Below are 229,876 nucleotides of genomic sequence, written 5' to 3' on the forward strand. Positions count from 1 at the left end.
GCAGGCACGTGCGCGCGAGGCGGCGACAGGCCGACAAGCCGCTTTCGCCCGGCATCATCACGTCGAGGATGACAAGGTCGATCGTGTCGGTGGCGAGGATGCGGTCCATCTCGACGGTATCCGCCGCAAGATGGACCGCATAGCCCTTGGCGCTGAGGCTTCCGCCGAGCAGCGTCCGGATACCGGCGTCGTCGTCGACGATCAGGATATGGGCCATATGGGAACCGTCATCGCGGTCGTGCGCCGCCAGCGGGCGAGACGCTGCGGGGGGATCGGATTGCCGTCGAGTTCGCGTTCCGCCTGTAGGAGGATCTTTTCGAAGCGTTCGGCTGCCTTGTGATCGCCTGCGCGCACCGCTGCGCTCATCGCGTCGGACAATCCCAGAAGGGCAGCGGGGCCATGTGCTTCCAGCAACCGGCGCGCTTCGCTCCGGGCATCAGCGAGTTGCCACATATGATACTTCTCCGTGCGCATCCCCTGCAGCGCGACGCTCGGCCCGTGATGTGTCCCGGATATTTCCCGCCGATGCCGCCGTGGATGCAGGCGGCAAGGGCGGGTTCGGCAGTCGGTGCCGCAGCCATGCCGCGGCACCGACCGGCCGGTTTACTTCACGCTGGCGGGGCAGCGCACCCAGCGGCCGTTGCTCGCCTTATACTGGTCGGTGCGGGCATTGTACGACTTGAACCGCCGGCTGCACGCCTGCTGGTGCCGGCTCTTGCCCGTCGTCTTGACCGACTTGGTCTGCTTGGCCGCCTCGCGGTGCTGCTGCTGGGCGAGTGCCGGCGTGCCGGCGAGGCCGAGTGCGAGCGCTGCGCAGGCGAGGGTGGTGGAAAGCTTCATGCTCCGTTCCTTTCGGTGGCTTGGGGGGTGGCGAGGAGGGGGTAGCCCTCGCCGTCCCAGGCGCCGCCAAGCGCCTGGACAAGTGCGACCGCCGCGGTCTGGCGGTCGACGGAGGCCTGCAGCAGCGAGCGGCGCGCGTTGAGCGCGGTCGCCTGCGCCGTCACCACGTCGGTGAAGGTGATCAGGCCTTCCTGGTACTGGTTGAGGGTTGCCGCCTCGGTGCGGGTGGCCGCGGTCGCGGCCTCGCGCAGCAGCAGTTCCTGGCGGGCCAGGATCTGTGCGGCGGTGAGCTGGTCCTCGACATCCTGGAACGCCTCCAGCACCGTCTCGCGATAGCTGGCGACCGCGGCATCATAGGCGGCGCGCGCCTGGCGCACCCGGGCGCTGCGGGCGCCCGCGTCGAACAGCGTCTGTGCGACCGAGGCGCCGAGCGACCACAGGGTCGCCGAAGAGGAGAACAGGCTGCCGATGCCGCTCGCCTGCACGCCGCCTTCGCTCGACAAGGTGACCGTCGGGAAGAAGGCGCTCTGTTCGACGCCAATCTCGGCGTTGGCGGCGGCCACCGCACGCTCCTGCGCGGCGATGTCGGGGCGACGCTGGAGGATGCCAGAGGGTACGCCGGTGGGCACTGCCGGCACGGTCGGGGTCCATTGCGCGGCCGCCAGGGTGAAGCTGCTCGCGGGTTCGCCCACCAGCACCGCGATCGCATTCTCATAGGTGCGGCGGTTGCGCTGCAGCCCCTCCAGCTCCGAACGCGTGGTCGCGAGCTGTGATTGCGCCTGAAACACGTCGGTGCGTGCGACGATGCCGGCATTGTAGCGGTTGGTCGCGATCCGGAGCGCGCGCTCATAGCCGGCGATCGTCTCCTGGACGAGCGTGATCTCGGCATCGGCGGCACGCAGGTTGAAATAGTTGGTGGCAAGCTCCCCCAGGATCGAAAGCTGCGACGAGGCGAGATCGGCGCGGCGCGCCTCCGCGGTCGCCTCGGCATTCTCGACTGTGCGGCGGATGCGGCCGAACAGGTCCGGCTCCCAGCTCGCCCCGATTGCGACCTGGTACGTGCTGTTGCTCGAGGTGCCGGTGCTGACGGTCGTGCCGGTGCCCGTCCCGCTTCCGGTGCCGTCGCCGCTGCTGCCGCCGCTCGCCACGGTGGTCACGCGGTTGCGGCTGCCGCCGCCCGAGCGCACTCCCGATCCGCTGAGGTCCACCGCCGGAAACAGGCTCGCGCGCTGCTCGCGGGTGGCGGCGCGTGCCTGCGCATAGGTGGCGGCCGCCTGGGCGATCGTCTGGTTGGCGGCAAGCGCGCGCTCGGACAGGCTGCTCAGTGTCGCATCGCCGAACAACTGCCACCATTTGCCGCGATCGATCCGGTCCGACGGCGTCGCCGCGGTCCATCCGGGTGCGGTCTTGAAGCTGGGCGGCGTCGCCGCCGTGGGGCGGACATAGTCCGGACCGACGGCGCAGCCGGCGAGCAGCACGGGCGCGAGGAAGATCAGGCGGTGGGTCATGGGATGGCTCATGCGGGCTGGACGGCCGAGGCGGGCGCGCGCCGGTCACGGCGGCGGCGGGTCAGCTTGTCGAGGTAGATATAGACCACCGGCGTGGTGATCAGCGTCAGCAGCTGGCTGAGGATCAGGCCGCCGATGATGGTGATGCCGAGCGGCTGGCGCAGCTCCGATCCCTCGCCGATGCCGATCGCCAGCGGCACCACGCCGAGTGCTGCGGCAAGCGTGGTCATCAGGATCGGGCGGAAGCGCAAGAGGCTCGCCTCGCGTACCGCCTCCTCGGCCGACAGGCCGCGATCGCGCTGCGCATGCAGCGCGAAGTCGATGATCAGGATGGCGTTCTTCTTGACGATGCCGAGCAGCAGGAAAACGCCGATCAGCGCGATGATCGAGAATTCCATGCCGAACAGCAGCAGCGCCAGCACCGCGCCGACGCCGGCGGCAGGTAGCGTCGAGAGCACCGTGATCGGGTGGATCAGGCTCTCGTAGAGCATGCCCAGCACGATGTAGATCACCACCAGCGCGGCGAGGATCAGATAGGGCTGCTGGCCCAGCTGCTCCGAATAGCTTTGGGCGGTGCCGGCGAAGCTGCCGCGCACGCTCGACGGCATGGAGATGGAGTCTTCGGCAGCCTTGATCGCGGCCTGTGCGTCGCTGAGCGAATAGCCCGACGCGAGATCGAACGAGATGGTGGTCGCCAGCTCGCCATTCTCGTGGCTGATCGAGGAGGCGGTGGCGCTCTGCGCGAACCGGGCGATGCCCTCCAGCGGCACCATCGCGGTCGCCGAAGTGCTGAGCGCCGATCCGGTCGACGGATCGCGGAGCCCAGGATTGGTCACGCCATTGTCGCTGCTGTCGGCCGTGTTCGCCTGCGCGTTGCTCGCCTGAGAGGTGGCGCCCGAGGACAGGGTGCCGCCGCTGGTCGAGGCGCTGGTGGTGTCGCTCGCGCTCGCGCTGGCGGCGGCCCCGGCGGGGACATAGACGTCCTTGAGCGCATTCGGCCCCTGGGCGTGGCTCTGGTCCCATTCGAGGATCACGCCATATTGGTTGATGTCCTCGTAGATGGTCGCGACCTGGCGCTGGCCGAAGGCGTTGTAGAGCGCGTTGTCAACGTCGCGCGCGCTGATCCCCAGCCGCTGCGCGCTGTCGCGGTCGATGGTGACATAGGTCTCGACGCCGTTCTGCGACTGGTCGCTGTCGATGCTGGTGAGCTCGGGGCGCTGCTTCATCGCCTCGCCGAGCTTGGTCGCCCATTGGTTCAGCGTCGCCCCATTGTCGGAAATCAGCGTGTACTGGTAGCTCGAGTTGGACGAGCGTCCGCCTGCCATCAGATCCTGCGACGGGCGCAGGAACACCGAAATGCCGGTGACCGGCGCGAGCTTCTGCTTCAATCGCGCGATCACTACGCTTCCGGCTTCCTTGCGCTCCGACTTGGGCTTGAGGCTCACCGCCATGAAGGCGCCGCCTGCGCGCGCACCGCCGGTAAAGCCGATCGCGGTCTGCACGGCGGGATCGGCGTGAATGATGTCGATCACCTGCCGCAGCTTCTTCTGCATGGCGGTGAAGGACACGCTTTCGTCCGCCCGTACGCCGGCCATCAGCATCGGGCTGTCCTGCTCGGGGAAATAGCCCTTGGGCACGACGACATAGAGGTAGACGGTGAGCGCGATCACCAGCCCGAGAACGAGCATCACCAGCGGCTTGAGCGCGAGCGCCCAGTCGAGCGCTGCGGCATAGCCGCGCTGGATACGGTCGAAGCCGCGCTCGAACGCACGTCCGATGCGGCCCTGCTGCTTGGAGAAGTTGCGGTCCGACAGCAGCCACGCGCACATCATCGGCGTGGCGGTAAGCGACAGCACCAGGCTGATCAGCACCGCCACCGACAGGGTGATCGCAAATTCCTGGAACAGCCGGCCGACCTGTCCGCCCATGAACAGCAGCGGGATGAACACCGCAACCAGCGACACGCTGATCGACAGCACGGTGAAGCCGACCTCGCGCGCGCCGAGCAACGCCGCCTCCATCCGGCCCATGCCCGCTTCCAGGTGGCGGGCGGTGTTCTCCAGCACCACGATCGCGTCGTCGACGACGAAGCCGGTTGCGACGATGATCGCCATCAACGACAGGTTGTTGAGGCTGTACCCGAGCAGCCACATCACCGCGAAGGTGCCGAGCAGCGAGACGATCGTGGCGGCGGCAGGGATGAAGGTCGCCCGCGCGTCGCGCAGAAAGGCGGCGACCACCAGCACGACCAGGATCACCGACAGGACAAGCGTGATCTCGATCTCCTCCAGCGAGGAGCGGATCGAGCTGGTGCGGTCGTTGGCGATTTCCAGATGCACGTCGGCGGGCAACTGCGCCTGAAGCGCGGGCAGCTCGGCGCGGATGCTGTCGACCAGCTTGATGAGGTTGGCGCCGGGCTGCTGGGTGATCAGCACCACCACCGCGGGCTTGCCGTTGAACAGGCCCAGCGTGCGCGTGTCGGAGACGCTGTTGCTGACCGTTGCCACGTCCGACAACCGCACCGGCGCATTGTTGCGCCAGGCGACGACGATCTGGCCATAGCCCGCCGCATCGCGCCCGATCCGATCGGTATAGACCTGCCAGCGCTTGCCGCCGCCACCGTCGATGGTGCCCTTGGGCTGGTTGGCGTTGGCCGCCTCGATCGCAGCGCGCACGTCCTCCATGCTCAGCCCCATGGCGTTGAGCGCGAAGGGCTTGGCTTCGATCCGGACTGCCGGCAGCGATCCGCCGCCGATTTCGACCTCGCCGACACCCTCGACCTGTGCCAGCCGCTGCGTGACGACGTTGGACACCGCCTCGTAGATCTGGCCCGGCGTCTTGGTGTCGGAGGTGAGCGCCAGCATCAGCACCGGCATGTTGGCCGGGTTGCGCTTGTTGTAGGTGGGGTTCGACTTGAGCGTCGCCGGCAGGTCGGCGCGGGCGGCGTTGATCGCAGCCTGCACCTCGCGCGCGGCGCCGTCGATGTCACGGTCGAGCGCGAACTGAAGGGTGATCCGCGTCGAGCCGGTCGAGCTTTCCGACGTCATCTCGGTGACGTCGGAGATCACCCCAAGCCGCCGTTCGAGCGGGGTCGCGATCGACGATGCCATGGTCTCGGGGCTGGCGCCCGACAGGCTTGCCGAGACCGAGATGGTCGGGAAGTCGACCTGCGGCAGCGGCGCGACCGGCAGCTTGAAAAAGGCCAGGATGCCGACCAGCGCCAGCCCCAGCGTCAGCAGCACCGTGCCCGCAGGCCGGCGGATGAAGGGCGCCGAGAGGTTCATTCCGCCGGCGCCTGCTGGGGCTTGGCGACGTCCGCCTCCGGCCCGACCTTGGCGCGGCTGCGGCCGAGCCGTGCGCTCAGCCGGTCAAAGGCGAGATAGACCACCGGCGTGGTGAAGATCGTCAGCAGCTGGCTGACCAGCAGACCGCCGAAGATCGCGATGCCGAGCGGCCGCCGCAGCTCCGCGCCCGAGCCGAGGCCGATCATCAGCGGCACCGCCGCAAACAGCGCGGCAAGCGTGGTCATCAGGATCGGGCGGAACCGCAGCACCGCCGCCTGGAAGATCGCCTCGCGCGGGGGCAACCCCTCGTCGCGCTCGGCCGCGATCGCGAAGTCGATCATCATGATCGCGTTCTTCTTCACGATGCCGATCAGCAGGATGATGCCGATGATCCCGATCACGTCGAGGTCGTGGCCCGTCACCCACAGGCAGAAGATCGCGCCCACGCTCGCTGCCGGAAGCGTCGAGATGATCGTCAGCGGATGGATGAAACTCTCGTAGAGCACGCCCAGCACGATGTAGACGCACACCAGGGCGGCGAGGATCAGCAGCAGCTGGTTGTTGAGCGACGATTCATAGGCGCCCGACGAACCCAGGAAGCTGGTGGTGACGCCTGCGGGCAGGTTCAGCGTCGCGATCTTGGCACGAACCGCATCGACGGCAGTGCCGAGCGACACGCCGTCGGCGGTGTCGAAGCCGATCGTGGCCGCCGGAAATTGCGCGACGTGGCTGACGGTGAGCGGCGCGGTGCCCTCGCGGATCGTCGCCACCGCGTTGAGCGGGGTCGCGCCGCCCTGCTCGGTCTGGAGGTGGAGCAGCCCCAGCGACTGCGGGCTGGAGAGCAGCCCCGGCTTCGCCTCCAGGATCACGCGATATTGGTTGGTCTCGGTAAAGATGGTCGAGACGATGCGTTGGCCGAACGCCGAATAGAGCGCGTCGTCGACGTTGGAGGCGGTGATGCCGACCCTGCTCGCGGTGTCGCGATCGATGTCGACATAGGCGGCGGCACCCTGCTGACCGGCATCGCTGGTGACGTTGCGGACCTTGGCAACCTCGCCCAGGGCCGCCACGATCTTCTGCGCGGCCTGGTTTACCTCTTCGGTGTTCGATCCCTCGACCGACAGGCGATACTGGGTCGGGCCGCTTTCGGCGTCGATCGTCAGGTCCTGCACCGGCTGCACGTACATGCGGACGCCGGCGACCTTGGCCACGCGGTCGCGCAGCCGGTCCATGACGGTGGATTCGCTGCCGGCATCGCTCTTGAGGTTGACCGACATCTGGCCGCTGTTGAGCGCCGCATTGTTGGCGCCGTCCACGCCGACAAAGGAACTGAGCGACTCCACCGCAGGATCGGCGAGGATCGCCTTGGCGGCGGCGAGTTGGAGCGCCTCCATGCGCTCGTAGGAGACGGCGGCCGTTGCCTCGGTGCGGACCTGCAGCTGGCCGGTCGCTTGCGTCGGGAACAGCCCCTTGGGGATGACGAGATAGAGCAGCACCGTGACCGCGATCGTCGCCAGGGTGACGATCAGCGTCAGCGTCTGGCGCCGCAGGACGGCGGACAGGGCGCGCTCGTAGCGGCGCTCGATACCCTCGAACAGATGCCGCGCCTTGGTGCCGAGCCGGGTCGGCTTCTCCTCGCCATGGCCTTTCAGCCAGCGCGCGGACAGCATGGGCGTGAGGGTGAGCGACACCACGGCCGAGATCAGGATGGTGATCGCCAGCGTCATCGCGAACTCGCGGAACAGGCGTCCCACGACATCGCCCATGAACAGGAGCGGGATCAGCACTGCGATCAGCGAGATGGTGAGCGAGACGATGGTGAAGCCGATCTCGCCCGCGCCCTTCAGCGCCGCCTCGAACGGCGCCATGCCCTTTTCGATGTGGCGCTGGATGTTCTCGATCATCACGATCGCGTCGTCGACGACGAACCCGGTCGCGATCGTGAGCGCCATCAGCGACAGGTTGTTGAGGCTGTAGCCGAGCAGGTACATGATCGCGCAGGTGCCGATCAGCGACACCGGCACGGCGAGCCCGGCGATCACCGTCGCGCGGATCGAGTGCAGGAAGAAGAAGATCACCAGCACGACGAACAGCACCGCCAGCACCAGCTCCATCTCGACATGCTCGATCGAAGACTTGATGCTGGTGGTGCGGTCGCTCAGCACCTGCACGTCGAGGCCGGCGGGAAGCCCCGCCTGAAGCTCGGGCAGTCGTTCCTGGATCGCCGCCACCGTCTGGATGACGTTGGCGCCCGGCTGGCGCTGGACGTTGAGAAGGATCGCGGGCGTGGTGCCGGCGGTGGCACCCAGCCGGCTGTTCTCGGCGCCGTTGACCACGGTCGCCACGTCCTTCAGCCGGACGGGCGCATCGTTCTGGTAGCTGACGATCAGGTTGGAATAGTCGTCGACCGTCAGCAACTGGTCATTGGCGTTGATCTGATAGGCCTGGCTCGGCCCGTCGAAACTGCCCTTGGCGCTGTTGGCGTTGGCGCTGTCGATCGCGGTGCGCAGCGTTTCCAGGCTGATGCCGTAGCTCGCCAGCGCCTGGGTATCTGCCTGGATGCGCACGGCCGGCTTCTGCCCGCCGGACAGCGTGACGAGGCCGACGCCGGAAACCTGGGCGATTTTTTGTGCCAGCCGCGTGTTGACCAGGTTCTGCACCTCGGTCAGCGGCATGGTCTTCGACGTGATGGCAAGCGTCAGCACCGGCGTGTCGGCCGGGTTGATCTTGGCATAGGTCGGCGGCGCGGGGAGGTCGGCGGGCAGCAGCGCGTCGCCCGCGTTGATCGCCGCCTGCACCTCCTGCTCGGCGACGTCGAGGCTCTCGTCCAGGTTGAACTGCAGCGTGACTACCGACGCGCCTGCCGAGCTCTTGGACGACATGCGGGTAAGCCCCGCCATTTCGCCGAACTGGCGCTCCAGCGGCGCGGTAACCGTCTGGCTCATCACCTCCGGGCTCGCCCCGGGATAGAGGGTGGTCACCTGGATGGTCGGATAATCGACCTGCGGCAGCGCCGACAACGGCAGAAGCTGGAAGCCGACCAGTCCGCCCAGCACGATCGCGACCATGAACAGCGCGGTCGCGACGGGGCGCAGGATGAAGGGGCGCGACGGGCTCATCGGTTCAGGCTCAGCGCTGGCGCGAGGCGGGCGCCGCCTTGGCGGCAGCCGCGGCGGTCTGGGCGGTCTGTACCTTGCCGCCCTCGGTCAGCCGGTCGCCGCCCTCGGTCACCACCTTTTCGCCCAGCGACAGGCCGCCGGTGATCACCACCCGGTCGCTGTAGGTCGGGCCAGTGGTGACCTTGCGCTGGGTCACGCTGTTGTCGCCCTTGAGCAGCCAGACATAGCTGCCGCTGGTGCCCTGGCGCACGCCGGCTGCGGGAACGGTGACGGCGCCCTTGAGCGTGTCGACCTGCAGCGTCACGTTCACGAACTGGCTGGGGTAGAGCGCGTTGTTGCTGTTCGGGAATCGGGCCTTGGCGTTGACGGTGCCGGTGCTGGTCGACACCTCGTTGTTGAGCGTCAGGAATGTGCCGCGATCGAGCACGGTGGTGCGGGTGCGGTCCTTGGCGACGGCGGGCAGCGTCGCCCCTTGTGCGATGCGCTGCTGGACGGTCGGGATCTGGTCCTGCGGCACGGTGAACTGCACGTCGATCGGCGACAGCGTGGTCACCGTGACGATGCCGGTGGTGTCGCCGGCCGAGACATAGTTGCCGATGTCGGTCGCGCGCAGGCCGACCCGGCCGGTGACGGGCGCCACGACCCTGGTGAAGCCAACGTTGACGCGTGCCGCCTCGACCGCGCCGCGGTTGACGTTGGCGGTGCCCTCCAGCTGGCGCACCGTCGCGGCCTGGGTGTCGACGTCCTGTCGGGCGATCGAGTCCTGCGCCAGCAGCGTCTGGTAGCGCTTGAGGGTCAGCCGCGCGACGTCGAGCTGCGCCCGGTCGCGCTGAAGCGCGCCCTGCGCCTGGAGCAGCTGGGCCTGATAGGCGCGCGCATCGATGACCGCGAGCACCTGGCCCTTCTTCACCATCTGGCCTTCGCGGAACAGGATCTGGGTGATGGTGCCGGAAACCTGCGGCCGCACCGTGACGGTCGCCGCCGGCGTGACCGTGCCCAGCGCCTCGATCGTGACCGGCACGTCCAGGGCTGCGGCAGCGGCGATGCCCACCGTCGTCGCACCACCGCCGGGGCCGCCCGGCCCGCCCGGTCCGCCGGGACCACGCCCCCCCGGCGGGCCGCCGGCCGCGCCCTTCTGGCTGCCGCCGCGTGCCAGGGCGAGTACCAGCGCGAGCACGATCGCGAGCACGACGAGCGCAACGATCCAGCTGATCCGCCTCGCGCGCGGGGAAAAGCTGCGGCGCGGCACGACGGCTGCGGTTTCGTGGGAGGTAGTCGTCGAAGGCTCAGGTCCGGTCATGGGCGGTCCGTAGTGGTGCGGGCGTTGCATCGGCCCTAGCGAGGCTGCGGGCGGGAAAGGTGTCGGTCCTTGTCAAACCGGATGTTTGTTGTGTCGCAATGTGTCGGGCAGGCCGTGTGACAGGAACGGACACCAATTCGCCTTTGCCGCGCGCTGCGAAGCGGGCATCAAGCGCGGGTGGAACCCACCCCAGATCATCTCCTCGTCGTCGACGATGACCGCGAGATCCGCACGCTGCTGGCAGCGCAGCTCGGCCGCGCCGGCTTCACCGTCACCGTGGCGCCCGACGGCGTCGCCATGCGCCGCGAACTCGGCCGCCATGCGATCGACCTCGTCATCCTCGACCTCAACCTGCCAAGCGAGGACGGGCTGTCGCTCTGCCGCGAGCTGCGCGTCACTTCCCGCCTGCCGATCATCATGCTGACTGCGCGCAGCGATCCGATCGATCGGATCCTGGGGCTGGAAATGGGCGCCGACGATTACCTCGCCAAACCCTTCGAACCGCGCGAACTGCTTGCCCGCATCCGCAACGTGCTGCGCCGAACTGCCGCTCTGCCTGCCAACCTCGACCCGCTCGACGCCAAGCGCGCGCGCTTTGCAGGTTGGCTGCTCGATTTCGAATATCGGCAGCTCATCGACGCCGGGGGGCGGGTCACGATGTTGTCGGGAGCCGAGTTTCGGCTACTCCGGCTGTTCATCGATCATGCGAATCGCGTCCTGTCGCGGGAGCAATTGCTGACGCTTGGGGCCGTCAAGCAGAACGACGCGCTCGACCGCGCGATCGATCTGCAGGTCAGCAGGCTGCGGGCAAAGCTCGGCGCGGCGGGATCCGACCTGATCCGCACCGTCCGCAACGAAGGCTATGTGCTCGCCGCGCCGGTCGAACTCGAATGAGGCCACCCCGCTTCCTCGACAGCATGGCAGGACGGATCTTCGCGATCCTGCTGGTCGGGATCGCCGTCTCCACGATCCTTGGACTGTTCCTTGCAGACCAGCGCCGGATCGCAGACCTGCGTCGCATCCAGAGCGTGCGCACGGCCGAACGGTTTGACGACTTCCTGCGCCGGCTCGATGCGACGCCGCCCGACGAACGTCGCCGCCTCGCGTCCGTGGGAACGGTGTTTCTCCACCAGACGACCGGGCCGGTGCCGGGTGAGCCGGATGGTGAGGTAGCGGCGCTGCTGCGCAGCCGCCTTCCCGGCGGGCTAGGTATTTGGGTCACAAGCGTGCCGGTGACCCTGTGCGGCCCGCCGCGGGAGCGGCGGCGCGGTGGCGACGACAGCGAGCAGTTATGGCGCGCGACGGTTGAGGCGACCGATTGCTGGTCGATCACGGCCCGGCTTTCCGACGGCACGCGATGGAGCTTCCTGACAGGACCGCCGCCGCTGCTGCTGAAGGCGCGGACGTTCGACCCCGCCTTCTTGTTCGTGCTTGCCGTGACTGCGGCCGCATTGGCCCTGATGGTAGCGCGCATGGCGGCGCGGCCGATCCGGGCGCTCTCTGCCGCTGCCGCCAAGCTGGGACCAGAGCTCGATGCGCCGCAGCTGCCGGAACGCGGACCGGCCGACGTCCGGGCCGCCACTCGCGCGTTCAACGCGATGCAGCACAGGCTGGGTCAGCATCTCCATGAGCAGACGCACATGATCGCCGCCATCACCCACGACCTTCAGACGCCGATGACCCGGCTCCGGCTGCGGCTCGATCAGGTCGAGGACGAGGAACTGCGCGACCGTCTCCTGAGCGATTGGCAGGCGATGCGCGGGATCGTCGACGAGGGGCTGGAGCTTGCCCGCAGCACGGGCAACCGGGAGGAGCCGGTCCGGCTCGACGTCGACTCCATGATTGCGAGTATCGTCGAGGACGAAGTCGACATGGGGCATGTTGCGACATTCGACCGCCGGGCGGGCAAGGACGTGCGATGTCGCCCGCAGATGGTGCGGCGTTGCGTCCAGAACCTCGTCGACAATGCGATCAAACACGGGGGCAGTGCACATCTGTCCACCTGGATTGATCCTCGAGGCCTGGTCATCGAAGTGCGCGACCATGGCATCGGCATACCCGAGGACCGGCTGGAAGCGGTGTTCGAACCCATGGTCCGGCTGGAGGAGTCCCGTTCCCGGGACACAGGTGGAACCGGGCTCGGCCTGACCATCGCCCGCGTCCTCGCCCGGCGCAACGGTGCTGACATTCACCTGGAAAACCACCCGGACGGCGGCTTGGTGGCGACCGTCACCTTCCCTCGCCAGGCCGACTTCAGTGCGCGGGCAAGCGACCGGCGCTGGTCACGATCGGCGGCCTCGTAAAGTCGCAGGCTGGTCCGAACCGCCACTAACTGCGATCAGTCTTGAGGACACCGACAGCCCGAATGCACTGGCGGTCACACCTGGACGAGATGTACGTCAGACCTAACGGCGGAATGGCCAACCTGTGGCGAGCGGTCGATCTACGTCGAGCAATGTTGCGCCTCTGTCCGCTCTCCGCATTCGCATGCAAGTGCTCGACGTGCGGACGCCGCCACTCGTCAGCCGCGGGAAGAGGCTAGAGTGACTCAAGCTCAGACGTCAGGTCGCATTACCCGCTCCCAGGACCTCGCGTTCGTTCACGGTAGTCGAAAGACAAAAAATCAGCGCTGCTTCTTCGTGATCGTCGCGGTGAAGTCCGGATCCTTTTTCGCCACCCAATCCACAAACTTGCGCACGTTTGGGTGATCGAGCAGGCCCGTGACCTCCATGCCATGCCGCTGCAATTCGGAATTGGTGAAGTTGGAGATCAAGGTCTGCTGACAGATCGGATGCATCGGCACGACATCGCGGCCACCGCGGCTCTTGGGCACGGGATGATGCCAGACAATGGTCTTGCCGGTCGGCCGGCTGCAGAGCCAGCATGGCACTGCCGCCGCCGGGGCGTCGTCTTGCTGCGGAAGATGATCATAGGGGTCTTGTTTTGAACGTCTGGCCATAGCTCGGTCTAACTGCCTTGATTGCCCCCGTCTGTAGCGACGCGATCCGCTGCGTCATATGGGAGCTGCAAACGGGATACCACCGCCGCGGCCCGGTCGGGCAAGAACGGTGACCGGTCTTCGAAACCTTGGGGCTTCGAATCGACTGTCAGGTTTAGAACAGCTCGTCCAGCATCAGGTGGAACTGAAGCTTGCGTCCGTCCGGAACGGCGATGCCGTATCGATCAAAGAGCCTGGCCTGAAGCTCCCCGCCGAATTCGCCGAGGCAGTTCCAGAGAATGGCGAGGTCCTGATAGCGGTCCGCGGTACCGACCCGACCCGTATCGATGCAGCCGACCACCTCGCCATCGACCATCAGGACGTTGTCGAGCGAAAAGTCGCCATGCGTGACGACCCGATCGGGCGTGAGCGGTAGCAGCCGCTGCATCGCGGACCATATTTGCTCGGCCGTCCAGCCGGCCCGGGCTTCGTCGAAATCATCCTCCTCCACCAGGCCGGCATCGATGCGTCTCCGCGCTTGGGCGAGCCGGTGGACATGATCGCTGGTGAAGGGGCAGTCGCTCACCGGGAGCGCATGGAGGCGCTGTAGGAAAGCGACCAATGCGTCGACAATCGCTGGACGGTCGGCAGGCCTGCTTTCGAGATGCTGGTACGCCGTTTGCCCCGGCAATGCCGTCATCAACAGCCATGCCTCCCCGGGGGTGCGGACGAAATGCACGACGGCTGGAACAGGGATGCGGCCGGCCATCCACGACAGCTTGGCCGCCTCCTCCTCCACATCATCGCCGGGGGCGCCTGTGCCATGCTTCAGGTACAGATCGGGCGCGCCCGGCTTGCCGTGGAGTCGATACACGGCGGCGCCAGCCTCCCCGACATTGTTTCGAGCCCACTTATATCCGGCCAGCTCGGCGGACAGGCTCGCCGGCACACGCACGGGCGCACAAGCGTCTTCGCGATTGTCATGCATGAGGCGAGCTTCCTCGGGATCAATCAGACCAATGATCAGCCTGTCGGAGAAGAACCGTACGACCGCCGCGTCGAAGCTTCCATGAAAAGCGGTGCGGTCGGACCCCGGCGCGCCGCGACAGGGCTGTGGCACGGACGCAGGATCGGCACACGGCGCGCGCAGGTTCTGCATGAACCCCGCTCACATCTCCCTGCCCGAGGGGAGGTGAGCGAAAAGATCATTCCTGTCCCGCGACGATGGCAAGACAGGCCGTCTCCAGCGCGGCCAGGACGCGCACCGCACAAGCTCCGTCCTGCTCGCTCACCCCACCCAGAACGTCGCGACGCAACTGGGCTAGAGCCTCTTCCAGCCGTTCTGCGAGCGCGTGCCCCTGAGCGGTGAGGTGAAGCGTCCTGGCGCGGGCGTCGGTCGCATCGGTGCGACGCTGCAAGAGCCCGTCGCGTTCGAGTTGCGTTACCGAGCGCGCGATGGCCGCAGCATCGATAGCGGACTCCTCCGCCACATCCTTCTGCCGGACGCCTTCGCCCAGCCGCGAGACGACGAGAATCAGCGCCGCGGCCGACAGGGACACTCCCAGGCGCGCGAGGGCGACGCCGGCCGCGCGCTGCCACGCGCGACCCGCGGGCAGCACCATCCACGTGAGCGCTGTGGACCACTCGTCCTGTTCACTGACCGGCACGTATTGTTGACTCGTCAATTAATTCCTACCTTGTACCGTACCACGCGGCGGTACCCTCCCCAAAGCTTTGAGGAGGTACAAAGCGGAGAAAGCAGGATGATCAGGCTGAAGGACGAGGATCCGATCATTACCGCCCACCGCAACGCCCGCGCAGGACCGGGGTGGCCTTGTCTCAGAAGCGAAGGCGGCATTCACGGCCGGCGCGACCGAGCTGGGGAAGGGGGACGGCGGAGCCGCTGCCACGAAACCGCCGCGACGCATCCCTTGCCCGGCAGAGGTGAGCAATCCCGTGCCGTTACCTGCCTCCGCTGCGGCGTCCTGCATCAACGCCACCGAGCATTTCGCCCCTGATCACCATCGAAAGGACAGAACATGGAGAAAGAATTCGCAGGAAAGGTCGCGATCGTCACCGGCGCGGCATCCGGCATCGGTGCTGCGACGGCACGTCGGCTTGCCGCGGCGGGCGCGGCAGTGGTTGTCGCCGACTTCAATCGCGACGGCGCGGAAGCCGTGGCCGAGGCGATCGGCGGGGAGGCTCGCGCGTATGTGATCGATCTGGGCGATTTCGACGCGATCGAGCGGATGGTGGCGTGGACGGTCGACACCTTCGGCCGGCTGGACGTGGCGGTCAACAATGCGGGGATCGGCGGGGATTCCAAGGGCGTCGTCGACTATGATCCGGAGATGTGGCGGCGTGTCCAGGCGGTCAATCTCGACGGCATCTTCGGCTGTATGAAGTACCAGATCCCCGCCATGATCGCGTCGGGCGGTGGCGCCATCGTCAACATGGCCTCCGCGCTTGGGATCGTCGCCCAGCGCAACAACGCCGCCTATATCGCTTCCAAGCACGCGATCATCGGCATCACCAAATCTGCGGCGCTCGACTACGCGGATCAAGGCATCCGGGTGAACGCGATCGCTCCGGGGTACATCGATACGCCGTTGGTGCGCAGCGTCGTCAGCCAGGAGGCCTTTGACGCGATCGTCGCCCTTCATCCCGTCGGCCGGCTGGGCACGCCGGAGGAAATTGCCGCCGCCGCAGTGTTCCTGTTGTCGGACCATGCCTCCTTCATCACCGGAACGGTCCAGGCCGTCGATGGCGGCTACACCGCGCAATAACCGAGCGACAGCGACCCTTCAGAAGGAAGCCATCATGAAAGCTGTGCAACTCGTCCGCCCGACGGAATTGGTCCTCACCGATCTGCCGGTGCCCGAGATACAGTCGCACGAAGTGCTGTTGCGCGTGACGGCGGCCGGTGTTTGCCACACCGACGTCAGCATCCGCCACGAGACCAGCGATCTTTATCCGTCCGGCCTGGTTCTCGGCCATGAGATCGCCGGGCGCATCGAGCGCGTGGGCGAAGGGGTGAGAGACTGGCAGCCCGGCGAGGACGTCATCGTCTACCCATGCTGGTCGTGCGGCACCTGCCGTGAATGCGCAGCGGGGCGGCAGAACGCCTGTCGCCAGACCGGCGGTCGGCTGCAACCGCCGCCGACGCCGGGAGTCACGGTTGCCGGCGGCATGGCGGAATATGTCGCGGTTCCGGCGTCCGCGCTGGTGCGGGCAGACGGGATCGATCCGGCAGTGGCCGCGATCCTGCCCGATGCGGCGCTTGTGCCCTATCACTCGATCCGCGCCGTCGAGGAACATCTGCGCCCCGGGTCGACCGCAGTGGTGATCGGGCTCGGCGGGCTCGGCCACCTGGCCATCCAGATGCTGCGGGCGCTTTCCGCGGCGCGGGTGGTGGCGCTCGATGTCAACGAAGAGGCGCTGTCCGCGGTTCACGACCATGTCGACCTTGCCCTGAAGTCGAACGCCGACGGGGTGGCCGACCGCATCGTCGCGTTCACCGAAGGCTATGGCGCTGATGTGGTGCTCGATTTCGTCGGCATCGATGCCACGCTTCGCCTCTCGGGCAGCGTGATCGCACGTTATGGTGCGATACGCGTTCCCGGCCTCGGCTGCGGCGTGCTGCCTTTCGAAACCGCCCAGTCCTCCACGATCCTGCCTTGGGGAGCATCGCTGGTCCGCCCCTACAGCGGCACGTATGACGACCTGCGCCAGATCGTCGACCTCGCTCGGCAGCGGCGCATCAATCCCGTCATTCAGCGGTATCCGTTCGAGCAGGCGATCGAGGCACTGGATGACTTGGAAGCAGGCAAGGTACGCGGGCGCGCCGTCTTGATCCCATCGTGAACGCGTGAACGGCACGACCTGCGGGTTCAACCATGCAGGATGTTACCGAAAGGTCGTGCCTATCAGCGGCGGATCGGCAGGAAGGCCAGGATCTCTGGTGATTGAAGGTGTTCCAGTTGCTGCGTTTCGACGGAGCCGGGTCGCTCATGTCCGTTCCCTTTCGGAACCTCAATTAAGTCGAGCCTCGATGGGATCACCCGTGTGCCGCAACGCCGCCTCGTGCGTTGATCGGGCATGGACCTGCGCCAGGAGAATAGCGAACTGAAGCGCAGACTCGCTGCAGCGGAGGGCCTGCTGCGCGAGAATGCCGAGCTTCACGCCTCCATACGGGAGAGCGAAGCGCGGCATCGCCTGCTTGTCGACGTCTGGGCGCAGGCCGTGTGGGAAACCGATGCCGCCGGCGTCGTAGTGACCGACAGCCCAAGCTGGCGGACCTACACCGGCCAGACTCGGGAGGAGTGGCTCGGCTATGGCTGGCTGGACGCGATTCATCCCGACGATCGAGCCTATGCCGAGCAGCAATGGCGGGGAGCGATCGCGGCACGCAAGCCCGTGGACGCCGAGTTCCGCCTCCGTGCCCCGGGCGGCGGGTGGCGCTGGACCAATGTTCGCGCTGCGCCCTTGCTCGATGCGGACGGAAGCATCGAGAAGTGGCTCGGCCTGAACATCGACATCGATGACCGCAAGCAGGCCGAGGCGGCACTGCGCGAAAGTGAAGAGCGGTATCGCGCCCTGTTCGAGTCTATGGATGAGGCCTATGCTGTGGTCGAAGTTCTGAAAGACGATCACGGCCGCTGGGAGGACTTTCGGTTCCTTGAGGTCAACCGCGCCTTCGTGGAACACACCACCATGCCCTGGCCGGTCGGCAAGACGGCGACGGAACTGCTCGGTTCCCCGAACCCGCGTTGGACAGAACTCTATGGCCAAGCACTGGACAGCGGCGAACCGCTGCGGGTGGAGGAACCCGAGGCCACGCTCGGCTTGATCTTCGACCTCAATATCTTTCCCCTGGACCGCGAGCAGAACCGCGTTGCCGTCCTGTTCACCAACATCACCTCACGCAAGAAGGTCGAAGCGGCTCTTCGGGAGAGCGAGGAGCAGTTCCGCACGCTGGCCGACACCGCTCCCGCGCTCATCTGGCGCAATGATGCGAAGGGCGAAAACCTGTTCATCAATCGCCAGTTTCTGGAGCTCACTGGAAGGTCGGCGGAGGATATCCGCAGCGCCGGCTGGCATACGCTGATCCATCCCGACGACGCGCCGGCTTATATCGCCGATTATCTCGCGGGCGTCGGAGCCGAGCGGGCGTGGCAAAACTCCAGCCGCCTCCAGCGCCACGATGGCGCATGGCGTTCGTTCGAAAACCACGCGCAGCCGGTGTTGGACGCCGAAGGTGCCTATGCCGGGCACGTCGGTGTGTCCGTCGACGTGACGGACCGGGTGGAAGCCGAGCGGGCACTGCGAGCGTTGCAGGAGCGGCAGGCCTTTTTGCTGGAACTCAGTGACGCGCTGCGGCTCACCCGGGACGCGGGCGACGTCCAGGCGACAACGACGCGGCTGGTGGTAGAGCACCTCGTCGCCGACCGCGCCATGTATGCCGAAGTCGAGGGCGAGCACGGCGCAGAGGCAGGAACGATACGGGCGCAATGCATCCGCCAGTCGGCTGCCGGCCAGCCGCTGATCGGCAGGTTTCCGGACCATTTCACCTTCAGCGGGTTCGGCGCGCACACGATGGCCGCCCGTTATCGGGGCGAGCCGCTCGTCGTAACGGATGTGACAAGCGATCCGGCCTTTGGGGCGGCGGAGCGCGCCGCGTGGTGCGAGGCCGGTGTCCGCGCTGCCATCATCGCCCCCCTCTCCAAGCGGGGGCGGCTGGTCGCAGAGTTCGGCGTGCACTGCGTCCATGCGCGAAACTGGACGGATGAGGAGGTGACGCTCATCCAGGAGATTGCCGAACGTACCTGGGCCGCTGCCGAGCGCGCGCGGGCCGAGGCGGCACTGGCGGCGAGCGAGCAGTTCTTGCGGGCGTTGCTCGAAGGCGTATCGCAACTCGTCTGGCGTGCGGTGGACGGCGGCAACTGGACCTGGGCAAGCCCGCAATGGACGAACTATACGGGTCAGGCGGCGCCGGAGAGCCACGGTCGTGGATGGCTCCATGCAGTCCATCCCGACGATCGCGATGCGGCCATGGCGGTCTGGGCCGGGGCGCTTGAGCGCGGCGAGTTTCATGCCAACTATCGCATCCGCCATGCCCGCGAGGGGCGATATCGCTGGTTCCAGACTCGTGCGACCCCGGTCCGCAACAGCGCCGGCGCCATCGTCGAGTGGCTCGGCACGTCGACCGACGTCGATGACCTGCGCCGGTTGCAAGAGCGTCAGCAGGTCCTGCTCGCCGAGCTCCAGCATCGTGTCCGCAATATCCTCGCGGTCACCCATGCGATGATCAACCGATCCAACGACGGCGAGCGACCGACGGAGGAGTATGTTCAGCACCTCCAGGGCCGCATATCGGCTTTGGCGCGCACCCAGGTGTTGTTGACCCGGTCGGCGGGAACGGCGGTCGATCTGGAAATGCTCATCCGCGACGAGCTTCTCGCGCAAGCAGTGGATGAAGATCAGATCAGCCTGCAAGGTGTCGAGATCGCCATCTCACCGAAAAGCGCCGAGGTGCTGACGCTCGCGATCCATGAGCTCGCCACCAACGCGACGAAGTACGGCGCCTTCTCGCGGCGAACCGGCCGGCTGGAGGTGCGCTGGCGGTCGGAAACGCGCGGCGCACAGGACTGGCTGGTGATCGACTGGCGTGAGCGCGGCGTGCCGATCATCGACGCAGTGCCGCGCCGCCAGGGGTTTGGCTCTGAACTTATCTCCCGCCGCATCCCGTATGAGCTGAAGGGGCATGGCAGCTTCAGCCTCAAACCGGGGGGCCTGGAAAGCCGGATCGAGTTCCCGCTGGTTGCAGGCGAGAGCATTCTCCAGACGGACGCAGGAGGCCGATGACGATGAGCACCAGCAAGAGCAGCTTGGTCGGGGCGCGCATCCTCGTGCTTGAGGATGATTACTATCTCGCGTCGGACCTGCAGAACGCGCTGGAGGCGGCGGGTGCCGAAGTCGTCGGGCCCTTCTGCGATGCGGCCGGTGTCACGGACGCGCTGGCTGTCGACGCGCCCGATTGCGCGCTGGTCGACCTGAACCTCGGGCAGGGCATGTCTTTCGAAGTGCCGCGAGAGCTGGCCCGCCGCGGGATACCGTTCGCATTCGTGACCGGTTATGATCGAACCGCGCTGCCCGCAGAATTCGCTGCCACGGTGCGCATCGAAAAGCCCATCACCGCGCATCACGCCGCCAGGGTCGCCGAACAGCTTCTGGCGGTTCAGCGGACCTGACGGACATTCGCCATCCCATGTCGTTCGGGGGCGAAGGGAAGGTGCAGATAGCCGGGATCGAACTCGGCGACCGAGGTCAGGCCAGCCCAGTCGAGGATGGTGGCGCTTCCGCGTATCATCTGGATCAGGCCTTCTTCGCGCAAGGTCTTGATGGAGCGGTTCACGTGCACCGAGGTGAGCCCGAGCGCCTCGCCGAGTTGGTCCTGCGTGATCGCCAGGGGGAAGCTGCCGTTCGCCAGCGCGCCGATCTGGGCGTAGCGCACCGCCATTTCGCAGAGCAGGTGTGCGATGCGTCCGCGCGCGTTGCGCCGGCCGACGTTCACCAGCCACTGCGCCACGATCGCGCCATCAACCACACAGTCTCGCCAGAATGCGGATGAGAGGCCGCGGTGTTCGAAGGCGAGTTCGCGCAAGATCCGATGCGGCACCTTGATGATGGTCACGTTGGTCAGCGCCTGCAACGGCGACGGCGCCCTCGGGAGCATGAGCGAGTAGAGGTCGACCATGTCGCCAGGCACGTGCAGGCTGACGATCTGGCGGCTGCCGTCCTCCAACTGCGCGAAACGGGCAACAAGGCCGTCCACGACGAGGCAGGCATCCTCAAGCTCATCGCCCAAGCGGACGAAATCGTGATGCGCCACCACCTTTTGCGGCTGGCCGCTGAGGGAAAGAACAGCCTCCCGCTCGGAAGCGCTGATCTGCGAGCGCACTTCCAGGCGGAGGAGAAACAATCTCAGCGCAGCTTGCCTTGGCCCAATCTCCATGACTCACCCTTCATCGCCAACATACATCAGCTTGACCGGTCCCGGACGGGCGTACCCTTAACTATGTTGGGTTTTGGCGCGATGATCCAAGATAGAGGCTGGCGGAGCCGCTGGTTCAGGGGTGGTGCGTTTCGCGACCGACCGCCCCGGATTGCACCGACGGCTTTGGGCCAATGATCAAGGGGTGGGACGTTCGTCTCCTTGCCATCCCGTTGAGGATAGGCATTAACTTCAACGAGCGGCGGAGTCGGGATGCAAGATCCTATGGCGGAAGCGGACGGAGCCTATCGCAACCTGTTGAGCGGTGGCGAAATGCGCTCCCGTATCGCCGCGTTTGACTGGTCGCAGACGCCACTTGGTTGCGCGTCCGATTGGCCGTCGAGCCTCAAGTCCGCCGTCGAGATCATGCTGACCTCGCGCTACCCGATGCTGGTGTGGTGGGGCCCCGAACTCATCCAGTTCTACAATGATGCCTATGTACCGGTGCTCGGCCGGCGACACCCCGCCTATCTCCCATCGTGGAGCGCTGATGAATAGACAAGTTTCGGGGGCTGCGTCTGCTGCCGGCAGCCGCTCAGCGCTGGAACCGCCAGTCCTGGAACCTTGCACTGCGCCGCCATGGCCTGTGCGACGATCGTCGTCCTATTCGAGAAACGCAGTCGGGGAGGGGTAGGCCAGCCCCTGTGCGCCTTCGTCTACAAGGACCATGGCGCTCCCTGCGCTCCAGCGAATGCGGACCGTATCATCTTCGATAGTGTTGCCTGGACGACGATGATAGCCTCCGGGCTTGCAGCGCCTGGACGCTGACGCGGTTATCAGGAGAGGTCATGCGCGAGACGGACCGTCGCACGATCATGGCCGGCATCGGCGCCGGTCTTGTCGTAGCTGCAGCGAGCGGCGCCTGCGCCGCCCCGCGGGACCGCAAGATCGGCTACGCGATCGTGGGGCTGGGCGGCTATGCCGAGCTGATCATGTCGAAGTTCGCCGAATGCGAGCACGCCCGCCTGACCGCACTGGTCAGCGGCACGCCGGAAAAGCTCGAGCGATTCGGCGCTCGCTACCAGATCCCGCCGACGCATCGGTACAGCTACGCAACGTTCGACCGCATCCGCGACAATCCGGATGTCGACGTGGTCTACGTCATCCTGCCGAATTCGATGCACGCCGAATACACGGTGCGGGCGGCACGAGCGGGCAAGCACGTGATGTGCGAAAAGCCGATGGCGGTTTCGGCCGCTGAGTGCCGGACGATGATCGATGCATGTCGCGCAGCCGGACGCAAGCTGATGATCGGCTATCGCTCGCGGTTCGAGCCGCATAATCGGCTTGCGATCCAGCTGGCGCGCGAGGGGTTCGTCGGCCCGACGCGGATCGTCACCTCCGAACACGGCTTCAACGCCCAACCCAATCAGTGGCGCCTCGATCGCGCCCTGTCGGGCGGCGGTTCGCTGATGGACATCGGCATCTACAGTCTGAATGCCGTGCGCTACCTGACAGGCGAAGAGCCGGTCGCCGTCAGCGCGATCGAATCCACCGACCGCTCCGACCCGCGCTTCCGCACGGTGGAAGACCGCATCACCTTCCTGCTGCGCTTCCCGTCGGGGATCGAGGCGACCTGCGTGTCGAGCTATAGCTCCAATCACAACGCATATCGCGTGATCGGCACGAAGGGCCGGATCGAGCTGGAGCCGGCCACCGGATATGATGGCCACAAGATGTTCGTGAACCGCGACGGCCGCACGGAGCCGCGAGCGGTGGCGGCGGGCAAGGGACAGCATGCGGGCCAGCTCGATCATCTCGCCGAATGCATTCTCGACGACACGCAGCCGCTGGTGCCAGGCGAGGAAGGGCTGGCGGACCTGCGGGTGATTGAAGCCATCTACCGTTCCGCGCGGGAGGGACGCCGCGTGCAGCTCGACGCCTGACCATCGACCGGGTGTTGATGGCGATGCCCGGTGATCGCCGGGTCGGCGATTGCGGCGTCCAGGACTATGCTTCGGGCAGCTCCGCTTCGGCCGCGCGCAGATAGACGACGTTCTGTACTGGGCGAGCATCGCGCTCTTCGCCGACCAGGATTGCGCTCGCCCAGTCGGCGACCTGGTAGGCGGCGAACGGCTTTGCGAGCACGTCCCCCGACACGTGGGACGCGGCGTCCGCGACGCTAGGCAGAAGCAGCAGGACATGCACGCCGTCACTGCGCATCGCGTCGAGCAACTCCGGGGCTGCGATTGCCATGTCCTGCGCCACCGCAGCCGCGCGCACCTTCGGCTCTCGCGCCAGGGCCGATCGCGCCTGCTCCGCATCCCCGAACGGCCCCACCACCTGCAATCCACGCGCCTGCAGCGTCGTGGCGACATATCCCGCCTCGAACATGTCGGCGTCCAAGACCATCACTGCGCCGTTGCATGGGGTCATCATCTTCTCACGATCCGGTGCTCAGCCAGTGCTCTTCGGGGAGGAGCATCTGCCGGCAGGATGCCGACGGGCGAGGGTGTCGACTTCAAATGGTCCGGCAGCTGGTCGCGCTACTCCTCGTCGCAGCGTGACCGACCTGTTTCAGGACAGCAGGGCTAGCGCGCGAACCGGCTATTCGCCTTGATCTGTGTAGGCGCAGACCTGCTGAATGGTTGATTCAAGTTAAGATCAGCGGAAATTCTTCGTGATCGCGCGAGACTATTCTGCGGGCTTCGGCAGCGATCATCGCCATCAATTCGGGAACTGCCTGGAACGGCTTCCGAAACGAGCGGTTGAGCGTTGATTGCCGACAAGAGGGGGCCACCATGTCATTCACCACTTCCCGCGATGGCGAGGCGTCGGCGTTCGACCGTGCGGCTTTGCTGAGCCTGCTGCGGCTGCTGGAAGCGCAGGGCTATCGCTTCGTCACGCCGACGCCGGGCACGCACACGCGCATCGTGGCCCGGCCGGGCCGACAGCAGGCACGTGCCCTGCGCGACGTGCTGGGCTGGAGCCTGCCGTTCACCCCGGAAATGATCGCGCCCGACGTGCTCGACCTGCTGCGCGCCGCCGGCGCGCTCGAAGAGCAGGACGGCATGCTCAAGGCACGCGTCCGGGTGTCATCCGTGCTCGGCACGCTGTTCCTGCATTCGGCGTTCCCGACCCTGGCCGCCGACTCCGTCTTCCTGGGACCCGACAGCTACCGCTTCGCCGACTTCATCGTCGCGCGCATGGCTGCACTCGCCCCGGGCGGTCGCATCCTGGATTACGGCGCGGGGGCAGGTGTCGGCGGCATCTCCGCGGCACGCCAGCAGTCGGGCAGCGTGCTGACGTTGGCGGACATCAACCCCAAGGCACTGTTCCTGTCCTCCATCAACGCCGAGTTCGCCGGGCTTGAGCATCGGACGGTCGAGGCGACAGCCCCTGGCGACGTTCCCGACGCCTATGACCTCATCGTCACCCATCCGCCCTTCATGATGGACGATCAGGATCGCGCCTATCGCCACGGCGGGGATCTCTACGGCGCGCGGCTGTCGCTCGACTGGGTGATCGCCGGCGCGCGCAAGCTGGTGCCGGGCGGACAGCTCATCCTGCATACCGGCGTGTCGATCGTCGATGGCCGCGATGTGCTGCTGGACGAGCTTACCCGGGCGTTCCGGGGCAGTGAGTGGCGCTTCGTCTACCACGAACTGGATCCCGACATCTTCAGCGAGGACCTGGATCAGCCGGCCTATGCAGATGTCGAACGGATTGCCGCAGTCGGGCTGGTCGTGACGCGCGACGCCGGTTGAGCGCGCGCGCGTGGCGCTGAACACCCCCTCGGTCCGGATCCTGCTGGGGCTGGTCACTGGCCTAGTGGCAGGCAGCGTGCTTGCCGGCACGGGGGTCGGCGGCACTGTCGGGGCGATCGCTCAGCCCGTCGGCAAGCTGTGGCTGGACGCGCTGACCATGACGGTGGTGCCGCTCGTCTTTTCGCTGCTGGTCACCGGGGTCATGGGTGCGGCGGTCCACGCGTCCGGTGCCCAGGTGGCCGGGCGTGCACTGCTGTGGTTTGCCGTGCTGCTGCTCGCCGCCTGTTTCGTCAGCATCGGCGTGACCACGGCCATCCTCGAGTTCTGGCCGCTGCCGCCTGCTGCTGCCGCGCTGGCAAGCGTTGGCGGTCCAGCGCCGGCGGCGCCATCTTCCACCGACTGGCTGTCCAACATCATCCCCACCAACCCGATCAAGTCGGCGGCGGAAACGGCAATGGTGCCCGTGGTGCTATTCGCCCTGGTGTTCGGCCTCGCCGCCAGCCGGATCGAGGCCGAGCCGCGAATGGCGGTCAGCCGCTTGATGCAGGGCATCGCCGACACGATGCTGGTGATCGTCCAGTGGGTGCTGTGGATCGCACCGCTCGGCGTGCTGGCGCTTGCCTTCGGCGTCGGGCAGCGGCTGGGCAGCGGCGCAGCAGGCGTGCTGGCGCAGTATGTGGTGGTGGTGATCCTCGCCTGCCTGGCCGCCGTGGTGCTCGCCTATGGGTGTGTGGCGGTGCTGGGCCGGATTCATCCGCTGGCCTTTGCGCGCGCGGTGCTGCCGGCCCAGATCATCGCGGTGAGCACCCAATCGTCGCTCGCCTCGCTGCCCGCGATGGTGAAGGCGGCGCCCGCCTTGGGCGTGGAGCGCGCGCCGGCAGGCATTGTCCTGCCGCTCGCGGTGTCGCTGTTCCGCATGGCAAGTGCCGCGGCAAATGTGGCGGTCGCCCTGTATCTCGCGCAGGTTCATGGCGTCCACATCGCACCTGCGACGCTGGCAATCGGGGCGGTGATCGCAGCCCTGATCAGCGTGGCGGCCGTCGGACTGCCGGCCCAGGTTTCGTTCTTCGCGATCATCGCGCCGGTATGCCTGGCGATGGGCGTGCCGGTGGTCCTGCTGCCCTTGCTGCTGGCGATCGAGACGGTCCCGGACGTATTCCGTACCCTTGGCAACGTGACCGGCGGCCTGGCCGTCGCTCGCCTCGCCGGCCGGGCACATGGCGACGTGCAGGATCAAGTCTGAATCCGCCGTTTTCGTTTCTCGCCATCGGCGCTGCTGTACCAGCGACGATGTTCAGTCCCGGCATCTGGTGGATCGGATCGACGATGGAGCGGTCTCGCTCTGAGGATCCGGATCCTGGCGACGTATTCGCAGGGTGTGAGGCCACCGAGCAGGGCGGCCCCTAAACCTGCGCTTCCGCCAATCCCTCGGCGGGAGCGCCGGCGCCTCGAGCGTGATGCTGAACCCGTCCAGTCGGACGAGGTGGTCCGATGCTATCGGGAGCTTGGCATTCGGCTCAGACGCCGAACCCGTGACAGCGGCGACGACCTGCCCGACCTGAAGGCTCGGACTATGCGACTAGGTCAGTCCCGTTGATGCCTTGGGGAAGCAGGCCGCCACTGGTAGCGGAGGGATTGAGAGACAGCAGCCGAAGCATCTCGTCCGTGTTTCGAACCAACGCGATCGGGTAACCGTTGCCGTCGGGAACGTCCGCAACGGGCTGATCGCCGCTCTGCGAGACCTGCAGCGCCGAGTCACCGGTCTGAAGTGCGGCCAGGACAGCGAACACTGCGGACACGGTATCGGCAAGCGCCGGGGTTTCCTCCGCGCGGGTCGCCAGCAGTGCCCGGATTACGCCGTCGCGATAGATCGAGTCACCCATCGCCTTGGTCAGCATCCCCTCGGCGTCCGCAGCGACGCCCTCGGTCAGCATGGCACGATAGCCTGCAGCCACACCGTGCTCGATGACCAGCGCGCCCAGCAGGAAGCTGGTCTCGTCCGCGAATGGATCGAAGCCGCTGCCCAATCCAGCCGCTTCACCGACACGGCCAAAGGCGCTGCTGGAGAGGTCCACCGTCGGCTGAGCTCCCGCGGCGGTACCAAGCGCCTGGCGAATTGCGGTAATCGAGGCGATCTGGTCTGCGGCGAACTCGCCAGCATATTGCCCGATCAGCGGATTGGCGAAGGCCACGCTGCGCCCTCCACTGACGCTTCCCTGGGTGCCGGTGCCCCCCTGAAGCGCGGCGGGCAGGGGGCTCCCGCTCGCGGCGCCATAGAATTGCGCCCCCACATACTGGATCGCCAACACGAAGTTCATCCAGGAGTCCGCGGACGTGATCTTGGTCGAGGACGGCGGGGTGGATGCCGCCAACCCTTCTACATCAGGGGCGACAACCACCGTCCCTTCGGAGGAGCCGCCGCCGCAACCGGCCAGAAGGGAGGATCCGAGAAACACCGCAAGGATGCCGCCGCCGGAACGGAGCACGTCGCGGCGACCAAGCGCAAAAACTGCTTTTTCCATGTGCCGCCGCTACCGAGATTCTGTTAACACACAGTAAAACAACGACTTTCTGTCAGAGGCCTCGACGCGGCCGCAACGGGCGAAAACCGCGACCGGCCGGCCGAGATCGTGGCCAAAGCGAGAAAAGGGGCCTGCTCCGCTGCTGGTCGGCAGCAGCGGAGCCATCCTCGGGTAAAAGCTGAACGGGCATGAGCGTCGCTGCTCTCCCCGGCCATCGGCGTTCAGATCAAGCGCCGGTGATACCCAGCGACCGGATCCCGGTGTCGACGCCGGTGTTGGACGCCTGGATCACACCCAAGCGCGCACCCGTCGCCGAGCGTACAATCACGTCGATCCGGTAGTTGCCACACTGTTCAAGCTGGATCATGTTGCCGGCTGCGCTTCCGGGGATTGTCTCCCAAAGCTCGCCCGTCAGGGTCAATCCCCGACAGCGGATCGCACGCAGGAATTGCCCGCGCCGACGCCCCCGCAGCTTCATGTTGAGCAGCTGCACGTTGCTCACGTCCGTCAAGAACGCGCAGGGTCCGTCCTGGGTGGTTTTCTCGCCAAACGTCAGGTCCGCGTCGCGGATCACCACGTCGTCGATGACGCAGCCTTGTGCGACCCCCTTGTTCTCCATGATCAGCGGACAGCCCGTCGGGCCTGAAAGGATCGCCCCCTTGATGTTCGAGAGCCGGATGTTGCGGATCGTCGCCTTGCCGGTGGTCGCGTTGACGTGAAACTTGATGCAGGAATAGGCGGCGCTGTTGAGCGTCAGGCCCGACAGGGTGATCCGCTCCATCAGCGCATTCATCGACTCGCCGTTCTCATGGGTGAAGGACAGGGCGTCGTCGCCGCTTGAGATGACGATGTTCGATCCCGACACGCGCTGGCACGCGCCAAAGAAGTGCAGCCCGTCGGCGCCGGCCACGTTCGCGCCGGCGTTGAGCACGAGGCCGGTCAGCACGCCCCCGGTGGCATCCTTCACTTCCATGCCGAACCCGGTAAGCGGGCCGTCGGTGCGGGCGCCGGTGACGACGAAGCCGTCCACCTTCACGATCCCCAATCCCTTGCGGGTAGCCCCATTCGGCGCCGTAGCCGCGCCGACGAACGACCCGCCCTTGCCGATGATGGTGACGTTGTGCAGTCGGGCGCTCGAGCGGTTCGTCAGGCAATAGAGCGTGCCGACCAGCGGCCCGTGATCGTTATACAGGTCGCCAACCATGTTGATGATGGCGTTGCTGCCGTATCCAAGGCCGGTGCTGGTCAGCCGATTGCCGCCCGCAGGCACAGACCAGGCTCGCCGGGCGGCGATGGCACTGTCGAGATCGGCCTGCAAGGCGGCCGTCATGTCCATCGCCCCAAGTGCGCTTACCATCGGAATCAACCTCCAACCCGTCCCGCCGCCGATCGCCATGACCGGCAAAAAACGGCTTCCCACTGGCGGGGAGGGGTTAAGGTATTGTAACCGTGGGGCAAAATTTTGACCTCCCGCTAGAAGTTGAGCTTTGCGCCCACCGACCCTCCCGTCGAATGGCCTACCACGCCCTGTCCGCCGTCGAGCGCGAACCGGTGGGTTCCCTCGCCAAACAGCGCGAGTTGCGGAGTCGCCGCCCAGGTCAGCCCGCCACCCGCTTCTCCCCAGAACGAGGAGGTGCGCGTCTCGACAGCAGTGATCGCGGCTGAGGTGACAAAGATCGTCCGGTCGGACGATGCGAAGCCCTTCCACAGGTTCGCGCGCAGGTAAGGCTGAACGCTTCCCCGTCCGACGACATAGTCGCCCCGCACGCGCAGTCCGAGCCGCCCGGTCAGATACGTGTCGTTGTCATAGACCACGTCGGCGGCCGGAATGGCGACACGATCGAGCGAAACGCCCTGGGCGATCAGCTGCACCTGCGGCTCGATCGACCAGCTTGAGAGGAACGGCATGGAATAGCCGATCTCGGCTGAAGCGAGGGCGCCCGTGCCGTCGATGCCGACATGGGTATTGTTCACGGACCCGGCATGGCCGCCATACCAGCTGTGCTGCACGACGGTATCGACGTAGAAACGTGCGGTGGAATAGGTCCAATAGGCGCCGGCATACACGGTGTCGGGGTGGAGATCGCCCACGTACAGGTCCCGTGTTCCGCTCGCAGAGCCGCGGACGCGCGCCTTGCCGTCGGCATAGCCGCCATAGACGCCGATGTCGTGGCGCCCACGGGCGTCGCCGAACTGGAAAAGGTCGATACCCAGCTGGAAGCCATGGGTGCGACCGTCGACCACCGGGCTGACCGTGCCCGACTGACGATAGTGGTGGTCGTCTAGCAGAAGCCGCCCCCAGAGCCGTCCCGGTACTGTGAACCCGGACGCGCCCTCGCGGCTGCCGACCCGATCTCCCATTCGGCGATGATAGGTGCTCAGCATGTCGAGATCGCCCTGCCGCAGCCAGCCCGAAAGGGCAGCCAGCAAAGGCGCTTCGACGCGGTAGGTAGGATCGTCGACGCTCGTGGCCTGGGTGCGCAGATACCATCCCTCGCCAGTGCCCGCGATGTCGGAGGCGTAGAGCCGGTACTCGAACGCGCCGACATTGATCTCGCCGCCGGCCAGCACGAAAGCGTCTTTGGTGGTGGTCGCAGTGGTGGTGCCGCCGTTGATGCCTTCGATGATCTGGATGCCGTCGCCGGTCGTCGCCGCACCCAATCCGTCCAGGTTGGTGATTGCGATCACGGTGCGGCCGCTCGCCGCGCCGCCGTCGATCACCAGCCGGTCCGAGGGCGAGCCGTCGGGTCCGAGCACCGTGTCGAGCGCCAGCGTGCCGCTTTGCCCGACATAGTCGCCACGGATCACCAGCCGGTCGGTCGCACCGGACGCCCCATTCGTCAGGTCGATCCGGCCCGCATTCACCACGGTCGCCTTGCTGCCGTTGCCTGCGATCACCGTGTTGGTCCCTCCGCCGGCCAGGAAAGTGGAAGCGGCGTCGATCGTTAGCGTGCCACCGGCCAGCATCACGTCACCGTCCGAGGTAAGCGTCGATGCGACCAGGTGGATGGCATTCCACCCGGTCAGGCGCCGCGTCCCCGCCGTCGTACTTTGCTCAAAGGTCAGAACGTCGTTGCCGCCGCCGACGCCGCCGCCCGCGATGCTGGTCGTTCCGGAAAGATTGGCCTCGGTGATGCCGCGGAAGGTAACGCTGTCGTCGCCCTCGCCGGTTGCGAGAGATCCGGTCAACGTGCCTGCCGTCATGAGGACGGTGTCCGCGCCCCTGCCGAGCACGACCGCCCCAGAGATCTCGCCGCCCGAGACCGTAACCGCCTGGCCGTTGTCGCCCCCCGTGATCGCGATCGCGCCGGGGGAGGCGGCGGCGATCGTACCGCTGGTGGTGAATGACTGCGTTCCGCCGGTCAGGTCGATCACGGGCGCGCTCGCAATCGAGCGAAACGTCCCCGTGTTGGTGACGGACGCTGCCGGGCCGGCGACCAGCGCGGATCCTCCTGCGGCGCTCGTCACGGACACGGTACCCGTCAGCGTGGCATTGCCACCGGTCGCCAGCCGCACACCGGTGGCGCCGGTGCCGCTGGCAGTGATTGCAAAGCCCGCGCCCAGCGTCAGGTCGCCCGTCGTTGCCGCACCGTCCGCGGCGGCGAAGGTGAAGCCGGTGCTGTCCGTCCCGGCCGCGGTGATGGTCGCGGTGCTTGCGGGATCGAGCGTCACCGCCGTGCGGATGCCGGAGCCGGAGCCGGTCACTGCGATTGCGGTGCCGTTCAACCGGATCGCCCCGCTGTTCGCGGCGTTTTCGAGTCCGTTCCCGCTGCCGCTCGTCGTCAGGGTGCCGTCGGCCAGCAAGACGCTGCCGCTGCCGATGTCCACCAACACGGCATGCGCCGTGCCGCCGGCGGTGAAGGAACCGCTCGTTTCCACGGCCGCGCCGTTGGTGACGCGCAGCGCCGCCACGCCATCATTCACGATGACGGCGGACATGCTGGATCCGACCAGTGTGGAGCCGACGCCATCCAGCAGAATGCCGGTGCCATCGGCAACCGTGATGCTCCCCTGGTTGGACAGGCGTCCGCCCGACACGGCCACGCCGATCCCACTGCCGGCGAGCGCCACGCTCCCCATGTGGGTGGCGGCCGTTGCCGTTCCGGCGATACGGATGCCGATGTTGTCGGTCCCGCTGAATGCAATGGTGCCGCTGTGCTGGAGCTGCCCGCCGTTCCGCACGACATAACCGGTAAGCGTGTCGTGATCCGCGGCGAGCGCGGCGCTGCTGACAAGCGCGGTGGTTGCGACCGGCGCCCCCGCGGCGGTGCCGTCCAGCCCAAAGGCCTGACCGTCGATGACCGCGGCCGTCGTCGTGTCGCCCGCAAGGGTAATCGCACTGCTGCCGTCCAGCACCCCCGTGGCGCCGCCTTCGATCCGGATGCCGGCAGAACCGCTGCCGGAAACGACGATTGCCGCGCCCGCCCCGTCGAAGGTGACCCGTTCGGACGCGCCTGAGGCGACGACGCCATAGGCGCTGGCGCCCGAGACGATCATGCGCAGTCCGCTGCCGGTGGCGTTGGCGCCGCCTTCGATCCGGAGACCCGTCGATCCCCGGGTGTCGACGTCGGTAACGCCCGCCGTCACGATGGTGGATCCGGCTCCAAGCGCATAATAGCCGATCTGGTCGGCGTTCGTGAAATCGAGGGTTCCGGTGTCGCTTTCGATCACCGTCGCGCCGTTGCGGGCATGGATGCCGATCGCACCCTGACCGCGCAGCACGACCTCGCCATTGTTGACCGCACTCGAACCGGCATTGTCGACGAAGATGCCATAGTTCCGCAGCCGGTCACCCGAGAGGCTGCCGTCCACGTCGATCAGCCCGTCGTTGATGCCGCGTGCCGCGCCTCCGTCGACGCCATTGCGGACCAGCAGGCCGATGCTGTTCGTGCCGTTCACGATGATCGCCCCGTCCACGGCATTGATGGCGTGAACCTGATCCATCTCGTTGCTGCCGAGGACGGAGATGCCGACGTTCTGCGCGCTCACCCCATCCAGCTGGCTCGAACCCAGCACGATGGTGCCGGAGTTCACCGCCCGGTTGCCGTCTCCGCCGACGAGCATGCCCCTGGCGTTCTGCGCGAGCCCGCCGATGCTGATGAGGCCGTCGTTGAGGATCGTTCCGCCGCCACCCATGGACACCATGCCCGAGGCTTGGTTGACCGATTGGACGTCGACGAGGCTGTCCAGGTCGCTGCGGTTGCCGGCGAAGCTGGACCCGATGCGGATCACGCCTGCCGCTGCGTTGGTCGCCGTGCCGCCGTCGAACACGCCCATGCCGACCGCGCCATCGAACCGGTCGCGGGTGTTGGCAACCGCGCTGTCACCGCCCCCGATCAGGATGGTCCCCCCATTGATAGCTTGCGCGCCGCTGCTGACGACCACGCCCATGTTGCCCTTGCCCAGCCGCGGTTCCTCATCGTGCCCGGTGATGTCGCGGTTCGAGACGTTGACGATGCCGAGGTTGTTGACCACCGCGCCATTCGTCGCGCGGATGGCGACGGTGTTGAAGGTGGCGCCGTCATAGTCGGTATACCCCGTAGGAAGCGGCCTGCCGCTTGATCGGTCGAGGGTCTCGTACCCGACGCCGATCACGCCCGTAGCCGCGTTGGTGAGGGCGCTGCCTTCGTCCGTCACGCGAATGCCGACCCCAGTGCCGCCCTGGACGATGGTGCCGTTGTTGACGACGGTCGAGCCGTTGCGCGCCAGGATCAGGGTGGAGCCGCCGTCGCTGTTTCCGTCAGCGACGAACACGCCGACCAGCTGCGAGTCCTCGGTCGTCGTCATGGCGGAGCCGTGCAGCGCGATGAACAGCGGGTCACTGGTGGTCGCAGGCGCGGAATAGGTCGGGATCTGCGGCGTGCGAACGACGACGGGCTCGTTCGTGGTCGTGACGGCGGCCTGGATACGCTGCTCATACGTCTCCGGCGTGATCTGGCCGGAGGTGAGCTCCGCGATCAGGCTGTCGTTGTAGCGCTTCAGGCTGGCAAGGTCGGTGACCCGGTCGCCGGCGCCGAACTCCACGCCTGAATAGCGCGTCACCCGGCCCGACAGTGTGGTGGTGGCATCCTGCGCGAGTCCGTCCTGATCGTCGCCGTGCATCGTCGCAGTGATGGAGTCGTAGACGATGACGCTGTTGCCGGTGACATTGTACAGCGTTGAGCCGCTGTCGGCGGTCAGGAGCGCGAAATTGGCGGAGTCGAAGATGCTTCTGCCCTTGTCACCCGTGGCGATGGTGACGGTCGATTGGCTGATGTTCGCAAGCCGCAGGTCGCCATAAACCGGCCCACCGGTATCCACGTAGGTGACGGTGGGCGCGCTTCCGCTCGCTACTTCCGTCAGAAGGTCGTTATCGTACACGAGCGAGGCTTGCCGCGTCCCTTGAACCATGTCGGGATAGGTCACGGCCTGCGTTTTCCGCTCAGGCGTGAGCTCCAGAACGCTTTGTCCCTCTAGCGCCTCGTACCCTGAGAGGATCTCGCCCTGCTGTTCGCGCTCCGCGAGGCTGCGCGTGTCGTATTCAAAGCGCCGAGCGCTGGTGCCTTGAAGAACATAGTCACCCTCGATCGTCGTCGTGCGCTGAAAGATATCGATGACGCCAAGTTCTTCCGAGTTGACGCCGCTTCCGTTGTCGGCAGCAGGCGAGTATTCAGGCTTCAACGGGTCCGCCTGCGCCGGCGATAGGGTGGTCAGAGCGATCGCGAGCGCTGACGTATTCAAGGCGAGTCTGACAAGACGATTGTCCGAGACCATGTATCCACCCCAAATCCAGTTGTAGTTGTTGGCGGTGGTATCTCGTGTATTCGGTGTTGTGGACGCATCAATTGATGGGCTTTTGCGAGGTCTGCAAATAACTGTCAGTTCGGCCGGGACGGATCGGCACGGTCGGCCAGCAACGACAGCCTTGCAAAGTCATGGATCGCAACGATGCCGCAGCGGATCTCGACCAGTTTTTCTCTGCGAAGCTGCGAGATCACGCGGTTGACGTGTACCAGGCTGAGCCCAAGCAGGTCGCTCAGCTTCTCCTGGGTGAGCGGCATCGGAAACGTGCCCTCATGGGTGAAGCCGATGAAGGACGACCTTTGGTAAAATTCCAGAAGCGACCCGGCGACGCGCTGTATGGCGGTGTGACAGCCGAGGCGGACCACCAGATCGAGCAGTCGCGCCTCTTCGATCAGGTCCATCTTGTTCAGCGCCGCGACCAGATTCGGGTAGTTCTGCGGTGTGGCGGCGAGCGCGTCGAACAGCTTGGCCACGCTTACCGTGCGTACGGGCGTCAACGCCACCGCCGGGCTGGTGGTAAGGGGGCGCGCCTCCCCGCGGTCGCCGATCAGGTCCCCTGGCAGCAGAATGCCGAGCATCTGGCGGCGGCCGTCGGCGGTGATCCGCGGCCGGCAGGCCCAGCCTGAGGTAATAAGGCGGGGATGGGGACTGCCGTCGCTTTTCGGACAGATCGCAGTTCCCGGCTCATGGCGCCTCGGCTTGCTATCAAGCGATGCCACGAGCTCGACTTCGTCCGGATTAAGCGTCTTCAGTGCATAGAGGCGCCGCAACAGGAGTTCGGTGCCGATAGCGCGCGTTGCGATCCCGGTGGGGATGCGCTGCATGCGTGCGTCCGTCATGCCACACCGCCCCGATCAGTTGCTGTAGTAGCTGCTGTACGACCCCATGAACTGCGCCGGATCGCCGTAGCCGGATCGCGCCAGTGCCTGGAGGTCTACACGGGTGAGGGCAACGCCGGTCATCGACACGCCAAGTGCCTCCAGCATGTGCGACGCCATCTCAACGGCTGCATCGGGCGTCTTGCGCCACCGGACCAGCAGCACAGTCGCGTCCGCTTTCTTGGCGACGAGCCTGCCGTCGACCACCGGCAAAACCGGGCTTGCGTCGAGCACCACAACATCGAACCGCGCCTTCAACTGCTCCAGCAGTCGGTCGAAGCTGCCGTCGTTCAGCGACGCCGTGCTCGCCTTTCCGGTCCGCAGCATCGGGAGGATTGCGGCGTTGCTTCCTTCGTCGTGGATCAGCGCTTCGTCGAGCAAGACCTCTCCGTCGAGGACATGCTGCAACCCCGCTGCCGGGCGCAGGCCGAGCGCATCGGCCACGCTTGGCCGCCGCATGTCGGCATCAACCAGCACCACCTTCGAGCCGCTGAGCGCCAGCATGCGGGCGAGGCCGATCGCGGCCGTCGTCTTGCCCTCGTTCGGGAGCGCGGAAGTCAGAGCGATCGAGCGGACGTTGCCCTTTCCCGCGGCCTGCAGGACGGAGGCGGCCAGGCTGCGGAACCCTTCCGCATAGGCCGAGTCTCGATGTTCGAGCAGTGCGCTTACGGGATCGCTTCCGTTGGTGTTGCGCACGGACGAGCGCAGCGTTGGAAGCCCCGCCAGATACGGCAGCTGCAGGCGCCCCTCCACATCCTCAAGCGTCCGGATGCCGCGGTCGGTGCCCTGGCGCAGGAATACCGCGCCGATCCCGGCGGCGATCGCCATCAGCGCGCCGACCAGGAGGTTGATCGGCACGTTGGGGGAGGAGGGGCGCAGCGGTACCACCGCCAGGCTTGCGATCCGCGCATCGGCCTGGGTCGTCGCGGCCTGGGCGTTCACCTCGTTCACCCGCGACAGCAGTTGCGCATAGTTCGCGTGCGCCGTGTCGGACCGGAGCTGAAGGCTGCCAAGCTGGACCGAGGCGACGTTGTTGTTCGCCACTGCTGACCGTGCGGCGCCCGCACTGGCGAGCATCGAGCTGGTACGCCGGCTGGCCACCTCCCGCTGCGCCTCCAGGTTGGAGACGGTGCGGTTGATCTCGCCCTGGATCTGTGCGTCGATCTCGTTGACCTGGCGCTGCGCGGCGGCGAGTGGCGGGTACTTCGAGCCGAACTGGCCCGACAGTTCGGCCACCTGCGCGCTGGCTTGCGCGCGCTGGCTTCGCAACTGCTGGATGACCGGAGACGTCAGTGCTTCGCCCAGATCTTCGCCGTTCGATCCGCCGGCCAGCTGGCGCCGTGCCGTCTGGAGACGGGCAGTGGCCTCCGCTTCGCTGGCGCGTGCCTGGGCGACCTGCGCGTCCAGGTTCGACAACTGCTGTTCGGCAATGGTCGACCCCTGCACACTCATCAGATTGTGAGAAACTTTGTAGCGACCGAGTGCGTCGTCTGCCTCCCCGACCTCCTTGCGCGCCCGGGCGAGCTGCCCCTGCAGCAGCGCACCCGCCGCGTTGGTGCTCTGTCGTTTGACCGCGACCGAGCCGGCGACGAACGCGCGCGCGAAGGTGTCGACCACCTGCGCGGCGAGTTGCCGGTCGCTGTGGGTGAAATCGAGCGCAAGCGCGAAGGTCTGTGCGGTACGATGGACGTCCAGCCCCTGCGACAGCCGCTCGATCGCGGCCCGGCGCCGCGCTGCAAGGCCGGGCATCTGGGCGGGCTCGCCGGCTCCGAAGGGCAGCCGGTCACGCAGCGTCGGTTCGCGGATCAGGCGGCCAAAGCCTTCGGGTTGATCCAGTTTGAGCCGTTCGACCACTTCTGCAGCAAGCGCCGGGCTCTTCAGCAATTCCACCTGAGTATCGACGCTCGAGTCCGCGGCCGGATCGCTCAGCGCAGTGGTGCGGTCCGAACCGATTTCTGCCGGCCGGGGCGCGACCACCAGCGTGGCGGTGGCGGTGTACTGGGGAACCTGAAGAAAGGTGAGTGCCGCCGCCACCAGCATCACGGCACCTGCAACAAGAGCAAACAGCCCCAGATGGCGCCGATACGTCTTGATGAGGTCGTTCAGTCCCGCGCGGCGGTGCTCGACAGGTGGCGGCGCAACGCTATCGTATCGCATCAGGGCGGTAGCCATGGCTGGGTTCCTCGCGGTCAATACTGGAGGGTGAGGGTGGCGGTAAGCCGGTGATCGTCGAAGTCCTGGACGCCGGCGCTGCAGTTGCAGTGACGCGCGAGATAGCGGTAGCCGACCCGAGCATTCCAATGGCCGCGCGACAGGTAGATCACGGAAGCCTCGGCAAAGGGCAGCTTGTCGCGGCGGTCCTGCCCACGGTAGCTGTCGTGGAAATAGCCGCCTTCCAGGCTGGCGATGATGTAGCGGCGCAACTCGTAATCGCCGCGGACTGATCCGCCGCGGTGCAGTACCCCGGTGGTACCGGGCACGCCGCTGTCCAGCACGTTGCTCTCGCCCCGGGCGGTGATCGTCAGCAGCTGCGACGGGAAGTAGGTGAGGGTGCCGAGCAGTCCCAGCCCCGAAATGGCGCGCACGCCGGGCAGGTCGAAATTCTGCCGGATATATCCGACGCGGACGTCGCCGTGCATCAGGTTGGTGATGTCGAAGTTCGACCCGACATACGCGCCGAAGCCGGAGGAATCCCGTACCAGCCCCCCCGCCAGCCGGCGCTGGTAGTCGACCTTGTTGACTGTTCCGGCGGCGTAGACGGACACGGTGCGGCTGACCGCCCGCTCGACCCGCAACAAGCCGTCGAGCCGGGAACGATCCCGGTCTCGGGTGAAGAGGGTGCCGCCGAGCCGGTCCGGGGTGTCCCGGAAGCGCAGCCGGTTCGCCTGTGCGCGGAAGATGACGCGGGTACTGGCGCCCTCGATGGTCCCGCCGACGTAGCTGGTCAGGGCGGTATATTCGAGCGGTTTGGCTGCATTGGCGGGCGAGTCCGCCGCGAAGCGCGGCAGAACCAGGGAGCCGAAGCTTGCGCCGGCGCTCAGGCTGCTGAGCGGGCCGATCATCACTGCGCCGTCCGCCCCGACCAGCCCTTCTTCTGTATTCTCGCTGCTGTTGTCCGCGTAGCGACGGAAATCGCCGCGAACGTAGCTGGACAGGCGGTAGGGGCCCTGGCTGGTTCGAAGCGTCGCCTCTGGCCGCACCACCAGTGCCAGATCGCTGCGTCGACGATCGTTGTTTGCGAACACGTTGCTGGTGGCGATGCTGCCGATGGCGACGCCCGGGAAAAGCTCGAAGTTGCCGAGCTTCGACCCCTTTGCTGTGAAAGCAGGCAGCATGCGGTCCGCGACGGGCACCTGGTTGCCGCGATTGAAGGCCGACTCCGCCGTTGTGATCGGTACCTCCGGGGGGACGAGCACCGTTTCCGGATCGTGGAGCAGCTGCGCGGCGGCCGGGGAAACGAAGAAGCCGAGCGGCAGCGCGACGCAGCGGAGCAGTCGCCCGCGCGACGCGAGCGAACGGCTCAAAACCAGCGCTCCCGCACTTCGATCGTGTCGCCCGGCGCTACCGGTGTCGACGGGGTAAGCGCATAGGCCGTCGCTGACGTCTCGCCAGCGTGCTTGATCGTGATTTCCTTGGTTTTGGCCCGGTACGTATAGCCACCCGCCTTCGCGACGGCGGACTGGACAGTGAGCCCGTCGGCAAAGGCGTACTCGCCGGGTTTGTTGACCTCGCCCAGGATGTAATAGGGCCGCGTGGTCAGGACCTCCACCGAGACCCTGGGCTCGTTGACGTACCCGTCCGCCAGCTTGCGCGCGATCAGGTCCTGCAATTGCGTCGAGGTAAGTCCCTTTGCTGCAACTTCCCCAATCAGGGGAAGAGCAATGTAGCCAGAGCCGCCGATCGTGAACTCTCCGCCGAGCTGCGGTGCGCCAAAGACGCCAACGCGCAACTTGTCACCGCCGGACAGTGGATACCGATACGTCGGCAGATATGGCGCCTCGCCAGAAGCACTCAGCCTCTCCGGAACGGCGCCGTTGTTCGAGGAGCACCCCGCCAGGGCAAGGAAAGGCAACATCAACGCGTACGGCTTTTTTAGCAGCATAGTCGTAGTGCTCCCTTTGAGATATCGAACAAAGGCAGGGTGTAAGAAGTGAGAAGTCGCGAAGCTTCCCTGATAGCTTGACCTGAAGCGGCGCTATTATCCCTGAGCAAAGGTACTACCGTGCCGTGACTGGTCGCGTGAAACTCGTCTACTCGGCTCGCGCGTTAACCATCTGATACTGTGTTTCCCGCGAATCGACTGCGGGGTTGTTCCGTCCCGGTTACTAAGAGGCAACAAAGCATGCGGAAATCATGTAAAATGACGTAGTTCGACCGTTTCTGGTACGACGGACTGCGCGCTCGTTTAGCTTTTGATTAACTTTCGGCGCGCCGGCCGCCCCTTAACTGCGCCACTCGGAGGTGCAGTTTCATGTTGTTATCGCCCGGTTTCATCCGCGATCGTGCCAAGCCGCCGGCCTCCCGCGAGCAGTCGTTGCTGCCGCCCAGCGACGTCGCCAACGCTGCCTTGCTCCGCATGCTCGACGTGATGCTGGCGGCAATGCTCCTGGTTCTGCTTTCCCCGGTTCTGGCGCTGCTGATGGGAGCGGTGATGGCGCAGGACGGTGCGTCGCCGCTCTTCGCGCATCGCCGCTATGGCCGAGGCGGGCGGACGTTCCTGTGCTACAAGATCCGGTCGATGGCGGCGGATGCCGACGCGCGGCTGGCGCGGCTGTTGCGGTCGAACCCGGCGGCACAGGCGGAATGGGCGCGCGATCACAAGCTGCGGGACGATCCGCGCGTGACGCGACTGGGCAACTTCCTCCGAAGAGCCAGCCTCGACGAACTGCCGCAGCTCATCAACGTCCTGCGCGGCGAGATGAGCTTCGTCGGCCCGCGGCCCATCGTCGCTGCCGAAGTGCGGCGCTACGGCCGCTATTTCCGAGGCTACTGCTCGGTTCGCCCGGGCATCACCGGCATCTGGCAGATCAGCGGACGGAACGACATCGGCTATCGCCGGCGCGTTGCGATGGACTGCCTGCTGGCAAGGCGGTTGACGCTGCGCATCTATGCCGAGGTGCTGGTGCGAACGGCACTGAGTGTCGCCACGCGGCGCGGCGCCTATTGACCGGCAAGCGCGGCGGATCGCGTCCGGGCCGTCGCGCTCTGGGGTCCGAGTACCGTCGCATAGATTTCGGCAAAGCCTTGGGCGACCGCCTCCGGCGTGGTCCGGGCCATCACCCGTGCGCGACCCGCCGGCGGGCCAGGTCGCTCACCCGCCATCAGGCGCTGCAGCCGTTTGGCGAGCCCCGGAACGTCGCCCGGTTCGACCAGCCAGTCGGAGTCCTGGATGATTTCGGCGATACCGCCGCTGCGCGAGCCGATGACCGGCACGCCTGCCTGATAGGCCTCAAGAACCGTCCGCCCCAGCGGCTCGGCCCAGAGGGAAGGGGCGACCAGAACGTCGATCTGGTCGAACAGCTGTTTGGGGGCCTGGAAGCCGATGAACTCGACCGGAAGCTTTTCCGCCAGCCGCTGAAAGGGGGCGAGATCGCCTGGTGCCGTTCCCGCGATCAGCAGCCGCCAGCCGGACGCGGGCAGGTGCCGGACCGCCCTGAGCAGCACGTCGACGCCCTTTTCCGGGCTGATCCGCCCCAGGTAGCCGAGGGTGAGCGGACCCGTTCGCGGCGGGCGCACATAGGTGTCGTCGACTCCCTCCACCCGAGCGGTGTTCCAGATTACCCGACGTTGCGTTTCGGGCACGTGATCGAAGAAGCCGAATTGCAAATGGCGGGCGAGCACTTCGCTTCCCACCGCGGTCACGCCGGATACCAGTCGCTGGTCGAACTGCTTGGCAAAGGTCAGTACCTGGCATTTCAAATGGCGATGCTGGCAAGGGCCAGTCTCCCGAAACATGGAGCTTGCCGCGCAGAGCAGGTCGAAGTCGCGCAACGTGTGGACGATCGGCACGCCCCGGCGCTTTGCCGCGTGCCAGACGCGCGTCGATATATCGACAAGCGAATGGGTGTTGACGATGTCGGGCCGGAATTGGTCGATGACTGCGCCAAAGCGGCGCTCGATGCCGAAATTCGCCTGCTGCTTGAACTTGGCCCATTCGCGCGCGCGCTGGCCATGATTGGGCCAGTCTTCCAGCCAGAAGTTGTTGCCGTGCGGCATCCGGAACACGCGAACGCCATTGCGGACTTCCTCGTGCGCGGTGTCGGGCGACAGGCATGCGGCGGCCACGGCCCAGCCGGCGGCCGCCTGCGCCTCCGCAAGCATGCTGACCGATCGCTCCGCCCCGCCGACAATGTGCGGTGGGTAGAGGCTGCTGAGGTGCAGCACGCGGAGCGGGCGGGCGCTCATGCCGCCTCCTCCCTTGCGAGCACGCTTCCGTAGAGCGCGTCATAGCCGTCGAGCATGCGTTCGACGGAAACCGCCGTCAGCACGGGGGAGAAGGCGGAAGCTTGCGGCAGGGCCTCACGGCCTTGCGTCAGTGCGCGCTTCATCCGTGCCGCCAGCATCTCGGGGTCGCCGGCTGGGACGAGCCAGTCGTCGTCGATCGTCGCCACCAGATCTGCGATCGCGCCTATCCGCGATCCAATCACGGGGACCCCTTGCGCGAACGCCTCGATCACGGTCAGGCCAAAGGGCTCGCGCCAGATCGGGGGTACCACCAGCACGTCGATCGATCGCAGAAAGGCCTGGGGCTCGGTGAAGCCGAGAAAATCGATGGGTAGCCCTGCGGCCTTCTCGCGATAGGCGGAGTCACCCTCCTGCGCACGGCCGGCTACCTTCAGCCGCCAGCCGTCGGGCGGCAGTGCACGGCAAGCGGAGATCAGCGTGTCGATGCCCTTTTCCGGAACCAGCCGCCCAAGAAAGCCGAACACGAACGGCCCGTGGTTCGTCAGTCGCTCCCGCGGGCCTGTTCCGGCAGCGGGCACTGCGTTCCAGATCACCCGCGCACGCTCCGACGTGAGGCCGTGAAAGAGGCCGAAGCGATGATGGGTGTCGAGAACAGGTCTCGAGACCGCCGCCACTGCGTCGATGCGGCGAGCAAAGCGCGCCTTCCACTGTGCGGTCACCCGGCACGACGCGTGCAGCCCCTCGCAGTTCTTCCCGTCCCGAAACAGGGAAGCGCGTGAACACAACAGGTCGTAGTCATGCAGCGTATGAACCGACTTGGCCCCGCTGTCGGCGATCCGATCCCAGACCATCGGCGGCAGCTCGACCATTGAATGGGTGTGGACGATGTCGGGCCGGAACGCGGCTATCGCCCGGCTGAAGTCACTCGCGGCGCGGTAGTTCACAAGCTGCCCGATCTTGTTTGCGGTGCGCAGCAGCCGGGGCTGACGAAACACGTCGTCGATCCACAGCAGGTTGCGGGTTGCTTGCGGGAGTATCGTCACGCCATGTCGGGATCGCGCGGGCTCCGCCGCGCGGGCGAGATAGGCGGCACCCACCTGATGTCCGCGCCGCGCCTGGGCCTCGGCCAGCATCTCGACCACGATTTCTGCGCCGCCGGTAACGTCGGGCGGATAGACCGAACTCACGTGAAGAATGCGCAAGGCAAGCGCCTCCTGACACCGCAGAAGAAGGGGTATGCGGCTGCCCCTTGGGCGCACCGGCGAACGCTCGGTTCCTGGCGCGCTTGCGTACCCTACGGGTCTCGACGTGATCCGAATGCGTCATTTGATGGGAGCGCGAAGAAGTCGGGGGGTAGGATGCACGCGTGGCATCGACCGACCCGTACATCGACCGGCTGTGGCAGCGACGCGCGGAGAGGGCCGATGTTTCCGCGGCATGCGCGCGTTCGTCTCGTCTTGGCGCATGGATCGATTTCTTTCGGCTGCGTCCGGAATCGGAACAGTTCCTGCACCTGGATGCGTTGCGGTTCCTCGCGTCCGCGGGGATCGTAGCCTTTCACTACCAGCAGTGGGTGGCGTGGCGGGATCCGCCGGTGCGGCTGGAGGCGATGTTCGGTTTCGGCCAATTCGTCGACCTGTTCTTCGTCATCTCCGGCATCGTGATCCACGATCTCTACCGCGGTCGCATGGCCACGCCGCGCGATTTCGGCCGCTTCCTGCGCAAGCGGGTGGCGCGCCTGCTTCCGCTCCACTGGCTGACGCTGGGCTTTTTCTGCGCGGTCGCGCTTCTTGCGGAGAGATTTGGACGGACGGGATCGGACGCCGACTGGGCGTGTCTCGTTCCCAACGCGCTTCTGGTTCATGCCTTCGGCATCTGCCGGGACCTCAGTTTCAACACCCCGAGTTGGTCGATCAGCGCCGAGATGACGATGTACGCTGGGTTTCCGCTCGTCCTGGTGCTGCTTCGGCGGCCGCATCTGGCCTGGGGCGTGTGGTTGCTCATCCTCGCAGGGCTCACGCTGCTGACCGCCGGTGCGGAGTCTCCGTGGTATGAGCGGACGCATGATCTGGGCGTCCTGCGCGCGGTGCCGGCCTTCTTGTTCGGCGCGCTGCTGGACTGTCATCGCCCGCTGCTTGGCCGCATCGTCTGGGCGCCGACGCTGATGTGGGCGACGCTGGCGCTGTTCGTGGCGTTGAGACTTGCCGAAGCATCACCGCTGTTGCGGCTCGCCTGCGTCTATCTGGTCCCGCTGTTCGGCCTTGCGGCGGACCAGCGGCAGCACGCTGCGCGTACGGTTCGCGCGATCGCGCCGTTGGGGCAGCTCACCTACTCGCTCTACATGTTGCACATCCCGGTGGCCTGGGTCGTGTTGTCGTTTGCGGCGCCAAGGCTCCACCTGGGCGATGGAGAGGTGAACGTGGCGGTGCTGGTCACGGCTTTCGTGGTCCTGCCCATTGCCTCGATCCTGTCGCTGCGCCTGTTCGAAACGCCGATGCGCCGTTGGCTTGGCACGCCTGGGCAGGCCCGCACCGGCCCCCGTTCGACGAACCGCATTGCAAAGGACTTTGCGCCGTGAGACTTCGCTCCGTCTTTGCCCGGCGTACGGTTCTCGGACTTCTAGGCGCCTCGACCGCCGGTGCCGCTACCTGCGCGGTTCTCGGCGGCCATGACGGCAGCGTGAGCCCGGCGCCGGCGCCGCTGCCGCCGGGGGATGTTGCGCGGCTCAATTTCGTGCTGAACCTCGTCTACCTTGGCGCGCAATTCCACGGCCAGGCAGTGGCTCAAGCGCCCGCGTCTGACCTCCTGACCGGGGTTGGTCGGCTGGGTGCAGTCCGCGGCGGGCATCCGGTCGCATTCTCGGACAAGGTTCTCGACCGGTACGCCTCCGAAGCGGCTGGCGACAGCGTCGCGCAGATCGTTGCCTTGCGGCGCCGCCTGGGTAGCGCCACAGCCGCCCAGCCAACTCTGGATCTGGCGCCGGCCCTTCGTGGCCCCGCTGGGACCGATGCGAGATCGAACACCGTGCTGGATCGTTCCACGAGTGATCGCGGCTATCTGCTTGGCGCCTTTTTCATCGGCGACACATTGCCTGCCGTTACGCGTACCCTGCTGGCCGACATCGCCGATGCCGGAGCGCAAACGACGCTGGCCGGGATCCTGGCCCACGCGATCTACCATGCCGGCGTGGTCCGCACCCTTCTAGTAATGCGCGCCTCTGCAGACCCCTCGATCGGCGAGGTCGCAGGGCTCGCCGGTGCGATGCAAAGGCGGCTCGCCGGGCCTGACCCAGAGGTTGTGCCCGAGGGTGCCAGTGCGGACCTGATGGACATCGCCGGCATCCCAATCCCCTTCTTTCGCAGCGTCAATCAGGTGCTGAGGGCGCTCACCTCCTCCGCGAACGGCCCGCAAACCGGCGGCTTCTTCCCCTCTGGCATCAATGGCGTCCCGCCCGAGTTGCTGCGCTAGCCCCGCGTCAACTGGTCCTGCCGGGGGAGGGGCGCAGTCGGGCGGCACGTGCGCGGTTCTGCAGGGACAGGATTTGACCGCGGTTGAGCGCCAGCAGCACGAGCTCAAACGTTGCGAACAGGAGCAGCCGCTTGATCTGGCCAGGTGCTGCGATGCTCCAGAAGGCTGCCTGCTGGACGAAGAGATACCCCTGAAGATATGCCCAGACGGCGAAGTACAGGCTGATGTGAAATCCCGACGCGAACGCCCGACGCAGGTAGAGCGACAGCAGCGCGATCAACACGCCGGCCAGCGCCATCGTCACGGCTAGGCCGACATAGCCGAACATCACGAGCGCCATGGCTTCGGTGCCCATGGTGAACTGGACCCATCCGCCACTTCTGCGGAAACTGTCGGCCAGTCTGGACGGAGCGTAGCGCTCGATGAAGTAGAAGGTGTCGACCCCGCTTACGAACGCCGAGTGAGCGGGATTGTTGTCGTCGAGAATGGCGAGGTTGCGCTGGACCAGCCGCTCGTCCCACGCAGTAGCGCGGCGGGAATCGCGCGATGCGACGAACCACAGCTCGCCCTGCCCGGCGATCCGCTCCCCGACAGAGGCTATCGTACGGTCGATGGGCAGCCGTCCGTAGCCCGAATAGATGTAAAGCGTTGCCGCTGTCGACCCGCACAGGACCGCTGCGGCAAGCGGGAGCAGGCGCAGGATCGTGGGCCGAAGCCGCCCTATGCGCCGGAGCAGCAGCGGCATGATGAAGACCGTGACCTCGGTCAGGATCGTGAAGAACTTGTCGCCGAAGAGGAAATAGAGGCACGTCAGGCCGATCAGGGTCGTCGTCCCGAAGGCCTTGAGCATCGGAGTCTGTCGCGGCGCGAATGTGATCGAGCCGAGGATCGCCGCGATCAGGAACTTCTGGTCGAGCAGCATCAGCACAAAGGGACTGCCGAGCTCACGGCGATAGAGGAACCGGTCGACGCCCTGTAGAAGGGGAAAGCCGTCCTGCGCACCGTGGACGAACGCAACGGCGCCCCAGGCCATACAGACCAGCAACACCGGCCACGCGAGGAGCGCGACGAGGTCGTCGAGCAGCGGAGAGCGTACAAAGGCGAGGAACGGGCCCTCGAACATGCGGAACACCGCCGCATAAACGAGGAAGAAAATCGCACTCACGGCTACGAACGAAGCGCTTGCATCTCCGGCTTCGCCCACGCGATTGACCTCGGGCATATAGGCGCCGAACTCGATGCACATCAGCGACAGCAATGTCGCTCCGCGGGTGATCACCAGCGGCAGCAGCAGGATCAGCCCGGCCGCGCTCATCCGCCCGACCAGCAGCAGCAGCCAGCCGAACAGCACAAGCGAGCTCCAGCAGAAGATCGTGCTGGGCAGCGCATGCGCCGCATACCAGTTGATCGCCAGGGCCGCCGTCAGCAGCGCGATCTCGCCGACGTGGAGGGAGCTGTGCTCGCCGGGCGATGCCGGCGGCGGCAGGAGCCGGATGGACGGGCGCACGGTGATGGCCAAGGCGGTCTCGCTCCAGCTGTGTACGCGCTGGTCTAGCCGCTCGTTCCGGCAGTTTTCCCCTCATTTGATGCAAGCGCATGGAGGCCCGCATGGTCAGACGGCGGGCCCGAGAGAGGGGGAATGATCATGCTCGGCAAGAACATGCTGTCGATGTCCGCGCTGAGCCTGTACCGGAACGCGGTGCAGTTCGGCATGAACGTGGCGATTGCGGCGTTTGTCTCGCCGGGCGAGTATGGTCTTGTGGTCTTCACCACGCCCTTCGTGGTGCTGATCGCGATGCTCACCGATCTGGGGATGACCAGCGCGATCACGCGCGCGCCCACCTTGTCGCGGGGCGAGGCGGGGGCCGCCATGGCGGCAATGACGCTGGGCGGCGCGATCTGTGCGCTGTTGCTCGCGCTCGGGGCCTATCCCCTGCAGGAGGCGATCGGCATGGCCGGCTTGGCCCCGGTGATGATCGGCATGGCACTCGTGGTGGTGCTGAGCGTGGCGGCAGCGACCCCGCGGGCGTTGTTGGAGCGGCAATTGCACTATGGCCGGATCGCCGCGGTCGAGGCCGGTGCGATTGCGGTCGCGGCGGTGATCGGCCTCATCGCCGCATGGCATGGTGCCGGCGTCTGGGCGCTGGTGCTCTACAATCTCGTAAACCATGGTTTGAGAGCGGTCGTGTTCGGCTGGTCATCGCGACGTGGGCTTGCGATCAACTTCCGTTTCGAACGACTGACGGCGCTGCTGTCCTTTGGTGGCTGGGTGCTGGCGACCAACCTGCTCAACTTCCTCGCGCGCAACAGTGACAATCTGCTCATTGGCGCATGGCTTGGCGCCGCCGCGGTCGGGGCTTACGGCCTGTCCTATCAGTTCATGCTCGCACCGCTGATGGCGATCACCTGGCCGACCAGTGCCATCCTGGTTTCGACGCTGCGGAACCAGGATCCGCATGGGGCGCACGCGCAGACGATGGTGCAAAGCGTTCTAACCGCCACCGCGTTGCTGAGCGTACCCGCGATGATCTACCTGACGTTCGGGCTGCGCTTTCCGGTGGACACGCTGCTGTCCGGCCGCTGGCATCAGGTGCCAAGCATCGTCGCGTGGCTGGCGCCGGTCGGCGCATTACAATCGATCGCTTCCTATAATGGCGCGCTGCTGATGGTAGCGGGCAGGGCGCGGGCGCAGTTCGCGCTGACCGTGGTCAACACGCTCGTCCTGGTCGTGACGTTCGTCCTGGCATTGCCGTTCGGGCTTCTCGCCCTGGTGAAGGCCTATGCATTGGTCGGCGCCCTGCTAAACGTCGCCTTTCTCACCATGATCATCCGCCTGACCGGGCTCAGCCTACAGCGGCTGGCCCTGGCGGTGATGCCCGCCACTGCAGCCGCGGCGGCAGGGCTGGCGGCGGTCAGTTTCACGACCGGCTTTTCGCCGGCTACATGGCCGGCCTGGCTCGTCTGCACAGGTGTGTACGGCACGCTGGTGCTCGGGACGTACGGCCTGCTGCACGTCCATGTCCGCAGCGCACTTGCCGTGCTGACGGCGCGTGCCCCGCAGCTGGCTACAGGAACGTGACAGGTTCGTACCGGCCGGTGGCGAAGAGTACCTGGGTCTTCGCAGCCTGGACGGTGCCGGCCACATAGCTTCGCCCCTGCGCCTGCAGTCGCGCGTGGATGGCGGTGATCGTGTCCTGTTCGCCAATCCGTTCGGCATCGTCGAGGATCAGGGCGAAGTCCTTGCCGAGCCGATCTCCTTCGAGCGCCGAAAGGATCCCTGCGCGGGAATGGCGGGGAACACCGCGCGGCCCGTCGCAGACGACCACGTCGAAGACGTGCTCGTGAAACGCCGCGTCCCAGTCATACGTCAGGACGGTTCGTCCGGCGATGGAGCGCTGCTGGAGCGGCGTGACCAGGATCGGGTGATCGACCTGCGCACCGATCCGTTCGCCCCAACCGGCGTCGTCCTCCAGTGTCAGCACCTCGCCTACCAGCCCGCGGCGGTGCAGCATCGACCACAGCAGCGTGCTCTCGCCTGCGCCGATATCGAGCACGGAGCGGGGCCGGAACTCCACTCCGATCCGCAGGATGAGGTAGAGCAGGCTGTAGTTGGCGGCGCCGCCGACCGGAAAGAAGCGATCCTCCTCACCCAACCGGCGAAGCTCGCGGAGGAACAGGTCGCGATAGATGGGTTCGAGCGCGGGCACCGTCGCGAGCGGGAAGGGCTGGCCGGTGACGCGATGCCATTGATGGCGCAGGCTGATCATGTGGCAGTCTCCTGAGAGGGCGGATACTCTTGGGCCGGACGCCTGTGCTTCTTGTCGAGGCGACGGGCGATCCATGCCGTCATGGGACGCTCGCCCCAGCGGAAGGAGGCCAGCGCAAGCGCGACCGCTGCGATCACCGCAGCTGCGACCAGCGCGCCCCCGGGAAACAGCGTGACCGAGGGCAGCTTTTGCGCCAGCTTTCCCAGCACGATCAGCGTGACCGGGTGCAGGAGGTAGAGCGAGTAGGAGGCGTCGCCGACGCGGGTGAGCGGCACAACCCACGGGCTGAACCGCGGCTCCGGGCCCAGCGTCGCTGCGGCAAGCAGTGCGGCGGCCGGTACGCCTGCAACGAGCACGCGCGGCCAGTCGTTGGCAACGGTCGTGCCCAGCGCGCCATTGAAGACGTTTGCGGGATCGAGCACCAGCAGCGCCGTCGCGACGCAGCCCAGCGCTATTCGCATCCGGCCGGAGAGCCGAACGCCTTCGGACAGGCCCAGCCCGACGGCCATGCCCAAGCCAAAGTCGAGCAGGATCGGGCGGGTCCAGAAATGGAGCGCTACCTGGGTTTCGGGCACCGCAGTGCCAAGCGCCACAAGCAGCAGCAACACCGCTGCGATGATCGCGACCGCCCGTCTGCGTGGAAGCGAGACTGCGAGCGTGAACAGGGCATAGAAGAACATCTCGTAATTGAGCGTCCAACCCAGGTCGAACACGGGGAATATCTGTCGATCGCCATATGTGTCGAACGGCAGGAAGGCGTAGGACGCGACGATTGCCGCCCCGGACGGAAAGCGATCTCCGCCTTTGAGCGTCGCGGCGAGCAGCAACGCGAGAAAGACCGTGGTTACCACCCAATAGAGTGGCACGATCCGGATAAGCCGTCGCTTCAAGAAATCTATCGGCGCCCTTGGCTGTCCGAATAGATGACGTGACGCATAGACCATGATGAAGCCGGAGATGACAAAGAAGAGGTCGACGCTGGCACCCCATGGAAGCATCGTCGAACGGACGAAGCTCTGTCCGGCACTCTGCTTGATCCACGCGACCGCGCTCTGGCTATGGCCGATCACCACCATCGTCGCTGCCGTGGCGCGCATCACCTGCACGGGCCACAGCACGGCGCGCCGATCAGGCGAGACCGCCGGACGTGCGGCGTGCCGGTGGTCGGAAACGGCATGATGGTTGTTCATCGATGCTGTTGAACATGACGTTGCGTTCAAAACTTCATCATTTGATGCGGCTGGGAATTTTACATTCGGGCACCCCTGCACGGACGTTGCTGTGTTCGACGACCACTTTTCTCCGGAGTGCCGATGAAGATCCTCCACGTCGCCGAAACCGCCAAGGGCGGTGTGGGTACCTATCTTGCCGAGCTGTTGCCGCTACAGGCGCAGAGCTTCGGCGCGCGGAACGTCCGGATGCTGGTGCCTGCCGCCCATGCGGGGCACGTCACCGGCGTCGACAAGCAGATGGTGCGGTGCTGGCGTCGCTCTGGTCGCTCGCCGCTGAACTTGCTTCGCCTGGCGCTTGCGATCCGTACCGAAGTCGCGCGGTTCAACCCGACCCTGGTGCATGCCCATTCCAGCTTTGCCGGCGCGGTGTTGCGGATGATGTATCCATCCGAGCGACCGTTCCGGCTGGTTTATTGCCCGCACGGCTGGGGGTTCGATCGTCCGTCGTCGCACGCGAAGAACCGCATGCTGGCGATGGTCGAGCGGGCACTGGCATCCAAGTGTGACGAGATCATCGTGATTTCCGAGCACGAGCGCTCCGAAGGTCTGCGTATCGGCATTCCCCATGCGAGCATGAGCCTGGTGCTAAACGGCATCAGTGACGGACCGCCATCGCTGCCGTCGCATTGGGAGGACGAGCGGCTCAAGGTGCTGTTCGTCGGGAGGTTGGACCGGCAGAAGGGTTTCGACACGTTGCTGGATGCCGTCGCCCCGCTGGCAGACCGCATCTGCGTCCGGGCGCTAGGGGAGGCGGTTGCCGACCCCAGGAAATCCCGCACAGGGGGAGAGGGCATCCAGCTGCTCGGCTGGCGCTCGCTCGCGGAAATCGCGGGAGAGATCGCCGCCGCGGACGTCGTGGTGGTGCCTTCGCGCTGGGAAGGATTCGGTCTGGTTGCACTGGAGGCGATGCGCGGAAGCTGCGCGGTCGTCGCCTCGGACGTGGGGGGACTTCGCGAGATCGTGGTCGACGGCGTCACCGGCCGGTTGGTCCCGCCGGATGCACCCGGCCGCTTGATGGAGGTGCTGTCTCACGGCGATCGCGCCTATTGGAAGCGGTTGGGGAAAGAGGGACGCCGCCGCTTCGTCTCGTTCTTCACCGCCGAACGGATGAACGCCGATCTGGTCCAGGTCTACCTGCACCTCGAATCCGGCATCGCCGACGTGCCGCTCGGACCGCGCCCGCTTCTGGTGCGTGAAGTGCCGCGGAGCCGCAGGCGTGCGTGAGGCGCGAGTCGTCATTCTCTCCGACTATGTCGGGGGCGGGGGTGCGGCGACGGGCGGTGCGGGCCATGCGGTGCAGGCCAGCTATCGAGCATTACGTGCAGCCGGCGTCGACGTCCGTGTGATCGCCGGCTTCGGGCCAGTTCCTCCCAAAGGGTCCGAACGCTTCATGTCGTTAGGCGGGAGCGACCTGCGCGAGAAGGGCGGAGTTGCAACGCTGGCGAGCATCTACAATCCGGGCGCTGCAGCGGCGCTGCGAACGGCGCTGGCCGGAGCGGATCGAGCACGGACGGTGGTGATCCTCCACCAATGGACCCGCTACCTGTCGCCTGCCGTCGTACGTGCACTCGCAGGCTTCCGGCTGATGGTCTACATGCACGAATACTTCTGGGCGTGCCCGAATGGCGCCTATTACGACTTCCAATTGGCAGCGCCCTGCACGCGACGGCCGATGGGGGCGGCGTGCCTCGCCGCCGACTGCGACCGGCAAGGCCGTGTTCACAAGCTGGGACGGGTCCTGCGTCAGGCCGCGCTGCTCGTCGCACGGATAGGGTCCGCGGACGACCGCTTGTGCCTGCATCTCTCCGAGCGGGCGAGGGCGACCGCAGCGCCGCTGCTACCGGGGGAGCAGCACGCCGTGCTTTACAATCCCGGGGAGGTCGGGTTGCGGCCACCACCTACGCCAGACAATCCCCGATATGACGTCGGCTATTTCGGCCGGCTCGAACCCGAGAAAGGCGTCACCCTGCTCGCGCAGGCGATCACCCGCGGCGGCCTCTCGGGGCTGCTCGTCGGGGAGGGTTCGCTTGGACGAGTAGCAGCGGGGTGGGGCGGGATCACCTATCGCGCATGGCAGCCCCGGGAGACGATGCTGGCAGCGATGCGCCGCTGCCGTGTGGTTGTGCTGCCATCGCTGTGGCACGAGACCTGGGGGCTCATCGTGCCGGAGGCGATGGCAGCAGGCGTGGCCGTGCTGGTCTCGTCTCGCGCTGGGTCGGCCGAATTGGTGGATCGCTTCGGCGGGGGGCTGGTATTCGATCCCGGTGTGCCCGGGGACCTTGAGAGGAAGCTGGACATAGTGCTCAACCCGCGGCCGGGCGAGTGCCTCGCCCCGGTTCGCGACTGGGCAGGCTTTCGCGAAGCCCTCTCCGCCCGGCGCCACGCGCAGCGTCTCATCGAACTCGCCGCGTCAACCTGGGGCCTTGATCTGGGAGGGGCGCCCGGCGTCAGCGCCGCTCGACCAGTGGCGTCAGCAGCTTCGATAGCTTGAGCCCGGCCGCCTCCCACCGGAAGGCCTCGGCGCGCTCAAGGCCAGCCGCGATCTTTGCTGCACGAAGTTCGGGGCGCTCCCCAAGCCTCCGGATCTGCTCGGCCCAATCGGCCGGATCGTCCATGCCGGCGTAACAGATTGCATCGCGACCGATTTCAGGGATCGCGCCGCCTGGAGCTGCGAGCACGGGACACCGGCATAGCATCGCCTCGACCGGCGGCAGCCCGAAGCCCTCCGTGCGCGATGGATACAGGAGACATCTCGCACCGTCGTACAAGGCCCGGAGGGCCGCGTCGCCGACACTGCCGACGAAGACGGCCTGGGGTGGCGCGACCACGCCGGCCTTCGCCAGTGCCTCGCGTGTCGGTCCGACGACCACGAGCTGCACGTCGGACAACTCGCCGCGCGCAAAGGCGGCGAACACCACCTGCAGATTCTTGTAGCGCGCGCTCGAGCCGAACACGAGGCAATAGCTGCCTCGCACCAGGGCGTGTGCATCGATCACGGACGGGTCCGCTGCAAGTTGCAAAATGTGGTCCGCTCCGTTGTGGATCACGTGCGTCCGCACCGGATCCGCGATCGCGAACGTCGCCAGGCTGTCGCGCGCGTAGTCAGAGACAGTCAGCACGACCTGGCTGCTACGCGCCCCGACCGGGACCAGCGTTCGGTAGCCGAACCGCAATTTGGCGGGGTAGGACTCGGGCGACAAGCGGAACTGCGCGTCGTGGACCATCGTCAGCTTTCGCCGGTGGAGCCGGGGGGCAAGGTTGGCGAAGCTGGCGAGCGCACCGCTTCGTGCGGCGATTGGCAAAATCGCCTGCTCCCAAAGCTGGGTATGGCCGAACCGCTGGGGAACTGCACGGATCGCTGTGAAGCGGGGGGCCCAATTGTCGCGCTCCGGCAGGAGGAGCCGCATGTCCCAATTCGCGGGCTGCCCCCCACTCGTCGCCAGCCGGTCGAGTTCCTGCAGCAGGCGATCGGCGACTCGGTGGACGCCGTTCACGGCACCGCCATAGAATTTCCCGTTCAGGAACAGGCGTCCGGCGAATGTGTCCGCCCGCGGCAGAGGTCCGGGCAAGTCACCCGAATGGATGCGCATCAGCATTCCGTCGCTTTAACCGGGGCGTTGGGCCGCTCGATCATCAAATAGCAAACAAACCGATCATGTATCTGCGATGGCGGCGCGCCCCCTTCCGATTTCGCTCGGCATTGCAGGGTGCGGAAGGAAGCGACATGCACCTCCGGGAGACCGACCCACTTCCCAGACCTGCCGGCACATGCCCGGCCCGGCAGGGCGCATCCCCGTCGAGCGGTACGACACGGTGACCAGGGAGGAGAGGAGAACCGCGGTGGAAGGCGCGCGCGAGGCGGCAATCGCGCGGGTGGTCGCCTACATCCTCGATCATCCGCAGGCCCCGCTGCTGCGGCAAGACTTGGCGGATCTGGCCGCGATGAACCTTCGCACCTTCTCGCACGTGTTCGCCTCCGTCACGGGCGCCAGTCTGGCGACCTTTGTCCGGACCGCACGTGTGGCGCACGCGCGATATCTGCTTCGTGAAACCGACCTCACGATTGCCGAGGTGATGCGCTGCAGCGGCTTCTCCAGCACCGAACTCGGCCGCAGGGCCTTTCTCAGCATCACGCAGGTATCGCCGGTGCAGTACAGAAGCGAGTTGAGAGCGCGCCCCGACTAATCGTGAGCGGTGGCGACACTTCGAACAATTGCGAGCTGTCGGCACACCCCCGACGGCCGACCATCTCGCCGTCGATATAGCTGATCGGAACAACTCATTTGTTAAGTTCCACCCCGCCAAAAGCGCGACAACGCGGATAGGCCGGTCAAGAGGTGCGAAATAGCGCACTCGTTCGGCGGGGGGGAACGATGCCGCAGGACCAAATGAGCACCGTCACGATCGAGGTCGAGCAGGATATTTCCCATTCGACCATGATACGGATCGAACAAGCGGTTCTGAGCCAGTGCAAGCGATCCCCGACGCATCCCGCAATCTGTATCGAAGATGACGTCTGGACGTACGCACAGCTGGAAGGATACATCAACCGCATCTCCGCTGCGATACGGACGCGCACGGATCACCCCGATCCCCTTATCGGTGTTTGCCTCCCTCGATCCAACGAGATGATCGGTTGCCTGCTCGGCGTGATGGCGGCCGGGGGGGCGTACCTCCCGCTGGATCCGGATCTGCCTCCGGCAAGACTTGCGTTGATCTTGGAGGATGCTGCGCCAACGTTGATCCTGGGAACCGCAGAATCGTTGCTCGCACTGCCGTATAGTGGGGCCGCGCCCCTGCTGCTGGATGACGTGCCGTCGATCTATGCTGCGCCCCAGGCGGACGTTTCCAGGAACCGCAGCGACCAGGATCTCGCCTACGTCATCTACACGTCCGGTTCGACGGGCAAGCCCAAGGGTGTGGAGGTCGAGCATCGCTCGGTGGTGGCGCTGGTGCACGCCATGGCATCCTCTCCAGGCTTCACTGCAGACGACACCATGCTGGCCGTGACGCGCGTCACATTCGATATGTCGGTGCTCGACTGGTTCCTGCCGCTCATGCTGGGTGGCAGGCTGGTCATCGTACCCTTCGACGTCGCGTCCGATCCAAGGCGCTTGGGAGCCGCCATCGCTGCATCCCGCGCAACCGTGATGCAGGCTACGCCAACGACCTGGCGTGCGCTGCTCGAAGCTGGCTGGCAAGGCAGCGCCGACCTCCGCATCTGGTGCGGTGGCGAGGCAATGACGAGAGACCTCGCCGAACGCCTGCTACCCCGCTGCGCGCAGTTGTGGAACATGTTCGGTCCGACGGAGACGACCGTCTGGTCCACGGGCCATCGCGTTGAGCAACTCGAGGCGACGATCCCGATCGGACGCGCGCTACCCGGTGAAGGTGCGCACGTCCTTGGTGTCGATCTGTTGCCCCTGAAAGCCGGGGAAATCGGAGAGCTTTATCTGTCCGGCAGCGGTCTTGCCCGGGGCTATCGCGGCAAACCGGACCTTACGTCCGAGCGGTTCGTGGAACTACAGGGTGTGGGTCGTGCCTATCGTACGGGCGATCTTGCCAGCATCGACGAGGATGGCCAGTTGCGTCACCACGGCCGTTGCGATGACCAGGTCAAGGTCCGCGGCTACCGGATCGAACTCGGCGATGTGGAAAGCGCGCTTTCCGAACACCCGGCCGTTGCGTGGTGCGCGGTGCGGTGTTGGGACGACGCGTTGGGCGAAAACGCGCTGTTCGGCTACGTGGTTCTTCGCGAAGAGAAGATCGATTTCGAACTCATGGCGTATCTGCGCGAGCAACTGCCCGCGTACATGGTGCCGCAGCAGATCTTTCGTCTCAACGCCATGCCGCTTTCCCCGAACGGCAAGATCGATCGTGGCGCGTTGCTCCACCCCAGCCTGATGACCACTGCGCCAGCGGCATTGCCCAAGGGCAATCTCGATGACCTGACGCGGACCGAACGAGCCCTGGCCGCGATCTGGAACGACCTGCTGCCGACCTTCGTCACGTCCCGGAGCGACGACTTCTTTGACATGGGCGGCTATTCGCTGATGACGGTACGCCTGCTCTGTCACATCCAGGAGCGCTTCGGAGCTGATCTGGCGCTCCCCGACCTGCTTCAGCATTCCAGCCTGAAGGCGATGGCGGCACTGATCGACAATCATGACGGCCAATCGCGCGAGGTAGAGCTCTTTTCCCTGCAACCGCAGGGGAACGGGCTGCCGCTGATCTGGCTGGATGCCGGTTTTCTGATGCGGGGCGTCCATCGCCAGGTCGATCCTCGATGCCCGATCTACGGCCTCAACATCAGCCATGCGGAGGAGCAGCGCCTGCTTGCCGCATCGTTCGACCTGACCGCACTGGCTGCCGTGATCGTCGGTCACCTCGAGCGCCTCGTCCCGACGGGGCCCATCCTGCTTGGTGGCTGGTGCAGGTGGGCCATCGTCGCATGGGAAGTTGCCCAGCAACTCCGTCACGCCGGTCGGGACATGCGCCTCCTGGTGCTGCTGGATGCCGAGCGCCCGGACCTGCGCAAGCCTCTGCCGATACGAAGCCGCCTTGCACAGCTGGTCAGGCGCAGCGCACCCGCGCCGCAGACCTCTTCGTTCGGTGACGTGGTGCTCGCACGGTCCCAGAGTTACCGACCGGCCCCCTATGACGGCGAGGTGGCATTGTTGCTCGCCGGCAGTCGTCCAGGTGGCGCCTCGCCCGATGGTGGATGGGCAGAGCTGGTGAAGGGGCCACTCACCATCTTGCAGTCTGCAGGCGATCATGAATCAATGGTGCGCTTCCCGCACTCGGAAGCGCTTGCGAACAATCTGAGCCGTGCGCTGTTACCTTGCGCGCTTGTTGAGGAGCGGCGACGGCATTGCTAGCGGTTCAGTTCCGGTATCTGGCGAACAGGATGCGGCGTGAGCCAAGTCCTAAGCCCGCAGCAATACCTTCCAGGGCGCCTTGCCATCACATGCGGGCGGAGGTTCTCGGGAAGCTCCCGCCGAATGTATGGATGTTGCTATCCGGGGTGCTTCTACGGCTCTGCCACCGAGGCCATTCTCGCGCTTCCTGTACCGGTCGCTGTACCAGCGCGCGGTAAGAAATAGCCGTGTCGCACCATCTGCACCTCTGAGTGCAGATGGTGACCCCTACGGGCACTGTTCTGAAATTCCAGTCACTATCAGAACGTCTCAACCTATTGATTGAAAGACAGATTAGGCGAAACTTGCGGATCAGCTTGTCCCACAGCTTCTCGGCAAATCTGGATCAAAGTGTGGGACGCGATGAGGGACTTCAGAACGAGGTCACAATGCCGCTTACCACCCTCAAAGTCCGCCACGCCGGGCCAGGAAGGCATGCCGATACGCACGGTCTTTACCTGCTTGTTCGTGATAGCGGAGCTCGCTCGTGGGTGCTGCGAATGCAGCATCATGGACAGCGCAGAGACTTCGGCCTGGGGCCCGCGCACGATGTGCCGCTGGCGGAAGCACGCATACTCGCTGCAAACCTGCGAAAGGCGGTGCGCTCCGGCGCCGACCCTGCTGCGGAGCGACGGGCAGGGCGCAAATTGATACCCCATTTCGAGCGTGTGACGCGCGACTGCTACGACGCAATGAAGGGCGGCTGGAAGGACCAGCGCCATGCCTCGTGGCTTGCCAGCTTCGAGCGACATGTCTTCCCGACGATCGGCTTAAAGCCAATCACCATGATCGAGAGCACCGCAGTGCTCGCCGTCCTTGAGCCGATCTGGCTGACAAAGCCGGATACCGCGAAGCGGGTGCTCCAACGGATCGGGACAGTGCTCGATTTTGCGCATATCAAGGGGCTGCTACCCGAAGAGGTATCGCTACGCTCGGTTACGCGGGGACTGCCGCGTCAGACGAAGCAGGTGACCCATCGCGCTGCCATGCCGTACGCTGGGGCACCTACATTCATGAAGACGCTGATGGCGCTCCCTCCGACCTTAGGCCGAGATGCGCTCAAGTTGACCATGCTGACCGCGGTTCGGTCGGGCGAGGCCCGCGGGGCCGCCTGGGGTGAGTTTGACCTGTGCAAAGCGGTCTGGTCGATCCCGGCGTCGCGGATGAAGATGAAGGAGGCGCACGTCGTGCCGCTTGCGCCGGCAGCGGTGACGCTCTTGCGCGCTCTCCAAATTCGCCACTTGGAGTTGCACGGCGAGGTGAGGCCTCAGAGCCTGTTGTTCAGCTCGCGAGGCGACAAACCGATCAGCGACATGACGATGCTCAAGGTCCTACGCGACATGAAGATCCCCAACGCCACAGTCCACGGATTCCGCAGCACCTTCACCGATTGGGCGGCTGAAAGCACGAAGGTGCCAAAGGAAGTGGTCGAGAAGGCGCTGGCGCATCAGATCGCCAGCGCGGTGGAGGCCGCATACCGGCGAACCGATTTCTTCGAAAAACGGCGTGCGCTCATGATTGCATGGGCACGTTTTCTCACGAGGTTGGAAGCTTGATCACGGCAGAAGCTGGGCCGTTTCCTGCCGTGGCATGGTCGCGAATGTGCTGACTTCCCACCATCGCATATGTCGTCGCTTCTGCGACAAGGTGATAGCCGGAAGTGGGTGGAAAGGCGACGCTCTGCTTTCTGGCGCGGGTATTGATATGGCGGACGAACCGCTTGATAACTCTTGGTATGCTTTTGGCTGAGCCGTGCAGTTTGCACTTCCGCGCCTTTCTGCTCCTGCTTCTGCTCGCAGGCGGGCTGGCAAGCGCACAGCAGTCATCGGCCCCTCCGGTCCCGGATGTCCCGTCCGCAGAAACCGCGGACAAACGGCTCATCCTTCACCTCGTCGCAAGGAGCGACTGGGCGCAGCAAAGCATGGAGATCGTGAAGGGCCTGATCCTCTTCCAAGGTCGCCTGAACAACAGGCCGGCGACGATCCTGCTGGACAATGGAACCGAGCGCACTGTGGTCGACACGGGATTCACCCGACAGGCAGGCGTTCCTATCGGCGAAGCTGCAGGGGACACCCTGACCGGTACTGGCCGGATCGCGACATTTAGGACCGGCCGTACCGTCCTCGAAGTTCCACACGCATTCACCATGTCGGGGGAGTTGGCCTCTTTCGACCTGAGTGCCATGTCGCACGCGCTCGGGAGGCAGGTAGATATCGTGCTTGGCGGCGATGCCACTAGCGTCATGGCTGTGATGCTCCAGCCTGACCGGAAGCAACTTACGTTCGTATCAAGTGGATCAATCAAGCTCGACGGCCCGGACGTGGTCCGCCTTCCTCTACTGACGGGCAATCTGATCGACGCCGCTATCAACGGCCACAAGGTCGGGCTTCTTGTCGATTTCGGCTATTCTGGCGCAGTTCGGCTCAGCGACACGGCTTGGAAGCAGGTCATGGGCGAATCAAACGTAGGGGTAGCCGGGCAAAATGGCATCACGGCTGATGGCACCGTGCTAAGATCTAGGGTGGCCCCCGGCGCCCTGAGTATCGGTCGGATCTCTTCGGAGGCTGCTCCAATCGCCAGCGGCTATGTGCCTGTAGGAGCAAGCGAAGGTTTACTCGGCACTGGCTTCTTCCTCCAGGGAACAACCGTCGTCGATGGTCCGGCGCGCCAAGTTATGCTTATCGTCCGACGCTAGGCTCAGAGGTCGCCCGACCACCGTGAGCGGCGTTTTTCCACCGGCTGCTTCCGGTGGCCGCGTCCGGCAGTGATGAACGGCCGGCATTGGGCAAAGCCGTCATACCGCCCGTCCTTGTCGGGCAGATTAAAGGCTGATTTTACGTCGGCCCATCTCAGCAAAGGCATACTGCGCAATAGGCGTCTCAGGTTTCTCAGCGAAAATATCAGCAAGATCGAGCAGGTCCTCGTTTTCGAGCCCTGTGATCGACATTTCGATCTGCGTGAGGCGTTTCATCGCGCGCGCGTTCTGCTCTGCCTCCCGTCTCATTCGTAATTTCAGCATGCGATCATCGTACCACGAATGATGCGCTCGCGGCACCTCCGCAGAGCACCACCCTTTGTGGCGCGGAAGTGCTGATTTTCGGTCGTCGCGAATGTTCCTGCTTATGCGACACTGGAGGCCTATAGGTGGCGGCTAGGCCACCGGGTAACCTGAGAGGGGCAGGCGGCAATAGGCCGTTCCAAAGCGATCGATCAGGTGCCCGAACATGATCTCGATGCGGCTGCGGCGCGGTAGTATCTGACGGGCTCGAGCCGGGATTTACGGCTTGAGATGCAGGGTTGGATGCCCTTGACCTGCAAAGGGTCCCTGAACGATTCTGCTTCGTAGCTACGATCGCCGAGGAGCTGCTGCGCCTTCGGTAGGTCGTCTAGCAGACGCCGCCCTCAGGCGCACTAGGTCGACCGCTTGTGAGCGGTGCTAATCGTCACCGCGTCATTCCTGACGACATCCGAGCCAGCCAGCGGATACGGCTCAAGACTATCATGAAAAAGGCCTGTGCCGACCAAGCCGGCACAGGCCTTAACTGTTAGAGACGCTTGTCCGTCGTTCCGAAGCTAACGTCGCGGGTTGTGTCCACGTCGCTGTCCCGGTCGATCTCGACGTCCGTCCGTCGCACCGTGTCATCGATACTCTCGACGTGCTCCTCAGCCGTCTTGGAGACGACGACCTCCTCCACGACCCGCGCGTTCTTACCGACGACCGCTTCCTCGCCGGTCGCGGTCATGTCGATGGAGCGTTCGCGGAATGCATCGCCCTCAGCTGCAGAGAGTGGCAGGTCGACGGAGCGGCGCTCGACGTTGACCCGCTCGTTACGCAGGCGTATCTGCTCATGCACTGGCGTCTCAGAGACGTAGGAACGGACGCGGACACCGCCACGGCTGACGTCGCGCTTACCAACGACCAGGTTCTCCTCGACGATCGGGATCACCTCTTCGCGTTCGCCACGAAGCGTGTCACGGCCGGTATTGAGCGCCGATGGGCCGCCTACTGCGCCCGCAGCGCCCGTGCCGGCATAGTCCCAGCCAGACGACCGCCACTGGTTCGAACGATCCTCGATGTCGACCGTGTTCGCTTCTTCAAGGACGCGGACCGCTTCGTCGATGCAATCGTCATCGACGTCGGCCGTCAGCAGGGTTCCGCCACGGCGCACGCCTTCCTCATAGGTGTGACGATCCTCGTCGGGCGCAAAGGCGTTCTTGACGGAATCCCAGAAGCCACGGTCCTCGTGATTTGAGTAGCCGCTCTCGCGGTAGCCCATGCTCGACTTGTCGTGGAGGTGAACGTGATCCGCATCGACACGCGCGCCCTTCAGCCGCTCCTTGGCCGCTTCCGCGTCACTGCGGCTGTCGAACAATGCTGTGATGGTAGTCGCCATGGTTCTTCTCCTGCAATTTTTCTCTAAGGGTTATCGCGCCGTCACCACGAGTTCGGTGCGGCGGTTCTCGAAGCGACCACTGGCGGTCGCGTTGGTATCGACCGGATCGCTCTCGCCGCCCGAGGCGGTTTCGATACGGTCCGCATCAATGCCTTTGCCGACCAGTGCTGTCTTGATGCTATCAGCGCGTGCTTCACCGAGTTCCATATTGGTGGGCTCGGTGCCGCGCGCGTCGGCATAGCCGGCGATCCGAATGCGGGCGCTGGGGTACTGCTTCAGCGTCGCTGCGACCTGATCGATCTCAGCTGCGTCGGCCGGACGCACGACACTCTTACCGGTATCGAAGTTCAGCTTCTCGAACTGGAACGTGCGCGGCGTCGGCTCGCTTCCGCCAAGGAAGGCTCCCAGACCCGATGTACCGGCTGCCGAGGCGTCGGCATTCGGAGTCGTCGCGACAACAGTACCGGCTTCAGCACTGTCCGTGCTTGCAGCCCCGCTTGGCGAAGCGGTCGGCGCTACCACAGCATCGTCGTCTCGATTGCAACGGCTGAGCGCGAGCAGCAGCGCCAGAATGCCGAGCGCCAGCAGCAGCCACGGCAGCCAGCTGAAGCCCTTTTTCTTTTCGATGTGGATATGGCTGGGTGCGCCATCGCGATGTTCGCCGTTCGGTTCAGGCATCAATGTTCCTCCTGTTGATCGAGTTCTGTCCGCTCGATTTCCACTCGCGTCCGGCGCAGCGTTGTCGGCACCTCAACAGGGTCGATCGCGACCGTCCGCCGTAGATGTAGTTCTTCGACCAGGAAGAGGCGCTTTTCGACGATGAGCCGTTCCTCCAGAACCGGCACGATCGTAACATCGCCTTCGGTGCGGATCGCGGGTGCTTCGGCTACTTCGCGGCCCACAGGTACACGTGTGACATCCACATGCTCATGGCGAAGTTCATCTTGAATAAGAACCTGTTCCTCATCCGTCGTCGTCCGCACGCTGACACGTTCGGTTTCGACCGAGCGCTTGAAGACCTGCGCTTCTTCCTCGACTATAGGGATGTGCAGGTCGTCGGACATGGCAAGCCTCTGCGGTTCGCTCGCCTCAACACCTCAGCCCGGGTAAGTGTCCCGTGATGGCCGTTTCCGTTGCTCAACTGCGAGCATCTCTGGCAAAAGCAAGGTGAGCCGTTTCACCGTCGCATCGAATATGCCGACACCACCTTCATCAGGTCAGCCGCGACCGCTGCACTTTTTTGTACAACGACTTTCAAGCGAGCGATTCTAATTCAAACCATGTGGTGAAAGGCGGCTTTTAGATCAGTTGCCCGAACAGGTTTGCTGAGCACGATCCCCGGTGGCTCACAAGGCTCGCAATCTTCGGGCGTGCCGCTGATGAAGATCACCGGCACTTCACCGAGCTGGCGGTGTATCTCGAGCACCGCTGCAGGCCCGGTCCCCTCGATCAGCTTCACATCGGAGGTGATCAGCTCTGGCCGGTGCGCCAAAGCGGCTGCGATGGCTTCGTTTTCGGTCACCGCGATATCGAACGAGGTTGCACCCTCGTCCTCCAGCATCATCTGGATGTTCATGGCGATGAGCGGCTCGTCTTCGATGATCAGCACATGAGGCATACGCTACAAACTCCCGGTCACCTGAACGACCGGGCTGGTAGACGGCTCCACTAAGCGTCCAGCGCTTCAGCGATTTTGGCGGCGAGCTGGTCGATTCCGAAGGGCTTGGGCAGGAGATTGGTGCCCGGATCGAGTATTCCATTATGGACCACGGAATTGCGGGTGTAGCCGGTTGTATAGACGACCTTGAGCCGCGGAAGCAGTTCGACCGCGCGATCCGCAAGCTCGCGACCGGTCATGCCTGGCATGACGATGTCGGTGAAGAGTAACGTCACGTCCTGGCCTGACTCAATCATCGCCAGCGCTTCGGGGCCGTTGCCAGCATGGATGACCGTGTAGCCCAGTTCGCGCAGCGCCTCGACCGAGTTGTTACGGACGCGTTCCTCGTCGTCCACCACCATGACGATCTCGGTCACCTTACCCTGGCGAAGCGGTGCCGGCGCACGCCGCACAACCGGTCTTTCCTCACCCCAGAAGCGTGGCAGGTAGAGCTTGAAGGTAGTTCCGTGACCAAGCTCGGAATAGACGCGTACGTGCCCACCCGACTGGCGCACAAACCCGAACAGCTGGCTCAAGCCAAGCCCGGTGCCCTTACCCACTGGCTTGGTAGTGAAGAAGGGATCGAACGCCTTGGACAGCACCTCGGGCGTCATCCCGGTGCCGGTATCGGTTACGGCGATCTGCACATACTGGCCCGACGCTATGTCAGCATCGCGAGCATAGTCGTCATCGACATGGACGTTGCACGTCTCGATCGTGAGCTTGCCGCCCTCCGGCATCGCATCTCGTGCATTCACCGCCAGGTTGACGATGACGTTCTCCAGCTCGGCCGCGTCTGCCTTGGCCTTCCACAAGCCTGCACCCAGAACGGTCTCGAGCTGGATCAATGCGCCGAGTGACCGGGCAAGCAGTTCCGCAAGGCCGGACACGAGTGTGTTGGCGTCGATTGCTTCTGGCGACAACGGCTGCTGCCGCGAGAAAGCGAGCAGGCGCTGGGTCAGCGTGGCGGCGCGAGTGGCGCCATTCATCGCACCGTCAAGATACTTGCCTATGTCCTGCTCGCCGCGGGCGAGCCGGCGCTGGGCAAGGTTGAGCCCACCAATGACAATCGCGAGCATGTTGTTGAAGTCGTGCGCAATGCCGCCGGTCAGCCGGCCAAGCGACTCCATTTTCTGGAGTTGGCGCAGCTGGCTCTCGGCCGCAGTCCGCCGGTCCGCTTCCGCCTTGATCTCGGTGCTGGCTTCGGCGAGTGCCACGCTCTGCTGATCGATACGCCGACTGAGCCGGACCAGCGCTTCGGCTCGCTCGACGGCCAGCCAGGTCAGCTCCGCTACCTCCTTCACCAGCGAGATTTCTGCAGGCGTCCAGCGACGTATCTCGGCTTGGTGGAGATAAATCCCCGCCTGCCAACGTCCATCCTTCATGAGCGGCACGCACAGGCCGGCGAGAACGCCGCCCTCGGCATAGGGCATCAAGTCGCCATCGTTGTCATAGCGGCTGTCGCTGAACACCAGTGCCTTGCCTCGGCGCCGATGGCGCTCGGCGCGTTGGCCAAAAGCACTGGCGGGTTGGATGCCGACCAAGGGGGTGAGCGTTCCATCTGTCCAGTTGCCGCCGTGGAGCATCTGCTTGGCGCCGATGAGGCGATAAAAACCGGCACGATGAACGCCAAGCCGATGTCCGAGCGCTTCCGCAGAGATGCGAATGATGGCTTCCGGATCACTCATCTCCCGTTGACGAGTGGTTAGCTCGACCACGAAGTCGCGCTCCGCCTTGGCGGCCCTGAGCGCCAACTCCGACGTCATGCGCTCGGTTATGTCGTAGCTGATACCCGGGAAGCGGATGCAGAGGCCATCCTCACCGGCAATGCATCGGCCTTGCGCAGAAACCCAGCGGACGCTGCCATTGACCTGGAGCAGCCGATACTCGGAAGTGAAGCTGCCGCATCCCTCAATCGCAGTGGCAACCTCATTCTGCACGCGAGGCCGGTCTTCAGGGTGGATGCCGGCGAAGAACTCGGCGATCGTAGCCCCTTCGGCAGCACGATCGGGATCGATGCCGTAGAGGGTGGCAAAACGAACGTCCGCCGTGACCCGGTCGTTCGCAACATCCCAGTCCCATAAACCAATACTATTGCCGGCAGAGAGCGCCATTTCGAGCCGCTCATCGGCTGCCTTGCGCTCGCGCTCGGCCACGACCCGGTTCGTGGTTTCTCCGGTGACATTAAGCAGTCCGGCGATCTCGCCATCATCGTCAAAGACCGGCGAGTAGGTGAAGGCCCACCAGCTGTCCTCCGGCACGCCCTGCCGGCGGAGGTCGAGCCACATATCGGTGACGGTGCAGCTCTCGCCGGCAAGCGTTGCGGTCACCAACGGCTCGATCTCGCTCCAGATACCGCCCCACACCTCCCGAAAGGGCCGCCCCAGTGCCGTCTCAACCCGATAGCCGAGGATCGGGCGATAGGCGTCGTTGTAGAAGCACAGCAGCTCCGGTCCCCACGCCAGGAACATCGGCGTCGGACAAGCCAGCATCATCGCGAGTGTTGAGCGCAACGCGAGCGGCCACGTCTCTTGCGGGCCGAGCGGCGTGCTCGACCAATCATGCTCTGCAATCTCGTGACCAGTGATGCTTTCGGTGTTCATTCTGAAGCTTGTTAGGAACCGCAGATGCCATCCTTAGCACGTTCGCCGGGAAGTGCGATGCTTAGCCCTGCCTTCGACGCTATTCAGCAAACGATCGGGGCTGTTGGAAAAGCAGGCCGCTGCCCTCAATCCCGCAGAGCTGGCGCGAATGTAAGACTGCGGATCGGTTCAGCCGATGGTGCGTGCGCCAGACGCCTTCCAGGCTTCGTAGGGGCTAAGTCCACGCTCGTGTTTCGATGCTCGTGCTTTGGAAACTTGAGCCGGCGAAGGCTCTGCAGGTCCGCTCATTTCATCGTCGAAATGCCGTATCAAGGCGGCTCGCGCGCGGGCCACACGACTCCTCAAAGTGCTCGGCTCCACATGCTGGATCACCGCCGCTTCACCATAGGTGAGGCCCGTCTCGACGATCAGCAGCAGCGCCTCTCGTTGCACAGGAGGAAGCCTTGCGAGCGCTTTGCGAAGGTCTCTGGAGTATAGCGCATCCTCCTGGTCTGCACGTTCTACGAGGAGTGATGCATGGGCGATCGGATCCAGAGGCGTGTCGCGCCAGGATCGCCGCGCACTCGTGAAGAAGGTGTTACGCGCAATACGGAACAGCCACGCCTTGAAGTTGCTGCCGGGCAGGAAACGTGACCGTGCGGCCCAGGCGCGGACCAGCGTCTCCTGAACGAGATCGTCGGTGTTCGTGTCGTTCTGGGTCAGCCGACGGGCATAGCCGCGCAGGGCAGGCAGCATCGCCTGAGTCGCCGCAGCGAAGTTCGTCTGGCTGTCGATCATCATATCATCGCGGGCTACGACCACAGCGCTCACTATCTTCGCTCCGTTGTTCCGTTGCTCCGCGGGTAGGCGACTAACCGAAAAAAGACGCACCAAGTTAAATAAACGTTCCCGGCTGGGTTTCGTTCATACTCCAAAAACTCCCACCCGGACCCTCGAAGTACGTATGAGCAGGCGCAATAAAGACTGCGGCGCGGAGGTAAAGATCGCGACCATACGGAGTCCGGCGATCAGCTCGTCTTCTCAGGCATGATCTCGCTATCACCCGAAAAACTACCAAGTCGTCGCCTGCTCCATTGCAGTTCGCGAGACTCCAACTGGAGAGCTTCAAACCGCAACCAGATATTTACCTCTGGCCTTCAGGTGAGGCCTGCCGCGAAAATGAGGCAGGACGTCGGCTGCAGATCCACCTTGTAGAGGTAAAAATGACAAGGGAGGACAAAGCGCATCCGATGATGGTGATCGGTCCATCCGGGACGCCGCTAACGGTGGATACCCTCACGCCTTCAGACACCAAGCGGTGGACTGCCCGACGCAAGGCTGAGGTGGTTGCGGCGGTGAACGGCGGATTGCTGACGCTGGAGGAGGCATGCGCTCGATACAGCCTGTCGCGCGAGGAGTTTTCAGGGTGGCAGCAGACGGTCGAGCGTACAGGTATACCGGGCCTTCGGGTGACGCGCATCCAGCACTACCGAGCGCTTGCGAAGCGCCACCGCAGCAGCTGACCATCAGGCTCGCCGTTTGCGCGACCAGTTGATAGTGTTTTAAGTGCTGGAGAATAGGGCGTAATCACTTTTATAGACGATGCCAGTCAGGCGAAGGATGTTGCGTGGTTGGCTCTCTTATACCGGAACTCGACATCTCCACGCATACTGAGGCCAAACGGCTTGCGGCGCTTGCGGACTATGGCGTGCTGGACGGAACAGCGGACGCCGAGTTCGACACGATTGTCGAATTGGCGGTGTCGCTGTTCGGGGTGTCCGGAGCGATGGTCTCCTTCGTGGCCCGTGATGAGCAGGTGTTCGCAGCGCGCCGCGGGGTAGAGGCGTGTCGAACCCCGCGCTCCATGTCGTTTTGTGCTCATGCGTTGGACGGACATGATGTGATGGTAGTGGAGGACGCGCTTCTGGATGTGCGGTTCGCCGACAACCCGCTGGTACAAGGCCCTCCCAACATCCGCTTCTATGCGGGGGCGCCACTGCGGGTGGCCTCGGGCGACGCTCTGGGAACGTTGTGTCTCATCCACGACGAGCCACGCACCCTGAATGATCGGGACCGCGGGCTGCTGCGCACTTTGGCCGGGATCGTCGTCGAGCGCCTGGAGCTATGGCGTAGCAAGCAGCGCCACGAAGCGAGTGAGCGGCGGCTGACGCGTCTGGCCCACACGGATGGACTGACCGGGCTTCCCAATCGGGTGCAGTTCCATAGCCAAGCGCAAGAGGTTCTGTCCGACCGGGAAGCCGCTGCGCTGCTGCTGTTCGATCTGGATGGCTTCAAGGATGTCAACGACGTCTTCGGGCACGCCACCGGCGATCGCCTGCTGCTTGCGGTGGGCGAGCGACTGCAGAGCCTTTTGGAAGACCAGCATCTCCTGGCGCGGCTCGGGGGAGATGAGTTCGTGATCCTGTTACGTGGCGTAGGCGATGCCCGGAGCGCCTATAAGGTAGCTGAGCGCATTCACCTCAGCTTCCGAGAAGGCTTCGACATCGACGGCCAGCAGCTTCAGCTCGAAACCTGCATTGGCCTGGCCGTGGCGCCCTATCATGGCGAAACCATCGACACGTTGCTGCGCCATGCCGACTTGGCGCTGTATCGTGCCAAGGACGAAGGCGGCGGTAGCGTAGGCTACTTCGAACCACACCTTCGACACGACGTGGAGACCCGCCGGTCGATGCAGACGGAGTTGCATCGCGCCTTCGAGCGTGGGGAGTTCGAGCTTCATTATCAGCCGCAGGTCACGCTCAGTGACGGCAAGCTGACCGGGATGGAGGCGCTTCTACGGTGGCAGCACCCGGAACGTGGACTGCTTCCGCCTAGCGAATTTCTGGCCACCCTGGAACTCATGCCCCTATCCGCACGGGTGGGCGAGTGGGTCCTGCGCACTGCCGTGCAGCAGGCTGCCGCCTGGGCGGCCTCGGGAACTCCGCTGGTTGTGGCAGTCAACCTCTCAGCGGCGCAGTTCCTGTCTGGTTACCTCCCGGACACCGTTGCGGCCGAACTGCGTCGTTGGAAGCTGCCACCTAAGCTGCTCGAGCTGGAAATGACGGAGCGGGTGGCGGTCAAGAACACGCAGTCTTCAGCCGCAATCCTGCGAGCCGTGCGCGCCTTGGGGGTCGGGATTGCACTAGATGATTTCGGGACGGGCTATGCATCCCTCAGCCTGCTCCGCGACTTGCCGGTGAGCCGCCTCAAGATCGATCGGAGCTTTACGAAGGACGCACAGCCCGGCAACCATGATGCGGCGCTGATCGACGCTATCGTGCGCCTTAGCCACGCGTTTAACCTGGGCGTTGTGGCGGAAGGAATCGAGACGGCCGAACAGTCGCAGTTCCTAGCGGAAATGGGCTGCGTCGAGGGACAGGGCTATCTCTATGGCCGTCCCATGTGTGCCCGCGATCTCGACACGCTGATTGCAGGTGCGCGCGCGTAGCAGCCGACAGCCTGCCCTTGTTTCTAGCTGATTAGCGCGCAACTATCTGCCTGTTCGAGAATGCGGACCGCACTTCCGGGGGAGCATCGCGCAGGAGGTGGTTCAAGTGATGGCGTATCTCCAAGGAGTCTTCACCAGGCACCAATTGCGCCATTGTCCAGTAGATAAAGGCGCGCTCGACGTCCGCTTGATCCGATAGCACGGCGACGTCCCGATGCCGTGGATCCGACCGGATCCGCTCGAAGGTCTCGGCGACTGCCAGACCCGCTCCTTCGACGACCTGCACGTACTCGCGCCCGTCACTCCACAGCAGCCCAGTGATTCCATCAAGGGCGTTGTTCACTCGCGAACTCTGAAGAATGTCGGAGAGGTCGACGTCACGATCATCGCCCACGGCCGTGCTGCTGTAGATGAGGCGCCGTGTCGGCTGATGATGCGGATCAGGCATCGAGAGCATATAGAAAGGCTTTGGGCCAAGACAAAGCCGTAAGTTCCCAACTGTCAGGGCAGGGACCGCTCCGGCGAACGGCCGCCTCCTTGATATATGCCCATAGCACCCTTCGTCGGTATAAGGGACTCGCATCGCCATCCCGAAGTGCTTTCGAAGCCGTAACGGTTGGCACCATTCGGATTGATATATGTTGGTCACCCGAACGGGAGAATGATCGTGCCTGACGCGAAAATTGTCGCCGTCGCGTTGCTTACGCGGCGGGACCTCGAAGCATTCGGAGGTTGCCTCGAACGGGTGTTTTCGGTTGAAGAAAACGACGAGTTTGATGCTCTGCTGGACAGGCTTGATCGCGTGCCCGCTGTTCCTGTCGTAGAGAGAGGCGAGACGCTTGATACTTCAGCGCGGTGAATGGATCTCGCGACACACGAAAAGCCGACGAGGACGCCGGATGAAGCCGAACATGACCGCTAAGCTGATCTTCGTGTTAATTACTGTTGCATCGGTCTTCGTGGCCTGGGCGATTGTGCAATCGTTCAAGCGAACGCCCGTGACGACGCAGAGAGGGGAGCAATCCCTTCCGGAACAGGCGGCGCATGAAGCCCATATGAGGTCCCATTGAGCGACTGCGACCTCGGCACTTCGGCTTGCGCGAGGAGCTTGCCCCACCTCAGATGATGACGCGCAAAGTGCCGCGGCCGGCAGCCTTGGCCTGATACAACGCAGCACCGGCGCGCGCGAGGATGCCTCCGGCGGAACTCGGGGGCTGGGGCGACCAACTTGCCCCAACGCTTGCTCCTACGTGGTGTCCGCAGCCGGCGATGGTAGCGAAATGCTCCTGTCGCCTCACTGTTGCGCGCTCGGCGAGAACCTGCAGCGCAGAAGTCTCCAAACCGACGAGCACCACTACGAACTCGTCTCCACCCACGCGTGCGACCAGATCCATGGTTCGGGTAATCGCGCGTAGGCGATATGCGGTTTCGGTGAGGAGGGCATCGCCGGCCTGGTGCCCCAGCTGATCGTTCACCTGCTTGAACCCATCCAGGTCGATGGCGAGGACACCACAGGGGCATTCTTGCGGCAGGTCGCGCAGCCGCTGATCAAGCCCGCGGCGATTCAGCAGACCCGTCAGCGGATCCGTGCTTGCCTGGCCTTCCGCGAGTGCCCGTCGTTCATGTTCCTCGGTAAAATCTATGGTCACCCCCACGATCTGCTCGGGGTGTCCTTGGGCATCACGGAGAAGCCGGCGGTCGCAGCGCATCCATCTTGTGCGGGCGATTGTCTCTAGACGGTATTCTACCGACGACCGATCCATGTCACCGCGGAGCAAAGGACCGAGATCCGCTGTCACAAGGTCTTCAGGGTGAATGCGAGAGGAGTAGCGCGCCAGGTCCATGGTCGCGGAGGTGGGGCCGCATACGAACTGCGCCAGAGCCTCCGACGTCTCGAAACGAGATGTGGCCACATCGAGATGCCAGGATCCACCGGGGATCGCCTTGGTGACGAGGGACAGGCGGGCGTTGGTCTCGGCAAGCCTGCGTTCCGCCTCCCTTTGTTGCGTGATGTCTTCCACATGGGTGAGAAACCGGACGGCGTCGCCGGCGTCATTCCGGACCGCAGCAACTACAAGCTTTCCGTACAGGCAGCTTCCATCCTTGCGGACGTAGCGCTTCTCCAGCCAATAGCCGTCGCGCTCCTTGTTGAGGACGCTCCGGAAGAGCACCAGATCGGCATCGATGTCATCCGGATGCGTGATGTCAGTAATGGAGAGTTCGGTCATCTCCTCCAGTGTTCGGCCGAGCATGGCGGCGAAGGCGCGGTTCGAGCGGATGAGGTGCCCCTGAACGTCGACGATGGCGTTGCCGATCGGGGCGTTCTCAAAAGCTTCGTTGAACATCGCCTCGCCTCGTGCGATGCGGCGCTGAAGGTCGTCCCGCACACTAATGTCGGTCACTAGAGCAATGATGCCGATCACCTTTCGATCGGCATCTACGTCGGGGACGTAGCTGCCCTGCACACGCCGCTGCTGCTCCCCGTCGAAGATGTCGTACTCGTATACGACGGGCTCGCCGGCTGCCGCCTGGCGAAGCTTGCTGACAATCAGCGGGTAATTCCGCTCGCCCACGATCTCGCGGACGTACTTACCCACCATTTCTCGTCCTGGAATGCTGCGCCATTCGGCGTATCGATCATTGGCGTAGCGATACCGCAAGTCGAGGCCGAAATAAGCGACCAAACCGGGCAGCAGGTCGAGGATCCGGGCGGCTGTAGGAGCGTCCCAATTCCCATTGCCAAGGCACGGAAAGCCTCCGGAATTTGCGTCCATGAGCCCGGAATAGCATTGCGCGGTTAATAGATTACCCTCGAGTACAAGGGGTTGGAACAGGTGGAGGCGCGCCGTATGCAAGAGGCATGACCGTGCGACTGGATATTTTCGCGGCGATTGAACATGGCTTTTTGCTGGAATTCGCGGATGCAGCGCGAGAAGATGGCGTGCCTCCCACAGGGTGGATCGACTATATCGCCGTGCTGACGGTGACGAAGCAGACTGCCTCCAACGACAATGCCGCTGATCAAGCTGGACGGACAGGCCGATTGCCTCGCCTCCCGGGCGGACCGGCATAGGTCGCCGCTTCTTGAGCATTCCTGATAATCTCGCGACGTCAGCGGAACCATGAGGAGGCGTGACTGGATCACCGCTGGGCGAGAAAGTGCGTCAGCGTCTTGACCACCCCCTAGAGCAAAGTTGGCAGTGACAGCCTCGCTCTGACCAACCCGATGCCAGAGGTCTGTCGTTGTGGACGCGATCTTGTCACTGACCCATAAGCTTGGCCATGAAGGCTCATTATCTGATGCTGCTGTGCCTTGCCGGCTGCGGCAACATACCCAAAGATCCAGAGGGTACGCTCGACAGAATTCGTCGACAGCACGTCATTAGGGTCGGTCGCGTTGAGGGCGGATTGCCCCCCGATGCGTTAGGCTGGCACCGAGTTTTGACACGCGTGGAGGCATCGACGGGCGCAGAGCCCATCTTCCAACGCGGGATGCTGGAGCCGTTGCTGCTAGACTTGGAGGCCGGCAAGCTTGATGTCGTGGTGGGCGGACGCTTCGACGAGAAGACACCATGGAAAACACGGGTGACACTTGGTCCGCCGATCGGGAGGATTGAGACGCCGACCGGTAAGACCGCCAGTCACATCGTTGTACGAAACGGTGAGAATGCGTGGATCATGTTGGTTCAGCGTGAGACTAAAGCGGCAGGGAAAAAGCCGTGAGCGGTGGGATTCCGGATCGGCTGCAAGATGTCATGCGCCGTGCCGAGCGCCTTGAGTGGTGGTCCATTGGGTGGACGATTAGCGTTATCGTGGTCATGGGCGCGGCCATGGGTTCAAGTCAGACGATGAAGTCGGCCTGGGTCGAAGATTGTCTCAGTCTGATCCCACCGGCAGTCTTCCTGATTTCGGCGCGCGTGGAGCGTCGCCCCGCCAATGCAAGATTCCCGAACGGCTTCGCGCGCGTGCCGAGCCTCGCCTTCGTCATAGCCGCTGCAGCACTAACGGCTCTCGGTGGCACGTTGCTGGTCGACTCGGCGATTAGCCTGGCCTCACAAGAGCACGCGACCGTGGTCGCGGTCGATGTCTTCGGTAAAGAGATATGGCTGGGATGGATCATGGTGGCAGCGCAGGGCTACTCGATCATCGTGCCCATGGTGCTCGGGTGGTTGAAACTGCCCTTGGCCAAGCATCTCGCCGACAAGACGCTGTTCACCGATGCCATGACCCAAAAGGCGAACTGGATGACCGGGATCGCGGGAATAGGCGGCGTGATCGGAATCGGCCTGGGATACTGGTGGGCCGACGCGTTGGCCGCCGGGATGATCTCGCTCGATATTCTCGACGACGGCATCAGGGCGCTTCGAGCAGCATCGGCCGAGCTCGTCGACGGGGCGCCTCGGGCGCTGGACAGTTGCGAGATCGCGGATGATGCTTCCGCGCTGCACGCCGCGCTAGACGCGCGGTTCCCCGGTGCCGAAGTGCATCTGCGGGAGACCGGTCGCGTGATTAGCGCGCAGATCGTCGGCGCGGCGCCGCCCGACGCTGTGCTCAATCCCCGCGACTATTGGCCCGGTGATCCCGATCGCGCCTGGCGGCTAGGGCACATCAGTTTCGTTCCCCCCTCTTGCGATCGGGGCGACCGGACCTGAAGGCTAAATGCTGTCGGGCTCGACTTCGACCAACTTATGCCTCGCACCGCCGAAGCTTCCGCTGCCAGGTGCCAGGTGCCAGGTGCCGGCATCGTTCAAGCGCAGCAGTATCAGCCATCGTTCCGCCCAGCGAGATGAGGGACCGTCCCGCTGGCCGGCGCAATGAAGGTGCTGGTGCTCGGGACGCCTCGTTTTTCGGGACTGCTGGAAAACTTCCAATCGGACATGGTTGAATCGCTCCTCACGCGCCTCGTCTAGGCGGACACACTGCCGTTGGAGACCCCGAACCCCAGCACTCCCGTGCACAATCAAGATATCGCTTCGCTGGATAGCCGATCTGAATAAGGGGCGGGCTGCCGGACATGGAAGAAGGCAGCCCGCCTACGATCGTCAGAAGCGGATGCTGATTCCGCCCCGCGCGCCACCGCCCTTATAGTCGTCGCTCCAGTCGCCCGTCGCTTCCACGAAGCCGCTGACGCGGCCCGCCGATGCAACGGTGAACCCTACCGCCGCCTGGCCGTAGGTGCCGATGCGATTGAGATCGAAGTCGAGCGAATTGCCGCCGTCAGCGAAGGTCATAGCGTTCCGGCCTTTGAACTCGTGGACGACGTTGCCGCGAAGATAGAAGCTTGCCTTGGTGTCGCCCCAGCTCTGGTCGGTGCCGATCCGCAGCCCCGCCTTGCCACGCAGCCCGTCGCTGCTGTCGGAGTCGATCGTGCTCGGGCCCGACACCAGATCGTCGAGGCTGGTGCGGACATACTCAATCGACACCGCCGGCTCGACGAACACACTGCTCCCGCCGAAGCGCAGCCCTGCCTCCGCCTTGCTGCCATAGCCGTCACCCTTGATCTTCTGCCGCACCCCGGCACCCGGCAACACCGCGCGCATCCAGTGCCGCTCGTATTTCGCGAGGGCGTTGAGGAAGAAGGGTCCGGCATTGACGCTGCCGTAGACGCCGACATTAGCCGAGTCATAGGTGAAGCGATCGGCGTTGGCGCGGAAGGTCACTGCCGAATTGGCATAGCCTGCAGTGACGCCGAACAGGAAGCCGTTGTCGCCCAATCCGCTGGCGAAGTCGTAGCCGGCCTGGCCGCCGAAGAAGTCCTGCCGGTGGTCGAGCACCACCGTCCGCGTCTGGCCGAAGGCGGTGAAGTCCTGCCGCTCCCGACGCTTGTCGACCGATCCGAACATCTGCCCCCACAGCGCCGATCCGCGCTCGGGCGTGTCGGCGTCTGCACCGCCGCGACCATCGCGCAGCTGCTGCATGTGCCCGGACCAGGCGTCGTTGCTGCGGTAGGAGGTCTGGCGAGCTCCCTCGACCGCTTCAAGCAGTTCGAGCGCCTGGTCGTTGGGGGTGCCGAACAGCGCATAGGTCGCGTCGGTCGGATCGAACACCAGGTCGTATCGAACAAGGCCGACCGACAGATCATCCTGCACCAGGGTGAAAGCACCGGGGCTGCTTCCCGCACCTGCGGACACCAGCACGAGGTCGTTGACCAAGATGCCGTCGTTGCCGTTGAGCAGGTCGGTCATGATGGTAGTGCTGCCGGTGGCGGCACCGCCGATCTCGAGCCGGTCCGCAGTCGAGCCTGCCTCCCGGATCGTGACGTCGAGGCCGAGCGTGCTCGCCCCGCTGCCGGCGAAGCTGCCCGGCAGCGCCAACACGTCGCCGGCGACGCCGTTGCGCATCTCCACCAGCCCACGGTTGGCGAAACGCTCCAACCCGTTGAGCCGCACCGTGCCAGCAGTGGTGCTGTCAGGACGGACGGCGAAGGTGGCGTTGTTCTCGAACGCATCGTCGCCTGCGCCGAAGTCGATGTCGCCGAAGGCGCGGAACCGGCCGAAGTTGACCAGCTGGTCGTTGCCGTCGGTGAGGTCGACCCTGCCGGTCACCGTACCGGTGTCGGTGATCGTCACCAGTGCGGCGGCTCCGTCGGCGTTGATCGCGGGACCCGATCCGCTGGAGACGCTGCCGCCGATGGTGATCGTCGCGCCGGTGCCGCTGGCGACATCGATCCCGGCGACGTCGCCGTCGACCGATGCGCCCTGCATCGTGGTCACCGTCACCGCGCAGCCGCTGCTCGCGTGGATGCCCCGCCCCTGCGCGGCGCTGATCGGGCCGGTCGCAGTGATCGCGACCGTGGCGCAGCCGGCCGCGTCGGCGGTGATGCCGCTGGATCCCGGACCCGTGACGGTGATCGGACCGGCGACGATCGTCTGGTCGCCGTCGGTGGTGTCGAGGTCAATGCCCGTGGCGTTGTCGCCGGTCGTGGTGATCGGGCCGGTGCTGACGTCGACCGGCCCCGCACCGCCGCCGACGGCAACCCCGGTCGACCCATTGCCTACGGTTTCGATCGCGCCGGTGCCGACGGTGATCGGACCGGTGCCGACGATGTCGACCCCCGATGCATCATTCCCGCCGGTCTCGATATCTCCGGTGCCGATCGTGATCGAACCGTCACCGCCAGCCACGATTACGCCGGTCGCGCCCTCGCCATCGGTCTGGATGTCGCCGGTGTCCACCGCGATGGGACCATCACCGGTGACGTCGACACCTGCCGAGCCGTCACCGTCGGTGTCGATGTCGCCGGTGTCTACGTCGATCGCGCCGGCGCCGCCGTCGACGATCACGCCGGTCGATCCGTTGCCGCCGGTGTGAATGTCGCCGGTGCCGATATCAATCGGGCCTTCGCCGGTGACGTCGATGCCCGGCGAGTTGGCACCGCCCGTGTCGATATCGCCGGTATCAACGGTGATCGGGCCGTCTCCGCCATTGACGATCACGCCTGCCGAGCCGTTGCCGTCGGTATCGACGTCCCCGGTGTCGATCGCGATGGGTGCATCGCCGCCGTCAACGTCCACGCCCGGCGAAGCGTCGCCGCCTGTATGGATATCGCCGGTATCCACGTCGACAGCGCCTCCGGTGTCGATGTCGACGCCAGGAGAGGCGTTGCCGCCGGTGTCGATGTCCCCCGTTTCGACGTCGACGGGGGTGTCGCTTTCACCCGCATCGACATCGACACCAGGTGAGTTGTCGCCCCCGGTGCCGACATCGCCGACATTGGCGTCGACGCTGCACGCGCCTGGGCCAAGTACCAGGCAGACGGTCGGATCGAGCACGATGCCGAGTCCGGTCGCGTTGTCGCCCGCGGTCGACAGTGCGCCGATGTTCGCGACGATGTTACCGGGTGCGCTGATCAGTGCGCCGAGAGCGCCGTTGCCCTGCGTCGTGATCCGGTCCGCGCCCAGCGTGACGTCGCAGGCGCCGGCGCCGATCAGGGCGCAGGCGGCGGGATCGGCGGCGAGGTCGATACCCGTAGCGTTCTCGCCGAGCGTTTCGAGCAGGCCCAGGTTGAGCGTGGTCGGCCCAACGACGCGGGCGAGCACGCCGATGGCGCCGTCGCCTTGGGTGGTCAGCTCGCCGATCGAGAAGGCGTTGCCGCACCCGCCGGCGCCGAGCAGCACGCAGGCATCGGGATCGGAGGCGAGATCGAGCCCGATCGCATCATCGCCTTGCGTCCGCAGCACGCTGATGCTGCCGGTGACGTTCCCTGCCGCGCGGATCAGCGCCGCGGGCGAGCGCGCGCCGCCGGTCAGGAGGTTGCCGACGGTGAAGTTCTGGTCGCACGCGCCGGTGCCCAGCGTCGCGCAGGCGGTGGGATCGGTGCTGAGGTCAAGACCCGCCGCCTCGTCGCCGCCGGTCTGGAGCAGGTCGACGTCGATGGTGGTGACGCCGGTCGCCGCCGACACCAACGCGCCGATGCCGCCGAAGCCGTTGGTGGTGATCTCGTCGGCGGCGGCGGTGACGTCGCACCCACCCGTGCCAAGTAACACGCAGGCCGCCGGGTCGGTCGAGATGTCGAGGCCGAGCGCCTGTGCACCCTGGGTGCGCAGCACGCCCACGTTCAGGTTGACGTCCCCCGCCGCGCGCAGCAGCGCCGCGGTCGACAGGTCGCCGCTGGTGTCGATCAGGTCGGCGTTGAGCGTGATGGGGCCGTCGGTCGAAACCAGCTGAACGCCGTTCGAGCCAACGCCCTGGGTGGTGAGGTCGCCCAGGTCAACGGTGATGGTGCTGCCCTCGATGTCGAGGCCGGGAGCGTTGTCGCCGACCGTCGATATTAAGTCGTCGACCGCGAAGACGACGGTGTCGAGCCCACGCAGGACCGCACCGGCGGCGCCCTGCCCCTGGGTGCTGATACGGGTCGCGGTGACGGTGGTATCGCAGGCGCCGGCGCCGATCAGCGCGCAGACCGTCGGGTTGGCGGCTATGTCGATGCCGTTAGCATTGTCGCCCAGCGTCACGAGCAGCCCCAAGTTGAGCGTGGTCGGACCAACGACCCGTGCCAGCACGCCTGTGGCGCCGTTGCCCTGGGTGGTCAGTTCGCCGATCGACAAGGCGTTGCCGCACGCGCCTGCGCCCAGCGTCAGGCAGGCGTCGGGATCGGAGGCGAGGTCAATGCCGACTGCGTCATCGCCGCTGGTGCGCAGAACCCCGATGTCGCCGGACACGTTGCCGGCAGCGCGGACGATTGCGCCGATCGAGTCGAGACCGCTGGTGCGCAGGTCGTTGACGGTGAAGTTCTGGTCGCACGCACCCACGCCCAGCGTCGCGCAAGCGGTGGGATCGGTCTGCAGGTTGAGCCCCGCGGCTTCGTCGCCGCCGGTCTGAAGCACGTCGACGTTGAGCGTGGTGACGCCGGTCGCCGCCGAGACCAGCGCGCCGATGCCCCCAAAGCCGTTGGTGGTGATCTCGTCGGCGGCGGCCGTGACGTCGCAGCCGCCGGTGCCGAGCAGCACGCAGGCCGCCGGGTCGGTCGAGATGTCGAGGCCGAGCGCCTGTGCACCCTGGGTGCGCAGCACGCCCACGTTCAGGTCGACATCGCCTGCCGCGGTGAGCAGCGCGGCAGTCGACAGATCGCCGCTGGTGTCGATCAGGTCGGCATCGAGCGTGATCGGCCCATTGGTCGACACGAGCTGCACACCGTTCGAGCCGATGCCCTGCGTGGTCACGTCGCCCAGGTCGAGGCTGATGACACTGCCCTTGACGTCGAGGCCGGGCGCAGCGTCGCCGACGGTGGAAATCAGACCGTCCGCCGCGAAGATCACTCCGTCGACCGCGCGCAGCAATGCTCCGGTGGCACCATCTCCTTGCGTGGTGATGCTCGTCACATTGCCCAGGATCGTGCCGTTGGACGTGACGTCGAGCCCGGCGATATCGACCGCGTCGATCACGGTCGGCAACAGCATCGGAGCGTCCGGGCTGGCGGCCGCATCCGGGGTGCAATTGATGCCGCCCCCGATAATCGGCAAGCAAAGGCTTTGCGCCTGTGCTGCGGCCGGCAAGCTGGCTCCTACACCAATTGCCGCAACAGGCGCGAGAGCCCGTGCAATTGCCAGAACGCTTGCTCCGGCTCCTCCCGTGAAAACCTTCATTATGACGTCCCTTTTTAGGTCCGCCCCCGGCGAGTCTCACGCTCGCTGCTCCCGTTCCAGAAGTGGGTTAATCATGTTGCCGAAACGTTAAGACAGGTACCTTAGAATTAAATAGTCGTGTTAATCCCTATTCTTGGGACATCTCTTTGGGGGACCTGCCATAGACAAGTCGCGGGCGGTCCACACCTCGATCAGATCGTCTGCCGAAGGCGTTTGACGCTCGGCAGCACCAGCGGAATTCCGCATTAGCAGCCCCCATCCATTTACACTGTGAGATGGAGCTTACGCCCGACGACTTTCTCGACCGCGTCGGGTCCGCCCCCCCTTGACGTTATGGGGCGCTCGAAGAAGTAGCCCTGACCCTCAGGCAAAGGAGAATCGAGAAAACCGCCGTGCCGCGGAAGTGCTGACTTCGGCCGTCGCGAACGTTGTCGGTTAAGCGACAATTCGGTGCTGCGTTCGGTGAATTGGCCGCGCGCCTCGGCGCAAACGTTCGTCAACGGTACTTTGCACAGACCTAAGCGGCGGTGCCTTCAGGCACCGCCGTTTTCCTTCATCTTACAAAATCCTTCGGCCGTTACCTGACCGCATCCGCGAAGATGGCGGCAATTACCCCCGTCGAGATGCCCACCAGTACGGCATCGTTGCCGGACTGCACATAGCGGTAGCCGCGCGGTGGAGCCTTCAAGCCGCGATATTTGCGGTAGTCGATCTGGCGATAGTTGCGTGCCTGACGGCTGTCGAAGCGTTCGCCTTTGCGCCAGTCGCTGCGATACTGCGTGCGCTGCGGCGATTGCTTGGCAACCACCTTCTGCTTGACCACCGTATGCCGCTGGGCCTGCTGCTGCGGGGCGGCCATCGCGCTGCCTGAGATCAGCGAAGCTGCAACCGCCATCAAGATGAACTTCTTCACGGATTTTCTCCTAGTTCGAATTCCGCCGCCTGCCCGGCGTCGATGACCTAACTAGGGTCCAGGTGTCACAGCCCTATCCCCGTGAGGGCGTGAAATGGTCGCGATTTGTAACAGTATGCGAAGCTGGAACCGGCCGGCTGAATGGAAGCCATTCCTGGTGTTCCAAGCACGCCAGCCAAAGCCTTGTCGCGGAACTGCTGAGATTTTGGCGTCGCGTATGTCGCCGCTTTTGCGACAACGGGACGGCCCGAAAATGACGGTGAGAGGTCCGACAGCTTCTGACAGGGCGACAGGATAGCCACCCTCCAGCTTGGTCATGGGTCGGTTTCGTTAAGAACCTCCCCTTATACGGCCACATGGCCGTTCCTTTGCTCTCTGTCATCCAGTGCATGCGAGACATGCATGATGCTCGCCTGATGATCGCTGGCGGCCTCGTTTGTGCTGTTGGTATCTATGCCTCTTTCGCAATCGGCCACCATGCCGCTCGGGCGACTGGGCGGGCTCGGACCCGCTGGGGGCTGGTCAGCATTATCGCGAGCGGGAGTACCGCCTGGGCAACCCACTTCATCGTGCTGCTCTCGTTCAAGCCCGGTATGCCCGCAGCTTTTGAGCCGGCGCTGACAGCCATATCGTTGACCTGCGCGATCATCGGGATCGGCGCCGGTGTATCGATCTCCATCCGGGCACGGCAGCGTTGGCAGCAGTTCGTGGCAGGGCTGATCGTTGGCATCGGCGTGGCGACGCTGCACTATATCGGTCAAGCCGCGTACCTCGTTCAAGGGACGGTGGCCTGGAACCTGGGCCTGGTAGTACCTTCCGTCATCCTCAGCCTACCTATCTCGGGTTTGGCAATGATGGCGGTGGGAAGCCGGAACAGGCACATACGTTTGGCCGCAGCGCCATTGTTGCTGCTGTCGATAGCCGTGCTTCACTTCTGCGGCATGGCGGCCATGACGCTCGATTTCGATCCCGCGGTCAAATTCCCGGAGAGCGCGGTCTCTCCCCTCGCGATTACGCCCGTTGTCGCGGGCGTCTCCCTTGCCCTCATCGTGTTGGCCGTATTTGGATGGCGGTTCGATCTCGCGGCGAAAGCTCGGCTCCGGCAGGATCGACAGCGCCTTCGCGAGCTAGCCGACGTTGCGCTCGAAGGATTGCTGATTTGCCAGGATGACGTGATCGTCACCGCGAACGACAGCATCGAGTTCCTATCGGGACACGAGCCAGGCTCTTTGTCCGGTCTCTTTGCCAGTTCCCTGCTGCCCGGCCTCGATGTGTCCGGCATGCCTGAACGCGAAGAGCGCGAGGTCAATCTCATCAGCGCTGAAGGAAAGAATGTTCCTGTCCGCGTTCTCCGCCGCGAGGTCACATTGGGGCACAAGATCCAGACCGTGATCGCCGTCAGAGATCAGCGCGAGCGCCTGCAGACAGAAGCCAAGATGCGGCTGCTTGCGTTTACAGACTCCCTGACCGGCCTCGCCAACCGGACGCGCTTCTTCGATCTTCTAGCGCTACATACAGCCTCGCGCCGCGAGCGGGACCGCCCCTGCGCAGTGCTGATGCTCGATCTGGATCGTTTCAAGGCTGTCAACGACACCCTCGGTCACACGGCGGGAGACATAGTCCTCGGCATGGTCGCAGATCGCTTGCGGTCCACCTTGCGTGGCGAGGATATCATAGCACGGCTTGGTGGCGACGAGTTCGCGATTTTGCAGTTGGCTACCGATGAGAACGATGCAGCTTTTGCGCTCGCAACGCGCATTAAGGAAATCATCGCGGCACGTCCCTTCATGCTTGAAGGGCAGGCAATTCACCTGGGAGCAAGCGTCGGCATAGCCCTCGCGCCAGACGATGGCCACGATCCGGCGGAGTTGATGCGCAATGCCGACCTCGCCCTCTACGCTGCAAAAGCAAGCGGCAGGGGGACGTTCCGCCGCTACGATATCTCGCTCGACGAGCAGATGCGTGAGCGCCGTTCGATCGAGACCGGACTGCGGCTTGCCCTGGCTGAAGGGCAACTAGAGCTTCATTACCAACCTTTAGCCGACGCGAAGACGGGCAACATCACCTCAGCCGAGGCTCTCGTGCGTTGGAACCACCCCGAGCGTGGGCTGGTTTCGCCCACCGACTTCATCGGCATCGCCGAAGAAACAGGTCTTATCGTTCCGCTAGGCGAATGGGTGATAAGGACGGCATGCGCCGAGGCGGCGACTTGGCCGGAAACTATGAGCGTCGCGATCAATCTGTCGCCAGCGCAGTTTCGCGATCGCTCACTGGTTTCAAATATCGTAGAAGCGCTCCAAGCGAACCACCTGGCTCCAGAGCGCTTGGAGTTGGAGGTCACCGAAGGCGTTCTGCTGTCGGATGAAACCGGCACCCTTGAAACGCTGAACCAGCTCAGGAAGCTGGGTGTTCGGGTCTCGATGGATGATTTCGGCACCGGCTACTCGTCGCTCAGCTACTTGCGCAAGTTTCCCTTCGACAAGATCAAGATCGATCAGTCGTTCGTGCGCCAAGTGCCTCATGATGAAGAGAGTTCGGCCATTGTCCGGGCCATTATCACCATGGCCAAGTGCCTCGGCATGTCGACGACTGTCGAAGGAGTCGAGACCACCGAGCAGTTCGACTTTTCCGTCGCGGCAGGCTGCGACACGATCCAGGGATACCTGATCGGGCGTCCGCTCGATCGTACCGGGCTTGCCTCACTGATCGCGACCAGGGGCAAAGCCGCACACCTTCCCGCGGCAGCCTAAACCGTAGTCCCCTGATAGTAACGTCGCTTCGGGCATGATGTCCGCTTTCGAGCGACGGCTCTGGCAAGCTCCCGGCCTTCCAGGCACGGACCGCTTTATGCGCATGGGTGCGACTTAGGCAGGACGAGCGGCGATGAGGCAGCCGGCTTGTGAGCGGACGCCGGCCTAGAGGTTCAGGACCTTGATCGCGCGGCTCAGGAGGCGCCGATCCGATTATTTCGTCACGAGAATAAACCATTGCCGGTTGAAAGGGTTAGGGTAGCATGCCTGACACCCGTCACCTGTAATGTGCCATGTCCTCATCATCGAAGATGACTGGTTTATCGTCGAATATCTGACGGAGCTTGCCGAGGAGGCTGGCGCCACGTCGATCGCGAGAGCTGCCACGGAAGGCGATGCCATCTCCGCCGCGCGAGAAAAGCTGCCGGGCATCATTCTTTCGGATGTGAACCTGCTCACTGGGACAGGTCCGCGTGCGGTAGAGGCGATTATCGCAAGAGCCGGGCCGATCCCGGTCATCTTCATCACGGGTACGCCCGAGGATTGCGCACCGTGCGAGCCGCCCTCCGTTATTCTCGGCAAGCCAATCAACCATCAGCAGGTGGTCAACACATTTCGGCAACTCGCGCCCGTTTAGATGCCATGCAGGTGTGGATTTTTCAGAGCAGCGGAAGTTTGAAAGCGCTGTGTGCGGATGAGAGCGGGACCAGACTGCCGGTCGAGCATGGGCCGTGGACTCGGCTGCGCAGCGTCAATCTCGATCAGGGTGGCGACGATGAGAATGAGGCTAAATCGCTCATTGGAGAGCATGGCTATTGCTGCTTCCACGATGCTGACGATTGAGATCGGCGATCGGGATGAGCAAAGAGCACCGAGCGAGGGCGGTGCGTCGAGGGAAGGCGGACGGCATGCCTCTGGCGGAGCGCTACCAGCGCCGAGCCGGGCCTATCTCCATCAATAGGCAAGCTCCAGATCAATCCACGGGGCGACTTATCTGCGCCGTTGCCGATAGCGCTCCGCGAGAGGTTCATAACGCTCTCGAATCTCACGTTCCCCCTGTTCGCGCCATCTTTGGCGTTCGGCCAGATCGTGGTGCCATGCAGCGATCAGTGCTTCCATCACCCGTAGGCCACGCAGGGCTTGCTCGCGAAGCGTGAGGACGCGCGCTGCCAGATGTTCATCTGCGGCGCTGCGGAACCCAGCCAGTGCTTCCTCTGCCAAGGCCAGGGTGCTCGCATGAAAGCGCATCGCCTCTTGGTAAGCCGCTAGAGACCGATCATCAGGATGATCGTTCGTCACGCTGGTCCCCTTACATTCAACCGGCGAACCATCGTGGCGGCGCCAGCAGCCAAATGGCTGTCATCGATGAATATACTTCAAGACATCAGGTGACACCTCACGAAATATGCGATCAATATCCTGTTCGCTGGCGTCCTCGTTCCGGAGTTCAGCTCGGGCCGCGAGCGGGCTGCGTGCTCGCACGCCGGGCTCCACTTCCCTGACGATCACGCGCCACGTAAAGCCGGGTCGCGCTTGCGGGAGCGGTCGGTTGAACTCGTAGGGCAGAGCGTCCCGTATGCGCATAGTGCGCCCCGGATGATTTTCGAACCATTCGCGGTCCATCGCCTGCGCTTGCTCTACAGCCGAGTGCTGCATGTGATCTCCTGACGTCCCTGTCATAGATGCGCTTCAATCGCCGCTATGGGTCGCACTCCTGCCGAGCCGCTCGCGACACGCGGATGACCGGTTCCGGCCTAAGCGGACGTTTGACCTTGAACAATGGAATGACCAGAGGTGGGTCGCAAGTAGTCACCGCCTTGTCGCTGAAGTCCTGACTTCTCAGCATCGCATATGTCGCCGCTTCTGCGACAACATGACGGCGAGAAGTGGTGGCTTCCTGCCGCTACCACTCAGGGGTCCAGGGGGGTATCTCTCCGGCGGTAGCAGTGAACCGCGCCGGGTTTGCCGGAGGCTGTTGGATGTGAGTCACACCGCCATATCGATGATGTCCGCGGCAGCATAGTATTGCTCTTTGGCTCCAGCGGGCGGCATGTTGCCGATGGGCTCGAGCAGCCGGCGATGATTGAACCAGAAGCAGACATTCATGCCGCCCTTCGCGCTTCTTAACTTCTGCCATTCATTCATCTTTGCAGAACGAGCCCGTTGGCTCCCGTTGATCCCGACTAAACGACGACATGCGGGATAGATCCGTCGGTTTTATCGCACCTTAGGGCGGCAGGTTGTACCCCGACACTGAGCGCTCCAACCTTGCGATCGCGTCGAGCCGCCGCGGTGGTCTCATAGAAGACGACCAATCAGATTGAAGAACCCGGGCCCGAACTAGGATGATGCCTCCGCACCACTTTTTCTCATCATGTTGAATGCTGGAGGTCGTGACAGAGACGGTCCCCGCGCCGGCGTTAGCACTCGAGTTTGATCAGTTCGCGGTTTCGAACCTAGACGCCACGATCATGAACGCGCTGCTCGATCGCTTGCTGCTTAAGGCCGAACCCGCCGAGAACAGCAACTGCACGCTGTTCGAGCCGCCCCCCGGTCCAAGCGATCCCGATAGGCACAGCCGCGATTTCAAGCAACACCGGACGGGAGCACTCGCGGCGGCACGATCGCCGTGGGCGCCGTTGCTGCTGCTACGTCGCAAGCGGACGGCGCCCGACGGCTGACACGTGGGAGCCGCGACTACCGCGTACCCCCGCTGCGTTGCAGGATCAGTTCCACTTCGACTTGCGCTTCAAGCGGGAGTTGCGCGACTCCGATGGTGGTGCGGGCGGGATGGGGTGCTTCGAAGTACGAGGTGTAGATGTCGTTGAACGCGGCGAAATTGGCGACGTCGGTCAGGAAGGCGTTGCACTTCACGACGTCGCCGAAGCTCAGGCCTGCCGCGGCGACCACCGCCTTGAGATTGTCGAACGCCTTGCGCGCCTGCGCTTCGAAGCCGCCCTCGACCAGCGCCCCGCTATCCGCGTCCAAGCCGATCTGGCCGGAAGTGAAGACCAGCTCGCGGCTTCTCGCCGCAAGCGAATAAGGGCCGGATCGCCGGAGACGCCGACTTCATCCTCCGCGTGCGAATCGCCGACAACCAGTCGCTGCGCAAGTTCCTGGAACAGCTCACCCGCATCGACCTTAATCTGTCGGTAAAGACGATGATCGTCTTGGACGAGGTCAAGTACAAGACCGCACTACCGATTCGGTAAATTTAGAATACCAGCACCTCCGCCAGCCGCCTTCCATTTCCTCGTAGTGGTTATCCGCCGACTCATGCACAAGATCATTCAAGATCGAGCATACGAGAGCAAGATTCGCCAATGATCTGAGTGACCAGCTTCGACGTCGGTGGGCTACCTGAACAAACGTCCGTTTTCCGCGATCGCCACGCAAAAGCGGACCGACGCCCCCCCGACCACGGGGCTGGAGCCCCCGTCCCCATCACATGAACGAAAGTCTCCTTTTCGCGAATCGCTGCCCCAAAAGCGGACGGGCGGGTTTCCCCCCATTCTGTTCATCGTCACGACATTAACGAAGGACGGCTTTCGGGACCGGTGCTGAGTTCGCCGCACGTCCGAAATGGGGCGGGAAGCTGTCATGGCCGTGGTCACGGCTATGACGCGTCAACCCTGTAAAAGATGGGGTTGCGCTGCCATTCGGCGATGGCGGAGGTGCGCCAGCCGACGCAGCGGGTGCTGAGCTGGACCTGACGCGGGAAGCTGCCGTCGGCAACCTTGCGGTAGAGCGTCGAGCGGCTGAGCCCGGTGAGGTCGAGCACGGCGTTGAGGCGCAGGATACGGTCCGGTTCGGGCATGGCAGGTCTCCGGCTGGATGATGTGAGTGTCTGCCAACCGGTGTGGGATCTTGCCGCCGGCGGCGGCAATGGGATCGGTTCTTAGGGTCACCAGCGGGGGTCCCGACGACACCACAAAGGCCTGAGCCCGTCGTTTCCGAAGAAAAAGGGCAGGGGGGGCCTGCCGTCGCCCGGCGTGCGCGGGGCCGCGCTGCCATGCTGCGCACCGGGCCGGCGGTGCCGTCCCGGCCCATGCGGGTGTGCATCGCTAACGGGGTGCCGCGTTGCCGCGGCAGGCGGACGCCCGCAGGTGCGGGCGGCGTCGTGCCTCCGGCATCGAAAGGTGTCGGGAGTGGGCGTCGCTTGCCCGTAGTCCCGCCGCGGCGGGCAGCAAGCCGCTGGCGCGGCTCCTCCACTGCGTTGCGGCCCCAAGGGGTGCTCCCCGCCGCTCGTGCGGGCCTGCCGGGTGCGCTCCTGCCGCCCACCCCCGCCACTTCCGGCGCCGGTTGCGGTGGTCTGCAAAGGAGCAAGAGGACATGGCACGCGAGACCAGCCGGCAGGATCTCTACAGCGAGGTCACCAACCGCATCATCGCCGAGATGGAAGAGGGGCGGCTGCCCTGGGTTCAGCCCTGGGACACTACGGCGTGCGGGTGCACCCTGCCGCACAACGCCGGCACCGGGCGGCGCTACTCCGGCATCAACATCCTCATCCTGTGGGCAGCGGCGGTGGAGGGCGGCTATGCATCGCAACGCTGGCTCACCTTCCGCCAGGCACAGGCACTCGGAGGCAGCGTCCGCAAGGGCGAGAAGGGAACCACCGTCTGCTATGCCGACCGCTTCACGCCCAAGGGCGAGGACGCGCGCGCGGCCGACGAGGACCGCGAGGCGCGCACGGTGGCGTTCCTCAAGCGCTTCACCGTCTTCAACATCGACCAGTGCGACGGGCTGCCGGACGAGATCACCGCACCCACGGCACCGCTGCCCGAGCGTGAGGCGATCCCACGTGCCGAAGCACTGATGGCGGCTTGCGGGGCAAACATCCGCATTGGCGGCGACCATGCCTTCTATGCGCCCGTGCTCGACATGGTGCAGCTGCCCCAGCAGCAGGCGTTCCGCGACCAGATCAACTACTACAGGACCGCGCTTCACGAGCTTGGCCACCGGACCGGGCACCGCAGCCGGCTCGACCGTGACCAGACCGGCGCATACGGCAGCAACGCCTATGCCCGCGAGGAACTAGTCGCCGAGCTGTGCGCGGCGTTCAGCTGTGCGAGCCTCGGCATCCGACCGACGGTGCGGCACGCCGATTATGTCGCCTGCTGGCTCGAGGTACTGCGCGAGGATGCACGTGCGACCTTCCGGGCTGCGAGCCAGGCAAGCAAGGCCGCCGACTTCCTGCTGGCATTCGATGCCGGGGAGGCGAGCGATGTCGCATGACCGGTTCGCCGCGGCAGTCACTGCCGCGCTCGACCGCCTTCCGGCCGACCAGCGGGAGGTGCTGTTGGCGAAAGATGCCGAAGGGCTGAGCTATGCCGCGATCGCAGCGCGGTTGGGCATCCGTGAAGACGCAGCGCAAACCCTGTACGCCACGGCGATGATCGCGCTGCGCCGGGCAACCGAACCGCCGCCGCCATGACGGCGGCGGCGCCATTTTGCCAATCTCGCACCACCCGCTAGGATCGCATCCGTGCGCGACGACCTCGATCATCTCCCGGCTTCCAAGCAGCGCGAGCTCGCCCACGTCGTGCGCGTGCTGTTCGAGGCGTTCGACACCGCGCTTGCCGGGGCGACGCAGAACTGGAAGCGCAAGGCCCGCATCCTCAAGCTGGTGCTCTACGGCAGCCATGCCCGCGGCGACTGGGTCGACGATCCGGTTGGCGGCTACCACAGTGACTATGACATCCTCGTCGTCGTCAACGACGAGCACCTCACCGACTTCGAGCTGTGGTCGGCGGCCGAGGATCGGCTGATGCGAGATGTCACCATCAACCAGGCGCTGGCTGCACCGGTCAGCTTCATCGTCCACAGCCTCGACGATGTGAACGCGCAGCTCGAGCGCGGCCGGCCGTTCTTCATCGACATCGTCGAGCAGGGGATCGCGCTCTACGAAGCGGAGGGCTTCCCGTTCGCGCAGCCGCGGCTGCTGCCGCCGGCAGAAGCGAAGGTCGAGGCGCAGAGGCACTTCGATGAGTGGTCGAAGAGCGTCGCGGAGTTCTTCGGAACCGCAAAGTTTGCAATGTCGCAGGGCTGGAACAACAAAGCGGCCTTCGACCTGCATCAGACCGTCGAGCGCCTCTATCACTGCACGCTGCTGGTGCTGACGCTCTACAGCCCGAAGTCGCACCGGCTGAACTTCCTGCGCTCGCAGGCCGAGCAGATCGCGCCGCGGCTGGTCGCGGCATGGCCGCGCGACGACCGCTTCGCGCGGCGTTGTTTCGAGTTGCTGCGGCAGGCGTATGTCAACGCGCGCTACTCGCCGCACTATGCGATCAGCGACGAGGAACTGCGCTGGCTCGGCGAGCACATCGAGGTGCTCAAAGGCTTGGTCGAGGACGTCTGCCGCGAGCACATCGACGCCCTCGGGCGCAACGTCGCCGCCTGAGCTGGACCAGCGCAGGCCGGCTTCCTACACATACCGCCTCAATCGACAGGAGCACCCCGCATGAACAACGCCGATCTCGCCGACCGCATTGCCGACGCGCACGGCATCGCCAAGGCCGATGCGCGCAAGTACGTCGACGGCGTTTTCGCCGCCATCACCGAGGCGGCAGCCAAGGGTGAGGAAGTTTCGCTGAACGGCTTTGGCAAGTTCAAGGTCAAGGACAGCCCGGCGCGCGAGGGCCGCAACCCCGCCACGGGTGCCACGATCCAGATTGCTGCGTCGAAGAAGCTGACGTTCACACCCGCCAAGGCGGTGAAGGACACGCTCAACGGCTGACACACCGGTCAGGCGCCGGGATCAGCCATTCCGGCGCCACTTCCGGCGAACGCGCGTTTTCCGCGGCGCCGCCACACCAGCAGCGACTGTCCTCGCTGCTCGCCACGCAGCGTTGCCGCTGCCTCCACCAGCAGGCCGAACATGACCGCACGATCATCGTCGGTGAGCTCGACCAGCCCTGCCTTCGCAACTAGCCCGCCGAGTTCAATCAGCTGGCGGGTGCGCTCGCGGCGCTTCACCTGCCAGTCGCGCGCATCATGCCGCGCTCGTACCTGTTCCAGGCGGCGGCGCTGCACCTGCAGCCGGTGCAGCGCCGCCTCGTTTTGCCGAAGTGCTGCGGGCCTTGTCGCGAAACCAGCGCTCCCCGGCCGTGCGCCACGCTTCGAGCGTGGCCGCGTCGTGCATCGCGCCGGCCTGCAGCAGCGCGCCAGCGAGGGTTTCAACCGGAAGGGTGTCGGCCCCGCAGGCGGTTACCAGCTCGCCCAGTTGCACGAGCTTGCGGGCGCGAAGTGCTCGCGCCTTGTCGGCGAGCATCTTGAGTTCCGAGTCGATGTCGCGCGGCTTGCGCATGATGTGTCCTCCTTGATTGGCGGACGCATCAGTTATCGTGCGCTTCGATCAGCGGCCATGGTGTGATATGCAGTGGGACACAGCCGTCCCGAGATAGATGAAATCTTTCGAGGGCGCGCTTATACGTCGTGCCGACGTCGCTGCTGAAGTGTAGATGGATTGCCGCAATGGCGATCTACCACTTCTCGGCCAAGATCATCTCCCGCGCCAACGGCTCGTCGGCGCTGGCGGCCGCCGCCTATCGCTCGGCGTCGCGGCTGCACGACCAGCGCCTCGATCGCGATCACGACTTCTCCAACAAAGCCGGCGTCGTGCACTCCGAGGTGCTGCTGCCGGAGGGGGCGCCGGAGCAGCTCTCGGATCGCGCTACGCTGTGGAACGCGGTCGAGGCAGCCGAACTGCGCAAGGACGCGCAACTGGCGCGAGAAGTCGAGTTCGCGCTGCCACGCGAGCTCGACCAAGCCGAGGGCATTCGCCTGGCGCGCGAGTTCGTCGCCCGCGAGTTCGTCGCGCGCGGCATGGTCGCCGATCTCAACGTGCACTGGGACGTCGGCGCCGATGGCGAGGCCAAGCCGCACGCGCATGTCATGCTGACCACGCGCAGTGTCGGCGAGGACGGCTTCGGCGCCAAGGTCCGCGACTGGAATGCTACCCACCTGCTCGAGCACTGGCGTGAGGCGTGGGCCGAGCACGTCAACACGCGTCTCGCCGAGCTGGATATCGATGCACGCGTCGACCACCGCAGCCTGGAAGCGCAGGGCATCGACCTCGAGCCACAGCACAAGATCGGTCCCGCAGCCTTGCGCATGGCGGCGCAGGGCCTGCAGCTCGAGCGTGTCGACGAGCATCGCGCGATCGCGCGCGCCAACGGCGACAAGCTGCTCGCCAAGCCAGATCTAGCGCTGGATGCGATCACGCACGGGCAGGCGACCTTCACCACCCGCGACCTCGCGAAGTTTGTCCACCGCCACAGCGATGGCAAGGAACAGTTCGACAAGGTCATGGCGGCGGTGCGGGCCTCGCCCGAGCTGGTGAAGCTCGGACGTGACGGTCGCGGCGAGGAGCGCTTCACCAGTCGCACCATGCTCGCCGCCGAACAGCGGCTTGAGCAGGCGCTCGACCGCCTCGGTGGCAGCGTCGCCCATCGGCTCGGCGCGGGTGCAGGCGAGCGCGTCCTCGCGCGGTCGGCCCGCGCCGGTCTTGTGCTTGGGCCCGAACAGCAGGCAGCGTTGCGCCATGTCGTGCAAGGCCGCGATCTCGGCATCGTCGTCGGCTACGCCGGCACCGGCAAGTCGACGATGCTCGGGCTGGCGCGCGAAGCCTGGCAAGAAGCCGGCTACCACGTCCACGGTGCCGCGCTGTCAGGCATCGCCGCCGAGAACCTTGAGAACGGCTCCGGCATTGCCTCGCGCACGCTTGCGAGCCTGGAACGCCAATGGGAGCAGGGCAGGGAGATGCTCTCCGCCGGCGACGTGCTCGTGATCGACGAAGCGGGGATGATCGGATCACGCCAGATGGAGCGGGTGCTGTCGCAGGCGGCGAAGCACGGCGCCAAGGTGGTGCTGGTCGGCGACCCCGAGCAGCTCCAGGCGATCGAAGCCGGTGCTGCGTTCCGGTCAGCGGTCGAGCGCTACGGCCATGTCGAGATCACCGACATTCGCCGCCAGCGTGAGGATTGGCAGCGTAATGCCACTCGTGAGCTCGCTACTGAGCGCACTGGGGAAGCGCTCGACGCCTATGCCGCGCACGGTGCCGTCCATGCCGCCCCGACCCGCGAAGCCGCGCGCGTCGCGCTGGTCGACCGCTGGGACCAGGATCGTGCAGCTGCACCGGAGGCGAGCCGCATCATCCTCACCCACACCAACGATGAAGTCCGCCTGCTCAACCAGCTCGCCCGCGAGCGGCTGAAGCGGGGAGGGGAGCTTGGCGACGATGTCGCCATCGCCACCGAGCGTGGCGAGCGCACCTTCGCTTCGGGCGACCGCATCCTGTTCCTGCGCAACGAGCGCAGCTTGGGCGTGAAGAACGGCAGCCTCGGCAGGGTCGAGAGCGTCACCGCAGCGCGCATGACCGTGCTGTTCGACGACGGCCGCAGGGTCGGCTTCGACATCAAGGACTATGCCGCTGTCGACCACGGCTATGCGGCGACGATCCACAAGGCGCAGGGGATGACCGTCGATCGTGTGCAGGTGCTGGCCACCCCAGGCCTAGACCGGCATGCCGCCTATGTCGCGCTGTCACGGCATCGTGACGCTGCCGAGCTCCACTATGGCCGCGACGACTTCGCCGACCGGGATCGCCTTGCCGCGACGCTGGCGCGCGAGCGCAGCAAGGATCTTGTGTTCGACTACACGCGCAGCTTCGCCGACCGGCGGGAGATCGTGCTGCCGAAGCCACTGGCGCAGAAGTCTGTTCCCGCGCGCAGTCCGTTTGCCGGTCTTAATCTGCGCCCAGCAGAGCCGCCCCGCGCGCGCAGCATGTTCGACGGGTTACGGCTCAATAGGGTTCAACCGCTACCCGCGACCGATCCGATGGACCTGAGCCGCGCGGTCCAGCGGGTCGCTCGTGCCACTGCCGACATCCTGCGGATGCGCAAGGATGGCTACACCGAGCTGCCGCACCAGCGGACCGCCTATGACAAGGCGCGGGAACGGCTCAACACCCTTCGCCCGAATGCCGCCCGCGATCTGCGCGATGCCTTTGTCCGCAACGTCGGCTTGCTCGCGGAAGCAGCCGAAGGCCGCACCGCCAACGCGATCCGCGCGATGGCGCTGGAGGCGGAGCTGCGTGTCAGCCCCGAGCGCCGTGCCGATCGCTTCGTCGAGGACTGGCAGAAGCTGGCCCAGACCCATCGCACCATGCGCCAGGCCGGCGATGATGCAGGTGTACGGGCGGTCGGCCAGCAGATGAGCGCGCTCGGCAAGGTCCTGGAGCGCGACGTCCAGGCCGAGTCGCTGGTGAGGAAGCGGCTGCCGGCGCTTGGCATGCCGGTGCGGGAAGGGGCATCCATCTCCCACAGCATCCAGGATTGGCTCGGCCTCTCGCGCAGCCGTGGTATCGGGCGCTAGCCATGCTCGCATGGATAAGGACTTTCCCGTCGATGGAAGCGATGCCGTAGCTCCAGCCATCGCCGGGCTGCGTGCCGAGATCAGCCTGCTGCGCCGTGCGGTTGAGCGGCTGACCGACGAGCGCACCATGCAGGTGGATTATGGGCCGAGCCTCGAGGTGATCGCCAAGCGGCTGGAGGACATCGGCGTCTGGGCGCGACGTGTGTCGGAGAGGCCAGCGCTGCAGCTGACACCGCAAAAGATGGCGAGCGAGTTGGCCGAGGCAGCAACGTCCGGCCGCGAGCAGGACAAGCACCTGCTCGAAAAAGCGGCTGGCACCATGAACGCTGCCGCTGCCCGGATCGACGCGATGATCTTGCGATCGCGATCGGCGGGCGATCAGCGACGCGAACTGCTCCACAATCGCGTCGCCTTCACCGTTGCAGGTATGGTGCTGATGGCAATCCTGCCCGGTGCCGTCGCGCGGTCGTTGCCGGTGAGCTGGGCGGTGCCTGAGCGGATCGCCGCTCGCATGCTCGGCACCGACATGCGGACTGCAGGCCAAAATATGATGGCCAGAGCGGAGGAGCTGGATAAGCATCAAGGCAAGACCAGAGATGTTGCACACCCACCGCCCGAGAGGCGTTGAGATGGTGATCTTGCTTTGAGCGGACAGACCGGTTTTCGGGCAAACTGGTGGATAGCCGCCGGTCCGCTTTCGGGCAGTGCTTCGGCGATTCCGGCCGTCCATTCAGCTTGACCGCGACGGCAGCTAAGCGCCCAATTTCAGCCGATCAGGCTCGAATGGGCGAATTCTAAAAGCCGACGAACCTCATTTCGATCGTCTCACGATCAAAAGATAGCCCCAATCCTTCCGGGCGTGCCAAGTACCGCCGTCTGCCGCCGTTCCTAGCCCAGCGCCGCCGCAGGCACGCGGGGCGTCGTAGCCTAGCGGCTGCTGGCGGAGCCGCTGCCGAACGGGCTACCGGGTTGGATCTCGACGCGAGTTTAACATGCGGAAGCGAGGCGCGAGGGCCACGAGGGTAGCTGGCCTCCGCTAACCGGACGCCGTGTGCCGTCGGGCGATGAAACCCGCCTCAGCCTGTCGATACAGAGACAAAACGATCTCTCGAGAGTTCATGTCAGATGGCTGAACTTTCTTCTCCGGATTGGCTGCCCAGCGAAGGCGGGATGGAGCGCCTGATTGCGGAGCATGACTGGTCGGCTACTCCCCTCGGACCGATCGGCAACTGGCCGCAGAGCTTGAGGACGGCGGTCAATATCGTGCTGGGCTCGGGGCACGCCATGCAGCTTGCATGGGGCCCGGAGCGCACCATCCTCTACAACGACGCATACGCGCCGATGCTGGGAAACCGTCATCCGGAGGTCCTAGGCCTGCCGTTTCACGAGGCATGGCCCGATATCTGGAACGACATCGAACCCATGGTGGCGCGCGTCTTCGCCGGCGAGACCGTACGGGTCGAGGAGATGCCGCTGGTGATGACGCGCCACGGCCACCCCGAGGAGACTTGGTGGAACTTCTCCTATTCGCCAGTGCACGGCGAGCAGGGGCAGGTGGTGGGCCTGCTCAACGTGACCGTGGACGCGACCCCAAAGGTCCGTGCCGACCGCGCCGAAGCGGCACTACGTCAGAGTGAGGGGCGTCAAGCGTTCCTGTTGAAGCTCAGCGACGCCCTGCGGCCGCTGATCGAAGCCTCTGAGGTCCAATCGACGACCACGCGCCTCATCGCCGAGCACCTTGGCGTCGATCGAGCGATGTATGCCGAGGTCGATGGAGAGCACGGCTCGGAAGGGGGAACGATCCGCAGCCAGTACGTCCGTCCATCTAGGGGTGGCCATGCTCCGACCGTCCCATTCCCGGAACGGTTCACCTACCATCAATTCGGCGCTCATACGATGGCCGCGCGCTATCGCGGCGAGCCACTGGTCGTCAGCGACGTTTTGTCGGATCCGGCATTCGACGCGGCGCAAAGAGATGCCTGGAGTGCGGCCGGGGTCCGGGCCGCCATCGTTGCCACGCTCGCCAAGGGCGGGCGGTTGGTGGCGGAATTCGGCGTGCACTGCGCGTCGCCGCGAATCTGGACCGAGGACGACGTCACCCTCATGCAGGACGTCGCGGAACGGACCTGGGCCGCGGCCGAGCGCGCTCGTACGGAAGCGGCGCTAAGTGAGGAACTCAGGAAGACGAAGATACTACAGGACCTCGGCGCCCGGCTCGTCACCGAGGAAAATGTTCAGACGATCTACGAAGAAATCCTCACCGCTGCGATCGAGATCACCCAGGCGCGGGCGGGCACGGTGCAGATGCTCGATATCGAGAAGGAGAAGCTGGTCACACTCGCCACGCGCGGCTTCAGCCGCGAGACGGAGGTTTACTTTCACACTGTCGACGCCGGATCGAACACCTCATGCGGCCTCGCGCTCCGCACCGGCGAGCGGTCCTATTTTAACTTCTCGGCGGACGATCCCGACAAGTCGGTGCAACTGCACGTTCGAGACGGAGTGCAGTCGGCGCAGTCCTCCCCACTGGTCACCCGAAGCGGGCGGCCGATCGGAATGGTTTCGACTCACTGGGCGGAGCCCGACCACCGCCCGTCCGAGCGCGATCTGCGCTTCCTCGATCTCCTCGCACGGCAGGCCGCTGACCTGCTTGAACAGCGTGCGGCTCGATCCGAACTGCGCGAAAGCGAGGAGCGGTTTCGCACCTTGTTCGCCGCTTCGCCCGTCCCGTTCATGGTCCTTGCGCCGAACCCGCCGGACTTCACGATCACCGCGGCCAACGACGCCTATTTCAAAGCGACCAAAACGACGCGCGAGAGCCTGATCGGGCGCAGGCTGTTCGATGTCTTTCCGGACGACCCGCGCCGGCCGGGCCAGCTCGGCTCGGAGGCGCTCGCGCTCTCGCTCGACCAAGTCTTCACCCGACGAGAGGCCGACGAGATGGCGCGCGTCCGCTACGACCTCGTCACGCCCGACGGTTTCGACCCGCACTGGTGGGAAGCCACCAGCGCCCCCATCCTTGACTCGGCGGGCGAGATCACCGCCGTCATTCATCAGGTCCACCGGGTGACCGAGCTCCATTTCGCCCAAGAGGCGGAGCGTGAGAGCCGGGAAGGGCAGGCCTTTCTACTCAAGCTCTCAGATGCGCTGCGGCCGCTGGTTGACCCGGTCGAGATCCAGACAGTCGCGCTACGGTTCCTCGCCGAGCACATGGATCTCAGCCGCGCCGCTTATTCGGAGATTCAGGAAGACCATGACCGCGCAGTTCGGGTAGCCACCTACGAACGCGACCTTCCTCCACTCCCACGGGAGGTGCGGATATCCCAGTTTGGCGCCGACCAGCTCGACTGCTACCTCTCTGGCAACGCATTCGTGGTGAACGATACCGAGACCGACGCGCGCGTCGAAGCGACCCGAGAGGCTTGTCGCGCCATTCAGGTGCGCGCCTGGGTGGGGGTACCACTGGTCAAGGGCGGGCGCCTAATCACAGTCCTTGGCGTCGAGAAAATGACGCCTTACGAATGGTCGAGTGCCGAGGTTCGGTTGCTGCAGGAAGCGGCCGAGCGCACCTGGGCCGCCGCGGAGCGCGGAAAAGCCGAAGCGGCGCTGCGCGACAGCGAGGCAAAGTACCGCACGCTGTTCGAGACGATGCACCAGGGATATTGCGAGCAGGAACTGGTACGCGACGAATCCAGACGGGCGATCGACCACCGGTATATAGAGGTCAATCCAGCGTTCGAACGCATCTTTGGCACTCCTGCTGCCGAGTTTCGCGGCCGAAGAGTCACGGAGATGTTCCCTGGCGTCGAAGACATTTGGACGGAGACGCATGCAAGGGTTGTGAGAACTCGCAAGCCGGAGCGCATGGAGCACCGCGTTGCTCAGCTGGATCGGTGGTTCGAAGCGTTCACTTATCCGACCCACGGCGACCGCTACGTTGTTCTGTTCGATGACGTCACCGAACGCAAACAGGCTGAGGAGCGGCAGGGGTTCCTCCTCAAGCTCTCGGATGCGCTGCGGGCCGAACCCGACGCAGACGCGGTTGCGAACCGCGCGATGGAGATGCTGACCGATCACCTCCAGCTGGATCGCGTTTACATCTCACGCTATCGGGTCGAGGACGACTGGGCCGACTTCACCCATCAAGTGGGGAACGAGCGGGTGCCGCCGCTACCCGCCGGGGCTCGTCTGTCCGACTTCCCCGAGACCTTGCGCATCGCGACCGCCGGAACCGTGGTGTTCGACGACATAGCCGCAAATGAGGACCTGTCCGAGGCGGACAGAAGAAACCTCGTCGCGCTCGGCTACAATGCCATCCTCGCCTCAACGCTGCGCAAGGGTGAGAACAACCCGCATTGGGTGATCGCCGCCGTTTCGGCGACCCCCCGACGCTGGACCCGAAGCGAAATTGCCCTGGTCGAAGAGGTCACCGAGCGCACCTGGACGGCGATGGAGCGCGCCCGTGCCGAGGCGGCGCTGCGCGGCAGCGAGGAAGCGCTCGCCGCCGACCTCGCTGATACTGAGCAGTTGCGCGGCCTCGCGGAGCGCCTCGTGACCGAGGAGAATATCGGGACGATATATGAGGAGATCCTGTCCGCTGCCATGGCCGTTGCGCAGTCGGATGCCGGCACCATCCAGGTCTACGACCCGAAGACGAAATCCCTTGAGATCATCGCCAGCAAGAACTTCTCTCGCACGATCACGGACTATTTCCAACACGTCGACGCGAGCAGCCGGACCGCTTGCGGGATCGCCATGAACACAGGGGAGCGCGCTTTCGTGGACTTCCCCGACGAGGTCCAGGACCTCGGGTGTCAGCTGCTCGTCGATGAGGGCCTGCAATCCGCGCTAGCCCTGCCGCTCGTCTCCCGCACAGGCAAGCCGCTGGGCATGCTGAACACGCACTGGCGTGAAACTAGGCACCGACCGAGCGAGAGGCAGCTTCGCTTTCTAGATTTGATCGCGCGGCAGGCCGCGGACCTGATCGAGCAGCGCCAGGCACAAAGCAACTTGCGCGAGAGCGAGGCCCGACTTCGCGCAGCCTTCTCGATCAGCACTGTGGGTGTCTTGTTCTGGGGTCCGGCGGGCAAGCTGACGGACGCCAACGACGCCTTCTTGCGGATGACCGGCTTCAGCCGTGAAGAGACGGTTGGGAAGACCTGGCAGGAACTTACGCCGCCCGAGTTCCACGCTGCATCGGCGGAGTTCATGGCGGAGGTCGAGAAGACCGGCGAGGGCACTCCCTACGAGAAGCAGCACTATCGCAAGGACGGGTCGCGCTGGTGGGGCGTCTTCGCCGCCCGCAAGCTCGACGACGGCTTCGTTGAGTTCGCCCTTGATGTGACGGAGCAGCATAAAGCGCAGGAAGCACTGCGTGAGTCCGAGGAGCGGCTGCGGCAATTCGGCGACGCGTCCCACGACATCCTTTGGATGCGCGATCCCGACACATTGCAATGGACTTACCTTACGCCCGCGTTTGAGCCGATCTACGGCCTTAGCCGCGACGAGGCGCTATCAGGCGACAATTATCGCAGCTGGATCGAACTGATTGTCCCGGCTGACCGTCCGACCGCAACCGAGAACATCCGTCGGGTGCGTCAGGGCGAACACGTGACATTCGAATACCGCATCCGCCGCCCAAGCGACGGCGAGATACGCTGGCTGCGCAACACCGATTTCCCGATCACCGACGCTTCCGGCGAAGTGGTCATGATCGGAGGCATCGGTCACGACATTACCGAAGCCAAGCTCGCCGATGAGAAGCTCGAGCAGAGCGAGGAGCGGCTACGCAGCGCGGTAGAGGTCGGCAAGCTGGGGCTTTGGGATTGGAATGTCCGGACCGGTGAAATTCACTGGTCGGACGAGCACTTCCGAATGGAAGGCTACGCAGTCGGTGAGGTCACCCCGAGCTACGAGACCTGGGCCGCGCGCCTCCATCCTGATGATCGCGCGTCGACCGAGCAGGCGCTGCGTCAGGCGATGGACTCCCATGAGGAGTATGTCCGAGAGTTCCGCGTTGTGCATCCAGACGACTCGATTCACTGGCTCTATGGTCGGGGTCGTTTCTTCTACGATGACGAGGGTCAGCCGGTCCGCATGATCGGGGCGATGGTCGAAACGACCGAACGCCGGGAGTGGGAGGAGCGGCAGCAGGTGCTGATCGCCGAGCTCCAGCACCGGACCCGGAACCTAATGGGAGTCGTCCGCTCAATGTCGGACAAGACCGCGCGGGCAAGCGCCGATCTCGCTGACTTCCGCGCTCGCTTCCGGGATCGACTGGACGCGTTGTCCCGGGTGCAAGGCCTGCTCTCGCGCCTGAATGAGCACGACCGCGTCACCTTCGACGATCTGATCCGAACGGAGCTGTCCGCGCTGGACGGCAGCGCCGAGCGGGTGACGCTGGAGGGACCGTCCGGCGTTCGCCTGCGTTCCTCGACAGTGCAGACGCTCGCGATGGCCATTCATGAGCTGGCTACCAACGCCATCAAATATGGCGCGCTCGGTCAGGCCACCGGACACCTTAATGTCACCTGGTCGCTGGAGCCGGCGGGCGAAGGTGGAAAGCCGTGGCTGCACGTCGATTGGCGTGAGAGCGACGTCGAGATGCCGCCGGCAGGCTCGGCGCCGCGTGGAACCGGACAGGGTCGCGAACTCATCGAACGGGCTCTGCCTTACCAGCTCAGCGCTAAGACCACTTACACGTTAGGGCCCGACGGAGTGCACTGCGTTATCTCGATCCCAATCTCGGCCAGCACAGTGGAGGTGAGCGAACATGCCTGAAGCGACCCTCCGCGGCTGCCGCGTCCTCGTGGTGGAAGACGAGTACATGCTGGCAGACGAGTTACAGATGGAGCTCAGCGACGCCGAGGTGATCGTTCTCGGCCCGATCGGAACGCTCGAAGATGCGCTCGACCTCATCAGGTCCGAGCCGCACATAGATGGCGCCATCCTCGACGTAAATCTACGGGGCGAGATGGCGTCCCCTGCTGCCGACTTGCTGATCGAGCGCGGCGTACCGTTCGTATTCACGACGGGCTACTAAGAATCGGTAATCCCTGGTCGCTTCGCGGATGTTCCTCGATGCGAGAAGCCGATCAACATTACCAGGGTGGCGAAAGCGATCGGTCGGGCGATTCATGCCTGAGGCGGACGTTCTCGGGTTCAAGCTGCAGACGTAAGGGTCAGCTGGTGGGTAAGCAGTAGGGCCGGCGGCTACTCAGGGAGGCAAGAGGCGAGTTTCGGCGCCCTTCGGCGGCCTCTTAATAGTACGAACAACGACTCGTATTCGTTATGTTTTTCCGGCGCGGGGCGCCAATGCGCCAATCGGAACGAAGGTCTGCTGTTAGCTTGGCTGGCCGCGTGTCAGCTTTACGAACCTACCTCCGGCGAAGCTGCCCGTCGGCTTGCGGCCCAGTTCCTGTGAGACGCTTGTACCTGAACGAGCGTCCGCTGCTGGGAGGCGCTTAAGCAGCCGCGAATGGCCGGGTTTGGGTCCTATAGCCAGAAGGTGGAGGGCAATCTTACCTAGGTTCGGCCGGAGAAGTCCGGTGACTCCTTTTTGTGGCTGTGAGGGCTTCGGCGCCCACGATGATCAGATTGAGACCCGCCAGGAAAGCTTCGCGCTCATCATGCGACCGCACCTGATCCGCGAGCAAGTGAACGAACGGATACTCAGTCGGGTCGCGCTGCGTCCATTCTCCGACGATCGTGTTGAGGACAGTCGATCGGTCGGACGCGCGGAACTTGTGACGCGCCGCCGCTGCGGTCTGCGCAGCAGTGCCAAGGAGATATTGAGCAAACGCCGACACGCAGTGGAATAGCGCCCCACGCGGGACGCCCAAGGCATCGAACTGCGCGCTGCTGTTCTCGAAGATCGCCACCATGGCTGGGTGCCCGGGCTCCCGCGCGAGCTGAGTTCCGACCCACGGGTGGGCCTCGATCGCGTCAAAGACGCCCAGCGCGATCGCGCGGAGAGCGTCTGCCGGGTTTGAGGCGCTGACGACGCTGGTCATCGCCCCGGACAGAACATGCTCCGTCGCCGCCGAGAGTAGGGCGTCCTTGTCAGCGACGTGCCAGTAGATCGCTCCGCTCCCGGTGGATAGCTGGTTCGCCAACGCTCGGAACGTCAACGCGCTCTCCCCCGCTGAATCGAGAATGTCGATGGCAGCGGCAACGACCCGCTCTTTGGAAAGCGAGGTCTTACGTCGCTGGGAATGGCCGGTGTCCGAACGCATGCGCCTCCTTGACACACTTGGAACAACGTTCCAATGGCAACTTAGTGGAACGTCGTTCCAGAGTGGAGTGAGTCATGAAGCAGGTCATCGGTATCATCGGGGCAGGACTAGGTGGGCTGACGCTTGCTCGGGTTCTCCACGTCCATGGCATCGCCTCGATCGTCTTTGAGGGGGAGCCGAGCGCGGACAGCCGTACGCAGGGCGGGCAGCTCGATATCCACGACTATAACGGCCAGATCGCCGTGAGTGCCGCCGGCCTGGACGACGGGTTCCGGTCGATCATCCACGAGGGCGCCGAAGCGACCCGGGTACTGGACAAGGACGGTGCCGTGCTGCTCGACGAACCCGACGATGGCCAGCGCCGACGTCCCGAAGTGCTGCGCGGCGATCTGCGCAGGCTGCTTCTTGACTCCTTGCCGGATGAGACTGTCCGCTGGGGCAAGAAACTCGAGAGGGTCTTTGCGCTGGGCGGCGGGCGGCACGAGATCGGGTTCGCGGACGGGTCCACCGCACAGACCGACCTTCTCGTGGGTGCGGATGGTGCATGGTCTCGGGTGAGACCGCTCGTGTCGGACGCTTGGCCTATCTACGTCGGCGCGACGTTTATCGAGACGTACCTGCATGATGTCGATCGCCGCCACTCAGCATCCGCTGGGATCGTCGGACCCGGTGCCATGTACGCGCCGGCGCCGGGCCAGGCGATCTTCGCCCACCGGGAAGCGGGCGATGTCCTGCACATCTACATCGAGCTGAGGCGACCTGCGGAATGGTTTGCGGCGATCGACTTCAACGATCCCTCGGCAAAAGACATCGTCGCGGCCGAGTTTGATGGGTGGGCACCGGCGCTCACCGCGCTTATCACCGACAGCGATACGCCGCTGATGCCGCGTCCGATCCACACGCTTCCGAGCGGCCATCGCTGGGACCGGGTGCCCGGCGTGACGCTTCTCGGAGATGCCGCGCATCTCATGCCCCCGTCTGGCGAAGGGGCGAACCTGGCGATGCTGGAAGGTGCCGAACTTGCCGCTGCGATCGTACGGCATCCCGGCGATGTGGAGACGGCACTGGCGGCTTTCGAAGAGCCGATGTTTTCGCGTGCCGCAGCAGAGGCGGTGGAAGCGTACGAGATGCTCGACCGCTCCCTCGGCGACCATGCGCCATCCGCGTTTCTCGACATGATGACGGGGGCGGCCGAGCCTCATCGCGAACCGACCTGATTCCGAAAAAGATAACCTGGTGCATCGAGTTGTCGCCACATTCGGCAACCTGCTCTCTGCCTTGCCATTCGTCTTGCCGAAGATGCAGTCCCATTCACTCCACCCAGCGATGTTCAGCTGTCGCGCCGGATCGGTCGAACGGGTTCATCTTATCGGGGATTAATGAACGGCCGGAGTTAAGAACGCGGTAGTAGGGCCTCGACGGCCGGGATTGGGTCTGCCCGGCCCTCGCCCCGCAGTGGCTTCCGATCCGTTACGGCCGTTCGATAGATTGGGGCGGCATGCCGAGGCCGGCCGATCTACCAACTCGCAGCAGTCCCGTTTACCCGTCTCCAACGGACTGTTTCGGGCAAACGCAATCGGGAACAGGTTTGGGAAAGCTAAACCTGCCATCATCGCTCCTTCGCGCTCCGGCGCCGGCTGTCCTGCCGGACCTTGCACAGTGGTAGGGTCCGCCTTCCTACACGCTGGAAGAGCCGCTGACCCTTCGCTAGTTTCGATCGATGCAAGCTCGCCTGTTTCAACTCGACGCTTTCACTGCTTGCCGTTTCACGGGGAATCCGGCGGCAGTGATGCTGTTCGTTTCATATCCCGATGACCGCACGTTGCAGGCGCTGGCGGCCGAGAACAACCTAGCCGAGACAGCCTTCGTCGTTCCCGATGGCGACGACTTCCGCATCCGTTGGTTCACGCCGACTCTGGAGGTGCCGCTATGCGGCCACGCAACGCTGGCGAGCGCGGCCGTGGTGCTGGAACGCTTGGAGCCTGCCCGTGAGAGGGTCGTGTTCCATTCGGCGAGTGGTCCGCTGACCGTCCGGCGCTCGGAACGCGGCTATGTTATGGATTTTCCGGCTCGGCGCTGTGCGCCGGCGGAGGAGCCCGCCGGGCTCGCGGCCGCGCTTGGCGCGTCAATAGAAGAGATGCTGTGGGACGGCTTCAACTTCGTCGCCCGGCTCGCTGCGGCGGGCGACGTTCGCAGGCTTGCCCCGAACCTGGCCGCCATCGCGGAAATGCCGTGCGCGGGCGTGATTGTGACGGCGCCGGGTGACGGCGACCACGATTGCGTCAGCCGGTACTTCGCCCCAGGCAAGGGTATTCCCGAAGACCCGGTAACTGGGGGAGCGCATTGCGCGCTGACGCCCTATTGGGCGGCTCGGCTCGGCAAGACAGACCTTCGCGCCTTCCAGGCGTCTGCGCGTGGCGGCGAGCTGCGCTGCCGCCTCAATGGCGATCGCGTCGAACTCGAAGGTGCATGCGTGTTCTTTCTGGAAGGGGTGGCGCAATGGTGAGTACGTACCCGGGTAGCTGCCATTGCGGTGGCATTCGGTTTACCGTCGCCCACGATCTCGACGAACTTACGACCTGTGATTGCTCGCTATGCGTCAAGCGCAACGCTCTGATGGTGAAGGTGCCCGAAGCGGCGTTGCAGATCGATCGGGGGGGAGGAACTGCTCGCCACCTATTAATGGAACAGCTTGAAAGCGAAACATCATTTCTGCTCGCGCTGTGGTATCTACGTCTTCCATCGAAAGATGGCCGCCCCCGACCATTTCGGCATCAACATCTTCTGCCTGGACGGCTTCGAAGTGAACTCCCTTCCGGTGCGCGCAACGGAAGGCGTCGGCATGAGCGTGGTCTGTGACGATCCGTGCCGGGAATGGCCCGGCCCGCGTGTCGCGAGCGCGGCAACAAAGCAGTGACGGGGTGAGGTAAGGCTGATTCCCGTAAAGAGAGCGCCTTCGGGACAGCTGGCGGCGTAGCGATCGGCAGCTACTCGCTGCGGGGCTTCAGATAGCTGCCGAGCAGGAAACTCCCCACAATAAGCCGTTCCGAGCAGTTAGCTGGGCTCGCCCAAGCGGTCGCTTCGCTCACATGAACGAGCGGCAGTTTTCGGGCAGTTGAAGGGGCGCGTAAATGGCCGGGATTGGGTCGAGATAGCCCGTAAAGCGCCACCTTCTGGCGACTACGGGGATCGCCCGTGAACGCCGCCTGTCCAAGGCGGCGCCTCTTAGGAATTTCATTTTCGTTCAAGAGACGGAATACGCTACGATCCGTCTCAGTAAAGATCATTCCTGACGCTGTGCTGATAGTGAGCATCCACCGCCTCAGCGTCGGCGGGTGACCCGCCAGCCATCGCGACCTTCATCTGACCGATTGACGGCAGGCTCTTGCGGTCGACGCGCGCGTCCGGATGCCAGAGCCGCGCTCGGTTCACAGCCTTGCCGCAGTGGAAGAGAACTTGATCGATCTTCAGGACGATGGCCGTCTTCGGAACCTTCTGCCCCTCCTTCAAGGATTCCAGCAGATCGAGATCGGTGGAGATGCGGCCCTGCCCGTTGATGCGGAGGAACACCTCCAGCCCCGGAAACAGGAACAACATGGCGAGCCTGGGATCCTCCACCAGATTGCGCATCGTCTCGATGCGGTTGTTGCCGGGCCAGTCGGCGAAGGCGACCTGATGCGGATCCAGCACCTTCACGAAGCCCGCCGGCCCTCCGCGGGGGGACGCGTCGAGGCCCTGTTCTCGACCACTCGCCAGACAGAAGAAGGTGGCCGCGCCAATATAGGCCTCATGAAAAGGCACCAGATGTGGCAGCACGGCGCGCTGGATGGCCTCGGCTGGCTGGGCATAGAGGCGATCGAGATCATCGCCGGTGACTTCGGACATAGTGCCTGACTCTCTGGAAGGACTGGCGCCCTTGTAATGGCCCGGCGCTGGCGGCACTAAGCCACTCATGCCATTCGATAGCTGTTTCACGCCATGATCGACCGTCGCCCACCCGATCAAATCGGCAACGATGCGGATGGACCATCGGTCGTTGCCTTCGCCGTGGAGCTGAGTACGGAATTCGCGACGCCGCCACACAGCCACGCCCGCGGGCAAATGATCGGCTGCAGCAGGGGAGTCGTGACGATTGCGACCGATGCCGGCTCCTGGATCGTTCCAGCCGGTCATGCGATCTGGCTGCCGCCCTATCAGGTGCACGGTGGCCAGAGCTTCGGACCCGGTGCCGGCTGGAGCCTCTACCTGTCACCTGACGCCTGCGAAGCGCTCCCGCCGACACCGCGTACGGTAGCCATTCCACCGCTGTTGCGGGAGGCGATCCTTCGCGCGGCCTCCTGGCCTGACGAGGCGATGGACGAAGCGCGACAGCGGATCGCCAACCTGATCGTTCACGAGATCGCTATGCTCCCCGCCGAGGCGCTCGGCTTGCCGCTACCGCGCGATCCTCGCCTGCGCCGGGTTGCCCGGGCGCTGCTGGAGCAACCGGCCGATAGCCGTTCGATCGATGAGTGGGCAGCTTGGGCGGGAACCACGGCACGCACGCTCAGCCGGCGCTTTCCTCTGGAGACCAGCCTGAGTTTCGTCGACTGGCGTCAGCGGGCGCGTCTGATGCGCGCGCTTGAGATGCTGGCGGAACGAACTCCCGTCACCACGATCGCGATCGACCTCGGTTACAGCAGCGTGAGCGGCTTCATCGCCCTCTTCCGTCGCGCCTTCGGCGTCACGCCAGCAGCCCATCCAATCGGGCGGGTGCAATAAGCGGCCTCCCGCCGAGGACCGTCTACTTCTAAGGACCGCAACCTTTGGCCGCGATTTCCTTGTGGCACGTAGCTGTAGCTTCTACCCATGAACGACTGTTCGCTTCCGCGATGCCGCTACGTGCCGCTGAATGTCGGCAACTGGGTCTCTGCCGCCTCTGCCCGCAAGCCACGATCCCGACAAAGAACGGATCGATACTCCTGTTGCGTTCCGCAAACTAGCCGATTGAAAAGGCCGCCGCTTTCCGATCGTCATCTCGACCGCCGATTCCGGGAAAATGCATTTGGGAATAGGTTAGAGAAGGGCGGAGCCTATGCGCCACTGTCAGCGTGATCGGCAGGCGGCTATCCAACTGCAGGTTCCTTTGCGGGATTCCTCCAGGTGCTTGTATCGGAGCAGGTAGCCGCAGATCGAGGGCGGCTTTTCCCAATCAGTAGAGGGCTTGATGTTCAACCATATCGTCATCGGAACGAACGACATTCAGCAAGCGCGAACTTTCTACGACGCCGTTCTTGAAACGCTCGGCGTCCCCAATGCCGCTGTCAGCAGGCTGCCAGCTGGACCAAACCGTCTGTTCTATCGGCATGGCGGCATGTCGTTTATTGTTACCGAACCGCTCAATGGAGAACCTGCCACCGCTGCCAACGGCGGGACGATTGCGTTCCGGTGCGATAGCGCTGATCAGGTTCAGCAATTCCATGATGTTGCCATCGCTCATGGCGGCCTACCCATCGAGGATGCGCCGGGAGTGCGACACAACCCAGTCGTTGGCGATATCTATGCGGCGTACGTCCGTGATCCTGACGGCAACAAGCTGTCCGCTACCCACCGCATGGCTTCAAATGCCTAACGTCCCACTTCACTATCCTCGGTAGGAAATTCGGTGTGCCGTCGGGCAGGGGGCTGCGGCATCACCTTCGCTGCGGACATGGATGGATGACTGAAGTTGAGGAGGCGCAAACAGCTGGCGAACGTCCGCTTGTGGGTCCTTTTCCCGCCGCGTGATGGTTCGGAATGGCGGGGCTCAGGCGCGAAGGGAAACATAGTTATCCTGTACCCGTCCAGTAGCTGACGTTTGGCGGGCTGCCGACACAACAGCCTGCACGTCATGTTGCTCTGTTGAGCGCCACTAGCTGACAGAACGTGTGGTCGCCGCGCTCCCGCAGCGCCGTCTTAAACATCAGAGCCTGAAACCAGCTGTAGTTCATCGCGTTCAGCGGCCCCGCTTCACCGCGGGAGAAGGCGGCATAGTTGCGGTTGAAGAACGCTTCCGCAGTGTCTCCTGCGAGCACCGGCGACGGGATGTCATCAAGGAAGCGGGTGATGTTCTCGACCCGAGCCTCCACCTTCCCTTCCGCTCCGGGCTGGAGCGACCAAAAGGCGATGCCGATCCGGTTCGCCTCCAATTCCGCGTCCCAGCCGCTCATGCCCTTCCACCGCTTAGCCACGTCCTGAAGGTAGTGGCCGAGCTCGTGTGGGGCGATGAAGCTGTTGAACATCTCCCGGTACATGCCTTCAGGCGACAGGCCCAACGTTCCCTTATCCGCCCAGGCCGTAATCGCGGCGCGACTGTCCTCGTTGAGGTTGGCCCAATCGGTGAAATGGACGGTCCGGTCGTCGTTCGAGTAATGCACGTCGATGGTCTTGGTCGAGTCGACGGTGACCGCCGGCACGAACGGCAGAGCCGCGCCGCAATCACGGGCCGCGCGGACGAAGCGGTTCCTGATCGACTCGCCAAGTTGCTGGACGCTTGGCGTAGGGGCAGGCGGGCGGGCGCCAACGGTGGGAAAGAGCACCGCGAGAGCGGCTAGAACCCTGGTTCCCATTGCAAACGTGCACTGCATCACTTCCTCCATGCTCGTTCGACATCGTGGTCTCACGCGTTCGCCGGCGGAAAGGAAGAGCGGACGTCCTTCTAACCTTTGCCCGACCGCTCAGCCTGGTCCTGAAGGCGCCGGTACACTTGGTGTAGCGGGATGAACGAGCGACCGCTTGCGGGAGCGCCAAAGCAGCCGCTGAGCGGCCGGGATTGGGTCTTGGCCGCCGGCCCGGAACGCCGCCGTTCGAGAACGCCGCACGTTCCCGTAACTCCGTCTTCGTGGTGCGGTTTTGGGAAAGAGCAATCGGGAACAGATTTCAGGAGAACGGCCCCCCGCACCGGCCGCCTGTGCGATCGGAGCCATCCGCCTTCCCGCCAGCGGTTCCCAAGTGAGACGATTGGTCGAGGTGGCACTGGGCTAAGCGTATCGCCCGAAATAGAGCATTGCGATACCGTAACTATCCGTGCAGGCATGCGCCAGCATCAGCGCCCATAGATTGCGCCCATTGCGTAAATAGGCTGCCGTGTACAAGGCGCCGACAATTCCGGTAGTGATGATTCCGACGGAGCCCTGTGGCCCGTGGGCTGCCCCGAAGACCAGGGCACCGATCGCTACCACCAATGGGCCGTGCCAGGCCCCCTCGCCGATGATCTCCGTTAGCTGCCTTATCAGAAAACCGCGAAATACGACCTCTTCACCGATAGCGGCGCTGGTGAGCGCAAAAATCAGCAAGCGCATGGCCGCGTCGGCGTTGCCCACCAGGGCGCCATAAGCGCCGTAGTCAACAGGCGTGCCCAGCAGTTGCGCTACCGCCGGCTGCACGAATTCACCAATAAGGATGCTGGTGATCGCCAGCAACACTGCCCAGCGTGCAGTATCCCGCCAGCGATGGTGCCCCATGCCGAGCGCCGCGAGGCCACCCGTCTCGGCATGGATCAGCACGGCTGCCGCCGCTGCCAACAGGAGGATGCGGTATGGAATGCTGACAGGCGCAAAGAGCGCAAAGAGCAGAACCACCACGGTGAGAATGCGGACAGGCCGGGAAGCGAGATTAAACACGGTTGCAAACCCTGATATCGGAAGCCCGTTGGACAGGGCGGCACGCGATAACGGCTGGGTGGCCGCTCGTATACGGGAATGCGGTGAGCGCCGTTACCGTGACATTGCGTCTGGCCCGCGAAGCATCCATTCCGATCGTCATGCGAGCGCCGGAACACCCGATTACGGACATCGTCCGACGTTACACGCCGCAGGATCGAAGTGGCTGCCTGGCAGTGTTTGACGGAAATGTTCCAACATACTTCAATATGGCGGAACGGGATGATTTTACTGGCTTTCTGGACAGCGACGCAGTCGCTTGTTCATATCAGGTGGTCGAGCGGTACGGACGGATTGTCGCCTGCGGCGGATTTGCCGTCGACGCGAACAGCTTCAGTGCGGGGCTCTGCTGGGGCATGGTTGCGAATGGCCTGCACAATATGGGCTTGGGCAGCGTTTTGACCGCTGCACGCTTGAAGTCCGCTCGAAACACCCCCGGCGTTGAACAGGTGCGGCTTGATACAAGCCAGCATACGCAAGGCTTCTATCGGCGCTCCGGGTTTGTGGTCGAAGGGATCGTGCCGGACGGGTACGGTCCCGGTCTGGATCGCTGGGACATGCTCCTGCGACTTTGACCCGCTTTCCCGCTTGCCGATCTGGAAGCACTAGGCGGAAAGTCTCGTAACTCCATCTTAATCGGAATGCCCCGGGCGTCTCGCTGGCCGTTCCCAATCGGGAATTTCTCGGCGAATTCGCGGCGACGATCGAATATCTCAGCCGCTCCGCAGCCAACCGGCAAGCCGTATACTCATGACGTCGGCGATGCGCCGGATGCGCGCGTTCGTGCGCACTTCGTCGTGCATTACGAGCCATACCGGCATCGACGATAGCCGGAGCCCGACGTCGATCGACTTGAGGTCGGGCTGGTCGGTTGCCAACGGCACCTGCGCGAAGCCGAGGCCGACGCCGGCGAGCAGCAGATGCCAAGAGACCATCTGGTCGTCGCACCGGACCGGGAAGTCTTCCCGCCCGAATGAAAGGCCGTTCGCTGCGTAGGCCCTGACGATGCCCTCGCCCCGGTCGAACCCGATCACATCGTGACGGGTCAGATCGTCGGTCGTCCGGGGGGTGCCGCGCCGAGCCAGGTAGGAGCGCGCCGCGAAAAGGCCGATCGGCACGTTGCCGAGCCGGCGGGCAATGAGTGACTCTTGCACAGGTTCGGCCATGCGGATGGCGATATCCGCGTCTCGCCGAAGCAGGTTGTGGTTGGTGTCGGAGGCAGCAATCTCGATCTGGATGCTCGGCTCATCCTGTCGCAACGCCGCGACGATGGGGGGCAGCACGAGATTGGCGACCACCACCGAGGCCGCGATACGTACGGTGCCGACAAGTTCCTCGGACCGCCCGCTGGCCTTGAGCGCCAATGCTTCTGCGGCTGCCCCCATGCAGCGCGCATCGTCGGCTAGTGCCAGCGCGGCTTCGGTCGGCTCCAGTCCGCGAACGGAACGTGTGAACAAGGAAAAACCCAGCACCGCTTCCAGCGCGCGGATATGCCGGCTGAGGGTCGGCTGCGTGGTATCGATCCGCCCGGCTGCGGTCGACAGCGACCCGCTGTCCAGAACGGCGAGGAACGACCGTAGCAAAGCCCAATCCAGGCTATTCATTTCTGCAATTCATTCATGCACATTCCAGCAATTCTCATCCAGAAGTAGATGGCTAGTGTTCGCTTCGTCAACAGGAGGCCATCACCATGCTCAAAACCGTCACGGGTACGCCAAACACGCTGCTACGGCTGGAAGCCACCATGACACTGATCGCGTCGGTGACGGCCTATGCCCATCTTGGTACAAGCTGGTGGCTCTTTGCGTTGCTGTTCCTTGTGCCGGACATGTCGATTGCCGGCTATGCGGCGGGGCCGAGGGTCGGGGCGGCGACTTACAATTTCATGCACTGGTGCGGCGTGCCGCTGGTCTTGACCGCGAGCGGTCTGACCTTGGGCGCAATGACGACGGTCGCCATCGGCCTGATCTGGATGGCCCATATCGCGTTCGACCGGATGCTCGGTTACGGGCTGAAATACGCCGAAGGCTTCAAGGTAACGCACCTTTCGCGCTCTGCGGCGGGCGAGCCGGCCGCCGCTGCTTTGGCGTAAGGCGCTTGGCCGCTCTTGGATCGTCGGGATGATAGGTTGTTAATCGTACTGCATTGGTCAGTCAGTCGCTTTCCCGCTTCACCATCGATTCCGAGAACGTCCGCGCCGTCTCGTTTGCCGTTCCCAATCGGGAAGGCTGCGAGACTCAGCCGGCTTTTCTCCTCGCATGACGCAAACGATCTGACGCAGCATCTCTAAGACGACGGAAGCTGGGGCATTGGTCATGGTTCGGCGCCGGGCAGTTTGCCGCATGGCGGAGCCCGTCGCGAATGGCCTGCATCCGCTGAATAGCGCGGTCAATGTCGCCGGCCTTGGCGACGAGCAGTTCCCGATCAATGCGCACCTCTCCGTTGACGCCGAGCATCCCCCCGATCTCCGCAAGCAACAACCCGGCTGAACGACCCAGCGCGATTAACGACAATCGGTCGAGCACATCGGTGCCGAACGTCCGCCGCAACCCTCGCCGACCGAGAGATCCTATCAACCCTAACTGCTCGTAATACCGCAGCGTCGAAGTCGGCAGTCCGCTCCGGCGGCTAACCTCGGCGATGTCGATCAGACCCATGCTTGACCTCAAGTGAGCTTGAAGTGTCAGGATGGCGCGACTCACCAGCAGTGACAAGGACGAGGCGATGATCACACAAGAGCGAGAAGGTCTGGCATGGAACGCACGACGAGGCAGTGTCTGGGCCGAACTTCAGCCGCTACTCGATCGTCTGTTCGCCGTTTGAGGATATCCTGACGGATGGCTCTATCACCGGTAGTGTTCGCGATGTGCTGGATGTCGGGTGCGGCACCGGTGCCATTACGCTCGCGTTCGCCAAGCGGTTGGCCTCGCGCGGAAGTAGTACTGGCATCGATATCTCGGGGCCGATGCTGGCCGTTGCACCATCACGAGCCACGCCGCAGGCTTGGGCAATGCGCGCTTCATCGAGGGCGACGCTCAATGCTTCGACTTTCCACGACACGCCTTCGACACTGTGACCTCCCGTTTCGGCGTCATGTTCTTCGCTGATCCGGTCTGCGCCTTCGCCAACATCAGACAGGCTGTTCGCCCGGATGGCACTCTGGCCTGCATCGTCTGGCGGCGTGGGGCGGAGAACCCCTTCATGGTCGCAGCCGAGCGGGCCGTGGCACCGATCCTGCGATGGCCGGATCAGGCCGCCCCGGAGGCGCCCGGTCAATTCGCCTTTTCGGATGCCGCCCGCGTCGAACGCATCCTTCGCGCGGCCGGGTGGCGTACAGTCGAAATCAGCCCAATCGACGTTCCGTGCAGCCTGACCAAGGCCGATCTAACCCTATACTCAAGACGCATGGGGCGTGTCGGCATGGTCATTCCCGACCTCGATCAGGCTCTCCGCGAGAAGGTCGAGAAGGCACTGGACGATGCGTTTGCGCCGTTCGTCGTTGACGATGCGGCGCGCTTCGATAGCGCCTGCTGGCTTGTCCGCGCAGTCGCCGGTTGAGCGAGCAGTTTCCCGAAATCCGATGGGTTAGGACATTTCTGAAGGTTGGTGTGAGACGCTAATCGATGGCGCTATGCACCAAGCTTTCACCTCTGTCCGGGCCTTGTCGCCTCCCAGGTTCATTCGGCACGCATATTGCAGCCTCGTCGTTCGTAGCCGGCGGGATTGTCGCAGCCGGATTGAATGGGGGCATCGTTGGACATTTATCATCCCGCCGGAAGCGGCATCGTCCTGGGTGACAGCCGCTTTCTGAAATCCGGCCGTTTGCGCTGGCTCCGCAGCCTGAGCTGGATGATCGGTCTGTTCGCTCTGGTGCTACTCGCCGTAGGCCCAGGCATCGCGGTGGTGCGCCACATCCTGCCGATCGGAACGCCCCAACTCGCATTCTTGGCCAACATCATCAGCGGCGTGCTCGCCGTCAGCGTCTATGCCTTGCTGGTACGGTTCGGTGAAGATCGTCACCCTGATGAGTTGGCGATCAGGCCGGCACCAATGCAGCTTGCGGCAGGGCTGGCGCTGGGTGCCGCCATGTTCGGTACCGTGATGGCGATCCTGATGGCCTTCAATCTTTATACGATTGAATGGCTTGGCTCTGCGCCGGTATGGCGTGCAAGTGGACATGCCATCCAGGCCGCGCTGATCGAAGAGACGCTGGTCCGCGCTATCCTGTTCCGATTGCTGTGGCGGGCATTTGGCCCCCTGCCTGCATTCACCGTGTCAGCGGCGGTGTTTGGCGTGAGCCACATCGTCAATCCGGGTGCGACCATCGTCAGCGTGTTGTGCATCGCGCTTGAAGCCGGGATCATGCTCGGAGCGCTTTACGCGCTGACGGGGCGTCTATGGGTCTCGATCGGCGTCCATGCCGCCTGGAATTTCACGCAAGGCTACGTGTTCGGTGCAGCGGTGTCGGGCGGAGAGGCTGGCCCGGCGCTGGCGCACAGCGTGGCGCGGCCGGATGTCAGCGTTCTTCTGACTGGCGGCAGCTTTGGACCGGAAGCATCGCTTCCCGCCTTGCTCGTCTGCACCAGTGTCGGGGTGGGTACGTTATGGCTGGCGTGGAAGCGTCAGCGCCTCAATGTCGCGGCATGCGCCGTCATGGACGGAGCAGTGAAAGCCGAAGCGGCGCCCACGATAGCTCTCCTGACGGCGTGAACGCATCATCGGCATTGGCTTTCCCGAATAACCATCCCATTTGAGAAAGCCGACGGCGTGCAGGAAGGCATTCACCGGCCCCTATCGGCGCCGTCGCTGACATGAACGGATGGCCGAAGCTGGGAAGCTGGAAGTCAGCCGCGAACGGCCGGACCTGTGAAGGAAATCAGGCACCGGCAGGTGTATGATTTCCTCCAAGGCAGGAAGCCGCGGGCCTCAGGCGGTGGCCTATGGGGAAAGCGGTTTTCGGGCGGTCGGCCGGTCGGGGTGCTGGCAGGCTGGATGCGCCGTAGCGGGCCGTAATGCGGCACTCGGGAAGGACGTTGGGCATAGATGTCGGGCAAGACCAGCGGTCTGGGCGAGCGTCGATATGGCTGACGAGGTTGTTGGCGCGAGCGGTCTGAACGCCGGAAGCGCGGTGACCGCGTGGCGGGACTGGAACGGGCCATGCCGGGTCATGGCGCGGTGGTCCCGGTCGCGCTGGTGCCATGCGGCGGTGCGCGGGGTTGTCGCCAGCGTTCGAAGGTTTCGATGACGAGCATGCGTCCGCCGCAGCACGGGCATGGCGGGCGGGTGTCATCGGGTTCGACCGTTGGGGTGGCATCGACCGGTGATGGCTCGACGCCGAGCAGTTCGCGGGCACGTTGGAGATGCGCTTTGCGGGTGGCGCCGGCGAGCAGGCCATAATGGCGGATGCGGTGGAAGCCCTTGGGCAGGACGTGAAGCAGGAAGCGGCGGATGAACTCGTCGGCGGCCAGGGTAATGACCTGCTGCCGGTCGGCGCCGTTGCAGCGGTAATTCTTGTAGTGGAAGGTGACGCCTGCCTCGTCAAAGCGCAGGAGCCGGCCGTTCGAGATCGCCACTCGGTGGGTGTAGCGCGACAGGTAGGCGAGCACCGCCTGCGGCTCGGCGAATGGCGGCTTGGCATAGACGACCCAGTTCTTCTTCCGGACCGGCGCCAGGTGCCGCAGGAAGGCGCGGCGGTCGGCGAGATGGGCGAGGCTGCCGAAGAAGGCGAGGCGCCCGGCCTCGTGCAGCGCCATCAGCCGGGTCAGGAACAGGCGACGGAACAGCTTGCCGAGTACGCGCACCGGCAGCAGGAACGCCGGGCGCGACGACACCCAGCGGCTGCCGTCCGGCGACAGCCCGCCACCTGGGACGATCATGTGGATGTGCGGATGGTGGGTCATTGCCGACCCCCAGGTGTGAAGCACCGCGGTGATGCCGATGCGGGCGCCCAGATGCTTCGGGTCGGCAGCGATAGTCGTCATCGTCTCCGATGCCGCCTGGAACAGCAGGCCGTAGACCGCCGCCTTGTTCTGGAGCGCGATGTCGGCGACCTCGGCCGGTAGCGTGAACACGACATGGAAATAGCCGACCGGGAGCAGGTCGGCCTCGCGCTCGGCCAGCCAGATGCGCGCGGCGGCGCCCTGGCACCGCGGACAGTGCCGGTTACGGCAGCTGTTGTAGGCAACCCGCCAATGCCCGCAGTCGGTGCAGGCCTCGACGTGCCCGCCGAGGGCGGCGGTGCGGCAATGCTCCACCGCAGACATGACCTTGAGCAGGGCGAGGCTGAGGTGCCCGGGATGGCGGGCCCGGTACGCAGGACCGGCGCTGCGGAAGATGTCGGCAACCTCGAGCGAGGTGCTCACGCGGCGTCACCCCGCGGGCGTTCTGCCCTCCATCAGCGCCATCAGCTGGTCGAGCGGGTCGGTCACCGCGCGGATCGTGCGGGTGGCAACCTTGGTGTAGAGCGCGGTGGTCTCGAGCTTACTGTGCCCGAGCAGCACCTGGATGACGCGGATGTCGACGTCCTGCTCCAAGAGGTGGGTCGCGAAGCTGTGGCGCAGCGTGTGCGGGCTGACCCGCTTGCGGATGCCCGCGGCTTCGGCCGCCTCGCAGACGGCGCGGTGCAACTGCCGGGTCGAGATCGGGTCGGTGTAGCTGCGACCGGGAAACAGCCAGCCATGAGGAAGCAGGACGCTGCGCCGCTTGCCCTCGCGCCACCACAGCCGCAGCAACTCGAGCGGCTGCGGCGAGAGCATGACGTTGCGGTCCTTGCGCCCCTTGCCCTCCTCGATGCGGATCAGCATGCGCTTGCTGTCGATATCGTCGGCCCTGAGGTGCGCGACCTCCGACACGCGAACGCCGGCGCCGTACGCCACGCCCAGCGCCGCCCGGTACTTGATGCCCGGTGCCGCCTCGAGCAGCCGCGCGACCTCATCGACGCTCAGCACATCGGGCAGCTTCCGGGGACGCGAGGCCAGCACCAGCTTGCGCGACAGGTCCGGCCGGTCGAGCGTCACCGTGAACAGGAAGCGCAGCGCTGACACCGCGCCGCCGATGACGGCCTCACCCGCGCCGTGCTCGCGCTGGTGAACCTGGAAGCGCCGCACGCCCTCCGCCGTTGCCGTTTCGGGCGAACGGCCCAGAAAGGCTGCGAAGGCGCGAACGTGACGCACATAATCGTGCCGGGTTCGCGCACCCATCGCGCGCATCGCCATGTCGTCGAGCATCCGCTGACGCAGCGGGGTGACGGGCCGGTCGGTCGGTAGAGTTGCCATGGGGAAGTTCCTCTTGCTGAAGGAACTCCATCGTCCGCCGCCATTGCCGGACAGCCAAACCTCCCCGCAGGCGCGCTACGTCACCACTAACACCACTGCCGCGCAGCGGCTTCATGCATTGGGTCGCGTTCGCCACTAGGTAGCTGTCGCAAATATCCTGACTTCCGGTCGTCGCGAATGTGGTCGCTTTCGCGACACATGTCTCCCGATGGTTGACTCTGCTTGACCACGCAACATACTAGGTTGCATGAAACGCGACAGCAGATTGTCGGGCGTGCTTCACGTCCTCCTCCACATGGCCGAGGTGGAAGGGCCGGCGACATCGGAGACGATGGCCAAGGCGATGCAGACCAATCCGGTGGTCATCCGCCGGATCATGGGGGGACTGCGCGATGCCGGCTTCGTCCGTTCGGAGAAGGGTCATGGCGGGGGATGGACCATCGCCCGTGACCTTGCCTCGATCACGTTGCGCGACGTCTATGCCGCGCTCGGCAGCCCGGAATTATTCGCGATGGGCAATCGCACCGAGGCGCCGGGTTGTCTCGTCGAGCAGGCCGTCAATGCCGCGCTGGACGGTGCTTTTCAGGATGCCGAGGCGCTGCTGCTCGACCGCTTCGGCGCTGTGACGCTCGCGGCGCTGAGCGCCCACTTCCGCGCTCGCATGGTCGCGAGCGGCAAATCCATCGATCTGGAGATTGTTCATGCAGCATGACGCCATCGTCATCGGCGGCAGCTTTGCCGGCCTGTCCGCCGCCATTCACATCGCCCGCGCGCGCCGCTCGGTCTGCGTCATCGACGCCGGAGCCCCGCGCAACCGCTTCGCCGATGCCTCGCATGGTTTCTTCGGCCAGGACGGCAATGCGCCGCATGCCATGATCGCGGGAGCGCTGGCGCAGCTTCAGCGATACCCCACCGTGCGTACCCTGCCGGGCGAAGCGATCGGCGCATCCGCCGTCGCCGGCGGGTTCGAGGTCAACCTCGCTGACGGCGAGACGCTGACCGCTGCCAAGCTGGTCCTGGCATTCGGCATCTCCGACGTGCTGCCGGAGTTGCCTGGCCTCGTAGAGCGCTGGGGAAAGAGCGTGTTGCACTGCCCGTACTGCCACGGTTTCGAATATGGCGGTCAGCGTCTGGGCGTTCTCCAGACGATGCCGATGTCGGCGAATCAGGCGCTGCTCATCGCCGATTGGGGGCCGACTACCTTGTACCTCAACGGCGGCGACATGCCGGATGCCGATGTACAGGCGAAGCTGGCGCGGCGCGGCGTCACGATCGAGCCGGCGCGCATTGTGGCGCTCCGGGGCGAGGACACAGCCTTGTCATCGCTGACGCTTGCAGACGGGCGGGAGGCGCCGATCGATGCGCTGTATCTCGCACCGCGCTCGCGGCTCAACAGCCCGATCGCCGAGCAACTCGGCTGCGCGCTGGATGATGGTCCGTTCGGCCCGGTGATCCGCACCGATGCGGCCAAGCTGACCACCGTACCGGGCGTCTATGCCGCCGGTGATGCCGCACGCGCACCGCACAACGCCAGCTGGGCGGCGGCGGACGGCGTGACCGCAGGTGTCTCGCTCCACCAGTCGCTGGTGTTCGAGCCGCTCGCGGCCTGATCGGGACCGTTTCCATGACGCTCTACGAACTCGAATGGGGTCTCTACCCCCGGCGCGTCGGAATCTACCTGGCCGAGAAGGGGATCACGGGCATCGAGCGGATCGCCTTCGATGCCCTTGCCGCAACGCTGGTCCGCTCCTCGATCGCGATCCTCGAATATCTGGAGGAGCGCTTCCCGTCTCCAGACATGCTGGGAGCAACGCCCGAGGCGCGAGCACGCACGCGCGAGCTGGTGGGCGTGATCGACGAGGCCGCCATGCAGTTCGGGATCTGGTGCCACAAGGCCAGTCCCTGTTTGCGGAGCGCGAACGGCAGAGCCGCGAAGCGGCCACGTTTGCCGCTGACGCCTATCATGCGCGGCTGCGGGTGCTCGACACGATGATGCAGGAGAAAGACGGGCCGTTCCTGGCAGGATCGCAGGCCACGATCGCCGATTGCATTGCCATGGCGACGTTGCAGTTCGCCGAACATGTCTACGGGGTGCCTGTGCCGAACGGCTGTCGAGAGTTGGGGGATTGGTATGCGTTCTTTGCGTCCCGACCGAGCGCAGTTCTGCCGTCCTACCCTAAGCCGCTGGTGACGCTCGCGCACGGCTTGCCGGCGCTGTGTCCGCCGACCTCCGCTTAGGAAAGGCAAAGAGCGGCGGCTGAAAGTTCGGCCGGAGCAGGACCTCCGAAGGTCGCGTCTCTTCGCCTTTCCGCGACACCGCGCGCATAGCCGTCATTCCTCCAAGCCGCGAAAAGGGGCGATGATCGCGTCGAGCAGAACGCGCAGGGGGGCTGCCATCTGACGCTGCTGCGGATAGCACAGATAGAAGCCGGGGAACGGGACCGACCAGCGATCCAAGAGGGGGACGAGCCGGCCCTCGGCGATGGCGCCAGTCACCGCCTCCTCCTTCAGGAAGGCGATGCCGACCCCCGCCACGGCCGCATCGAAGGTGAAGGCGCGACTGCTGGCGATGAGCGGTCCATCGACCGCGACGGAGAACCAGCGGCCGTCCTCGAAGAACTCCCAGGCGTAGGGCCCTTCCTGCCCGGGCCAGCGCCAGCGGATGCAGCGGTGGTCGAGCAGGTCCTTGGGTGTCTGCGGCACCCCATGTTCGGCGAGATAGCCGGGCGAGGCGACGGCGAGCTGCCGGATGTCGCCACCCAGGCGGACCGCGACCATATCTCGCTCGATGACCTCGCCGATGCGGATCGCCGCGTCATAGCCGTTCGCCACGATGTCGACGACCGTGTCGTCGATGGTCAGGTCGAGGAGGATCTCCGGGTTGGCGCGCGTGAAGGCGGGCAGGATTGGCGCCACGAACATCTCGGCGGCGGCATGGAAGCAGTGCATCCGCACCGTACCGGCGGGGCGACCACTTGCGCCTCGCGCATGATCCAACGCGCCCGACAGGGTGGCCAGCGCCGGGGCGGTTTCGGCGAGCAGCGCGGCACCAGCCTCGGTCGGCGAGACGCTCCGCGTGGTCCGGTTGAGCAGGCGGACGCCCAGTCGCTCCTCCAGACCCCGCACCATCTGGCTGAGCGCCGAGGGCGATACCCCCAGAACTTGGCTTGCGCGCGTGAAGCTCCGCTGCTCGGCCACGGCGGCGAACCCCCGCAGGGCGCCAAACTCACTCGGGTGGATCATGCCGGCAACGAAGCATCATGAAGCTCAGCTTACAAGCTTGCGAAGCAATGAGCAGATTATCCCCGATCTGTGCAGCTTCATATCTACTGGCGAAGGAGACAGACATGAAGACCTGGTTCATCACCGGCATCTCGCGCGGCTTGGGCAAGGCGCTTGCGGAAGCGGCGCTGGCGCGGGGCGATACCGTCATCGGTACCGTGCGTGACGGCAAGCCGAGCATCGCGCCCGGTAACGGCACGCTGCACATCCTGACGCTCGACGTAGCGAACGCGGATGCAGTCGCGCCTGCGGTCGCAGAAGCGTTCGGCAAGACCGGACGGATCGATGCGCTGGTCAACAATGCCGGCTACGGCTTGCTCGGCGCGATCGAGGAGGCGACCGGCGCCGAGGTCGAGCGCCTGTTCGACGTCAACGTCTTCGGACCCTTCCGCCTGATCCGGGCGGCGCTGCCGCGGCTGAGGCAGCAGGGGGCCGGGCACATCATCAACATCACCTCGATCGCGGATCGCGCGCCGATGGCGTCGTCTGGCATGTACGCGGCGGCGAAAGCCGCCATGGAGGGCCTGTCGCAAAGCCTCAGCCAGGAGGTCGCGCCGTTCGGGCTGAAGGTCACCGCGATCGCTCCCGGTGGCTTCCGGACCGACTTCCTCACCGACCACTCGGTTCGCCGCAGCCAGGCGGCCGACGCCTATGCCGACAGCGTGGGCAAGTCGCTCGCCTATCTCGGTTCCATCGCCGGACGCCAGCCTGGCGATCCGCAGCGGGCGGCGTCGGCGATCCTGACACTGGCGGACGCTCCCGAGCCGCCCCTTCACCTGCTGCTCGGCAGCGATGCGCTGCGCCGCGCTCGCGAGAAGCTCGATGCGGTGATTGACGAGATCGACCGTTGGGAAGATCTCACCCGCTCCACCGACTTTCCGGAGGGCGAGTAATGAGCGGCGTGCCCGACAGCTGGAGCCTCGCCGGTCAGGTGGCGGTGGTCACCGGTGCCGCGCGTGGCATCGGGCGTGAGACGCTGCGCCTGCTCGTGGAGCGCGGTGCACGGGTGGTGGCAACCGACATCCGCGAGGACGTCGATGCGCTGGCGAGCGAGCAGGTAGCGCTCTTGCGCGCCGATGCGAGTGACGAGGAGGCGGTGCGGGCCACCATGGCGCTCGCACTGGAGCGGTTCGGGCGGCTCGACATCCTGGTCGGCAATGCCGGGCGCACGCTGAACAAGCCGCTGGTCGAGACGAGCGTGAGCGAGTGGGACTCCATCCTCGCCACCAATGCTCGCGGCGCATTCCTGCACCTGCGCGAGGCAGGGCGGATCATGGCGACGCAGGGCAGCGGAGCGATCGTCGCCGTCGCATCAGTGGTCAGCGCCGTCGGCATGCGCGACACCGCCGCCTATTCCGCCTCCAAGGGCGCGATCGCCCAACTCGTGAAGACCGCGGCTCTCGACCTTGGAACACGCGGCGTTCGCGTCAACGCGGTGGCGCCGGGAGTGGTCGCCACCAAGATCTTGGGAGGCATCGTCCCGGATAGCCGCGAGACGCTGGCGAGCTACGGCAAGGTTCATGCGCTCGGTCGGGTCGCCGAGCCTGCGGAGATTGCAGAAGTCATCGCCTTCCTCGCCTCACCGGCGGCAAGCTTCGTGACTGGAGCCCTCGTCATGGCCGACGGCGGCTACACAGCGATGTAGCGGAGCGATAGCTTTCAGAAGACTGGCAAGCGGCGACGAGTGGTCGGCTGCGGACGTTCGTCACCGGGGGCTCAGTTGCATATGTGCTAAGTTTCGCAACGCCGGTGCAGGCGCATTCGACTGCCGGCGTAGCTGTCGCGAATGTCGGACGTGAAGTAGGCGGTTTCGATACACATCAGCAGCACGCCCGCCCCGGCTATACTGCTGGCTCCCCAGGATGCCAGTGCTCGGCTTCATTAGCTGAGCCGCAGACGGCCGCAGCTGAGATGAATGGATGGCGGCTTTCGGGGAGCTGAGAACCAGTCCTGAGTGACCGCCTATGGGTCCTTGCAGCCGCGAAGCTGCCTGGCAGCTAACGCCCAATAGTGGACGTTCAGGGTGTCCTTGCGCAGCCTGATTGCGGTCACCCATTCAGGCGAGCATACAGTTCCCCGATGTTCATCGAACGCGCCTACGCAGAACGAGAGAGCCTATCTGATCGCGATCTAGAGCGGCTTCGTGCCAGCCTTGTTGATCAGGTGCAGCGTTATGAAGACGCAATTCGCGGCTACTCGCCCACAAAGATGGGAAAGCACGGAAAGCCGTTTCTCGCGGGCCTTCGCCAAAAAGTAGCTGATGTTGACGCCGCCATAGAAGCGCGACGGAGCGGCGGTTAAGCGGAACTTGCCTTCCGAAAGCTGCCGTTCCGCTTCCACCCAATGCAAGACATTCGCGCGGCCGGTCTCGCCGCCGGAAGCTGCCGCGCGAGGACCTTAACGAATGACCGAAGTTGGGGAGCGGGAAGGGCAGTCTCAATGGCCGACTATGGGTCTGTTGCCCCTCAAGCTGCCGATCGGCTTCCGCCCGCTTGCAGACGTTCGGCCCCTGCGGCGCCTCGCGCCATAGCGGACGTTCCGTTTTGCAACTGCGTAAACAGAGCTAAGGTGCGAGAATGTTCCGCGCCCCTGTCGCCGCCCTGATCCTCTTCACCACCTCACCGGCTCTTGCCGCCACGAATGCAACGGGTTGCTGGGCCTTAGAGGCAAGCGACACAGTGTTGATGCGGTTCGAAGTCGCACGCACGCCAGCGGGCTAAATTGGAAAGTGGCTACGCCCGACACACTTCTTCTCAGATGGCGCCAGCTTTTCGCGCGTCGCGGGTCCGGCAATCGAGCGAGTTGCAAAAGCGGCGCGCGACGTTCCGGGAGGCGTGGAGCTGACCTTCGATGATCCAGCGCCTGACTCGGTCCCAGACGCTTTTGTCATTCGTCCCGAAGGCGATCACGCCCAACTCAGTTATATCGCCTTCGGGAGCGAGCCGGCGATGCTAAAGCGCGTTTCATGTCAAACCACACTTGGCGGATGGGATGCTACCCGCACCTATGTGCAGACGCTGCAGCGGCCTACGAATTCTGAGATGACTGCGATTTTCGATGCCGATCAAGCTGCGCGTTCTACAACACGCGCCATCAACTGGAAAGTCGTAGATACCGAAGACGAAAAGAGACGTGTACGCACCCAAGTCTTGCTTGACGCGGGCAAGCTACAAAGCGCGGATGATTTTTATCATGCCGCTTTTATCTTCCAGCATGGACATAAGGGAAGCGATTACCTGAAAGCACATGCACTGGCGGTTATAGCTGCTGCACGAGGAAAACCCGCAGCCACTTGGATTGCCGCCGCGACACTCGATCGGTACCTTCAGGCTATCGGTCAGCCGCAAATCTATGGGACGCAGTTCTCCAACAGGAACGACGGTTGGACACAAGAGCCTTATCAGCAGAGCATCCTTCCCGACGCGCTGAGGAAAGCGTCCCGCGTTCCGACGCTGAGCGAACAGGAGCAGCAGCGTTTGGAGTACGAGAAGCAAGCGGCGAGCGCCGGTGGGGAAGTTCCCTGAGAACGCGGGTTTGGCCATCGAATGCCGCATTAGCGGCCGGTCGCCTTTCCACCCAGGCCTTGCCATTCAGCTGTGGCGACCGGGTACCCGACAATGGCCGCGACCTCGCGATTAACGGACGGCGGTATTCCGACAGCGTTCAGGTCACGCTGAGCGTCTGCAAGTGATACCGTGGACGGCTCTCCAACCCTCCCGCAGGATGATCTGCGGAGAGCCGGAAGGAGAACCGCAATGGGAAGCGTCACGACGATAGGTCTCGATCTCGCGAAGAACATGTTCCAGGTGCACGGAGTTGACGCGGAGGGCGTGGCGGTGATCCGCCAGCGGCTGACCCGCGGGCGCCTGCTGAAGTTCTTTGCCAAGCTGCCGCCGTGCTTGATCGGCATCGAGGCCTGCGCGACATCGCATTATTGGGCACGCGCGCTGGTTACGCTTGGGCACGACGTAAAGCTCATGCCGGCGCAGTACGTGAAGCCGTACGTCAAGCGGGGCAAGAACGACGCGGCTGATGCCGAGGCGATCTGCGAGGCGGTGACGCGGCCGACGATGCGCTTCGTCGGGATCAAGTCGCCCGAGCAGCAGAGCGCGATGATGCTGCACCGTGTCCGTCTGATCCTCAACCGGCAGCGTACGCAGCTGCCGAGCGCGATGCGGGCGCACCTGGCCGAGTTCGGGATCGCGGCGCCGATCGGCAGGAGCGGGATCGAGCAGCTCCTCGACGTGATTGCTGATCCGACTGACGAGCAGGTACCAGCCGATGCTCGGTTTTGCTTGGAGATGCTGGCGGCTCAGCTGCGCATCGTGAAGGAGCAGATACTTGAGAACGACCGCCGGATCCTGGCGAGTGCACGCGAGACCGAGCTTGGCCGCCGGCTGATGGAGATACCCGGCGTCGGTCCGCTGCTCGCCAGCGCCATCGTCGCCACCGTGCCTGATCCCGCGATCTTCCGTTCAGGCCGCAACCTCGCTGCGTGGATCGGCCTGGTACCCCGGCAGAACTCCAGCGGTGGTAAGGAGCGGCTGGGCGGGATCACCAAGGCCGGACACCAGTATCTGCGCCAGATGCTCATCGTCGGCGCCATGGCGGTGGTGCGCTACGCCGAGCGGAACGGGGCCAAGCGGCCCTGGCTCGTGCAACTGCTCGCCAGGCGGAAGACCAAGGTCGCGGCGGTTGCGCTCGCCAACAAGAACGCCCGCATGATCTGGGCGCTGATGGCCAGCGGCGAACGCTATCGCGAGCCGCAGGTTGCATAAGGAACACGGCGTGGGCGACCGCGCCTGACGAGGTTGGAAACGGCGATCAGGAGCTAATGCAACAAGCCGGTTGAACCGCCGGATCGGGAAAACCCACAATGACCCAAGCGCATCAAGCGCGTGAAAGTGATCGGGACCCGAAACGCGCGAATGGCATTACGGCCAGCGGCACCATGCGCCGCACCAACAGGTCGGCACATGGCCGCACCAACCAGCGAAGCAGAGCCTCTGAATAACCTTGCCAACGGAGAGCCGTCGACACATGGGTCAACGTACCGACTACTCCCGCGATTTATCGTACGCGGTCACTGCCTCTGCCATCGCCTGCTCCTGAGCAAGAGCCCAGGAACAGAGCGCTTCGAAGGGCTCGCGAAGCGAGTGGCCTAGCGACGTGATCGTATAGACCACGCCGATCGGAGTGGTCGGGATCACAGTGCGCGTAACCCGTCCATGACGTTCTAGGCGCTTCAGTGCATCGGCGAGCGACTTGTGTGTGATGTGCCGTCAAGCCGTCGCTTGATCTCGTTAAATCGCGCCGGCTGAGGACACAGCACGATTAGGATCATGATCGTCCATTTGTCGGCGATCTTTTCCAGCACGGGGCGGATGCGGGGCACGTCTATCATCGCTTTGCACGATAGGGCCTGCAGGTCGGTATCGCTCGCCATATCTACGCTACTCCAGGTGCGTTCTTGATAGCAGATATGCTTCGTATATCTGGTTCGCCATCTCGAACGGAAGGGCTGAAGATGGCAAGAATGGCAGGCAAGGTCGCGCTGGTGGTCGGTGGGGCGAAGGGGATTGGTCTCGCGACCGCTCGCGGGCTGGCAAAGGAAGGGGCTACGGTCCTTCTGACCGGACGTCAGTCACACGAAGTCGCTGATGCGGCTGAGAGCATCGGTCCATCGGCGCACGGTATCGAAGCCAACGCGGCGTCCCAAGGCGATCTTGAGCGGGTCGTGGCCGAGACCACGCGTCTACATGGTCGCATTGACGCGCTGGTGCTGAACGCCGGATTGTCGGAGCCGGCAACGATCGTCGAGGAGACCGGCGAGCATTTCGATCGGCACTTCGCCGTCAACGTGCGTGGCGCGCTGTTTGGGATCCAGGCGGCGCTGCCCGTGCTAAGCGACGGAGCATCCGTGGTGCTGGTCGGCTCGATCGCCGACGTGATGGGCGTGACGCCGTTCAGTACTTACGGAGCTACCAAGGCGGCACTGCGCTCCTATGCGCGCAGCTGGGCGGCCGAGCTCGCGCCGCGTCGCATCCGTGTCAACGTCGTCGCGCCGGGGCCGACCGACACGGACATGATGGCTGCGGTGTCCGAGGAGATGCGGCAGATGCTCATAGAGCCCATTCCACTCGGCCGCATGGCGCGCGCTGACGAGGTCGCGTCCGCTGCCGTGTTTCTCCTCAGCGACGAAGCAAGCTTTATCACCGGCGCCGAGCTCTGCGTCGATGGAGGCATGCGACAGGTGTAGCGAAATGAAGGCGGCGTCTGACGCATAGATCGGCTGGACCGCGCGCTCACCGTCGCTCGTCGACAGCAGCGGGCGAGATCGGCCGATCCGGCCGGAAGTCCTCCTGAACCAATGACTGAAGTAGGGCGGCGAGGAACAAGCCGCGAATGTCTGGATGTGCGTCGCGAGCCTGCTCAGATTTCGGTTCGCTCCGACAACTCTAGGGCGTCTTCGACATCGACTCCAAGGTAGCGGACGGTGCTTTCAATCTTGGCGTGACCAAGGAGGATCTGAACGGCACGGAGGTTGCCCGTCGCCTTGTAAATGATGGAAGCCTTCGTGCGCCGAAGCGAGTGAGTGCCGTACTCCTCGGGCTGGAGGCCAATGCCAGTAACCCATTCGCGAACGAGGCGCGCGTACTGCCTTGTACTCATATGGCCCATGTAGTCGTTCCGTGACGGGAAAACAAAGTCGTTCAGTGTCCCGCCGCGGCGCTCAAGCCAGACCAGCAGTGTTCTCCGGGCTGGCTCGACCAATTGGAACTGCACGGGCTGCTTCGTCTTCTGCTGCACCACAACGGCCCGTTCACGGATGCGCCCGCCAGCTACGATGTCACCGATACGCACCTTTACCACGTCACATCCGCGCAGCTTGCTGTCGATTGCAAAGTCGAATAGCGCTCGATCACGCAGCCTTCCGTGCTGATCAAGCCAGAAGCGGATGCTCCATACCTGCTGTGCTTTCAACGCCCGCTTGGCGCCGATGGCGCGGCCTTCATTCCAAGGTCTAAGCTCGTGATAGGCGGGGTCCAACGACGAACGCCCCATCGCTCATCTCCATAATCCGAGTCGGCGATTCGATAGTAAGCAGACGCGGTGAGCAATTTGTTCAGAAGTGTGGTTGGTGGCTGCTACGTGTTTAGCTGGAACAGCTCGCGTTTAGAGGCCGAGCGGCTACCTTCGTCGATCAGGTCCGGCTGAACATCCATCTGAAAAAACGTCCGGTTTCGGGGAACGGCTTATTATCGCGGGATGACCGAGAATGGCCTGCTAGCCTAGCAGCTGCGGAAACACCCGCCTTACTGTCCCATTTCCTCGAGGTAGAGGCTCTCCAGTTCTGATGCGGTGATATCTGCGGCGTTGATCATGCGCCGCAGTCGCCCCTCTCGCATCAGCCCAATCCGGGTGCCCACTTCTCGGGCGCGGAACAGGTCGTGCGTTACCATCAGGACGGCAGCGCCGGCGTCGCGTTGCCGGACCACCAGCGCGTGGAACTCCGCCGACGCCTGCGGATCGAGGCCCGAGGTGGGCTCGTCGAGCAGCAGCGCGCGCGCCTCCTTGGCGATCGCCAGCGCGATGCCGACCTTTTGCCTCATGCCCTTCGAGTAGCCAGCCGCCCTGCGATCCATCGCCGCCTCCGCCAGACCGGCTTGCGCCAGGCAACTGCGCAGATTGGTGGGCGATCGTTCGCCAATGCCCGAGAGCGCGGCGAAATAGGCGAGGTTTTCGAGGCCGGTCAGCTCGCCGAACAGCGCGATCTGCTCGGGCACATAGAGCAGCTTGCGCTTGGTGCCGACCGGATTCCGGCGCACGTCGACGCCGTCCACCCGTGCCTCGCCCGCGCTGGGATCGAGAAAGCCGAGGAAGAGATTGATCGTCGTGGTCTTGCCCGCGCCGTTGGCGCCCAGCAGGCAGACGATCTCTCCCGATTCGACCCGCGGGTGCGCCGCCGCACGAAGGACGATAGGCGCCAACTCTGAAGGGGTCCGTGCTGGTCTTCAGGTCAATGACTTTAGCCGCATTGAGCCCTAAGCGTTCCAGATAATCTGGCGTGGCCTTGGCCATGTCGAACCTCTCGAACGATGCTGTGAGGTCCGCTGGCCAGACAGGCACGTTGCTCTCGCTCGCCACCCGGTTAGCTGGGGAGCGAGGTGAATTTGCGCTCACGTCCGAACAGTTTGCGAAGCTCATCCAACGATTGGAGGTTTTCCGACGGTCTGGGGAGACGATCGCCGCCGCGAAGATGCGAGAAAATGGCTTGAATTCATTTCGCTGCGATGAGCCATACGGTACTGACCAGGGCGGAATCACTTTCCACTGGTCCGGAGCATCACTGGATCAGTTCTACTCTATGGATTACGGATGCGCCCCAGACAAGCATGCGGCGAGGAACAGGGAGCTTGGAGCAATTCTCTCTTCGCTTCCCGTTCCTGAGCCAGAGAGCCTGCCGTAGTCGGCGTAACAGGCCTCTGAGGGTTGCGCGCGCTCTCAAGGGCTTAGCTGGCAGCGTCCGCTTTCCACCACTTGTCGCCGTTCGTCGCAGCGAAACAGGATCCCGGAACCGGATCGGCAGGAAACGCCCAATTGCAGCCATGAAGAGAAGCCTAGAGGCAGTCCTGAAATCTGCCATTCCCAAGCGTTAGGATCGTGTGAGAACCAGCCACAGAGCGGGCATCACAATGACAACAAGATAGGCCCCGAGCCTGATCGACCGACGCTGGCGTTCATGCGCTGCGCCCATACGAATACAGAAACAGCTAAAAGCGGCGTCAGAACAAGCGCAACAAACCACGTTGGGCGGTCAGATGGGTTCGCTCCCATTGAGCCGCCAACGATAAAGCCGAACATCGACAGCAGCAAAACTGAGGCTGCGCATAGAGCCGCAAGCGTCTTCGCAACTCGAAGCAGACGGTCATCCGTGAGCATTTGCCTGATCTAACCTAGTCGTTTGGCCCGGTCTATGTCAGCTATCGCAGATCCGCAGCCGAAAGCCGCCTGACCGCATTCCACCAATCTCCGCCGTTCGCGCTGGCCGAAGCGGACGCCAGAACCGGAGGGGCAAAAAACGCCGAATGTGAGCCATCGCGGCCGATCTGGCCTCTTCGCAATTGCGGACCTTGTTCGCCAGGCTAATCTATACGGATGGACGCTTCTCGTATCGCAGCAGCTCGCCGCCGCCTTTGGCGTGCTTGGGTGTTTGGCGGCCTAGTCTGGTCGGTCGCTTTCATCGGACTGGCAGCGGGTTGCGTCTGGCTCATTGGCACTCCCGGAGCGCAGACCGTGCAGCTTGCATTAACGCTGGCGCTAGTTGGCTGTGGCGGTCTGTACGCGACTGTCTACCTCAGCGCCGCGACCTGGGCGGTGATCCGATGGGCGGCAGGACGGCACCCGGACTGAATCGACGGTTTCGCTCAGAACCAGACAGTGCCGTGCCGCTTTTCGGAATGGACATCGCAGAAAACAGAGGTGAGGCTGGCGGCATGAAGCGTTGGCCCTCTCTCTTGCTCGCCGGGAGCATCATGTGCTTCCCTATTGTGGCGGAAGCTTGCATTTATCCGCCACCGTCGCCGCGGAAAGCGGAAGAAACGGATGCGGAGTATAGCGCGCGCGCTCATACCGAGTTTTCTGCATACTTATTGGAACGTGCTCGACAGACGGAGACCTCCTATTTCGAGGCGGCGAAGAGCACTTATTTAGCAAGGATTGTCCGAAGCGAGGAAATTAGTGTCGCCGGATCGCGGGTGGCGAGGCGGATCGTACTGCTGCCGGTGCGATCAATCAGGGGGACCCTTCCTAGTCTCCGGGTAACCGCAAAAGACCGTGAATTGACGTCCTGCGGCTTAGGTGGTGACGGCCCGGCCACCGCGGGCAATGTTGGGCAAATGGCTGTCGTATTCGACGGAGTTCGCAACGAAGGGATGAGCTACCGTTCACCGCTATACGTTGTTTTGGCAGAGAGCGTTCAAGAACCGCATCTCTTGGCGGCGTGGGATCGCTGGAAAGCTCATCCCAGCGAGGTGCTCAACCAATAGGCAGAGGTCCGCTTTCCACCACTTCCGGCCGTTCGCGCCAGAGGTACTGTCCTCCGCGCTACTGTAGCAGACACGGCAGAAAACCTCGTTTCAGCAGCCGCCTGGGCAGAGCAGTACCCCAGCGATACCCCCGAACGGCAATAGCAGGAAACGCCCACTAGCAGACAAGGCACTGGATGCTACACGAGGAGGATGAAGTGGATTCCCTCCTGCGTGTTGTGCACCTGGGCTGCGCTAACGCTCGCCTCACCCGCCCAGCCCTGTCGGGTGTTCATGTCGCCGGAGAAGCGCGTCGAGAATGCGTATGCCAGGCATGGTGAACTGCGGGTAGCGGTGGTGAGCATAACCGCGGCGCAGCACCTCCGAAGCCCTAATGAGGATATCGAGCGAACGTTACGCCGGCTGGATCCTCATTACGAATCACCGTGGAGGGCGATAGCGTCAGTAACGAAGGTCCTTGTTGGCCAAGGCTCGCCCGAGCTGCTCGTCTTTGACCGAGGATGGGGAGCGGCAGCTTGCGACGATGGCGCGTCCATCCCTCGCCGTGGAGACAAGTGGGTCGTCTACTATGTATCCTCCTCACCGATCGGGGCCGCCGAAGTGATCGAGAGCTACCCGTTGGCGACGGCCTCCCGTATCGATCCTAAGCTCAGCAGTTACGCCCGCTGACCACCGACTTCGCGACGTTAGCGGCGGATACACCCCTCCGCCCTGCTCCAACAGACACCGCAGAAAGGCTTGGCTCAAGAGCGATTATGCAAGAGCGATACCCCGGCTGTACCCCCAAACGGGCACGGCAGGAGCCGCCCAATCTCCGCCGTTCGTTCACGAGGCTTCAGCCCCCGTTAGTAGCTGAGCCAGTCGGTCTCCGCATCGTCCACCGCTTCAAAGCTGTCGCCGTCTGCCTGCATCCGGTTGAGGTGCGCGCGGACTGCGTTCGCATCGCCCTCACGCGGGAAGCTGCGGTCTGATTGCGCGGCCTTTGCCAGGCGGCCGACGCCATCCTCCCGATCTCGCTGGAGCAACAGCCAGGCCGCGAAAGCCGGGCGCGGCTCGCCATATCAATCCATCTGCACGAAGTGCCTCCACTTGCCGACTCACGGCTGTGGCGTCTATCAAGTTCGCATTATGTTCCTCAACGGAGTTCCCATGCCGCCAAAGTTGCACACCCGATGACGCGCCGTCGCCGTCGGTTCTCGTCGCCTGCCGTGCTCCTGGTAGCGATCGTCGCCGCCGCCAGCTTCTTCTGGCCGGAGCTGAAGGAGCAGCTGCCCGAGCTGGAAGAGATCGCCGGCACGGCGCCCACGCGCGAAGCCGGTGGCAGCAAGCCGGCACCCGCCGGACTGCTCACATGCCATGTGACCAGCATATATGACGGAGACGGCCCGATCCACTGCGCCGAAGGGCCGAAGATCCGCCTGTCGGCCATCGCCGCGCGCGAGATGGACGGCGGCTGCCGACCAGGACACCCGTGCCCCACCGCCTCGGCTGGTGAGGCGAAGCGCGCGCTCGAGCGCCTGGCGCTGGGGCAGACGCTGCGATGCGAGCAGAACGGGACGAGCTATGACCGGGTGACCGCCTGGTGCTGGCGCCCCGACGGTGTCCAGATTAACTGCGCGATGGTCGAGGGCGGCTATGCGGCGCGATGGGAGCGGTACGACGTGGGCGGGCGCCTCTGCGGGCGGCCTAGGGCCTGAGGACCGCGGAAAGGGCGGGCGGCGTGCTCGCCCTCTCTGGTGCATCCGTTCAGTCGCAGCCGTAGTAGGTTTCTTCGGAGTAGAAAGTCGGGGTACCGCTGCGGAAGAAGCCGCCGTCGCAGAAGCGGATGATCTGCCCGACCATGTTCTGATGCTCTTCGGAGTCGTAGAACACCGTCACGGATTCCTGTCTCCGGATCTGGGCCTCCGTCGCGCTGGTGGTGCCGACAGCGAGCGTAACGGCAAGGACAGTGGCCTTAAGGAAGTAGCGCATCATGTACTCCTTCGTAGAGAGGCCGGCAGTTCACTCCTGTCCTCCAGGGGAGTCAAGTTGAAGCGCCGCTGCGGACTCTAAATTTCCGAAGTAACTGCAGTGCCGACACCCCGCTGTCTTGCGGCTACAGCCCCCCGATGTGTATCTGAACTATCGCTTGGCGGACATCTTCAGGAGCGTCCCGCATGAAGCGGTCGAGGTGCGGGCGTATCGTGGACACATCGTCGCCCGGATATGCGGCAGCCATCGTCCAGTAGGCAGAGGCGCGGTCAAAGCCCGTTTGGTCCGAGAGGATGACGACGTCGCTGTGTCGAGGATCGGCGCGGATCCGCTCGAATACCGCGGCCACAGCAGTCTCAGAGCCTTCAACGACCTGGACGTACTCGTCGCCGTCGCTCCACAGCAGGCCTGTGACGCCATCGAGCGCGTTGTTCACGCGTGAGCTGCGGAGGATGTCTGCTTGGTCGGTCTTGCGGTCGGTGCCGACAGCGACGCTGACATAGACGAGACGTCTGACGGGCTGATCCTGGGATTCGGGCACGTGCTTGATATAGTCAGTATGCGCGGCGCCAAAGCCTTGGGTGGCAAGTTTTTTTGGACAGGCGAGGAGGCGTTTGGCGAAGGGGCACATCAGGGAACGTTCGAGAAAGCCATCGTTCCAGATCGACATTGATCGACTTTTCCAATCTGGGCGGTGGCACCGATCCGACTAACGCAAGTTAAGCTCCGGATATAGAGGATATCATGTCGGACACGGAGATTGTCGCTGTCGCTTTCCTGACGCGGCCAGACCTTGAGGCCTTCGGATCGAACCTTAGTCGGGTGTTCGAGGTGGCAAGTAATGAGGACTTTGACTCACTTCTCAGCTGCCTGAACGATGTTCCCGGAGTAGCGCCACAACTCAACTCGAGCCCGTGCCCAGGAGGGCTCAGCAGTAGCCGCAGCTCTGGGGTATCGCAGGGGTAGTGCGCCGGCTGAATGCCGGCGCATGGCGACACTCTAAAGCGCGTTACGGCCAAGGGCCGGTCAGCCGCGGCCGGCCGGACGAGCGTGGATCTCTGTCGGTCCGCTCTAGATTTGCGCGAAGGCGATAGTTGCCGTTCGTCGCACAAACCGGGGCGGCAGCTATCCACCACGTCGAGACCTTTTGAAGGCTGGTCAGGCACGCCGGAAGCTGCCGTTCAACCAAGATGACCAGTGGCCGGTCCGGGGAAGGGGCAAACGGGGCCGGGCGTCTGCTTCTGGATCGTCTTGAGCTATTCGCGCTTTAGGTCGAGATCATGGAAGTCGTAGGAAAAGTCGGTGATGTTGCTAATTGCCTTCATCTTCAGGCCTACGGTTTTGCCATCCTTGACCGAGAACGTGACGAAGGCATCGGCCTTCATGGTCTTGTCGGGCCAGATCGCGGCAAACGTGTCACCATTGAAAGGGGTTAGCGGACCGTCAAGCAGCGCCGAGCGACTCATGTCGATGAACAATTTCTTCCCGCGTCGGGTGATTTTGACAGCGCCGTACCACGGATCGCGGTAAGTGCCGACGTATGCGTTGAGCGGTAGCGTCGGTTGAGCAGCATCTTTCGGCGGCGAGACTGCGTTGGTCAGCGCCGCAGCGGCTTCGGTATTCGCCTTCGCGTTGGCCGCAATCGCCAGACCCACGACATCGGCATCTTGCTTCCCGTTGGCCAGGGCGTCGGCGATGTGTCGCGTCCATGCTCCGGCCGTACTCAGATAATCGTTCGACGAAGCGAAGATCACCGTCTTCTTCGCCGGGAGGATGATGAAATTGCTCGTCACTCCCGGCGCCCCTCCGGAGTGGTAGACGATCGGCGTGCCTTCGGTGTCCGAGACGAACCAGCCCAAACCGTACAGGACTAGGTTGCCCTTGCCCGTCGCCCGCGAAATGGTTGCGGAAACGGGAGTGACCCCAGTCCATAGCTCTTGTGTCTGTCTTTTCGATAGCAACCGCTTACCATCGGCAGACACACCGCCGTCGAGCCAGAACTTGCCCCACTTCATCATGTCGCCGCTGGTGCACCAGATGCCGCCAGCGGCATCCCATGTCTTGGAGAAGCTCATGCGCTGGTCGATCGGTGTGCCGTGCTGATCGGCGGCCGCGCGTTCGTGGCCGGTGGCGATGGCTTGGCCGGGCCGGATCAGCGATTTGTCGGCGGCGCAGTCGCGCATGCCGATGGGAGCGAAGATGCGGCTCGAAATGAAGTCGGTCCATGCCTGGCCCGACACCCGCTCGACGATCTCGCCAGCCACGATGTAGAGCAGATTGTCGTAGGCGTAGCCGTCTCGAAATCCCGTCGTTGGCCGCAGATATTTGAGCGAAGCGATTACGTCTGTTGGTGTGGCGTTGCCGTCGGGCCAAATCGTCAGGTCGCCCGCGCCAAGCGGAAGACCCGAGCGGTGGGTGAGTGCATCGCGGACGGTGAAGTGCTCGCTGACCCAAGGATCGTACATGGCAAATTCGGGAATGTACTTGCGTACCGGATCACTCCAAGCGAGCTTGCCCTCATCGACCAGCATCGCCAACGCGGTGGTGGTGAACGCCTTTGAGATCGACGCGATGGGAAACAGCGTCTCGGCCGTCACTGGAGCGGGTTTGCCGTCCTCGATCTTACCATTGGCGCCCGAGTAGACGACTTTATCGTTGATCAGCACCGCCGCCGTCATCCCGGTAGCCGACAAGCCGGCCATGATCCGTTTGGCCTCGCCCGCATAATCGACAGGAGGGGCAACTTGCGCGTGAGCCGGAAGGATCGTCAAACCAAGCCCAAGAACATACGCAAGCTGTCGCTTCATCATATTCGCCTTCTGTTCGCAGGCCTGCACGTCTAGTCCGGACGCGCAGGGTGGCCAACCATAGAGTGCGTCCTGGATCGACGGACATTCTATCGTCGAGCTTCGCTGCAAAAGTATCGCGCCCGAACCCAGCGCGGGTCCCCGTCCAACGAGGCATGATGAATGAACGCCCGCTTCTAAGGACAGGGGATGGGCCGCACGAACGTCTGACATGGTCAGATTGCGACCTACTAGCGGCGGGAGTGGACCTCGAGCGGCAATTACAGTCCGCCTTGGAAGCTGAACGTAAAGCGGTAGGGTCGGATTTTGTCAGTTCGGTCAGCTGAACGCCTCGGCGGCGTCGCTTCCACGAGTGTAAGGCTGCCATCAGCGACGTTCACGGGCACGCCAGACGTGAGGTCGAGCTGCTTGGACCATCCACCCCCCATAGCGGTTACTCGGACGATCAGGCGTCCCGCCCAGACACATTGGGCGTCTATGGGGCACCGGCTGTCCTCGATGACTTGGTCCGCCCGCACCCTCGGACCATTGATGGATGCGATCTGTCCCAGACGCACCGGACCCTCGAAGGGGCCGTCTGCCACGCAGCCGGTGAGCAGCGGCAGGGCCGTCGCGAGGAAGAGCAAATGCACTGCAGTCCAGCGCTTACCCACAGGAAGCGGAGACCACCCGGCCATCCGCGACCGTTACAGTTACTCGCTCAACGCGATAGTCCCTGGTCGTCGGGTCACCGGGTGCGATGCGCCGAATGATCGTGCTGCCCGTGCGGTGGAGAATTGCAGCGTCGTCGGGCGGCACCTGACCGACGAATGTCGCGGCAGCATCGGGGCTGCATTTCGCCGCACCGGCAGGGTCGCGAACGCCGGTGGAGGCGCAGGCACTCAGCCCTAGAGATATCACAAGCGTGCTTACGGCAATCATCTTCATGGTCGTACCTCCGTCTGCGTGACGCCGCAGATAGCGGATCGAACATGAACAATAGACGAAGTCGGCAGGGCGACGCCTCAACCCAGCCGTGGTTGCCGCGATGCTCTGGAGGCAGGACTGACGCGTGCTGGAGATACAGCCATCGGCAGCGGTAGCGGCTAGGATGCCGGGGTCATCCGAGATATGAGGGTGGGCGTGAGCGACATGAACAAGGGTCCGCTTCGGGACACGTCAACTGCGCCTCGAGTATCCGATCCTGATTCTTGCGGCCGCGGGCCGGCGTCTGGGAAAGGTGGTCTCGACGTCGAGGATTGAGCCATTTCGCCGACAAGCTTCTACTTGGCTTGCCGCGGTGAGGTACCGTGATCTCGCGTTTGATCTGCCAAGGCGGACCAAATCCGCTCAAGAGAGCCTGCACAATGTGTGGGACCAACTGTGGGCGCCGATTTCGTCGCCACATCGAAAAGCGCAGAATACTGACGATCCTGGCTTGACGATGGTGACCCCTACGGGAATCGAACCCGTGTTTCAGCCGTGAAAGGGCCGCGTCCTAACCGCTAGACGAAGGGGCCGTTGCCGGTCGCGGCGAACTAGGGAAATGCCGGCGATCGGTCAAGCAGGTGTTTTCGCTTTTTCGCTTTTTACGCGCTCAGTCCGCCCAGGCGGCGTCCTCGACATGAAGCTCGGCGGCCGGGCGGCTGCCCCAGTCGTCGATCTTGGCGCGGCCGGCGAGCCACAGCCGGCGGTGGGGCGGGGCACCGAGCAGCGCGGCCCCAAGCGGTGTGTCGGCCTGGCGGAATGCCACCGCCTTCAAGCTGCGGCCGTCGTCCCCGGCGACCGTCAGGCGGACATGGCCGTTGCCGACCGTGTCGGCGCGGATCACGCGCACCGGGCCGGCCGCGACGCGCGGGGCGGGCCAGCCGACGCCATAGGGGCCGCCAACCTCCAGCGCCTCGACCAGCATCGGGTTGACGCCGCCGGGCGCCAGCACCGCGTCGAACAACAGCGCGCGCTCGCCCCGGGCGCGCTCGACGGCTTCGTTCAGATTCTCGTGGAGGAAGTCGGCGAGCGCCGGAATAGTCTCTTCCGACACGGTCACGCCCGCTGCCATGGCATGGCCGCCGCCGGCATGGAGCAGGCCGCTGTCCTTGGCCGACAGGATCGCCGCGCCCAGGTCGACGCCCGCGATCGAGCGGCCGGAGCCCTTGCCGACGCCATTCTCGTCGACCGCGATCACCAGAACCGGGCGGCCGAGCTTTTCCTTGAGGCGACCCGCGACGATGCCGATCACGCCGGCATGCCAGCCGCGGCCGGAGACGACCGCCACCCCACGCTCGGTCTGGGTGGCGCAGCGCTCCTCTGCCTCGGCCTGGACGATGCCTTCGATGGCGCGGCGTTCTTCGTTGAGCCGGTCGAGCTCCTCGGCGATCGCGCGCGCCTCGTCGCGGTCCTGCGTCGTGAGCAGCCGAACGCCCAGATCGGAACGGCCGACACGCCCGCCGGCGTTGATCCTGGGACCCAGTGCAAAGCCGAGATCCGAGCAGGTCGGCGCCCGCGTCAGTCGCGACGCCTCGATCAAGGCGGCGAGCCCCGGGTTTCGGCGCTGCGCCATGACCTTGAGGCCCTGCGCCACGAATGCGCGGTTGAGCCCGCGCAGCTGTGCGACGTCCGCAACGGTGCCCAGCGCCACCAGGTCGAGCAGCTCGATCAGCTTGGGTTCCGGCCGGTTGGCGAACCAGCCGCGGGCACGCAGCGTGCGCAGCAGCGCCGCGCCGAGCAGGAAAGCGACGCCAACCGCGGCGAGATGCCCGTGCTCGGCGCCCTCGCGCTCGTCCATGCGGTTGGGGTTCACCAGTGCATGGGCGTAGGGCAGGGCGGCGGCGCATTTGTGGTGGTCCACCACCACCACGTCGACCGCAGCCTCGCGCGCGACGTCCAGCGCCTCGAACGCCTGGGCGCCGCAATCGACGGTGACAATCAGGCTCGCACCCTCTTGCTGGAGGCGCAGCAGCGCCGGACCGGAAGGACCATAGCCCTCGGTCATGCGGTCGGGGATGTAGGGGCGCGCTTCCAGACCCAGCTGGCGCAGCAGCAGGATCAGCAGCGCCGCAGAAGTCGCGCCGTCCACGTCATAATCGCCGAAGATCGCGACCTGCTCGCCGGCCTGCACGGCATCGGCCAGCCGGTCCGCGGCCTTGTCCATGTCGCGGAAGATCGACGGGTTCGGCATGAAGCCGCGGATGCTGGGCGTGCGGTGCGCCTCCAGCGCGTCACGCGAGCAGCCGCGTGCGAGCAGCAGCTGGGTGACCAGATCGTCGGGGGCGAAGCTCGCGTCGCACGGGTCGGCGGCAAGGCCGCGCCAGCGCCAGGGTTGCCCCAGGATCGAGCGGTGAACGTTCAGTACGGGACGCATGAAGGGCGCTTACGCCAACCGCGGCGCGAAGGAAATCGCTGGATGTTCCGTCACTTGACCCATGGGCGCTCGCGAAACCATTTGGTGATGATGTATTTGGTGCCGCGCATCACGGCCATGCCCTCGTGCAGGGTCAGCTTGTTGGGGCTGCCGTCGGGGTTCATGTTGTTCCAGGCGACGAGCTGGCCGGCATTGGGCTTGAAACGCACGCCCGCTTGAGGAAACCAGGTGGCGCCGCCCTGCTCGACGGTGTTGAGGAACACCATCGCGGTCCAGGTCCGCTGGCCGCCCTGCTGCTCCATGTCGGCCCAATAGGACTCGCCTTCATGGAAATAGTCGTGGTGGGCGCGGAACTGCTGGCCGGGCGCATAGCGTTGGCCCTGCATGGTCTCGCCGAACTGGGGCTCGATGCCGAGCAGGTCGGCGATGCGTTCGTCCAGCGGCTGGATCTCGGGCGACCAGCGATCTAGGTCGCAGCTGTCGCTGGTGCGGAAGTTCGGGTCGTTCGACTGCGTGAGCAGGGTGGATCGCCGGCTGCCCGCGTCGATGGTGCGCATCAGCATCCCGCATTCGTCCGCAGTCAGGAACTCCGGGTGGACGAACATCTGGGCCGCTTCGGTCCTGGCGGCGCGAACCTGTGGATTCGCACTCAGCCGCGCTGCGACGTTCGTGCCGAACGCGGCGCGGACCGCGGAAGGGGAGCCATGCGGACGGTTGGATTGCACCTTCATGGCGCCGTTCCTTCGGACAAGGGGCGGGCGAAGGCAAGAGGGCCCGGCAGTCGCCTGCCGAGCCCCCGCCCGCAACCCGTGTCGGCTTACCAGAACAGGTCGTACACCGTGTCCACCACCTCGCCGGTTTCCAGGTCCACCAGCAGCGCGTCGTTGTAGTAGCGCACCCAGCGGTACGGGCCATCGGCGGGCGGCAGGCGGTACGCATAGGGATCGTTGATCCAATAGCCCGAGCCGTACAGCATCGACCCCAGCGTGAGCCCGATCGAGAAGCGCTGATAGCCATAGCCATAGCCATAGCCCGAAGGCGGATAGTAGCGCGGCAGCCGATAGACGTTGCGATTCGCCTGACGATAGCCGTTCCAGTCGTACCGTCGATCGCTGCGCCAGCTGCGGCTCCACGAGCGACGATCATCCCACGACTGCCGCTGGCGGGTATCGTCGCGCCAGTTGCGATCGGCGAAGCTGCGGCGGCGATCGTCGCGGTCGCGCCAATCGCGATTGTCGTCGCGGCGCTGCCATTCGCGCTGGCCAGGGCGGCCACGCCCGTCGCGCTCAACGCGCCCTGCGCGATCACCCCAGTTCTGGCGATCGTTCCGCTCTACCTGGTCCGGGCGGCGCTCGCCCCGGTCGACACGATCGCCGCCCTGCGAGTTCCGGTTCTCCCAGCCGCGACGGTCTTCGGCGCGCGCGTCGGGACGACGCTCGCCGCCCTGCCAGCGCTGGGGAGTGCCTCGATCCGGTCGCGTCCAGCCTTCAGGTCGCTCGCGCCGCGCGCCCTGGGCCGGGCGGACGCGCTGGAAGTCCTGCTGCGGCGCACGTCCCTGCACCTGCGGGCGCTGGTTCTGATAGTCGCGCTGCGGCGCCTGCGGCGCCCGTTCCGGCCGCTGGCGCTGGGAGTCGCGCTGGGAACGGTTACCGTCCGCCGCTTCGCGCCGCGGACGCTCGCCGCGCTCCTGGGCCATGGCCGAGGCTGGCACCAGCGCACTGGCTGCCATCAATCCGATCAACAAGAACCTGATCACTGCCGTTCTCCCGAACCGGACCCACCGGTTTTCCAATGCTGGTCGGTGTACCGCCAATGCCATGAGCATTGGCTGAACTCGCGTGACAGCCGGCAGAAAGGTTCAGCGCGGGGTGAGGGCAGGAACTGCGCGTGCAGCTTCGTCGCGGTCGGTGCCGGGCTTGGGTGCCGCATCGACTACTTCGTCGCCGCGGGCCAGGCGGGCAGCGCGCCGCACCGCCTCCGCCAGCCGCGGCTGGATGCCGCACCGGCACAAATTGGTCAGCGCCTCGGCGATCTGCGCATCGGAAGGGTCGCGGTTCGACCGCAGCAGCGCGCTCGTCGCCATCACCAGCCCGGGGATGCAATAGCCGCACTGGCCGAGGTTGGTGGCGAGAAACGCCGCCTGAACCGGATGGCTGCGATCGCGCGACAGCCCCTCGATGGTCGTGACGAACGTCCCCTCCAGGCTGCCGATCGCCACCTGGCACGACCGCACCGCCTCGCCATCCACGTCCACCGTGCAGGCGCCGCATTGGCCGACCCCGCAGCCGTATTTGGTACCAGTGAGGTTGGAGGCATCCCGTAGCGCCCAGAGCAGCGGAGTCTCCGGATCGAGCTGATATTCGACGGGCTGATTGTTGACGGTGAAGCGGGTCATGCGTCCTGGTCATAGCCGAGCCGCGCTGCCCGTGAAACGGCGTGTTTCCGGCAGCGGCGTTGCAGGCTCGGCCCGTGCCGCGCAACATCTCTGCCATGACCATGCCAAGCCTGTTCGTGCCGCACGGCGGCGGCCCCTGCTTCTTCCTGAACCCGGGGGCGGAGCCGGACCCGATGTGGCGGCCGATGCGCGACTATCTTGCGGGAGTGGTCGCATCCCTGCCGGAGCGGCCGCGTGCGATCCTCCTGGTCTCCGGCCATTGGGAAGAGGAGCGGGTGACGCTGCATCATGGCGATGGTCAGCCGCTGCTGTACGACTATTACGGCTTTCCGGCCCACACTTATGCCCTGCAATGGCCCGCGCCCGGCGCCCCCGATGTAGCCGCGCGGGCAGCGGAACTGCTGGAGCAGGCGGGCTTTGAAACAGGCGCAGAGCACGGCCGCGGGTGGGACCATGGCGTCTTTATCCCGATGATGGTCGCGGTGCCGGGCGCCGACATTCCGCTTGCGCAGATGTCGCTGCGCCAGTCGCTCGATCCGGCGGAACATCTGGCGATCGGACGCGCCCTGGCTCCGCTCCGAGACGAAGGCGTCCTGATCGTCGGTTCCGGCATGAGCTTCCACAATCTGCGGGAGCGGGGCGCGCGCGCCGCAGCGCCGTCCGCCACCTGGGACGCGGCACTTGCCGAAGCGGCGACCGATCCGGACCCCGCTCGCCGTGCCGAGCGGCTGGCGGCATGGGAGGTGCTTCCCAACGCCCGCTACGCGCATCCGCGCGAAGAGCATCTGCTACCCTTGATGGTTGCTGTGGGCGCCGGCGGTGACGACCCGGCGCGGCTCGACTGGCGGGGCGAGGTGCTGGGGTGGGCCGTCTCCGCCTATCGCTTCGGCTGAGGCGAGGCGCGGGGGCGCCCGACGCCGCAACCCTGGCTGCTGCCGGCCGTTGGAGTGGCAGCAGACAGGAGTAACGTCATGGCCAAGGACGACATCCGCATGCACGGCAACAACACGCCGGGCCTGGACACGAAGCGCGGGCACGAACGCCACGAGGATCCAGTCGCACCAGGCGACGCGATCGGCACCGATGCTCCCGAGCCGCAGGAGGGCGACCAGCGCGACACCGAGGCCGCCGGCAGCACCTCCGACCGGCATCAGGACAGCGCGCTTGGCGGACACACCGCGACCCGCTCTTCGGGCGCATGATGCGTCGGCACGCGGAGCTGGCCTCGGCCAAGGGCAATTGATGGCGGACGCGCGGCCGTGGTGGGAAGGCGGCACCATCTACCAGATCTACCCGCGCTCGTTTCAGGACAGCGACGGGGACGGCATCGGCGACCTGGCGGGGATCACCGCGCGGCTGGACTATCTGGTCGAGCTTGGCGTCGATGCGCTCTGGCTGTCGCCGATCTTCCCGTCGCCGATGGCCGACTTCGGCTATGATGTTGCCGACTATTGCGGCATCGACCCGCGGTTCGGAACGCTGGCCGAATTCGACGCGCTGCTGTCCGCCGCCCATGCCCGTGGGCTGAAGCTGCTGCTCGATTTCGTGCCCAACCACAGTTCCGACCAGCATCCCTGGTTCGTGGAGAGCCGCAGCAGCCGGGAGGCGGCCAGGCGCGACTGGTATATCTGGCGCGATCCGGCCCCGGACGGCGGCCCGCCCAACAACTGGATCAGCGACTTCGGCGGCCCCGCCTGGGAGTGGGACGAGGCGACCGGGCAGTATTACTCGCACGCGTTCCTGAAGGAGCAGCCAGACCTCAACTGGCGCAATCCGGAACTGCGCGCGGCGATGCTGGACGTGCTGCGCTTCTGGTTCGCGCGCGGCGTCGACGGCTTTCGCATCGATGTGCTGTGGCACATGATCAAGCACGCGGACTTCCCCGACAATCCGGTCAACCCGGACTATGTGCCGGGCACGGGCGAGAAGAACCGGGTGCTGCAGCTGCATTCGACCGACCAGCCCGAGGTGCACGACCTTGCCGCAGACATGCGCATGATCGCGGACACGGCGGAAGGGGGCGAACGGCTGCTGATCGGCGAGATCTATCTGCCGGTCGAGCGGCTGATGACCTATTATGGCACCGATCGTCCCGGGGTGCATCTCCCCTTCAACTTCCAGCTGATCGAGGCCGATTGGAACGCGGTCGAGCTCGCGCAGCGGATCGTCGACTATGAGGCGGCGCTGCCACCCGGCGGCTGGCCCAATTGGGTGCTCGGCAACCATGACCGGTCTCGCGCCGCTACGCGGGTAGGGGAGGCGCAGGCGCGGGTTGCGGCGATGCTGCTGCTCACGCTGCGCGGCACGCCGACGCTGTACTATGGCGATGAACTCGGGCTGGCTGATGTGCCGATCCCGCCGGGCCAAGCGGTCGATCCGCAGGAACTGCGCGAGCCCGGCCGCGGCCGCGATCCGGTGCGCACGCCGATGCCGTGGAACGATGGCGAGGGCGCGGGTTTCACCACCGGCAGGCCCTGGTTGCCGCTCAACCCGGATCACCGGACCCGCAACGTCGCTGCCCAGGATCAAGACCCAGCCTCCATGCTGACGCTCACGCGGCAGCTGCTGATGCTGCGCAAGAACCATGCAGCATTGTCGGTCGGCAGCTGGCATCTGATCGCCGCGGAAGGGAGCCTGCTGGCCTATGCGCGGCGCCATGGCGACACGCAGTTGCTGGTCGCCCTCAACCTGGGGGCCGCACCGGTTGAGATGGCGCTGCCGGCCTGGGCGGCGGGGTTTCGGCCGCTGTTGTCCACGCTGGCCGAACCCGCTGCCCCGAGCGGCGGGGTGCTATACCTGAGGGGGAATGAAGCAATGATCCTGGGACTTGCCGCCTGATGCGGATCGCAATGCTGGCGCCGATCGCATGGCGAACGCCACCACGGCACTATGGCCCCTGGGAACTGGTCACCAGCCTGCTGACCGAGGCGCTGGTCGCGCGCGGCATCGACGTGACGCTGTTCGCGACGCTGGACTCGATCACCTCAGCCACACTCGCAGGGGTAGTGCCGGCGCCCTATTCGGAAGATCCGACCGTTGATGCCAAGGTCTGGGAGTTCCGCCACCTTGCGCATCTGTTCGAGCGCGCCGGCGAGTTCGACCTGATCCACAACCAGGCGGACTTTCCCGCTCACGGCTTTTCCGGGCTGGTCGACACGCCGATGGTTACGACCATCCACGGTTTCTCGTCCGACCGTATCCTGCCGATGTACGCGCCCTATCAGGATCGCGTGCATTATGTCGCGATCAGCGATGCGGACCGGCACCCGGGACTCCGCTATGCCGCGACGATCCACCACGGCATCCCGCTCGACGACTTCCCGTTCGATCCAGTGGGCAGCGAGGACCTGCTGTTCTTTGGGCGTATCCACCCGGACAAGGGCCCGCGCGAGGCCATCGAGGTCGCCCGCGCGGCCGGCCGCCGCCTGCACATGGCCGGCATCGTCCAGGATGAGCGCTACTGGCGGGAAGAGGTTGAGCCGGGTGTAGACGGGGCGAGGGTGATCCACCACGGAGCCGTCGGCGGTACCACCCGGACGGCGATGCTCGGCGGCGCGCGGGCGCTGCTCCACCTGATCGGTTTCGACGAACCCTTCGGATTGTCTGTGGTCGAGGCGATGGCTTGCGGCACGCCCGTGATCGCCTATCGGCGCGGCTCGATGGCAGAGTTGATCCAGCATGGTGTCACCGGCTTTATGGTCGACGACGTGGCTGGCGCTATCGACGCTGTGGGGCGGATTGAAGAGATCGACCGAGCCGCCTGCCGCGCGCGCGTGGCCACGCATTTCTCGGTGGAGCGCATGGCGGAGCGATACGAGGCGCTCTACCGTTCGATCCTCGGCTGAGGCGTTCCGGGTGCAGTGCGGAAATAATTTGTCACGAACCCATAATCGCATCTTGTGATGATGTATCGTAGCCTTGTATGGGCTGCCTTCCGCTTGTGGGGAGGGTTTCAATGTCGATCGCTCGTTTTCTTCTTGGCAGCGCGGTGCTCGCGTTCGGGCTTCCGGCCTATGCGGCGCCAGAAGTTGTGCCGGAAGAGACCACCGCCAGCACCGCTCCGCAGGCGAACCGCGCCACCGTTACGGACGCCGATCACCAGGAAATCGGCGCCAATATCATCGTCACCGGTTCGCTTCATCGGCCCAAGGAAGACCTGCTCGGCGGCACCACCGTGCTGTCGGGGGAGGCGCTCACCCGCTCGCTGCGTCCGACGCTCGGTGACACGCTGGCCCGCCAGCCGGGCGTCACTTCCAGCAGCTTTGGTCCGGGTGCATCCCGGCCGATCCTGCGCGGCCTGCAGGGCGACCGCGCCCGCGTGCTGACGGAAGGGATCGGCAGCTTCGACGTGTCGACCACCAGCGTCGATCACGCCGTCGCCATCAATCCGCTGATCGCCGACCGGATCGAGGTGCTGCGCGGGCCCGCCGCGCTGATGTTCGGCCCGTCCGCCATCGGTGGTGTCGTGAACGTCGTCGACAGCCGCATCCCGCGCCGCCTTCCCGAAGAGCCCGTGCACATTGACGGCATCGTCGGCTATGGCTCGGCCGCCGATGAGCGGACCGCCTCCGGCTCCGTCGACGTGCCCGTGGGCGGCAAGGTCGTGCTGCACGCCGACGGCAGCTACACCAAGTCCGACGACCTGAAGACGGGCGGCCACATCCTGGCGGAGCCGCAGCGCCGCGCAGCTGCGGCCAGCAGCGACTCGGACATCGCAGACCTCGCCAATCTGAGCGGCACGCTTCCGAACAGCTCGGCGGAGACCTGGCAGGTCGCGGGCGGTGCAGCAGTGGTCGCCGACGGCGGCAACCTCGGCTTCTCGGTCTCGCACTACGACACCAATTATGGCGTGCCGGTCCGCTATGCGACCGAACCCGGCGAAGAGGCTGAAGAGGTTCGCATCGACATGCGCCAGACTCGCCTCGACATGCGCGGGGAAGTGGAGACCGGCGGCTTCATCGATCGCCTGCGCTTCCGCGGCGCCATTGCGGACTATCGCCACCAGGAGATCGAGGACACCGGCGAAGTCGGCACCACCTTCAATAGCCAGGGCCTGGAAGCGCGCCTCGAGGCGCAGCAGGCGGTGCGCGGCGGCTGGCGCGGCACGACCGGCGCACAGATGCTGATCCGCACGCTCAATGTCGTCGGCGAAGAGAAGTTCCTGCCGCGCAACGAGACGCAGCAGTATAGCGTCTTCACCCTCCAGAGTGCGGAATTCGGCGCCCTGCGCGGAGAGCTTTCCGGTCGCTACGAGCGCACGAACCTTGTCGCGCAGCCGGACGCTGATCTCGGCAATTCCCGGCTGGAGCGCAGCTTCAACGCATTCTCGGCAGCTGGCGGCGCCAGCATCGGACTGGGCAACAGCGGCGTACGCTTCGGCGTGTCGCTGTCGCACAGCGAGCGCGCGCCGACGGCGGAGGAGCTTTTCGCTAACGGACCGCACGCCGGCACCCAGGCGTTCGAGATCGGCGACGTAAACCTGGGCGTCGAGCGCAGCAACGGCGTCGAGGCGACGCTGAAGGGCGGCGGCGACGGCTTCGACTTCAGCCTTGCAGCGTACCACAACTGGTATGACGGCTTCATCTACGAGCAGCCGACCGGTGAACTGGAAGACGGGCTGCCCGTGTTCCAGTATCAACAGGTCGACGCCCGCTTCTATGGCCTTGAGGCAGAGGCTTCGGCCCGGCTCGCGCAGTTCGGTAGCACGAACATCGTCGTGGACGGCGTCGCCGACTACACCCATGCCACGATCAAGGATGGCGGCCCGGTTCCGCGCATCCCGCCGCTGCGTCTGCTTGGCGGCATCGAAGCGCAGGGCGCGCTGGCGCAAGGGCGTCTCGAAGTCGAGCATGTGACCAAGCAGGATCGCGTTGCCGCCAACGAGACGGAGACCGGCGCCTATACGCTGGTGAACGCGTCCCTGACGCTGAAGCCCTGGGGTCGCGACAACCCGACCAGCCTGCTGCTGTCGGCGAACAATCTGTTCGATGTCGTCGCGCGCCGTCACGCGAGCTACCTGAAGGACTATGCTCCGCTCGCCGGCCGCGACCTGCGGGTGACGGCGCGCTTCGCACTCTAACGCGCGAGCACCGGGGTGGCTCAGCCGCTCCGGTGCTGCCGCACAAAGGAAAGCGGCCGCTTCCTGGTGGGGAAGCAGCCGCTTCTTTTTTCGGGCTTTGCCCGGGCGTTACTTCAGCTCGGGCTCGAGCAGGCGGTGCAGCGGCACCACGACATAACGCATCTCGGCGTCGTCGACCGTGCGCTGCGCAGCAGCGCGCCAGGCCTTTTCGGCGCTCTCATAGTCGGGAAAGAGTCCGACCAGGTCGACTTCCTTCAGATCGACAAAGTCGAGCGTCTGGGGGTCGCTGACGCGGCCACCGAAAACGAGATGCATCTTGCTCATGTCAGCTCCTGATGTGTGCTGCACCGCCGAATAGCGGCTGGAGCCGCGCACTCAAGGGCGCAGACGCGTTCAGGCTGCGGTGCTACCGGTGGCAGCGTTCTTTCCGCCGTCCTTGGCCGCTTCGACGACATTGCCGAACGCCTTCTTCAGCGACTCCTTGGCGGCATCCTTGTCGGGGATCGCGCTGGTCAGCTGCTCCTTGCCGGCCTCGCGCGCGGCGGCAGCGGCGGCGATCGCCGTTTCCGACAAGCGCTTGCCGAGCGGGCCCAGCACCTTCTGCTCGCTCTCCGTCTTGGGGAGCAGCGCGCCGAGGATCGCGCCGACCGCAATGCCGCCTGCGAGCACCGCGAGCGGGTTGGCCTCGATGCCTTCGCCGGCGCGCGCCGCGGCAGTCGCCGCCGTCTCACGCGTGCTTTCATAAGCGTGACTGGCGCTCTCGCGCAGCGTCGCCAGCGTGCCGGCGTCGTGGTCGGTGTTCGCGGCCGTGCTGGTGGTGGCCGTGGTGTTGTTGCCGTTCGTGGTCATTCCACTTGTCCTTGGCTTGGGGGCTCTATGCGGCCCGGTGATAGTGTCAGAGTCGCTCGGGCGGAGGAGCGGACGGGGCAGGCGTCGCAACCGCGGCCGGCACCTTGGCGCGCGCCCGCTTCTGCTTGCAGCGCCGCCGCACGCTGCGGATCAACTTGGGCGTCAGGAACAGTCCGAGCACGGCCGCCGCACCCGCGGCGACTGCACGCGGCTCGCGCTGCACCACGGCCACGCCCTGCTCGACGGCGGCCGATGCCCGTTCCTTGACGCGGTCCGCCACGTCCTCGGCAACCAGGCTCGGATTCAGTCGCGCCTTGATGGCGTCGGCGGTGCCGAGCATGCGGGCCTTGGCCTGCTGTGCGTTGGCGCGGGCTGCTGCAACGCCCTGAGGTTCGGTCACAGGCCGTCTCCCGAAAAGGCGTTGCCCAGCCGCGTCGCGGCCATCTTGCCGAGGATCCCGGCGATCGCGAGCGCGACGAGGACGACCACGGCGGTGGCGCCGCCGTTGCCAAGCGGCTCACGCAGCACCAGGATCAGGCCGACCAGCAGCGCGCCGATCGCCGCAAAGGCAATCACCAGCGCGCCCACGCCCAGCGCGATCCCCAGGATGGCGTCGTTCTTTCGAGAGGCGGCAACCGCCTTCCATACCGCCAGCTCGGCCTGGACCCAGGTCTTGCCGTCGGCTGTGAGCCGTTGGACGAGTTCGCCTATGCTGGCGTCGGTCCTGCTATCGCGCATCGCGTCCACTCGCTTGGCTTCAGGCCGACGGGGTCGTGTCGGTCGCGTCCGCACCGTCGACGCCCGCCTTGACCAGGCGTGCCAGGACGAAGCCGAGCGCAGCCGCCGTGCCGATCGCGACCGCCGGGCTCTTGCGGACAAAGCCGCGCACGTCGTCGACCAGATCGTCGACGTCCTTGTCGCGCAGCGAGTCCGAGAAGCCCGACAGGGCCTGTGCTGCCGAACGGGCGTACTGGCCGTACTGCTCACCCAGCTTCTCGTCGACGGTACCGGCAGCGTCCTCCATCATCTTGGAGAATTCGTCGAGGGCGCCGGTCGCGCGCAGCTTGCCCTCGTCGGCAAGGCCGCGCGCCTTGTCGGTCGCCTGACGGCCGAGCTTGCCTGCCTCGTCCTTCAGCGTCTGGGTTGCGCCCTTGGCCTTGTCGCCCACGCTGGAGTCGTCCTCGCCCGACAGGTCCGCCGTCTCGTACACCGAGTCGTCGCTGGTGGTCGGCTCGAAGCTCACGTCCTTGCCAGCGGCCGTGCTGCTGGACGGCGTGAACTCGACCTTGGTGTCGCTGGGGCCCGTGCTCGAAAGCGGATCGGTCCGGTTGCTGTCGCTCATCGTGCGTTTCCCTTCTTGGTTCGGCTTGAGAACCAAAGCCGGGGACTGCGGTTCCCGATCCGGCACGAATTGCCCCGACAGGGCCGAGCGGATAGGGCTGCGCGCGATCGCCGGCATCGTCCGGCCGCGAAGGTAGGGAGATCGTTTCGTGACCGCAATCATCGACATCCATGCACGGCAGATCCTGGACAGCCGTGGCAACCCCACCGTCGAGGTCGACGTGATGCTGGAAGATGGCAGTACCGGCCGCGCTGCGGTCCCATCGGGCGCCTCGACCGGCGCGCACGAAGCCGTCGAAAAGCGCGATGGCGACAAGAGCCGCTGGATGGGCAAGGGCGTGCAGGCCGCCGTCGACGCCGTGAACGCCGACATTGCCGAGGCGGTGCTGGGCCTTGATGCCGAGGATCAGGCAGACGTCGACCGTGCGATGATCGAGCTGGACGGCACGCCCAACAAGGGCCGTCTTGGCGCAAACGCCATCCTGGGTGTGAGCCTTGCCGTCGCCAAGGCGGCGGCCGATGCTCGCGGGCTGCCGCTCTATCGCTATGTCGGCGGCGTCTCCGCGCACCTCCTGCCGGTGCCGATGATGAATATCATCAACGGCGGCGAGCATGCCGACAACCCGATCGACTTCCAGGAATTCATGGTGATGCCGGTCGGCGCACCGAGCCTGGCCGAGGCCGTGCGCTGCGGTTCGGAGATCTTCCACACCCTCAAGAAGGGGCTGCATGAGAAGGGCCTGGCGACCTCGGTCGGCGACGAGGGCGGCTTTGCGCCGAACCTGTCGTCCACCACGGATGCGCTCGACTTCATCATGACCAGCATCGAGAAGGCCGGCTACACGCCGGGCGACGACGTAATGCTGGCGCTCGACTGCGCCGCCACCGAGTTCTTCAAGAACGGCAAGTATGAGATGGTGGGCGAGGGCAAGTCGCTGACCCCGGTCGAGATGGCCGACTATCTGGCGGACCTCGCCGCCCGCTACCCGATCTTCTCGATCGAGGACGGCATGGGCGAGGACGATTTCGAGGGCTGGAAGGCGCTCACCGACAAGATCGGCGACAAGGTCCAGCTGGTCGGCGACGATCTGTTCGTCACCAACCCGGAGCGTCTGGCGATGGGCATCGGCAAGGGTCTCGCCAACTCGCTGCTGGTGAAGGTCAACCAGATCGGTACGCTTACGGAGACGCTGGAGGCGGTAAGCCTGGCGCAGCGTTCGTCCTACACCGCCGTCATGTCGCATCGCTCGGGCGAGACCGAGGACGCGACGATCGCGGATCTCGCGGTCGCCACCAACTGCGGCCAGATCAAGACGGGCAGCCTCGCGCGTTCGGACCGGCTCGCCAAGTACAACCAGCTGATCCGCATCGAGGAAGAGTTGGGCGACGCCGCCCGCTACGCCGGCCGCTCGATCCTGCGCGTGTAAGTGGGGCAGGGGGAGGCCGGGGTCCGTTGAGCCGCAGGCGCAAGCAGCGGAATGGACTCCGGCTTTCGCCTGAGTGACGGGGCAGGCCCCGCCGCGGTTACGGCACGATCTTCGTGCAGGTGCCCGCTGGCGGGGCAACTGCCATTGCCAGCTGCTCTCCAGTGCCTACGCTGGGCGCATGAACAATGGTCCAGGCATCGCTGGTGGCGGGAAGGGGCTGCGGACAGTCTCGGGCTTGTTTTTCCGTGCAGTTCTCGCCGATCATGCCAGCGCAGTGCTTGCCCCGCCAAGGTCGGAGACCGCAGGGCGCTACCATCGACCGGGGCAAGCTACGCTCTACATGAGCCCGCGGCAGGAGTGGGCCATGATCGCTGTATCCGGGTACATCCGCGAAGATGGGGCTCCCCGCGTCGTGGTGCCGTTGCTGGTGAGCGACGCGCATGTTCTCGATCAGCATGACGCCGCCGCCTGTCGCGCGCTCGCCATTGATCGCGATCTATCAAACGCGCCATGGCGGCCAGCGTTGAAGGCCGGGCAAGAGCCCCCATCCTGGCGCAACGCGGATGCGGCACGGGCGGCTGGCGCGGACGGGATAATCGACCGTTCCCGCATGATTCCAGGCGGTTGGCACGTGAACCTGTTCCGCTGGAATGAACTTGGCGGCCCCTCGGTTTCCGTCTGCGGCGAGCCGGTCCCGATCCAGCTATCGAGCGATGGCCCGAAGTGGGGGCCGTAGCCTTTGGAGACCAGTCACTCAAGGGAAGTGGCATTTCGATACGTCCGCCTCCGCCCTCAGAACAATCGCCCTCCATCCGGCACCTTCCGATCCGGCGCGAACAGCACGACCGCGCCGTTCTCGTCCGGAAAGCCGAGCGTCAGAACCTCCGACAGGAACTTGCCGATCTGCCGCGGCGGGAAGTTGACGACCGCCGCCACCTGTCGCCCGATCAGCGTCTCCGGCGAATAATGCTCAGTGATCTGGGCGCTGGATCGCCGCACGCCGATCGGCTGGCCGAAATCGATCCTGAGTTTGAACGCGGGCTTGCGCGCTTCCGGGAACTCTTCCGCGGCGACGATCGTTCCGACGCGGACGTCGACCGCGAGAAATGCCTCGAAATCGATCGGTTCGGCAGCCGGGGCGGCAGGGTCGTGGCTTACGTGCATCAGCTTCGAATCTCCTGACATTTTTCGAGTCGGACGATCTTGCGCCGGTTCGCTGCTTGCGCAAAGATCGGGCATGCCGCGCACTTCGCCCCTGCACCACATGCTTCGCCGCGCCGGGTTTCCCGCGTTTGCGATCCTGTTCATGGGGTTCTTCGGCTATTATGCGGTGCTGGGCCCCAATGGCGTGCTCGCCTACCGCGATTATTCGCGCAAGCTCGCTCAGCGCCAGGCCTATTACGCATGTCTGGACAAGGCGCGGGCGGAATTGCGCAATCGCGTGGCCCTGCTCGACCCGCGGCACGCCGATCCGGACATGGTCGACGAACTGGTGCGCAAGCAGCTGAACGTCGCCCATCCGGATGAATACATCATGCCGCTGGGGGGAGACGGAAGCGGCGCCGATCGTTGTTCCGGCACGGTCGACGGCTGAGCGCAGTTGCGCTAGCAGGGGGAGCAACACGGTCGCCCAGCCGTTCTGGTCGGGTGATTGCAGTCGGGGAAGAAACCGGCCTATAGGCTCGGCTCCTTTCCCCTTTCCCAGGCATGAGGGTACCTACATCGTGGCAAAGGCACCGGCGCAGCGCGCCAACAGCGAACCTGCCGTTCCGAACCGTGAGCGTCCCAGCGAACCGACGCGTTACGAGGCCTCGAAGGAGGAACTGCTCGACTTCTATAAGCAGATGCTGCTGATCCGCCGCTTCGAAGAGAAGGCGGGCCAGCTCTACGGCCTCGGCTTCATCGGCGGCTTCTGCCATCTCTACATCGGCCAGGAGGCGGTTGCCGTCGGCCTGCAGTCCGCGCTGGATGGCGAGAAGGACTCGGTCATCACCGGCTATCGCGACCATGGCCACATGCTGGCCTATGGCATCGATCCCAAGGTCATCATGGCCGAGCTGACCGGCCGCGCCGCCGGCATCAGCCGTGGCAAGGGCGGGTCGATGCACATGTTCTCAACCGAGAAGAAGTTCTACGGCGGCCACGGCATCGTCGGTGCGCAGGTGTCGCTCGGCACCGGCTTGGCGTTCGGGCATAAGTACAACGAGGACGGCGGCGTCGCGATGGCCTATTTCGGCGATGGCGCGGCCAACCAGGGCCAGGTGTACGAGAGCTTCAACATGGCCGAGCTGTGGAAGCTGCCGATCATCTATGTGATCGAGAACAACCACTACGCCATGGGCACCAGCGTCAATCGCTCGTCGGCGGAAGACCAGCTCTACAAGCGCGGCGAAAGCTTCCGTATCCCGGGCATCCAGGTCGACGGCATGGACGTGCTCGCCTGCCGCGGTGCAGCCGAAGAGGCGCTCGCATGGGTGCGCGCCGGCAAGGGTCCGATCATCCTGGAGATGAAGACCTATCGCTATCGCGGCCACTCGATGTCCGACCCTGCCAAGTACCGCACGCGCGAGGAAGTGCAGGCGATGCGCGACAATTCCGACCCGATCGAAGGCGCCAAGCGCGAGCTCGAGAAGCTGGGCGTTACCGAGGCCGATCTGAAGACGATCGAGCAGGAAATCCGCAAGGTGGTGAACGAGGCCGCCGACTTCGCCGAGAGCACGCCGGAACCCGATCCGGCCGAGCTCTATACGGACGTGCTGGTGGAGAACTACTGAGATGGCGATCGAACTGAAGATGCCGGCGCTGTCGCCCACGATGGAAGAGGGCACGCTGGCCAAGTGGCTGGTCAAGGAAGGTGACGTCGTCAAGTCCGGCGACATCATGGCCGAGATCGAGACCGACAAGGCGACCATGGAGTTCGAGGCGGTCGACGAGGGTACGATTGCCAAGATCCTGGTCACCGAGGGCACCGACAATGTGAAGGTCGGCACCGTGATCGCGCTGATCGCGGGCGAGGGCGAGGACGTGGCGGAAGCCGCCAACGCGTCGCAGACCGCGACCGGTGCTGCGGCAGGCTCCAAGCCGGCCGATGGTGAGGGCGGTGTGCAGACCCCGTCCGACCAGCGTACTGAGGCCGTTTCGGACGCGCCGAAGGAGCAGGAGACGGGCACCACGCAGCTCGTCAACGCCGTCGAGCAGACGTCGACCGACCCCGAAGTGCCGGAAGGCACCGAGATGGTGAAGGTCACCGTCCGCGAAGCACTGCGCGACGCGATGGCCGAGGAAATGCGCGCCGATGGCCGCGTCTTCGTGATCGGCGAGGAAGTTGCCGAGTACCAGGGCGCCTACAAGGTAACCCAGGGCCTGCTCGAGGAGTTCGGTCCCAAGCGCGTCATCGACACGCCGATCACCGAATACGGCTTTGCCGGCGTCGGCACGGGTGCTGCGATGGGCGGCCTGAAGCCGATCGTCGAGTTCATGACGTTCAACTTCGCCATGCAGGCGATCGACCACATCATCAACTCGGCCGCCAAGACCAACTACATGTCGGGCGGCCAGATGCGCTGCCCGATCGTGTTCCGCGGCCCCAATGGCGCGGCGAGCCGCGTCGGCGCGCAGCACTCGCAGAACTATGGTCCTTGGTACGCCAGCGTTCCCGGCCTGGTCGTGATCGCGCCTTATGACGCGGCCGACGCCAAGGGCCTGCTGAAGGCCGCGATCCGCTCGGAAGACCCGGTCGTGTTCCTTGAGAACGAGCTGATGTACGGCCGTACCTTTGAGGTGCCGAAGCTCGACGACTATGTCCTGCCGATCGGCAAGGCCCGCATCATGCGTCCGGGCAAGGACGTGACGATCGTGTCCTACTCGATCGGCGTCGGCGTCGCGCTCGAAGCTGCCGAAAAGCTGGCAGGCGAAGGCATCGAGGCGGAAGTCATCGACCTGCGCACGCTGCGCCCGCTCGACACCAAGACGGTGCTTCAGAGCCTGAAGAAGACCAACCGCCTGGTGGTGGTCGAGGAAGGCTGGCCGGTCTGCTCGATCGCGAGCGAGATCGCGGCGGTCGTGATGGAGCAGGGCTTCGACGACCTCGACGCACCGGTGCTGCGCGTCACCAACGAGGACGTGCCGCTTCCCTATGCGGCGAACCTCGAAAAGCTGGCGCTCGTCACCGCCGACCGTGTGGTCGAGACGGTGAAGAAGGTCACCTACAAGGGCTGATCGGCAAGGGGCTGATCGGGCGCAGCCCGGATCGCTTCGGGAAGGGCTGGCGGGAAACCGCTGGCCCTTTTTGCGTCAGCAGCTGGAGATGACCGCGCGCTCGGTATTGGAATAGTCGCTCAGGTCACGGCGATCGCGGACCATCATGGACGCGGTTTCGATGATCGTTTCCGACGGCGCGAGCGAGGACTGCACCAGCGGCTGGTAGCGGTAGTAGACCTCGACGAACATCGTCGCGCCGTTTTCCGGCGCGAACGTCAGGTGCCCGGGCGGTCCCATGCCGGAGTTGATCGAGCCCTGCGCGCCATAGGTCGACGCATGGGCAGCGCTACCGCGGCAGCGCTGCTTGGCGATCTTGTACTTGGGGGGAGTCGTGTTCGGCACCGTCGCGGGTTGCAGGTCCGACAGGATCACTCGGCCATGCTTGTACAGGTCAAGTCCGCCCGCCTGCAGTTCGGCGCCGGTCAGCAGGTCGTTGACATCGGTCTCGCTGACGATCTTCGCCGACAACAGGCTGCCGGTGCCCATGCGCGCGGCATTGTCGGCGACCTGCAGCGCGATCTGGCTGATCCGCATCTTGACGATGATATAGTTCGTCAGCTCCGCTCCGGTGAGCGTCAGCATCAGGAAGATCGGCAGGCCAAGCGCGAACTCGATGAGCGCGACAGCGCGCCGGTTCCGGAGCAGGCGGGTGGGGTGCATGCGATTGGTCATGCGCATGTCCCCGCGGTCGGGGTGCCCTGGTCCCCATAGGGCTGGTTGCGCAGCACGGTGGTCGCTCGGGCAGTGGCATGGTCGCTGCTGCCGACCATCTTCCAGAACGGGAACAGTTTGGGATAGTAGACGGTGGCGGTATAGACGGTGGCATCCAGGGCTCCCCCCTGACCGGTGCTGCCGCCTTCAAGATCCCATCTACCGTTGCGATTGGCGTCCTCGTAAGGCTCGCCGTTGCTGCACGTCCCGTCCTTGTTGACGTCGGTGAACGCCTCCGCCTTGCGCGCCGCCGCGGCATAGTTGCGATAAGCGCGGCGGGTGATCGTGACCTCACCTTTGGGTGCGAGCTGCAGCACTTGATCGCGCACCTGCTGGTCGAGCTTGTCCGCCACTTCGGCGTCGGTGCCGGTCTCCAACGACGAGTCCCGCGCTGTCTTCTGCACCACGCCCTGAAGCGCGCTTTCGACGTACAGCCTATGCGCGAGGTCGAACGCACCCATCAGCAGCATTGCGAGCACTGGCGCGACCAAGGCAAATTCGATCACCGTCGCGCCACGCCGCTCGAAGCGGAACGCGCTCAGCGTAGAGCAAATGCGGTGGCACCGGATCATTTCGTCAGCCGCAATTGCGAGATCTGGTCGGCGATCGACTTGAAGGTCGATTGCAGCGAGGCCGCATCATTCGCGCTGAAATAGCGTCCTGTGGTCGCGCAGGTCTCAAGCCTAGTCTTCGTCTCGTTGGTCATGCTGCCGAAGGAGATCACCCACAGAGTGATGTTCTTCTTCTTGACGGCCGTGCACAGCGCGGCAAAGCGCGCGTTGATCTGCGCCTCGAGCATATCGGCGGTGGGCACCACCGTATCGAGAGTTTGGCGGCGATCGAACCAAGGGATGCCATAAGCATTGTAATCCGTGGGAGCCGCCTGGGTGTCGCCGTCGGTCATGAATATCAGGTGGCGCTCGATGTCGCCGCCTTGCAGCGTACGTGCATTTTCGTTGGCGAAGATGCCGGTGGCGGACATCAGCCGCGCTCCCCAGAGCAACCCGATATCGTGATAGGTGTTTCCCTCCGGGCGCAAGCTGTCGACGTAATCGTCAAAGACATCGGCATTGTCCCAGCCCTGAAGCTTGCGCGCGGCGGTGGGGCAGGCGGCATAGGCGTTGTTGGAATAGTCGGTTGTCGTGCGGATCGTGGCACGGTTCCAGTTGCCGGTGTCGTTTCTGCCCGTACTCTGGCGAGTGTAGAGCGCACCCGGCAGCCAGGGTTTCCATCGGGTGGTGACATCCGCCGTGGGCACCTTGTCGATGTCGAGATCATAGGCGCTGCTGGTGATCGACGTGAAGGTCGACGTCTGGATCGTCTGGCGTTCCTCGATGCATCCCGGCCATGATACGCTCCTCGCCGCGCCGCCGTTGTCGAGAGGCAGCTGGACACTTGCGTTCCATCCGCTGCCGTTCTTCAGTCCACTCACGTTATGCTCAACCGGCCGGTACTCCCATGACGCTGGCTGGACGGTACGGCTACGCGTCTCCACGATGCACACGAGGCCAAGCACGTTCAGGTTGGCGCGGTATTCGACGGTGTCAGTATTCGGCGGAAGCGCTCCGCAGGACAGGATCTTGAGCGCCGCTCCCCAGTTACCCCAGGCGCCATAGCTTGGCGGGATGTAGACCCGACTCTGATAGGTCCACTTGTCCACCATCCATTCGGGTTTGAGCAGACGACCGACGTTGACGTTCACTGCATAGGGAACGAAGCCGAAGCGGATCTGGACCTGGTCTCCGGTTCCCCCGCTGGGAGTACCGGTCGTGCATTGGGCGTCCGTGTCGAGGCGGGCGACAATCTCGTAGAAACATTTCACCGCGACTCTCAGGGCGTCGATTTTGGTCACGCTGCCGATCGATTGGCTCATCGACCCGGTCGTATCGAGCACGAACATCACGTCCGTGTTTGGCAGCCGCATCTCTGCGTCGCAGGTCACCGACAGCGTGCGGCTGGTGAAGCCGAACACGCGCATCAGCGTCATCGGCACGGTCGCGCTGGCGGTGCCGGTCACCTTGCCGGCGTTCTCGCGGAACACGCCATCCGCGACGGCCGCGCCATAGGCGGTCTTGGAGATATTCGCGTCGAAGAACTGCTTGGCCGCCTTGCCCGGCGCACCGCTCGACTGAGTCCAGGTGCCGCCGCCCATTGCCTTGCGGCCAGCGAGCGCGCCTGCGTCACAGGCATGTTGCAGCCGCGTCTTGACGATGTACATGCGGGACAGGTCGATGGCGCCGCCGATCATGCCGATCAGCGGGATCATCGCTGCGGCCATGATCGCCAATGTGTTCGCACGGACGTCGCCGATCAGTCGCGATAACAGGCCTGGCGGCCTTTCAGTTGGGCGGCCCTTCAAACCGGTGCCTCGAGCTAAACAAAAAATATCCAGTAGTTAGAATGAGCTGGAAGACTTAAAGACGGACTGAAGCTTCATGGTTAATCCAAGTGCCGGACCAGAACCGGGCCCCGCGGAGGCGGGGGAAAGCCCAGCAACGCACGAGCGGGCGCTTGTCCTCGCCTATGTCCCGGCTGCCCGGCGGCAGGCGATACAGACGCTGTTCGCGCTGGATCATGCCCTGGCAGACATCGTTCGGACGACCACCGAGCCGCTGATCGGCCAGATGCGGCTGACCTGGTGGCATGATGCCCTGGGCAAGCTCGACTCGGCACCCCCGCCGGCACAGCCGGTGCTGGAATCGGTGTCGCGGGATCTGCTGCCGGCGGGCGTGCAAGGTGCCGAGGCTGCTGCGACGATCGATGGCTGGGACGTGCTGATCGAGGAAGCGGCGCTCGACGAAGCTGCGCTGCGCCGCTTTGGCGAGGGTCGGGGCGGAGCCTTTTTCGCGCTCGCCGCCAAGCTTCTCGGCGAAAGCGCCGGGAATGCGGTCCGTGCCGCCGGTGCGGGTTGGGCGCTGGCCGACCTCTCGGCGCACCTGTCGAACCCGATCGAAGCAGAGGCCGCCCGGCGCGTTGCGCTCGAGCACCTGCACACCGGCCTGGCCAACCGCTGGCCGCGCAAGCTCCGCCCGCTTGGCATGCTCGCCCATTTCGCGCGCATGGATCTGGAAGGCGGCAGTCCGCCGGGTTCACCGCGACGGCTCGGCCGGGTTGTCTGGCATCGGTTAAGCGGTCGTTAGGGCTGTTCGACGCGCTTCGCCTGCGATAGCCTCCATGCCGACGTGGCAGTTCCGGGGGCGGGCATGTGGCGATATGGCGCGGGGGTGGTTTCGGCCTTGTTGCTGGCGACGGCCGGCGTGTTCCTGTTTCGCGGCAGCGCCCAGGTCGAAGGGCCGCTTCCGCCACCAAGGCCAATGTCGCACGCACCGGCGCCGCTGCCGCCAGAGCCGATCACGGTACCCAGCGCCAGTCCGCGCACGCGCGAGCAGAAGCGGTTCGACCGCTATGACAAGGATCGCAACGGCAGCGTCACGCGTGAGGAATATCTCGCCAGCCGCCGCAAGGCCTATGCCCGGCTCGACCTCGACCATGATGGCCAGTTGTCATTCGAGGAATGGGCGACCCGCACCACGACCAAGTTCGCCAAGGCCGATGCCGATCGTTCCGCGGCACTCAATCCGGCTGAGTTCGCGGCCACTGCCGTTCCGCGCAAGCCCACCGTCCGCTGCGCCTGTCCCCCGGCGGCGACTGAGGGAGACGAGTAGGGTGAGTGACGGGCAGTGAAGCCGTGCGTGCCTGAGTAGGGGCTGAGCAAAGTCGAAGGACCGTATTGACGTTGCTCAACGGCTACTCAGGACAAACATATCGGTTCGCCCCCAGCCTGCCTCAGGCCGGCATCCACGCCTCCAGTGCGGTGCGGGCGCGCGCGGTGTACATCTTCTTGCGATCCGCCTTCTTGGTGCGGCCCTCGATCGGCGGGAACAGGCCGAAGTTGACGTTCATCGGCTGATAGGTCTCGGTTTCTGCGCCCCCGGTGATGTGGCCGAGCAGCGCGCCTAGCGCCGTCTCCGGCGGGGGCGGGGGCAAGTCCTTGCCCGCCAGCTCCGCCGCGGCGAAACGGCCCGCCATCAGCCCGATTGCCGAGCTCTCCACATAGCCTTCGCAGCCGGTGATCTGCCCGGCAAAGCGCAGGTGCGGCCGCGCCTTCAGCCGCAGCGTCGGGTCGAGCAGCTCGGGCGAGCGGATGAAGGTGTTGCGGTGCAGCCCGCCCAGTCGCGCGAACTCGGCCTTTTCCAGCCCCGGGATGGTGCGGAACAGGCGGACCTGCTCTGCGTGCTTCAGCTTGGTCTGGAAGCCGACGATGTTCCACAGCGTGCCCTGCGCATTGTCCTGGCGCAGCTGCACCACCGCATAGGGCCAGCGGCCCGTGCGCGGATTGTCGAGGCCGACCGGCTTCATCGGGCCATAGCGCAGCGTATCCAGCCCGCGCTCCGCCATCACTTCGATCGGCATACAGCCTTCGAAATAGGGGACGTTCTCCCACTCGCGGAACTCGGTCTTCTCGCCCGCCAGCAGCCCGGCGTGGAAGGCGAGATATTGTTCCTTGTCCATCGGGCAGTTGATGTAGTCCTTGCCGCCCTTGTCCCAGCGCGCGGCCATCCAGGCCACGTCCATGTCGACGCTGTCGAAGTGGACGATGGGCGCGATCGCGTCGAAAAAGGCAAGCGCATCACTGCCGGTCGCACCGCCGATGCTCTCGGCAAGGCCCGGCGCCGTCAGCGGCCCGGTGGCGATGATCGTCGGACCATCCGCGGGCAGGGTGTCGACGCGCTCGCGCACGATCGTGATGTTGGGATGCGCCTCCAAGGCGGCGGTGACCCCGGCGGCGAAGCCCTCCCGATCGACCGCAAGCGCGGAGCCCGCCGGTACGCGGTGCTCGTCGCCCTTGGCCATGATCAGCGATCCCAGCGCCCGCATCTCAGCATGGAGCAGGCCCACTGCGTTGCTTTCCGCATCATCCGACCGGAAGCTGTTGGAGCAGACCAGCTCCGCCAGGCTGTCGCTCTGGTGCGCGGGCGTGCAGTCGCCACTGCCGCGCATTTCCGACAGGCGCACGCGAAAGCCTGCCTGCGCGAGCTGCCAGGCGGCTTCGGACCCGGCCAGACCGCCGCCGATGATGTGGATATGATGGGATTGCGTCACGAACGTCTCGAAAGCTGCTAGGGAAGGGGGCGACGGTGCGCCATCCGCTGCTGCCTAGCCGATCCATGCGCAAGTGCACAGCCGCAAGAGGGGAACATGCCATGTCGGATGCGCCGCAGACGATCTACACCATCGGCTATGAGGCGACCACCATGGCGGAGTTCCTGGCTGCGCTTCAAAGGGCTGGCGTCCGTCGCGTCCTTGACGTGCGGGCACTGCCGCTTTCCCGCCGGCCTGGTTTTTCCAAATCCTAGCTGGCGGCACATCTGGCGGAAGTCGGCATCGACTATCGCCACCTGAAGGCGCTCGGCACGCCGAAGCGCGGGCGGGATGCGGCGAAGAAGGGAGGCGTCGCGACCCTGCGGGAGGTGTACGAGCACCAGCTCGAGCTGCCGGAGGCCCAGGCGCAGGCCGCGATGATGCTGGCGCTGGCGGGGGAGCTACCCTCCGCCTTGCTCTGCTACGAGCGCAATCCGAGCCACTGCCACCGCCGGCTGCTGCTTCAGGCCGTGGCCGCAGGCGCGCATGTGGTCGATTTGCTGCCCTAGGTCTGGAACCATTCTTCGGATCGCCCGTTTCGCGGCTGTGGGGGAAATGTCTCGCCATTTCCGGACGACCCGGTCGCTGCGCTCCTCTGGGGCGGGCGGCACCCGTGATGCTTTCCGCTGGCGATGCCCCGGCCGCCAGCGATGTTGCCCCATTCCTCCTGCGGGCATTCTGGCCTAAACATCCGCCAAAGAAATGAAGAACAGGAGTCGGCGCAAGCTGGCTCCAGCAAGGATAGGATCGACGCGCCGAAAAGGCGCGTTCGAAGGGCGACCATGAACGACGTTGAAGACAATGCGTATTTCTACGAGCGTGCCGAAGCCGAACTGAAGCTGGCGCAAACTGCGGAACACCCGGCGGTAGTAAAGGCGCATTATCTGCTTGCCGGCTACTACCTCGACCGGGTCTATGGACCCGGGGACACGCAGCATACCCCCGCCGTGCCCTTGCCGTTGACAGGCGAGCCGCTGGCGTCGCCGGATCTGCGCCAGGGCTGATACCATGGGCTAGCGATCCGGCCCCACCCTCTCTTTCCGCAGGCGCTGGTACGGTGCCGCGGCTTCGTGAAAGAGTGTGCCGAGGTCTGCTCGCCCACTTAACGGCAGGCGAAGAGCCGGAGTTCGCTCACCGACGCTGCAAGATAACGGTGGCGGGTGTCTGCGGTTGGGTGGCAACGCGCCGTCAGCCGTTAAGGCGGCCGAACGGGAGATTGCCGCCGACCGCCGCGTTCAGCCCGTGACCGGAAGCCGCACGCTGCCGTCGTGCTCGCGCTCGAGCGGTGAATAGGCGACCACCACGTCCAGCGTGAGCGTTCCGTACAGGTGCGGGAAGTCCTGGCCGCCGCGCGACGGCTCCCACCGGATCGCGTCACCTACGGCGTCGAGATCGACCTCGGCCACCCACAGCCCGTCCTGGCCGGCGAAGTGCTTGTCCACCGTTTCGGTCAGCTGCGCCGCCGTCGAGAGGTGGATATAGCCGTCCTGCCGGTCGACCGGAGCACCGGCAAAGCTGCCGGTCTCCAGTTCGGCCATCTGATCGGCGGTCAGGACCTTGAACGCGGCCTTGGGCTTGCTCATTCGTCGTCGCTCCCGTCCTCTTCCTCGATCCGCTCCGGCAGGGTTTCCGGACCCGTACCGTCGTCGAGCTGGATCGCATCGGCTTCCGAACCATCGGCTGTAGACAGGGTTGCACGCTCTTCGGCGACGATGGCCTCCGCTGCGTTCTCCGGCTCCTCCTCCTCGTCGATGCGCGCGGCGGAGACGACATGCTCCTGGGCGGCGACGTGGAACAGGCGCACGCCCTGGCTGGCGCGGCCGGTCACGCGGGTGTCGCCCACCGACATGCGGATCAGCTTGGCCTGGTCCGTCACCAGCATCAGCTGCTCGCCGGAGCTCGCCGGGAAGCTCGCGACGACATGGCCGTTGCGGTCCGAGGTGACGATGTTGGTGATGCCCTGGCCACCGCGGTTGGTGCGGCGATACTCATAGGCCGAGGTGCGCTTGCCATAGCCGTTGGCGGTGACGGTCAGGATGAACTGCTCCGCCGCCTCGAACTCGGCCATGCGGTCGGGCGAAAGCGTGACTTCGCGTTCGCCTTCCTTCCACGGCGCCGCCTTGAGATACGCGTCTCGTTCCTCGGTGGTGGCCGCAAAGCCGCCCAGGATCGACAGCGAGATCACCTCGTCGCCCTGCGCCAGGCTGACGCCGCGGACGCCGGTCGACGTACGGCTCTGGAACTCGCGCACGTCGGTTGCGGCGAAGCGGATCGCCTTGCCGCACTTGGTGGCGAGCAACACGTCGTCGCTCTCGGTCAGCAGCGCCACGCCGATCAACCGGTCGTCGCTGTCGTCGTCGAAGCGCATCGCGATCTTGCCGGCGGTGGGCACATTGGTGAACGCGTCCATCGAGTTGCGGCGGACGGTGCCGTTGGCAGTCGCGAACATGACGTGCAGGTCGGACCAGCTGTCCTCGTCCTCTGGCAGCGGCAGCACGGTGGAGATCGTTTCGCCCGCGGCCAGCGGCAGCAGGTTGACCATTGGCCGGCCACGGGTGGCGGGGCCACCCTCCGGCAGGCGCCACACCTTCATGCGGTACACCTTGCCGGCGGTCGAGAAGAACAGCACCGGGGTGTGGGTGGAGGTGACGAACAGCGAGGTGATCGCATCCTCGTCCTTGGTCGCCATGCCGGCGCGGCCCTTGCCGCCGCGCTTCTGCGCGCGGAAGGTGTCGAGCGGGGTGCGCTTGATATAGCCCTGCATGGTCACGGTCACGACCATGTCCTCGCGCTCGATCAGATCCTCGTCGTCGATGCCGTCGGCCGCATTGGCGATCTCGGTCCGGCGCGGCGTCGCGAACTCCGCGCGCACCTGCACCAGCTCGTTGCGCATGACGGCGTAGAGCTTGGCACGGTTGCCCAGGATCTCGAGCAGCTCGGCGATCGAGTCCGCCAGCTTGGACAGCTCGTCGCCGATCTCGTCACGGCCAAGTGCGGTCAGGCGGTGGAGGCGAAGGTCGAGGATCGCGCGGACCTGCGCATCCGACAGACGATAGGTGTCGCCCGTGACTTCGGTTTCCACCGCCTCGACCAGGCGGATGTACGGCGCGATTTCGGCGACCGGCCATTCGCGCGTCAGCAGCGCGTTGCGCGCCGCGGCCGGATTGGCGGCACCGCGGATGATGCGCACCACTTCGTCCAGGTTGGTGACCGCGATGACCAGGCCCAGCAACAGGTGCGCCCGGTCGCGCGCCTTGGCGAGTTCGAACTTCGACCGGCGGGTGATCACTTCCTCGCGGAAGGTGATGAACGCGTCGATGATGTCCTTGAGGTTCAGGAGCTCCGGACGGCCTCCGCGGATCGCCAGCATGTTTGCGGCAAAGCTCGACTGGGCCGGGGTGTGCCGCCACAGCTGGTTGAGCACCACTTCCGGCGTCGCGTCACGCTTCAGGTCGATGACGATGCGCACGCCCTCGCGGTTCGATTCGTCGCGAATATCGCTGACACCCTCGATCCGCTTGTCCTTGGCGGCTTCGGCGATCTTCTCGACCAGGCCGTTCTTGCCGACCTGGAACGGGATTTCGGTCAGCACGATCGAGCGGCGCTCGCCGCGTGCCTCGGTCGTGTAGCGCGAGCGCAGGATGATCGAGCCGCGGCCGCCGGCATAGGCGGCGCGCGCACCGGCGCGGCCCAGCATCAGCGCGCCGGTCGGGAAGTCCGGACCGGGGACGATTTCGGACAGTTCCTCGACGGTCACCGGCTCGCCGCCCTCGACTGCGCGGTCGACGGTCAGCAGGCAGGCGTCGATCACCTCACCCAGATTGTGCGGCGGGATGTTGGTGGCCATGCCGACCGCGATGCCGCCCGCGCCGTTGACCAGCAGGTTGGGGAAGCGCGCCGGCAGCACCGACGGCTCGCGCTCCGACCCGTCATAGTTGGGAACGAAGTCGACCGTGTCCTTGTCGAGGTCGTCGAGCAGGAAGGCCGCGGCGCGATGGAGGCGGGCCTCGGTGTAGCGCATCGCCGCGGGCGGATCCGGGTCCATCGATCCGAAGTTGCCCTGCCCGTCGATCAGCGGCAGCCGCATCGACCAGTCCTGGGTCATGCGCGCCAAGGCGTCGTAGATCGCGGTGTCGCCGTGCGGGTGATATTTACCGATTACGTCACCGACGATGCGCGCCGATTTGCGATACGGGCGGTTGTAGTGGAAACCGCTCTCATTGGCCGAAAACAGGATGCGCCGGTGGACCGGCTTCAGGCCATCGCGCACGTCGGGAAGCGCGCGCGACACGATCACGCTCATCGCATAGTCGAGGTAGCTCGACCGCATCTCGTCGACGATGGAGATGGGGGAAATGTCGGAAGGGTCCGCGAGGATTGTCTCGTCGGTCAAGGCGTCCTGCTTTCGGGAAGATTGGAATCCAACGCCCTGACTAGCGAGATGAGGCTCCTATGCCAAGCCGCGCGCACGCGTGCGCGTACGCGAGGGCGCGGATCAGAACGGGATCTCGGTCCCGTCCCAGGCGAAGAGCTTGCCGCTGTCCTTGGGCTTCAGCTCCTCGATCACGTCGAGCAACTGCAACGCGGCGCGATCCGGAGCGAACAGGCTTCCGGCCGCGACACTGCCCTGGAAGGGTTTCGACAATGCGCTGTCGACGGTTCCGGGATGCAGCCCGATGACGATTGCACGCGGGCTCTGCCGTTTCGCCTCGATCGCCGCGTTCCGGACGAGCATGTTCAGCGCAGCCTTGGATGCGCGATAGCCGTGCCATCCACCCAGGCTATTATCGCCGATCGAGCCCACGCGCGCAGAAAGCGTCGCCACCACGGGCTCGCCGCTCTTCGGGAGCAGCGGCAGGAAGTGCTTGAGCACCAGCGCGGGGCCGATGGCGTTGACGGCATAGCTGCGCGCCATCCATTCGGCATCAACGTCCTTGAAGCCCCGCTCGGGCATGCGCTCGCCCTCGTGCAGCAGCCCTGTCGCGATCAGGACCAGCGTAGGGGCGGGGCCGGCCGAGGCCCGCGCCGCAGCCGCCGCGATGCTGGCTTCGTCCAGCAGGTCGAGCCGGTCCGAGCCACTGCGCGAACGCCCGAAGCCCCAGACCTTCTCGTGCGCACCTTCCTCGAGCAGGGCACTTTCCAGCGCCCCGCCGATCGCGCCCGAAGCGCCGATCACCACTGCTGCCCCGCTCATGCGCGGGTGAACCGCCAGCGGGTGTCGCTGCTCTGGTCCGCGTCGAAGCGATACCCGTCGCTGTCGAAGCCGCGCATTGCATCCACCTCCGTTACCCGGTGCTCGCACATCCAGCGCGCCATGATGCCGCGCGCGCGCTTGGCGTGGAAGCTCACGAAGCGCGGGCCGTCGGGGCCGGGCTCGCGGAAATCCACCTCGATCACGCGGATCGTCTCCGGCAGCTTGCCCGCAACCGCCTTCCAATATTCCTGGCTGGCGAGGTTCAGGATCACGCCCGACTCTTCGCTCGCGACGTCCTCGGCCAGCAGCACCGCGATCTGGTCTTTCCACCAGTCGTACAGCGTCCGGGCCGTGCCGGGCGCCCAGCGCGTGCCCATCTCCAGCCGGTACGGCCGGATCGCGTCCAGCGGGCGCAACAGGCCGTACAGGCCCGACAGGATCCGCAGGTGATCCTGCGCGAAATCGATTGCTGGGGCATCCAGCGTCGCCACTTCGAACCCGGTGTAGACGTCGCCGGCAAACGCGTGGATCGCGGGCCGCTGCGGTGCCCCTGCGAAATCACGGAAGCGGGCAGCGTTCAATTCCGCGAGCTTGGGTGAGATGTGCATCAGGCTCGCCAGCTTTTCGGCGCCGAGCTTCGCTGCGCCCTTCGCAAGCGTGTCCGCCCGGCTCGAAAGGCGCGGAACGCTTGGCGAACTGCTGGGGGGTAGGGGAGTCTCGTAGTCGAGGGACTTCGCGGGGGAAATGACGGCGATCATCGCGCCGTTGCCTAGCCGTGAAGACCGGGGCGGTCAAAATATCGCGCGTGCGAACGCCCTTTGAGGGATCGAGCGCGTTCAATCCGCGTTCACGCGGGCAATGGCACCTGTCACGTGACCGGCGCGACTTGTCTGCCCCCTGCGCGCCACTTACAGATGGTCCGACGTGTGCGCACAGCATCAGGAGATTTCCGAATGGGTTTCGTATCGAAGTCGGCGCTTGCCGCGGTTCTTGCTCTTGGAGCGGCAGCACTGACGGCGGCCCCTGCCGAGGCTCAGAAGAAGAAAAAGGAAGAGGCGCCCAAGGTCCAGATCAACGAGGCGTTCCGCACCGCCGCCGTGGCCGGTGAGACTGCCGCCAAGGCCGGTGACATCGCAACCGCCAAGGCCCGCCTGGCCGAGGCCGATGCGGCCGCCACCAGCGACGTCGAGAAGTTCTACGCCGCCAACCTGCGTCTGCAGGTCGCCCAGGCGAGCAAGGACAATGCGCTGCTCGCAACCGCGCTCGACCAGATGATCGCCAACCCCAACACGCCTGCCGAGCAGCAGGGCACGCTGAACTACAACCGCGGCATCCTGGCGCTGAACGCCAAGGACAAGGCTGCGGCTCGCCAGTACTTCACGCGCGCCAAGCAGCTGGGCTACAACGACCCGGAATATGACCTGCGCATGGCGAGCCTGGAGCTCGACGGCGGCAATGTCGATCAGGGCGTGGCTGCACTCGACAAGGCAGTGCAGGCGAAGGTTGCGGCGGGCCAGCCGGTCCCGAACGACTGGTATAACCTGGCGATCTCGAAGCTTTACAACGCAAACAAGCCGGCCGAGACCGCGGCCTGGATGCGCCGCCAGCTCAAGGATTATCCGACCGCGACCAACTGGCGCAAGGCGCTGGTCCTGTTCCGCGACCGTGCGGACCAGGGTCGCGCCCTGGGCGGCTCCGCCCGCCTCGACACCTTCCGCCTGATGCGGGAGACGGGCGCGCTCACCGACCAGGCCGAGTTCGGCGAATATGCGCAGCTCGCCCAGGACCTGGGCCTGCCGTACGAGACGGTGGCGGTGATCGACCAGGGTCGCGCTGCGGGCAAGATCCCCGCATCGGCTACCCAGTACAATGCGCTCAAGACCGAGGCGCAGGCGGGCATCCGTGCCGAAGGCTCGCTGTCGTCGCTCGACGCCAAGTCGCGTTCGGCCGCGAACGGCAAGCTCGCCGCAGGTACCGCCAACGCCTATCTCGCCAACGGCGATGCGACCAAGGCAGCGGAGTTCTTCCAGCTGGCGCTGCAGAAGGGCGGCGTGGACCAGGACGAGGTCAACACCCGCCTGGGCATCGCGCTCGCCAAGAGCGGCCGTGCGGCAGAAGCCAAGGCGGCGTTCGCGAAGGTCACGACCGCACCGCGCAACGAGCTGGCGTCCTTCTGGTCGCTGTGGCTGGATACGCCCAAGACCGCGGGCTGAACGAACACGGGCGGCAGGTTACCCTGCCGCCCGCATCGATCGGAACAGGAAGAAGGGCCGTGCGACTTCGTGTCGTGCGGCCCTATTCCGTTGGTACCGGGATGCCCGGCAACTGCTTGGAAGTGCGGATCGTCAACGAGGTTTTCACGCTGCTGACATTGTGCGCGGTCGTCAGCCGCGTGGTAAGAATGTCCTGGAACGCCTTGAGGTCGGTCGCGACGATCTTGAGGATGAAGTCGATCTCGCCGTTCAGCATGTGGCACTCCCGCACCTCGGGAATGTCGGCGACATGCGCCTCGAACGCTGCGAGGTCGCTTTCCGCCTGGCTGCGCAGACTCACCAGCGCGAACACGGTGATGGTATAGCCCAGCTGCGCTGGATTAAGCGCCGCGTGATAGCCGCCGATCGTGCCCGATTCCTCCAGTGCGCGGACACGCCGCAGGCACGGCGGGGCGGTCAGCCCCACGCGCTCCGCCAGTTCGACGTTGGTCATCCGACCGTCCTCCTGAAGCAAGGACAGAATTTGACGGTCGATACGGTCGAGAACCATGAAGGGTCAGCTCCGGAACACTGATAGAAGGAAACAGGATTGGGTCGCCTCCTATAAGATAATTACACGTGAACGCAATTGTCCCACTATGCGACGTCCCGAAAATGTCGGTATTCGAATGTCGCAGGTGGGCCTAAGAGGATGCGTGAGGCGCAGGTGGCGCCGGAGATCAGGTGGCGCGTGCGGTTCGACGATACTCTTCAGACGGTGCTCACCACGGACCTCAGCCATGCGCAGGCGCGTCAGTCCGCATGGCGGCAACTCATCGACCTGATCGGCCGCCGGCGCGCTTCCGCCGATCCGCGCGCGCTCGCGCTTCTGGCGGACATCCGCGATGCGGTGCCGCAGCCGATCCGGGCCGCCAGTGCCCGCGCGCTGGTCTTCGCCAACCCGCCGGCAGAGCTGGTGCGGTTGCTGGCGCAGGACACGCTTGCGGTTGCGGCACCGGTACTTGCCAGCGCACGGCTCGACGCCGGCGAGTGGACCGCGCTGTTGCCCGAGCTCACCCCCTCGACCCGGTCGGTGTTGCGCAACCGACGCGACCTTCCCGCCGAGGTGGAGCGGGCGCTGGCCAGCTTCGGACCCGCTGACATGGTGCTGACGGACCAGAGCTCAGCCGGGATCACCGTCCTTGAAGAGCCAGAAGATGCGGTCGTGCAAGCGCCCGAGCCGCCACTGAGCCTCACCCCGGCGGAGTCGGCCTCCGTCCCGGCGGTCCGCACGGAGGAACCGCCCGCCCCGCAGCCGGAGCCCGCTGCCATCCCGCAGGGCCCGTTTCGCATCGTCGACGTCGTCGCCCGCATCAATGCCTTCCAGCGCCAGGCCGAGAACCGGCCCCGCAAGCCCGCATTCGTGCCCGGCGTCGTCACGAATTTCCGCTTCGAAACGGATAGCCATGGCGTCCTGTGCCGGGTCGAGGGTGTAGAGCGCGGCCCGCTGATCGGGCTTCCGCTGTCCCGGACCGGTGCATTGGGTCTGGCGGAACTCGACAGTGTCGCGTCCGGCGCATTCCGGCGTCGCGCTGCTTTTTCCAATGCGCGGCTGCGCGTGGGCGGCAGCAGCGACGCAAACGGCGACTGGCGCATCTCGGGCGTACCTGTGTTCGACCCCGGCTCGGGGCGTTTCACCGGCTACCGCGGCTCGGCACGTCGGCCGCGTCCGGATGAGCACGCCGAGCCGGTCCAAGTCGCGCGCAACTCGACCGCCGATACCCTGCGCCAGCTGGTTCACGAGCTGCGCACGCCGGCAGGCGCAATCTCGAGCTTCGCCGAAATGATCGAGGCGGAAATGCTCGGCCCGGTGCCGCCGGTCTATCGCGCGCAGGCAGGCGTCATCCGCCAGGAGGCCCGCGATCTGCTGGGCGTGATCGACGACCTCGACCTTGCCGCACGGATCGAGGAAGATGCGCTGGACTTGCGTCCGGACGCCGTGGCGCTTGCGCCGCTCCTGGCGGAGATCGCCGGCGATCTGGCTGCGCTCGCAGAATTGCGAGGCGCGGCGCTGGTGATCGAGCAGGCGGCGTCCATCGTCCGCGGGGACCGCCGTGCCGTCGAGCGCCTGCTGGCCCGCCTGCTGACGACCCTCGTGTCGGCGGCAACGCGCGGCGAAACGATTCAGGTCGAGCCGCTGGACGCGGGGGCCGAGGCGGCACGGCTGTCCTTCAGCTTGCCAGCGGCATTCGACGCCTATCCGGGCGACGCCCTGTTCGCGATCGACGACGAAGGCGAGGAGGCCGCACTTCTGGGCACCGGTTTCGCGATGCGGCTGGTGCGCAACCTTGCGCGGGAGCTTGGCGGCGCGCTCCTGTTCGAGCGCAATCGCGTCATTCTGCAGCTGCCCGTGCCGGAAGCCGTCCCGCTGGGGCAGGCCCACGGCGGCTGAGCGGGGCGGTGCCGTCGGCCTTTCGCCCGCCGGCGCCCGCTGCCCAGGCGCTGGTCCGCTGGCCGGAGGCGTTCGGCACGCGCTTCGCCCTGTTTGTCGACACCGAAGAGGAGTTCGACTGGACGGCGCCCTTCCGGCGGGACGGGCACGGTACGACCGCAGTGGCTGCATTGCCGCAGGCGCACCGCCGGTTCGCCGAGCGCGAGATCGGCGTCTTCTATCTGGTCGACTATCCCGTCGCAGCGAACCCGGCCGCAGCTGCGGTGTTGCGGGAAGTGCTGGCCGACGGTCGATCGGAGATTGGGGCGCAGCTGCATCCCTGGGTCACACCGCCGTTCGACGAGCAATTGAGCACATTCAACAGCTTCGCGGGCAATCTTCCCGAACCGCTTGAAGGCGCGAAGCTCGATCAGTTAGGTCAGGCAATCAAGGATGCCGTGGGGCAAGCGCCACGCATCTACCGGGCCGGCCGCTACGGTCTCGGGCCGCACAGCCTGAAGCTGCTTTACGCGCGCGGGTATCGGATCGACGCGTCGATGCGGCCGGCCTTCAGCTATGCGGGAGAGGGCGGGCCGGACTATCGCGCCATCGGCAATCACGCCTTCCGCACGGGCCCCGACGACGCGCTCCTCGAACTGCCGTTTACCACCGTGTTCACCGGCTGGGCGAGGGCGGCGGGTTCCCGCCTTCACGCCCCGCTGCAACGGCTGCCGAAAGCAGCGGGCGCTGCTTCCCGGCTGGGCCTGCTCAACCGCGTTGCTCTTACTCCGGAAGGGGTTCCGGTGGACGAGGTGCGGGAGGCCATCCGGACGGCCGTGGGCGAGGGCATCCGGCTGCTCAACTTCTCCTTCCACTCGCCCTCGCTCATGCCCGGGCACACGCCCTATGTGCGCGATGCCGGGGATCTTCGGCGCTTCTGGACGTGGTGGGAGGGGGTGTTCGACCTGCTCGACCGCCTGGGCGTCCGCCCCGCATCTCTCGACGAGATCCTTGCGGCCGCGTCATAGCCGCCTTGCAGGACGCACCCGGCCTCCGCTATCGGAGACCGGCTGGTGGGGCCTGTAGCTCAATGGTTAGAGCTGGCCGCTCATAACGGCTAGGTTGCGGGTTCGAGTCCTGCCGGGCCCACCAGCTATGTGCTCTTCGCTTCGCGGCCAGAGCCTCAGGTCCAGTACAGGATCCGCGCTGCGGGAAGGGCGTTCGCAAGCCGGGCTTCAAAGAAGCTGCGAAGCGCGCGCATCGTTGCGAGGTCGTAGACCTGCTTTTCGCCGCCGAACTTCGTGCGCTTGGTGACGCGGTTCTGGTCGGTCATGTCCAACTTCGAACCGGGATACCAGCTGTCGAGCACGGCCTTTGAGCCGGCCGTATAGCGGTGGGTGATGAGCTCGACCGTCAGGTCGAGACCAGGCACGTCGCGCAACTGCGCGCCGGCCTCGTCGATCAGCGCGCCATAGGCCTGCTCCCATCCGGGGGCGGCGATGATCGGGGCGATCGTCAGGCCCACGGGATAGCCGGCCATCGCCATACGCCGAAGTGCCGCCAGCCGGAGCGCAACAGGAGCCGTGCCGCCCTCGAACCGCGCAAAAGCCTGCGGGTTCACCGAGGCGCGCATGCGCGTGCGGCCGCGGTGGGCGAGGCCGAGCAGTGGCTCGACATCGGCGAACTTGGTCGTGAACCGCAGTTGCGCATCGGCGTCCCACCGGCCGAACCAGGCGATCGCCGCGGATAGTGAGCCGGTCAGCGGCTCCAGCGCCAACGGATCGGTGTAGCAGGACGCTTCATAGGTGGTGCCTTCCTGCGCCCGCCCGCGGCTGCGCGAGGTGACGGTTCCCTGGCCCAGATAGCGGGTCGCCGCCTCGAAGATCTCCTCGAGATTGGCGTAGGCGCGGGTGATCGGCGGTCCGCTCAGCGAGCCGGCGAGATAGCAATAGCTGCAATGCGCGGGACAGCCCTCGGCCAGGTCGAGTCGCCAGTCGGCGCTGGGCGCGATCGGCTGGAGCCGGCGCTTGGACGGCGGCGCGACGACCACCGCAAGCGTCGCTTTTGCCTCTGCATAAGCCCGGCGCGGATCCTCGGGCAGGCCGAGCGCCAGGCGGTCGCCTGCAAGCTCGACGATCTCGATCCCCATCCCGGCGGCGCGCTCGAGCATGGCTTGCCCGTGCGGCCATGCCCGCGCCGATTTGGTCGCGAGGAGCCGGCGGGGGCGCCAGCTGCGAGGTGCGCGCGGCGGAGCGGGTTGGGGAAGAACCACGCCGTCCCAACGAGTCACCATCGGGGTGGTTCATCCCGTGCGCCGTTCCCAGGCTGCCGCATCCGCCCGGCGGACGGAACGGGTACACCCCCTTGCCCGTTGGCGGAATGAGGAGATTGTCATGACCGACACCGGCCCCTTCGACAAGGATCACCCGCAGGTAGACCCGCAGCGGACCAAGCCGCTCAACGTCTTTGACCGCAGCGACGGCAGCTCCGGCCAGGAATATTCGTCCGACCGTGCGCTGGAGGAATATGGCGACAGTCCGGTGGCCCCCGTCCACAAGAGCGGCTTGCCGGAAGGCGGCAGCGGAAACGCTCCTGGTGCCGACCTTCCGCCGGATAATGGCAGCCGGGCATGGATCGACCAGAAGACCGGCGAGGTACACGGCAGCGGCGCCGGCGCCGGTGGCGGCAATCCCGGCGAGGATTTCGACAACGACCGCAAGGCCGGCTCCGGCTATCCGCTGACCGGCACCGGGCAGGATGGCAGGGGTGAGGAACCCGCCTAGGCGCGCTGCGCGTCCGCTTGCCAGCAGTTGGTCGGGGTGACAGGATTCCTGACCTATTTACCCGATACGCTAAGTCTTTGATCCTGCGTTATCGTACAACCCGTCTGTCTGCGTGTTGCACAGCGAGGGGTACGAGCAGGCGCGCAGCTAAGCAAGTGCTGCTCGACGGCTCGGTGGCAGGTTCGATGACCAGATTTACCGGAATCATGACCCAGTTCCAGTCATTCAGCGAGCTTAGACAGTTCTCAAGATCGGTCGTTCGTTCATCCTGGTTCGATGGCCGGATCAGCCGGTTCTGCCGAGTGGCTGCACGCCACGTCTTGTCAAAAGGCCAGTCTCCAAATGGATGCACGCCGAGGTTGTCGCACTTAAAGTTGGCGTTGCTTTGAGCCACGCTAATCGGATTAGGACAGCACCAATCTTGGACGCAGTTCGCTAGGTGCTAGCCGTCACTGGCCCCGTAATCGGGACGGTCGGTGTGCCACGTGGCACACCTTCAGGAGCGCGCTCCCGGCACCGTCGCGATAAAGGCGCGCAGGTCGGCCAGCATCAATTCCGGCTCTTCCAGCGCGGCGAAATGCCCACCCCGCGGCATATCGGTCCAATGCACGATGTTAAAGGTCTTCTCCGCGAACGAGCGCGGCGGCGGCACGAACACCGGATCGGGGAAGGCCGCGAAACCGGTTGGCACCTGGATGCGGGTGCGGGCCGGAAGCGTCAGCGAATCCTCAAGTCGGGTGCCGTAGTAGATCCAGGTTCCAGTCACGAATGATGTCGGCGCGATGTAGAGCATGATGTTGGTGAGGAGTTCCTCCTCGGAAAACTTGCTCCAGATGTCGGGGTCGCCATCGGCGGTTGTCGGAAGGTCGGCCCACTTGCCGAACTTTTCGAGTATCCAGCCCGCCGCTCCGATCGGGCTGTCGGCCATCCCGACGCCAAGCGTCTGCGGACGGGTTGCCTGCTCGTGAAAATAGGCGCTCTCCCAATCGGCGATCGCGGCCCGCTTGGCGGCGAAAGACTGCTCCTCGTCGGTCGTCGGAGCGGCATCCCTCGCACACACGGTCATCATGTTGATATGGATGCCGAGCAAAGCGTCCGGTCGATCATGCGCTGCCCAAGCCGCGATGCCGTGGCCCCAATCGCCCCCTTGAACGAAATATCGCGCGTCGCCGAACAGTTGGATCATCAGCCCATGTACGAGGGCAGCAGCCCGCCGCATCCCGATCGGGCGCGCGATCGGGTTGGAGAACGCGAAGCCAGGAAGCGAGGGGACGACAACATCGTGCCCGTCCGCTGCGAGCGGCTCCAACAGCCGCTCGAACTCGAGATACGAGCCCGGCCAGCCGTGGAGAAGCAGGACGGGCGGCTTGGAGCCGTCGCCTTTCACATGAACGAAGTGGAGGTGCTCGCCTTCCACGTCGGCCGTGAAGTTGGGGATTGCGTTGAGGCGCCGTTCGACCGCACGCCAGTCGTAGCTGTCCCGCCAATACGCGGCGAGCCGCTTGAGGTCATCAACCCCGACCCCCGCTGACCAGCCCCCCGCATCCGGCAGCTCGCTCCAGTCATAAGCCTCGACCTTGGCTCTGATCGTGGCGAGCCGTTCGTCAGGGATGTTGATCGTGTACGGTGAAATCATGATGTTCTCCGCTTAAGCTGGGATGCGGTTCGATGGAGAGGGCGTCGACCAATCTGCTATTCATATTGTCGATGGATGTTATGAGAGCCGTCTGCTCAGCATCGTGCCCGGCACGTCGCCGAGATTGAAATCGAACCTTCTGCCTGTTGGTATTCAATGAATGGATACCAGAAACCTCGATCTCGGCCTGCTCGTCACGCTCGACGCCCTACTGGCGGAAGGAAACGTTACCCGCGCCGCCCGGCGCTTGAACCTGAGCCAACCCGCCTTGTCGGCCCGGTTGGCGCGGCTTCGCGATGAACTCGGCGATCCCCTCCTCATTCCCGCACGGCGTGGGATGGTCCTGACCCAGCGCGCAGTCGAGCTTCGGCAACCGTTGCATGACGCGCTGGAGGGTCTCCGCAGAGTTGTGGCAGATGGAATGCCGTCCGACCCGGCGACCATGGAGGCCACCCTGGTGATCGCCGCGACCGACTATATGCAGTATGCGCTGCTCACCCGCTTCTCGGCCGCGCTCAGGACCGAGGCACCCAAGGTCCGCATCGCCTGGCGCGCCCTGGACGTGCTGGCGCTCGCCACGCAGTTGGAGCGCGGCGAAATCGACTTGGCCTTGGCATCTCCAGACCATGCACCTGCGGCCATGCGCCAGCGCCAGCTCTTTCGTGAGGAGTATGTGGTGATCGCCCGGCAGGGACACCCGGCCGTGCAAGGCCGTCTCAGCCTGGATGTGTTCTGCGCTTTGGAGCACGTTGTCGTGTCTCCCAAGGGCGGCGGGTTCTCAGGGCCGGCCGATGCAGCACTTGAGGCCGTCGGCCGCCGCCGCACGGTAGCCCTGTCCACGTCGGGCTTTCTGATCGTGCCAGAGGTCGTGTCGCGGTCCGATATGATCGCTTTGATCCCACGGCGGATCGCCGATGGCTGGTCGGATCAGGTGCAGGTGTTGGAACCGCCGCTCACCATTCCTGGCTTTACTATTGCGAGTGTCTGGCACGACCGGACAACAAACCATCCGGCACAACGCTGGCTGCGTGAACGGCTGTCGACGTTGGCCGCCGAAGGGTGAACTGAAGGCTGCACACGACGTTTCCAGAAACCCCATCCCTTGCGAGACAACCCGGCAGGCGACCCGCTTTCTTCAACAGCCGCCGGACGTTTTTTAACAGACGCGGGGGGGGGGGGCGAGAGGTGGCTGACGGTTGTTCAAGGCTCGAACGATCAGGCAAGCCGAGCCCGTAAGTCGTCCAACAGCCAGCTTCCTGCTCGTCCAAGGACACGGTTGCGCATAGAAGCAGCGTAGATCGTCAGCGGTCCGGCGGCCCCGGCTGGGTCGTCATCGATCGCCAAGGCAACCAGGCGACCGTCGGCGAGGTACGGCGCGACAAGATGTTCGGGCATTCGGCACCATCCCAGGCCCGCCAACAGAAAATCGAGGCGCCGTGCCAGGTCCACGAAGCGCCAAGTCCTGGTGCCGATAACGCCATAGTTCGGCCCCTCCGGCGCAGCCGGGTCCGAGAGGACGAGCTGGACATGCTCCTCTAAGTCCGTGGCAGTCACCGGCCGACCCAGCGTGACCAATGGATGGGCTGGCGACGCGACCGGGACAAGGTCAATCCCGAGCAGCGGCAACGCCGCCACATCGTCAGGCACGCTAGGTAGCAGGGTGCAGAGCGCAAGCACCGCATTGCCGCGCCGCAACCGTCGCTCGGCGCCGCCCAACCCTTCGGTGGAGAAGCTGACCGGCAGGAAAGGGAACGCGGCGCGCAATGCGTGCAGGCTGTCGATGAACGCGGCGGTCGGCACCAGCGGATCGATCGCGATGGCCAGTTCGGGCTCGATCCCCTCGCGCGTGCCCGCAGCCACTGCCTCGAACCGGGCGGCGCTGGCGAGGACGGTACGCGCTTGTCCCACCAGCACCCGGCCCACGTCTGTCAGCACCGGCCGAAATCCCGATCGGTCGAACAACGTCACACCCTGAACATCCTCCAGGGTCGCGACTGCCTGGCTAATCGCGGACTGCGCCCGACCAAGCCTGCGTCCCGCAGCCGAGAAGCTGCCGGTGTCGGCAATCGTGGTGAGAACACGGAGCTGGTCCAAGGTAAGGCTGCCGATCATCCATCATCCCAACCGATAAGGATCATCACATCTTTATCGCTCCCTTCGGCCTCGTCCAGCAGCCATATTGCCACTCATGCTCCTGACCTTCTTCATTAATCACGGCGGCGGCCCCTGCTTCTTCCTGGAGCCGGCGCCGATGCGCGAGACTTGGCACGGGCTGGAGACCTACCTGGACGGCTTCATGGCGACGTTGCCGGAGCAGCCTCGCGCGATCCTTGCCATCTCCGGGCACTGGGAAGAGGACATGCCGACTGTCAACGCCGGCGCGCGCCCGCCGCTGCTGTTCGACTATGGCGGGTTTCCCGACCATACCTATCGACTGACCTGGCCGGCACCCGGTGCGCCAGAACTGGCAACGCGCGTGCGCGGCCTGTTGTCAGATTGCGGCATCGCCAGCGGCACCGAAGGGGCGCGGGGCTGGGATCACGGCATCTTCGTGCCGCTCAAGGTCATGCTGCCCGGCGCTGAAATCCCACTGGTGCAACTCTCGATGCAGCGCGGGCTCGATCCGGCCGCCCATCTGGCGGTCGGGCGGGCTTTGAGGCCGCTGCGCGACGAGGGCGTGCTGATCCTCGGCAGCGGCCAGACCTACCACAACATGCGCGGCTTTTTTGGCGGCGGAGCGGTGGACGAGAAAGTGGAAGCGTTCGACGCCTGGCTGCGTGCCGCCATGATCGATGGCGCGACCCGCGACGAGGCCCTGATCCGCTGGGAAGAGGCGCCTTATGCCCGCGTCGCGCAGCCCCATGAAGACCATCTGCTGCCGCTGATGGTCGCGGCAGGCGCCGCGTCGGGCGAGCCCGGCGCCGTCCACTTCCACGGGCACGCGCTCGGCAAGCCAATCTCCGGCTTCCGCTTCGGCTGACCCATTTTCAAGGAGCAACACCCATGACCAAGCTACTCGTCGTAGAAACCAGCCCGCGCGGAGAACACTCGATTTCGCGCAACATGACGCGGCGCTTCGTGGCCGAATGGCAGACAGCCCATCCAGATGGCCAAATCATCGAGCGCGACCTGCTGGAAACCGACCTTCAGTTCATCGGCGCGCCCTGGCTCCAGGCCTATTTCACGCCGCCGGAAGCGCACTCGCCCGAGATGAAGGCGGAGCTGCGCCTGTCAGACGAACTCGTCGCCGAGCTGCTCGCCTGCGACCACCTCGTGATCGCCACGCCGGTCTACAACTACAACGTGCCAGCGGCGCTCAAAGCCTGGATCGACAGCATCGTGCGTAAGGGACTCACGCTCGGCTTCGACGGCAAGGGCCTGGTCACCGGCAAGACCGCTACGGTGCTGATTGCGAGCGGGGGCGTCTACACCGAAGGATCGCCGATCCGCGACCGCGACATCGCCACGCAGTACCTGCGCATGGTCCTGGGCGTGATCGGCATCACCGATGTGACCGTGGTGGCTGGCGGCGGTGCCAAGGCCGTCGATATGCGCGAGACCACCATGGAGGGCTTCATCGAAACCCTTCAGCCCGCGATTGAAGCTGCGGCTGCCTGAGACAACGCATGGGCTGCGTGTCTCCACGCGGCCCATGAGGTGCCGATTGCAGCATAAGACAGGGTCGTCCGCGCCGCCTGGGTAGGCGGTCAGAAGCCATGCCGATCTTCGGGACACGGGAGTAGGTGCGAGCTACTGCTCACCAAACGGTCATTTCTTTGGACAGAGGCGGCCGTTTACGGACGCCCTCTATAAGCACGCTTTTGCAGGAGCTTAGCGCGAGCGGGCGTTCAACAAACGACGTTTTATGAACAGATGGCCGCTTCCGGGGAGCGCAGCGCCCCAGCGGGTGGCCGCGAGTGGTCGGTTTCCGCCTGTCGATGACGTAGTCAAACCTGCTGCACCCTGAGCTAGTCGTCAACCTGCTTCGCCGGCTCAATGGGAGAGCCGAGGTCAACGGGATAGTTCGCGAACACAGCACCGCCCCGTCGTGAGCAGATCAAGGCTAGCTCTAGAGAAACGCGGTCGCTCAGCGACACCAAGCACGGAGCGACCGCAAAGGCACCTCAGGAAAACTGAATGCCGCCGTCGATGAGTACAGTCTGACCCGTCATATAGTCGCTGTCAGGCGAGGCTAGGTAGGATACGAGTTTGGCGACGTCATCGGGTTCGGAGACCCGGCCCATGAGGATCGACTCCGAGTACTTTTTGAGCGCCTCCCCGCGGGGAATGCCCTCCTCCGCGGACAGCTTCTCATCGATCAGGTCCCACATCGCGGTGCCCACGATCCCCGGTCCGTATGCGTTGACGGTGATGCCGTGTTTCGCCCACTCCATTGCCGCAGCCTGGGTCAGCCCGCGGACCGCCCATTTGGACGCCGAATAGTGCGCCAGCAGTGCAAAGGGGCGGAACGCCACGATCGAGGCGGCACCGATGATCTTGCCGCCGTTGCCCTGCTTGATCATCTGCTCTGCCGCGGCCTTGTAGCAGAGGAAGGTGCCGCGCACGTTCACGTTCATGACCTGATCCCATTCCTCGGGATCCATCTCCAGCAAAGAGGTGACACGCGCGATCCCCGCGTTGGCCACCATCACGTTGAGCTGCCCCAAATCAGCGGCAACCTTGTCGACCATCGCCTTGACCTGCTCGGGCTGGGATACGTCGGCGACCGCGGTGGTCACCGTTGCTCCCGAACCTCGGAGTTCATCGGCGGTCGCTTCCAGTTGGTCGCGGTTCGCCTCGACATCGTTGAGCGCCAGCTGATGACCGTCCCGACCGAGCCGTGCCGCGATCGCCTTGCCAATGCCGCGCGCCGATCCAGTGACAAGGGCGACGGATCCTGAGACTGGTGCAGTCATATCTTCTCCTGTGATTAGTCACAGCCAGAGGTGGGCTGCCGGAGCAATGCTGCTAAGGGAACAGTAATATCCCAGTGATGCCGAAGGGAGATCACTTGAAGCTGCACCATCTCTCGCACTTTATCGCGGTTGCCGCCCACGGCAGCCTCCATCGCGCTTCTGCTTCGATCGGCATCGCCCAGTCTGCCTTGAGCCGCAGCCTCAGCGAGCTCGAAGCGTCGCTCGGTACCGTGCTGCTGGAGCGTGGTCGCCGTGGAACCGTGCTGACTGCCGCTGGAGAGCGGTTTCTGGTTCGTGCACGGGTGATTCAAGAGGAGCTGCGTCGAAGCAGGGAGGAAGCGGGCCAGCACGACGGCGGACACGATGGTCATGTCACGGTCGCCATGTCGCCGACCGCGCAAATGTTGATCCTGCCGGCGGTGATGCGGCGGTTCCGGAGGAACTGGCCGCACGTTCAAGTAACCGTCCTGGATGGACTGGCGGAAGCCTTCGAGGCATCGCTGTTGGACGGCACGGTCGACTTCTATGTAGGAATCTGCCCGCTACGCTCGCTGGATCGGTCCATCGCACAGAGCGATCTCACCGCTATCGGGCGTATTGTAGTCTCTAAGGCGAATAGCAAGTGGCAGGCAGCATCGTCACTGGCAGATCTCGCAAAGGCACCCTGGATCCGGATCCGGTCAGACGATCGGGCCGATGAGTTATCCGAAGCCTACCAGGCCACCGGTCTCCCGGTTCCAGGCTCCATATATAGTGCAACGTCGATGCTTACGGTATTACTGCTCCTCCAGTCGATCGATGCCGTTGCACTCGTGCCGAGTAGCTGGGCGGACGTTCAGCCCGCTGCAGGAGCGTTCGAGCAGGTCCCTGTCCAGGACACGCTCGGCTCACTCGACCTTTGCGTGATGCGGCGTTCAGCTATCCCGTTAACGCCAGCGGCACAGTCCATGCTCGACCTGGTGGTTACAATCAGCTCGCCCGCCGTTCCGTGAGCGAACCGCAGCTTACGAGAACGATGGGGCGGCCGTTTGATGGCCGGGATTGGGTCGGAAGCCGGTCGGCAGACTCCGGCCGCGAGGACCCAGAACCGGACGCTCAGACCGCCCTTTTCGCTCCCCAACTCCGGCCATTCGTTCAGGTCGGCGCGCAGCGGCTTTCGATCGGCTAGATCGGTCGCGTGGATGTCTTTGATGGGTGAGGATAGCGTCCGGGCAGCTCTGAGGCGATCCGACGCAAGTAGACGTTCATCCAGCTAAGAGGCGGAAGCAGCTTACGGAGAAAACGCGAAAAAGTTCGGCTCTCGCTTTCGCCGGCGCGCTGCAATCTAGCGAAATACCTTGCACATCGCACTGGTTACAAGATTGGCCCGCGTCTCGAGCATTTTCCCGGTGCGGAGCGCCCAGAGAGCCAGCGGATTCCTTACGGCTCACAAAAATCTCGAAAGGTGTGACCGCGTCAAAGAAGCGCGGAGCGCTCTGATTAGAGTTCAATGCAGGTCGCCGCCGCATCAGCTGTGCATCGCCTTGCCGAGAGCCGCCGTGATCCGCCCGATGCTGATCGGCTTTTCGCATCTGGGAATGCCCGCAAACCGTTCGGGTATCGCGCGGGCGTCATACCCGGTCGTGAAGACCAGCGGCACGCCGCGATTGATCAAGGCGTCGGCTAGCGGGAAGGCAGGCTCGCCGCCAAGGTTGATATCGAGGATCGCGCCATCCGGCCGAGCTTCCTCGTCAAGCAGCGCCAGCGCCCTGCTAATGTTGGAGACCGGGCCCAGAACCACGGCGCCTTCGTCGGCCAGTTCGAGCGCGAGTTCGTCCGCAAGGAGATACTCGTCTTCCACGACAAGAATACGGCACTGATGAAGAGTGAAATCAGCCATCAAACTTCTCATCAGACAAATTGCTGGCCGAAACGGGCATAGCGATTGTGCAGTGAACCCCATCCTTTTCCAGCACATAGGTTGTTCTGGCCGCAAATTGATAGGGCAGCGCCCGCTCAATGAGTTCGCGTCCCTGGCCGCTGCCCTGGGGAGCGGCGTCAGGTGGCGGCATTGCCACTCCGGTTTCGCGCCAGTCGATGTGAAGCCATGGCTGCGCACCGTCCTCCTCGCCAGACATACGCCAGCGGATGGCAAGCTGCGCCTCGGATTGACCGAGCGCGCCATATTTCACTGCATTGGTTGCGAGTTCATGCAGCGCCATTGCGAGCGTTTGCACCGTGGTGGATCGCAGTCGGATCCCGTCGGGCCCATCGATCAGGATGCGGCTCTCCTCCGTCTCCGCGCCATGGGCAGCGAGTTCGGTGCGGATCAGCTCGTCAAAGGTGACCCGGTCATGGTCGTTGAGCCGCGACAATAGCCCCTGGACGCGCGCCAACGCATCGAGCCGGTCGCGAAACCGTTCCCGAAAATCCTCCATCGTGTCGCTGGCGCGCGCGGTCTTCTGCGCCATCTGGCGGACGACCCCGATCAGGTTGCGGGTACGGTGTTGTAGCTCGGCGACGAGCACCCCTTGATGTTCTTGAAGCTCGCGCAGATCATCGATGTCGGTCGATGTTCCAATCCATTCGACGATATCGCCCTGTTCATCGCGCAACGGCGTCGCCCGCATCTGGAACCATCGATAGGCACCGTCACCCGAACGACGGATCCTGAACTCGACTTCGAACCCGCCTTGCTCTGCCGCCCGGCTCCAAGCTTCACGCGCGATCGGCCGATCGTCGGGGTGGACAGGCTCCAACCAGCCCCAACCCTCGCTGTGGGACTCGTTCTGCCCGGTATATTCGCGCCATTGCCGGCTGGCCCAAGTCCAGTGCCCGGAATCGACTGCCCTCCAGACGAGCTGCGTTAGCCCCTCTACCAGCGAATGAAGCCGTTGCTCGCTGTCGCGTAGCGCCTCCTCGGCTTCGCGACGGCCCGTGATGTTGCTGGCGGCGCCGAACCATTCGAGAATCTCGCCATCGGCGCCCGTGATCGGGACCGCACGCGATATTGCCCATCCGATCGTGCCGTCGACCCGGCAAACCTGGTGCTCGAGCTCGAACACGTCCTGCGCGGCGATGGCTTGATCGATCGCGGCCTGGAACCGCGGCCGCTCGTCCTTGGGGATGTGCTGGGCCATCCAAGCCTGGCTCTCATGCGTGTCGGCCAGGAAGCCTTTCCCGGCCATATCGATCATCTCGGACCAGTCGGCATTCATTCGGAAGATGAGCTGGGAACTGGCCGAGAGCAGCGCCTGGAGCCGTGCTTCGCTCGCCCGCAGTGCGGTTTCCGCCTGGTGGACCGCGGTGAGGTCGGTGAAGGTCAGGACCGCGCCGCTTATGTAATTGTCGACGCTGCGATACGGCAGCACCTTCGCCGCGAACTGCCGCTTGGTCTCCGGATCGAGGACGGCGCGCTCGATCGGCACGAGCTTTTTGAGGACGCGACGCACATCCTCCTGAAGCTCCGGATAGTCGACGCGCGACACGACATGGCCGAGCGGTCTGCCAACGTCGGTCTCGAGCAAATGGAAGATCTCGGTGGCGAAGGGGGTGAAGCTGCGGACGCGCAGATCGTTGTCGAGGAAGAGGGTGGCAATCTGCGTCGCCTCGAGAAGGTTCTTGAGGTCGGAGTTGCTGCGTCCGAGCTCGGCGACGCGGTGGCCGAGCTCGCCATTGACAGTCTGGAGCTCCTCGTTGACCGATTGCAGCTCCTCCTTGGACGTCTCCATCTCCTCGTTGGCGGACTGGAGCTCCTCGTTGATTGATTGATACTCCTCGTTGGAGGATTTCAGCTCCTCGTTGGTCGACTCCAACTCCTCGATCGTCGCCTGAAGCCGATCCCGCGTCAGTCGCAGCTCGGCCTCGAGCCGCTCGACGAGTTCGCCATTCTCCAGGCGATCACCGGCGCCTGCGCCATCAAGGACGGGTCCCAAATCCTGGAACAACACGACGAGCGAGGTCACGTCTCCGGTACCGACCGGCTCGACAACAAGACTGACGCCGACGGAACGGTCGTCTTGGCGCAACACCAGGCGCGGCAGCTCGACTCGCCGCGCTTCCGAAATCGCGCGGTGCATCGCGCTTCGCAGATCGACGCGCAGATCGCGATGGACCAGGTTGATCAGGTTGAGGCTGGCCATGCCTGCCACCGGCTCAAGGAAGCGGCCGGTACGCCCGGAGAAATGGAGCACGTCGCCCTGAGCGTCGACGATGACATAGGCGGGGGCGTAGCGCTCAGCGATCGCCTCTGCCTGACGGCTGACCGCGCCGGAGAGCCGTGCCGGCGCCGCTACAGCTGGATAGGACGATTGCAGCGGTTCGGCACCGCGCGCACGCGCGCTTAGCGGGAAATCAGGAACGACCCGCGTGGCCGTTTCCAGCCGCCGGAACACGCGGTTCTTGCGATCCACCGGCGCGAACAGCTTCTGGTGGCGGGTGACGTTCTCGGAATTGCCCAGGAACAGCACGCCGCCCGGCTGGAGCGAGAAGTGGAAGATCGGGATCACCCGGTTCTGCAACTCGGTGCTCAGATAGATGAGCAGATTCCGGCAGGAGAGGATGTCGATGCGCGAGAAGGGCGCATCCTTGATGAGGTTGTGCGGCGAGAAGATGCACATCTCACGCAGTTCCTTCGACACGCAATAGGTGTCGCCCTCGCGAACGAACCACCGCTCCAGCCGATCGGGCCGGACATGGTCTTCGATCGAGGTCGCATAGCGGCCCGCCCGCGCCAAACCGAGCGCGCGAGCGTCGAGGTCGGTGGCGAAGATCTGCACCTGCGGCGGGTGATCGAGCGTGGCGAGGTGCTCGCGCAGCAGGATCGCGATCGAATAGGCTTCCTCGCCCGTCGCGCAGCCGAGCACCCAGACGCGGAACTGCTCGTCGGCGCCCTTGCCTTCGAAGAGCCGCGGCAGCTCGCGCTCGAGCACCTCGAACTCCTGCGGGTCGCGGAAGAATTGGGTGACGCCGATCAGCAGGTCCTGGAAGAGATCCTGCACCTCCTGCCGGTCTTCGCGCAACCGCGCGATATAGGAGTCGATGCCGTCGATCTGCAGCACCTGCAGCCGCCGGTGCACCCGGCGCAGAAACGTGCCGCGCTTGTAGCCGTGGAAGTCGTGGCTGGTGACGTTGCGCAGGATCGTGGTGATCTGCGTGACCTGCGCTTCGACCTGTTCGGGCAGCACCTCGGGCTCGGGTGTCGTGCCGGTGGTGGCGACGTTGTTGAGGTACAGCGCGATCTGAGTGGCGACCTGCTCGATCGGAACGTGCATGTCGACCACGCCGTGGGGACCGGCCGCGCCCTGCTCGCCATTGTGGTCGTCCGGTGTGTTTGCCTCGCCGATCGACAGGCCACCATATTTCTTGGTGGCCGTAATGCCGGCGGTGCCGTCACTGCCCAGCCCTCCAAGCAACACGGCGACGGCGCGATCATGGGCATGCTCGGCGAGCGAGATCAGCAGGGTATCAACCGTCCCGCGATGCCCGACCGGCTCGACCGCCGGGCGAACACTGACATGCCCGTCCTCGACCGCGATCATGTCGTCGGGTCCGCCGACATAGATGTGATTGGGCTCGATCCTTTCGCCGTCCGCGGCGACGCTGACCGGAAGCGGCGACTGGCGGCCGAGTACGTCCAGGACGGTGGCGACGTCGAGCCCCTCCTGCTGGCGTACGGCGATCAGGTAGGCAGCGCCGAGTGTTGGCCCGATCCCCGCGAACAGCGTCTCGAGCGACCGAAGCGACGCGGCACACACGCCGATCCCGACCAGCGGCAGAACCGCTTCCCGGAGCTCTTCATGTGCTAAGGGGGGGTATTCCCTTGCCTGTTGTTCCAATTTCGCCATGCCGCCATCCAGAGTCTGCGTCCTCAGGATAGGCGGATAGGACGCGCTAAAGAAGCGGATTCACTCAGATGTCCTGTTCGCGCGGCGCACGCCCCAGACGCAGCGAGGTGACTGCCGCCTCTCTGAGCGTCGTCGCGTAGCGCCGATACTCCTCGGCGCGCGCTTCGTAAAGCTCGGCCACTGCGGCGCGCCCGGTCTGGCGTGCGTCTTTCGCCATGCGCTCCACCAGCGTCACGCGCTCTTCCATCACCCGCATCGCGACCCGGACCGCCTCGTCTACCTCGTCGATATGCGCGGCGAGGTTATCGGCGGTGTAGGCATGCCCGATCTGGCAGCGATAGCGCAGCGGACGGCTGCCGTTCACCTCCGAAAGTACGCCATGGCAATCGGGGCAGGAAAGCGCACTCGGCCTCGCGATCTTCAGCAGCCTGTCGCTACCCAGCCGTTCGCCCGCCGCGATCTCCACTTCCAGGCGGAGTTCCTCGGAAGGCGGATACATCGGACCGGCATCGGCTCCGACGATCGACATGAGCAGAGCGCCCAGCCCATCGGCGGGGGCGACGTGATCGACCTCCGCGGCTTCCAGCGCCGAAAGCGGCATCTGGTCCGCTTCGGCATCAAGGGGGTGCTGCACGATTGCGGTGCCGCCAACAGACTTGATGGCATGGAGGCCGGAGGCGCCGTCGTTCAGCATGCCGCTAAGCACCACGCCGACTGCGCGCGAGCCGAAGGCGAGCGCCGCGGACCGGAAGAGGGGGTCGATGGAGGGACGCACCATATTCTCGCGCGGCCCGACTCCCAAGCGGATCGCGCTATGGGTAAGCAGGAGATGACGGTCAGGCGCTGCGACATAGACGTGGCCCCGCTCGATCGGCTGCCCGTCGATCGCCTGCGTCACCGGTAAGGTAGCGCACCCCGCGAGGACATCCGCCAGCATGCTGGGCGAATGTGCCGGGATATGGGTGCTCACGAAGATGCTCGCGGGCAAATCCCGGGGCAAGTCGCTCAGCAATTGCTTGAGCGCAGCGCTGCTTCCTGCGGAACCGCCGATGGCGATGACGTCCTTTTTGGCGGTGCTCGCCATCGACCGACCTCCTCTTCATCCGCGGCTGGATCACGACGCAGGATCCCGATCCATCGCCCACCGAGCGAAGGCAGGATCAGGAACGATCAGGCACTGAACAAACGAGAACTGGCTTGGATGCTTCAGAGTGGCGGGGGCGATTGCCGCCCTGCCGGTCGCCGACAATTGCTGCTGCGCCAGGCGCAGGGCGATCCCGGCCTCGGTAGCGGCGGTTCGAGCCGCGACAAGATCCTGTCCGGGGGGACACACGCTCGGCGAGCAGGCGCTGCTCGCGCCGGAGGTTCGACTGCGCCAGCGCGGCTCGGGAGCGGGCGGCCTCAACTTCTGCCTTCAGCGACGCTGCTTCCCGGCTCTCGATGATAGCGAAAGGATCGCCACGTCCGACCGACTGACCGACATTGCGGTTGAGGGAGACGAGCCGGCCACCCACGGCAGCCGACACGACCTGCACGCCCTGGGGATCGCCTTCGATCGTCGCCGACCGCTCGATCGCACCGGCAACCCCGCCTTGTCGGCCCGACTGGCGCGGCTTCGTGAAGAACTCGGCGATCCCCTCCTCATTCCCGCACGGCGTGGGATGGTCCTGACCCAGCGCGCAGTCGGGCTTCGGCAACCCTTGCATGACGCGCTGGAGGGTCTCCGCAGGGTTGTGGCAGATGGATTGCCGTCCGACCCGGCGACCATGGAGGCCACCCTGGTGATCGCCGCGACCGACTATATGCAGTATGCGCTGCTTACCCGCTTCTCGGTCGCGCTCAGGACCGAGGCACCCAAGGTCCGCATCGCCTGGCGTGCCTTGGACGTGCTGGCGCTCGCCACGCAGTTGGAGCGCGGCGAGATCGACCTGGCGTTGACCTCTCCAGACCATGCACCTGCGGCCATGCGCCAGTGCCAGCTCTTTCGTGAGGAGTACGTGGTGATCGCCCGGCAGGGACACCGGCCGTGCAAGGCCGTCTTAGCCTAGATGTGTTCTGCGCTTTGGAGCACGTTGTCGTGTCTCCCAAGGGCGGCGGGTTCTCAGGGCCTGCCGATGCAGCACTTGAGGCCGCCGGCCGCCGCCGCACAGTAGTCCTGTCCACGTCGGGCTTTCTGATCGTGCCAGAGGTCGTGTCGCGGTCTGACATGATCGCTTTGATCCCACGGCGGATCGCTGATGGCTGGTCGGATCAGGTGCAGGTGGTGGAACCGCCGCTTACCATTCCTGGCTTTACTATTGCGAGTGTCTGGCACGACCGGACAACAAACCATGCGGCACAACGCTGGCTGCGTGAACGGCTGTCGACGTTGGCCGCGGAAGGGTAATACCGACTGAACTGAAGGCCGCGCACGACGTTTCCGGAAACGCCATCCCTTGCCAGACAACCCGGCAGGCGACCCGCTTTTTTCAACGGCCCCGGTCGTAATAGAAGCGAATGGGTCGCCTTGGGTGCTTAATCAATCCTTGCCCATCGGCCGGCCTTGAAGCGCAGGCGCGTGGTTATCTGCCGAAGACCGATTCCTCCCTTTTCGTAGCGAACCACCAGCTCGCAACCCCGGCCCCGCGCCGATACGAACCTCAATAACGGTAGCCCCCCTGGTACAATTGCATCCGACGCTTGGAACGGCTTCCCCTTTTCAGCCATGTCCCCAGTGACCTCGGTTACTCCTGCCGGTAGGTCCCGCTTCGTCGGAATGGGTACCCAGCGCTCGGACGCGAATGGACATGAAGCTGCCGCCGCAGCCACTACGAACCAGATCATCCCCGTCCTCCTGCTCAGCGTCCACCCAGTCGAAAGCCCTAGTTTGCACTGGTCGCCGTCTAGGCTGAACGACCGGCTGTTTGCGAGCAAGCACCGGATGATCAAGCGCGGGGGTAACCCGCGTTTACTGCCCTTCCGCCTGGGAGTGCCGCCAGGGTATCGCTCGGCGATAGCGGCTCCAGAGACTAGGTTTTCTGCGATATGCGCGAGAGCAGGGCGGAGGGTGTCTCCGCCGCTAATGGCAGAAAGTGGGTGGAATGCGGACCGGTAGTTTTCGGGCAGGCGGACGTTAATAACTGGCGTTGAGGGTGGCGCCCCCTTTCCCAAAAACGATGGCTGATCGGGAAAGCCGCTTTTCTCTGACAAGCCAGCATTGACGATCGCAGCCCTGCGAAAGAGGGTGCCGCAATGCAGAGGGACCATGACGCTAAACCACCGCGTCGTAGCGCGATCCTGCGAGCCATCTACGCGCTTTGCCTGCTGGCCGCGACCTACAACCATTGGTCCGCCATATACCAGCACGGCCTGGCTTGGGATTATGGAGGGTTCCCCAGGGCAAGCACCACGTTCTGGACGGCCCTGGCCTTCATCGATCCTGCGGCTGTCATTTTGCTGCTCGTACGTCCAAACGCCGGCGTTGTGCTGACGATTGGGATCATCGTGACCGATGTAATCCACAATGTATGGATTCAGGCGCGATACTTTCCACCGCTCCTGCAAGCTCTGGGTGCCTCACCTCAGGTGACCGAGCAGATCGCCTTCATGGTCTTTGTACTGGCGACCAGCCCCTTCGCGTGGTCCATGAAGCGGCAAACAGTAGCGTAAGCGCCTTGTCCGATCGGGAAGGTGCAGCGGGACAGCCAAGGCAGTCTCGGTCTTTCGACGCATTCGGGTTGAGCCGTTTTCCCGAAACCTGTTCCCAATTGCGTTTTCCCGAGAAGCCCCGTCGGACACGGAGAAACGGGACTGCTGCGAATCGGTGAAAACGGCCGGTCTTGCTATGCCCGGCCGATCTACCGAACGGCCGGAAATGGGTCGCGTGCTGCCCCCTCGCGGTTCTTGCGTCGTCACCCATATTAGCCGATCTCAGCCATTGCCGCCGAGCAGCGCCGTCGCATAGCTTGCGTACTTCGCGGCAGCCGGGCAGCCCGGCAGTCAGACGCTGCAGGAGAGTCTTGATGGCGCGCTCTTGGTCGGTGCTCATCGTTATGGCCACGGCGTTTACGATGCCGGCCACCGCTCTCGCTCAGTCCGCGCTGGACCTGTACAAGGCCGCTGGCGCGCGAGCGATGAAGCCAGTCGCAACGATCGCCTACGGGCCCGATCCGCTGCAGGTCGCCGACCTCCGGCTTCCTCAAGGGCGAGGGCCGCATCCGGTCGCAATCGTTATCCACGGTGGTTGTTGGCTGGCGAGCATCGATGATCGCCGCGGCACGGCCGGTTTCGCCGAGGCACTGGGCAGGCGCGGGTTCGCAACCTGGAACATCGAATACCGGCGTCTGGGCAATACCGGCGGGGGCTGGCCAGGCACCTTCACGGACGTGGCTGCCGCTACTGACAAGCTCGTTGAGGTGGCTCCCCGGTACAATCTCGATCTGAAGCGCGTGACGGTCGTGGGCCATTCAGCGGGAGCGCATCTTGCTCTCTGGGTCGCATCGCGGCCGAGGCTGCCATCACCCTGGTCACAGACGAGCCTGCGCCCGCAAAGTGTGGTGGCAATAGACGGGCCCGCAGCGCTGGCGCCGTTTATCGGAGTCGATGCGCAAGCATGTCGGGGACAGTCCGTCGTGGTGCCCCTGATCGGTGGCACACCGGCACAGAAGCCCGTTGAATACCGGCTTGCCTCGCCCGCGGATCACCTGCCGCTCGGCGTGCATCAGCTTGTCATCGAGGGCGTCTTCGCTGACCTGTTACGCCCGTATGTCGCCGCAGCCCGGAGCAGCGGCGACACGGTGGATGTCCTCGCGCCCCCGGCCGCCAATCACTTCGACATCGTCACGCCTGGCACCCCGAGCGGCGAAGCGGTTGCCGACTTCATTGCCGCCAATGCGCTAACGCCAGGTAGAAATGCGCCTCGATGGGGCAAGCCTGGTCAGTGAGGTACCCGGCAGCTCTTGCCGCGACCATTTTGGCCTCGTCGCCTTGCGCGGCCGCGGCGGCGCCCTGTGCGGGCCAGATCGCGTTTCTGAACCACATCATGGCGGTGGTGGATCGCCGGACCGCCGATGCTGTGCCCGGCTCCATCCTGCTTCGGAGATATGCCAGCCTGGAGATCCGGACGACCCGAAGTTACGGCAATGGTGCCTGGACGGGCCGCTATGTGAATGGCCCTCGTAATTACCTGGAACTGTTCGGCCCAGGCGATAGCGGCGACGAAAGTCCGGTGGGGTCGCTCGGCGTGGCGCTGGGCGGCGATGTTCCCGGCGTGACGGCGAAGATCAACGCTCGCCTGCGCCGCGCGGGTGTGCAGGGCGAAACGCGCACTATGCATCGAACCTTTGCCGGTCGCGACGTTCCCTGGTTTTCGGGCGTCGGCATCGCGCACCCGCTGACGCCAGCGCACGGCCCCACGATCGAAGCCTGGACTATGGAGTTCCAGCCGGAGTTCTTCGCCGCTGCCGAGGCGCAGCGGCCACCCAGTCAGGGTCCGCGTGACGCCGTGTCCCGCCGGCGCTATCTGGCCAACCTGTACAAGGACACACCCATCGCAGACATTCGGCGGGTCGAAATTGCTGTTCCGGAACAGGCCTACCACCGGAACGTAAGACCGCTGCTTAGGGCGGCGGGATTCTGCCTCAAAGAAACGTCGACCGTTGCTAGCGCCAAAGGGGGAGAGGCCGAGGTTGCGATCCGGTTTGTCGCCCCAGGCATGACCAGGCTACTGCGCATCGACTTTGCCCTGTCTCGACCCGTCTCAGGCGTGGAGCAGGAGCGCATCGGTCATTCGATCCTCCGGATCGGCCCAGGCAAGACCGCCACCTGGAGGTTCGGGATGCTGCCATGAATTGCGTCGGGGACCTGAGGTGCCACTCGGCCTCGCAGGTCAAGCCGCAGCGGTGCGTGGGTCGAACATAGGACAGCTTTTTAGGCGGCTGTGACAGCCGCTCGCGCGCCGAAAATGGGTCGAGAACTGTCCGGGAGATGGCGGCCGCAAGGACCCAATACACGACACTCGTGCCGCCGTGCTCCCCTCCCGAAACCCGCCGCTCGTTGATGTTCACGAAAGGATCGGTTTAGTGACACATCCAAGCTGCTGAACGGCAATCAAGGATGGAAAGAGGTCAGTGGGTGGCTTCTGGTCACTAACGCGGCCAATTCTGACTGGTGCAGCCTAGAGAACACTCAACTGGCACACTGCTTGAAAAGCCAGCGACACGCCGGTCGGCACGCGTCCTACCAGAGATCTGCTCTTGTCTCTGGGGGAAGGTACAGAGCGGCTCAAGGCCGTACGTCGAAGGCACGATACCACGCCTCAATGTTTCGCACGACGCCGTTCACTCGGTACGCCGGAGGAGAGTGGTAGCTATTGGCCGCGATGTAACGGATCGCGCTTTCCGGCGCCTTGTAGCACCATACCTTCGCCCAACTCAGAAAGAAGCGCCGGTGGGCATCCTGCTCGTCGTCGGGCAGCGCCTTGTCCTTGCGGTAGAGCTCGTAGGCGCGGAACGCCAGCGAGACGCCCGACAAGTCGCCGATGTTTTCCCCGATCGTGCGGCTTCCATTGAGCTTCACCCCGGGCAGGGGCTCGAATGCGTCATACTGCGCAACGAGCCGGTCGGCACGGGTCCGGAACGCAGCCTGCGCCTCCGTCGACATCCAGGCGCGCATCACTCCCTTGCTGTCATACAGTAGCCCCTGGTCATCGAAGCCGTGCCCCATCTCATGGCCGATGATGGCGCCGATGGCGCCGAAGTTGACGGCGGCGTTCCACGATGCCGAAAAGAAGGGCGGCTGGAGGATCGCCGCAGGAACCTCAATCGCGTTCAGCAGGACGCTGTAGCTAGCGTTGACCGCCGCGGGCGCCTGATACCATAGTTCGATGCGCGCGGCCGGGTCGGTGAGCCGCGCCCGCTGCCTTTCCCAATCCTGCTCGACAAGCCTGTCGAGATTTCCCGCGGCATCGTCCAGACGCAACCCGCCTTTCAGAGATGCAGGCCAAGTACGCGGGTAACCCGCCTTTAACGTCATCGCATTCAGCTTCTCCAGCGCTTCAGCTCGAGAGGCTGTGTCCATCCACTCCGCCTCGTCGAGTCGCTCAGCCATCGCGCGCTTCAGGTACAGGAGCAGTTCGCCGGCGGCGGCGCGGTCCGCTTGGGAGAAGTGCCTTTCCACATACAGGCGACCCAACTCCATCGGGAGCCGCCCCTTGACGAACTGCACCGCATCAGCCGCGCGCGTCGGGCGCTCCGTTCCGCCTCTTACGATCACGAGGAAGCGCCAATATGTATCGCGGAACGCTGTCGGCAATGCATCCATGCCGTTGCGCAGCCAATTGAAGGCGAGCCAGTCCTGCCAGACCTTGGCAGGCGTGGCGCGGAACAGCTGTGCCTGCGCCGCGATGGCGCTGTCCTCTCCCAGGTTCACCTGCGAAACGTCGTCAACGCCACGTGCGGCTAACATCGTCCGCCACGGCATCCCCGGTGCGAAGCTCTCCAGCTCCCGGACGGTCATCACATGAAGGTTGGCGCGTCGGTCGCGTAATCGCTCCGGGCTCCATTGCCTGCGCGCGATCTCGGTTTCGAGAGCGACGATCGAGGCGGCGCGGCGATCTCCATCGGGGATACCAGCGAGAGCGAAGATCTGGGCGATGCAGGCGTGATGCGCCTCCCGCACCTTGGTCGAATATTCGTCGGTGCCTAGATATGCTGATGTGGGCAGTCCCAGCATTGGCATGGTCTGGTTCTGCTGATCGACATAGAGCATCCATGAGCCTTCCGCCGGGAAGACGTTGAAGGCCACCAGCGAACTCGACCGCGGATGCGCCATGATCGTCGCCACTGCCTCGTGCGTGTTCGCCGCCCGGATCCGGCCCAGTGCGCGCGACAGGTAGGAGGAGCTGCGACGCACGATCGCCTGCTCGTCCAACAATGCGGCATAGGTTGTGCCGATCAGCGCGTCGCTTGAGCCGCGGGAGGGAGACAGCCGTGCCGCAGTCTTGATCAGCAGCTGGAGCTCGCTGTTAACCTTATCCGTGACGCGATCGAACTGGCCATAGTCGAAGCGTCCCGGCGGGATGGTCATCCGTTCCAGGTCGGCCGCATTGGCGTAAAGGTAGAAGTCGTCACCCGGCTCCGCCCGCTCTCCGGCACGAGATATCGAGACGGGTAGCATGACCGTGGTGCAAATCGCCGCCGCGGACCTTAGCGTTCCCCGTCGTGTCCAGCTCATCTGGCTTCCACCTGACTAGATGGAGGAGAGTTGTACTAGCGCGCTGAACCGGGAGTGAACCGCTCGCCTACTATCGCGAACAGCGGCAGCTAATGGAGAATATCGGCGTGTCTTCAGCGCGAGAAGCTGCCGGGCCGGACGACCTTATGTAGTCAGGAACGCGGTGAACGACCTGGGAGGCGAACTTTCGGGCGCAGCCGACCAGCAGCTTCGTGGCGGCTGCGGCCCAGTTCCGGCCGTTCGCGCGCCTACTTCCTCTTCCCTAAAGTGGTCATCTGTTCATCTGAGTGTATCGGCCGCCGTGAGCTCAGCGTCCGAGCCTGCCGGCGAGAAGCCTGTCGGATTGGCAAGGGTTGAGATCCCCGCCTACCTTCAGACTGAGGAATCTCCGGACGTGGCCTCGTATGCTGTAATCGATGTTGCGCCAGTTCGCATGGGGCCGGAGACGCTGATAAACCATGCCTCGGCAAAGCGAGAGTTGACGCTGGCGTGATCTACGGCGGCGGTGCTGCTGGCGACCTGATCCTCGAGGATGCGCTGCAACTGCCAGCGCAGCGCGTCGCTGAACACCTTCTTGAGCTGGTCAGCGCTTACCCTGTCGACCGTTCGCCGTATCGCATGCGCGATGCTTCCGCCGCCGAACCGAGGCGCAAAGCGATAGCTCGCGCTTCTTTGAAGCTCATTGCACCGATCGGTAACGCCAGGGTTAACCGCACGCCGGCGACCGTCAATTTCTTGCGCCACCAGTAGCTGCTGCCGCGTAAGCCCACGTTCGAAAAGCCCTTTATGCCGCCCCAAGGGGTACAGCGAGGGGTACGGTCGAGGCGCAACCGTCCCTGATCGCCGTCGTTAAGACGCGAAATCAGAGACTTGGTAGCAGATGGTCGGGGAGACAGGATTCGAACCTGCGACATCCTGCTCCCAAAGCAGGCGCGCTACCAGACTGCGCCACTCCCCGACGCGCGACTGCCCTTAGGCTCTGCTTGATCTACCGCGCAAGCGCCAAGTTCGGGTGACAGGTGGGTCGCGGTACGCGCAATCCGCGCTTCACCGCTGCCCGGCCGTTCTTCCGTTCGCCACAGGGGCCGTCCTTGGTGATCCCTCACTTGTGCGAAATGAACGCGGACTCGGGCTGACACCGCGAAATCCGCTCGCTAGGCTCCCTGCAAATAAGGGGAGGGGGCAGGATGCATCGTTCGATGTGGCTGGCATCGTTGTTGGTCGGCGCCGCGCTGATGGGGGCGGCGCCTGCGCGCGCCGAGTGGCACGAGGCAACGTCGAAGCACTTCATCGTCTACGCGAACGGGGACGCGGATGACGTAAAGGAGCAGGCCGAAGAGCTCGAACGCTTTGACGGCGTCTTCCGCTACTTCCAGCAGATCCCCACGCGTCCCGAGGACGAATCGAACAAGCTCACCGTCTACGTGGTGCCGAACGACAGCGCCGTGCGCCGCCTCTACGGTGCCAACAGCCGGAATATCGCCGGCTTCTATGAGGGCCGTGCCAGCGGCTCGGTCGCGTTCACGCCCGCGCGCGCACCCGGCAGCGACGCGATCAGCCGTGATCAGCCCCAGATCGTGCTCTTCCACGAATATGCCCATCATCTGCTGCTGGGCAATTTCGCCAGCGCCTTTCCGGCGTGGTTCTCCGAAGGGTATGCCGAGTTCCTGTCGACCGTGCGGTTCGACAAGGACGCCGCCTGGGTGGGCGGCGCCGCACAGCATCGCGCCTATGACTTGCTGCGGGGGCAACCCTTTTCGGCAGAAAAGCTGTTTGCGGCGAACATGCGCTCGTTGCGGCCGGACGAGATGAGCGCGCTCTACGCCCGCGGCTGGTTGCTCACCCACTATATCTTTGTTGCGGGCGATTCGAAGCGGCGCGACCAGTTCACGCGATATCTGGAGGCGATCAACCGCGGCACGCCGAGCGTCGACGCGGCGCGCGAAGCCTTTGGCGATCTGCGGGCGCTCGACAAGGAACTGGACGCGCGGCTGCGGTCCGCAAAGCTGCCGGCGTTCCGCTTTGGCTTGGACAAGCTGCCGCAGCCGGTCGTCCAGGTGCGCGCCCTTCGACCAGGTGAAAAGGCGATGATCGACCTGCGCATGCGCTCCGACCGCGGCGTGGACCGTACGACGGCGCAGCCTATCCTGAAGGACGCGATCCCCATCGGAGAGCGCTATCCGGACGATCCGGCGGTGCAGGGGTGGCTGGCGGAGATGGCGCTCGATGCCGGGCGCTATGATCTGGCAGAGGCCGCAGCCGATCGCGCGCTCGCGATCGATGCCAGGTCGTCCCAGGCGCTGGTGTACAAGGGCCAGGTGCATCTCCGCCGGGCGCGAGAGGCGCGGTCGACCGATCCCGCCGTGTGGAAGGAGGCCCGCAGCTGGCTGCTCAAGGCCAACGCGATCGACAGCAACGATGCCTACACGCTGATGCTCTTCTATTCGAGCTTCGGCATGGCAGGCGTGCCGGCCACGGCAAATGCCAAGGACGCGCTGGAACGGGCGCAACAACTGGTGCCGCAGGATCCGGCCTTGCGGTTCGCCTATGCGCACCAGTCGCTGCTCGACGGCAAGATCGACGAGGCAAAGCGCGCGCTGCGTCCGCTGGCCTATTCCGCTCATGCCGCGCCGGACAATCCAGCTGCGCGCCTGCTCACAGCGCTGGAGGACAAGGCGGCCACAAAGGCGGTGCTGGATGCGCTGGGCGCCCAGCAGAAGGCAGAGGCCGCGGGTTCTGGCGATGAGTGAACCTGTCCAGCTCTGCGCCCGGCCAGTTCTGCGGCCGTTGCCGGGTGCGATAACCTGCACGCTCTTGCCCATCGGCAGGCTTGCGTTCATGCCTGACGTTTCTTGAACCGGGATCGCGCCGACCTGCCCATGGAATCGACCATCACCGCCCGGCCCCGTTCCTCCCGTCGAGCGGGATCCGCGCCCACCATCAGCGACGTCGCGCGTCGAGCCGGGGTGTCGCCGATGACCGTCTCGCGCGTCATCAATGGCGAAGCGAACGTGCGGCCGGCCACCCGCGACACCGTCAACGAGGCCATCTCCGCGCTCAACTATGCCCCCAATCGCGCCGCGCGCAGCCTTGCAGGCGGCGGGCAGGTGCGCATCGGCCTGTTGTACAGCAACCCGAGCGCCGGCTACCTGAGCGAGTTCCTGCTCGGCAGCCTGGAGCAGGCGAGCCGAAGCGACGTGCAGATCGTGGTCGAGAAGTGCGAGCTGGGCGAGCACGAGCTGGAGGTGGCGGAGCATCTGGTCCGCGGCGGCATCCACGGCATCATCCTGCCGCCGCCGTTGTGCGAAGCGCCGGCGCTGCTGTCGCTGCTTCGCGCTGCACGGGTGCCGACGGTTGCGGTGGCGACCAGCCTGCCGGCCGAGAACCAGCTTGCCGTCCGCATCGACGATCGTACGGCGGCGGCGGTGATGACCCGCCACATCATGGAGCTCGGTCACCGGCGGATCGGCTTCATCAAGGGCAACCCCAATTTATCCGCAAGTGCGCAGCGGCTGGAAGGCTATCGGGAGGCCCTGGCGGAGGCGGGCATGGACGAGGACCCGGCGCTGATCGCGGACGGGCTCTTCACCTATCGGTCCGGCCTGGATGCCGCCGAGCAACTGCTCGACTTGGCCGAGCCGCCGACCGCAATCTTTTCGTCCAACGACGACATGGCTGCGGCTACCGTTGCCATGGCGCACCGCCGTGGGCTCGACGTGCCCGGCGACCTCACCGTCTGCGGTTTCGACGACACGACGCTGGCGACCGCGATCTGGCCGGAGCTCACCACCATTCATCAGCCGATCGCCGACATGGCGCGCGGCGCCGTCGATCTGCTGGTGAGCACGATCCGCCAGCAAAAGGCCGGCAGCAGTGCGGCTGCACAGCAGGTGCTGGACTATACCCTGATCCGCCGCCAGTCGGATGCGCCGCCCAGGCGACGTCCGCGTGCGCGCGGCGCTTGACGGGCGACGCGGATCCGATAGCGATACCAACCTCGGGCGGACGGGGAAGCTTGAGTTCTGCAGCGTGGCTGCGAACGCATGCACAGGCCGCGACGAGGAGCAACAACCGGTAAGGACCGGGCGAGGAGAGACGATGACCGACAGCATCAGGGGACCGGGGCCGGCGGGAGCCGGCGTCGCGACCAACCACGGCTTCATCGCCGCGATCGTGGCGGTGGCGACGATCGGCGGCTTCATGTTCGGCTATGACTCGGGCGTGATCAACGGCACGCAGAAAGGGCTGGAGGCCGCGTTCGAGCTTGGCCGGCTCGGCATCGGCGTGAACGTCGGCGCGATCCTGCTCGGCTCCGCGATCGGCGCGTTCGGTGCCGGGCGGCTGGCGGACGCGATCGGCCGCCGTAACGTCATGATGCTGTCGGCGCTGCTGTTCCTGGTGAGCGCGGTGCTGGCGGGCGCCGCCGACGGCTCTACGATGTTCATCCTCGCGCGCATCATCGGCGGCCTGGGCGTCGGTGCGGCAAGCGTGATCTCGCCCGTCTACATCTCCGAAGTCACCCCGGCCTCGATCCGCGGCCGGCTGTCGAGCGTGCAGCAGGTGATGATCATCACCGGCCTGACCGGCGCGTTCGTCGCGAACTTCGCGCTGGCCCGCTATGCCGGCGGTTCGACCGCCGACTTCTGGCTCGGCTACCCGGCGTGGCGCTGGATGTTCTGGCTGCAGGCGATCCCGGCCGCCATCTACCTGCTGGCGCTGCTGGTCATCCCGGAAAGCCCGCGCTTCCTGGTCGCCAAGGGCCGCGATGCGGACGCGCATGCGGTGCTCACCCGCCTGTTCGGCAGCGCCGAGGCCGACCGCAAGGTTGTCGAGATCCGCAACTCGCTGGCCAAGGACCACAAGCCAAAGCTGTCGGACCTGCGCGACACAACCACCGGCAAGATCCGCCCGATCCTGTGGGCGGGCATTGGGCTCGCGATCTTCCAGCAGCTCGTCGGCATCAACGTCGTCTTCTATTATGGCGCCGTGCTGTGGGAAGCGGTCGGCTTCACCGAGGACAATGCGCTGCAGATCAACATCCTGTCCGGCGTGCTGTCGATCGGGGCCTGCCTGTTCACGATCGCCACCGTCGACAAGATCGGCCGAAAGCCGCTGCTGCTGGTCGGATCGGCCGGCATGGCGGTGACGCTGGCGATCGTAGCCTACGCGTTCTCGACGGCGGTCACGGATGCCGCCGGCGCCGTGACGCTGCCGGGCAACAACGGCCTGATCGCGCTGGTCGCGGCCAACCTCTATGTGATCTTCTTCAACGCCAGCTGGGGCCCGGTCATGTGGGTGATGCTGGGCGAGATGTTCCCGAACCAGATCCGCGGCTCCGGCCTGGCGGTTTCCGGCTTTGCGCAGTGGATCGCCAACGCCGCCATTTCGGTCAGCTTCCCGGCACTGGCAGTGAAGCCGGGCCTGGCGGTCACCTACTTCGGCTATGCGTTCTTTGCGGCGCTGTCGTTCTTCTTCGTGAAGGCGATGGTCAATGAGACCCGCGGCCGCGAGCTGGAAGACATGGCCGGCTGAGCCGTTCATCCCAGGCCGAATGCAAGAAAGGCGGGCGCCCCTGGGCGCCCGCCTTTTTCTTTGGCTACTCGCGTCCGGCGGCTGCGCCCTGCGGAACCAGGATCAGCGTTCGCCCCTCTACGCGCCAGGAAGCGAGATCCGAGAGAAAGTTCATGCCCAGCACGTCCATGTTGCCAAGCGCCGGGGAGATCGCGACCTTCAGCTCCCTGGCGGTGATCGGCCCGAGCTCGAGCCGATCCACCGATCCGGTGCGCGCCTGGGCAAGGCCGTTTGCGGTCTGAAGGACAATGGGGACGAGGTTGGTGCCCGAGCCGACCTTGGCAGCGCGCGCGGTTTCTTCCGAGATGGCGGTGATGGTCGCGCCGCTGTCGACCAGCATCCGGCGCTCCACGCCGTTCAGGGTAGCGCGCGCCCAGAAATGTCCGTCGGGCGACATGCGGATCCGCACCTCGTCGCCCGAGACCTGCTGGTCGTTGAGACCGAGCTTGGTGGCAATGCGAGCGAGCGACGGCTCATAGGGCGCCTGCTGGAACAGGAGGAACAGGCAGAACGCGAGCAGCCCGACCGAAAAGGCGAAGCGCACGATCCGGCCGATGAAGGGAATGCGCTGGATCAGGACGAGCGCGAGCGCGGCGAGCACGGCATAGACCGCGACCTGCTGCCATTCGGTGCTGATGTTCATGCGGCGGCGCCTCTCCTTCGAGAGACGAACCCGAAGCCGACGCTTTCGATCCGCCCCGACCCGTCATGCGCCGCATCAGATCGGTTCGTCGATCGACACCGGCGGCGTGCTGAACCACTGCGGCCCGGTTGCCGTCATGTGGAAGCAGTCCTCCAGCCGCACCCCGAACTTGCCGGGCAGATACAGGCCGGGCTCGTTGGAAAAGCACATGCCGGCCGCCAGCGGCGTCGTCTCGCCATGCACCAGGTTTACCGGCTCATGCCCGTCCATGCCGATGCCGTGGCCGGTCCGGTGCGACAGGCCGGGCAGGCGGTAGCGCGGGCCATAGCCCTCGCGCTCGTAAAAGGCGCGGACGGCATCGTCGATGCTGCCCGCAGGGGCGCCGATACGCGCTGCTGCGCGCGCGACCTGCTGCCCCTTGGCGACCGTCTCCCACACCCGGCGCACGTCCGGGCGGACGCTGCGGTAGGAAAAGGTTCGCGACACATCGGACTCATAGCCGTGGACCGAACAGCCGCAGTCCATCAGCAGGACTTCGCCAGGCGTGATGCGATGCACCTGACGGCTGCCGTGCGGATAGGCCGAAGCCTCGCCGACCAGCGCCATCGAGAATTCCGGATCGCCGCCGAGCTTGCGGGTCGCCGCATCCATCAGCGCAGACACATCGCGGCCCGTCATGCCGGCTTCCACCCGCACCCAGGTCCAGCGATAGGCGGCAAGGGTGACGTTCGTCGCCAGCTGCATCAGCGCGATCTCCGCCGGCGACTTGATCATGCGCAGCCCGCGCACAACCGGATCCGCCGAGACGAGCCGCATGTCGGGCAGCCGTGCGACAAGACCGTCCGCCACGAAGAAGCGCGCGGTTTCCTCGATGCCGAGCCGACCCTTGGCGAGCCCACGCTCCTTCAGCCAGGCGGCAACCAGCGCGAGCGGGCTTTCATCCTCCTGCCAGACGCGTACCTCCGCTGCCACGTCCAGCGTCTCGCGCACCGACGGCTCCTCGAAGAACGGCGTGACGACCAGCGCCTCGCCCTCGCGCGGGAGGACGGCGGCGGTCACGCGTTCACTGCGCCCCCACTGGATGCCGGTGAAATAGGAGAGCGACGCGCCCGGCTCGATCACGACCGCGGCGATGTCGTGGCGGCGCATCAGCGCCTGCGCGCGCCCGATCCGGGCCAGCCGCTCCTTGGCGTCGATCGGCCGGGCGCCGGTGGTGAGGTCGCGAAGCTCGGACAGGTCCGGTTCGGCGGCGCGCAGCAATGCTGCTGAGCCAAGGGCCGGAAGGGTGAGGGCAGCGCCGACAAAGGTGCGGCGGGAGAGGGCGGTTCGCATTCGCTCTGGATAGGGCGCATTGCAGTGCCCCCGCAATGCGCGCCTGGAGGTTGGGCACGGTTGGGCAACCAATCAAAGATCCGTCCGTGCCCTTTTCCGCTCGTTTCCAGTAGCCGTCGAGCTTGTCGAGGCGGCCTGTCGAGAAATTGGTGGTGGCGGCTCTCTCGATACGGGCTCTCGAAAGGCTCGATCCCTACTCGAGATAAGCGGGGGGATATTGGATGTCGTCGAACTCAGGCCGCGTGGCGCCGTCGCCACAACCATGCGCCAAGCGCAGCGGCGCCGATGGCGCTCGCCCCGGCCACAGCCGCAGCCTTGCGCCGCCGCTCGGGATGACGTTGGCCGCCGTCGATGCCGCTCGGCTCGGCGGGTGGGTCGAACAAGGTGCCGGTGCCGTCCTCGCCCGGATCGGCCTTGCTGGACCAGCTTTCCAGGAAGCCGTTCATCATCGCGGCGCTGAAGTTCGGCACCGCGAACTGCCCGAGCTTGAGGGCAATGGCCGGAGCGCCGACCACCGTGGTGTTGCGCGGGCGGCGGGCGAGCCGCACGACGGCCTTGGCCACCGTCTCGGGCGCGAGGGAGCCCGGCGGCATCTTGAGCTGCGCGCCCGTGTAGTTGCCGGCATGGCCGACCGCGGGCGTGTCCACAAAGGTCGGATAGACGTCGCAGATGTGAATGTGTCGGTTCTTCGACAGCTCGCCGCGCAGCGCCTCGCTGAAACCGCGCAGCCCGAACTTGCTCGCGGAATAGGCCGCGGCAAAGGGCGCTGCGAAGAAGCCGCCGACCGAGATCATGTTGACCCAGGTGCCGCGATCCTGCGCTAGGAAGAACGGCAGCACGGCGTGCGCCTCGTTCATGTGGCTCACCAGGTTCGCGTCGATCACGCGCTGGTGATCGGCCATCGGCACGTCGTGATATTTGCCGAGCACGCCCACGCCGACGCAGCTGAACCACAGGTCGATGCCGCCCAGCGTGGCGTTCGCCTCGGCCGCAAAGGCGGTAACGGCCGCGGGGTCGGTGACGTCCACCGTCCGCGGCTCGGCCGTGCCGCCGGCGCCGCGGCAGCGCTGGGCGATGTCGTCCAGCCCGGCCGCGCCCCGCGCGCCGAGCACCAGCTGAGCACCCTGGCGGGCAAAGGCGACGGCGGTTGCCGCGCCGATGCCGCTGGAGGCGCCGGTGATGACGACGCGCAGGGGCGTGCGGCTCATCGGCCGACCGCCTCCTTCACCTTGTCGGCAGCCTTGGCGAGCAGGCCCTTTTCGGCCTCCTCGGCCTCTTCCTTGGTCTTGAAGGCGGCGCCCTCTGGCTCGGCCGGCGGGGCATAGACGGAGAAGAGCTTCAGCTCGCCCGTGCCCTTGTTGATGATGTTGTGCTCGGAGCCCTTGGGTACCACCACCATGTGGTTCTGCCCGGCCTTGGTGGAGTGGCCGTCGATGACCACCTGAGCCTCGCCCGAGACGATGAAGGTCGTCTGGTCCGCCGGGTGCGTCTCCGTCCCGATCTCTTCGCCGACCGGGATGCTCATCAGCACGATCTGCACCTTGGGGTCGCGATACACTTCCTTCTGCCAAAGGGTGTTCTTGTTCGCGAGTTCGACCATGTCCTTGTTGAAGATCGCCATCGGGTAAGCTCCTGCTTTGGTTTCGGGTTCGAGGACCGGACGAACGAACCGCGCATAGCGTTCCACCGTGGCGCCTCCGGTAACGACGCGTTTTTTGTGCCGGGCCGGGAACAGCCTATCGCGCCCGACGCTTGTGGCCCTGCAAGCGAACACCGGCTCCCGCCAGATCCCAGGTTCCGCTGAGAGGAAGAACGCGCATGACGACGACGCCGAACTCCCCGGCCACACCTATTCCGCCCGCTGCAATCGTGGCCGTGGTGGTGGGCACGCTGCTGGGCGCTGCCTGGCTGCGGAGCCGCAGGCACGAAGCGGCGCTTCGTGAACGCACCGCCGCCCGTCTCCGCGTCCCGGCCGAGGGGAACTGATCCATGCGCATCCACCACCTCAATTGCGGCACCTGCTGCCCCGCCGGCGGGCGGCTGTTCGACGGCAAGAGCGTCAGCCCCTTTGGCCATCTCGTCTGCCACTGCCTGCTGATCGAGACCGACTCCGGCCTTGTGCTGGTCGACACCGGTTTCGGCACGCGCGATGTCGCGCATCCGCTGCGCAGGCTCGCGCCTTTCTTCCTCACGCTCAACAACCCGCAATTGCGGCGGGAGGAGACGGCGGTTGCCCAAGTGCGGGCGCTGGGGTTCGATCCGGCGGACGTGCGGCACATCATCGTCAGCCACCTGGATTTCGATCATGCCGGCGGGCTGGAGGACTTCCCCAACGCCGCGGTGCACGTGACCGCGCGCGAAAAGGAAGTTGCGGACGAGCGGGCAGGGGGCGCGTTCGTCGGCACGCGACGCTACCGCCCGCAGCAATGGGACGAGATGCAGGATTGGCGACTCTACCCGTTCGGCGGCGGCGAAAGCTGGTTTGGGTTCGATGCGGTGCGCGACCTCCACGGGCTTCCGCCCGAGATCCTGCTGATCCCGCTTGCGGGCCACACCTGGGGCCATGCAGGGATCGCCATCCAGGAGGACAGCGGCCGCTGGCTGCTCCATGCGGCCGACGCCTATTTCTACCGCGGCGAGATCGGCTCGGAGCGCTATTCCTGTCCGCCGGCCACGCGCGGGTACCAGCGGATGATGGAGGTCGATCGGGCGGCTCGGCTCCACAACCAGCAGCGGCTTCGCCGGCTGTCGCTCGACCATGCCGACGAGGTGCGCATCATCTGCTCGCACGATCCCGTGGAGTTCGAGCTGCTCGCGCCGGAGCGGCTGTAGGCGCTTTTTGCACCTCCCGATCCCCGCCCCGGAATCCTAGCGGGCCTGGGCTCGGGTGGAGAAGGTCTAGAGCAAAACCGTTCGTGCTGAGTAGGGGCTGAGCGAAGTCGAAGACCCGTATCGAAGCACGTGTGGCGCCCTTCGATACGCCATGTCGACTTCGCTCAATGGTACCTCAGGACAAACGAGCCGCGCTTAAGCTGATGGACTATCGCAACTGGACCCCGGCCTTCGCCGGGGTGCCCACACTCAATTGCCGGTGGTGTCGCCCGGCACTGGCGCATCGGCGGGGATCAGTCGCTCGCTCCGCAACTCCTCCCAAACCGCTGCCGGAACGGTCGCTCCCATCAGCCGGGCATTCTCGTGGACCTTCTCCGGCCGCTTGGCGCCGGGGATGATCGCTGCCACCACGGGATGTGCCGCGCAGAACTGGAGCGCGGCGGAGCGGATGTCGGCACCGTGACGTTCGCACACCGCCGCGATGCGGTCGCGCTTCTCGATCATCTCGGCGGGTGCGTCCTGATATTCGAATGTGCGGCCGCCCGCGAGCAGGCCGCTGTTATAGGGGCCGCCGACGACGACATGAACGCCGCGCTCGGCGCACAGCGGGAACAGGCGGTCGAGCGCAGGCTGGTTGAGCAGGCTGTAGCGCCCTGCAAGCAGGAACACGTCCGGGTTCGCCTGCTCCAGCGCGCGCACGCACGGCTCGGTACGGTTCACGCCCAGGCCCCAGCCCTTGAGGACGCCCTGATCGCGGAGCGCGTCGAGCGCGCGAAAGGCGCCGGTGCGCGCAACCTCGAACTGCTCCTCCCATGCGTCGCCGAGGTGATCGGGGGCAAGATCATGGACGAACGCGATGTCGATCTCGGCGAGGCCGAGCCGCTGGAAGCTGTCCTCGATCGAGCGCATCGTCGCGTCATAGGAATAGTCGACGTCGACGCGGAACGGCAGGCCCTCCTTGAACGGCGGGTTTTCGGGGCGGCTGGTGTCCGGGCGCAGCAAGCGGCCGACCTTGGTCGACAGCACGAACTGCTCGCGCGGATAGCGGCGGAGCACCGTGCCGAAGCGGTGCTCCGACAGGCCGCTGCCATAATGGGGTGCGGTGTCGAAGTAGCGCACACCGCTGTCCCAGGCGGCGGTGAGCGCGGCTTCCGCCGTCGCCTCGTCCACGACGTCGAACATGTTGCCGAGGGGGGCGCCGCCGAAGCCGAGCGGGCCGGGGGGAGCGAAGTGGGGCATGGAGTCCTCAAAGCTGGTGACCGATCCTGGGCTAAGCGCCGCGGGCGCTTGGTCGTTCCTTCCGGGCGCGTCCGGTCCGCTACATTCGGGCTTGGCAAGGGCGGACGCCGCCGTCATCCTTTGCCAAACAAATGGGAGAGGTGCGGGATGCAACACAATGCGGGGCTGGTCGTCCGTCAGGGCGGGCTCGGGGGCGCGGTGACGCCGCCTTCTTCGCGGCACGGGGGGCGGTCGTGATGCTGCTCACGCTGGTAGCCGGGGTCCTCGCCATGCAGAACGGCGCGTCCGCAAAGCCCGAAGACACCGAAGTGTGGAAGCCGGAGCCGCCGGTCGTCACCGCGGCAGCCGCGGTGACGACGCCGCCGCCCTCCGACGCGGTCGTTCTGTTCGACGGCCGGGACCTGTCGCAGTGGAAGTCGACCAAGGACGGCGGCCCGGCGCGCTGGACCGTTCGCGACGGCGTCGTGACCGTGAACAAGGGCACGGGCAACATCGAGACCAAGCGCAGCTTCGGCAGCTACCAACTGCATCTGGAATGGAAGATCCCGGCCGGCATCACCGGCAAGGGCCAGGCACGCAGCAACAGCGGCCTTTTCCTGGCGTCGATCGGCGAGGGCGACCTGGGCTATGAGCTCCAGATCATGGATAGCTACCAGAACCCGACCTATGTGAACGGGCAGGCGGGCAGCATCTACAAGCAGCACCCGCCGCTGGTGAACCCCGCGCGCAAGCCGGGCGAGTGGCAGAGCTATGACGTGGTCTGGACGCCGCCGAGCTTTTCCGCGGACGGCGCGGTGACCCGGCCGGCCACGGCCACGGTCTGGATGAACGGGGTACTGGTGCAGGATCATACGGCGCTGAAAGGACCGACCGTCTATATCGGCCAGCCGCGCTACACGCCGCATGGCCCGGCTGCGATCAAGCTGCAGGACCACGGCGATCCGAGCGCGCCGATCAGCTTTCGCAACATCTGGCTGCGCGAACTCGGCAAATAAGCGGGTGGCGCGCTGGTGATCCCAGCGCGTCTGCTTCTACTGCGCCACGACTTCCGCGAGCAGGAGCGGCGCGGTGCTGCCGCGGACGACCAGTTCATGGGCGAGCGTGACCTGGCGGCCGGGGTGATCGACCCCGCGCAAGACGTCGATCAGCAACTCCACCGCACGCTGCCCGATCAAGCCCTTGGGCTGCGCGATGCTTGTCAGGCCCGGGCGCAGGAAGCGCGCGAGCGGCAGGTCGTCGAAACCCACGACCGACACGTCGGCGGGACAGCTGAGGCCCGCCTCGCCCAACGCGCTCATCGCGCCCATCGCCATTTCGTCGCTGAAGCAGAAAATCGCCGACACCTGATGCGCGATCAGGTCCGCCGTCTGCTCGGCGGCTGAGTGGGCGGAATAATCGCCCTCGCGGGTTTGCAGGCGCTCCGACAGGCCGTGCCGGGCTGCCGCGCGCAGGACGCCCCTCAGGCGGTCGCGGCTGATGGGGCTGACCGGCGGCCCGGTGATCACCCCGATGTCGCGGTGCCCCAGGCCAATCAGATGCTCGAGCGCGTCGCTGCCGGCGGCCGCATTGTCGATATGGACGCTGGGTACCTGCAGGTCCGCACTGAATTCGCAGCCGTTCACGATCGGGGCGAGTGCGCCCTCGCGCGCGAGCAGCGGGGCGAGACTCGCCGGCAGGCGGTGCCCCAGGAAGATCAGCCCATCCACCTCCCGGCGGGAGAGCATGTCGGCATACTGGTCCTCCACCTCCGGATCGTGGCGGGTGTCGCCCACCACCATCGCGTAGCCGGCGGCGCGCGCCGCTTCCTCGGCGCCGCGGATGACGCTGGCAAAGAAGGGATTCGAAATGTCCGGCACCGTCAGCAGGATCTTGGCGGCGCGCAGCGTGCGCAGGCTGCGTGCCGCGACATTGGGCTGATAGCCAAGCGACGCAACGACTTGCAGCACGCGTTCGCGCGTACTCCTCGCCACGCGGTCCGGCTGGCTCAGGACGCGCGACACGGTGGCGGTGGAAACCCCCGCCTCCGCGGCGACTTGGACGATCGTCGGCATCCATCCTTCATGTCGCGCGCGACGAGGCGTGTCGAGTGCGGCCGATGTAATCCTTTACATGTGGCGACGCGCTGTTAGGCTAAGTGTCCAGGAGCAGGCAAACTGCGGTGGAGGGGATGAGCGCATGGTCGCTGCCGAAGGGACGTTGACGGGTGCCGTGCGCCCGGCGTCGGGAATGCTGACGGGGCGCCTGAGCGCACTGATGTTCATGCAATTCTTCATCTGGGGCGCGTGGAACGTGACCCTGGGTCTGGTGATGCAGACGGTCGGCATCGGCAACCTGATCGCCAACGCCTTTTCGGTCGGACCGATCGCCTCGATCGTCGGCTCCTTCCTGCTCGGCATGGCGGCTGCTCGCTATCTCAGCCCCAAGATGCTGATGGTGATCCTGCACCTGGTCGGCGGCGCCTTGCTGTTCGTGCTGCCGTCGCTGGTGACGCCGGAGCGGGGCGACACCTTTGTCTGGCTGCTGCTGGGCTACATGATCCTCTACATGCCGACCGTCGGCCTCGCGAACACGATTGCGCTCAAGAGCTTCGGCGAGCGGGTCGATCGCTTCCCGTTCGTCCGCGCCTTCGGCACGCTGGGCTGGATCACGGCGGGGCTGATCATCGGCTGGGCCGGGCTTTCCGCCAGCCCGCAGATCTTCCAGATCGCGGCCGTCGTCTCCATCGCGCTCGGCGTCTACAGCTTCACGCTTCCCGATGTGGAGGCCGATGCGCCGCGCGACGAGAGCGTCCTGCGCCAGGTGCTGTGCGTCGAGGCCTTCGGCCTGATGCGCAACCGCTCCTATCTGATCTTCATCACTGCGGCGACGCTGATCTCGATCCCCCTGGCGATGTATTACGCCTACGCCTCCGCCTATATCGGCACGGCGGGGATCGAGAATGTCGGCGGCACCATGTCGATCGGACAGATGTCCGAGCTTGCCTTCATGTTCTCGATGCCGTGGCTGTATCGCCGCTTCGGCGTGAAGCCGCTGCTGCTGGTCGGCATGATCGCCTGGGCGGTGCGCTATGCGCTGTTCGCGATCGGCGATGGTGGCGGCTCGCTCTGGGCGATCTATCTCGGCGTGGCGTTGCACGGCGTCTGCTACGACTTCTTCTTCGTGGCGGGCGCGATCTACACGGGCACCATTGCGTCACCCAAGGGCGTGAACGCGCAGGCGCAGGGGATGCTCACGCTGTTCACCTATGGCGTCGGCATGCTGCTCGGCTCCCAGATCGGCGGGCTGCTGTACGCCCAGCTGCCCGCGAACCCGAGCGTCGCCGACTGGCAGCATATGTGGTGGTACCCTGCCATTGCCGCCGCCGTCGTCGCGATCCTGTTCCAGATCAGCTTCCGCGATGACACGCGCGGGGAGGCACGCGCATGAGCGGGATGAAGGGGCCAGGCATCTTCCTGGCGCAGTTCCTGGGCGATGCCGCGCCGTTCGATACGCTCGATGGCCTCGCCGAATGGGCGGCAGGGCTGGGCTTTGTCGGCGTGCAGATCCCGTGCGATCCGCGGCTGATCGACCTCAAGACCGCGGCCGAGAGCAAGGATTACTGCGACGACCTGCGCGGCCGGCTCGCGCGGTTCGGGGTCGAGCCGACCGAGCTTTCGACGCATCTCCAGGGCCAGCTGGTGGCGGTGCATCCGGCCTACGACACGCTGTTCGACGGCTTCGCGCCGCCCGAGGTGCACGGCAAGCCGGCCGAGCGCCAGGCCTGGGCGGTGGAGCAGGTAACGCTGGCGGCCCGCGCCAGCGCCAACCTGGGACTGTCGGCGCATGCGACCTTCTCGGGCGCGCTGGCCTGGCCCTACGTCTATCCGTGGCCACAGCGGCCCGCGGGCTTGGTCGAGGAAGCGTTTGCCGAACTCGCGCGGCGCTGGACGCCGATCCTGGACGCGTTCGAGGATGCGGGCGTCGACTGCGCGTTCGAGGTTCATGCCGGCGAGGACATTCACGACGGCGCGTCGTGGGAGCGGTTCCTGGCGGCGCTGGGCGGGCACAACCGCGCGCGCCTGTTGTTCGATCCGTCGCACTATGTGCTGCAGCAGCTCGACTATCTCGACTTCATCGACCGCTATCACGACCGGATCTCGTGCTTCCATGTGAAGGACGCCGAGTTCAACCCGACCGGGCGTTCGGGCGTGTACGGCGGCTATGAAAGCTGGGTGAACCGTGCCGGCCGCTTCCGCTCGACCGGAGACGGACAGGTCGACTTTGTCGGCGTGTTCAGCAAGCTTGCCCAATATGGCTACGAGGGCTGGGCGGTGCTCGAGTGGGAATGCGCGCTCAAGCGGGCCGAGGACGGCGCAAGCGAGGGGGCACCGTTCATCCGCGACCACATCATCCGGGTGACCGACCACCCGTTCGACGACTTCGCAAAGAGCGGCGTCGACAAGGCGGCGATCCGCGCGCTGCTCGGCCTGTCGGGGGATGCCGCGTGACGCGCCATCCGCTCCGGCTCGGCATGGTGGGCGGGGGCGAGGGCGCCTTCATCGGCGCGGTGCATCGCATGGCGGCTGCGCTCGATGGCGATTGGCGGCTGGTGGCGGGCGCGTTCAGCACCGATGCCGGGCGCAATGCCCGCACCGGCGCGCAGCTCGGGCTCGAGGAAGCGCGCGTCTATGACACGCTGGACGCCCTGCTCGCGGCCGAGCAGGCGCTTCCGGCCGACCAGCGCATCGACGCGCTGGCGATCGTGACCCCCAACCACCTGCACGCGCGGATGGCGATCGCCGCGCTGGAGGCGGGGTTCCACGTTTTTTGCGAAAAGCCGATGGCGGTGAGCGTCGCGGAGGCCGAGGCCATTGCCGCAGCGGCTGAGCGGAGCGGGCGCCGGTTTGCGCTCGCCTTTACCTACAGCGGCTATCCCCTGATCGAGGAAGCGCGCGCGCGGGTCGCCCGCGGCGACCTTGGCGCGATCCGGCTGGTGCAGGTCGAATATCTGCAAGGCTGGCTGAGCGCGCCGATCGACAACGAAGGCAACAAGCAGGCGGAGTGGCGTACCGACCCGGCGCGCGCCGGGATCGGCGGCTGCCTGGGGGACATCGGCACCCATGCCTTCCAGCTTGCCGAGCATGTCTCCGGCCTGCGTGCCGGGAGCGTGTCGGCCGATCTGTCGATCCACGTCCCGGGCCGGCGGCTCGACGATGATGTCAGCGCGCTTTTGCGCTTCGACGGCGGAGCGCGCGGCACGCTGAAGGCGAGCCAGGTGGCGGCAGGCGAGGAGAATGGCCTGAAGCTGCGCATCCATGGCGAGCTCGGCGGGCTTGAATGGGCGCAGATGGAGCCGAACACGCTGACGCTGCGCTGGCTCGACCGGCCAGCGGAGATCGTGCGCGCCGGTGGACCCGGACTGCAGCCGAGCACGCTGCCGCTGCTGCGGACCCCGTCGGGGCACCCGGAGGGCTATGTTGAGGCATTCGCCAACCTCTACCGCGGCTTTGCGGCTGCTATCTGCGGAGAGACAGGCAGCGCCGTCCCCGGAGTGGCGGACGGCCTGCGCACCATGAAATTCGTCGAGGCCGTCGTCGCGAATGCGACGTCGGACCGGAAATGGACCAGCATCGATCCGGGAGAGAGTGAATGAAGCGTACCATCCGCCTGGGGGCAGCGGCAGCGATGCTGGCTGTCACCACCGCGCCTGCCGTCGCACAGACGGCACCGCCGCCTGCCTTCGCAGCGTGCAAGGCGTGCCACACGGTGGACAAGGGCGGCCGCAACGGCGTTGGTCCCAACCTCAACGGCGTGGTCGGCCGGCCCGCAGCCTCGGTGCCGGGGTTCAACTATTCGAACGCGATGAAGGCGTCGAAGCTGCGCTGGGATGAGGCGACGCTCAACCAGTTCCTGGCCGCGCCCACCAAGAAGGTGCCGGGCACGCGCATGCCGATCGGCATGGCCGACCCGGCGAAGCGGGCGGCGATCATCGCCTTCCTGAAGGCACAGAGCGGCAAGTGACGGGGCCGCGGCTGACGCTTCCGCGTCGTGCCCTGCTTGCCGCCGGGGCGGTCGCGCCGTTCGCGGCCGGCGTCGCCTTCGCGCAGGCCAAACGGTCGAACGCGGCCCGCTTCTCGCTCGGCTATGCGCCGCACGAGGGCAGCTTCGCGAGCCGCGGTGGCCTGCTCGAGCAGATCGCCTATGCCGCCGACCAGGGCTTCACCGCCTGGGAAGACAATGAAGCGCGCAGCCGGCCGGTTGCCGAGCAGACCCGCATGGCGCAGGCGCTGGCCGATCGCGGCATGACCATGGGCGTGTTTGTCGCCAGCATGCCGAAATGGTCGCAGTCCCGCCCGGTGTTGGGCGCCGATGACGGGGCCGAGCGCGAAGCCTTCCTTGCGGACGTCCGCAGCGGCGTCGATGTCGCCAAGCGACTGAACGCCAAGCACATGACGGTGGTCACCGGCTTCCTCGATCGCAAGGTGCCGGTGGAGATCCAGACCGCGCGCGTGATCGACGTCATGCGCCGGGCCGGCGACATCGTCGCGCCGCACGGGGTGGCGATGGTGATGGAGCCCCTCAACACGCGCACCAACCATCCGGGCGTCTACATGCAGAGCATCGCGCAGGGCTATGCCGTGGCACGGGGTGCGAACAGCCCGGGCGTGAAGATCCTGGCCGACCTCTATCACGAGCAGATCCAGTCGGGAAACTTGATCCCGGTTATGGACGCCTGCTGGAGCGAGATCGGATACATCCAGTTCGGCGACAACCCGGGCCGCAACGAGCCTGGGACCGGCGAAATCAACTATGCCAACATCGTCAGATGGCTCCGTCAGCGCCGCTATGGCGGCGTGATCGGCATGGAGCATGGCAATTCGATCAAGGATCGCGCGGGCGAGGATCGGTTGATCGCCGCCTATCGCACGATCGACGCACAATAACCGGGGAGGGGCCAATGTCCCGTACCACGGCTGCCTGGAGGAACAGGCAGGATCTGGGAGGAGGAGAAGCGAAGTGATCGATCGGAGAACGGCGCTCGCGGGGGTGGCGGCGATGTTCGGGGCGGGATTGTTCGCTCCGATCGCGCGTGCCGCCGGCGCGGCCCAGGCGTCGCGGGTACCCGTGATCTCGGACGGGCCGCCGAGTGCGGCCGTCTTCACGCCCGACCAGCGCGCGCTGGTCACGGCGCTGAGCGAGCGGATCATCCCCACCACGGACACCCCGGGCGCGATCGCGGCGGGCGTACCGATGTTCATCGAGAAGCTGCTCGCCGACTGGGCGGCTCCGGGCGACCGCAAGCCGGTCCTCGCCGGGCTCGACGCCATCGAAGCGCGCAGCCTGAAGGAGTACAAGGTGTCGGCTGCCAAGGCGACGCCCGAGCAGCAGGACGCGCTGCTGACGCTGGCGATGAACGGCCAGATCCCGGGCGGCAAGGACTTCTTCGAAGCCATGCGCCAGATGGTGATCACCGGCTATTACACGTCGGAGATCGGCATCACCCAGGAGCGCGAGTATCTGCCGGTTCCCGGCGAATATAACGGCGCCTTCCCCTATTCTCAGGTCAACAAGGTCTACAGCGCATGATCAGCCGCCGTACCCTGCTTGCCGGCGCCGGGGGCGCCGCGACTCTCGTCCTGTCGGACCGGATCATTCCCGCCGCCTTTGCAGCACAGATCCCGGCCATCGGGCTGCAACTCTACACCGTTCGCGAGCTGTTCCAGAAGGATCCGGTGGCGACGCTGGGGCACGTCGCGCGCATCGGCTATCGCGAGGTCGAGTTCGGTGGCGGCGGCTATGACAGCATGGATCACGCCATGCTGCGCCGGACCATGGATCGTCTGGGCCTGAAGGCGCCGTCGGTGCATATCGGCTATGACGCGCTGCTCGGGAAGCTCGACCAGTCGATCGCGATGGCCAAGACGCTCGGTGCCGATACGGTGGTGCTGCCGTACATGGACGCCAAGCTCCGGAACGAAGCGGGCTGGAAAGCGGCGCTTCCGAACTTCAACCGCTTCGCGACCGAGTTGCAGAAGGCGGGCTTGGGCTTTGCCTACCACAACCATGATTTCGAGTTCACGACCAAGCCGGGTGGCACCAGCCTGTACGAGCGGCTGATCGGCGAAACCGATCCGGCGTTGGTGAAGGTGGAGCTGGACCTGTATTGGGCGGCGCATGCGGGTGAGAGCGCGGCCGCGCTGATCGATCGGTTGGGCAGCCGCATCTACGCCTATCACGTCAAGGACATGCGGTCCGACCGCAGCATGACGGCGGTTGGTCAGGGCAAGACCGACTTTGCCGCGCTGTTCAAGCTCAAGGGCAGCGCCGGCGTCCGCCACTTCTACGTCGAGAATGACGAGGCGCCCGCACCCTATCTTCCCGACATCACCACCAGCTTCAAGACGCTCCGCGCGCTGCGGTTCTGAGCACGCACGGGAGGGGATAAAACATGGCAACCAACAGGTTTGATGCGATCGTCATCGGTTCGGGAGTGAGCGGGGGCTTTGCCGCCAAGGAACTCACCGAAAAGGGTTTGCGCGTGCTGATGCTCGATCGGGGCGTCATGGTCGAGCATGCCGAGGATTACACCTATGACGGCAAGCCCGCCTTTGAGGTGCCGGCGCGCAACGTCATGCCCAAGCCGATCATGGACAGCGACTATTTCATCGCGCGCCACGGCTATGTGCAGCCGAGCAACCAGAAGTTCTACAACGACGACCGGCTGAACCCCTACGCCTTTGACGAGGGCGACAAATTCTACTGGATCCGTCCGGGTGCGGTCGGCGGCAAGTCGCTGATCTGGGGACGCTGGAGCTTCCGCTGGGCGCCTGAGGATTTCGAGGCGAACAAGCGCGACGGCATCGATGGCGTGTGGCCGATCGGCTATGACGACGTCGCTCCCTGGTACAGCTATGTCGAAAAGTACATCGGCGTTTCCGGCTCGCGCGAGAACCTGCCCTATCTGCCCGACAGCGAGTTCCAGCCGCCGTTCCCGATGAACGTGGCCGAGAAGTGGTTCAAGGAGCGGCTGGAAACCAAGTTTCCGGGCCGCAAACTGATCAACACGCGCCTGTCCAACATCACCGAGGACAAGCCGGAGCAGAACCGCACCAAGTGCCAGAACCGCAACCAGTGCGGTAATGGCTGCTCGTTCGGCGCGTATTTCTCGACCCAGGCAGTCACCCTGCCGGCCGCGCGCGCGACCGGGCGGCTGACGCTGCAGTCGGATGCGGTCGTGACCAACGTCGAATATGATCCGGCGCGCAAGCGTGTGACCGGCGTCCGCTACATCGACGCGAAGACGGGCCAGGCGCAGACGGTGTCGGCTGACCTGGTGTTCCTGTGCGCGTCGGCAATGGCATCGGTGCAGATCCTGATGAACTCGCGCGCACCGGGCAGCGAGCGCAGCCATTTCGACACGAGCGGGACGCTTGGCCGCTATGTCATGGACCATATCTTCCGCGTCGGCATGGAGGGCGAGATCCCTGGCATGACCGACCTGATCGAATATGGCCGGCGGCCGGGCGGGGTGTATATCCCGCGCTTCCGCAACATCGGCGGCGATGAGGGCGTCGGCTTCAAGCGCGGCTATGGCTATCAGGGCAGCGCCAGCCGCGATCCTTCCGCGCCGGTCGGCTTCGGTGCGTCGATGAAGCAGGGGCTGCGCCGCTATGCGCCGTGGAAGTTCAGCATGGGCGCGTTCGGCGAATGCCTGCCGTACAAGGACAACCATGTCTCGCTGCACGCGAACAAGGTCGACCGTTTCGGAGTACCGTTGATGCGCTTCGACGTGCGCTTCCGCGACAACGAGCTCAAGATGATGGCAGACGCCCGGGTGCAGGGCGAGGCGATGCTGAAGGGTGCCGGCCTCACCAACGTCCGCAGCTGGGAGGGTGAGCATGTTCCCGGCGACGCGATCCACGAGATGGGCGGCGCGCGCATGGGCGCCGACCCGCGCAGGTCCGTGCTCAACGGCTGGAACCAGGCACATGAGGCGTCGAACCTCTATGTGACCGACGGCGCGCAGATGGCCTCGGCTTCCTGCGTCAACCCGTCGCTCACCTACATGGCGATGACGGCGCGCGCGACCGACCATGCCTTCAAGCAGATGAAGCAGGCCTGAGCCGCGGAGGGAAGGGAGCGGAGGTGCATCGGCACCTCCGCGCGTCCTGCAGCCTCCCGCGCTGAGCCGGTGGCTGATCCAGAAGACCGGGCAAAAGAAAAGGGCGCCCCGTTGCCGGGACGCCCTTTCTAACCGGTCCGTCCGGATGAACCGGACGGGCGTCGGATCACATGGCGTTGGTTTCGCCTGCGTCCTCGACGTTGTCGGCTGCCTCGTGCAGGTTGTCAGCCTGGTTCTCGAGAGCGGCTTCCGAACCCTCGGTGGTGGCGTTGTCGGCCATGTCTTCCATGTTGTCGGCCATCATCTCGAGGTTGTCCGCCTGCGCGTCAGCCGCGTTTTCAGCCGGAGTGTTCGAACCGCAGGCCGTGAGCGACAGCAGGCCGGCGGCAGCAGCGACAAGAACGATCTTCTTCATTCGGGTGCTCCCAAGCAATCCAAAGTTCGCGGCCGGCCCGTCGCCGTCGCGAGGCTGCCGCAATAGCGTTCGCTCCTGCGGCGTCAATCCGGTAATTGGACTTGACCGTAACGAACATGGCGGCGGTGTGACAATTAGTGGGCGTTTGCCGGGCGCTCGACACGGCCGATCTCTTCCGGCGCATCGGCGACCACCGCAAGCATGGCCGTCCAGGCGGCGACATTCTGCTGCAGCTGCGAACGGTCGATCTTGTCGAGCGTATCGTCGGGCGTGTGGTGATAATCGAAGTAGCGCGTGCCGTCCTGTGCCAGGTCGACGCCAGCGACACCAGTTGCAAGCGTCGGACCGATGTCGGTGCCGTCGCCGGCAACGGCATTGCCCCGCGTGATGCCAAGCGGCGCCAGCGCCGTCTCCAGCCGATCGGCGACGGCGGCAGCCGTGGCGGGCAGGGCGGTGTCGAACTTCCACACCCGGTCGGCCCCGAAATCCGATTCGGCGGCAAGTGCGTGACGCTCGCCCGCATGCGCCTTGGCATAGGCGATCCCGCCGAAGCCGCCGACTTCCTCCGCGCCGAACCAGACGACCCGGATCGTTCGACGCGGCTTACCGGCCGCCATGATGCGCTTGGCGGCAGCGGCAGTGATCGCGACCCCGCTCGCGTCGTCGATTGCGCCGGTTCCCAGATCCCAGCTGTCGAGATGGCCGCCGATCAGCACCACCCCTGCCTTGGGGTCGCGGCCCGGAACCTCGGCGATCACATTGCCCGACTCGCGGGTCCCGATCTGCCGGGGCGTCAGCAACAGCTTCACGCGTACCGGCTTGCCGCGATCGAGCACGCGCTCCAGCTGCTCGGCATCGGGAACGGACAGGGCGGCGGCGGGGATGGGGGTGACCCCGTCCGGGAAGTTGGTGACGCCGGTATGCGGATTGCGGTGGTGGTCGGTGCCGATCGAGCGGATCAGGATCGCCACCGCGCCCTTGCCGGCGGCGATGCCGGGACCGGCACGACGCGCCCGGCCGAATGGCCCATAGCTGGACCCGTCCTGCGCCGCGTGCATCGCATGGCTGACAAAGGCGATCTTGCCGGCAAGGCTTCCGGCCGGCGCTGCCTCCAGGTCGGCGAGCGTGGGGAAGTACACCACTTCGGCCTCGATCCCCGTCGCCGGGGTCGCACCCGAGTTGCCGAGCGCTGCGAGATGCAGCGGCTGCGCGAACGGTCCGACGATCGAGGCCTTCTCTTCGCCACGCACCCATACCGGCATCTGGTACGGCTCGACATGCACGTTGCTGAAGCCGAGCGCCTTGAGCTTGGCCACCGCCCAGCTGCGCGCGCGGGCCTCATCGTCGGTGCCCGCCAGGCGCGGTCCGACCTCGGTGGTCAGCCCTTCGGTGATGTCCCACGCGATCTCATCCTTCAGCGCGGCATCCCGCAGCGTTGCGACCTGCGCGGGAGAGATCTGCGCCATCGTCGGCAGCGGCAGGGCGAGGGCGGCGAGCACAAGAGCGGGCTTCAGCGGCATAGGCGGTCCATTTTGGAAGGGCGTGGGGCGGAAGAGCCCCTGCAGCGCATGATGCGGCGCAGCGCAGCGTCGCGCAAGCCGGGCCGCTTACGTTGCCAATTGCACCCCGGATCGCTATGTCCGCGTGCGAAAATCCAGACCTGTAGACCCGCTTTCTTGGAGACCCCCGTGGCCGCCCAATACGCCTTTGTCATGAAGGACATGACGAAAACCTTCCCCGGCGCGCCCAAGCCGGTGCTGTCGAACATCAACCTGCAATTCTACCAGGGCGCCAAGATCGGCATCGTCGGCCCGAACGGCGCCGGCAAGTCGACGCTGATGAAGATCATGGCGGGCGTCGACAAGGACTTCACCGGCGAAGCCTGGCCCGGCGAGAACATCACCGTCGGCTATCTGGAGCAGGAGCCGCAGCTCGACACCTCCAAGACGGTGCTCGAGAACGTCAAGGACGGCGCGCGCGAGGTGGCCGACATGGTCGATCGCTTCAACGCGATCTCGGCCGAGATGGGCGATCCCACCGACGACACCGATTTCGATGCCCTGATGGAAGAGATGGGCACGCTTCAGGAAAAGATCGACGCGGTCGACGGCTGGACGCTCGACAACCAGCTCGAAGTGGCGATGGAGGCCCTGCGCTGCCCGCCGTCCGACTGGCCGGTCGACAATCTGTCGGGCGGTGAGAAGCGCCGCATCGCGCTCACCCGCCTGCTGATCCAGAAGCCGTCGATCCTGCTGCTTGACGAGCCGACCAACCACCTCGACGCCGAAAGCGTCAAGTGGCTGGAAAACCATCTGAAGGAATATGCCGGCGCGGTGCTGATGATCACCCACGACCGCTACTTCCTCGACAATGTGGTGGGTTGGATCCTCGAGATCGATCGCGGCAAGTATTTCCCTTACGAGGGCAATTATTCGACCTATCTGGAAAAGAAGGCCAAGCGCCTGGAGCAGGAGGACCGCGAGGCGTCCGGCCGCCAGAAGGCGATCAAGGACGAGCTCGAATGGATCCGGCAGGGCGCGAAGGCCCGCCAGACCAAGTCAAAGGCGCGTATCGCCAAGTTCGAGCAGCTCGTCGCCTCCCAGGACAATCGCAAGCCGAGCGGCGCGCAGATCGTCATCCAGGTGCCCGAGCGTCTGGGCGGCAAGGTGATCGAGGCCAAGGGGCTGACCAAGTCCTATGGCGACAAGCTCTTGTTCGAGAACCTCGACTTCATGCTGCCGCCCGGTGGCATCGTCGGCGTGATCGGACCCAACGGTGCCGGCAAGTCGACGCTGTTCAAGCTGCTGACCGGCCAGGAACAGCCGGATGCGGGCGAGATCGACGTCGGCACCACCGTGCGCCTGGGCTATGTCGACCAGAGCCGCGATCACCTCGACCAGAAGAAGAACGTCTGGGAGGAGATCTCCGACGGGCTCGACTATGTGAAGGTCAACGGCCACGACATGTCGACGCGCGCCTATGTCGGTGCGTTCAACTTCAAGGGTCAGGACCAGCAGAAGAACGTCGGCAAGCTGTCGGGCGGTGAGCGCAATCGCGTCCACATCGCCAAGATGCTCAAGAAGGGCGGCAACGTGCTGCTGCTCGACGAACCGACCAACGACCTCGACGTGGAAACGCTGGGTGCGCTGGAAGAGGCGATCGAGAACTTCGCGGGCTGCGCCGTGGTCATCAGCCACGATCGCTTCTTCCTCGATCGTCTGGCCACCCACATCCTGGCGTTCGAAGGCAACAGCCACGTCGAATGGTTCGAAGGCAATTTCGAAGCGTATGAGGAAGACAAGCGGCGCCGCCTGGGCGACGCCGCCGATCGTCCGACCAGCCTTGCGTACAAGAAGCTGACGCGCTGATCGCATTGCGGTGACAGCGAAGGGGCGGAGGGCCGAGTGCCGCCGCCCCTTTCGTTCGGAACGCCGCTTTACCCTCTCCTCCGGATGACGGTAGAACGGCGGGCATGCGTTTTCTTCCTGCCGTTGCTGTCGCCGCCACTCTGCTTGCTCTCCCGACCCCTGCGCTTTCGCAGGTGAAGCCCACGCCCGGAACCATCCGCGTCCGGCTGGTGACCTCCGCCGGGCCGATCGTGCTGGCACTCGACGGCAAGCGCGCGCCCAAGACCACCGCGAACTTCCTCAAATATGTCGATGACGGACGGCTCGACGGGACCAAGTTCTATCGTTCCGCACCGCGCAAGAGCGACCCCAAGCATGGCTTCATCCAAGGCGGCGTCGGCACAGATGCACGCCGTACGCTCAGCCCTGTTGTGTTGGAGCCAACCGACAAGACCGGTATTCGCCACCTCGATGGCGTGGTGTCGATGGCGCATGCTGCCGATCCGAATTCCGCCACCGGCAATTTCTCGATCATGGTCGGGCCGAACGCGTCGCTTGACGCGCGCGGCCCAAACCGTGGTTATGCAGCCTTCGGGAAGGTGATCGGCGGCATGGATGTCGTCCGCAAGATCCTCGCGATGCCGACCTGTTGCGGGCGGGAGGCGATGAAGGGGCAGATGATCAAGCAGCCCATCCAGATCCTGCGCGCTCAGCGGCTCGACGGCGTGGCCAAGCCGACCGGCCTCAGCAAGCCCTGGCTGCTCAATATCCGGCGCTGAACCGTACGGAGTATCCCGTCAGCGGATGCGCTTGACGAACACGCCGTTGTCGCGGCGCTCGACCTGAAAGTTCGGGACCTGCTCGATCAGGTCCGACAGTCGCGCAAAGCCGTAGTTGCGCGTGTCGAAGCTCGACCGGTTACCGGCGCGCTGTCCGACCTCGGACAGGCTGGCGAACTTCTGCGGATCCTGGCGCGATTGCGCATAGGCGTCGACCAGGAGTTTCACGAGCGCGGTGTCGACCTTGCGCTTCTGGTTGGCCGCTGCCGCCTCGGCCGGAACAGGCTTGGCCGGCGCTGCCGCTGCCTTGGGCGCGGCGCGCGTGCGGCCGATCGCCGGGGGCAGGATCAGCTCGGGCTCGGCCTCGCCCTGCAACTCGCGGGCGCGGGAAACGTCGATGAAGCGCGAGCAGGACTCGCGAAACCCCTCCGGCGTGCGGTCGGTGCCGAAGCCATAGACCGGAACGCCCTCCTGCCGGATGCGCTGCGCAAGCGGCATGAAGTCGCTGTCCGACGACATGATGCCGAAGCCGGTGATGCGCCCGCGGAACAGCAGGTCCATCGCGTCGATCGTCATCTTCATGTCGGTCGCGTTCTTGCCCTTGGTGACGTCGAACTGCTGGAACGGCTCGATGCCATAGCGCAGCGTCAGGTCGGCCCAGCCCTTGAGCGCCGGCTTTCGCCAATTGCCGTAGATGCGGCGGACGTTGACGGTGCCAAGCTCTGCCAGGACCGTCAGCACATAATCGAGCGAGGCATGCGACGCATTGTCGGCGTCGATCAGCAGCGCGACGTTGCCGGTGGGAGCGGTCGGGTGGGGCGGGGAGCGGTCCATGGACCTGTCCTATCGCAGCCGCATCGGCTTGGCGATGCGCCAGATACGAGACGGGCCCCCACCGATGGCAGGAGCCCGTCCGCGCGACGAAGGCGCTAGCGGTGAAGCTCGGGGGTCAGGCGTCGGGCGTGCGCTGATTGCGACGCGCCTGATCGTTATGGATCGCATCGTCCTTCTTGGGACGCGTGGTAGCCTCTGGGTCCAGCGCCTGGGCGACCTCGTTCTGGCTGGCCACGTCACGCTGCAGATTACCGCCGGCGCTGCTCGCGCCGCTGGGTGCGCTCTCCGCTGCGTCGATGACTTCATGGTCGTCGTGGATGCGGGCACTTTCGGTGCGCGGGTTTTCCATGATTGCTCTCCTTACGACGCTATCAATCGTCGGAGGGGCAGGGACGTTCCGTCAGTTTGCCGGATAGGTGATGGCGATCACCTCATACTCGCGCTCGCCCGCTGGCAGCACCACGCGGCGCAGGTCGCCGATCGCGGCTCCCCTGAGCGCCCGAGCGAGCGGCGCGTTCCAGCCGATGCGGCCGCTGCCCGCCTCCGCCTCGTCATCGCCCACCAGCGTCAGCACGCGCTGGTTGTCGTCCTCGTCCGCGATCGTCAGCGTGGCACCGAACCAGGCGCGGCTGCGCTCCGGCTGTTGCGCCGGGTCCACGACCTTGGCGGCCTTCATCCGCTTGGCGAGCCATCCGAGCCGGCGGTCGATTTCGCGCAACCGCTTGCGGCCGTAGATATAGTCGCCGTTTTCCGAGCGGTCGCCATTGCCGGCGGCCCAGGAGATGGTCTCCACCAGCTTGGGCCGCTCGGTCGCGAACAGCGCGTCATATTCCGCCTTCAGCGCGGCATAGCCGGCCGGCGTGATGTAGTTGGGGCGGTCCATGGGCGGGCAGGATCAGCCGGGCCGGTTCTTGCCGAGGTACCAGGACAGGTTCGCCGGGCCGCGCGAGCGGGCGTGCTGCGGGTTCAGCAGGTCATAGACGACCGCATTCTCCAGCACGCGTTGCACATAGTTGCGCGTTTCCATGTACGGGATCGACTCCACCCAATCGAGCGTGTCGATCGCGCCCGTGCGGGGATCGCCATAGGTCCGGAGCCACTTGTTCACGTTGCCCGGACCGGCGTTGTACGCCGCAATCGCCAGCGGATAGCTGCCGCCATAATTGTCCAGCATCCGCTGGAAATAGCTCGATCCCAGCTGGATATTGTAGCCGGTGTCGCTCGTCAGCGAGGCGCTGTCGTAGCTCAGTCCCAGCTTGCTCGCCGCTTCGCGCGCGGTGCCTGGCATCAACTGCATCAGGCCACGCGCGCCCGCATGGCTGACGGCGGTGCGGTCGAACTGGCTTTCCTGCCGCGCGATCGCGTGGATCATGGTGAAGTTGCCGGCTTGCGTCGCCGGCACCGGTACCGACGGATAGCCCGCCACTGTATAATCGCTGTGCCCGTTCATCAGCGCGCTGCGCCCGACCATCACGCCCAGGTCCGGCCGGCCGATCTTCTTCGAAAGCTCGGCCGCCAACGCGTGATCGCTGTCACTGGTCGCCGCGTTCGCGATCTGGCGCACGAACAGCGTCTGGTCCTGATAGGCGCCGGTGCGGCCGAGATACTGGACCGCCTGCACCGTCTCGCGTGCGTAGAAAGCCTGGCGCGTCGCCGGGTCCGGCATCACGGCCGCCGTGGCCGAGGGCGCGCGTAACGGACGGCCGAGCCGCTCGAGCGCAAGCTGGCCGTAGTAGACGTCGGACAATGCCGCCGCACTCTCATACCAGCGATTGGCCGTCGCCGTGTCGCCCGCCGCCTCGGCGGCGCGCGCCGCCCAGTAGAAGCCCTTGGCACGGGTGGTCGGGGTGCGCGATCCATTGCCATAGCGGCTGAACATGCCAACCGCGTCTGCCGGCCGGCCGAGGTTCTTCATCGCCGTACGGCCGGCAAGCCAGGCCAGGCTCGTATAGTCGTCGCGTTCGCCATAGGGCTTGTCCGAGACGTCGGTGCCGGCGGGATAGGCGTCGTCGATCTGGCGGGCGATGTCGAACGCCACCGCATATTGCCCGTCGTTGGCCGCGCCGCTCGCGTTAGCCAGCAGCACCTCGTACCATTTCTCGGCGTTGCCGGGCAGTGCCGAAAGCGTGCGCGGCTGGGCCAGATAGGCACGTGCCGCCGGGCTCTGGCCGGAATTGCGCAGCCAGCTCGCGCGATCCGCGATGAAGCCGGGGTCGTTGCGATCGGCGCCGACGACCATGCCGCCGAGCACCGAAGCATCCGGCGCGTCGGTACGAAAGGCAAGTCGTGCGCGGAACAGCGCCTGCTTGGCGGGCGAGACATAGGGCAGCTCGCGCGCGGCCGCCGTCGTCGAGTTCGCCCACAGCAGCCGATCCACACGCGCCTCGCGATCGGCGGGCGTCAGTGCGGCCGAAAAGCCGCTGATAAGGCGTGTCTCGTCCGACGGGCGCAGCACGCCGCTGCGCCAGGCGGCGCGCGCCGCGTCGCGAGCGGCGTCCACCCGCCCGGTCGCCATCAGCGCCTCCGCATGGCGCAGGCGCCCGGCGGCGGTCAGCGGCGGAAAGCGCTGAAAGAAGCTGACGGTGAGCGACGGATCGCCGGTACCCGGCGCGGTCTCGGCCGCGGCACGCCGGCTCGTCTCGCCCGGCCAGCCCGGATGCGCGAGCAGGAAGCGGGCATAGTCGGAGAAGGGCAGGTTGTCCGATTGCTGCAGCCGCTTCCACTCGGCGATCGGCGCCGCAATCGGGTCCGACGGCATCGTCGGCTGGACGATCGGCTGCACCATCTGCTGGCTCGCCGGATATTGGCCGGGCAGCTGCTGCGGGATCGGCAGCGCCTGGCCATAGAGGAACGCGGCGGCGCGGTGCTGGACGGTGCCGGGGACGACCGAAGCGCCGGTCACGCCCGCTGCGAGCAATCCGCCCTTCAGCAAGTTCGAAAGCAAAGGGGTCAGCATGCTGGACATGATATGGAAGCCGGTCCTATGTCGCCAGCCAATTCTTCCCCTTTGTTGCTTGGAGCTCCTCTGCCCATGTTCTCCGGCTCGATTCCGGCCCTGGTCACGCCCTTCACCGATGGCGCGTTCGACGAGGCTGCCTTCCGCGCGCACATCGACTGGCAGATCGAGAGCGGTTCGACCGCCCTGGTGCCCTGCGGCACCACGGGCGAGGCGGCGACCATGACGATCGCCGAGCATAATCACGTGGTAAAGGTCTGCATCGACCAGGCCGCCGGCCGTGTGCCGGTGATCGCGGGTTGCGGTTCCAACGACACATCCGTTGCCCTCGACCACGTCCGGGCCGCCAAGGCCGCCGGTGCGGCTGCCGCATTGCTGGTGCCGCCTTATTACAACCGCCCGAACCAGGAGGGGGTGTTCCGGCATTTCGAGGTGCTGGCACGCGACGGCGGCCTGCCGATCATCCTCTACAATGTGCCGGGCCGCACCGTCACCGACATTGCGGTGGAGACCATGGCCCGCACCGTCACGGCCTTCCCGGACGTGGTGGTGGGGCTTAAGGACGCGACCGGAGCCATCCAGCGCGTCTCCGCTCAGCGAGCGGCCTGCGGTCCCGACTTCTGCCAGCTGTCGGGCAATGACGACATGGCACTCGCCTTCATGGTGATGGGCGGACGCGGCTGCATCTCGGTCACCGCCAATGTTGCGCCGGCGCTTTGTGCCGAGTTCCAGGACGCGTGCCTGGCGGGCGATTATGGCCGCGCGCTGACGCTTCAGGATCAGCTCTTTCCGCTGCACGCAGCCCTGTTCAGTGACGCGTCGCCGGGCCCCGTAAAGTATGCGCTCAACCGCTTGCGCCCGGGCTTTTCAGCCGAGCTGCGCCTGCCGATGACGCCGCCTTCCGAAGCGAGCCGGAAGGCTGTGGACGCGGCGCTGGCACATGCTGGGCTGATCCAGTAGCGGCGGGGCCGTTCCTCGGTTCTCTGCTTTCGCCTCCACTTCCTGTACCCTGGGGGGAGCCTCCCTTCGGCCCCATCTTTCGGAGCGACCGGTCATGCCCAGAATTCGCCGTGCCTTGGCCTATGCCGGCCGGATCGAGGACGGCGCGACCTTTGCAGCACTGGATGGGTGCGAAGATGCAATCCTGATCACGGAGGCGGCGCTGCCGCGCCCTGGTCCTCGGATTGTCTATGTCAACGCCGCGCAAGAACAGCTGTGCGGCTATCGCAGCGGCGAACTCCTGGGCCACACGCCTCGCCTGCTCCAGGGATACGACACCGATGCTTCAGAACTGGCGCGGCTGCGCCGGGACCTGGAGGCGTGCGGACGATTTCAGGGCGAACTGATCAATTACGACAAGCGCCGCCAGGAATATGTGCTCGGCTGGGCGGTGGTGCCGATCCACGATCCTGCCGGGGTCGTGCGTAACTGGCTTTCGCTGCAGGTGAACGCCTTGCGGGAACGGGCGGCCTCAGCCCGCTGACGCGCTAACCCAGTGTCCCGCCGCCTATTCGGCGGCTGCTGCCACCCGCTGCGGAACAGTCTCGATCCGATCCCGGCCGAGCCGCTTTGCCCGGAACAGTGCGCGATCGGCCTCCCCGATCAGCGCGTCGATGGAGCGGCCTCCTGCGGCCGTCCACACGTCGATCCCGAACGACATGGTGACAGGGCCAAGCCGCTGCCCGCGGAAGTCGATCGTCATTTCGCGCACCATGCGGCGCAGTTCGTCCACCCGCTGGCAGATCAAGGCGAGCGACGCGCCGGGAGCGATGACGGTGAACTCCTCACCGCCATAGCGGCAGACGATGTCGCCATGACGGAAGTGAGTCTGGATCTGTCCTGCCACGGCGCGCAACAGGGCATCGCCGGCTTCATGTCCATGCGTGTCGTTGAAGCGCTTGAAATGATCGACGTCGGCCATGACCACGGCAAGCGGCGTGCCGCTGCGCTGTGCCCGCGCCGCTTCGATCTGCAACGCTTCTTCCAGGTACCGGCGGTTGAACAAGCGCGTGAGGGGGTCGCGGATCGACTGCTCCCGCAAGCGCGAGCGCAGGTTCTCGTTGACCAGGGCGAGGGCGACATTCTCCATCAGCAGGGTCAGGCGGAAGCGGTCCTCCGCGTCGGACAGGCCCTCGACATAGATCAGGCCAAGGACCTCGCCGCCGGCGATGACCGGTTCGCAGAGCCGTTCGACCGGCACGTTGCCGCGCGCATGGCCGCAGACGATGTCGGCGCCGGTGCGCTCGACGGCATGAGACTGGCCGCGGCGCAGTCCCCAGCACTGGTCCGGGGCAAAAGTCTCCGGGTTCGCATAGGGCTCCCCCCAGGTCGACAGCCGGGTGAGCAGGTTGTGCGAGTGGTTGAGGACGTAGAGCGATCCCGCCAGGTCGGGCAGCACCTGGGGGAGGAAGCAGTCGAGCACGGTCGTCAGCTCGCCTTCGTCGCGGATCGCCTGCAGCCGGCGTGCGAGGTCGCTCAGCAACTCGATCGAATGCTGTCGGGCTTCCAGCGTCCGGCTCCGCTCCAACAGCTCGTTGTTGGCGCGGGCCAGCATCGCCTCGGTGCGATTGGACTGCTCGATGGCTGTTCCCAGCTGCTCGGCCATGATGTTGTGGGTGAGGGCCAGTTCGCGGAACTCCACGCTCCCCCCCACCTTTGCGCGTGCGGTGCGATCACCCGCGCCGAAGCGCTTCACTGCGTCGAGCAGGTCTTCGAGCGGGCGCGTCATTCCTGAGCGGATCTGCCATCCGAGCAACACGATCAACAGCGTGAGCAGAGAGCACCCCACGACCACGGCTGCGCGTACGAAAAGATACCCCTGCCGCGCATCGACGGTGCGCTGCAGAAGGAGCCGGCGCTCGTCGTCTCGCATCGCGTTCGTCAGGATACTGATGTCCTGCATCAAGGACCGTCCACGGTCGCGCGCAAGCGGATCGACTGCCCGGCTCGCGCCGACGCGGCGGCCTCGCTTCACCGCATCGGCCATGATCCGGGCTTTGTCATTCGCGAGAAGGTTCAGCGTCTTGGCACGTTTCCACTGTGTCGGATTGTCTTGAACCAGGTCCAGGATCCGCTCACGCAGCTGATGGGCCTGACCCAGATTGCCTTCGAAACGGGCAAGGTACGCGGGATCGTCCGTCAGCAGATATCCGCGCAGCCCCGACTCGGCTTCTCCCAGACTTGCCTGGAGCGAATTGAGACTGATGATCACTCGCTGCGAGTGGCTCACCCAATCAAATGCCTCCCGCGACTGGTAGCTGCTCTGGAGAAGGAAAGCCCCCAAAGACAGGACCGCGAGCGCCGACAGCGCCATCACCGCGTACATGCGCGCGCTCAGCGAGGCGAGGAGCTTCATGTCCGCACTCCCGCGGTCCGCCCGACTGCCCGGTCGTGCATCCAAGCGTCGAAATCGGCGGCCCGCATCGGGTGGCCGATCCAATAGCCCTGGCCGGTCCGGCAGCCGCTGGCCCGTAGCAGCGTCCACTGCGCCTCGTCCTCGATACCTTCCGCAAGCACATCCAGCCCGAGACCCGTGCCGAGCGTCGCGACCGCCGCGACGATCATGGCATCTGGTCCGCCTTCGGCAATATCCTTCACGAAACTGCGGTCGACCTTCAGGCGGGTGAGCGGCGTGTCCTTGAGCATGCACAGCGACGCATAGCCGGTTCCGAAATCGTCGAAAGCGATGCCCACGCCCTGGGCGTGAAGCGCAGAGAGTGCGCCAAGCTCTTCGGTGCTGCGATCGAGCATGACCTTCTCTGTGATCTCCAGCTCCAGGCCTGAGGCGGGAAGCCCGGTGCGGTCGAGGATGGCCAGAACCTCTTCTGCGAAGCCGCGGCTGTGCAACTGCGCGCCGAACAGATTTACGCCCATGCGAAAGGTGGAATGGCGCTGACGCCAGACCACCGCCTGCGAGCAGGCAGCCTCCAGCACCCAGGTGCCGACCGGAACCGCGAGCGGGCTGTTGTCGATCGTACCCAGGAAGTCGGCAGGGGTGAGCAGCCCGCGTTGCGGGTGGTTCCACCGGATCAGCGCTTCGGCCCCGACCAGGTCGCCCGTGCCGAGGTCGACCTGCGGCTGGTAGAACAGCTCGAACTCACCTCGCGCGAGCGCCTGGACCAGCGGCTCGTGAAGTCCGTCGTTCTCCGCCGGATCGCGGCGCATCGCCTCCCCATGGACCCGCCGCGTGCGGCGCCCTTCGCGGCGCGCCTGTTGCAGCGCGCCGGCGGCCGCTTCCATCAGCGCGTCGGGCGTGTCCGCATGTTTGGGAAAGCAGGCGATACCGATGTGCGCCCCGAGGCGGACCGGCTGCTCCCCGGCTTCGGCCGGCGCAATGAGTGAGCCCAGGATGCGGTCGGCGACGATCAAGGCAGCGGATTGCGGTTCACCGGGCGTGGCAACGCGCAGCACGACGAACTCGGTGCCGAGCCGAGTGACCGTGTCGCCATGCCGGACGCTGTCCACCACACGTCCGGCAACTTCCTTCAAGACGAGATCGCGGACATGGCCGGGGTCGGCGGCATTGGGCTCCGGAAGGTCGGTCAGCCCGAGACGAAGCAGATGAACTTCGTCGCCACGCGCGGTATGCCCCTCCAGCCGGTCGATCAGCACCGCCAGGCTTGGCAGACCCGTGAGCGCGTCCTGGCTCGCTGCCCGGTAGGCGAGATCGTCGGCACGATGGCGCGCCGCCCCGTCCCGCAGGACGACGTCATACCCTGCTCCGGCATCTCGCCCGGTGCTGAGGAGGGACAAAGAGACGGGCAGCAACGCTCCGTCCTTCCGCCGGGCGTCGCTATCGAAGGGTTCGCCCACCGGCACATGGCGGCCAGGGTGGAAGGGCTTGTCCCGCGAGGCAGCCGGACCCTCGATCGCCGGCAGGAAGTCGGCGAGCGCGCGACCAAGCGCCTGCGAAGCGTCCATGCCTAGGAGGCGTTCGGCGGCGTCGTTCCAGAAGGTGATCCGGCCTTGGGCATCGGTGGAGACAATCGCATCGGAGGACTGAACCGCCAGCTGGCGGAAGCGGTGGGGGCCCTCCGCGTGCGCCCGTTCCAGCCTCAGGGCTTCCAGCTGTCCGAGCGCCTGCGCGCCTAGTGCGCGGAGTGCCTGGCGATCTCGTGCCGACAGGCCGTTGCGTGGCTGCGGGTCCACGACGCACAGCGTGCCGAGAACATGGCCCGAGGGTACGCGCAACGGCACGCCCGCATAGAAGCGGACATACGGCGGGCCCACGACCAGCGGATTGCCTGCAAAACGAGGATCCAGCGTCGCATCCGGCACTACGAGCAGGTCGTCGCTTCCCAGCGCGTGCGAGCAGAAGGAGATGTCGCGATCGGTCCCGGATCGATCGATCCCGGTTCGCGCCAGGAAGATCTGCTCGCTTTCCCGCACCAGCGTGATCAGAGCGATCGGCGCATCGAAGCGCCGCGCGGCAATCGTTGCAATCTCCTGCAAGGCAGGGTCGGCAGCGAGGTCGCCCGGATCATAGTCCCGAACCGCACCCAGCCGGGCACCCTCGTCTGCACCAATTTTCGCTCGTCTCACGCGCTCACCCCAACAAGGGCTGCCGGGGGTAAAGCAAATTGGTTAAAATCTTGGTACGGCGCACCAGGATCCGACCTTTCGGGATCGCGTGGCAGACAAGCCGTTCTCGCCAAAGCAGAAACTTTTGCTATGGGCCTGATCCCGCAAACCGCGACCGAGTGGAAAATCGTTCTTTAACGAAGTCAACGCTACGGCGATTCCGAACGAAGGGGACAGCCGATGCGGCAGGACGCGAAAACATTGCTCGATCGCCTGGATCGGCAGCATCTCGATTACCAGGATTTCACCGCGGCAGCCGAAGAGATCGAGCTGTGGCCGCTGTTCCAGGCGCTGCTGCGCGACCCACGCATTGTCGGCAATCGCGAGCAGCCGGCGTCTGCCGCGGCCGTGTCTGCGGGGCCAAATATTCTGCGGCCCGAAGCTGCGCCTGCGCATTCGGAGGTCACCGCGCCACCGGCTCCGCAGTCTGCTCCGCAGCCGGCGCCGCCGCCGCAGCATCCCGCCGCCGCTCTGTTCGGCCGCTACGGGCGGGAAACCGCTCCCGAGCCGGCATCCCAGCCGCCGCGTGAGCCGGACCTTCGCAACTTCCTGCATCAGCTCGGAAAGGGCCGCGCATGACCTTGATCCTGTTGCGGTCGCCCAAGGGTGGCGTCGGCACCACTTTCCTGACGGCGCGGCTGGCGATGTCGCTTGCCGATCGCGGGCACCAGGTCTCGGCCGTCGACTGCACCGCCCAGGAGTCGCTCAAGCTGTTCTTCGGCCTGTCGCCCTCGCAGACGCTGGAGATGCTGGACGGGGAGGCGACACCGGACGCTGTTGCCGGGGTCGAGCTGTTCCAGGCCTATCCCGATCAGGATGCAGCGGGCATCGCCGAGCAACTGCTGGCGCGGGCGAGCGATGATCGCATCTGTCTGGTGGATCTCGGCACGGCGGGGCCAAAGCTTCGCGACCAGCTGCTGCCGCACGCCACGCTCGAGATCTGTCCGCTGGCGCCGTCGCCGGTATCGCTCGCCGCGCTGACCAAGGTCGACACCTCGGCTTCGGTCCTGTCGCTCACCCGCACCGCCTTTGTGCTCAACATGATGGATGATCGTCGCCGCCTGTCGAACGACATCCACAATCTCGTGCGGACGCTGTTGGGTGAGCAACTGCTTGGAACGGTGCGCCGGGACGAGGCAGTGATGGAGGCATTGGCCGCAATGAAGCCGTTGGCGACCGTCGCGCCGGCGAGCGCCGCGCTCGCCGACGTCGCCAAGCTCACCGATGCGGTGATCGCACGGTGCGACCTGAGTCCGACTGGGGTCTTGCGGGACGCCGCTGCATGAGCCAAGGG

Annotated in this window: 207 protein-coding genes, 3 tRNA genes and 4 pseudogenes (1 of these 214 running past the window's edge); 109 read left to right on the top strand and 105 right to left on the bottom strand. The window is 65.3% G+C overall.

From position 1 onward, the window contains the following. From LK533_RS07755 to LK533_RS07785, 7 genes are all read right to left on the bottom strand, one after another. Positions 1-217, bottom strand: the 5' end (the start) of a protein-coding gene (locus tag LK533_RS07755) for a response regulator (protein ID WP_229362222.1). The gene continues 467 nt to the left of window position 1, outside the view; 217 of the gene's 684 nt are visible here — the first part of the coding sequence; it begins with the start codon at positions 215-217; its stop codon lies beyond the left edge, outside the window. Beyond that, positions 202-453, bottom strand: coding sequence for a hypothetical protein (locus tag LK533_RS07760; RefSeq protein ID WP_229362223.1), 252 nt, complete (start codon positions 451-453; stop codon positions 202-204). The genes LK533_RS07755 and LK533_RS07760 overlap by 16 nt, the downstream gene beginning before the upstream one ends. Before the next feature lie 150 nt (positions 454-603). Further along, entirely contained in the window at positions 604-840 is a 237-nt protein-coding gene (locus LK533_RS07765; RefSeq protein WP_229362224.1) for a BA14K family protein, read from the bottom strand. After that, complete coding sequence (locus LK533_RS07770) at positions 837-2,348, bottom strand: efflux transporter outer membrane subunit (protein WP_229362225.1); 1,512 nt, start codon at positions 2,346-2,348, stop codon at positions 837-839. The genes LK533_RS07765 and LK533_RS07770 overlap by 4 nt, the downstream gene beginning before the upstream one ends. Positions 2,349-2,356: 8 nt before the next feature. Beyond that, a complete protein-coding gene (locus tag LK533_RS07775; RefSeq protein WP_229362226.1) occupies positions 2,357-5,632 on the bottom strand; it encodes an efflux RND transporter permease subunit in 3,276 nt (1,091 codons plus the stop codon). Further along, entirely contained in the window at positions 5,629-8,751 is a 3,123-nt protein-coding gene (locus LK533_RS07780; protein WP_229362227.1) for an efflux RND transporter permease subunit, read from the bottom strand. The genes LK533_RS07775 and LK533_RS07780 overlap by 4 nt, the downstream gene beginning before the upstream one ends. 10 nt (positions 8,752-8,761) lie before the next feature. Continuing rightward, the gene (locus LK533_RS07785; protein WP_229362228.1) at positions 8,762-10,051 is read right to left on the bottom strand and encodes an efflux RND transporter periplasmic adaptor subunit; all 1,290 of its coding nucleotides are present in this window, start codon (positions 10,049-10,051) and stop codon (positions 8,762-8,764) included. A gap of 177 nt (positions 10,052-10,228) precedes the next feature. Here LK533_RS07785 and LK533_RS07790 point away from each other — a divergent pair, with 177 nt between their 5' ends. Both LK533_RS07790 and LK533_RS07795 read left to right on the top strand, forming a co-directional pair. After that, the gene (locus LK533_RS07790) at positions 10,229-10,945 is read left to right on the top strand and encodes a response regulator (protein WP_229362229.1); all 717 of its coding nucleotides are present in this window, start codon (positions 10,229-10,231) and stop codon (positions 10,943-10,945) included. Further along, positions 10,942-12,354 carry an ATP-binding protein gene (locus tag LK533_RS07795; protein ID WP_229362230.1) on the top strand — a complete coding sequence of 471 codons (1,413 nt, stop codon included), beginning with the start codon at positions 10,942-10,944 and terminating at the stop codon, positions 12,352-12,354. The genes LK533_RS07790 and LK533_RS07795 overlap by 4 nt, the downstream gene beginning before the upstream one ends. Positions 12,355-12,674: 320 nt before the next feature. Here the strand turns inward: LK533_RS07795 and LK533_RS07800 are convergent, their stop codons facing one another. The 3 genes from LK533_RS07800 to LK533_RS07810 all read right to left on the bottom strand — a co-directional run bounded on the left by LK533_RS07800 (position 12,675) and on the right by LK533_RS07810 (position 14,674). Continuing rightward, entirely contained in the window at positions 12,675-13,010 is a 336-nt protein-coding gene (locus LK533_RS07800) for a hypothetical protein (protein WP_229362231.1), read from the bottom strand. A 154-nt stretch (positions 13,011-13,164) separates the two neighbouring features. Then, positions 13,165-13,977: an APH(3')-I family aminoglycoside O-phosphotransferase gene (locus LK533_RS07805; RefSeq protein ID WP_229362481.1), complete on the bottom strand. Its 813-nt coding sequence runs from the start codon at positions 13,975-13,977 to the stop codon at positions 13,165-13,167. Between the two features lie 217 nt (positions 13,978-14,194). Next, positions 14,195-14,674: a MarR family winged helix-turn-helix transcriptional regulator gene (locus tag LK533_RS07810; RefSeq protein ID WP_229362232.1), complete on the bottom strand. Its 480-nt coding sequence runs from the start codon at positions 14,672-14,674 to the stop codon at positions 14,195-14,197. A gap of 354 nt (positions 14,675-15,028) precedes the next feature. Between LK533_RS07810 and LK533_RS07815 the strand changes: the two genes are divergently transcribed. The 4 genes from LK533_RS07815 (at position 15,029) to LK533_RS07830 (ending at position 20,239) form a co-directional block, all read left to right on the top strand. Further along, positions 15,029-15,775 carry an SDR family NAD(P)-dependent oxidoreductase gene (locus LK533_RS07815; RefSeq protein ID WP_229362233.1) on the top strand — a complete coding sequence of 249 codons (747 nt, stop codon included), beginning with the start codon at positions 15,029-15,031 and terminating at the stop codon, positions 15,773-15,775. Between the two features lie 34 nt (positions 15,776-15,809). Next, positions 15,810-16,853 carry an alcohol dehydrogenase catalytic domain-containing protein gene (locus LK533_RS07820; protein ID WP_229362234.1) on the top strand — a complete coding sequence of 348 codons (1,044 nt, stop codon included), beginning with the start codon at positions 15,810-15,812 and terminating at the stop codon, positions 16,851-16,853. Positions 16,854-17,087: 234 nt separating this feature from the next. After that, a complete protein-coding gene (locus LK533_RS07825; RefSeq protein WP_229362235.1) occupies positions 17,088-19,853 on the top strand; it encodes a PAS domain S-box protein in 2,766 nt (921 codons plus the stop codon). A gap of 2 nt (positions 19,854-19,855) precedes the next feature. After that, entirely contained in the window at positions 19,856-20,239 is a 384-nt protein-coding gene (locus tag LK533_RS07830) for a hypothetical protein (RefSeq protein WP_229362236.1), read from the top strand. Here LK533_RS07830 and LK533_RS07835 read toward each other — a convergent pair. Beyond that, positions 20,227-21,003: a Crp/Fnr family transcriptional regulator gene (locus tag LK533_RS07835; RefSeq protein WP_229362237.1), complete on the bottom strand. Its 777-nt coding sequence runs from the start codon at positions 21,001-21,003 to the stop codon at positions 20,227-20,229. The genes LK533_RS07830 and LK533_RS07835 overlap by 13 nt on opposite strands. A 252-nt stretch (positions 21,004-21,255) precedes the next feature. On the opposite strand from LK533_RS07835, the gene LK533_RS07840 reads away from it, so the two are divergent. Both LK533_RS07840 and LK533_RS07845 read left to right on the top strand, forming a co-directional pair. Then, on the top strand, positions 21,256-21,540 hold the full coding sequence (locus LK533_RS07840) for a hypothetical protein (RefSeq protein WP_229362238.1): 285 nt from the start codon (positions 21,256-21,258) through the stop codon (positions 21,538-21,540). A gap of 290 nt (positions 21,541-21,830) precedes the next feature. Next, positions 21,831-22,928 carry a Gfo/Idh/MocA family protein gene (locus LK533_RS07845; RefSeq protein WP_229362239.1) on the top strand — a complete coding sequence of 366 codons (1,098 nt, stop codon included), beginning with the start codon at positions 21,831-21,833 and terminating at the stop codon, positions 22,926-22,928. 64 nt (positions 22,929-22,992) lie between these two features. Here LK533_RS07845 and LK533_RS07850 read toward each other — a convergent pair whose 3' ends face one another. After that, a complete protein-coding gene (locus LK533_RS07850) occupies positions 22,993-23,394 on the bottom strand; it encodes a hypothetical protein (protein ID WP_229362240.1) in 402 nt (133 codons plus the stop codon). Between the two features lie 389 nt (positions 23,395-23,783). Here LK533_RS07850 and LK533_RS07855 point away from each other — a divergent pair, with 389 nt between their 5' ends. Continuing rightward, on the top strand, positions 23,784-24,749 hold the full coding sequence (locus LK533_RS07855) for a methyltransferase (protein ID WP_229362241.1): 966 nt from the start codon (positions 23,784-23,786) through the stop codon (positions 24,747-24,749). 10 nt (positions 24,750-24,759) lie between these two features. Beyond that, positions 24,760-25,992 (top strand): dicarboxylate/amino acid:cation symporter, encoded by a 1,233-nt coding sequence (locus LK533_RS07860; RefSeq protein WP_229362242.1) that lies wholly within the window; start codon positions 24,760-24,762, stop codon positions 25,990-25,992. Positions 25,993-26,320: 328 nt separating this feature from the next. Here LK533_RS07860 and LK533_RS07865 read toward each other — a convergent pair whose 3' ends face one another. The 7 genes from LK533_RS07865 to LK533_RS07895 all read right to left on the bottom strand — a co-directional run bounded on the left by LK533_RS07865 (position 26,321) and on the right by LK533_RS07895 (position 39,034). Beyond that, entirely contained in the window at positions 26,321-27,235 is a 915-nt protein-coding gene (locus LK533_RS07865) for a ferritin-like domain-containing protein (protein ID WP_229362243.1), read from the bottom strand. Positions 27,236-27,497: 262 nt separating this feature from the next. Beyond that, positions 27,498-28,667 (bottom strand): hypothetical protein, encoded by a 1,170-nt coding sequence (locus tag LK533_RS07870; RefSeq protein WP_229362244.1) that lies wholly within the window; start codon positions 28,665-28,667, stop codon positions 27,498-27,500. A 77-nt stretch (positions 28,668-28,744) separates the two neighbouring features. Then, the gene (locus LK533_RS07875) at positions 28,745-33,931 is read right to left on the bottom strand and encodes an autotransporter domain-containing protein (protein ID WP_229362245.1); all 5,187 of its coding nucleotides are present in this window, start codon (positions 33,929-33,931) and stop codon (positions 28,745-28,747) included. A gap of 197 nt (positions 33,932-34,128) precedes the next feature. After that, entirely contained in the window at positions 34,129-34,893 is a 765-nt protein-coding gene (locus LK533_RS07880) for a Crp/Fnr family transcriptional regulator (protein ID WP_229362246.1), read from the bottom strand. Between the two features lie 15 nt (positions 34,894-34,908). Further along, complete coding sequence (locus LK533_RS07885; protein ID WP_229362247.1) at positions 34,909-37,104, bottom strand: GumC family protein; 2,196 nt, start codon at positions 37,102-37,104, stop codon at positions 34,909-34,911. A 17-nt stretch (positions 37,105-37,121) separates the two neighbouring features. Beyond that, on the bottom strand, positions 37,122-38,456 hold the full coding sequence (locus tag LK533_RS07890; protein ID WP_229362248.1) for an outer membrane beta-barrel protein: 1,335 nt from the start codon (positions 38,454-38,456) through the stop codon (positions 37,122-37,124). After that, positions 38,453-39,034 carry a polysaccharide biosynthesis/export family protein gene (locus tag LK533_RS07895; protein WP_229362249.1) on the bottom strand — a complete coding sequence of 194 codons (582 nt, stop codon included), beginning with the start codon at positions 39,032-39,034 and terminating at the stop codon, positions 38,453-38,455. Before LK533_RS07895 ends, LK533_RS07890 begins: the two co-directional genes overlap by 4 nt. Before the next feature lie 369 nt (positions 39,035-39,403). Here LK533_RS07895 and LK533_RS07900 point away from each other — a divergent pair, with 369 nt between their 5' ends. Then, on the top strand, positions 39,404-40,099 hold the full coding sequence (locus tag LK533_RS07900; protein ID WP_229362250.1) for a sugar transferase: 696 nt from the start codon (positions 39,404-39,406) through the stop codon (positions 40,097-40,099). On the opposite strand, the gene LK533_RS07905 is transcribed toward LK533_RS07900, so the two are convergent. Both LK533_RS07905 and LK533_RS07910 read right to left on the bottom strand, forming a co-directional pair. Further along, entirely contained in the window at positions 40,093-41,337 is a 1,245-nt protein-coding gene (locus LK533_RS07905) for a glycosyltransferase family 4 protein (RefSeq protein ID WP_229362251.1), read from the bottom strand. The two genes, LK533_RS07900 and LK533_RS07905, sit on opposite strands and share 7 nt — an antisense overlap. Further along, positions 41,334-42,539: a glycosyltransferase family 4 protein gene (locus LK533_RS07910; RefSeq protein ID WP_229362252.1), complete on the bottom strand. Its 1,206-nt coding sequence runs from the start codon at positions 42,537-42,539 to the stop codon at positions 41,334-41,336. The genes LK533_RS07905 and LK533_RS07910 overlap by 4 nt, the downstream gene beginning before the upstream one ends. Positions 42,540-42,703: 164 nt before the next feature. Between LK533_RS07910 and LK533_RS07915 the strand changes: the two genes are divergently transcribed. Further along, positions 42,704-43,915, top strand: a complete 1,212-nt coding sequence (locus tag LK533_RS07915) for an acyltransferase family protein (RefSeq protein WP_229362253.1) — start codon at positions 42,704-42,706, stop codon at positions 43,913-43,915. A gap of 101 nt (positions 43,916-44,016) precedes the next feature. Continuing rightward, positions 44,017-44,805 carry a ferritin-like domain-containing protein gene (locus LK533_RS07920; protein ID WP_324255276.1) on the top strand — a complete coding sequence of 263 codons (789 nt, stop codon included), beginning with the start codon at positions 44,017-44,019 and terminating at the stop codon, positions 44,803-44,805. Positions 44,806-44,812: 7 nt separating this feature from the next. Here LK533_RS07920 and LK533_RS07925 read toward each other — a convergent pair whose 3' ends face one another. Beyond that, the gene (locus tag LK533_RS07925) at positions 44,813-46,324 is read right to left on the bottom strand and encodes a DUF6418 domain-containing protein (protein WP_229362255.1); all 1,512 of its coding nucleotides are present in this window, start codon (positions 46,322-46,324) and stop codon (positions 44,813-44,815) included. Positions 46,325-46,444: 120 nt separating this feature from the next. On the opposite strand from LK533_RS07925, the gene LK533_RS07930 reads away from it, so the two are divergent. Beyond that, the gene (locus tag LK533_RS07930) at positions 46,445-47,884 is read left to right on the top strand and encodes an oligosaccharide flippase family protein (protein WP_229362256.1); all 1,440 of its coding nucleotides are present in this window, start codon (positions 46,445-46,447) and stop codon (positions 47,882-47,884) included. Here LK533_RS07930 and LK533_RS07935 read toward each other — a convergent pair. Beyond that, positions 47,871-48,572, bottom strand: coding sequence for a hypothetical protein (locus LK533_RS07935; protein WP_229362257.1), 702 nt, complete (start codon positions 48,570-48,572; stop codon positions 47,871-47,873). The two genes, LK533_RS07930 and LK533_RS07935, sit on opposite strands and share 14 nt — an antisense overlap. After that, entirely contained in the window at positions 48,569-49,900 is a 1,332-nt protein-coding gene (locus LK533_RS07940) for an acyltransferase family protein (protein WP_229362258.1), read from the bottom strand. Before LK533_RS07940 ends, LK533_RS07935 begins: the two co-directional genes overlap by 4 nt. On the opposite strand from LK533_RS07940, the gene LK533_RS07945 reads away from it, so the two are divergent. Next, positions 49,886-51,028, top strand: coding sequence for a glycosyltransferase (locus LK533_RS07945; protein ID WP_229362259.1), 1,143 nt, complete (start codon positions 49,886-49,888; stop codon positions 51,026-51,028). The two genes, LK533_RS07940 and LK533_RS07945, sit on opposite strands and share 15 nt — an antisense overlap. Continuing rightward, entirely contained in the window at positions 51,021-52,295 is a 1,275-nt protein-coding gene (locus LK533_RS17940; protein WP_229362260.1) for a glycosyltransferase family 4 protein, read from the top strand. Before LK533_RS07945 ends, LK533_RS17940 begins: the two co-directional genes overlap by 8 nt. Here LK533_RS17940 and LK533_RS07955 read toward each other — a convergent pair. Then, positions 52,252-53,394: a glycosyltransferase family 4 protein gene (locus tag LK533_RS07955; RefSeq protein WP_229362261.1), complete on the bottom strand. Its 1,143-nt coding sequence runs from the start codon at positions 53,392-53,394 to the stop codon at positions 52,252-52,254. The two genes, LK533_RS17940 and LK533_RS07955, sit on opposite strands and share 44 nt — an antisense overlap. Positions 53,395-53,572: 178 nt before the next feature. On the opposite strand from LK533_RS07955, the gene LK533_RS07960 reads away from it, so the two are divergent. The 4 genes from LK533_RS07960 (at position 53,573) to LK533_RS07975 (ending at position 59,416) form a co-directional block, all read left to right on the top strand. Then, on the top strand, positions 53,573-53,989 hold the full coding sequence (locus LK533_RS07960; RefSeq protein WP_229362262.1) for a helix-turn-helix domain-containing protein: 417 nt from the start codon (positions 53,573-53,575) through the stop codon (positions 53,987-53,989). A 203-nt stretch (positions 53,990-54,192) separates the two neighbouring features. Next, on the top strand, positions 54,193-56,682 hold the full coding sequence (locus tag LK533_RS07965; protein ID WP_229362263.1) for an amino acid adenylation domain-containing protein: 2,490 nt from the start codon (positions 54,193-54,195) through the stop codon (positions 56,680-56,682). 428 nt (positions 56,683-57,110) lie between these two features. Then, entirely contained in the window at positions 57,111-58,277 is a 1,167-nt protein-coding gene (locus LK533_RS07970; protein ID WP_229362264.1) for a tyrosine-type recombinase/integrase, read from the top strand. Between the two features lie 179 nt (positions 58,278-58,456). After that, entirely contained in the window at positions 58,457-59,416 is a 960-nt protein-coding gene (locus tag LK533_RS07975) for a retroviral-like aspartic protease family protein (RefSeq protein ID WP_229362265.1), read from the top strand. Positions 59,417-59,542: 126 nt separating this feature from the next. On the opposite strand, the gene LK533_RS07980 is transcribed toward LK533_RS07975, so the two are convergent. The 7 genes from LK533_RS07980 to LK533_RS08015 all read right to left on the bottom strand — a co-directional run bounded on the left by LK533_RS07980 (position 59,543) and on the right by LK533_RS08015 (position 66,185). Next, positions 59,543-59,740: a hypothetical protein gene (locus tag LK533_RS07980; RefSeq protein WP_229362266.1), complete on the bottom strand. Its 198-nt coding sequence runs from the start codon at positions 59,738-59,740 to the stop codon at positions 59,543-59,545. Positions 59,741-60,266: 526 nt separating this feature from the next. Next, positions 60,267-61,115 carry a YsnF/AvaK domain-containing protein gene (locus LK533_RS07990; protein WP_229362267.1) on the bottom strand — a complete coding sequence of 283 codons (849 nt, stop codon included), beginning with the start codon at positions 61,113-61,115 and terminating at the stop codon, positions 60,267-60,269. A 30-nt stretch (positions 61,116-61,145) separates the two neighbouring features. Further along, positions 61,146-61,793 (bottom strand): OmpA family protein, encoded by a 648-nt coding sequence (locus LK533_RS07995; protein ID WP_229362268.1) that lies wholly within the window; start codon positions 61,791-61,793, stop codon positions 61,146-61,148. Then, positions 61,793-62,179 carry a YsnF/AvaK domain-containing protein gene (locus LK533_RS08000; protein WP_229362269.1) on the bottom strand — a complete coding sequence of 129 codons (387 nt, stop codon included), beginning with the start codon at positions 62,177-62,179 and terminating at the stop codon, positions 61,793-61,795. The genes LK533_RS07995 and LK533_RS08000 overlap by 1 nt, the downstream gene beginning before the upstream one ends. Positions 62,180-62,388: 209 nt before the next feature. Continuing rightward, entirely contained in the window at positions 62,389-62,733 is a 345-nt protein-coding gene (locus LK533_RS08005; protein WP_229362270.1) for a response regulator, read from the bottom strand. 50 nt (positions 62,734-62,783) lie between these two features. Further along, entirely contained in the window at positions 62,784-65,375 is a 2,592-nt protein-coding gene (locus tag LK533_RS08010) for an ATP-binding protein (RefSeq protein ID WP_229362271.1), read from the bottom strand. Positions 65,376-65,543: 168 nt separating this feature from the next. Then, on the bottom strand, positions 65,544-66,185 hold the full coding sequence (locus tag LK533_RS08015) for a sigma-70 family RNA polymerase sigma factor (RefSeq protein WP_229362272.1): 642 nt from the start codon (positions 66,183-66,185) through the stop codon (positions 65,544-65,546). 392 nt (positions 66,186-66,577) lie between these two features. Between LK533_RS08015 and LK533_RS08020 the strand changes: the two genes are divergently transcribed. Further along, positions 66,578-66,877, top strand: a complete 300-nt coding sequence (locus LK533_RS08020; protein ID WP_229362482.1) for a DUF1153 domain-containing protein — start codon at positions 66,578-66,580, stop codon at positions 66,875-66,877. A gap of 104 nt (positions 66,878-66,981) precedes the next feature. Next, positions 66,982-68,802 carry a putative bifunctional diguanylate cyclase/phosphodiesterase gene (locus tag LK533_RS08025; RefSeq protein ID WP_229362273.1) on the top strand — a complete coding sequence of 607 codons (1,821 nt, stop codon included), beginning with the start codon at positions 66,982-66,984 and terminating at the stop codon, positions 68,800-68,802. Positions 68,803-68,833: 31 nt separating this feature from the next. Here LK533_RS08025 and LK533_RS08030 read toward each other — a convergent pair whose 3' ends face one another. Beyond that, positions 68,834-69,250, bottom strand: coding sequence for a BLUF domain-containing protein (locus LK533_RS08030; RefSeq protein WP_229362274.1), 417 nt, complete (start codon positions 69,248-69,250; stop codon positions 68,834-68,836). A gap of 213 nt (positions 69,251-69,463) precedes the next feature. Here LK533_RS08030 and LK533_RS08035 point away from each other — a divergent pair, with 213 nt between their 5' ends. Continuing rightward, positions 69,464-69,661, top strand: coding sequence for a hypothetical protein (locus LK533_RS08035; protein WP_229362275.1), 198 nt, complete (start codon positions 69,464-69,466; stop codon positions 69,659-69,661). 259 nt (positions 69,662-69,920) lie between these two features. Here LK533_RS08035 and LK533_RS08040 read toward each other — a convergent pair whose 3' ends face one another. Beyond that, positions 69,921-71,576 carry a GGDEF and EAL domain-containing protein gene (locus tag LK533_RS08040; protein ID WP_229362276.1) on the bottom strand — a complete coding sequence of 552 codons (1,656 nt, stop codon included), beginning with the start codon at positions 71,574-71,576 and terminating at the stop codon, positions 69,921-69,923. 86 nt (positions 71,577-71,662) lie between these two features. Here LK533_RS08040 and LK533_RS08045 point away from each other — a divergent pair, with 86 nt between their 5' ends. The 3 genes from LK533_RS08045 (at position 71,663) to LK533_RS08055 (ending at position 73,454) form a co-directional block, all read left to right on the top strand. Then, entirely contained in the window at positions 71,663-71,875 is a 213-nt protein-coding gene (locus LK533_RS08045; RefSeq protein ID WP_229362277.1) for a hypothetical protein, read from the top strand. A 209-nt stretch (positions 71,876-72,084) separates the two neighbouring features. Then, entirely contained in the window at positions 72,085-72,525 is a 441-nt protein-coding gene (locus tag LK533_RS08050; RefSeq protein ID WP_229362278.1) for a hypothetical protein, read from the top strand. Further along, positions 72,522-73,454, top strand: coding sequence for a cation transporter (locus LK533_RS08055; RefSeq protein ID WP_229362279.1), 933 nt, complete (start codon positions 72,522-72,524; stop codon positions 73,452-73,454). Before LK533_RS08050 ends, LK533_RS08055 begins: the two co-directional genes overlap by 4 nt. A 390-nt stretch (positions 73,455-73,844) precedes the next feature. On the opposite strand, the gene LK533_RS08060 is transcribed toward LK533_RS08055, so the two are convergent. Both LK533_RS08060 and LK533_RS08065 read right to left on the bottom strand, forming a co-directional pair. Continuing rightward, a complete protein-coding gene (locus LK533_RS08060; RefSeq protein ID WP_229362280.1) occupies positions 73,845-78,701 on the bottom strand; it encodes an autotransporter outer membrane beta-barrel domain-containing protein in 4,857 nt (1,618 codons plus the stop codon). 763 nt (positions 78,702-79,464) lie between these two features. Next, entirely contained in the window at positions 79,465-79,800 is a 336-nt protein-coding gene (locus tag LK533_RS08065) for an RcnB family protein (protein ID WP_229362281.1), read from the bottom strand. A gap of 398 nt (positions 79,801-80,198) precedes the next feature. Here LK533_RS08065 and LK533_RS08070 point away from each other — a divergent pair, with 398 nt between their 5' ends. The 3 genes from LK533_RS08070 (at position 80,199) to LK533_RS08080 (ending at position 83,393) form a co-directional block, all read left to right on the top strand. Then, the gene (locus tag LK533_RS08070; RefSeq protein WP_229362282.1) at positions 80,199-82,550 is read left to right on the top strand and encodes an EAL domain-containing protein; all 2,352 of its coding nucleotides are present in this window, start codon (positions 80,199-80,201) and stop codon (positions 82,548-82,550) included. Positions 82,551-82,836: 286 nt separating this feature from the next. Next, positions 82,837-83,187, top strand: coding sequence for a response regulator (locus LK533_RS08075; protein ID WP_229362283.1), 351 nt, complete (start codon positions 82,837-82,839; stop codon positions 83,185-83,187). A 5-nt stretch (positions 83,188-83,192) separates the two neighbouring features. Next, positions 83,193-83,393, top strand: coding sequence for a hypothetical protein (locus LK533_RS08080; protein WP_229362284.1), 201 nt, complete (start codon positions 83,193-83,195; stop codon positions 83,391-83,393). Between the two features lie 147 nt (positions 83,394-83,540). On the opposite strand, the gene LK533_RS08085 is transcribed toward LK533_RS08080, so the two are convergent. Continuing rightward, complete coding sequence (locus tag LK533_RS08085; protein ID WP_229362285.1) at positions 83,541-83,849, bottom strand: hypothetical protein; 309 nt, start codon at positions 83,847-83,849, stop codon at positions 83,541-83,543. A gap of 687 nt (positions 83,850-84,536) precedes the next feature. Next, positions 84,537-84,695, bottom strand: a complete 159-nt coding sequence (locus LK533_RS08090) for a hypothetical protein (RefSeq protein WP_229362493.1) — start codon at positions 84,693-84,695, stop codon at positions 84,537-84,539. A gap of 236 nt (positions 84,696-84,931) precedes the next feature. On the opposite strand from LK533_RS08090, the gene LK533_RS08095 reads away from it, so the two are divergent. Then, entirely contained in the window at positions 84,932-85,231 is a 300-nt protein-coding gene (locus tag LK533_RS08095; protein ID WP_229362286.1) for a hypothetical protein, read from the top strand. Positions 85,232-85,247: 16 nt separating this feature from the next. Here LK533_RS08095 and LK533_RS08100 read toward each other — a convergent pair. Further along, positions 85,248-85,601, bottom strand: a pseudogene (locus LK533_RS08100) (Rid family detoxifying hydrolase); the annotation flags it as partial. A 29-nt stretch (positions 85,602-85,630) separates the two neighbouring features. Here LK533_RS08100 and LK533_RS08105 point away from each other — a divergent pair. Further along, positions 85,631-85,762: a hypothetical protein gene (locus LK533_RS08105; RefSeq protein WP_229362287.1), complete on the top strand. Its 132-nt coding sequence runs from the start codon at positions 85,631-85,633 to the stop codon at positions 85,760-85,762. 404 nt (positions 85,763-86,166) lie between these two features. On the opposite strand, the gene LK533_RS08110 is transcribed toward LK533_RS08105, so the two are convergent. Next, positions 86,167-86,367 carry a helix-turn-helix transcriptional regulator gene (locus LK533_RS08110; protein WP_229362288.1) on the bottom strand — a complete coding sequence of 67 codons (201 nt, stop codon included), beginning with the start codon at positions 86,365-86,367 and terminating at the stop codon, positions 86,167-86,169. A 515-nt stretch (positions 86,368-86,882) separates the two neighbouring features. Here LK533_RS08110 and LK533_RS08115 point away from each other — a divergent pair. From LK533_RS08115 to LK533_RS08130, 4 genes are read left to right on the top strand one after another with little or no spacing between them, the layout of a single operon-like run. Beyond that, the gene (locus LK533_RS08115; protein ID WP_229362289.1) at positions 86,883-87,785 is read left to right on the top strand and encodes an ArdC family protein; all 903 of its coding nucleotides are present in this window, start codon (positions 86,883-86,885) and stop codon (positions 87,783-87,785) included. Further along, positions 87,775-87,984, top strand: a complete 210-nt coding sequence (locus LK533_RS08120) for an RNA polymerase sigma factor (RefSeq protein WP_229362290.1) — start codon at positions 87,775-87,777, stop codon at positions 87,982-87,984. Before LK533_RS08115 ends, LK533_RS08120 begins: the two co-directional genes overlap by 11 nt. 51 nt (positions 87,985-88,035) lie before the next feature. Further along, a complete protein-coding gene (locus LK533_RS08125; protein WP_229362291.1) occupies positions 88,036-88,950 on the top strand; it encodes a HEPN domain-containing protein in 915 nt (304 codons plus the stop codon). 60 nt (positions 88,951-89,010) lie between these two features. Continuing rightward, on the top strand, positions 89,011-89,286 hold the full coding sequence (locus LK533_RS08130) for an HU family DNA-binding protein (protein WP_229362292.1): 276 nt from the start codon (positions 89,011-89,013) through the stop codon (positions 89,284-89,286). A gap of 8 nt (positions 89,287-89,294) precedes the next feature. Here LK533_RS08130 and LK533_RS08135 read toward each other — a convergent pair whose 3' ends face one another. Together LK533_RS08135 and LK533_RS08140 are read right to left on the bottom strand one after the other, a co-directional pair. After that, positions 89,295-89,582 (bottom strand): conjugal transfer protein TraD, encoded by a 288-nt coding sequence (locus tag LK533_RS08135; protein ID WP_229362293.1) that lies wholly within the window; start codon positions 89,580-89,582, stop codon positions 89,295-89,297. Further along, on the bottom strand, positions 89,542-89,856 hold the full coding sequence (locus LK533_RS08140; RefSeq protein ID WP_229362294.1) for a conjugal transfer protein TraD: 315 nt from the start codon (positions 89,854-89,856) through the stop codon (positions 89,542-89,544). The genes LK533_RS08135 and LK533_RS08140 overlap by 41 nt, the downstream gene beginning before the upstream one ends. Positions 89,857-90,023: 167 nt before the next feature. Here LK533_RS08140 and traA point away from each other — a divergent pair, with 167 nt between their 5' ends. The 4 genes from traA to LK533_RS08160 all read left to right on the top strand — a co-directional run bounded on the left by traA (position 90,024) and on the right by LK533_RS08160 (position 99,966). Further along, positions 90,024-92,924 (top strand): Ti-type conjugative transfer relaxase TraA, encoded by a 2,901-nt coding sequence (gene traA, locus LK533_RS08145; RefSeq protein ID WP_229362295.1) that lies wholly within the window; start codon positions 90,024-90,026, stop codon positions 92,922-92,924. Continuing rightward, entirely contained in the window at positions 92,908-93,552 is a 645-nt protein-coding gene (locus tag LK533_RS08150; RefSeq protein ID WP_229362296.1) for a DUF6118 family protein, read from the top strand. Before traA ends, LK533_RS08150 begins: the two co-directional genes overlap by 17 nt. A 497-nt stretch (positions 93,553-94,049) precedes the next feature. Continuing rightward, positions 94,050-99,704, top strand: coding sequence for a PAS domain S-box protein (locus LK533_RS08155; RefSeq protein WP_229362297.1), 5,655 nt, complete (start codon positions 94,050-94,052; stop codon positions 99,702-99,704). Continuing rightward, positions 99,697-99,966: a response regulator gene (locus tag LK533_RS08160; protein WP_229362298.1), complete on the top strand. Its 270-nt coding sequence runs from the start codon at positions 99,697-99,699 to the stop codon at positions 99,964-99,966. Before LK533_RS08155 ends, LK533_RS08160 begins: the two co-directional genes overlap by 8 nt. 478 nt (positions 99,967-100,444) lie before the next feature. Here the strand turns inward: LK533_RS08160 and LK533_RS08165 are convergent, their stop codons facing one another. Continuing rightward, the gene (locus tag LK533_RS08165) at positions 100,445-101,158 is read right to left on the bottom strand and encodes a TetR/AcrR family transcriptional regulator (RefSeq protein WP_229362299.1); all 714 of its coding nucleotides are present in this window, start codon (positions 101,156-101,158) and stop codon (positions 100,445-100,447) included. Between the two features lie 74 nt (positions 101,159-101,232). Here LK533_RS08165 and LK533_RS08170 point away from each other — a divergent pair, with 74 nt between their 5' ends. The 3 genes from LK533_RS08170 to LK533_RS08180 all read left to right on the top strand — a co-directional run bounded on the left by LK533_RS08170 (position 101,233) and on the right by LK533_RS08180 (position 104,075). Next, entirely contained in the window at positions 101,233-102,375 is a 1,143-nt protein-coding gene (locus tag LK533_RS08170; protein ID WP_229362300.1) for an FAD-dependent oxidoreductase, read from the top strand. 503 nt (positions 102,376-102,878) lie between these two features. Continuing rightward, complete coding sequence (locus LK533_RS08175) at positions 102,879-103,664, top strand: PhzF family phenazine biosynthesis protein (protein WP_229362301.1); 786 nt, start codon at positions 102,879-102,881, stop codon at positions 103,662-103,664. Between the two features lie 243 nt (positions 103,665-103,907). Continuing rightward, positions 103,908-104,075 (top strand): hypothetical protein, encoded by a 168-nt coding sequence (locus tag LK533_RS08180; protein WP_229362302.1) that lies wholly within the window; start codon positions 103,908-103,910, stop codon positions 104,073-104,075. A gap of 356 nt (positions 104,076-104,431) precedes the next feature. Here LK533_RS08180 and LK533_RS08185 read toward each other — a convergent pair whose 3' ends face one another. Then, positions 104,432-105,043 (bottom strand): MSMEG_1061 family FMN-dependent PPOX-type flavoprotein, encoded by a 612-nt coding sequence (locus LK533_RS08185; RefSeq protein WP_229362303.1) that lies wholly within the window; start codon positions 105,041-105,043, stop codon positions 104,432-104,434. Positions 105,044-105,136: 93 nt separating this feature from the next. Between LK533_RS08185 and LK533_RS08190 the strand changes: the two genes are divergently transcribed. After that, positions 105,137-105,919 (top strand): AraC family transcriptional regulator, encoded by a 783-nt coding sequence (locus LK533_RS08190; RefSeq protein WP_229362304.1) that lies wholly within the window; start codon positions 105,137-105,139, stop codon positions 105,917-105,919. Between the two features lie 445 nt (positions 105,920-106,364). Continuing rightward, the gene (locus LK533_RS08195; RefSeq protein ID WP_229362305.1) at positions 106,365-106,769 is read left to right on the top strand and encodes a VOC family protein; all 405 of its coding nucleotides are present in this window, start codon (positions 106,365-106,367) and stop codon (positions 106,767-106,769) included. Between the two features lie 256 nt (positions 106,770-107,025). Here LK533_RS08195 and LK533_RS08200 read toward each other — a convergent pair whose 3' ends face one another. Both LK533_RS08200 and LK533_RS17945 read right to left on the bottom strand, forming a co-directional pair. Continuing rightward, the gene (locus tag LK533_RS08200) at positions 107,026-107,715 is read right to left on the bottom strand and encodes a hypothetical protein (protein ID WP_229362306.1); all 690 of its coding nucleotides are present in this window, start codon (positions 107,713-107,715) and stop codon (positions 107,026-107,028) included. Positions 107,716-108,156: 441 nt separating this feature from the next. After that, the gene (locus LK533_RS17945; RefSeq protein WP_229362307.1) at positions 108,157-108,798 is read right to left on the bottom strand and encodes a CPBP family intramembrane glutamic endopeptidase; all 642 of its coding nucleotides are present in this window, start codon (positions 108,796-108,798) and stop codon (positions 108,157-108,159) included. Positions 108,799-108,881: 83 nt separating this feature from the next. Here LK533_RS17945 and LK533_RS08210 point away from each other — a divergent pair, with 83 nt between their 5' ends. Next, positions 108,882-109,412 carry a GNAT family N-acetyltransferase gene (locus LK533_RS08210; RefSeq protein WP_229362308.1) on the top strand — a complete coding sequence of 177 codons (531 nt, stop codon included), beginning with the start codon at positions 108,882-108,884 and terminating at the stop codon, positions 109,410-109,412. Positions 109,413-109,550: 138 nt separating this feature from the next. Here the strand turns inward: LK533_RS08210 and LK533_RS08215 are convergent, their stop codons facing one another. Continuing rightward, positions 109,551-110,441 carry a LysR family transcriptional regulator gene (locus LK533_RS08215; RefSeq protein ID WP_229362309.1) on the bottom strand — a complete coding sequence of 297 codons (891 nt, stop codon included), beginning with the start codon at positions 110,439-110,441 and terminating at the stop codon, positions 109,551-109,553. Positions 110,442-110,527: 86 nt separating this feature from the next. Between LK533_RS08215 and LK533_RS08220 the strand changes: the two genes are divergently transcribed. Further along, the gene (locus LK533_RS08220; RefSeq protein WP_229362310.1) at positions 110,528-110,929 is read left to right on the top strand and encodes a DUF4260 domain-containing protein; all 402 of its coding nucleotides are present in this window, start codon (positions 110,528-110,530) and stop codon (positions 110,927-110,929) included. Between the two features lie 145 nt (positions 110,930-111,074). Here LK533_RS08220 and LK533_RS08225 read toward each other — a convergent pair whose 3' ends face one another. Continuing rightward, complete coding sequence (locus LK533_RS08225; protein WP_229362311.1) at positions 111,075-111,569, bottom strand: helix-turn-helix domain-containing protein; 495 nt, start codon at positions 111,567-111,569, stop codon at positions 111,075-111,077. Positions 111,570-111,703: 134 nt separating this feature from the next. On the opposite strand from LK533_RS08225, the pseudogene LK533_RS08230 reads away from it, so the two are divergent. Together LK533_RS08230 and LK533_RS08235 are read left to right on the top strand one after the other, a co-directional pair. Then, a pseudogene (locus tag LK533_RS08230) lies at positions 111,704-112,395 on the top strand (class I SAM-dependent methyltransferase). A gap of 195 nt (positions 112,396-112,590) precedes the next feature. After that, positions 112,591-113,547 (top strand): CPBP family intramembrane glutamic endopeptidase, encoded by a 957-nt coding sequence (locus LK533_RS08235; protein WP_229362312.1) that lies wholly within the window; start codon positions 112,591-112,593, stop codon positions 113,545-113,547. 455 nt (positions 113,548-114,002) lie between these two features. Here LK533_RS08235 and LK533_RS08240 read toward each other — a convergent pair whose 3' ends face one another. Together LK533_RS08240 and LK533_RS08245 are read right to left on the bottom strand one after the other, a co-directional pair. Further along, on the bottom strand, positions 114,003-115,199 hold the full coding sequence (locus LK533_RS08240; RefSeq protein WP_229362313.1) for an IS91 family transposase: 1,197 nt from the start codon (positions 115,197-115,199) through the stop codon (positions 114,003-114,005). 6 nt (positions 115,200-115,205) lie between these two features. Next, positions 115,206-116,111 carry a tyrosine-type recombinase/integrase gene (locus LK533_RS08245; protein WP_229362314.1) on the bottom strand — a complete coding sequence of 302 codons (906 nt, stop codon included), beginning with the start codon at positions 116,109-116,111 and terminating at the stop codon, positions 115,206-115,208. Positions 116,112-116,358: 247 nt separating this feature from the next. Here LK533_RS08245 and LK533_RS08250 point away from each other — a divergent pair, with 247 nt between their 5' ends. Genes LK533_RS08250 through LK533_RS08265 form a run of 4 tightly spaced genes read left to right on the top strand, consistent with a single transcriptional unit; the run spans position 116,359 to position 118,349 of the window. After that, positions 116,359-116,823: an Rrf2 family transcriptional regulator gene (locus tag LK533_RS08250; protein WP_229362315.1), complete on the top strand. Its 465-nt coding sequence runs from the start codon at positions 116,359-116,361 to the stop codon at positions 116,821-116,823. Then, on the top strand, positions 116,813-117,721 hold the full coding sequence (locus LK533_RS08255; RefSeq protein WP_229362316.1) for an NAD(P)/FAD-dependent oxidoreductase: 909 nt from the start codon (positions 116,813-116,815) through the stop codon (positions 117,719-117,721). Before LK533_RS08250 ends, LK533_RS08255 begins: the two co-directional genes overlap by 11 nt. A gap of 14 nt (positions 117,722-117,735) precedes the next feature. Beyond that, positions 117,736-118,104, top strand: a complete 369-nt coding sequence (locus LK533_RS08260) for a hypothetical protein (protein ID WP_229362494.1) — start codon at positions 117,736-117,738, stop codon at positions 118,102-118,104. Continuing rightward, positions 117,996-118,349 carry a glutathione S-transferase family protein gene (locus tag LK533_RS08265; RefSeq protein WP_229362317.1) on the top strand — a complete coding sequence of 118 codons (354 nt, stop codon included), beginning with the start codon at positions 117,996-117,998 and terminating at the stop codon, positions 118,347-118,349. The genes LK533_RS08260 and LK533_RS08265 overlap by 109 nt, the downstream gene beginning before the upstream one ends. A 93-nt stretch (positions 118,350-118,442) precedes the next feature. On the opposite strand, the gene LK533_RS08270 is transcribed toward LK533_RS08265, so the two are convergent. After that, positions 118,443-119,354 carry a LysR family transcriptional regulator gene (locus LK533_RS08270; protein WP_229362318.1) on the bottom strand — a complete coding sequence of 304 codons (912 nt, stop codon included), beginning with the start codon at positions 119,352-119,354 and terminating at the stop codon, positions 118,443-118,445. 104 nt (positions 119,355-119,458) lie between these two features. Between LK533_RS08270 and LK533_RS08275 the strand changes: the two genes are divergently transcribed. The 5 genes from LK533_RS08275 (at position 119,459) to LK533_RS08295 (ending at position 124,171) form a co-directional block, all read left to right on the top strand. Continuing rightward, positions 119,459-120,286, top strand: a complete 828-nt coding sequence (locus tag LK533_RS08275; RefSeq protein ID WP_229362319.1) for an oxidoreductase — start codon at positions 119,459-119,461, stop codon at positions 120,284-120,286. Continuing rightward, a complete protein-coding gene (locus LK533_RS08280; RefSeq protein ID WP_229362320.1) occupies positions 120,286-121,038 on the top strand; it encodes an SDR family NAD(P)-dependent oxidoreductase in 753 nt (250 codons plus the stop codon). The genes LK533_RS08275 and LK533_RS08280 overlap by 1 nt, the downstream gene beginning before the upstream one ends. A 434-nt stretch (positions 121,039-121,472) precedes the next feature. Beyond that, entirely contained in the window at positions 121,473-121,694 is a 222-nt protein-coding gene (locus tag LK533_RS08285; protein ID WP_229362321.1) for a hypothetical protein, read from the top strand. A 533-nt stretch (positions 121,695-122,227) separates the two neighbouring features. Next, entirely contained in the window at positions 122,228-122,917 is a 690-nt protein-coding gene (locus tag LK533_RS08290) for a hypothetical protein (RefSeq protein WP_229362322.1), read from the top strand. Positions 122,918-123,148: 231 nt separating this feature from the next. Beyond that, positions 123,149-124,171 (top strand): IS110 family transposase, encoded by a 1,023-nt coding sequence (locus LK533_RS08295; protein ID WP_229362323.1) that lies wholly within the window; start codon positions 123,149-123,151, stop codon positions 124,169-124,171. A gap of 279 nt (positions 124,172-124,450) precedes the next feature. Here the strand turns inward: LK533_RS08295 and LK533_RS08300 are convergent, their stop codons facing one another. Then, on the bottom strand, positions 124,451-124,669 hold the full coding sequence (locus tag LK533_RS08300) for a helix-turn-helix domain-containing protein (RefSeq protein WP_324255278.1): 219 nt from the start codon (positions 124,667-124,669) through the stop codon (positions 124,451-124,453). Next, the gene (locus tag LK533_RS08305; RefSeq protein WP_229362324.1) at positions 124,639-124,839 is read right to left on the bottom strand and encodes a winged helix-turn-helix transcriptional regulator; all 201 of its coding nucleotides are present in this window, start codon (positions 124,837-124,839) and stop codon (positions 124,639-124,641) included. Before LK533_RS08305 ends, LK533_RS08300 begins: the two co-directional genes overlap by 31 nt. Before the next feature lie 81 nt (positions 124,840-124,920). Between LK533_RS08305 and LK533_RS08310 the strand changes: the two genes are divergently transcribed. Further along, entirely contained in the window at positions 124,921-125,652 is a 732-nt protein-coding gene (locus LK533_RS08310) for an SDR family NAD(P)-dependent oxidoreductase (RefSeq protein ID WP_229362325.1), read from the top strand. A 173-nt stretch (positions 125,653-125,825) separates the two neighbouring features. Here the strand turns inward: LK533_RS08310 and LK533_RS08315 are convergent, their stop codons facing one another. The 3 genes from LK533_RS08315 to LK533_RS08325 form a co-directional block, all read right to left on the bottom strand. After that, on the bottom strand, positions 125,826-126,458 hold the full coding sequence (locus LK533_RS08315) for a tyrosine-type recombinase/integrase (RefSeq protein WP_229362326.1): 633 nt from the start codon (positions 126,456-126,458) through the stop codon (positions 125,826-125,828). 251 nt (positions 126,459-126,709) lie between these two features. Further along, positions 126,710-127,384 (bottom strand): ABC transporter ATP-binding protein, encoded by a 675-nt coding sequence (locus LK533_RS08320; protein WP_229362327.1) that lies wholly within the window; start codon positions 127,382-127,384, stop codon positions 126,710-126,712. 700 nt (positions 127,385-128,084) lie between these two features. Further along, positions 128,085-128,258: a hypothetical protein gene (locus LK533_RS08325; protein WP_229362328.1), complete on the bottom strand. Its 174-nt coding sequence runs from the start codon at positions 128,256-128,258 to the stop codon at positions 128,085-128,087. 596 nt (positions 128,259-128,854) lie between these two features. Between LK533_RS08325 and LK533_RS08330 the strand changes: the two genes are divergently transcribed. Then, entirely contained in the window at positions 128,855-129,442 is a 588-nt protein-coding gene (locus LK533_RS08330; RefSeq protein WP_229362329.1) for a hypothetical protein, read from the top strand. Between the two features lie 845 nt (positions 129,443-130,287). Here LK533_RS08330 and LK533_RS08335 read toward each other — a convergent pair. Beyond that, on the bottom strand, positions 130,288-130,470 hold the full coding sequence (locus LK533_RS08335) for a YozE family protein (protein WP_267495299.1): 183 nt from the start codon (positions 130,468-130,470) through the stop codon (positions 130,288-130,290). A gap of 144 nt (positions 130,471-130,614) precedes the next feature. Between LK533_RS08335 and LK533_RS08340 the strand changes: the two genes are divergently transcribed. Next, positions 130,615-131,139 (top strand): thermonuclease family protein, encoded by a 525-nt coding sequence (locus tag LK533_RS08340; protein WP_229362331.1) that lies wholly within the window; start codon positions 130,615-130,617, stop codon positions 131,137-131,139. 49 nt (positions 131,140-131,188) lie between these two features. Here LK533_RS08340 and LK533_RS08345 read toward each other — a convergent pair whose 3' ends face one another. The 9 genes from LK533_RS08345 to LK533_RS08385 form a co-directional block, all read right to left on the bottom strand. Next, on the bottom strand, positions 131,189-131,413 hold the full coding sequence (locus tag LK533_RS08345; protein ID WP_229362332.1) for a DUF6289 family protein: 225 nt from the start codon (positions 131,411-131,413) through the stop codon (positions 131,189-131,191). 124 nt (positions 131,414-131,537) lie between these two features. Continuing rightward, complete coding sequence (locus LK533_RS08350; protein WP_229362333.1) at positions 131,538-132,083, bottom strand: BLUF domain-containing protein; 546 nt, start codon at positions 132,081-132,083, stop codon at positions 131,538-131,540. A 586-nt stretch (positions 132,084-132,669) separates the two neighbouring features. After that, positions 132,670-134,220, bottom strand: coding sequence for a serine hydrolase (locus LK533_RS08355; RefSeq protein WP_229362334.1), 1,551 nt, complete (start codon positions 134,218-134,220; stop codon positions 132,670-132,672). 645 nt (positions 134,221-134,865) lie between these two features. Continuing rightward, positions 134,866-135,147, bottom strand: coding sequence for an I78 family peptidase inhibitor (locus tag LK533_RS08360; protein ID WP_229362335.1), 282 nt, complete (start codon positions 135,145-135,147; stop codon positions 134,866-134,868). Positions 135,148-135,644: 497 nt separating this feature from the next. After that, positions 135,645-135,719, bottom strand: a tRNA-Glu gene (locus tag LK533_RS08365). Positions 135,720-135,796: 77 nt separating this feature from the next. Further along, on the bottom strand, positions 135,797-137,560 hold the full coding sequence (recJ, locus tag LK533_RS08370; protein WP_229362336.1) for a single-stranded-DNA-specific exonuclease RecJ: 1,764 nt from the start codon (positions 137,558-137,560) through the stop codon (positions 135,797-135,799). A 50-nt stretch (positions 137,561-137,610) separates the two neighbouring features. Continuing rightward, on the bottom strand, positions 137,611-138,291 hold the full coding sequence (locus LK533_RS08375; protein ID WP_229362337.1) for a prolyl hydroxylase family protein: 681 nt from the start codon (positions 138,289-138,291) through the stop codon (positions 137,611-137,613). An 86-nt stretch (positions 138,292-138,377) separates the two neighbouring features. Then, positions 138,378-139,316 carry an RcnB family protein gene (locus tag LK533_RS17950; RefSeq protein WP_229362338.1) on the bottom strand — a complete coding sequence of 313 codons (939 nt, stop codon included), beginning with the start codon at positions 139,314-139,316 and terminating at the stop codon, positions 138,378-138,380. Between the two features lie 102 nt (positions 139,317-139,418). Then, positions 139,419-139,955 (bottom strand): (2Fe-2S)-binding protein, encoded by a 537-nt coding sequence (locus tag LK533_RS08385; protein WP_229362339.1) that lies wholly within the window; start codon positions 139,953-139,955, stop codon positions 139,419-139,421. 95 nt (positions 139,956-140,050) lie between these two features. Here LK533_RS08385 and LK533_RS08390 point away from each other — a divergent pair, with 95 nt between their 5' ends. From LK533_RS08390 to LK533_RS08410, 5 genes are all read left to right on the top strand, one after another. After that, positions 140,051-140,848, top strand: a complete 798-nt coding sequence (locus LK533_RS08390) for a DODA-type extradiol aromatic ring-opening family dioxygenase (protein WP_229362340.1) — start codon at positions 140,051-140,053, stop codon at positions 140,846-140,848. A gap of 78 nt (positions 140,849-140,926) precedes the next feature. Continuing rightward, positions 140,927-141,157: a hypothetical protein gene (locus tag LK533_RS08395; RefSeq protein ID WP_229362341.1), complete on the top strand. Its 231-nt coding sequence runs from the start codon at positions 140,927-140,929 to the stop codon at positions 141,155-141,157. 40 nt (positions 141,158-141,197) lie between these two features. After that, positions 141,198-142,793, top strand: a complete 1,596-nt coding sequence (locus LK533_RS08400) for an alpha-amylase family glycosyl hydrolase (protein ID WP_229362342.1) — start codon at positions 141,198-141,200, stop codon at positions 142,791-142,793. Continuing rightward, on the top strand, positions 142,793-143,800 hold the full coding sequence (locus tag LK533_RS08405) for a glycosyltransferase family 4 protein (RefSeq protein ID WP_229362343.1): 1,008 nt from the start codon (positions 142,793-142,795) through the stop codon (positions 143,798-143,800). The genes LK533_RS08400 and LK533_RS08405 overlap by 1 nt, the downstream gene beginning before the upstream one ends. Positions 143,801-143,910: 110 nt before the next feature. Then, a complete protein-coding gene (locus LK533_RS08410; RefSeq protein ID WP_229362344.1) occupies positions 143,911-146,034 on the top strand; it encodes a TonB-dependent receptor domain-containing protein in 2,124 nt (707 codons plus the stop codon). Between the two features lie 108 nt (positions 146,035-146,142). Here LK533_RS08410 and LK533_RS08415 read toward each other — a convergent pair whose 3' ends face one another. The 5 genes from LK533_RS08415 to LK533_RS08435 all read right to left on the bottom strand — a co-directional run bounded on the left by LK533_RS08415 (position 146,143) and on the right by LK533_RS08435 (position 148,225). Then, positions 146,143-146,358: a DUF4170 domain-containing protein gene (locus LK533_RS08415; RefSeq protein WP_229362345.1), complete on the bottom strand. Its 216-nt coding sequence runs from the start codon at positions 146,356-146,358 to the stop codon at positions 146,143-146,145. A 69-nt stretch (positions 146,359-146,427) separates the two neighbouring features. Beyond that, the gene (locus LK533_RS08420; RefSeq protein WP_229362346.1) at positions 146,428-146,883 is read right to left on the bottom strand and encodes a hypothetical protein; all 456 of its coding nucleotides are present in this window, start codon (positions 146,881-146,883) and stop codon (positions 146,428-146,430) included. Positions 146,884-146,929: 46 nt separating this feature from the next. Then, the gene (locus tag LK533_RS08425) at positions 146,930-147,283 is read right to left on the bottom strand and encodes a hypothetical protein (protein WP_229362347.1); all 354 of its coding nucleotides are present in this window, start codon (positions 147,281-147,283) and stop codon (positions 146,930-146,932) included. Further along, positions 147,280-147,621 carry a phage holin family protein gene (locus LK533_RS08430; RefSeq protein WP_229362348.1) on the bottom strand — a complete coding sequence of 114 codons (342 nt, stop codon included), beginning with the start codon at positions 147,619-147,621 and terminating at the stop codon, positions 147,280-147,282. Before LK533_RS08430 ends, LK533_RS08425 begins: the two co-directional genes overlap by 4 nt. Before the next feature lie 19 nt (positions 147,622-147,640). Beyond that, positions 147,641-148,225: a hypothetical protein gene (locus LK533_RS08435; protein ID WP_229362349.1), complete on the bottom strand. Its 585-nt coding sequence runs from the start codon at positions 148,223-148,225 to the stop codon at positions 147,641-147,643. A gap of 148 nt (positions 148,226-148,373) precedes the next feature. On the opposite strand from LK533_RS08435, the gene eno reads away from it, so the two are divergent. Together eno and LK533_RS08445 are read left to right on the top strand one after the other, a co-directional pair. Beyond that, positions 148,374-149,651 carry a phosphopyruvate hydratase gene (gene eno / locus LK533_RS08440; RefSeq protein ID WP_229362350.1) on the top strand — a complete coding sequence of 426 codons (1,278 nt, stop codon included), beginning with the start codon at positions 148,374-148,376 and terminating at the stop codon, positions 149,649-149,651. Between the two features lie 178 nt (positions 149,652-149,829). Continuing rightward, entirely contained in the window at positions 149,830-150,387 is a 558-nt protein-coding gene (locus tag LK533_RS08445) for an RES domain-containing protein (protein ID WP_229362485.1), read from the top strand. A gap of 56 nt (positions 150,388-150,443) precedes the next feature. Here LK533_RS08445 and LK533_RS08450 read toward each other — a convergent pair whose 3' ends face one another. Continuing rightward, positions 150,444-150,815 (bottom strand): tRNA-binding protein, encoded by a 372-nt coding sequence (locus LK533_RS08450; protein ID WP_229362351.1) that lies wholly within the window; start codon positions 150,813-150,815, stop codon positions 150,444-150,446. A 73-nt stretch (positions 150,816-150,888) separates the two neighbouring features. On the opposite strand from LK533_RS08450, the gene LK533_RS08455 reads away from it, so the two are divergent. The 3 genes from LK533_RS08455 to LK533_RS08465 all read left to right on the top strand — a co-directional run bounded on the left by LK533_RS08455 (position 150,889) and on the right by LK533_RS08465 (position 153,869). Continuing rightward, positions 150,889-151,245, top strand: a complete 357-nt coding sequence (locus tag LK533_RS08455) for an FtsB family cell division protein (protein WP_229362352.1) — start codon at positions 150,889-150,891, stop codon at positions 151,243-151,245. Positions 151,246-151,375: 130 nt separating this feature from the next. After that, complete coding sequence (gene pdhA / locus LK533_RS08460; protein ID WP_229362353.1) at positions 151,376-152,425, top strand: pyruvate dehydrogenase (acetyl-transferring) E1 component subunit alpha; 1,050 nt, start codon at positions 151,376-151,378, stop codon at positions 152,423-152,425. 1 nt (position 152,426) lies between these two features. Beyond that, a complete protein-coding gene (locus LK533_RS08465) occupies positions 152,427-153,869 on the top strand; it encodes a pyruvate dehydrogenase complex E1 component subunit beta (RefSeq protein WP_229362354.1) in 1,443 nt (480 codons plus the stop codon). A gap of 75 nt (positions 153,870-153,944) precedes the next feature. Here the strand turns inward: LK533_RS08465 and LK533_RS08470 are convergent, their stop codons facing one another. The 3 genes from LK533_RS08470 to LK533_RS08480 all read right to left on the bottom strand — a co-directional run bounded on the left by LK533_RS08470 (position 153,945) and on the right by LK533_RS08480 (position 156,900). Then, positions 153,945-154,583: a TadE/TadG family type IV pilus assembly protein gene (locus LK533_RS08470; RefSeq protein ID WP_229362355.1), complete on the bottom strand. Its 639-nt coding sequence runs from the start codon at positions 154,581-154,583 to the stop codon at positions 153,945-153,947. Continuing rightward, positions 154,580-155,128 carry a TadE family protein gene (locus LK533_RS08475; RefSeq protein WP_229362356.1) on the bottom strand — a complete coding sequence of 183 codons (549 nt, stop codon included), beginning with the start codon at positions 155,126-155,128 and terminating at the stop codon, positions 154,580-154,582. The genes LK533_RS08470 and LK533_RS08475 overlap by 4 nt, the downstream gene beginning before the upstream one ends. Before the next feature lie 62 nt (positions 155,129-155,190). Beyond that, positions 155,191-156,900: a pilus assembly protein TadG-related protein gene (locus tag LK533_RS08480; protein ID WP_267495302.1), complete on the bottom strand. Its 1,710-nt coding sequence runs from the start codon at positions 156,898-156,900 to the stop codon at positions 155,191-155,193. 157 nt (positions 156,901-157,057) lie between these two features. On the opposite strand from LK533_RS08480, the gene LK533_RS08485 reads away from it, so the two are divergent. Both LK533_RS08485 and LK533_RS08490 read left to right on the top strand, forming a co-directional pair. Further along, on the top strand, positions 157,058-157,762 hold the full coding sequence (locus LK533_RS08485; protein ID WP_229362358.1) for a squalene/phytoene synthase family protein: 705 nt from the start codon (positions 157,058-157,060) through the stop codon (positions 157,760-157,762). Between the two features lie 63 nt (positions 157,763-157,825). Continuing rightward, positions 157,826-158,287: an EF-hand domain-containing protein gene (locus LK533_RS08490; RefSeq protein WP_229362486.1), complete on the top strand. Its 462-nt coding sequence runs from the start codon at positions 157,826-157,828 to the stop codon at positions 158,285-158,287. Positions 158,288-158,408: 121 nt separating this feature from the next. On the opposite strand, the gene trmFO is transcribed toward LK533_RS08490, so the two are convergent. Then, positions 158,409-159,725, bottom strand: a complete 1,317-nt coding sequence (trmFO, locus tag LK533_RS08495) for a methylenetetrahydrofolate--tRNA-(uracil(54)-C(5))-methyltransferase (FADH(2)-oxidizing) TrmFO (protein ID WP_229362359.1) — start codon at positions 159,723-159,725, stop codon at positions 158,409-158,411. Between the two features lie 101 nt (positions 159,726-159,826). Here trmFO and LK533_RS08500 point away from each other — a divergent pair. Together LK533_RS08500 and LK533_RS08505 are read left to right on the top strand one after the other, a co-directional pair. Continuing rightward, positions 159,827-160,273, top strand: a pseudogene (locus tag LK533_RS08500) (DUF488 family protein). Between the two features lie 273 nt (positions 160,274-160,546). Beyond that, a complete protein-coding gene (locus LK533_RS08505) occupies positions 160,547-160,768 on the top strand; it encodes a hypothetical protein (RefSeq protein WP_229362360.1) in 222 nt (73 codons plus the stop codon). Positions 160,769-160,999: 231 nt separating this feature from the next. Here the strand turns inward: LK533_RS08505 and LK533_RS08510 are convergent, their stop codons facing one another. From LK533_RS08510 to yaaA, 4 genes are all read right to left on the bottom strand, one after another. Further along, complete coding sequence (locus tag LK533_RS08510; RefSeq protein ID WP_229362361.1) at positions 161,000-161,347, bottom strand: DUF952 domain-containing protein; 348 nt, start codon at positions 161,345-161,347, stop codon at positions 161,000-161,002. Continuing rightward, a complete protein-coding gene (gene gyrA, locus LK533_RS08515; RefSeq protein ID WP_229362362.1) occupies positions 161,344-164,157 on the bottom strand; it encodes a DNA gyrase subunit A in 2,814 nt (937 codons plus the stop codon). Before gyrA ends, LK533_RS08510 begins: the two co-directional genes overlap by 4 nt. 102 nt (positions 164,158-164,259) lie before the next feature. Then, positions 164,260-164,958, bottom strand: a complete 699-nt coding sequence (locus LK533_RS08520) for an SDR family NAD(P)-dependent oxidoreductase (protein WP_229362363.1) — start codon at positions 164,956-164,958, stop codon at positions 164,260-164,262. Further along, positions 164,955-165,716 carry a peroxide stress protein YaaA gene (yaaA, locus tag LK533_RS08525; protein ID WP_229362364.1) on the bottom strand — a complete coding sequence of 254 codons (762 nt, stop codon included), beginning with the start codon at positions 165,714-165,716 and terminating at the stop codon, positions 164,955-164,957. Before yaaA ends, LK533_RS08520 begins: the two co-directional genes overlap by 4 nt. 195 nt (positions 165,717-165,911) lie before the next feature. Between yaaA and LK533_RS08530 the strand changes: the two genes are divergently transcribed. After that, a complete protein-coding gene (locus LK533_RS08530) occupies positions 165,912-167,171 on the top strand; it encodes a hypothetical protein (protein ID WP_229362365.1) in 1,260 nt (419 codons plus the stop codon). Between the two features lie 82 nt (positions 167,172-167,253). Here the strand turns inward: LK533_RS08530 and LK533_RS08535 are convergent, their stop codons facing one another. Further along, positions 167,254-167,721, bottom strand: a complete 468-nt coding sequence (locus LK533_RS08535) for an Lrp/AsnC family transcriptional regulator (protein ID WP_229362366.1) — start codon at positions 167,719-167,721, stop codon at positions 167,254-167,256. A gap of 141 nt (positions 167,722-167,862) precedes the next feature. Between LK533_RS08535 and LK533_RS08540 the strand changes: the two genes are divergently transcribed. The 3 genes from LK533_RS08540 to LK533_RS08550 all read left to right on the top strand — a co-directional run bounded on the left by LK533_RS08540 (position 167,863) and on the right by LK533_RS08550 (position 170,733). Continuing rightward, positions 167,863-169,602 carry a histidine kinase dimerization/phospho-acceptor domain-containing protein gene (locus LK533_RS08540; protein WP_229362367.1) on the top strand — a complete coding sequence of 580 codons (1,740 nt, stop codon included), beginning with the start codon at positions 167,863-167,865 and terminating at the stop codon, positions 169,600-169,602. Between the two features lie 8 nt (positions 169,603-169,610). Beyond that, a complete protein-coding gene (locus LK533_RS08545) occupies positions 169,611-170,609 on the top strand; it encodes a polysaccharide deacetylase family protein (RefSeq protein ID WP_229362368.1) in 999 nt (332 codons plus the stop codon). A 48-nt stretch (positions 170,610-170,657) separates the two neighbouring features. Next, positions 170,658-170,733, top strand: a tRNA-Ile gene (locus LK533_RS08550). Positions 170,734-170,764: 31 nt separating this feature from the next. Here LK533_RS08550 and LK533_RS08555 read toward each other — a convergent pair. Beyond that, the gene (locus LK533_RS08555) at positions 170,765-171,874 is read right to left on the bottom strand and encodes an SPL family radical SAM protein (protein WP_324255272.1); all 1,110 of its coding nucleotides are present in this window, start codon (positions 171,872-171,874) and stop codon (positions 170,765-170,767) included. A gap of 100 nt (positions 171,875-171,974) precedes the next feature. On the opposite strand from LK533_RS08555, the gene LK533_RS08560 reads away from it, so the two are divergent. Beyond that, positions 171,975-172,364, top strand: coding sequence for a hypothetical protein (locus LK533_RS08560; RefSeq protein WP_229362370.1), 390 nt, complete (start codon positions 171,975-171,977; stop codon positions 172,362-172,364). A gap of 496 nt (positions 172,365-172,860) precedes the next feature. Here the strand turns inward: LK533_RS08560 and LK533_RS08565 are convergent, their stop codons facing one another. Next, positions 172,861-174,000, bottom strand: a complete 1,140-nt coding sequence (locus LK533_RS08565; protein ID WP_229362371.1) for an epoxide hydrolase family protein — start codon at positions 173,998-174,000, stop codon at positions 172,861-172,863. 160 nt (positions 174,001-174,160) lie between these two features. On the opposite strand from LK533_RS08565, the gene LK533_RS08570 reads away from it, so the two are divergent. Next, positions 174,161-175,063 carry a LysR family transcriptional regulator gene (locus LK533_RS08570; protein WP_229362372.1) on the top strand — a complete coding sequence of 301 codons (903 nt, stop codon included), beginning with the start codon at positions 174,161-174,163 and terminating at the stop codon, positions 175,061-175,063. 152 nt (positions 175,064-175,215) lie between these two features. Here the strand turns inward: LK533_RS08570 and LK533_RS08575 are convergent, their stop codons facing one another. Beyond that, entirely contained in the window at positions 175,216-176,112 is an 897-nt protein-coding gene (locus LK533_RS08575; protein ID WP_229362373.1) for a LysR family transcriptional regulator, read from the bottom strand. Positions 176,113-176,188: 76 nt separating this feature from the next. Here LK533_RS08575 and LK533_RS08580 point away from each other — a divergent pair, with 76 nt between their 5' ends. Continuing rightward, complete coding sequence (locus LK533_RS08580; RefSeq protein ID WP_229362374.1) at positions 176,189-176,980, top strand: DODA-type extradiol aromatic ring-opening family dioxygenase; 792 nt, start codon at positions 176,189-176,191, stop codon at positions 176,978-176,980. A 23-nt stretch (positions 176,981-177,003) separates the two neighbouring features. Then, positions 177,004-177,618: an FMN-dependent NADH-azoreductase gene (locus tag LK533_RS08585; RefSeq protein ID WP_229362375.1), complete on the top strand. Its 615-nt coding sequence runs from the start codon at positions 177,004-177,006 to the stop codon at positions 177,616-177,618. 506 nt (positions 177,619-178,124) lie between these two features. Here the strand turns inward: LK533_RS08585 and LK533_RS08590 are convergent. Continuing rightward, positions 178,125-178,916: an SDR family oxidoreductase gene (locus LK533_RS08590; RefSeq protein ID WP_229362376.1), complete on the bottom strand. Its 792-nt coding sequence runs from the start codon at positions 178,914-178,916 to the stop codon at positions 178,125-178,127. A gap of 95 nt (positions 178,917-179,011) precedes the next feature. On the opposite strand from LK533_RS08590, the gene LK533_RS08595 reads away from it, so the two are divergent. After that, the gene (locus LK533_RS08595) at positions 179,012-179,908 is read left to right on the top strand and encodes a LysR family transcriptional regulator (RefSeq protein WP_229362377.1); all 897 of its coding nucleotides are present in this window, start codon (positions 179,012-179,014) and stop codon (positions 179,906-179,908) included. Positions 179,909-180,423: 515 nt separating this feature from the next. On the opposite strand, the gene LK533_RS08600 is transcribed toward LK533_RS08595, so the two are convergent. The 4 genes and pseudogenes from LK533_RS08600 to LK533_RS08615 form a co-directional block, all read right to left on the bottom strand. Continuing rightward, entirely contained in the window at positions 180,424-180,795 is a 372-nt protein-coding gene (locus LK533_RS08600) for a response regulator (protein ID WP_229362378.1), read from the bottom strand. Then, the gene (locus LK533_RS08605; RefSeq protein WP_229362379.1) at positions 180,788-184,651 is read right to left on the bottom strand and encodes a CheR family methyltransferase; all 3,864 of its coding nucleotides are present in this window, start codon (positions 184,649-184,651) and stop codon (positions 180,788-180,790) included. The genes LK533_RS08600 and LK533_RS08605 overlap by 8 nt, the downstream gene beginning before the upstream one ends. A gap of 154 nt (positions 184,652-184,805) precedes the next feature. After that, entirely contained in the window at positions 184,806-185,825 is a 1,020-nt protein-coding gene (locus LK533_RS08610) for a chemotaxis protein CheB (RefSeq protein ID WP_229362380.1), read from the bottom strand. Positions 185,826-185,975: 150 nt separating this feature from the next. Then, positions 185,976-186,330: pseudogene (locus LK533_RS08615) on the bottom strand (efflux RND transporter periplasmic adaptor subunit); the annotation flags it as partial. 177 nt (positions 186,331-186,507) lie between these two features. Between LK533_RS08615 and LK533_RS17815 the strand changes: the two are divergent. The 5 genes from LK533_RS17815 to LK533_RS08635 all read left to right on the top strand — a co-directional run bounded on the left by LK533_RS17815 (position 186,508) and on the right by LK533_RS08635 (position 190,568). Further along, a complete protein-coding gene (locus LK533_RS17815; protein ID WP_267495276.1) occupies positions 186,508-186,789 on the top strand; it encodes a LysR substrate-binding domain-containing protein in 282 nt (93 codons plus the stop codon). A 2-nt stretch (positions 186,790-186,791) separates the two neighbouring features. After that, positions 186,792-187,127: a LysR substrate-binding domain-containing protein gene (locus tag LK533_RS17820; RefSeq protein ID WP_420705837.1), complete on the top strand. Its 336-nt coding sequence runs from the start codon at positions 186,792-186,794 to the stop codon at positions 187,125-187,127. Positions 187,128-187,972: 845 nt separating this feature from the next. Then, positions 187,973-188,389 (top strand): hypothetical protein, encoded by a 417-nt coding sequence (locus LK533_RS08625; protein WP_229362381.1) that lies wholly within the window; start codon positions 187,973-187,975, stop codon positions 188,387-188,389. Positions 188,390-188,742: 353 nt separating this feature from the next. Then, positions 188,743-189,663 (top strand): alpha/beta hydrolase, encoded by a 921-nt coding sequence (locus LK533_RS08630; protein ID WP_229362382.1) that lies wholly within the window; start codon positions 188,743-188,745, stop codon positions 189,661-189,663. A gap of 29 nt (positions 189,664-189,692) precedes the next feature. Next, positions 189,693-190,568, top strand: coding sequence for a DUF5829 family protein (locus LK533_RS08635; protein ID WP_229362383.1), 876 nt, complete (start codon positions 189,693-189,695; stop codon positions 190,566-190,568). A 434-nt stretch (positions 190,569-191,002) separates the two neighbouring features. On the opposite strand, the gene LK533_RS08640 is transcribed toward LK533_RS08635, so the two are convergent. Further along, entirely contained in the window at positions 191,003-192,895 is a 1,893-nt protein-coding gene (locus tag LK533_RS08640) for a M13-type metalloendopeptidase (protein ID WP_229362384.1), read from the bottom strand. 546 nt (positions 192,896-193,441) lie between these two features. Here LK533_RS08640 and LK533_RS08645 point away from each other — a divergent pair. Beyond that, positions 193,442-193,702 (top strand): hypothetical protein, encoded by a 261-nt coding sequence (locus LK533_RS08645; protein ID WP_229362385.1) that lies wholly within the window; start codon positions 193,442-193,444, stop codon positions 193,700-193,702. A 131-nt stretch (positions 193,703-193,833) separates the two neighbouring features. Here LK533_RS08645 and LK533_RS08650 read toward each other — a convergent pair. After that, a tRNA-Pro gene (locus LK533_RS08650) sits at positions 193,834-193,910 on the bottom strand. A gap of 229 nt (positions 193,911-194,139) precedes the next feature. On the opposite strand from LK533_RS08650, the gene LK533_RS08655 reads away from it, so the two are divergent. The 3 genes from LK533_RS08655 to LK533_RS08665 all read left to right on the top strand — a co-directional run bounded on the left by LK533_RS08655 (position 194,140) and on the right by LK533_RS08665 (position 198,484). Further along, the gene (locus tag LK533_RS08655) at positions 194,140-195,702 is read left to right on the top strand and encodes a DUF1570 domain-containing protein (RefSeq protein WP_229362386.1); all 1,563 of its coding nucleotides are present in this window, start codon (positions 194,140-194,142) and stop codon (positions 195,700-195,702) included. Positions 195,703-195,831: 129 nt separating this feature from the next. Then, positions 195,832-196,917 carry a LacI family DNA-binding transcriptional regulator gene (locus tag LK533_RS08660; RefSeq protein ID WP_229362487.1) on the top strand — a complete coding sequence of 362 codons (1,086 nt, stop codon included), beginning with the start codon at positions 195,832-195,834 and terminating at the stop codon, positions 196,915-196,917. 133 nt (positions 196,918-197,050) lie between these two features. Beyond that, entirely contained in the window at positions 197,051-198,484 is a 1,434-nt protein-coding gene (locus tag LK533_RS08665) for a sugar porter family MFS transporter (protein WP_229362387.1), read from the top strand. 64 nt (positions 198,485-198,548) lie between these two features. Here the strand turns inward: LK533_RS08665 and LK533_RS08670 are convergent, their stop codons facing one another. From LK533_RS08670 to LK533_RS08685, 4 genes are all read right to left on the bottom strand, one after another. After that, on the bottom strand, positions 198,549-199,166 hold the full coding sequence (locus tag LK533_RS08670) for a retropepsin-like aspartic protease family protein (RefSeq protein ID WP_229362388.1): 618 nt from the start codon (positions 199,164-199,166) through the stop codon (positions 198,549-198,551). A 75-nt stretch (positions 199,167-199,241) separates the two neighbouring features. Further along, on the bottom strand, positions 199,242-200,498 hold the full coding sequence (locus LK533_RS08675) for a M24 family metallopeptidase (protein ID WP_229362389.1): 1,257 nt from the start codon (positions 200,496-200,498) through the stop codon (positions 199,242-199,244). Positions 200,499-200,731: 233 nt separating this feature from the next. Further along, positions 200,732-201,706 carry an SDR family oxidoreductase gene (locus LK533_RS08680; RefSeq protein ID WP_229362390.1) on the bottom strand — a complete coding sequence of 325 codons (975 nt, stop codon included), beginning with the start codon at positions 201,704-201,706 and terminating at the stop codon, positions 200,732-200,734. Then, on the bottom strand, positions 201,703-202,119 hold the full coding sequence (locus tag LK533_RS08685; protein WP_229362391.1) for a cupin domain-containing protein: 417 nt from the start codon (positions 202,117-202,119) through the stop codon (positions 201,703-201,705). The genes LK533_RS08680 and LK533_RS08685 overlap by 4 nt, the downstream gene beginning before the upstream one ends. A gap of 197 nt (positions 202,120-202,316) precedes the next feature. Between LK533_RS08685 and LK533_RS08690 the strand changes: the two genes are divergently transcribed. Both LK533_RS08690 and LK533_RS08695 read left to right on the top strand, forming a co-directional pair. Further along, positions 202,317-202,484, top strand: coding sequence for a hypothetical protein (locus LK533_RS08690; RefSeq protein ID WP_229362392.1), 168 nt, complete (start codon positions 202,317-202,319; stop codon positions 202,482-202,484). Between the two features lie 3 nt (positions 202,485-202,487). Next, positions 202,488-203,330 carry an MBL fold metallo-hydrolase gene (locus tag LK533_RS08695; RefSeq protein WP_229362393.1) on the top strand — a complete coding sequence of 281 codons (843 nt, stop codon included), beginning with the start codon at positions 202,488-202,490 and terminating at the stop codon, positions 203,328-203,330. 249 nt (positions 203,331-203,579) lie between these two features. Here LK533_RS08695 and LK533_RS08700 read toward each other — a convergent pair whose 3' ends face one another. After that, positions 203,580-204,569: an aldo/keto reductase gene (locus LK533_RS08700; protein WP_229362394.1), complete on the bottom strand. Its 990-nt coding sequence runs from the start codon at positions 204,567-204,569 to the stop codon at positions 203,580-203,582. A 236-nt stretch (positions 204,570-204,805) separates the two neighbouring features. Here LK533_RS08700 and LK533_RS08705 point away from each other — a divergent pair, with 236 nt between their 5' ends. Next, positions 204,806-205,564 carry a 3-keto-disaccharide hydrolase gene (locus LK533_RS08705; protein ID WP_229362488.1) on the top strand — a complete coding sequence of 253 codons (759 nt, stop codon included), beginning with the start codon at positions 204,806-204,808 and terminating at the stop codon, positions 205,562-205,564. Positions 205,565-205,600: 36 nt separating this feature from the next. Here LK533_RS08705 and LK533_RS08710 read toward each other — a convergent pair whose 3' ends face one another. Next, positions 205,601-206,620, bottom strand: a complete 1,020-nt coding sequence (locus tag LK533_RS08710) for a LacI family DNA-binding transcriptional regulator (protein WP_229362395.1) — start codon at positions 206,618-206,620, stop codon at positions 205,601-205,603. Positions 206,621-206,744: 124 nt separating this feature from the next. Here LK533_RS08710 and LK533_RS08715 point away from each other — a divergent pair, with 124 nt between their 5' ends. The 8 genes from LK533_RS08715 (at position 206,745) to LK533_RS08750 (ending at position 214,671) form a co-directional block, all read left to right on the top strand. Then, entirely contained in the window at positions 206,745-207,995 is a 1,251-nt protein-coding gene (locus tag LK533_RS08715) for an MFS transporter (RefSeq protein ID WP_229362396.1), read from the top strand. Continuing rightward, entirely contained in the window at positions 207,992-209,056 is a 1,065-nt protein-coding gene (locus LK533_RS08720; protein ID WP_229362397.1) for a sugar phosphate isomerase/epimerase family protein, read from the top strand. The genes LK533_RS08715 and LK533_RS08720 overlap by 4 nt, the downstream gene beginning before the upstream one ends. After that, positions 209,053-210,201, top strand: a complete 1,149-nt coding sequence (locus tag LK533_RS08725) for a Gfo/Idh/MocA family protein (RefSeq protein ID WP_229362398.1) — start codon at positions 209,053-209,055, stop codon at positions 210,199-210,201. Before LK533_RS08720 ends, LK533_RS08725 begins: the two co-directional genes overlap by 4 nt. Then, positions 210,198-210,569: a c-type cytochrome gene (locus LK533_RS08730; protein ID WP_229362399.1), complete on the top strand. Its 372-nt coding sequence runs from the start codon at positions 210,198-210,200 to the stop codon at positions 210,567-210,569. Before LK533_RS08725 ends, LK533_RS08730 begins: the two co-directional genes overlap by 4 nt. Continuing rightward, a complete protein-coding gene (locus tag LK533_RS08735; RefSeq protein WP_229362400.1) occupies positions 210,566-211,492 on the top strand; it encodes a hydroxypyruvate isomerase family protein in 927 nt (308 codons plus the stop codon). Before LK533_RS08730 ends, LK533_RS08735 begins: the two co-directional genes overlap by 4 nt. A 73-nt stretch (positions 211,493-211,565) precedes the next feature. Further along, entirely contained in the window at positions 211,566-212,135 is a 570-nt protein-coding gene (locus LK533_RS08740; RefSeq protein WP_229362401.1) for a gluconate 2-dehydrogenase subunit 3 family protein, read from the top strand. Next, complete coding sequence (locus LK533_RS08745; RefSeq protein ID WP_229362402.1) at positions 212,132-212,974, top strand: sugar phosphate isomerase/epimerase family protein; 843 nt, start codon at positions 212,132-212,134, stop codon at positions 212,972-212,974. The genes LK533_RS08740 and LK533_RS08745 overlap by 4 nt, the downstream gene beginning before the upstream one ends. 23 nt (positions 212,975-212,997) lie before the next feature. After that, a complete protein-coding gene (locus LK533_RS08750) occupies positions 212,998-214,671 on the top strand; it encodes a GMC oxidoreductase (protein ID WP_229362403.1) in 1,674 nt (557 codons plus the stop codon). A 166-nt stretch (positions 214,672-214,837) separates the two neighbouring features. Here LK533_RS08750 and LK533_RS08755 read toward each other — a convergent pair whose 3' ends face one another. Next, entirely contained in the window at positions 214,838-215,086 is a 249-nt protein-coding gene (locus LK533_RS08755) for a hypothetical protein (protein WP_125962314.1), read from the bottom strand. Positions 215,087-215,220: 134 nt separating this feature from the next. After that, positions 215,221-216,606, bottom strand: a complete 1,386-nt coding sequence (locus LK533_RS08760) for a M20/M25/M40 family metallo-hydrolase (RefSeq protein WP_229362404.1) — start codon at positions 216,604-216,606, stop codon at positions 215,221-215,223. A gap of 168 nt (positions 216,607-216,774) precedes the next feature. Between LK533_RS08760 and ettA the strand changes: the two genes are divergently transcribed. After that, on the top strand, positions 216,775-218,454 hold the full coding sequence (gene ettA, locus LK533_RS08765) for an energy-dependent translational throttle protein EttA (protein ID WP_229362406.1): 1,680 nt from the start codon (positions 216,775-216,777) through the stop codon (positions 218,452-218,454). Positions 218,455-218,558: 104 nt separating this feature from the next. Next, positions 218,559-219,212: a peptidylprolyl isomerase gene (locus tag LK533_RS08770; protein ID WP_229362407.1), complete on the top strand. Its 654-nt coding sequence runs from the start codon at positions 218,559-218,561 to the stop codon at positions 219,210-219,212. Positions 219,213-219,230: 18 nt separating this feature from the next. Here LK533_RS08770 and LK533_RS08775 read toward each other — a convergent pair whose 3' ends face one another. The 4 genes from LK533_RS08775 to LK533_RS08790 all read right to left on the bottom strand — a co-directional run bounded on the left by LK533_RS08775 (position 219,231) and on the right by LK533_RS08790 (position 223,011). Beyond that, positions 219,231-220,046 (bottom strand): NYN domain-containing protein, encoded by an 816-nt coding sequence (locus tag LK533_RS08775; protein WP_229362409.1) that lies wholly within the window; start codon positions 220,044-220,046, stop codon positions 219,231-219,233. Between the two features lie 115 nt (positions 220,047-220,161). Next, entirely contained in the window at positions 220,162-220,395 is a 234-nt protein-coding gene (locus LK533_RS08780) for a hypothetical protein (protein ID WP_229362411.1), read from the bottom strand. A 51-nt stretch (positions 220,396-220,446) separates the two neighbouring features. After that, positions 220,447-220,929, bottom strand: coding sequence for a GreA/GreB family elongation factor (locus tag LK533_RS08785; protein ID WP_229362412.1), 483 nt, complete (start codon positions 220,927-220,929; stop codon positions 220,447-220,449). Between the two features lie 12 nt (positions 220,930-220,941). Continuing rightward, entirely contained in the window at positions 220,942-223,011 is a 2,070-nt protein-coding gene (locus LK533_RS08790; RefSeq protein ID WP_229362413.1) for a lytic transglycosylase domain-containing protein, read from the bottom strand. A 66-nt stretch (positions 223,012-223,077) separates the two neighbouring features. On the opposite strand from LK533_RS08790, the gene dapA reads away from it, so the two are divergent. Further along, positions 223,078-223,962, top strand: a complete 885-nt coding sequence (gene dapA / locus LK533_RS08795) for a 4-hydroxy-tetrahydrodipicolinate synthase (RefSeq protein ID WP_229362414.1) — start codon at positions 223,078-223,080, stop codon at positions 223,960-223,962. A gap of 94 nt (positions 223,963-224,056) precedes the next feature. Then, positions 224,057-224,485, top strand: a complete 429-nt coding sequence (locus LK533_RS08800; protein WP_229362415.1) for a PAS domain-containing protein — start codon at positions 224,057-224,059, stop codon at positions 224,483-224,485. Between the two features lie 24 nt (positions 224,486-224,509). Here LK533_RS08800 and LK533_RS08805 read toward each other — a convergent pair whose 3' ends face one another. Together LK533_RS08805 and LK533_RS08810 are read right to left on the bottom strand one after the other, a co-directional pair. Next, positions 224,510-226,327: a diguanylate cyclase gene (locus LK533_RS08805; RefSeq protein WP_229362416.1), complete on the bottom strand. Its 1,818-nt coding sequence runs from the start codon at positions 226,325-226,327 to the stop codon at positions 224,510-224,512. Positions 226,328-226,353: 26 nt separating this feature from the next. Next, complete coding sequence (locus LK533_RS08810) at positions 226,354-228,543, bottom strand: putative bifunctional diguanylate cyclase/phosphodiesterase (RefSeq protein WP_229362417.1); 2,190 nt, start codon at positions 228,541-228,543, stop codon at positions 226,354-226,356. Positions 228,544-228,762: 219 nt separating this feature from the next. Between LK533_RS08810 and LK533_RS08815 the strand changes: the two genes are divergently transcribed. After that, a complete protein-coding gene (locus LK533_RS08815) occupies positions 228,763-229,161 on the top strand; it encodes a hypothetical protein (protein WP_229362418.1) in 399 nt (132 codons plus the stop codon). Continuing rightward, positions 229,158-229,868, top strand: a complete 711-nt coding sequence (locus LK533_RS08820) for a cellulose synthase operon protein YhjQ/BcsQ (RefSeq protein ID WP_229362419.1) — start codon at positions 229,158-229,160, stop codon at positions 229,866-229,868. Before LK533_RS08815 ends, LK533_RS08820 begins: the two co-directional genes overlap by 4 nt. The last annotated feature ends 8 nt before the right edge of the window (positions 229,869-229,876 follow it).

This window comes from Sphingomonas sp. PL-96, from assembly GCF_020707215.1.
In the GTDB taxonomy this organism is placed as follows: Bacteria; Pseudomonadota; Alphaproteobacteria; order Sphingomonadales; family Sphingomonadaceae; genus Sphingomonas.

Coding starts and splice junctions, on each gene's coding strand:
- LK533_RS07760 (WP_229362223.1), bottom strand. CDS start 453: ATGTGGCAACTCGCTGATGCCCGGAGCGAAGCGCGCCGGTTGCTGGAA.
- LK533_RS07765 (WP_229362224.1), bottom strand. CDS start 840: ATGAAGCTTTCCACCACCCTCGCCTGCGCAGCGCTCGCACTCGGCCTC.
- LK533_RS07770 (WP_229362225.1), bottom strand. CDS start 2,348: ATGACCCACCGCCTGATCTTCCTCGCGCCCGTGCTGCTCGCCGGCTGC.
- LK533_RS07775 (WP_229362226.1), bottom strand. CDS start 5,632: ATGAACCTCTCGGCGCCCTTCATCCGCCGGCCTGCGGGCACGGTGCTG.
- LK533_RS07780 (WP_229362227.1), bottom strand. CDS start 8,751: ATGAGCCCGTCGCGCCCCTTCATCCTGCGCCCCGTCGCGACCGCGCTG.
- LK533_RS07785 (WP_229362228.1), bottom strand. CDS start 10,051: ATGACCGGACCTGAGCCTTCGACGACTACCTCCCACGAAACCGCAGCC.
- LK533_RS07795 (WP_229362230.1), top strand. CDS start 10,942: ATGAGGCCACCCCGCTTCCTCGACAGCATGGCAGGACGGATCTTCGCG.
- LK533_RS07800 (WP_229362231.1), bottom strand. CDS start 13,010: ATGGCCAGACGTTCAAAACAAGACCCCTATGATCATCTTCCGCAGCAA.
- LK533_RS07805 (WP_229362481.1), bottom strand. CDS start 13,977: ATGCATGACAATCGCGAAGACGCTTGTGCGCCCGTGCGTGTGCCGGCG.
- LK533_RS07815 (WP_229362233.1), top strand. CDS start 15,029: ATGGAGAAAGAATTCGCAGGAAAGGTCGCGATCGTCACCGGCGCGGCA.
- LK533_RS07820 (WP_229362234.1), top strand. CDS start 15,810: ATGAAAGCTGTGCAACTCGTCCGCCCGACGGAATTGGTCCTCACCGAT.
- LK533_RS07825 (WP_229362235.1), top strand. CDS start 17,088: ATGGACCTGCGCCAGGAGAATAGCGAACTGAAGCGCAGACTCGCTGCA.
- LK533_RS07830 (WP_229362236.1), top strand. CDS start 19,856: ATGAGCACCAGCAAGAGCAGCTTGGTCGGGGCGCGCATCCTCGTGCTT.
- LK533_RS07835 (WP_229362237.1), bottom strand. CDS start 21,003: ATGGAGATTGGGCCAAGGCAAGCTGCGCTGAGATTGTTTCTCCTCCGC.
- LK533_RS07840 (WP_229362238.1), top strand. CDS start 21,256: ATGCAAGATCCTATGGCGGAAGCGGACGGAGCCTATCGCAACCTGTTG.
- LK533_RS07845 (WP_229362239.1), top strand. CDS start 21,831: ATGCGCGAGACGGACCGTCGCACGATCATGGCCGGCATCGGCGCCGGT.
- LK533_RS07850 (WP_229362240.1), bottom strand. CDS start 23,394: ATGGTCTTGGACGCCGACATGTTCGAGGCGGGATATGTCGCCACGACG.
- LK533_RS07855 (WP_229362241.1), top strand. CDS start 23,784: ATGTCATTCACCACTTCCCGCGATGGCGAGGCGTCGGCGTTCGACCGT.
- LK533_RS07870 (WP_229362244.1), bottom strand. CDS start 28,667: ATGGCGATCGGCGGCGGGACGGGTTGGAGGTTGATTCCGATGGTAAGC.
- LK533_RS07880 (WP_229362246.1), bottom strand. CDS start 34,893: ATGACGGACGCACGCATGCAGCGCATCCCCACCGGGATCGCAACGCGC.
- LK533_RS07885 (WP_229362247.1), bottom strand. CDS start 37,104: ATGGCTACCGCCCTGATGCGATACGATAGCGTTGCGCCGCCACCTGTC.
- LK533_RS07895 (WP_229362249.1), bottom strand. CDS start 39,034: ATGCTGCTAAAAAAGCCGTACGCGTTGATGTTGCCTTTCCTTGCCCTG.
- LK533_RS07900 (WP_229362250.1), top strand. CDS start 39,404: ATGTTGTTATCGCCCGGTTTCATCCGCGATCGTGCCAAGCCGCCGGCC.
- LK533_RS07905 (WP_229362251.1), bottom strand. CDS start 41,337: ATGAGCGCCCGCCCGCTCCGCGTGCTGCACCTCAGCAGCCTCTACCCA.
- LK533_RS07930 (WP_229362256.1), top strand. CDS start 46,445: ATGATCATGCTCGGCAAGAACATGCTGTCGATGTCCGCGCTGAGCCTG.
- LK533_RS07935 (WP_229362257.1), bottom strand. CDS start 48,572: ATGATCAGCCTGCGCCATCAATGGCATCGCGTCACCGGCCAGCCCTTC.
- LK533_RS07945 (WP_229362259.1), top strand. CDS start 49,886: ATGAAGATCCTCCACGTCGCCGAAACCGCCAAGGGCGGTGTGGGTACC.
- LK533_RS07955 (WP_229362261.1), bottom strand. CDS start 53,394: ATGCGCATCCATTCGGGTGACTTGCCCGGACCTCTGCCGCGGGCGGAC.
- LK533_RS07960 (WP_229362262.1), top strand. CDS start 53,573: ATGCCCGGCCCGGCAGGGCGCATCCCCGTCGAGCGGTACGACACGGTG.
- LK533_RS07965 (WP_229362263.1), top strand. CDS start 54,193: ATGAGCACCGTCACGATCGAGGTCGAGCAGGATATTTCCCATTCGACC.
- LK533_RS07970 (WP_229362264.1), top strand. CDS start 57,111: ATGCCGCTTACCACCCTCAAAGTCCGCCACGCCGGGCCAGGAAGGCAT.
- LK533_RS07975 (WP_229362265.1), top strand. CDS start 58,457: ATGCTTTTGGCTGAGCCGTGCAGTTTGCACTTCCGCGCCTTTCTGCTC.
- LK533_RS07980 (WP_229362266.1), bottom strand. CDS start 59,740: ATGCTGAAATTACGAATGAGACGGGAGGCAGAGCAGAACGCGCGCGCG.
- LK533_RS07990 (WP_229362267.1), bottom strand. CDS start 61,115: ATGGCGACTACCATCACAGCATTGTTCGACAGCCGCAGTGACGCGGAA.
- LK533_RS07995 (WP_229362268.1), bottom strand. CDS start 61,793: ATGCCTGAACCGAACGGCGAACATCGCGATGGCGCACCCAGCCATATC.
- LK533_RS08000 (WP_229362269.1), bottom strand. CDS start 62,179: ATGTCCGACGACCTGCACATCCCTATAGTCGAGGAAGAAGCGCAGGTC.
- LK533_RS08005 (WP_229362270.1), bottom strand. CDS start 62,733: ATGCCTCATGTGCTGATCATCGAAGACGAGCCGCTCATCGCCATGAAC.
- LK533_RS08010 (WP_229362271.1), bottom strand. CDS start 65,375: ATGAACACCGAAAGCATCACTGGTCACGAGATTGCAGAGCATGATTGG.
- LK533_RS08020 (WP_229362482.1), top strand. CDS start 66,578: ATGACAAGGGAGGACAAAGCGCATCCGATGATGGTGATCGGTCCATCC.
- LK533_RS08030 (WP_229362274.1), bottom strand. CDS start 69,250: ATGCCTGATCCGCATCATCAGCCGACACGGCGCCTCATCTACAGCAGC.
- LK533_RS08035 (WP_229362275.1), top strand. CDS start 69,464: ATGATCGTGCCTGACGCGAAAATTGTCGCCGTCGCGTTGCTTACGCGG.
- LK533_RS08040 (WP_229362276.1), bottom strand. CDS start 71,576: ATGGACGCAAATTCCGGAGGCTTTCCGTGCCTTGGCAATGGGAATTGG.
- LK533_RS08045 (WP_229362277.1), top strand. CDS start 71,663: ATGACCGTGCGACTGGATATTTTCGCGGCGATTGAACATGGCTTTTTG.
- LK533_RS08050 (WP_229362278.1), top strand. CDS start 72,085: ATGAAGGCTCATTATCTGATGCTGCTGTGCCTTGCCGGCTGCGGCAAC.
- LK533_RS08060 (WP_229362280.1), bottom strand. CDS start 78,701: ATGCTGTTGCCGACCGTGATCGACGCGGTCGATATCGCCGGGCTCGAC.
- LK533_RS08070 (WP_229362282.1), top strand. CDS start 80,199: ATGCATGATGCTCGCCTGATGATCGCTGGCGGCCTCGTTTGTGCTGTT.
- LK533_RS08075 (WP_229362283.1), top strand. CDS start 82,837: ATGTGCCATGTCCTCATCATCGAAGATGACTGGTTTATCGTCGAATAT.
- LK533_RS08080 (WP_229362284.1), top strand. CDS start 83,193: ATGCAGGTGTGGATTTTTCAGAGCAGCGGAAGTTTGAAAGCGCTGTGT.
- LK533_RS08090 (WP_229362493.1), bottom strand. CDS start 84,695: ATGAATGAATGGCAGAAGTTAAGAAGCGCGAAGGGCGGCATGAATGTC.
- LK533_RS08095 (WP_229362286.1), top strand. CDS start 84,932: ATGCTGGAGGTCGTGACAGAGACGGTCCCCGCGCCGGCGTTAGCACTC.
- LK533_RS08110 (WP_229362288.1), bottom strand. CDS start 86,367: ATGCCCGAACCGGACCGTATCCTGCGCCTCAACGCCGTGCTCGACCTC.
- LK533_RS08115 (WP_229362289.1), top strand. CDS start 86,883: ATGGCACGCGAGACCAGCCGGCAGGATCTCTACAGCGAGGTCACCAAC.
- LK533_RS08120 (WP_229362290.1), top strand. CDS start 87,775: ATGTCGCATGACCGGTTCGCCGCGGCAGTCACTGCCGCGCTCGACCGC.
- LK533_RS08130 (WP_229362292.1), top strand. CDS start 89,011: ATGAACAACGCCGATCTCGCCGACCGCATTGCCGACGCGCACGGCATC.
- LK533_RS08140 (WP_229362294.1), bottom strand. CDS start 89,856: ATGCGCAAGCCGCGCGACATCGACTCGGAACTCAAGATGCTCGCCGAC.
- traA (WP_229362295.1), top strand. CDS start 90,024: ATGGCGATCTACCACTTCTCGGCCAAGATCATCTCCCGCGCCAACGGC.
- LK533_RS08155 (WP_229362297.1), top strand. CDS start 94,050: ATGGCTGAACTTTCTTCTCCGGATTGGCTGCCCAGCGAAGGCGGGATG.
- LK533_RS08160 (WP_229362298.1), top strand. CDS start 99,697: ATGCCTGAAGCGACCCTCCGCGGCTGCCGCGTCCTCGTGGTGGAAGAC.
- LK533_RS08165 (WP_229362299.1), bottom strand. CDS start 101,158: ATGCGTTCGGACACCGGCCATTCCCAGCGACGTAAGACCTCGCTTTCC.
- LK533_RS08170 (WP_229362300.1), top strand. CDS start 101,233: ATGAAGCAGGTCATCGGTATCATCGGGGCAGGACTAGGTGGGCTGACG.
- LK533_RS08175 (WP_229362301.1), top strand. CDS start 102,879: ATGCAAGCTCGCCTGTTTCAACTCGACGCTTTCACTGCTTGCCGTTTC.
- LK533_RS08180 (WP_229362302.1), top strand. CDS start 103,908: ATGGCCGCCCCCGACCATTTCGGCATCAACATCTTCTGCCTGGACGGC.
- LK533_RS08185 (WP_229362303.1), bottom strand. CDS start 105,043: ATGTCCGAAGTCACCGGCGATGATCTCGATCGCCTCTATGCCCAGCCA.
- LK533_RS08190 (WP_229362304.1), top strand. CDS start 105,137: ATGATCGACCGTCGCCCACCCGATCAAATCGGCAACGATGCGGATGGA.
- LK533_RS08195 (WP_229362305.1), top strand. CDS start 106,365: ATGTTCAACCATATCGTCATCGGAACGAACGACATTCAGCAAGCGCGA.
- LK533_RS08215 (WP_229362309.1), bottom strand. CDS start 110,441: ATGAATAGCCTGGATTGGGCTTTGCTACGGTCGTTCCTCGCCGTTCTG.
- LK533_RS08220 (WP_229362310.1), top strand. CDS start 110,528: ATGCTCAAAACCGTCACGGGTACGCCAAACACGCTGCTACGGCTGGAA.
- LK533_RS08245 (WP_229362314.1), bottom strand. CDS start 116,111: ATGGCAACTCTACCGACCGACCGGCCCGTCACCCCGCTGCGTCAGCGG.
- LK533_RS08250 (WP_229362315.1), top strand. CDS start 116,359: ATGAAACGCGACAGCAGATTGTCGGGCGTGCTTCACGTCCTCCTCCAC.
- LK533_RS08255 (WP_229362316.1), top strand. CDS start 116,813: ATGCAGCATGACGCCATCGTCATCGGCGGCAGCTTTGCCGGCCTGTCC.
- LK533_RS08260 (WP_229362494.1), top strand. CDS start 117,736: ATGACGCTCTACGAACTCGAATGGGGTCTCTACCCCCGGCGCGTCGGA.
- LK533_RS08270 (WP_229362318.1), bottom strand. CDS start 119,354: ATGATCCACCCGAGTGAGTTTGGCGCCCTGCGGGGGTTCGCCGCCGTG.
- LK533_RS08275 (WP_229362319.1), top strand. CDS start 119,459: ATGAAGACCTGGTTCATCACCGGCATCTCGCGCGGCTTGGGCAAGGCG.
- LK533_RS08280 (WP_229362320.1), top strand. CDS start 120,286: ATGAGCGGCGTGCCCGACAGCTGGAGCCTCGCCGGTCAGGTGGCGGTG.
- LK533_RS08285 (WP_229362321.1), top strand. CDS start 121,473: ATGTTCATCGAACGCGCCTACGCAGAACGAGAGAGCCTATCTGATCGC.
- LK533_RS08295 (WP_229362323.1), top strand. CDS start 123,149: ATGGGAAGCGTCACGACGATAGGTCTCGATCTCGCGAAGAACATGTTC.
- LK533_RS08305 (WP_229362324.1), bottom strand. CDS start 124,839: ATGGCGAGCGATACCGACCTGCAGGCCCTATCGTGCAAAGCGATGATA.
- LK533_RS08310 (WP_229362325.1), top strand. CDS start 124,921: ATGGCAAGAATGGCAGGCAAGGTCGCGCTGGTGGTCGGTGGGGCGAAG.
- LK533_RS08315 (WP_229362326.1), bottom strand. CDS start 126,458: ATGGGGCGTTCGTCGTTGGACCCCGCCTATCACGAGCTTAGACCTTGG.
- LK533_RS08325 (WP_229362328.1), bottom strand. CDS start 128,258: ATGTTCGGCTTTATCGTTGGCGGCTCAATGGGAGCGAACCCATCTGAC.
- LK533_RS08330 (WP_229362329.1), top strand. CDS start 128,855: ATGGACATCGCAGAAAACAGAGGTGAGGCTGGCGGCATGAAGCGTTGG.
- LK533_RS08340 (WP_229362331.1), top strand. CDS start 130,615: ATGACGCGCCGTCGCCGTCGGTTCTCGTCGCCTGCCGTGCTCCTGGTA.
- LK533_RS08345 (WP_229362332.1), bottom strand. CDS start 131,413: ATGCGCTACTTCCTTAAGGCCACTGTCCTTGCCGTTACGCTCGCTGTC.
- LK533_RS08350 (WP_229362333.1), bottom strand. CDS start 132,083: ATGTCGATCTGGAACGATGGCTTTCTCGAACGTTCCCTGATGTGCCCC.
- LK533_RS08355 (WP_229362334.1), bottom strand. CDS start 134,220: ATGAAGCGACAGCTTGCGTATGTTCTTGGGCTTGGTTTGACGATCCTT.
- LK533_RS08360 (WP_229362335.1), bottom strand. CDS start 135,147: ATGAAGATGATTGCCGTAAGCACGCTTGTGATATCTCTAGGGCTGAGT.
- recJ (WP_229362336.1), bottom strand. CDS start 137,560: ATGCGTCCCGTACTGAACGTTCACCGCTCGATCCTGGGGCAACCCTGG.
- LK533_RS08375 (WP_229362337.1), bottom strand. CDS start 138,291: ATGAAGGTGCAATCCAACCGTCCGCATGGCTCCCCTTCCGCGGTCCGC.
- LK533_RS08385 (WP_229362339.1), bottom strand. CDS start 139,955: ATGACCCGCTTCACCGTCAACAATCAGCCCGTCGAATATCAGCTCGAT.
- LK533_RS08390 (WP_229362340.1), top strand. CDS start 140,051: ATGACCATGCCAAGCCTGTTCGTGCCGCACGGCGGCGGCCCCTGCTTC.
- LK533_RS08395 (WP_229362341.1), top strand. CDS start 140,927: ATGGCCAAGGACGACATCCGCATGCACGGCAACAACACGCCGGGCCTG.
- LK533_RS08400 (WP_229362342.1), top strand. CDS start 141,198: ATGGCGGACGCGCGGCCGTGGTGGGAAGGCGGCACCATCTACCAGATC.
- LK533_RS08405 (WP_229362343.1), top strand. CDS start 142,793: ATGCGGATCGCAATGCTGGCGCCGATCGCATGGCGAACGCCACCACGG.
- LK533_RS08410 (WP_229362344.1), top strand. CDS start 143,911: ATGTCGATCGCTCGTTTTCTTCTTGGCAGCGCGGTGCTCGCGTTCGGG.
- LK533_RS08415 (WP_229362345.1), bottom strand. CDS start 146,358: ATGAGCAAGATGCATCTCGTTTTCGGTGGCCGCGTCAGCGACCCCCAG.
- LK533_RS08420 (WP_229362346.1), bottom strand. CDS start 146,883: ATGACCACGAACGGCAACAACACCACGGCCACCACCAGCACGGCCGCG.
- LK533_RS08430 (WP_229362348.1), bottom strand. CDS start 147,621: ATGCGCGATAGCAGGACCGACGCCAGCATAGGCGAACTCGTCCAACGG.
- LK533_RS08435 (WP_229362349.1), bottom strand. CDS start 148,225: ATGAGCGACAGCAACCGGACCGATCCGCTTTCGAGCACGGGCCCCAGC.
- LK533_RS08445 (WP_229362485.1), top strand. CDS start 149,830: ATGAACAATGGTCCAGGCATCGCTGGTGGCGGGAAGGGGCTGCGGACA.
- LK533_RS08450 (WP_229362351.1), bottom strand. CDS start 150,815: ATGCACGTAAGCCACGACCCTGCCGCCCCGGCTGCCGAACCGATCGAT.
- LK533_RS08455 (WP_229362352.1), top strand. CDS start 150,889: ATGCCGCGCACTTCGCCCCTGCACCACATGCTTCGCCGCGCCGGGTTT.
- LK533_RS08465 (WP_229362354.1), top strand. CDS start 152,427: ATGGCGATCGAACTGAAGATGCCGGCGCTGTCGCCCACGATGGAAGAG.
- LK533_RS08470 (WP_229362355.1), bottom strand. CDS start 154,583: ATGACCAATCGCATGCACCCCACCCGCCTGCTCCGGAACCGGCGCGCT.
- LK533_RS08480 (WP_267495302.1), bottom strand. CDS start 156,900: ATGGCCGCAGCGATGATCCCGCTGATCGGCATGATCGGCGGCGCCATC.
- LK533_RS08485 (WP_229362358.1), top strand. CDS start 157,058: ATGGTTAATCCAAGTGCCGGACCAGAACCGGGCCCCGCGGAGGCGGGG.
- LK533_RS08490 (WP_229362486.1), top strand. CDS start 157,826: ATGTGGCGATATGGCGCGGGGGTGGTTTCGGCCTTGTTGCTGGCGACG.
- LK533_RS08505 (WP_229362360.1), top strand. CDS start 160,547: ATGAACGACGTTGAAGACAATGCGTATTTCTACGAGCGTGCCGAAGCC.
- LK533_RS08510 (WP_229362361.1), bottom strand. CDS start 161,347: ATGAGCAAGCCCAAGGCCGCGTTCAAGGTCCTGACCGCCGATCAGATG.
- LK533_RS08520 (WP_229362363.1), bottom strand. CDS start 164,958: ATGAGCGGGGCAGCAGTGGTGATCGGCGCTTCGGGCGCGATCGGCGGG.
- yaaA (WP_229362364.1), bottom strand. CDS start 165,716: ATGATCGCCGTCATTTCCCCCGCGAAGTCCCTCGACTACGAGACTCCC.
- LK533_RS08530 (WP_229362365.1), top strand. CDS start 165,912: ATGGGTTTCGTATCGAAGTCGGCGCTTGCCGCGGTTCTTGCTCTTGGA.
- LK533_RS08535 (WP_229362366.1), bottom strand. CDS start 167,721: ATGGTTCTCGACCGTATCGACCGTCAAATTCTGTCCTTGCTTCAGGAG.
- LK533_RS08540 (WP_229362367.1), top strand. CDS start 167,863: ATGCGTGAGGCGCAGGTGGCGCCGGAGATCAGGTGGCGCGTGCGGTTC.
- LK533_RS08555 (WP_324255272.1), bottom strand. CDS start 171,874: ATGGTGACTCGTTGGGACGGCGTGGTTCTTCCCCAACCCGCTCCGCCG.
- LK533_RS08560 (WP_229362370.1), top strand. CDS start 171,975: ATGACCGACACCGGCCCCTTCGACAAGGATCACCCGCAGGTAGACCCG.
- LK533_RS08565 (WP_229362371.1), bottom strand. CDS start 174,000: ATGATTTCACCGTACACGATCAACATCCCTGACGAACGGCTCGCCACG.
- LK533_RS08570 (WP_229362372.1), top strand. CDS start 174,161: ATGGATACCAGAAACCTCGATCTCGGCCTGCTCGTCACGCTCGACGCC.
- LK533_RS08575 (WP_229362373.1), bottom strand. CDS start 176,112: ATGATCGGCAGCCTTACCTTGGACCAGCTCCGTGTTCTCACCACGATT.
- LK533_RS08580 (WP_229362374.1), top strand. CDS start 176,189: ATGCTCCTGACCTTCTTCATTAATCACGGCGGCGGCCCCTGCTTCTTC.
- LK533_RS08585 (WP_229362375.1), top strand. CDS start 177,004: ATGACCAAGCTACTCGTCGTAGAAACCAGCCCGCGCGGAGAACACTCG.
- LK533_RS08590 (WP_229362376.1), bottom strand. CDS start 178,916: ATGACTGCACCAGTCTCAGGATCCGTCGCCCTTGTCACTGGATCGGCG.
- LK533_RS08600 (WP_229362378.1), bottom strand. CDS start 180,795: ATGGCTGATTTCACTCTTCATCAGTGCCGTATTCTTGTCGTGGAAGAC.
- LK533_RS08610 (WP_229362380.1), bottom strand. CDS start 185,825: ATGGCGAGCACCGCCAAAAAGGACGTCATCGCCATCGGCGGTTCCGCA.
- LK533_RS17815 (WP_267495276.1), top strand. CDS start 186,508: ATGGAGGCCACCCTGGTGATCGCCGCGACCGACTATATGCAGTATGCG.
- LK533_RS08625 (WP_229362381.1), top strand. CDS start 187,973: ATGCAGAGGGACCATGACGCTAAACCACCGCGTCGTAGCGCGATCCTG.
- LK533_RS08630 (WP_229362382.1), top strand. CDS start 188,743: ATGGCGCGCTCTTGGTCGGTGCTCATCGTTATGGCCACGGCGTTTACG.
- LK533_RS08640 (WP_229362384.1), bottom strand. CDS start 192,895: ATGCTACCCGTCTCGATATCTCGTGCCGGAGAGCGGGCGGAGCCGGGT.
- LK533_RS08655 (WP_229362386.1), top strand. CDS start 194,140: ATGCATCGTTCGATGTGGCTGGCATCGTTGTTGGTCGGCGCCGCGCTG.
- LK533_RS08660 (WP_229362487.1), top strand. CDS start 195,832: ATGGAATCGACCATCACCGCCCGGCCCCGTTCCTCCCGTCGAGCGGGA.
- LK533_RS08665 (WP_229362387.1), top strand. CDS start 197,051: ATGACCGACAGCATCAGGGGACCGGGGCCGGCGGGAGCCGGCGTCGCG.
- LK533_RS08670 (WP_229362388.1), bottom strand. CDS start 199,166: ATGAACATCAGCACCGAATGGCAGCAGGTCGCGGTCTATGCCGTGCTC.
- LK533_RS08675 (WP_229362389.1), bottom strand. CDS start 200,498: ATGCGAACCGCCCTCTCCCGCCGCACCTTTGTCGGCGCTGCCCTCACC.
- LK533_RS08680 (WP_229362390.1), bottom strand. CDS start 201,706: ATGAGCCGCACGCCCCTGCGCGTCGTCATCACCGGCGCCTCCAGCGGC.
- LK533_RS08685 (WP_229362391.1), bottom strand. CDS start 202,119: ATGGCGATCTTCAACAAGGACATGGTCGAACTCGCGAACAAGAACACC.
- LK533_RS08690 (WP_229362392.1), top strand. CDS start 202,317: ATGACGACGACGCCGAACTCCCCGGCCACACCTATTCCGCCCGCTGCA.
- LK533_RS08695 (WP_229362393.1), top strand. CDS start 202,488: ATGCGCATCCACCACCTCAATTGCGGCACCTGCTGCCCCGCCGGCGGG.
- LK533_RS08700 (WP_229362394.1), bottom strand. CDS start 204,569: ATGCCCCACTTCGCTCCCCCCGGCCCGCTCGGCTTCGGCGGCGCCCCC.
- LK533_RS08705 (WP_229362488.1), top strand. CDS start 204,806: ATGCTGCTCACGCTGGTAGCCGGGGTCCTCGCCATGCAGAACGGCGCG.
- LK533_RS08710 (WP_229362395.1), bottom strand. CDS start 206,620: ATGCCGACGATCGTCCAAGTCGCCGCGGAGGCGGGGGTTTCCACCGCC.
- LK533_RS08715 (WP_229362396.1), top strand. CDS start 206,745: ATGGTCGCTGCCGAAGGGACGTTGACGGGTGCCGTGCGCCCGGCGTCG.
- LK533_RS08720 (WP_229362397.1), top strand. CDS start 207,992: ATGAGCGGGATGAAGGGGCCAGGCATCTTCCTGGCGCAGTTCCTGGGC.
- LK533_RS08730 (WP_229362399.1), top strand. CDS start 210,198: ATGAAGCGTACCATCCGCCTGGGGGCAGCGGCAGCGATGCTGGCTGTC.
- LK533_RS08745 (WP_229362402.1), top strand. CDS start 212,132: ATGATCAGCCGCCGTACCCTGCTTGCCGGCGCCGGGGGCGCCGCGACT.
- LK533_RS08750 (WP_229362403.1), top strand. CDS start 212,998: ATGGCAACCAACAGGTTTGATGCGATCGTCATCGGTTCGGGAGTGAGC.
- LK533_RS08755 (WP_125962314.1), bottom strand. CDS start 215,086: ATGAAGAAGATCGTTCTTGTCGCTGCTGCCGCCGGCCTGCTGTCGCTC.
- LK533_RS08760 (WP_229362404.1), bottom strand. CDS start 216,606: ATGCCGCTGAAGCCCGCTCTTGTGCTCGCCGCCCTCGCCCTGCCGCTG.
- LK533_RS08770 (WP_229362407.1), top strand. CDS start 218,559: ATGCGTTTTCTTCCTGCCGTTGCTGTCGCCGCCACTCTGCTTGCTCTC.
- LK533_RS08775 (WP_229362409.1), bottom strand. CDS start 220,046: ATGGACCGCTCCCCGCCCCACCCGACCGCTCCCACCGGCAACGTCGCG.
- LK533_RS08780 (WP_229362411.1), bottom strand. CDS start 220,395: ATGGAAAACCCGCGCACCGAAAGTGCCCGCATCCACGACGACCATGAA.
- LK533_RS08785 (WP_229362412.1), bottom strand. CDS start 220,929: ATGGACCGCCCCAACTACATCACGCCGGCCGGCTATGCCGCGCTGAAG.
- LK533_RS08790 (WP_229362413.1), bottom strand. CDS start 223,011: ATGTCCAGCATGCTGACCCCTTTGCTTTCGAACTTGCTGAAGGGCGGA.
- dapA (WP_229362414.1), top strand. CDS start 223,078: ATGTTCTCCGGCTCGATTCCGGCCCTGGTCACGCCCTTCACCGATGGC.
- LK533_RS08800 (WP_229362415.1), top strand. CDS start 224,057: ATGCCCAGAATTCGCCGTGCCTTGGCCTATGCCGGCCGGATCGAGGAC.
- LK533_RS08805 (WP_229362416.1), bottom strand. CDS start 226,327: ATGTACGCGGTGATGGCGCTGTCGGCGCTCGCGGTCCTGTCTTTGGGG.
- LK533_RS08815 (WP_229362418.1), top strand. CDS start 228,763: ATGCGGCAGGACGCGAAAACATTGCTCGATCGCCTGGATCGGCAGCAT.
- LK533_RS08820 (WP_229362419.1), top strand. CDS start 229,158: ATGACCTTGATCCTGTTGCGGTCGCCCAAGGGTGGCGTCGGCACCACT.